The sequence below is a fragment of the Streptomyces sp. NPDC045695 genome, from assembly GCF_056432025.1.
In genome coordinates this window covers 1-230686 of record NZ_JBWKJU010000010.1, presented here as the reverse complement: position 1 = coordinate 230686, position 230686 = coordinate 1, and the positions used below count along the sequence as shown (strand labels likewise).

Below are 230686 nucleotides of genomic sequence, written 5' to 3'. Positions count from 1 at the left end.
TGCGCACCCGCACGGAGGTCGTGGAGCTCGATCCGGCCGGATCCCGGGTGCGCGCCCGGGATCTGGACAGCGGATCCGAATCCTGGACGCATTACGACAAGCTGGTCCTGGCGACGGGCGCCCGCCCGGTCCGCCCCCGCCTTCCCGGCATCGGCGCGCACGGGGTCCACGGCGTCCAGACCCTGGACGACGGCCAGCGCCTCATGACCACGCTGGACCGGGAGGAGGGGCGGGAGCGCACCGGGCGCCGCCGGGCGGTCGTGGTCGGCGCCGGCTACATCGGCGTGGAGATGGCCGAGGCCCTGATCGGGCGGGACTACGAGGTCACCGTCCTGTACCGGGGCGAGCAACCGATGGCCACGCTGGACCCGGACATGGGCGGCCTGGTGCACAGCGCCATGAACGGCATGGGGATCCGTACGGTCGGCCGGGCAGAGGTCACGAAGATCCTCACCGACGACCACGGCCGGGCCCGCGCGGTGGCCACGGCGACGGGCGAGGAGTACGAGGCGGACGTGGTCGTGCTCGGCATCGGGGTCGAGCCCCGTACCGCCCTGGCCCGCGCGGCGGGCCTGCCGCTCGGGCCGTCGGGCGGCATCCTCACGGACCTGTCGATGCGGGTGCGGGGCCACGAGGACATCTGGGCGGGCGGTGACTGCGTGGAGGTCATGGACCTGATCGCGGGCCGCACCCGGCACATCCCGCTGGGCACGCACGCCAACAAGCACGGGCAGGTCATCGGGTCGGGCGTGGCCGGCGGCTACGCGACGTTCCCGGGCGTCGTCGGTACGGCGGTGAGCAAGGTCTGCGAATTGGAGATCGCCCGGACGGGTCTGCGCGAGCGGGACGCCCGGGAGGCGGGCCTGCGCTTCGTGACGGCCACGATCAGCTCCACCAACACGGCGGGCTACTACCCGGGCGCGGCGCAGATGACGGTGAAGATGCTCGCGGAACAGCGCACGGGCCGGCTGCTGGGCCTTCAGATCGTCGGCGGCCCGGGCTCCGCGAAGCGTGTCGACGTCGCGGCCGTCGCCCTGACGGCGGGTATGACGGTGGAGCAGGTCGTGTCCCTCGACCTGGGCTACGCCCCGCCGTTCTCTCCGGTGTGGGACCCGGTCCTGGTGGCGGCCCGCAAAGCCGTGTCCGCCGTGCGGGCGGCGGGGGTGTAGGCGGCCCTGCGGGGCTGTTCCCCGCCCGGCCCTTCCACTATTCCTTGGGGCTCCGCCCCAAACCCCGCGGCCGTGCCCCGGGAAACGGTGAAAGGGCGGGGCGGGGAACAGCCCCGCAGACACCCCCTAGCTCTGCGTACGGATGTGGACGTACTCCACCAGGCGGGTCAGGGCGTCGGGGTCCGTCGTCGGGAGGACGCCGTGGCCCAGGTTGAACACGTGACCCTCCAGCCCTGCAGCGGCGGTCAGGACCTCGTCGGTCTTGGCCCGCACGGCCTCCTCGGTGGAGAAGAGCACGGCCGGGTCCAGGTTGCCCTGGAGCGCCTTGCCCGGGCCGACCCGGCGGGCCGCCTCGTCGAGCGAGACCCGGTAGTCGACGCCCACGACGTCCGCGCCGGCCTCGCCCATGAGGCCGAGGAGTTCGCCCGTGCCCACGCCGAAGTGGATCCGGGGGACCCCGTAGGAGGCGACGGACTGCAGGACCTTCGCCGAGGCGGGCATGACGGAGCGGCGGTAGTCCGCCGGGGCGAGCGCGCCGACCCAGGAGTCGAAGAGCTGGACGGCGGAGGCGCCGGCCTCGATCTGGACCTTCAGGAAGGCGGAGGTGATCTCCGCGAGGCGGTCCAGCAGGTCGGCCCACAGCTGCGGGTCCCCGTACATGAGGGCCTTGGTGTGCTCGTGGTTCTTCGAGGGGCCGCCCTCGACCAGGTAGCTCGCGAGGGTGAACGGCGCACCCGCGAAGCCGATCAACGGAGTGGAGCCCAGTTCACCCGTGAGCATGCCGATCGCCTCGGTGACGTACGAGACGTCCTCAGGGGTGAGGTCGCGCAGCTGTGCGAGGTCCTCGCGGCGGCGGATCGGCTGGGCCACGACCGGGCCGATGCCCGGCTTGATGTCCAGGTCGACACCGATGGCCTTGAGCGGGACCACGATGTCGGAGAAGAAGATCGCCGCGTCGACGTTGTGGCGCCGCACCGGCTGCATGGTGATCTCGGTGACCAGGTCGGGGCGCATGCAGGACTCCAGCATCTGGGTGCCCTCGCGCAGTTTCCGGTACTCCGGGAGCGAGCGCCCCGCCTGCCGCATGAACCACACCGGGGTGTGCGGCACCGGCTCGCGCCGGCACGCCTTCAGGAAGGCGGAATCGTACGTCTGACTCGGCTGGCCCTGGGGGGTCTCGTTGGCGCTCACGGTCCAAATCTTCGCACGTATGAAGAAGCGCCCGGCAAGGCGCGGGTGTCCCTGCGCCGTACGGGCGCTCGTTCCGCCTAGTCTTCCCGGCATGGCTGCGGCTCAGGGACGATTTTCAGATGGCGCTGACGGTATGGACAGCGCGGAGGAGAGCTCCGTCCCCCTCCCGTTCCGGCGGGCGGTCGACGGCTTGAAGAAGGCTCGGCTGCGTGCGGGGATCGAGATCGACCCCACGAAGCCGCCCCAGAGACTGGCCCCGCACGCCTACGCGCTGGAGGCCGCAGTCGTGGACGGCGAGGACGACCTGGCCGACGGCCGGCTCATCCTGCTCCACGACCCGGCCGGGCACGACGCCTGGCAGGGGACCTTCCGGCTGGTGACGCTCGTGCGGGCCGAGCTGGAGCCGGAGATGGCCGCGGACCCGCTCCTGCCGGAGGTCTGCTGGTCCTGGCTGACGGGGGCGCTGGACGCGCGCGGACTGACGTACGGGGAGGCGAGCGGCACCGTGACCATGGCGAGCTCGCACTACTTCGGCGGGCTCGCGGAGCGGCGTCCCGCGACGCAGATCGAGATCAGAGCCTCGTGGACGCCGCGCGAGGGGGTGGGCGGGGTGCCGGACACCTCGGCGCACCTGTCGGCGTGGTGCGAACTGCTGTGCCAGATCGCCGGGCTGCCGCCGGTGGGCCCGACGGACTCCGTCACGGGCGTGGTCTGCCTGCCGCAGCGACGCGGTCCGCACCACAAGTAGGCCCCCACCCTTCCACCCCGGGCCGGGCGCACGGCCGCCCCGCGCGGCCGCTCCCGTACGGCCGTTCCCGTACGGGCCGCTCCCGCACGCCCGTCGGAACGCGCGAACGGCCGATCGAAGCCCCGGGGAGGGCTGTCGCAAGGCGGCGTCCGGTGCGGGCTTCTGATCACCCTATGATCGATCGTGCGTCCGAATTGCCCGAATTGTTACTCACCAAATCGTGATCATTCCCTAAAGCCGAGCGGGTGACGTGCCGAAGGAGTCAGTGACCATCCGCACGGTTCGCACCGGCTTCCTTCCCCGAGCCGGCCGTCCCGCCACTCCCCCAGGAGGCCTAGGTGTCCGTTCTTCTCGAGCAGCCCGCAAGCCTGGTCGCCTACCGCCCGAACAAGCCGACGGCCATGGTCGTCGTGGCCGACCCGCGCGTCCGCTCCACCGTGACCCGCCATCTGTGGGCCCTCGGAGTACGTGACGTGATCGAGGCGTCGTCCATCGCGGAGGCCCGCCCCCGCGTCGGCAGCCCGCGCGACATCTGCGTGGCCGACGTACACCTGCCCGACGGCTCCGGCCTGACCCTGCTCTCCGAGACCCGCGCCGCCGGCTGGCCCAACGGCCTGGCCCTGTCCGCCGCCGACGACATCGGCGCCGTACGCAACGCCCTCGCGGGCGGAGTCAAGGGCTACGTCGTCACCGGTACGCGCACCAACATCGGGCTCCCCACCCGGCCCGGCGCCGCCCCCATCGGCGCTGCCGCCGCCCGCATGCACCGCCGCCCCCCGGGTGCCCCGAGCCACCCGGGCGGCTACCGAGAGCTCTCCGGCCGCGAGGTCGAGGTCCTGCGCCTCGTCGCGGAGGGCCAGTCCAACAAGGCCATCGGCGTCTCGATGGGCCTGTCCGCCCTGACCGTCAAGTCCCACCTCGCCCGCATCGCCCGCAAGCTGGGCACCGGTGACCGCGCCGGAATGGTCGCCGTGGCGCTGCGCACCGGGATCATCCACTGACCGCGGGCCGGCCGCCCCGGATAACCCTCCGGGTCCCCCGCGCGGCTCCCGGCATACCGATCGCGCCCGTCGACGGAACGTTCCGGCGACGGGTGCGTCGTATCCACGGATACCCTTGACCGGTGACCGACGCCCAAGAGACCGCAGCAGACCTGCGCACCACCACCGGGGGCGGCCCCCCGGACGAAGTCGTCAGATCGTCCGATGGGCCGATTCCCCTGCTGGAACCCCGCGAGGGGATCCCTCCCGTGGTCGCCGACGCCGACGCCCTCGCCCGAGTGGTCGCGGCGTTCGCCGCGGGCACCGGCCCCGTCGCCGTCGACGCCGAGCGGGCCTCCGGATACCGCTACGGCCAGCGCGCCTACCTGGTGCAGCTGCGCCGCGAGGGTGCGGGGTCCGCGCTGATCGACCCCGTGGGCTGCCCCGATCTGTCCACCCTGGGCGAGGCCCTGTCCGGTACGGAGTGGATCCTGCACGCCGCCACCCAGGACCTGCCGTGCCTGCGGGAAATAGGCATGGTGCCCACCTCCCTGTTCGACACCGAGCTGGCCGGCCGCCTCGCCGGTTTCCCGCGCGTCGGGCTCGGCGCGATGGTCGAGAGCGTGCTGGGCTACGCGCTGGAGAAGGGGCACTCCGCCGTCGACTGGTCCACCCGCCCGCTGCCGGAGCCGTGGCTGCGCTACGCCGCCCTGGACGTGGAGCTCCTGGTGGACCTGCGGGACGCGCTGGAGAAGGAGCTGGACCGGCAGGGCAAGCTGGACTGGGCCCACCAGGAGTTCGACGCCATCGCCTCCGCTCCGCCCGCCCCGCCGCGCAAGGACCCGTGGCGCCGTACGTCCGGCATGCACAAGGTGCGCCGGCGCCGGCAGATGGCGGTCGTACGGGAGCTGTGGGAGTCCCGGGACCGGATCGCGCAGCGGCGGGACGTGTCGCCCGGCAAGGTGCTGGGCGACGCCGCGATCGTCGAGGCGGCTCTGGCCCTGCCGGCGAACGTGCAGTCCCTCTCCGCCCTACCCGGCTACGGGCAGCGGATGGGCCGGCGTCAGCTGGACCAGTGGATGGCCGCCGTGGACCGGGCCAGGGCCCTGCCCGAGAACGAGCTGCCGCAGCCGGGGGCGACCCCGGCCGGTCCGCCGCCGCCGCGCTCCTGGGTCGACAAGGACCCGGCGGCCGCGGCCCGGCTGTCGGCGGCCCGCGCCGCCGTCTCCACGCTGGCGGAGGGGCTGAACCTGCCCCAGGAGAACCTGATCGCCCCCGACACGGTCCGCCGCCTGTGCTGGGAGCCGCCGCAGCGGCTCGAAGCGGACGCGGTGGCCGAGGCCCTGGCGGCCCACGGCGCCCGCCCGTGGCAGGTCGAGCAGGTGACGGCCGCGCTGGTGACCGCCCTGGCGGCGACCGCCTGACCCGCGCGCCCGACACCGTACGCCTCCGACGGGGCCCTCACTCCAGGGGAGTGAGGGCCCCGTCCTCGTCCCTGTAGTAGCTGCCGGTCTTGACGCCGTCGACCTTGCCGAACCGCAGCCAGTGCTCGGACATGGTGTGCACGTCGTTCGCGACGCGCTCCCAGGGCGCCTGGTGCCCCGCGCAGGCGATCCGGAACATCAGCTTGGTCCGCTCAGGGATGGTCTTGTAGAGCTCGGGGACCGAGAAGTACAGCAGGCCCAGGTCGGGCGCGGTGTTCACGATCGTGTCGTGCTCCCCGTACACGATGCACACGGGCACCGCCGCGCCGAGGACCCCGTGAAGCGGCACGGTGGTCTTGTTCCACCCCCACCAGTAGGAGTTGCGGACGCGATTGAGCCCCTGCGGGGCCGGGTCGGTGGGTGACACCACGGGTCCCCAGCCGGCACCGACCGAATCGACGGCCTTGACCGCATCCCACACCTTGTCGACCATGTCGGCCTCGCGCTGTTCGGGGCACTTCAGTTCCCTGTCCCACGTGGCTTCGAAGCCGCCCTTCGCGCCGACGGTCATCGGGAAGTCGAAGACGCCCGGGGTGGACACCGGCAGGTTCACCGGCGCGCCGAAGTCGGTCCCGGGCGCGCTCGCCCTGCCCTGCGGCGGGAAGATCGGGGCCAGCAGGAAGAGGCTGCGGACCTTGTCGGGGTGCTGGATGGCATAGGGCCCGAGCTGCTGGGAGGCCGCGGACCAGCCGATGAGGTCGACCTTGGTGGCGCCGGTCTTGTCGAGTACGAAGTCGACCACCTTGTCGACCTCGTCCCAGTCGCTCTGGGAGTTGTTCAGCTGGTGGGCGTAGTTCGGCGGGGTCAGGTCCGTGGTCGCGTTGGGGTGGGGGACGAGGAGCCGTCGCTGGGCGACGGTGGGCTGGACGTTCTGCCAGTCGGCCATCTTGGGACGGGTCGACAGTCCTGAGCCCTGGAGTTCCATCACGAAGACGTCGAACTTGGCCTTCGCCAGCTCCTCGGCCCAGCTGTACCTCTTGTACTGCAGGTCGAAGCCCACCACGGCCGGCACGCTCCTGCCGTGGAGCATCAGGACGGGCCTGCTCTGTTCGCCGCCGGGCGTGCCGTTGCGCCGGCGCACGAAGAGCTTGACCGGCTCGCCCGCGTTCGCCGGGATGGTCGAGGTGTGTTCCACGTAGTAGTCCGTGAGGACGGGTGCCGCCATGGCGGTGCTCCGTTCGGTCGGCCGCGTCCCGGGGTGGTCCGGGGCCCGGCCAGAATCGGCAAGCGGGTGGGCACTGCGGCGCCGACAGGCCGCCGGGGCGGGGTTGCGACCCGTTCGGGTCGCCCCGGGCGCTCCGATCGGCCGGGCGCGCGGCGGGGGCGCGTGGGGGCTCGCGCGGGACGGGCGAGTGTGACCTTCGCCGCTGTTCGGGGAGGGGGTGTCCACATGGGTTACCCGCAAGTAGCATGGGCCAGGTGAGCGGGCGCTCAGCAATGCGTGCCGAGCCGCCCCCGCGCAGCAGTGCACACCCGCACCTGGAGGAGAGCCAACGTGCCTCGTACCGTCAGGGACGTCGTCTTCGTCGACGGCGTCCGCACCCCGTTCGGCAAGGCGGGCCCGAAGGGCATCTACCACGAGACCCGCGCCGACGACCTCGTCGTGAAGGCGATCCGGGAGCTGCTGCGCCGCAACCCGGACCTGGACCCCGCGAAGATCGACGAGGTCGCCATCGCCGCGACCACGCAGATCGGTGACCAGGGCCTGACGCTGGGCCGTACCGCCGGCATCCTCGCGGGCCTCCCGCAGTCCGTCCCGGGCTACTCCATCGACCGCATGTGCGCCGGCGCGCTGACCGCCGTGACCGCCGTCGCGGGCGGCGTGGCCTTCGGTGCGTACGACGTCGCCCTCGCCGGCGGTGTCGAGCACATGGGCCGCCACCCCATGGGCGAGGGTGTGGACCCGAACCCGCGCTTCGTCTCCGAGAAGCTGGTCGACGAGTCCGCCCTGTTCATGGGCATGACCGCCGAGAACCTGCACGACCGGTACCCGACGATCACCAAGCTCCGCGCCGACGAGTACGCCGTGCGCTCGCAGGAGAAGGCCGCCAAGGCGTACGCCGACGGCAAGATCCAGCAGGACCTGGTCCCGATCTCGGTGCGCAACACCAACGAGGCGGCCGGTGAGACGGGCTGGGGCCTGGTCACCACCGACGAGCCGATGCGCCCGGGCACCACGCTGGAGAACCTGGCCGGCCTGAAGACCCCGTTCCGTACGCACGGCCGGGTCACCGCGGGCAACGCCGCCGGTCTCAACGACGGTGCCACCGCCGCGATCATCGCGTCCGAGGACTTCGCCCGCGAGAACAACCTCCCGGTCAAGATGCGCCTCGTCTCGTACTCCTTCGCGGGTGTCGAGCCCGAGGTCATGGGCTACGGCCCGATCCCGGCCACCGAGAAGGCCCTGGCCCAGGCCGGCCTGACGATCGACGACATCGGTCTCTTCGAGATCAACGAGGCCTTCGCGGTCCAGGTCCTCGCGTTCCTGGAGCACTACGGCATCGCCGACGACGACGCCCGCGTGAACCAGTACGGCGGCGCCATCGCCTTCGGTCACCCGCTGGCCTCCTCGGGCGTGCGCCTGATGACGCAGCTGGCCCGTCAGTTCGAGGAGCAGCCGCACGTCCGCTACGGCCTGACCACCATGTGCGTCGGCTTCGGCATGGGCGCCACGGTCATCTGGGAGAACCCGAACTTCAACGCCGAGGGAGACTCCAAGTGAGCACCACCGCTGAGCTCCTGAAGGGCGCGGCCGAGCTGTTCCCGGACGAGGTCGTCACGTCCGCGCACGTCCGCCACCTGGACCTGCCGTTCGGCGCGGGGCGCTTCGCGCTCATCACGCTGGACAACGGCTTCGACCACACCAAGCCGACCACCTTCGGCCCGCAGTCCCTCGCCAACCTGAACGCGGCGATCGACCAGGTCGAGCAGGAGGCCCTCGCGGGCTCCATCGTCGGCGCGGGCATCACCGGCAAGCCGTTCATCTTCGCGGTCGGCGCCGACCTCAAGGGCGTCGAGCTGCTGAAGAAGCACGACGAGGCGCTCGCCATCGGCAAGGGCGGCCACGACGTCTTCAAGCGTCTGGCGGCCCTCGCGGTCCCGACCTTCGCCTACTACAACGGCGCGGCGATGGGCGGCGGCGTCGAGGTCGGTCTGCACTGCACCTACCGCACCGTCTCGAAGGCCATCCCGGCCTTCTCGCTGCCCGAGGTCTTCCTCGGCCTGGTTCCCGGCTGGGGCGGCTGCACCATCCTGCCGAACCTGATCGGCGCGGACCGCGCGGTCTCGGTGATCATCGAGAACTCGCTCAACCAGAACAAGCAGCTGCGCGGCAAGCAGGTCTTCGACCTGGGCATCGCGGACGCGCTGTTCGAGGGCGCGGACTTCCTGGAGCAGTCCCTCATCTGGACCTCGAAGGTCCTCAAGGGCGAGACCGAGGTCGTACGCGACGAGATCGACCGCGGCGAGGGCTGGGACGCGGCCGTGGCCCGCGGCCGTGCCATCGCGGACTCCAAGGTGCACGGCGCCGCCCCGGCCGCCTACCGCGCGCTGGAGATCATCGAGGCGTCCAAGGACGGCGACCTGCAGAAGGGCTTCGACGCCGAGGACACGGCCCTGGCCGACCTCATCATGGGCGGCGAGCTGCGCTCCGGCATCTACGCCTTCAACCTGGTCCAGAAGCGCGGCAAGCGCCCGGCCGGTGCCCCCGACAAGTCGCTGGCGCGCCCGGTCACCAAGGTCGGCGTCGTCGGCGCGGGCCTGATGGCCTCGCAGCTGGCGCTGCTGTTCCTGCGCCGCCTGGAGGTGCCGGTGGTCCTCACCGACATCGACCAGGAGCGCGTGGACAAGGGTGTGGGCTACGTCCACGCCGAGATCCAGAAGCTGCTCGGCAAGGGCCGCATCAACCAGGACAAGGCCAACCGCCTGACCGCCCTGGTGACCGGCGTCCTGGACAAGGCCGAGGGCTTCGCGGACGCGGACTTCATCATCGAGGCCGTGTTCGAGGAGATGTCGGTCAAGCAGAAGGTGTTCGCGGAGGTCGAGGCGGTCGCCCCGGCGCACGCGATCCTCGCCACCAACACCTCCTCGCTGTCGGTGTCGGAGATGGCCTCCAAGCTCCAGCACCCGGAGCGCGTGGTCGGCTTCCACTTCTTCAACCCGGTCGCGATCCTCCCGCTGCTGGAGATCGTCCGCGGTGAGCAGACCGACGACGCCTCGCTGGCCACGGCCTTCGGTGTCGCCAAGAAGCTGAAGAAGACCGCGGTGCTGACCAAGGACGCCCCGGCGTTCGTCGTGAACCGCATCCTGACCCGCTTCATGGGCGAGATCCAGAACGTCATCGACGAGGGCACCCCGGTGGCCACGGCGGAGAAGGCCATCGAGCCGCTCGGCCTGCCGATGTCCCCGCTGGTCCTCCTGGAGCTCGTGGGCCCGGCGATCGGTCTGCACGTCTCCGAGACCCTGAACCGCGCCTTCCCGGAGCGTTTCACCGTCTCCCCCAACCTGAAGCGGGTCGTCGAGGCCGGCAAGCGCGGCTTCTACGTCTACTCGGCGGAGAACGGCTTCAAGCCGGAGCTCGACCCCGAGGTCGCCGCCCTCCTGGTGCAGGGCGACTCCGTCCTGACGGAGGAGCAGGTCCGCGACCGCGTCCTGGACGCGGTGGCGCAGGAGATCGGCCTGATGCTGGAGGAGGGTGTCGTGGCCGAGGCCCAGGACATCGACCTCTGCCTCATCACCGGTGCGGGCTGGCCCTTCCACCTGGGCGGCATCACGCCGTACCTGGACCGCGAGGGCGTCTCGGAGCGCGTGAACGGCAAGAAGTTCCTCGCCCCCGGCCTGGCGAGCGTCCCGGCCTAGTCCGGGTCCCTGACGGGCGTCTGACGGCCTGGCCCGCCCCCTTCGAGGGGCGGGCCTCGGCCATTCGAATACCTGTCTAAGATTCACCCCCATGACGGAAACGCAACGGCGGCCAGTTCGCCGCCGACGCCGCATTCTGCGGGTCACCCTGCTGCTGGTCGCCGTGCTGATCCTGGGCGCGGCCGGGGCGGGCTGGTGGGCGTACAGCCACCTCAACGGCAACATCGACAGCGTCGACCTGGACAAGGCGATCGGGGACAACCGGCCGCCGAAGGTGGTCGCGAACGCGCAGAACATCCTGGTGCTCGGCTCCGATTCACGGGCCGGGGCCAACGCCGATCTCGACCACGGCGACGTCAGCGGAGCCCGCTCGGACACCGCGATGCTGGTGCACATACCCGAGGGCCGGGCCAAGGCGACCGCGGTGAGCATCCCGCGCGACACCCTGATCACCCGGCCCGAGTGCAAGGACCGGGACGGCAAGACCGTGCCGTCCGCGAAGCGGGTCATGTTCAACTCCGTCTACTCGCTGGCCGGTCCGGCCTGTGTGGTCAACACGGTCGAGCAGTTGTCCGGAGTGCGCGTGGACCACTTCGTCGAGGTGGACTTCGCCGGCTTCAAGGGCCTGGTGGACGCGCTGGGCGGGGTCACCGTCACCCTGGACAAGCCGATGAGCGGCGCCAAGGGCGGTCTGAAGCTGGAAGCGGGCGAGCACCGGCTGAACGGGGCCGACTCGCTGAAGTTCGTCCGTACCCGCTACGGGTACGGCGACGGCAGCGACCTCGGACGCATAGGCCTCCAGCAGCAGTTCATGCTGGCGATGCTGTCCGAGATCAAGAAGCAGGACGCCCTCGGCAATCCGGCGCGGCTCTACAAGCTCGCGGACGCCGGGACCAAGTCGCTGACCACCGACTCCGACCTGGACTCGCTCACCGCGCTGGCCGACTTCGCGCAGAGCATGAAGGGCGTGGACCCGGACACGATGGAGACGATCATGCTGCCGGTCGCCTACGACAAGGTCGACCCCAACCGCGTGGTCGTGGCCGAGCCGCAGGCGACCGAGCTGTGGGCGGCCCTGCGCAACGACCAGAAGATCCCCGCCTCGGCGAAGAACTCCCCCGCCAAGGGCTGACGGGCCGGCACGTGACGCAGTGGGCCGTACGGGGATTCCCGTACGGCCCACTGCGTCACGTCACTTTGCGTCACGTCCGGCTGCGTCACGGCCCGCTGCGTCACGTCCGGCTCAGAACTCCGCGTCCCTGCCCACCTGGCCCAGCCGGCTGTGGCTGCGGCCGTACAGGAAGTAGACGAAGAAGCCGATCACCATCCAGATCCCGAAGCGCAGCCAGGTCTCGGCCGGCAGGTTGAGCATCAGCCACACCGAGGCGGCGATCGACAGGATCGGCACCAGGGGCACCAGTGGGGTCCGGAAGGACCGGTGCAGGTCGGGGCGGGTGCGACGCAGGACGATCACGCCGAGCGCGACGACCACGAAGGCGAAGAGCGTGCCGATGTTCACCAGGGTGGCGAGCTCGTTGATGCTGGTGAAGCCCGCGACGATCGCGATGATCACGCCCAGCAGGATCGTCGGGCGGTACGGGGTACGGAACTTCGGGTGGGTCCGCGAGAAGAAGCGCGGCAGCAGTCCGTCACGGCTCATCGCGAAGAACACGCGGGTCTGACCCAGGAGCAGGATCATGCAGACCGTGGTGAGGCCCACGGCGGCGCCGAAGCTGATGATGCCTCCGTACACCGGATGTCCGGCGGATTTGAAGGCGTCGGCCAGCGGGGCGCTCACCGACAGCTCGGTGTAGTGCTGCATACCGGTGACCACGAGCGAGACCGCCACGTACAGCACGGTGCAGATGAGCAGCGAGCCGAGGATGCCGCGCGGCATGTCCCGCTGCGGGAGCTTGGTCTCCTCGGCCGCCGTGGCGACGACGTCGAAGCCGATGAAGGCGAAGAAGACGACGGAGGCCGCGGTGAAGATGCCCATGACGCCGAAGTTCGTCGGCTGGTAGCCGAAGATCAGCTGGACGAGCGGCGCGTCGAGCCCCGAACCGCCCTTCTGGGGCACCGCCTCGGGGATGAACGGCTGGTAGTTGCTGCCCTTGATGAAGAACAGGCCCGCGATGATCACGATGAGCACCACCGTGACCTTGATCGCGACGACGAGCGCCGTGATCCTCGCGGACAGCTTCACGCCGACGACCAGGATCGCGGTGAGGAGCAGCACCAGGACGAAGGCCAGCAGGTCGAAGGTGCCGCCGACGACGTCCGGCCCCTGGAGTGCGGCCGGCAGCTGGATGCCCGCGTTGTCCATGAGGGAACGGACGTACCCGGACCAGCCCACGGCCACGACCGCGGTGCCGAGGGCGAATTCCAGTACGAGGTCCCAGCCGATGATCCAGGCCGGCAGCTCGCCGATCGAGGCGTAGGAGAAGGTGTACGCCGAACCGGCGACGGGGACGGTCGAGGCGAACTCGGCGTAACACAGGGCGGCGAGCGCGCACACCACGCCGGCGGCCACGAAGGCCAGGGCGGTGGCGGGGCCGGCGGTCTCCTTGGCGACCTTGCCGGTGAGGACGAAGATGCCGGTGCCGATGATGACGCCGACGCCGAAGACGGTCAGGTCCCAGGCGGACAGGGATTTGCGGAGCGCGTGTTCCGGCTCCTCCGTGTCCCGGATGGACTGTTCCACCGACTTGCTGCGGAAGGGACTGTTCAGATCCGTACTCACCAACGCACCTCCGAACAAGGTGACGCACGCGAACGGGCCGGGAGGCCCACCCCTCAAGGGTGATCTCCCGGCCCGTGACGTGCAACCGCGCGTGGATCAGGTGGGCTAGTCGCAGGCGGCGGCCGGCTCGCTGTCGTAGCGCCCGTCCAGCTTGGCCACCAGGCCGGTGACCTGCCGTGCGATGTCCGGTGCGGTCAGCCCGATCTCGGCCATGACCTCCTTGCGGGAGGCGTGGTCGAGGAAGCGCTGCGGGATGCCGAAGTCGCGCAGCGGTACGTCGACGCCCGCGTCCCGCAGGGCCTGCGAGACGGCCGAACCCACGCCGCCGGTGCGGCCGTTGTCCTCGACGGTGACGACCACGCGGTGGCGGTCGGCGAGCGGGGCCAGCGCCTCGTCCACGGGCTTGACCCAGCGCGGGTCGACCACGGTCGTGGTGATGCCCTGCTTGTCGAGCAGGTCGGCGATCTCCAGGCACATCGGGGCGAGCGCGCCGACCGAGACCAGCAGTACGTCCGGCCGGGTGACGTCGGCGCCCGGGGCGCGCAGCACGTCCATGCCGCCGGCCTTGCCGACGGCCGGGACGGCCGGGCCGACGACGCCCTTGGAGTACCGCACGACGGTAGGGGCGTCCTTGACCTCGACGGCCTCGCGCAGCTGGGCGCGCAGCTGCTCCGCGTCACGCGGGGCGGCCAGCCGCAGGCCGGGTACGACCTGCATGATCGACATGTCCCACATACCGTTGTGGGAGGCGCCGTCCGTGCCGGTGACTCCGGCCCGGTCCAGGACGAAGGTGACCCCGCACTTGTGCAGGGCCACGTCCATCAGGACCTGGTCGAAGGCACGGTTGAGGAAGGTGGCGTACACGGCGAAGACCGGGTGGGCGCCGCCGGTGGCCAGGCCCGCCGCCGAGGTGGCGCCGTGCTGCTCGGCGATGCCGACGTCGAAGATCCGGTCCGGGTAGGCGTCCGCGAACTTCTTCAGGCCGACCGGCTGGAGCATGGCCGCGGTGATCGCGACGATGTCCTTGCGCTCCTTGCCGAGCTTGACCATCTCGTCGGCGAAGACGGAGGTCCAGCTGGCGGCGTCGGTGGAGACCGGCAGACCGGTGTCGGGGTGGATCACGCCGACCGCGTGGAAGCGGTCCGCCTCGTCCTGGACGGCCGGCTCGTAGCCCCGGCCCTTCTGGGTGAGGCAGTGCACGATGACCGGGCCGCTGAAGCGCTTGGCGCGCGTCAGGGCGGACTCCAGGGCCTCGATGTCGTGGCCGTCGATGGGCCCGATGTACTTGAGCCCCAGGTCCTCGAACATGCCCTGCGGGGCGATGAAGTCCTTCAGGCCCTTCTTGGCGCCGTGCAGGGTCTCGAAGAGCGGCTTGCCCACGACGGGGGTGCGCTCCAGGATCTCCTTGCCGCGGGCCAGGAAGCGCTCGTAGCCGTCCGTGGTGCGCAGGGTGGCCAGGTGGTTGGCGAGGCCGCCGATGGTGGGGCCGTAGGAGCGCTCGTTGTCGTTGACGACGATGACCAGCGGGCGGTCCTTGGCGGCGGCGATGTTGTTCAGCGCCTCCCAGGCCATGCCGCCGGTCAGCGCGCCGTCGCCGATGACGGCGGCGACGTGGTGGTCCTGCCGTCCCAGCACCTCGTTGGCCTTGGCGAGGCCGTCGGCCCAGCCCAGCACGGTGGAGGCGTGCGAGTTCTCGATCACGTCGTGGTCGGACTCGGCGCGCGAGGGGTAGCCGGACAGGCCGCCCTTGGCGCGCAGGTTGCCGAAGTCCTGACGACCGGTGAGCAGCTTGTGGACGTAGGCCTGGTGGCCGGTGTCGAAGAGGACCTTGTCCTTCGGCGAGTCGAAGACCCGGTGCAGGGCGATCGTCAGTTCGACCACCCCGAGGTTGGGGCCGAGGTGCCCGCCGGTCTTGGAGACGGCGTCGACGAGGAAGGACCTGATCTCGGCGGCGAGCTGATCGAGCTCCTCCTGGCTGAGCCGGTCCAGATCGCGCGGTCCCTTGATGCGGGTCAGCAGCACCCGTGCCTCCTTGCAGTTGCTTGCTGGTCTGTCGAGTCTAATGTTCCGCCCGTCGGCCCGGTCATCGGGCCGCCCCGGCAGCGTCACACCTTTGTCATACATGTACGCACCGCCGCGCGGTCACACCTCACATACGGGCGTATACCCGTACAGAAGTACGTGCGCGCACATGTACGCACGGATGCCCGGCGCCACTCGAAGTGGCACCGGGCACTGTGACCGGTGTTACCGCCGGCTGCCGCTCCGGCGCTCCGCGGGGTGTGAGGACGGGCGCGCGGTCAGGCGCGTCCGGCCGTCTTCTGGGTCTTGCGGGTGATCGAGTCGATCACCACGGTGGCCAGCAGCACCGCACCGGTGATCATGTACTGGATCGGGGTCGCGATTCCCTCCAGGGCCAGACCGTACTGGATCGAGACGATGACCATCACGCCGAGGAGGGCGTTCCAGGTTCGGCCGCGGCCACCGAAGAGGCTGGTGCCGCCGATGACGGCCGCCGCGATCACGTTCATCAGCAGGTCGCCGGCACCGGCGCTCTGGTTGGCGGCCGCGATCTTCGAGGCCCAGAACAGACCGCCGATGGCGGCGAAGGTGCTGGAGATCGCGAAGACCGTGATCCGGATCCGGGTGACGTTGATGCCCGCACGGCGGGAGGCCTCGACGCTGCCACCCAGTGCGAAGACGTTTCGTCCGAACGTCGTGCGCCGGAGCACGAAGTCCGTGACGACCAGGGCCAGCAGGAAGAGCACCACCGCGAGCGGCAGGCCCTTGTACTGGTTGAACAGCACGGCGGGGCCGAAGGCGACCAGCGCGAGCAGACCGGTGCGCAGCAGGACCTCGGCGAGCGGCCGGGAGGGCATCCCGGCGGCCTCGCGGCGCTTGGCGTCGAAGAAGGCCGCGAGGAAGTAGCCGGCCACCGCGAGCGCGGCCAGCCCGTAGGCGACGGCCACGTCCGAGAAGAAGTACGTGGTCAGCTGGCCGACCACGCCGTCGGAGTCGATGTTGATCGTGCCGTTGCTGCCGAGGATCTGCAGCATCGCACCGAGCCAGAAGAGCAGGCCCGACAGGGTGACGGCGAAGGCCGGGGCGCCGATCCTGGCGAAGAAGAAGCCGTGGATGCAGCCGATCAGGGCGCCGCCGGCGATGGCCGCCAGGATGGCCAGCCACTCGTTCACGCCATGGGTGACGGCGAAGACGGCGACGATCGCGCCCGAGACGCCGCTGACCGAGCCGACCGAGAGGTCGATCTCACCGAGCAGCAGCACGAAGATGATGCCGATGGCGATCATGCCGGTGCCGGTCATCGTGATCGCGATGTTGGTGAGGTTCTCCGGGGAGAGGAAGTTCGAGTTCAGCCCCTGGAAGATCGACCAGATGACGATCAGGCCGATGACGACGGGCAGGGAGCCCAGGTCGCCGGCCTTCATCCGGCGCTTGAACTCGCCCAGGTACCCGGCGAGGCCCTCCTCCCTGACGAGCAGCCGGGGGTCCACGGCCGGGATCGCGTCGTGCGCGGCCGCCGGGTTGACCGGGTCAATGTGCTCCTGCTGGTCGACGGGGCCCTTGCCCAGTGGATCGGTGGCGGGGTTCTGGGTGCTCACTTGCCGGCCTCCGAGGTGCGGGCCGCCCGGCGGGTCACGGCGTTGTCCGTGGCACCGGTGATGGCGGAGATGATCTCTTCCTGCGAGGTATCGGCGACGTTGAAGACGCCGTTGTTGCGGCCCAGCCGCAGGACCGCCACCTTGTCGGCGACGGCCTTCACATCGGCCATGTTGTGGCTGATGAGGATGACGGCGTGACCGCGCTCGCGCAGCCGCTCCACGAGGTCGAGGACCTGCGCGGTCTGCTCGACGCCGAGGGCGGCGGTGGGCTCGTCGAGGATGACGAGCTGCGGCTCGCCCAGCATGGAGCGGGCGATCGCCACGGTCTGACGCTGACCGCCGGAGAGCGAGGCGATGGGGATCCGGACACTGGGGATCCGGATGGACAGGGTGGTCAGGAGCTCGCGGGCGCGGCGCTCCATCTCCACCTCGTCCAGGATGCCGCGGCGCTTGAGCTCGCGGCCGAGGAAGAGGTTGCCGACGACGTCGATGTTGTCGCACAGCGCCAGGTCCTGGTAGACCGTCGCGATGCCCAGGTTCTGGGCGTCGTGCGGCTTGCCTATGGAGACCGGGCGGCCCTCCCACTCGATGACTCCGTCATCGATGGGGTGCACGCCGGCGATCGTCTTGACCAGCGTGGACTTGCCGGCGCCGTTGTCGCCGACCAGGGCGACCACCTCACCGGAGTGGATCTCGAGTTCTACGTCGGTCAGGGCCTGAACGGCGCCGAACCGCTTCGAGACCCCTCGCAACGCCAGCACGGGCGCAGCGGACACATGAACCATCTCCTTCGCCGCCTGACCGGCGGGGATGTCGTGCAAAAGAGCAGGAGCGGGGCGAATGGGGGAACGTTTCTGCCCGGCGCCCCGCGGTGGCGGGGATGAGAGGGCGGGGCGCCGGTCAGGCACGGGGGGCCGCCTCGGGGGAGGCGGCGGGGGCCGCTACTTCAGGCCAACGGTGGCGCAGGCCGCCGCGTACTTGTCGGTGCAGATCTCGTCGACCTTGTAGACGCCGTCCTTGACGACGGTGTCCTTGATGTTGTTCTTGGTCAGCGAGACGACCGGGATCAGCACGGACGGGACGCCCTTGGTGGTCGGGCTGTCGACCGTGGAGGTGGTGACACCTTCGAGCTTCTCACCCTTGGCGAGGGCGACCGCCATCTTCGCCGCGGCCTCGGCCTCCGGGGCGTACGGCTTGTAGACGCTCATGAACTGCTCGCCGGCGACGATGCGCTGCACCCCGGCGAGTTCCGCGTCCTGGCCGGTGACCGGGGGCAGGGTGGACAGGCCGGCCGCCTTGAGGGCGGTGATGATGCCGCCGGCCATGCCGTCATTGGCGGAGTAGACGCCGATGATCTTGTCCTTGCCGAGCGCCGAGAGGGCGGCCGCCATGTTCGTGTTGGCGTTCTCCGGCTTCCACTCGACGGTGTCGTACTCCTTGCCGATGTTCACCTTGCCGTCGAGGACGGAGTGCGCGCCGGACTTGAAGAGCTTGGCGTTCGGGTCGGTGACCGAACCGTTCATCATGACGATCTGGCCGTCCTTGGCCTTGTCGCCCAGCGCCTCCAGCAGCGCCTTGCCCTGGACCTTGCCGACCTCTTCGTTGTCGAAGGAGGTGTAGGCGTCGATCGGGCCCTCGGCCAGACGGTCGTAGGAAACGACCGGAATGCCGGCGTCCTTGGCCTTCTTCACCGAACCCGCGATGGCCTTGGAGTCCACCGCGTCGACGATCAGGACGTCCACCTTGTTGGTGATCATCGTGTCGACCTGGGAGTTCTGGGTGGTCGCGTCCTGCTTGGCGTTGGCGTAGACGACCTGACCCTTGCCGCCGGTCAGCTCCGCGACCTTCTTCTCGATCAGCGGCTTGTCGAACTTCTCGTAACGCGCGGTCTGGTTCTCCGGCAGGAGCAGACCGACCTTGATCGCATCACCCTTGCCCGCGCCGGATTCCTTCGTCTTGTCCCCGGCCTCCTTCGCACTGCCACAAGCGGCGAGGGAGACGGCCATGGCACCGGCGGCCACGGCTACGGCGGTTCTGCGCATACGCGTGTTCATTACTTGAACCTCCCTGACGAGGCCGCAACGCTGCGGCCGAGGTGGATGTGAGTCAACCCCGGCCGCGTTTTGCCGTCAAGGAGTGAATCCTTAACGAGATGACAACGGTGCCATCCGTTATCTACCTGAAGGCAAGACGGCTGGAGCTCGCACTCCACTCCCATGATCTGACAAAAGCGTCGAATCGCCCATCTCGCTGAGCACAAGGGCTAGCGCGCCCAGCACCTCGGCGCGCCCGCCCAGGGACCCCGTGAGCACCGACAGTTGGCGGGCCGCGCTGGGAATCGCGTACCTCCCCACGGATTCACGGATGGGAGCCAGGACCAGTTCACCCGCCTCCGCGAGCGAGCCGCCGAGCACCACCCGGCTGGGGTTGAGGAGGTTGCACAGACTGGCCACGCCGCTGCCGATGTGGCGGCCCACGTCCGTGATCACCCGGCGGCAGCCCGGGTCCCCGCCGCGGGCCAGTTCGACCACCCGCTCCATCGTCAACTCCGGCCCGTGCGTGCCCTGGAGCAGCGGCAATACGTACCGGGCGGCGGCGAAGGTCTCCAGGCAGCCGCGGTTGCCGCAGCGGCAGACGGGGCCCGATTCGTCGAGCGTGATGTGCCCGATCTCGCCCGCGGTACCGCCGGGACCGCGGTAGATCTGGCCGTTGATCACCAGGCCCGCACCGACGCCGCTGGCGACCTTGATGTAGGCCAGGTCCTTTACTCCCCGCCCGCTCCCCCAAACGAGTTCACCGAGGGCTCCGAGGTTCGCGTCGTTGTCCACGTACACCGGTACGCCGAGGCGCTGGGAGAGCTCCTGGCGGGGGTTGATGCCCGCCCAGCCCGGCAGGATCGCGGTGGAACCCAGGGTGCCGGATTCCACGTCGATCGGGCCGGGGACGCCGAGCCCCACGCCGATGACCTTCTCCAGCCCTACCCCTATGGCCGCGATCAGCCGCCCCACCAGGGCCTCGGCCCGGTCGAAGCCCTCAGCCCAGGAGGCGTCGACGTCCAGCGGCTCCGATTCCTCGGCCAGCACCTGATGGGCGAGGTTGCCCACGGCCACCCGCAGGTGGGTGTGGCCGAAGTCCACGCCGATCACGATGCCCGCGTCGCCGCTGAGCGAGACGCTGCGCGCCCGCCGGCCGCCCGCCGAGGTGTCGGTGACCTCGACGGTCCCGCCTTCCTTCAGCTCCCGGACGATGTTGGAGACCGTGGCCGCCGACAGTCCGGTGGTACGGGCGATCTCCGCCTGGGTCAGCGATCCCGCGAGCCGCACCGCCCGCACGACCCGTTCGAGATTCGCGCGATGCAGCGAGGACTGCGATCCGGGAGTCTGCACGACTCATCCACTCCTGCCCATAAGCGACGGCCAGCCGTCGCCCCCCGGCCGGGGCACGTCGCGACTGCACGCTCCGAGACCCCGGCGTCTCTCCAACTTGTGAACCTTAAGTCGAGCCTTTGCACCACGACACGTCAAGAGGCTGACGCGGCACGAATCGGTCACTTCGTATCAAAAGCGGGGAGATGGTGATCGCGGATCGTGCGCCACGCGGCTACTTCAGTGTCGCCGAGGTCAGGCCGGCCTGGATCTGGCGCTGGAAGGAGAGGTAGACCACCAGCATCGGGATCATCGCGATGGTCACGCCGGCGAACAGCACCGGCAGGTCGGTCTCGTATCCCTGCTGCTGCTGGAGCTGGATCAGGCCCTGGGTGAGGAGGTAGCGCTCGGGGTCCGAGCCCGTCTGGGGCTGCATCAGCACGGAGGGCAGGATGTACTGGTTCCACTGGCCCAGGACGTTGAAGATCCCGACGCTGATCAGGCCCGGCTTGGCCATGGGCACCATCACCTGGAAGAAGATCCGGGTGTCGGAGGCCCCGTCGATCACCGCCGCCTCGTGCACCGCCGTCGGCAGCGTGCGGAAGAACGAGTGCATGAAGAAGACGGTGAACGGCATCGAGTAGGCGACGTAAACGAGGATCAGGCCCTGGTACGTGTTCAGCATGTCGAACCGCTTGACCATGAAGAACAGCGGGACGAGCGCCAGGAAGACGGGGAACATGGCCCCGCTGACGAAGAAGTAGTAGAGGAACCGGTTGCCCGGGAAGGGGTAGCGGGCCAGGACGTACGCCGCCATCGAGCCGAGCAGCATCGTCAGCGGGACCGAGAACACCATGACGATCAGGGTGTGGGCGAAGTAGTCGCCGATGCCCTTGTCCCAGGCCCGGCCGAAGGCGTCGAAGTTCCAGTTGGAGGGCCAGCTGAGGGCCGAGCCGCCGATCTGCGCGTCGGTCTTGAAGGAGCCGAGGGCCAGCCAGATCAGGGGCAGGACGATCAGTATGGCCCAGACGGCGAGGAAGCCGTGGGAGAAGACGTTGAGGACCGTGCCCTCCGACGGGCCGGCCGCCCGCTCGCCGGTCGGGCCGGCTCCTTTGGAGCGCTCCGCGGCGGGCTCGCCCGGAGCCTTGATCACTGTGGTCATATGGGTCTCCCGCTCAGAACTCGATGCGCTCGCGGCGGGTGGCGCGCAGCGTGATGACGGAAAGGATCATGGTGAGGACGAGCATGACCACGCCCATGGCGCAGGCGTAGCCGCTCTTGCCGAAGTAGAGGAAGTTCCTCATCAGCACCGTCGCCATGACCTCGCTGTGGTGGTCGGGGCCGCCGCCGAACTGGCCCGAGGTCATGGTCGACACCAGGACGAACATGTCCATCGCGGCGATGCCCAGGTAGACCGCGGAGGTCTGTACGGAGTCCCACAGCAGCGGCAGCGTGACCTTGAAGAAGGTCTGGGCGCGTCCCGCCCCGTCGAGCAGGGCGGCCTCGTAGACGTCCCTGGGGACGGACTGCATGGCCGCCGAGAACAGGACGAGGTAGAAGCCGACGCCGTGCCAGACGACCACGAGGAGCAGGCACCAGAGGACGAGCCGCGGCTCGTTCAGCCATTCGACCGGGTGGAGCCGGTCGACGAGGCCGAGCTTGATCAGGACGCCGTTGAGCAGGCCGCCCTCGTCGGTGCGGTACACGGCCCCGAAGAGGACCGCGAGGATGGCGAGGGAGAGGACCTGCGGGAAGAAGTAGACGATCTTGTAGAAGCCCGACCCCCGCACGCCCTGCACCCCGCCGGCTCCGCCCCGCCCGCCCGCGTTCACCATGAAGGCGAAGAAGAGGGCGAGCAGGATGGTCACCGTCGGGACGAACACCAGGAGCAGCAGGTTGTGCCACAGTGCGCTGCGGAAGACCTCGTCCTTCATCAGGGCCGTGTAGTTGTCCACGCCGACGAAATCGAACGTCGGCGACTGGCCGGACCAGTTGGTGAAGGAGTAGCCGAACGTCTGTACGTACGGCCAGATGACGAAGGTCAGATACAGCGCGAGGGGACCGAGGAGGAAGCCGGCGATGAAGCCGCCCCGTCCCCTGCCCTGGGCTACTTGGCTCATGGTGTCCGTCCCTGGAATCCTGTCCGGTGACCGGTGGAGCGCGTCGTCAGCTGCGTCGGTTGTTCTTGGCGTTGGGGTCCTGCGCGGCCTTGTCCACCGCGGCCTGGGCCCGCTTGATCCACTCCTTCGGGGGGATCCGCTTGGCCATCAGCTCATTGGACGCGTCCTGGATCGCCGTGTCCATCTCGCTGTACCAGTCGGGGTAAAGGTAGTTGAAGGTGTTCTCCCCGGCCGCCTTCAGCGCCGTGACCGCCGACTGGGTTCCCGGCCGCAGCTTCACCCCCGGGTCGACGCCGTCCTTGACCACGGTGAGCGAGTTGGCCTGCTGGGCGAAGAGCGTGGACCATTCGCGTGACAGCATCGAACGGATGAACTCCAGGCCACCGGCCTTGTTGGCGGCCTTCTCCGGGACGATGAAGGGCTCGCCGGCGCCGGCCCGGATGGCCTCGAAGGGCAGCTTGCTGTCGGCCAGCGGCGGGACCGGGAGGAACTGCATGTCGAAGTCGTCGGGCGTCTGCTTGAGCTGCTCGTTCTCCAGCCAGGAGCCGGACGGGATGAAGGCCGCCTTGTACTGGTTCCAGGCGGTCTGGGACTCCGTGTGGGTCAGGCCGTTGGTGCCCGGCAGCAGCAGGTCCTTCTCGACCACCTCGTAGACCGCCTCGACGGCCGCGAGGGCCGCCGCGCTGCCCTCGAAGGCGTTCGGCTCCAGGTTGTCGATCGCCTTCATGGCGTCCAGACCGCCCTTCTTGGCGATCAGGTCCATGATGACGACATTGATGTAGTACGGGTACTTGCCCTGGTGGGCCAGGCCGCCGATGCCGGCTTCCTTGGCCTTCGCGCAGATCCCGAGGAACTCGTCCCAGGTCTTGGGCGCGGTCCAGCCCTTCTCCTTGAAGAGCTTGCCGGAGTACCAGAAGCCGTAGACGGTGTAGACGTAGTTCAGCGAGACGAACTTGCCGCCCTGGGTCCCCTGCTCGACGGTGCCCGCGATCAGCGTGTCGCGGACCTTCTTGCTCGGGTCGTCGAGCGACGGAGCGTCGAGCACCGGGGTGAGGTCGGCGAGCTGGTCGCTCTTGAAGAGCACGTCCAGCTTGATCTTCTGGGCGCCGGAGTCGTCCACGACGTCCGGCGGATTTCCGCCGTTGAAGCGCGTCTGGAGCTTTCCGGTGATCTCCTGGGTGCCCAGGTGGGAGCTGGTGGTGCCCCACTTCTTGTCGAAGGCGGCCTCCCAGGCCTTCGCGTAGTCGTCGCCGAACCCGCCCTTGAAGACGACCACGTCCAGCTTGCCGCCCTTCGCGACGCCGAAGGGGTTCTGTGCGCTCGTCGCGGCCTTGGACGGGCCGTTCGTGGGCTCGTCCCCGCCGGAGGCGCAGGCGGACAGGAAGCCCATCGTGGGCACGGTGATCAGGCCGAGTGCCGCAGAGCGCTTGATCAGATCACGGCGGCCGAGGCCCTCACCGGTGGATGCCATGCTCATGTCCTCGCCTTCGTCAGAAGTGTGAAGGAGGCGGGAAATCACGGCAGTTGCCGTGTCTGCGGACGACGCCGCAGATCCCCGCTGTCCCCCGGGTCCGGGGTCCCTCCTGCGGAGTGACCTGGACGCGCACAGGTATAGTCCACTTCCGCTCGACTCAGCAAGATCGTGCACAAGGATGACCGCCAGCTTTTCCGAGTTGAGACCTGTCCGTCATCTGGCACCGCCGGGACGAAATGCGGAAGGGCCGTACCCCCATAACGGGGATACGGCCCTATGGTGCCGATAAGCGAAGAATGCCTTCGCTTGGCGCGCCCTTAGCCTCGGATGAGGTTGCGCAGGACGTACTGCATGATGCCGCCGTTGCGGTAGTAGTCCGCCTCACCCGGCGTGTCGATGCGCACGACCGCGTCGAACTCCACACCGGTGTCGGTGGTCACCTTGACGGTGCGCGGGGTGGTGCCGTTGTTCAGCTCCTCCACACCGGTGAAGGCGAAGGTCTCCTCGCCGGTGAGGCCCAGGGACGCCGCGGTGGCACCCTCGGGGAACTGCAGGGGCAGGACGCCCATGCCGATCAGGTTCGAGCGGTGGATGCGCTCGTAGGACTCGGCGATGACGGCCTTGACGCCGAGGAGCGCGGTGCCCTTGGCCGCCCAGTCGCGGGACGAGCCGGAGCCGTACTCCTTGCCGGCCAGGATGACCAGCGGGATGCCGGCGGCCTGGTAGTTCTGCGAGGCGTCGTAGATGAAGGAGACCGGCGCGCCCTCGACGGTGAAGTCGCGGGTGAAGCCGCCCTCGGTGCCCGGCGCGATCTGGTTGCGCAGGCGGATGTTGGCGAAGGTACCGCGGATCATGACCTCGTGGTTGCCGCGGCGGGAACCGTACGAGTTGAAGTCGCGGCGCTCGACGCCGTGCTCCGTGAGGTACTTGCCGGCCGGGGTGTCGGCCTTGATCGCACCGGCCGGGGAGATGTGGTCGGTGGTGACCGAGTCGCCCAGCTTCGCCAGCACGCGGGCGCCGGCGATGTCGGAGACCGGGGTGGTCTCCATCGTCATGCCCTCGAAATAAGGGGGCTTGCGGACGTAGGTGGACTGCGGGTCCCACTCGAACGTGTTGCCGGTCGGGATCGACAGCGCCTGCCACTGGGCGTCGCCCGCGAAGACGTCCTGGTAGGACTTGTTGAACATGTCCTCGCCGATGGCGTTCGCCACGACGTCGTTGACCTCGGCCTCGGAGGGCCAGATGTCCTGGAGGAAGACCGGCTTCCCCTCGGTGTCGACGCCGATGGCGTCCTTGGTGATGTCCACCTTCATGGAGCCCGCGATGGCGTACGCGACGACCAGCGGCGGGGAGGCCAGGTAGTTCATCTTGACGTCGGGGTTGATCCGGCCCTCGAAGTTGCGGTTGCCGGAGAGCACCGAGGTGACCGCGAGGTCGTGCTCGTTGATCGCCTTCGAGATCTCCTCGTCCAGCGGACCGGAGTTGCCGATGCAGGTGGTGCAGCCGTACCCGACGAGGTTGAAGCCCATCTTGTCGAGGTACGGGGTCAGGCCGGCCTTGTCGAAGTAGTCGGTGACGACCTTCGAGCCCGGGGCCAGGGTGGTCTTGACCCACGGCTTGCGGGTCAGGCCCTTCTCGACCGCCTTCTTGGCCACGAGCGCCGCGGCGACCATGACGTAGGGGTTCGAGGTGTTGGTGCAGGAGGTGATCGCGGCGACGGTGACGGCGCCGTGGTCGATCTCGAAGGAGGTGCCGTCGGCCAGAGTGACCGGGGTCGGCTTCGACGGGGCGCCGTTCGGGTGGTTCGCCGGGGCGTCGGAGGCCGGGAAGGACTCCTTGCCCGCCTCGTCCACGTCGTCCACGTAGTTGCGGACGTCCTGGGCGAACTGCTCGGCGGCGTTGGCCAGGACGATGCGGTCCTGCGGGCGCTTCGGGCCGGCGATGGAGGGGACGACCGTGGAGAGGTCGAGCTCCAGCTTCTCGGAGAAGTCCGGCTCGGCGGCCGGGTCCAGCCACAGGCCCTGCTCCTTGGCGTACGCCTCGACGAGCGCGACCTGCTGGGCGTCGCGGCCGGTCAGGCGCAGGTACTTCAGGGTCTCGTCGTCGATCGGGAAGATCGCGGCGGTGGAGCCGAACTCCGGCGACATGTTGCCGATGGTGGCGCGGTTCGCGAGGGAGGTGGCGGAGACGCCCTCACCGTAGAACTCGACGAACTTGCCGACGACACCGTGCTTGCGCAGCATCTCGGTGATGGTCAGCACGAGGTCGGTGGCGGTGGTGCCGGTGGGCAGCTCGCCGGTCAGCTTGAAGCCCACGACGCGCGGGATCAGCATGGAGACCGGCTGGCCGAGCATCGCGGCCTCGGCCTCGATGCCGCCGACGCCCCAGCCCAGCACGCCCAGGCCGTTGACCATGGTGGTGTGCGAGTCGGTGCCGACGAGGGTGTCGGGGTAGGCCTGGCCGTTACGGACCATGACGGTGCGGGCCAGGTGCTCGATGTTGACCTGGTGGACGATGCCGGTGCCCGGGGGGACGACCTTGAACTCGTCGAAGGCGGTCTGGCCCCAGCGCAGGAACTGGTAGCGCTCCTTGTTGCGGCCGTACTCCAGCTCCACGTTCTGGGCGAACGCCTCGTTGGTGCCGAACTTGTCGGCGATGACCGAGTGGTCGATGACCAGCTCGGCCGGGGCCAGCGGGTTGATCTTCGACGGGTCGCCGCCGAGGGCCTTCACGGCCTCACGCATGGTGGCGAGGTCCACGACGCAGGGGACGCCGGTGAAGTCCTGCATGATCACGCGGGCCGGCGTGAACTGGATCTCCTCGCTGGGCTGGGCCTGCGAGTCCCAGTTGCCGAGCGACCGGATGTGGTCGGCGGTGATGTTCGCGCCGTCCTCGGTACGGAGCAGGTTCTCCAGCAGCACCTTCAGGCTGTAGGGGAGGCGGGCGGAGCCCTCCACCTTGTCCAGCCGGAAGATCTCGTACGACTCGTCGCCCACCTGCAGCGTGCTGCGGGCGTCGAAGCTGTTCGCCGACACGACAGTCTCCTTCATGCATGAATTCGCGCGTATTTACCGCATCCTGCCGCCACGCCCCTTGGCCAATCCGCTAAGGTAAGGCTAAGTTAGGTAACCCTTACCAGCGGGGGCGGCTGCGGTACGCCTTCGGCAGATATCTCGATGTCGAGATAACTCTAGTACATGTCCGGGGGCGGGGACGAGGCGCGCACCTGTAGTACTGCGGGCGCGGTGCGCCGTCCCGAGGATTCCGCATACCCGGATTCGATCAGCGTGACCAGCTCTGACACTGCCAGCTCGGCAATCCGTTCGGGGGTGGGGGTGACGGTGGTCACGGAAGGACGGACGGCCCGCGCGTGCGGATGCGGCGCCGGCGGGGCCGGGCGGAGCTGTTGCCCCCCGCTGCCCACACAGGAGCGGCAGCAGCTGCCCCGAAAGCCTGCTGGAAAACGCCCACATGGGACCTGACGGCACATAACACCCGCCAACTCTCCACACCACCTCCACCCGTATGCCACACCCGGCACATGTGTCATCTCATATCTGAGATACCGTGCCCCCATGGCAGACGACTACCTCGTACGCATCGGCAAGCTCATCCGTGATGCCCGGCAGCACCGGGGCTGGACACAGAGTCAGCTCGCGGACGCACTCGGCACCAGCCAGAGCGCCGTGAACCGGATCGAGCGCGGCAACCAGAACATCAGCCTTGAGATGATCGCCCGAATCGGTGAAGCTCTCGACAGCGAAATCGTCTCCCTGGGCTACGCCGGCCCGATGCACCTGCGCGTGGTCGGCGGCCGCCGCCTGTCCGGCGCCATCGACGTCAAGACGAGCAAGAACGCGTGCGTCGCCCTGCTCTGCGGCTCGTTGCTCAACAAGGGCCGTACGGTCCTGCGGCGGGTGGCCCGCATCGAGGAGGTCTACCGCCTCCTGGAAGTGCTGAACTCGATCGGCGTCCGCAGCCGCTGGATCAACGACGGCGTGGACCTGGAACTCGTCCCGCCCGCCCGCCTCGACATGGAGGCCATGGACGCGGACGCGGCGCGCCGCACCCGCAGCATCATCATGTTCCTGGGCCCCCTGCTGCACCGGATGGACACCTTCCGCCTCCCGTACGCGGGCGGCTGCGACCTCGGCACCCGCACCATCGAGCCGCACATGATCGCCCTGCGCCGCTTCGGCCTGGACATCACCGCGACCGAGGGCATCTACCACGCGAAGGTCGCGACGGGCGTCTCCCCCGACCGCCCCATCGTGCTGACCGAGCGCGGGGACACCGTCACCGAGAACGCGCTGCTGGCCGCCGCCCGGCACGACGGCGTCACCGTCATCCGCAACGCCTCCTCCAACTACATGGTCCAGGACCTGTGCTTCTTCCTGGAGGCGCTGGGGGTGAAGGTCGAGGGCGTGGGCACCACCACGCTCACCGTCCACGGCATCCCGAACATCGACGTGGACGTCGACTACTCCCCCTCCGAGGACCCGGTCGAGGCGATGAGCCTGCTCGCCGCCGCGGTCGTCACGGAGTCGGAGCTGACGATCCGCCGGGTCCCGATCGAGTTCATGGAGATCGAGCTCGCGGTACTGGAGGAGATGGGGCTGGACCACGACCGCTCGGCCGAGTACGTGGCCGACAACGGCCGCACCCGCCTGGTCGACCTCACGGTCCGCCCCTCGAAGCTCCAAGCCCCGATCGACAAGATCCATCCGATGCCGTTCCCCGGGCTGAACATCGACAACGTCCCCTTCTTCGCGGCCATCGCCGCCGTCGCCCAGGGCCAGACCCTGATCCACGACTGGGTGTACGACAACCGGGCCATCTACCTGACCGACCTGAACCGCCTCGGCGGCCGCCTCCAACTCCTGGACCCCCACCGCGTCCTGGTCGAGGGCCCCACCCGCTGGCGGGCCGCGGAGATGATGTGCCCGCCGGCCCTGCGCCCGGCGGTGGTCGTCCTCCTCGCGATGATGGCGGCCGAGGGCACGTCCGTACTGCGCAACGTCTACGTGATCAACCGCGGCTACGAGGAACTGGCCGAGCGCCTCAACTCGGTGGGCGCCCAGATCGAGATCTTCAGGGACATCTGAGAAACCGTCAGGTAGCCGCCGGCACCTGCCTGACCTGCGCGCATGTGGGTCAGTCAGGAGCGCGGCGGCTCCCTCGTCCCCGGGGGCTTTTCCCGGCCCGCGTCTTCGGCTGCACTAGGGTGACTGCCCGAGCTGGTCCGTAGGGCCGCCGACGAGGGGACGGGACATGCCTGCTGCCGAGACCTCCGCCCGGGTGCTCAGTGGTCTGCTGATCGGTGCCGGCGCGGCGCACTTCGCCGTTCCGCGGCAGTTCGACGTCATCGTGCCCCGCAGCCTGCCCGGATCGCCCCGGACCTGGACCCACCTGAGCGGGCTCGCGGAGATCGCCGTCGGCGCGGCGATCGCGGCCCCGCGTACGCGGCGCGCGGGCGCGCTGGCCGCGGCCGGGCTGTTCGTCGCCGTCTTCCCGGCGAACGCGAAGATGGCGTACGACTGGCGGCACCGGCCCGCGCCGCTGCGGGCGGCGGCGCTGGCGCGGCTGCCTCTGCAGGTCCCGCTCGTACTGTGGGCGCTGCGTGTCCACCGGTCCGGGCGGCCCTGCCGTTGACGGTTCGGTCTACGGCAGGGGCACGCTCCGGCAAGATGGGGCGGACGTCCCCTTCCCGGGGCGGCACGAGGAGAAGATCGCCCGACCATGACCGCCAAGCCCACGCCGTTCGACGAGCTCGACCGGAAGATCATCACTGCCTTGATCGCGAACGCCCGCGCGAGTTTCGCGGAGATCGGCACCGCCATCGGCCTGTCGGCCACCGCCGTCAAGCGCCGCGTCGACCGGCTGCGCACGGCCGGTGTCATCACGGGGTTCCGGGCCACGGTCCGTCCTGCCGCACTCGGCTGGCGCACGGAGGCGTACATCGAGGTGTACTGCGACAGCGCGGCGCCGCCCAGGCGTCTTTCGGAGGTGGCACGCAAGTACCCGGAGATCGTGGCGGCCATGACGGTGACCGGCGACGCCGACGCGCTGCTGCACGTCAGGGCCACCGACGTCGGGCATTTCGAAGAGGTGCTGGAGCGGATCCGCAGCGAACCCTTCATCCGCAAGACGATCAGCTACATGGTGCTCTCCCACTTGCTGCCCGAGAGCCCCGAGGCAGGGGCTAGCGAGGCCGCGCCGGACGCCGGAGCCGTCGTGACGCAGTGAACCTGCTTCGAAGGCCCGTCTGCGCAGCATTCCTGCGCGTGCGCGCAGCTCTTCATTCTTGTCCCGGGTACCGGCCGCTTCCTACGGTGATGACATCCCCATCGTCACCGTAGAGGCGGAGGAATCCTCTGTGCCCGTAGCACGTGCCCCGCTCGGCAACGGCCCGAGCCCCAGGCGCTATCTGATGTGCGAGCCCCGCTACTTCGAGGTGCGCTACGCCATCAACCCGTGGATGGACACCGAGACGCCGGTCGACCGCGAGCACGCCGGCGACCAGTGGCGGACCCTGGTCGAGGCCTACCGGGACCATGGACACACCGTCGAGACGGTCGCCCCGGAGCCCGGCCTGCCCGACATGGTGTTCGCGGCGAACGCGGCTCTCGTCGTCGACGGCCGGGTCTTCGGCTCGTCCTTCCACGCACCCGAGCGGCAGCCGGAGTCCGCGGCCTACGCGCACTGGTTCAAGGAAGCCGGGTACGAGGTCCACCGCTCCGAGTCGGTCTGCGAGGGCGAGGGCGACCTGGTCCCGGCCGGCGCGTACGTGCTGGCGGGCACCGGCTTCCGTACGCGCCGGGCCGCTCACCGCGAAGTGCAGGAGTTCTTCGGCAGGCCCGTGATCAGCCTCGACCTGGTGGATCCCCGCTTCTACCACCTGGACACCGCGCTGTTCCACCTCGGCGGTGAAGCGGACGGAGGCGGCGGGACGGCCGGGGGGAACATCGCGTACTACCCGGCGGCCTTCTCCCCCGGCAGCCGTGAGGTCCTGCGCCGGCTCTACCCGGACGCGGTGATCGCCACCGAGGAGGACGCCCTGGCCTTCGGCCTCAACTCCGTCTCCGACGGCCGCCACGTCTTCGTCGCCCCCCAGGCCCCCGCCCTGATCGACCAGCTCGCCGACCGGGGCTACGTCCCCGTCCCCGTCGACCTGTCCGAATTCCGCAAGGCCGGCGGCGGCATCAAGTGCTGCACCCAGGAGATCCGCTCATGACCACCACCGCCCCCCGCTCCGCGTCCGAGACGCGTTCGTCGGCGCAGCTGATCCACGCCGAGGGCCCGGTCCTCGCGCACAACTACCACCCCCTGCCCGTGGTCGTCGCCCGTGCGGAGGGCTCATGGGTCCAGGACGTCGAGGGCCGCCGCTACCTCGACATGCTGGCCGGCTACTCGGCCCTCAACTTCGGGCACCGCCACCCCGTCCTCGTCGAGGCCGCGCACCGCCAGCTCGACGAGGTCACGCTCACCTCGCGGGCCTTCCACAGCGACCGGCTGGCCGGTTTCGCCGAGCGGCTGGCCGAGCTGACCGGTCTGGACATGGTCCTGCCGATGAACACCGGGGCCGAGGCCGTGGAGAGCGCCGTCAAGGTGGCCCGCAAGTGGGCGTACGAGGTCAAGGGCGTCGCGCCGGACCGGGCGACGATCGTCGTCGCCGACGGCAACTTCCACGGCCGCACCACGACGATCGTGAGCTTCTCCACGGACGAGACGGCCCGCGGCGGCTTCGGACCGTTCACCCCCGGCTTCCGCGTCGTCCCGTACAACGACCTGGCCGCGCTCGAAGCCGCCGTGGACGAGACGACGGCGGCCGTGCTGATCGAGCCCATCCAGGGCGAGGCCGGCGTCGTCATCCCCGACGAGGGCTACCTCACCGGTGTGCGGGAGCTGACCCGGCGCGCGGGGTGTCTCTTCATCGCCGACGAGATCCAGTCGGGCCTGGGACGCACGGGCCGCACCCTGGCCGTCGACCACGAAGCGGTGGTGCCGGACGTGCTGCTCCTGGGCAAGGCCCTGGGCGGCGGCATCGTGCCCGTCTCGGCCGTGGTCGCACGCCGTGAGGTGCTCTCCGTGCTCCGGCCCGGCGAGCACGGTTCGACGTTCGGCGGCAACCCGCTGTCGGCGGCGGTCGGTTCGGCGGTCCTCGACCTGCTGGCCACCGGCGAGTTCCAGCGGCGTGCCGCCGAGCTGGGCGACGTACTGGACGGCGCTCTGGCCGGGCTCGTCGGCTCGGGGGTCACGGCCTACCGGTCCCGGGGGCTGTGGGCGGGAGTGGACATCGATCCCGCGCTCGGCACGGGGCGGCAGATCAGCGAGCGGCTCCTGGCCGAAGGCGTGCTGGTCAAGGACACCCACGGGTCCACGATCCGGCTGGCGCCGCCGCTGACCATCACGGAGGACGAACTCCGGTTCGCGCTGGAGGCCCTGAAGGGGGTGCTGTCGTAGCCGCACGGCCCCTGGCCGACAGCGGCGCGGCCCCGCGACGCTCGCGGGGCCGCGCTGCTGCGGTCGGCAGGTCCGTGCATGACGGCAGTCGGGCGGGCAGGCCGGTGGGCGGGTTGCTTCAGTGCGCGACGACGGCCGGGCGCTCCGGCTCCAGCGAGTTGCCGGCGGGGATCAGGCCGCAGCTGGTGGGGGCGGTCCTGCCCGCGAAGCGTGCGTCGAGCCAGGCCATCGCGCGCGGCGCCCAGTAGGGCATGGCGCCGTTGTGGCTGAGCAGGTCGTACTGCTCGTACGTGATCGCCCTGTTCCCGGTGGCGCAGTACTGCCGGGCCAGTGCCCGTACGTCACCGGCGACCATGACGGCGTCGCCCGCGCCGATGCCCTGCGGAGAGGCGAACGTCCCCTCCAGCCAGCCCGCGTTCCCCTGTCCGATGAAGCCGGGGACGGCCGGTGTGGCGGCCTGGCCCAGGTTGACCTTGTTGACCGCCGCGACGAAGGCGGAGATGGAGTTGGGGTCCTTGTACTCCGGCCTCACCAGGTCCTTCCAGGTCATCCCCGGGTAGTGGCCCAGCGCGTCGGTGATCGAGCCGTGTTCCAGCTCGCCGAAGACCTTGCGGCCCTGGTCGCTGAGGTACGGCTCGATGTCGATGCCGTACGAGCGGGCGAGGCCGATGAGCGCCATCGGGATAACCCCGTTCCACACCAGGGAACCGTCGACGTACCGGAGGTTGTGCGCCGGGGCGACGAGCAGCCCGCCCTCCGCGAAGCCGACGAGCTGCCGGTTCACCTCGGGCGCGTACTGGGGGGCCAGGGCCGCCGCCCAGTTGGTGGCGATGGCCCCGCCGGAGTAGCCGAACAGGCCGAACCTGGTGCCGGCGTGCAGGCCGGTCCCGTCGGCCCGGGTGCTCGCCCGGATCGAGTCGAGCGTGTTGGTCCCGTAGGCGGGGCCGGCGGCGAATTCGGCGGTCTGGCCCTCGGTGTCCGGGATGACCAGGTCATAGCCCTTGAGCAGCAGCGGGCCCATGACGAGGGCCTCGGCGTGGGGGATGACGCCGCCGAGGGAGAGTCCGCCGGCGATGGCCCGCGAGGGGCCGTCCTCCGGGTCGAGGGAGTCGTAGAACGACTGGTACGACACGGCCTTGCTGCCATCGCCCAGGTGACTGCGGACGACCGTGGTCACGTTGGCCGAGGGCCGGCCCTGGGCGTCGGTCGAGCGGTAGAGCAGCTGGACGGCCTTCACGGGCGTCGGGATGCCGAGGACGTGGTAGTCCAGGGTGCGCTTCTTCAGCACGTCACCCGGCCGGTACTCGGACAGCGGCCTACTGCCGTCGTAGCGGTAGAACGGGTCGGACGGTGAGGTGAGCGCCTCCGCGCCCGCGACGGGTGCCGCCGCGGCCGCCGGCGCCGCGGCGACGGTGAGGGCGGCGACGACGACGGCGGCCAGCAGGCCGACGGCCCTTCGGTTCATGGTTCCCCCGGTGCGTGAGCGACTGGATCACGTGTCTACCGGGCGGTAAGTTACCGGAGGTAATGCTCTGGGGATAGGTTATGGGCCGTGGAAGTGCGGCCTAGGCTCCCGGCGGCCGGTACTTGACTCCTTCGACCTGGCGCAGGGCCTCAAGGGTCTCGTCGACGGTCAGCAGGACCGTCGTCTCGAACGAGCTGAGCGCGCCGCCGCTGCTGATCGCCAGCGCGACCGCGGCCATGGACACGTTGTCGGGGGCCTCCCAGAGGTTGTAGCCGTCGTGCGTGCCGAAGGCGTACCAGAAGCCGTGGAGCTTCCCGCCGACGGACTCGATGTACGCCTGAGCTGCCTTCGTACGGTCCTCGGGGCGGACGATCAGCCTCGCCCAGGTCTCGGGTGTGTAGCTGAACCTCGATAGGTAGAGCGGCATCGTGTCTCCCTTTCGTCCCGCCAAGGGATGCCCCGGCGCGGCGGCAAACGCGCCGGACGCGGCCCGGAGTCCCCCGGACGGCCGGGGAGGATCACCGGCACGGTCCGGTCGCGGCGCGAAGCGCGTACGGCGACGTGCCGTGGGCGGCCGACCACGGCGCATGGAGGCGAAGGTCGCCGGGGCGGCGCCCATCCGGCCCGGCCAGCCCGGCCATCGCGACGCGCTCGACAGCGACAAGGACGGCGTCTCCTGAGACAAGTAGCGCAGCCGCGAAGCCAGTTGGGCGCGCATTTTTCGGTCTGATCGACTGTGGCCCCTCGCCAGCGGTGGGGCGGCCCGGCAGAATCAGGCCTACGGGATGGGACGAGGGGGCAGTCATGGTGTCAGGGACGACGACGGATGCCGGTGCGGGTACCGGTACGGATGCGACTACGGGTGCGGGTGCGGGCGCGGAGGTGCCCGTGCTCGCGGGGAAGCCCCTGCTCGGCTCGCTCTTCGACATGAAGACGGACTCGCTCGGCACCTATCTGCGCGCCCAGCACCAGCACGGCGACCTGGTGCGGATAACGGCCGGCCCGCCCGGGTTGCGCGCCGAGTTGTACTGCGTGTTCTCCCCGCAGGGCGCGCAGCAGGTGCTCGCCACCGAGGCGGCCAACTTCCGCAAGGACAACCCCTTCTACCAGGAGCTCCGGGATGCCTTCGGCAACGGGCTGCTGACCAGCCAGGACGAGGACTACCTGCGCCAGCGCCGGTTGATCCAGCCGCTGTTCACCCGGCGCCGGGTGGACGGTTACGCCGGCGCCGTCGCCGCCGAGACCCAGTCGGTCATCGACCGGTGGGCGCAGGCGCCGGACGGCATCGTCGACGTGTCCGGCGAGATGATGCACTTCGCCCTGCGCACGGTCGCCCGGATCCTCTTCGGCACCGACGTCGAGACCACCGTCGACGTCGTGGGCCGGTGCTTCCCGGTCCTGACCGAGTACGTGCTGCGCCGCGGCTACTCCCCGGCCAACATCCCGCGCAGCTGGCCGACCCCGGGCAACAAGCGGGCGGCCGCGGCGCTGGACGAGCTCTACGGGGCGTGCGACGAGATCATCGCCGGGCGGCGCGACGCCGATGCGAAGGCCGGTGGGGGCGGGGACGCGGGCGCGGAGGCGGGCCAGCCGGGTGAGGACCTGCTCACGCTGCTCGCCGCGGCCAAGAGCTCGGACGACGGGGAGTTCGACGCCTCCGAGCTCCGCGACCAGGTACTGATCTTCCTGCTCGCCGGTCACGAGACGACCGCCACCTCCCTCTGCTTCGCCCTGCACCTGCTGGCCCTCCACCCCGAGCTCCAGGACCGGGCCCGCGAGGAGATCTCGCGCGTGCTGGGCGACCGTACGCCCGAGGCCGCCGACCTGGACCGGCTCCCGTACCTCACCCAGGTGCTCAAGGAGGCCATGCGGCTGTACCCGGCCGCGCCGGTCATGGGCCGCAAGGCCGTCGCGGAGACGCGGATCGGCGAGCACGTCGTCCCCGCCGGCGCGCACGTGATCGTGGCACCGTGGGTGACGCACCGCCTGCCGCGCCACTGGCCGGACCCGGACCGTTTCGACCCCGAGCGCTTCACCCCGGAGGCGGAGGCGGGCCGGCCGCGCTACGCGTGGTTCCCCTTCGGCGGCGGCCCGCGGGCCTGCATCGGGCAGCACTTCTCGATGCTGGAGTCGGTGATCGCGCTGGCGATGGTCCTGCGGGCCTACGAGTTCGAGGCCGTGGACACCGAGGTCCCGGTCAGCGCCGGAATCACCCTGCGAACGGACGGCCCAGCGCGTTGCCGGGTCCGTCGCGTGGACGGGTAGCGGCCGCCCGGCCATCATGGCCGGATGGACGGGTCGGATGGGGCGGATGGCGCAGACGGGCCGGGCGAGGAGATTCCGGGCAGGCTGTCGCCGTACGCGCACCGGCCCGCGCGCGTCTTGCTGCCCGGCTCGCCGGCCCCCGAGCGGCTGCAGCACCGCATCGGCCGCTTCTTCCTCGTCCGGTTCCTGACCGCGCTGCCCGACGACCTCGCCGACGCGGTGGCCGCGCTGCTCGACCCGCTCGAACGGGTCGCCCGGCTCGTCGGGCGGCTCCTCCACGGCCCGGCTCTGCGCGGCGGCTGGCGCAGCGAGGCGGGCCGCCTCGCCCTGGCCCTGTACGGCTTCCACTGGACGCACTGGCACGCCGAGACCCACGGGCCGCGCGGCACCTTCGCGGTGGAACCGGGCGGCCCCGGAAGGATCGCCGTCCGCCCGCCGTGGCGGCGGGGCGACCCGGCGCGCGAGCTCCACACCGCCGTCTGCTCGCTGCGCCGCGTCCCCCGGCTGCGCCGTCGCCCGTACCGCGTCGACCTCGCCTTCCGCGACGGCTCCTGGCTGGCCCTGCGGATGGACACCCGCGCCGACGCGGCCCGGCTGCGCGCTCAGCTCGTACATCGCGTGCAGACGCCACGGATATTCGGATGCGGGCCGGTCGGGGCGGCCCATAAGGTCGATGAACGTGGAGCCACTCAATGAGAAACAGATCCGTGCGTCCTTCGTGAACTGCACCAAAGGCGAGGCGGCGCGGCTGCGCCTGCCGCTCGACTTCGCCGAACTGCCCTGGGACGACCTGGACTTCCTCGGATGGGTGGATCCCGCGGCGCCGCTGCGCGCCCACCTCGTGCTGCCCCGCGCCCAGGGCCCGCTGGGGATCTCCCTGCGCGTACCGTCCGTGAGCCGCAGCAGTGCGCTGAAGTCCAGCCTGTGCCAGATCTGTCTGACCGGTCACGCCTCCTCCGGGGTCACGCTGCTCGCCGCCCCCTTGGCGGGCGCCCGGGGCCGCGACGGCAACACGGTGGGCACCTACATCTGCGCCGACCTGGCCTGCCCCCTGTACGTACGGGGCAAGCGGCAGCCGAAGTTGCGTACGACGCGGTACGAGGAGTCCCTGACCCTCGACGAGCGCCTCGCGCGGATGTCGGAGAACCTGGACGCCTTCGCGGCCAGGGTGACCGCGAGCTGAGCCAGCCCGGGGGAACCGCAGGCCGATTCGCAATTTCGTTCGCACGGTCATCCGTGTGGGTGCGGGCGTCCGCGTCCTCGCGGGCGCCGCAGGCACCCCGGCCCCTCCCGCTCCCTTCCTCCGCGCAAACACGCACTGGATCGCTGACCACTCTCCGTGATGGAATGGAAGCTCACCGTAACCGCCCCCTGAAGGGAACCGTTCATGAGTGAGCCCCAGGTCACCGAGCAGCAGCTCCGCGAGGCCCTCGCCGACAAGCCCGTCATCCTGGCCCCCGGGCCCCACGAGCCGCCCACCCGGATCCCGCCGGTCCCGAACGACGTCTGGGACCTCCCGGGTGGCACCGCCTGGGTGTACTACGCGGAGGGCAGCGCCCGGCTGACCAAGCCCGTGATCGCCGCCGACGGGTTCAACATGGGGCCGAGCGACATCGGCATGCTGTGGCAGGGCCTGGACTGGGGGGAGTACGCCTTCTTCAGCGAGCTGCGTCGCCGCGGGCACGGCGTCGTCGTCCTCGGCTTCCACGAGCGCAGCGTCGCCATCCAGCAGAACGCGGACGCCGCCATCGCAGCGATCATGCGCGCCGGAGACGAGCGTCAGGGGGACCACCGGCTCGCCGTCGGCGGCTTCAGCATGGGCGGCCTGGTCACCCGCTACGCCCTCGCCAAGATGGAGGAGCGGCGGATCGACCACCAGACCGCCCTCTACTGGTCGTACGACTCCCCGCACCGCGGCGCCTGGATCCCCCTCGGCCTCCAGGCGTTCGCGCACTACTCGCGCAAGCTCAACGACGGCTTCTCCCGGCAGATCAACAGCCCGGCCGCGCGGCAGCTGCTGGCCTGGCACATCGAGGAGTGGGACGACAAGCCCCGCGTGGACGAGCTGCGCCAGCAGCTCCTCGCCGAGCTGCACCAGATGGGCAACTGGCCCGCGATCCCGCTCAAGATCGGTGTCGCCAACGGCGTCGCGACCGGCCTGGGCAACGGCATCAAGCCCGGCGACCACGTCGTCGAGGGCAAGGGCCTGACCATTCTGGGCACCAACCTCTACGCCCAGCGCGGCGGCGACAACCAGATCGTCGCGAACCTGCGCCTGGTCACCCCGCCGCCGGCCAAGGACGTACCGACCGACGACCTGCCCGAGATCGACGGAGCCCCCGGCGGCACCCTGGAGGGCTTCGGCATCCTGGCCGACAAGCTCAACGAGCAGCCGCCCCTCCTCGGGCTCAGGACCGACGCCCACGTTCGCCACCACTCGTTCGTCCCCTCCGTCAGCGCCGTCGCCGTCCGCGACGTGACCACCGACGCCGACCTGTACGTGGACATCGACGGCCTCGCCCCGGAGGAGAGCGAGCTCGACGAATTCAGGCTGGCCTCGCAGAACCAGCCGCACACCCTGATGACCACGGAGCTCGGCGGCTGGATCGTGGAACGGATCGGGAATCTGGGCTAGGGCCTCGCGGAAAGCGCTGGTCGCAGACGCTCGTTGAGGACTGCGGCCAGCACGGTTCGGCGATCAGCCGAGCCAGCCGCACCTAGACGCGGTCGGCCGCGGCCGAGTGGTTGCCCTGGAGCCGTTCGAGGTCGGAGGGCCTGACCTGGATGGCGACCAGGGCGATCACCGCGCCGACCAGGGTGAACAGGGCCGCCACCACGAAGGCCGCGCTGATGCCCGAGGTGAGCACCTGGTCACTCCACGGCTTCGGGTACTGCCCGGTGCGCTGGAAGTAGGCCATCTGCTCGGGGTTGGCGGTGCGCAGGAAGCCCGCCGCCTGGTCCTTGGCCTCGTTGCGGCTGGCCGTGCCGAAGACGGTCACCAGGATCGACAGGCCGAGGGAACCGCCCACCTGCTGCGTCGTGTTGAGCAGCCCTGACGCCGCGCCCGACTCCCGGTCGGGGACGTTGGACAGGGCCATCAGGGTCAGCGAGACGAACTGCAGGCCCATGCCGAGGCCGAAGATCAGCAGCGGGCCCAGGATGCTGCCCACGTACGTCGAGTGGATGTCGGTCTGCGTCAGCCAGGCGAGTCCGGCGGCGGAACAGAGCGCGCCGGCGACCATGAAGGGTTTGGGGCCGAACTTCGGCAGGAGCTGGGAGGTGATGCCCGCGCCCACCGCGACCACCGCGCTGACCGGCAGGAAGGCGAGGCCGGCCCGCAGGGGGCTGAAGCCCAGCACGTTCTGCACGAAGAGCGTCAGGAAGAAGAACATGCCGAAGATGGCACAGGCGAGCATGAGCATGAGCCCGTAGGTCCCCGCCCGGTTGCGGTCGGCGAACATGTGCAGCGGGGTGATCGGCTGCGGCGAGCGCCTCTCGTTGAGAATGAACAGGGTCAGCAGGACCACGGCCGCGGCGAAGGAGCCCAGCGTCCAGCCGTCGCGCCAGCCGTCCTGGGAGGCGCGGATGAAGCCGTAGACGAGGGCGACCATGCCGGTGGTGCACAGGAGCGCGCCGGCGAAGTCGAAGTGTCCGGGGTGGCGTTCGGACTCGCGGAGCACCCTCCTGGCGAGCACGGCGATCAGCACCGCGATGGGGACGTTGACGAAGAGCACCCACCGCCAGTCGAGCCATTCGACGAGCATGCCGCCCGCGAGCAGACCGATCGCGCCGCCGCCGGCCGAGACTCCGGCGAACACGCCGAAGGCGCGGTTGCGCGCGGGCCCCTCGCGGAAGGTGGTGGTGATCAGCGCGAGCGAGGTCGGGGAGGCGATGGCTCCGCCGACGCCCTGGAGGGCCCGGGCCGCCATCAACTGGCCTGCGTTCTGGGCGAGTCCTCCGAGGAGGGAGGCCAGCCCGAAGAGCAGGACGCCGAAGATGAAGACGCGTTTGCGGCCGAGGATGTCACCGGCGCGGCCGCCGAGGAGCAGCAGGCCGCCGAAGGCGAGGGTGTACGCGTTGACGACCCAGGAGAGGCTCTCGGTGGAGAAGTCGAGGGCGGTCTGGATGTGCGGCAGCGCGATGTTCACGATGGTGATGTCGAGAACCACCATCAGCTGGCAGGAGGCGATGACGAACAGTGCGAGACCGTTCCCGCTTCCTCGGACCTTGCCGTCGGTCCCGTTGGTGCTCGGCGATACGTTCGGGTCCACCTTTTCGACGCTAAGCCCGCACCCGGGGTGTCACCACTCGAACGGCCTAGTGGCAGTGACATTTCACATGTCACACTACGTTCATGGATGACTTCCTCAGGCTCTCCGCGCAAACGGCCCGATTCTCCTACGGCGCCCCGCGCGCGTTCTCCTTCGGTGACGGCGGACGGCTGCTCTGGTTCCTCCGTTCCACCGGTCCCACCGACGCCTTCGACGGCCTCTGGGTGCTCGACACCGCCACCGGCGCCGAGACCCGGCTTGCCGACCCCCGCGAGCTGTGCCCCGAGCCCGGACCCCTCCCCGACGCCGAGCGCCGGCTGCGCGAACGGATCCGGCTCGTCGCCGCCGGGATCGGCTCGTACGCCCTCTCCGGCGACGGCCGTCGCGCCGTCTTCGCGCTGTACGGACGGCTCTACGAGGTCAGCGCGGACCCGGACGGGAAGCCCAGGGAGATCCCGGCCGCCGGGCCCGCCGTGGACCCGAGGCCGAACGCCGACGGTTCACGCACCGCGTACGTCGCCGACGACGTCCTGTACGTCGCGCCGGGCGGCCGGGTCAGCCCGGACGACGGGGCCCGCTGGGGCCTCGCCGAGTTCGCCGCCGCCGAGGAACTGAACCGCTCCCGGGGCCACTGGTGGTCGCCGGACGGGGCCACCCTGCTGGCCGCCCGCGTCGACGAATCCGCCCTCCAGCGGCGGTACTTCACCGACCCGGCGCACCCCGAGCTGCCCGGCGAGGACATCGCCTACCCCGAGGCGGGCGGCCCCAACGCCGACGTCCAGCTGTGGGTGCTCGGCGGGGACGGCGCCGGTCAGACCCGGATACGGATCGACTGGGACGCCGAGACCTACCCCTACGTCTCCGACGCGGGCTGGGAGTCGGCCGAGGAGATCCTGCTGACCGTCCAGGACCGCCTCCAGCAACGCGTCCTGCTGCTCAGCGCCGACCCGGCCACCGGCCGGACCCGCGAGCTCTCCCGCACCACGCACCCCCAGTGGGTGGACCCCCTGGTCCCCGGCACTCCGGCCCGGCTCCCCGACGGCCGGATGCTGACCGCCGCCGACACCCTGGGCGGGGCCGCACGCGCCCTCGCGGTGGACGGCGAACTGCTCACCGGGGACGGGGTCCAGGTCCGTCGCGTGGCCGGCGTGCACGAGGACCGGCTGCTGATCGAGGCCGCCCTGCGCGACCCCTCCGAGCAGCAGGTGCTGCTGCTGGACCCGGCCACCGGGGAGCTGACCCCGCTCGCCGACGGGCCCGGGACGCACTCCGTGGCCGCCGCGGCCGGGATGCTGCTGCTGACCTCGGCCGACGCCGACGGGATCCGGCGCGTCCTGCGCACCCCCGACGGGCGGGAGCTGATCCCGGCCGACCTCTCGGAGCCGATGCCGTACCGGGTGGTCCCCGTCCTGGAGCGGGTCACCGAACACGCCGTCCCCACCGCCCTGGTCCTCCCCCGCGACCACGTACCGGGCCGGCGCCTGCCCGTGCTCATGGACAGCTACGGCGGCCCCGGCGCGCAGGACGTCAACGCCGATCCCCGCCGCTGGCAGGCCCGCCAGTGGTGGGCCGACCAGGGCTTCGCGGTGGTGACCGTCGACAACCGCGGGACCGCGTACGTCTCCCCCGCCCACACCCACGCCATGTACCGCGGCTTCTCCGAGGTCACCCTGGAGGACCAGGTCGCCGCGCTGCAGGCACTCGGCGCACGCCACGCCGACCTCGACCTCGGCCGGGTCGGCATCCGCGGCTGGTCCTACGGCGGCTACCTGTCGGCCATGGCGGTGCTGCGCCGCCCGGACGTCTTCCACGCCGCGGCGGCCGGCGCCGCCCCGACCGACTTCCGGCACTACGACACGGCCTACACCGAGCGGTACCTGGGCCTGCCGCAGGACGACCCGGAGGTCTACGAGCGGGACTCCCTGATCGCGGACGCCCCGCGCCTGACCCGCCCGCTCATGCTGATCACGGGCCTGGCCGACGACAACGTCCACCCCTCCCACACCCTGCGCCTGTCCCAGGCCCTGACGGACGCGGGCCGTCCACACCAGCTGCTGGCCCTCCCCGGCGTCACCCACATGTCCCCGGGCGGCACCCGGGAGAAGCTGATGGCCCTGGAACTGGACTTCTTCCGCCGCGCACTCGCCTAGGCCGTCGCTCACGGATCACGCCCGGGCCGCAGTGCCCCGCCGACCCCGTCGCGGGGCACTGCGCCACCCGAGGCCGGGCCGGGACGGCGACCCGGCCGTCAGGGCTGGGGGGCGAACGCCATGCGGGTCAGGGCAGTGAAGATCAGGGCTGCCGCCGGCGCGTACCACCAGCGTCGCAGCCGGCCCGTCGTCACGCAGGCCGCCGTCCCCGCGACGGCCAGGATCTCCACCACCAGTCCGAGCCCCGCCATCAGGCGCACGGTGTCCGTCACCGTGCGGTCCCAGGACCCTTCGGACTCGGTGAGCAGCGCGTTGAGGACGAAGAAGCCCGCCACCGCGTGCAGTCCCAGCAGGGCGGCCGCCGACGCTGCCGTCGCCACCGGATGACGGCGGGCGCGCCCCGGTATCTGCTGCTCAGTCATTCAGCGCCCGCCTCGCATCCTCGATGTTCATGCCGAAACCCCGACCGTAGGCCTGGGCGTCGTCCGTACGCCAGCCCGGGCCGCCGTTGTACCGGGCTGCCAGTTCCTGGTACTGGGCAGGGGTCATCTCATCGGCAGGCACGTTCGCGAACGAGCTCTCCGCCTTGAGCTGGGCGAGGTACTCGGAGGCGATGTAGATGTTCGTCGACGGGTTCTGTGTGGCCTTCTGGATCTCGTCGCGCTGGTCCCGCGTGAGGTTCTCCGGATCGTAGCCGAGCACCTCCGCGGAGCGGCGGAGCTGGATGGCGATCGGCCCCATGGACGTCTGGTCCGCCTCACCCGGCAGGCCGACCTTTTCCGCCACCCACTGGAACTCCGGCCAGACCTCGTACTGGCTCCGCCGGTAGTTCACCGCCATGTTGTCGGCCCATTTGGGGTCGCCCTGCACTTCCTGCCAGGCGATTCCCGCGAGCATGTCGGCCGGCAGGCCCGTGTACGCGGCCGCGTCCCGGATGTGTGCGCGGTTGGCTCGGATCCACTCGCGCCGGTCCTCGTCCGAATCCGACGGCAACCACTTGTTCTGGTCCATGGCGGGCGGCAAGCCGTCCAGCCGGGACCGAATATCCCGGAGCTTGGGGGACACGGTCTCGTTGCCGACGTTCGCGGCGATGCCGTCGACGCGGGGGCCGGCGCCGGTGAGCACGGCGTTGGGGTCGTGTGCGGCCTCTCCTACCTCCTGCCTCAGGGCGGGCATCCCGGCGAGGAGCACCGACGGGTGGGGCAGGTCACCGCGGAAGTCGGGCAAGTTCCGTCGAGCCTTGCCGAGTTCGGCCACGCACGTGGTGCGCGCCCCGTGTTCAATGCGTTCGGCGTCGCCGAAGGCGTGCTTCGCGTCGTTGTAGTGCTGCTCCGCCTCATCACGAATCTCATCGACGTCGATCGTGATCTCCGCTAGCCAGTCGAGGACGCCGGTGCGCTTGCGGAGGTCCTCCCACTGCCTCATCGGCTCGGCCCGCTGCGCGGTTTCGGTCACGGGGGTCGCCACCCGCGCCATGACCCGGGAGAGGGCTCGCTCGCTCGACAGGCCGCTCTCGAAGCGCCCCTTCGCCCGGCCTACCGCCTCGGCGTAGTCGACGAGCGCGGCGTGGACACTGCGGAAGGCGCCCGACAGGGCGGTGGCCAGCTTCTCGGCGTCGCCCAGCCGCTTGACATAGAGCTCCTCCGCCTGGCTCACCCAGTGGGTGCGCGTCGCTTTCAGAAAGGCAGAGTCGGCGGAGTCCAACAGCACATGGAGCCTGCGGTACTCGTGGGCGGTGCGTTCGATCAGGGGAGGACTGCACAGTTCGAGGAACTCAACCTCGGTGCGGTAGGTCATGCCGGTCACCTGTCCTCGGCCGGTATGAACCGACCGTTGTCGAGCACCGCGCGGAACGCGCCTTCTGTGGCGAGGTCGGTCTGCGCGTAGTCGCCGCCCGCCACCTTGAGCTTGGTGGCCAGCGCGGCCAGGAGCGACACCGTGTCCAGGTATTGGTCGTTGCTGAACCGCGCGAAGGAGTCCAGAGCGGTGGACACCTCCTGGTGCGAGCGGGGCACCCGGGCCATGACCGTCATCTCGCCGTCCGGCCGCCCTGCGTACAACAGGCCCGCGAGTTCAACGAGAAGATGAGAATTTCCGTTGATAGACGCGGCGTTCGCCACGTATCCACCACTACCCGATGTCACGTCCACTCCTAGATCATTTGCGGTGAATGACGTTACGGAACGCTACGCGAACACTCGGGCAGCGGAAGGAGCCGGGCCGATAGTGTCGGCCCGGTTCCTCAGGCCCCTCGCGGGAGGCGGTGAGCTACAGCAGCGGCCGTAAGGAGCCGAACGCCCCAGGGGCGCGCCTCCTCGCGGTGCCCGAGCCCAGCGCCGAGCTCCTCGACCGCGCACTCGTCGGCTGGGAGCGGTTCCTCGCCGACAGCCAGGAGCCGTCGGATGACTGAGCGGTACGAGGCCATGCCACACCGGCTGGTAGAGATCGTCTATGTCCGTGGCCCGTCCGGCCGGGAGATCTCGACCGCCGTCGACAACATCGAGCCGGCGTGAGGAAGGGCGTGCGAAGGGCCCCGGAGACGCCATTGGCTCCGGGGCCCTTCGGCTTCCCTTGGATCCCGTCAGTCACCAGGGAAGTGACAGGCCACCTCACGGGAGGCGGCGATCCGCAGCAGCGGGCGCTCGGTGCGGCAGATCTCCTGCGCCTTGGGGCAGCGCGGGTGGAAGGTGCAGCCGGGGGGTGGAGCGGCCGGGCTCGGGGGGTCGCCGAGCAGCACGATCCGCTCCCGCCGCCGTTCCGCCGCCGGGTCGGGCAGCGGTACGGCGGACAACAGCGCCCGGGTGTACGGGTGCTGCGGGTTCTCGTAGAGGGACTTCTTGTCCCCGATCTCGACGATCCGGCCGAGGTACATGACGGCGACCCGGTCGCTGACCCGTTTGACGACGGAGAGGTCGTGCGCGATGAACACGTAGGCCAGGCCCAGTTCGGCGCGAAGCCGCTCCATCAGGTTGACGATCTGGGCCTGGACGGAGACGTCCAGGGCGGAGACCGGCTCGTCGGCGACGATGAGGCGGGGGCTGGTGGACAGCGAGCGGGCGATGCCGATGCGCTGGGCCTGGCCGCCGGAGAACTCGTGCGGGTAGCGGTCGATGTGCTCGGGGATCAGCCCGACGAGCTCCATCAGCTCGGCGGCGCGGCGGCGGGCGTCCGCCGCGCTCCAGCCCTGCACCAGCAGCGGGTCCGAGATGATCCGGGCCACAGTCTGGCGGGGGTTGAGGGAGGAGTGCGGGTCCTGGAAGACCATCTGGATGTGCTTGCGCAGCGGGCGCAGGGCGCCCTGGGAGAGCCGGCTGATGTCCTTGCCCTCGAAGGCGACCTGCCCCGAGGTGGGCTCCAGCAGCCGGACCAGCATGCGGCCGGTGGTGGACTTCCCGCAGCCCGACTCCCCCACCACGCCCAGGGTCTGGCCCTGCGCCAGGTCGAAGGAGACCCCGTCGACGGCGCGTACGGGCGCCCCCCGGCGTCCGGTCACCGATCGCTTCCCGGGGAAGGTCATGGTGAGGTCCCGTACGGACAGCAGCGGTGTCGGGGTCTTCCCAGGGGTCGTCGTCTCGGAATCGGTCGCGGTCTCGGTCCCGGTCATCGGGCCGCCTCCTCGGCGGTACGGGCCCCGGCGAAGTGGCAGGCCACCATGCGGCCCGGCTCCTCACCGTACGCCTGCGGCTCGGGGCGGACGTCGGTGCAGCGCGCGGCCGCCCGCGTACAGCGCGGGGCGAAGGCGCAGCCCCGGGCCGGCGCGAGCAGGGACGGCGGGGAGCCGGGGATGAAGGCCAGCGGCTGGTCGTCGGCGGTGTCGAGGCGGGGCAGCGAGTCGAGCAGGCCCCGGGTGTAGGGGTGGGCGGGGTCGGCGAACAGGTCGTCGGCGGTGGCCTGTTCGGCGGCCCGGCCGCCGTACATGACCAGCACCTCGTGGGCGACGCGGGCGACGACGCCCAGATCATGGGTGATCATCACGACGCCGAGCCCGCGATCCTGCTGGAGCCGGGCGATCAGTTCCAGGATCTGCGCCTGCACGGTGACGTCCAGGGCGGTGGTCGGCTCGTCGGCGATCAGGAGGTCGGGCTCGCAGGCCAGGGCCATGGCGATCATCGCGCGCTGGCGCATGCCGCCGGAGAACTGGTGCGGGTACTCCCCGGCGCGGCGGGCCGGTTCGGGGATGCCGACCTCGCCGAGCATGTCGACGGCCCGTTTGCGCGCGGCCGCCCGTCCGGCCTTGAAGTGCACGCGGAAGTGCTCGGCGATCTGCTCGCCGACCGTGTAATAGGGGTGCAGGCTGGAGAGCGGGTCCTGGAAGATCATGGCCATGGTGCGGCCCCGTACGCGGGACAGCTCGCGCTCGGACAGGCCGGTCAGCTCCCGTCCCGCGAGCCGGACCGAGCCGCTGACCTCGACCGCCCCCCGGTGCAGGCCCATGACGGCCAGCGAGGTCACGGACTTGCCCGAGCCGGACTCGCCCACGATGCCGAGGGTGCGTCCGGCCTCGACGGTGAAGCCGATCGAGTCGACGGCCCGTACGGTCCCGCGCCCGGTGGTGAAGGTGACGCCCAGATCGCGTACTTCGAGAAGGGGAGCGGCCACGGAGGCGGTCATCAGTACCTCACTCTCGGGTCGATGACGGCGTACAGGAGGTCGACGAGGAGGTTGGCCACGACGATGAAGAAGGCGGCGAGCAGGGTGACCCCGAGGACCACGGGCTGGTCGGAGCTGACCAGCGCGCCGTAGAACAGCCGCCCGATCCCCGGGAGTCCGAAGATGGACTCGGTGATGACCGCCCCGGCGAGCAGTCCGCCGAGGTCCATGCCGAAGATGGTCAGGATGGGGGTCATCCCGGAGCGCAGCCCGTGTTTGACGACGACCGTGCGCTCGGGCATGCCCTTGGCGCGGGCGGTGCGGATGTACGGCTCGGCCATCGCCTCGATCATCGAACCCCGGCTCTGGCGCGCGTACATGGCGGCGTACAGCAGCGCGAGCGCGGTCCACGGCAGGAGCAGGTTCGAGGCCCAGCCGAGCGGGTTCTCGGTGAAGGCCTGGTAGGTGGGGTAGGGCAGGAGGCCGGCGATGCGGATGACCCCGTAGATGAGCATCACGGAGGTGAAGTACACCGGGAGCGAGGCGGCGGCGACGGCGCCGACCATCAGGGCCTTGTCGGTGACGGTGTCCTTGCGCAGGGCGGCGGTGACCCCGGCGCCGAGGCCGAGGACCAGCCACAGCACGGCGGCGCCGACGGCCAGGGAGGCGGAGACCGGGAGCCGGTCCATGAGCAGGTCCCACACGGGCAGGGAGTTCTCGTAGGAGTAGCCCAGGCAGGGGAAGTCGCACTGCACGGCGTACTGCCCGGTGCCGAGGGTGCGGCCGGTGAAGATGCCGGTCAGGAAGTCGGCGAACTGCCGCCACAGGGGCTGGTCGAGGCCCAGGTACGCCCGTACGTCGGCCAGTCGCTCGGCGCTGCAGGTCTTCCCGCAGGCGGCCGCGGCCGGGTCGGAGGGCAGGACGTAGAAGATGAGGAAGGTGACGGCGGCGATGGCGAGGAGGACGCCGGCGAGGGCGAGCAGGCGGCGGGCCAGGTAGAGGATCAACTGCGGCCGCCCCTCGGGTCGAGGATGTCGCGCAGCGCGTCGCCGAGCAGGGTGAAGGCGAGCACGGCGAGGAAGAGGAAGACGCTGGGGATGACGAAGTACATGGGGTCGGTCTCGTAGTAGGCCACGGACTCGGCGATCATCTGGCCCCAGGAGGGAGTGGGCGGGCGGACTCCGACGCCGAGGTAGCTCAGGGCGGCCTCGGTGCTGATCATGCCGGGGATGAGCAGGGTGGTGTAGGCGATGACCGGGCCCGAAACGCCGGGGAGGATGTCGCGGGTCAGGATCCGCCAGGGGCTGGAGCCGCCCACGCGGGCGGCGTCGACGTACTCGCGGTGCTTGAGGGAGAGGGTCTGGCCGCGCACCACGCGGGCGACGCCGGGCCAGCCGAAGACTCCGATGACGGCGGTCATCAGCACGATCCGGTTGACGTCCTTGGCCACGGACAGCATCGCGATCATGAAGATGAGGGACGGGAAGGACATGGTCAGGTCCATCAGCCGGGACAGGATCGCGTCGGTGCGCCCGGCGAAGTAGCCGGCGGCGATTCCGGCGGCGGTGCCGGCGAGGACCACGATGGCGGTGGCGGCGAAGGCGATCAGGAGCGAGACCTGTGCTCCGTGGACGACGCGGGCGAACAGGTCGCGGCCGGTGACCGGTTCGACGCCGAGCCAGTGCTCGGGGCTGATCCCGCCGAAGGAGCCGAGCGGCTGCCCCCCGAGGTAGGGGTCGATGGCGGTCTTGTCGAACTCGTTGGGGCCCCAGCCGCCGAGCGCGCCCAGCCAGGGGGCGGTCGCGGCCATGAGGACGAACAGGAGGACGACGCAGAGGCTGACGCGGACGGCGGGGCGGCGGCGCAGTTCCCGCCGGGCGAGCTGCCAGGGGCTGCTGCCGGGCGCTGCCGCGGGCCGGGCCGGGGCCGTATCGGGGGCCGGGGCGGGGGCTGCCCGGTCGCCCGGGACCGGTGGGGTGATGGTCATGGTGTCGGGGTCCCGGTTCCTCAGCCCTGGCTCTTCGACGGGTCCTTCAGGCCGACCGTGCCGTAGTCGATGGTGCCGGTCCACACCGGGTGGCCGAAGGCGCCCGCGATGTTGGAGCCGACGAGCAGCGGCTTGCGCTCCAGCAGCAGCGGGACGGCCGGGGACTTCTTCATGATCTCGGCGTCGAGATCGATCCAGGCCTGGTTGGCCTGCCGGGCGTCGGCCATGGCGTTGATCTCGTCGATCCGCTTCATCGTGGCCTCGTCGCGGAACTGGGCGTTGTTGCCCTGGTTGCCCTTCTCCTTGATGGTGCGTCCGTCGAAGACGAAGGGGATCCAGGTGGACCCGGACGGGTAGTCGGGGCACCAGCCGGAGAGGGTCATGTCCGGGGTGGTGGACAGGTCCCCGATGACGTCGTAGTAGGCACCCGGGTCGATGGTGTCGATGACGACCTCGACGCCCACGCGGGACAGGCCCTGCTGGATGGCTTCGGCCTTGCCCTTGTCGCCGGTGGAGACGGCGAGGGAGACCTTGAGCTTGTCCTTGCCGGCGGCCTTGAGGAGTTCCTTGGCCTTGTCCGGGTCACCCGCGGGGGCGATCTTCAGGGTGTCCGCCTGCTTGCCGCCGGACAGGGCCGGGGGCAGGTAGGCGGTGGCCACCTCGTTGAGGGCGGGGCCGCCGCCCGCGGTGACGACGGCCTCCTTGTCGACGGCGTACTGCATGGCCTCGCGGACCTTGGGGTCGTGGAAGGGGGCGCGGGAGTTGTTCAGGTGGAGCATCTCGGTACAGCCCTGGGACTCGGCGAGCAGCCGCGCCTTCACGTCGGGCTTGGGCAGCACCTTGGGTGCGCTCTCCGGCCGCATGTCCATGTACTGGACGGTGGAGGCGTCGGCGCCCTCGCTCGCGATGATCCGGTCGTCGATCTGACCGCCCTTGAGGCCCATGACGACCACGAACTTGTCCGGGTAGGCCTTGCGCACGGTGTCGGTCTTGGCGTCCCAGTGCTCGTTACGGACGAGGACCAGCTTCTTGTCGCGGTCGTACGACTCGATCTTGTACGGGCCCGAGGAGAACGGGCGGGCGTCGTACTGCGTGCCCTTCTCCTGGGACTGCGGCACGGGCGCGAAGGTCGGCAGGGTGGCGGTCGCGGAGAACTCGGCGACGGGCCGCTTGAGTTCGAAGACGATCGTGCGGTCGTCGGGGGTCTTCACCGAGTCGAGGTGCTGGCCCTGGAGCGGACCCTTGTAGCCCTCGGTGCCGGCCAGGTACTGGGCCGCGTAGTCGGGGCCGCCGGTGAGGTCGGGGGCGAAGGAGCGCTCGACGTTGTACTTGACGTCCTGGGCCTTGATCGGCGAGCCGTCCTCGTACTTCACGCCCTCCTTGAGGGTGAAGGTCCAGGTCTTGCCGCCGTTGGAGGGGGTGCCGAGGTCGGTCGCCAGGTCGGGGACCAGCTCGCTGCCGGCCTTGCCGGGCTCGGCCTTGAAGGTGACGAGCGTGCGGTAGAGCAGGCGGGTGCCGAAGTCCATGGCCGGCATGACCCAGTTGCGGGCGGGGTCGAGGTGGGCGAAGTCCTGGTTCGACAGGACGGTGAGGGTGCCGCCCTTGACCGGTGTGCCGCCGAGGGTCTTGCCGTCGTTGGCCGCCGCGGGGTTGGAGGCGCCCGCGCCCGCCGAGCCCTTCTTCGTGTCGGAGCAGCCCGAGGCGCCGAGTGCGAGAGCTGCCACCAGGGCGGTGGCGAGGGCGAGTTGGGTGCGCTTGGTCATGGGTCACTCCAGTGAAGGGCCGCGCTCTATGATGTGACCGGTAACATAGTAATGTGAAATTGCACTGACAAGGGGTTGGCGCCGTCGTTATCCAGCCGTGTCCAAGTGCCCGCCTCAGAAAGCGAGTTGGGCCCGGACCAAAAGGTCCGGGCCCTGAGGGGAATGCGGGGGCTCACCCCCTTGAGGGGGCTCACCGCTCACCCCTTGAGGGGGGTCAGCCTTGAGGGGCTCAGCCCTTGGCGGCGCCACCGAGGCGGCCCGGGGTGCGGCCCACCGGTTCGTCGCGGCCCTGGGCCCAGAGGGAACGGACGTGGCCGAGGTGGCGGGTCATGCACGCCTCGGCCGCCGCCGCGTCGCCGCTGAGCATCAGGTCGAGCAGCTCGATGTGTTCCTGCGCCGAGGACACCAGCTTGCCGGCCTCGTCCAGGCCGGTCAGTCCGTACAGCCGGGAGCGCTTGCGCAGGTCGCCGACCGTCTCGACGAGCCGGTCGTTGCCCGCGAGGCCGAGCAGCGTCAGGTGGAAGCGGCGGTCCGCCTCCAGATAGCCGATGAGGTTGTGCTCGCGCGCGCTGGTGACGATCTCCTCGGCGATGGGGCGCAGTGCCTCCAGCTGCTCGACCGTGGCGATCTTCGTGATCCGGCCGATGGTCGGCACCTCGATCATCGTGCGCAGCTCGGTGTACTGGTCCAGGTCGCGCTCGCTGACCTCCGTGATCCGAAATCCCTTGTTGCGGACCGGCTCGACCAGGCCCTCCCGGGCCAGGTCGAGCATGGCCTCGCGCACCGGAGTGGCTGAGACGCCGAGTTCGGCCGCGAGGCCGGGGGCGGAGTAGACGCTCCCGGGCCGCAGTTCGCCCGCTATCAGGGCTGCTCGAAGGGCGTGGCCGACCTGGTCGCGGAGCCGTTCCTGGGCCTTGATGAGACTGTGCTGCTTCAGGTCACCCATTGCATTTCCTCCGAGACGCCCGACACCGGCGATGGGCAGAGGAACAGCGTACAATGTCACGTTGTGCCACGTGCCCCTGTGGCCTCGAACAACGCGACCGCCACGGCAAGATCTTCCCAGGCCATGCCCACGCTCTTGAAGAGCTGTGGACAACTCTGCGCCCCGCCCGCCGGCATCCGCCCGGCGACCAGATCGGCGAGGGTGCCGGTGATGTGGCCGGGCCCGATGGCCCCCTCCGCCTCCGGGACCAGGAGGTCACCCGCCTCGCGCAGGGCCGCCGCACGCGACTCCACGTACACCGCCGAACGTCGCACGAGGGCGGTGTCCGTCTCCCGGGCCGTCGGCTCGTGCGAGCCGACGGCGACGACGGTGCAGCCCGGCCCGGCCAGGCGCCCGTCGAAGAGCGGTTCGCGGGCCGTGGTGCAGCAGATGACCAGATCCGCGTCGGCCACCGCCGCCGCGGTGCCGGTACGGGCGGCCGGCCCCAGGGAGCGGGCGTGCGCGGCGAGCCGGTCCGCGCCCTCGGGGTTGCGGGCGACCACCACCACCTCGGCCAACTCCCGTACGGCGAGGGTGGCTTCCAGATGCCCGTACGCCTGCGGTCCCGAGCCGAAGAGCACCAGCCGCAGCGGCCGCCCGGCCGGGGCCAGGTGCCGCAGCGCGAGGGCGGACACCGCGGGGGTGCGCAGGGTGGTCAGGGCCGCGCCGTCGAACAGGGCCAGCGGGCGCAGGGTGGACCCGTCCAGCAGCAGGTAGGAGCCGGTGATCCGGGGCAGCCCGCGGGCCGGGTTGCCGGGCGCCACCCCGGCGATCTTGACCCCGGCGTAGGCGCCGGACGCAGCCGGCATCAGCAGCAGTTCGCCCTCGGGGACGGGGACGATGGTGCGCGGCGGGCTGCTCTCCGGGTCGAGGCCGCCGAGCAGGGCGGCGGCCAGCGCGTCGGCGGCCCCGGCCGGCGTCAGGAGCCCGGCCATGGCGGCGGCGTCGAACTGCGGGAGCCGGTCCGCCAGACCGTCCGCGAACCCGTCCGCGATGGGCCCCTTCACAGCAGGAAGCCGGTGCCGAGCGGGTCGTGCGGGTCGGCCGCGAAGGCGTGCTCACCGGTGCGGTAGGCGGTGCCGGTGACCTCGGTGACCCCGCCCTCCAGGATCCGGCCGGTGAACACCGTGCCCGTGACCGACTCGTGCAGCAGGTCCTCACCCGGTCCGAGCCGCCCGTCCTGCGCCAGCAGCGCGAGGCGCGCCGAGGTGCCGGAGCCGCAGGGCGAGCGGTCGATCTGCCCGTCGGCGAAGACGGTGACGTTGCGCTGGTGCGGCCCGAAGGGGGTGGCGGGCAGCTCCTCGTGGAGGATCACCCCGTAGACCCCGGACAGCAGCGGTCCGCCCGGGTGCCAGGTGGCGGGGTGGGTGGCCAGCGCGGCGCGGATCTCCTGCCCGGCCCGCACCAGGTCGGGCAATGCGGCCCGGGAGACGTCCAGGCCGAGGTCCCGGGCGCGCACGGAGGCGTAACAGGCCCCCGCGTGCGCGATGTCCACCTCGGCGAGCCCCAGGGTGGTGGCGACGGGGACCTTGCGGGCGCTCACCCGGGCCGGGACGTTGCGGAAGGTGACCCCGGTGGTGCGGCCCCCGGCCCGGTGGACGGTGGCGGTGACCCGGCCCGACGGTACGTCGATGCGCACCTGGGCGTCCCCGTCGTCCGGGGCGGCGACCCGGCCGCTCTCCACGGCCCACACCCCGAGGGCCATGGTGCCGTGCCCGCAGGCGGTGGAGTAGCCGTCCTTGTGCCAGAACAGCACGCCGAAGTGCGCTCCGTCGTCGTCGGCCGGGACCACGAACCCGCCGTACATCCCGGCGTGGCCCCGCGGCTCCTGCACGAGCAGGCGCCTTACGTCGTCCAGTACGCCCCGGCGCGGAGCGGTCGCGGATCCACCGGGGCCGATGGCGGTGGCACAGCGCTCGGCGATGGTGTCCCCGGGGACGGGGGGCATCCCCTCCGCGGCGACGTCCACGATGCGGAAGGGCTCGCCGGCGGCGTGGTAGTCCACCGTGCGGACGGTGCTCACAACAGGAATCCTCCGGGGAAGGGGTCACTGGGGTCGAGGAAGTACTGGGCCGTGCCGGTGATCCAGGCCCGCCCCGTGACCGTGGGGATCACGGCCGGGAGCCCGCCGACGGTGCTCTCGCCGATCAGCCGGCCGGTGAACTCCGTGCCGATGAAGGACTCGTTGACGAAGTCCGTGCCGAGCTCCAGGAGGCCTCGGGCGTGCAGCTGGGCCATCCGCGCGCTGGTGCCCGTCCCGCAGGGCGAACGGTCGAACCAGCCGGGGTGGATGGCCATGGCGTGCCGGGAGCGGCGGGCGTCCGAGCCGGGGGCGGCGAGGTAGACGTGCTTGACCCCGCCGATGGAGGGGTTCTCCGGGTGGACGGGCCGGTCGGCGGAGGAGTTGATCGCCTCCATGATCGCGAGTCCGGCCGCGATCAGGTCGTCCTTGCGGGCCCGGTCGAAGGGCAGGCCGAGGGCGTCGAGTTCGACGAAGGCGTAGAAGTTGCCCCCGTAGGCCAGGTCGTAGGTGACCGTGCCCAGGCCGGGGACCTCGGCCTTGAGGTCCAGGCCGACGCTGAAGGAGGGGACGTTGGTGAGGGTGACGGCCGTGGCCGCCCCGTCCTCGACCCGGACGTCGACGCTCACCAGTCCGGCCGGGGTGTCGAGCCGGACGGTGGTGACGGGCTCGACGACGGGCACCATGCCGGTCTCGACGAGGACGGTGGCGACCCCGATGGTGCCGTGCCCGCACATGGGGAGCAGGCCCGACACCTCGATGTAGAGGACGCCGAAGTCGGCGTCGGGCCGGGTGGGGGGCTGCAGGATGGCGCCGCTCATCGCGGAGTGCCCGCGCGGCTCGTACATGAGCAGGGTCCGGACGTGGTCCGTGTGCTCGATGAAGTGGAGCCGCTTCTCGGCCATCGTGGCGCCGGGGATCACCCCGACGCCCCCGGTGATGACCCGGGTCGGCATGCCCTCGGTGTGCGAGTCCACCGCGTGGTAGACGTGGCGCGTACGCATGGGGTCCCCTCCGGACAGTGGCTAGTTGAGGCCCTCGGCGAGGGCCTTCTCGGTGGCGGCGCGGACGGCGGCCTCGACGTCCCCGGTGAGCGGGAAGCGCGGCGGCCGGGTGGCGCCGCCGGGGCGGCCGGCCAGGTCCATGGAGAGCTTGATGGCCTGCACGAACTCGGTCTTGGAGTCCCAGCGCAGCAGGGAGTGCAGGGACTTGTAGAGCGGCAGGGCGGTGGCGAGGTCCCCGGCGACGGCGGCGCGGTAGAGGGTCGCGCAGGACTGCGGCAGGGCGTTGGGGTAGCCGGCGATCCAGCCGACGGCGCCCGCGAGGGCGAGTTCGAGGAGGACGTCGTCGGCTCCGATGAGCAGGTCGAGGCCGGGGGCGAGCTCGGCGATCTCGTAGGCGCGACGCACGTCCCCGCTGAACTCCTTGACGGCGACGATGGAGCCGTCGGCGTGCAGCCGCGCGAGGAGGGCCGGGGTCAGGTCCACCTTGGTGTCGATCGGGTTGTTGTACGCGACGACGGGCAGCCCGGCGCGGGCGACCTCGGCGTAGTGGGCGCGTACGGTCTCCTCGTCGGCCCGGAAGGCGTTGGGGGGCAGCAGGAGGACGGAGCCGGCGCCGGCTTCGGCGGCCTGCTCGGCCCAGCGGCGGGCCTCGGCGCTGCCGTAGGCCGCGACGCCGGGCATGACGCGGGCGCCGTCGCCGGCGGCTTCGACGGCGGTGCGCACGACGCGCGCCCGCTCCTCGTCGGTGAGGGTCTGGTACTCCCCGAGGGAGCCGTTGGGGACCACGCCGTCGCAGCCGTTGGCGATCAGCCAGGCCACGTGCTCGGCGTAGGCGTCGTAGTCGACGGTGAGGTCCTCGCGCAGGGGGAGCGCGGTGGCGACCATGATTCCGTGCCAGGGGCGGGTGCGGGGCGCGGGGGTGTGCGCGTGGGTCATGTGAGGCTCCCTAGAGTGATGTGTGACATTTTACTAGTGGGTGTGGGGCGGCCACAAGGGCCGGGACACCCCGATCAGAGGTCGACCGGGGGAAGTTCGGCGAGGTGGCGCAGCGGGACCGGGCACGACAGCGGCCGCCGGTCGGCGGAGGGCTCGCCCCCGCAGCCGCCTGCCCCGGGTGTCGCCTCGCCGGCGAGGGCGGCGACGGCCGGGCCGCACATCCGGCCCTGGCACCAGCCCATGCCGGCCCGGGTGAGGAGTTTGACGCTGCGGGCGTCCCGCGCGCCGAGCTCCCCGGCGGCCTCGCGGATCCGGCCGGCCGGCACCTCCTCGCAGCGGCACACGACGGCGTCGTCCCGGAGCCAGCCCGTCCAGCCCGCGCCGGGGCGGTGGGCGGCGGCCATGGCGTCGGCGAAGGCGCGCAGCCGGGCACGGCGGCGCAGGAGGGCGGGCGGCGCGGTGCGCGCGGCGATGGCGTGGGCGGCGATCGCGTGGGCGGCGATCTCGCCCTCGGTCAGCGCGAGTTGGGCACCGCCGATGCCACCGGTCTCCCCCGCGGACCAGATGCCGGGGACGGTGGTGCGCTGCCCGGCGTCCAGTTCCAGGGCCACGGTGCCGTCGGGGCTGCGGCGCGTGGCGCAACCGAGTCCGGTGGCGAGTTCGAGCTGGGGCACGAGGCCGTGGCCGACGGCGAGGGCGTCGCAGGGGATGCGCCGGGAGGTGCCGGGCACCGGGCGCCAGGTGCGGTCGAGCCGGGCCACGGTGACGGCCTCGACCCGGTCGGTGCCGTGCGCCTCGGTGACTGCGTGCCGGGTCAGGAGCCGGACGTGATGCCTGGCCAGGGCCCCGCCGTAGACGGCCCCCTCGACGAGCTTGCCCGGGTTGCGCAGCAGGGCGGGGACCTGGCCGGCGTACGCGGTGTAGGCGGCGGCCTCCACCACGGCGGGCACGGTGGCTCCGGCGCCGGCGAGGGACCCGGCCACGGCGAGCAGGAGCGGGCCGCTCCCGGCGACGACCACCCGTCGGCCCGGCAGGACGAGCCCGCCCTTGAGCATGGCCTGGGCTCCGCCCGCCCCGATCACCCCGGGCAGCGTCCAGCCGGGGAAGGGCAACTGGCGCTCGTAGGCTCCGGTGGCGATGAGCACGGCCGCGGCCCGTACGGCTGCGGCGCGCTCCTCGGGGCCGGCGACGGCGTGCAGGGTCCACTCCGCGGGGGCCGCGCCCGCGCCCGGGACGATCGTCCACACGTGGTGGAGGGGCAGGTAGGTGATCCGCCCGGCCGCGATGTGGGAACGCAGGGCGGCTTCCCGACGCGCGAATTCGCCCCAGCCGTGGTGCAGGGCCTCGGGACGGGCCGCGCCCAGCCCCGGGGCGGGGTGCCGGTAGAACTGCCCGCCGGGCCGCTCGCCCGCGTCGAGCAACGTGACCCGCAGCCCCAGCCCGGCAGCGGCGACAGCGGCGGCAAGCCCAGCCGGCCCGGCCCCGACGATCGCGAGATCCACACGGCCCGTCCCGGCAGCGGCCTCCGGCGCGGCAACGGACTCCTGCGCGGGGGCGGCAGGCTCCGGCGCTGCGCCGGGCTCCTGCGCAGCAGCGGACTCCTGCGCGGCAGCGGCAGGCATCGGCTCAGCGGCGGGCACCGGCCCGGCGGCGGGCTGCGCTGACACTGCGGGATCCACGCGGCCCGCGTGCCCCGGCTCAGACGGTGAGGTCGGCATGGCCGGTTCCCTCCTGGGTGGTGACGGTGTCGCCGGCGCGGGCCGGGATCAGGCAGGCGCGCTGGTTCGGGCGGCCGTTGACGGTGACGAGGCAGTCGTAGCAGCTGCCGATCCCGCAGAACGCGCCGCGCGGGGCGCCGCCCTCGCGGGTGGTCCGCCAGGCGAGGATCCCGGCGGCCCACAGGACGGCGGCGACGCTCTGGCCCTCCTGCGCGGGCAGGTCCCGGCCGTCGAAGGTGATCTCGTACGTGGCCACCGGGGCGCCGCCGACCAGCGCGCGGGGAGTGCGGCCGTGGTGGTGTGCCGTCATCGGGCTGCCTCCTCGAATCGGTCGGGGCGCAACGGGTGCGCATCCAGGGCGGGTTCGGCTCCCGCCAGGGCGGCTGCGATCAGCAGGCCGGTGGCGGGGGCCAGTCCGATGCCCGCGCCCTCGTGGCCGCAGGCGTGCAGCAGTCCGGGGCGGCGGGCGTCCGGGCCGATCGCCGGGAGGTGGTCGGGGAGGTAGGGGCGGAAGCCGTGGTAGGTGCGCAGGACCTTGACGTCGGTCAGGACGGGGAAGAGCGCCGCCGCCTGGGCGGCCAGACGGCGCAGGGCCTCGGTCGAGAGGGTGCGGTCGAAGCCCACCCGCTCCCGGGTGGCGCCGATCAGCACCGGGCCCGAGGGGGTGCCCTCGACCACGGCCGAGGACTGGAGCGAGGCCGAGCCGCTCGCCACGTCCGCGATGTAGTCGGCGGCGTACACCTTGTGCCGGACCACCCTCGGCAGCGGCTCGGTCACCAGGACGAAGCCGCGGCGCGGGAGGACGGGCAGGGTGACCCCGGCCAGCGAGGCGATGTGGCCGCCCCAGGTGCCGGCCGCGTTCACCACGGCCGGGGCCAGGAGTTCGCGGCGCGCGGTGCTGACCCCTCGTACGGCACCGCGGTCCAGGAGAACTCCGGTGACCTCCTCTCCGAGGTACACCTCGGCGCCGGACGCGGCCAGCAGCCGGGCCGCCGCCTGGGCGGGCTGGACCTGGGCGTCCTGGGGGTAGTGGAATCCGCCCGCCAGGCCCGGGGCCAGGTGCGGCTCCAGGTCGTGCAGGCCGTCGGCCGCCACCTCGACCGCGTCGACGCCGACCGCGCGCTGGCCGTCCGCGAAGCTCCGCAGGGCCTTCAGCGTGGTCTCGTCGGGGGCGACGACCAGTCCGCCCTTGGGCTCGTACTCGATCTCGCGCGGGAGGACCGCCGCGAGTTCGGTCCACAGCCGGGTGGACAGCAGGGCGAGGTCGAGTTCCGGTCCGGCCGCCTTGTCGGAGACGAGCAGGTTGCCTTCGCCGGCGCCGGTGGTCCCGCCCGCGACGGGACCGCGGTCGACCACGGCCACGCGCAGGCCGGCGCGGGCCGCGTAGTACGCGCACGCCGCACCGACGACGCCGGCGCCGATGATCACGGCGTCCAGGGAGTGTCTGTTGAGCACGACAGTAATATGTCACATTCTTTAGTGCCTGCCCAGACCGGTCCCGCACCCTCCTCAGGTGCGGGACCGGCCCGGAGCCCATCAGCTGCGGAGGGGGCCCTCACAGCTGTAACTCGTGGTGCCGGCGACCTTGTTGGACCAGATCTCCAGCTGACCGAAGGAACAGTTCATGTCGGCGAGGTTGTTGGAGGCCGCGCCCGCCCGGTCGAGGATGAAGTAGTCGACCGTCTCCGACACGTCCTTGAAGTTCTGGTCGTCGCTGCGCCAGTTCTTCAGGTTCGCGGTGATGCGTCCGGTACAGGTGAAGCGGCGCTTGCCGGGGTCACCGTTCTCCACGCAGTCCGGGGTGTTGTACGTGGCCGTGGCGAAGGCCGACTTCACCGACGAGAGCGCCGAATCGCGCAGCTGGCCGTTGGGGGTGAAGGTGGTGTTCGGCACGTAGAGCTGGTCGACCTTGGCGATCTGCGCGTCCAGGAAGCGGTCGTAGTCGCGCTGGAGGTAGGTGTCGGAGCCCATGCGGTGGCGCCAGGCGTCGTACGCCTGCACGTCGTTGTTCCGCAGGTGGGTGTACATCTCGCGCAGGAGGGTGGGCTTCTCCGTCCACAGGAATTCGAAGAAGGTGCCCGCGTAGCCGTAGAAGCGGAAGCCGTCGCCGTCGTAGGTGGCGTTCAGCAGCTGCTCCACGCTCATGCGCGGGCCGCCGCCGGCCGTGTCGCTGATGATGCTCTTGACCAGGGACTTGCGGACGGCGATGCCGTTGTCGCGGGTGGCGCCGTCGAAGAACTCGGCCGTGCCCTCGTCCATGGCCGTCGTACGGTCGCCCTCGTACCAGGGGCCCTCGCCGAAGAAGCCGGGGACCGCGAAGCGGCCGTTGAGGTAGTGCGTGTACTCGTGACGGAAGAGCTCCTCGAGGGTGAGGGAGGAGTCCTGCGGGACGCGCCGCTGGTAGGTGTAGAAGGTGGCGCCGTTCTCGATGTACATGCCGCCGTTGTTGGTGCCGTAGCCCGTCAGCATGGTCTGGTAGGTCACGTAGTCGGCGCGGGAGGCGTACAGCACGATGTTCAGCGTGGTGTTGGGGTCTCCGGCGAGCGGCTGCTCGGTACCGAGCACGCGGTGGTACTGCGCCTTGACCTGCTTGCTCGCGTAGTACAGCTGGTCGACGGTGGCCCGGTCCAGCGCCGTTCGCACCTTGATGGCGCCGTTGTCGTAGGCGTAGGTGTTCGGGAAGAGCATCTTCTCGATGTCCTCCTTGCACACCCCGTACGGCTTGCAGGCGTCGTAGACGTTGAGCCAGGAGACGACCGAGGCCCACGGCTCGCTGCCGTTGCCGAAGTTGGTCTTGGCGGTCTCCAGCAGGCCGCCGAGGTCGGTGACCGTCTGGTCCTTGAGGCCGTCGATCTGGCCGAAGCGGCCGTACTCCGACATCGCGTCGCGCACCAGCCAGGCGTTGGACGTGCCCTTGAGGTGGGTGTAGGTCGCGAAGGCCTTGAAGGTGGCGCGGTACGAGGGGTCGGCGCCGGCCGCGGCGTGGAAGGCAGCGTCCTGGTTGCCCGGGTAGACACCGAGGTAGTTGACCGAGAGCGCGGCCAGCGCGGCGCCCGCCCAGGCGGTGTCGTGGTGGGTGGCGGGGTGGGCCGCGTCCATGGTCGCGAGGACCTTCTTGATGAGGCCGAGCTGGTGGTGGCGCAGGCCCGGGGCGCTGCCGGCGTACAGGGCCTCGCGCAGCGTACGGGCGTTGGACGGCGTGACGTCGAAGGTGCGGGCCGCGTTGCCGAAGTCGGCGATCGCCCGGCGCATGGCGTCCACGGTCGGGGCGTCGGTGACGTCGATCTCGGAGCGCGAGTGGTCGTGGTAGGCGACCGCGTGCAGGTAGGTGAACATCTCCTCCAGGTGGGAGGAGTTGCGGCCGTCGTGCGCGGCGGCCAGGCCGGATATCCGGCGGGAGACGGCCTGGACGTGCGCGTCGGACATCACGGGCGCCAGCCGGGCGTCCCAGGTCCAGATGAGTCCGCGCAGGCAGCCGTCGGCGGTGACGGCCTGGTCGGCGAGGAAGTCCGCGAACTGCTCCGGGGTGAGGTTCTTGATCCCGTCGAGGGTGCAGGGGACGCCCGCCGCGACGCTCCGCGCGACCGGGGCCGCCTGGACGGCCTTGCTGGTCTTCTCGACGCCCTGCTGGGACACGGTGTCGGCGGCGGCCGTCGACGCGCCGGGGACCTGTCCGTTGATGGCCTGGCCGCCGGGTGCGGGGGCGGGCGCCGGGGCGTTGTCCTTCGGGTTGGCGAGGTGGTCGACCTCGTCGAAGGGGTTCCCGGTGGGTCCGGGGGCCGGGGCGGCCTGGGCGGCCTGCACTCCGGTGAAGGCGGGCGGGGCGGCGGTCTCGGCGGCCTGCGTCGTGGCCTGTCCGGCGGTGGCGAGGAGGGTCACGGCAACGGCGGAGGCGAGAAGGGAAGAGCGCACAGCTCTGTGCTTGAGCACCGGAACTCCTGAAGGGAGAGGCTGAGGTGGGGGGTGGTGCGTGAACTGCGCAGGGTCGACGGGTCTGCGTCAACTGGCCTGCTTCACACGGCGTTTGACGGGAGTTAACGTGCCGCGATGTGAGCTGTAACATAGTAATGTGAAATTGCACTGACAAGACCTGTGCGCCCACCAGTTCGCATCTTTCTTGAAGGAGCCTCGTGACCGACACCAGCGCCCGCCTCAACACGGGTAGTCACGATCGACCGGTATCCCCGGAGTTGTCCCGATTCATGGCGGGCAACTGGGCCGCCTCGCCCCTGCCCGACTCGGCCCGCGTCCCGGGGCACGCCGTCACCCCGGCCCGCCGCGCGCGGCTCTCCGCCCGCTTCCCCGGCGAGCGGCTGATCATCCCGGCCGGGGAGCTGAAGGTCCGCTCCAACGACTGCGACTACCGTTTCCGCCCCCACAGCGCGTACGCCTGGCTGACGGGCCTCACGGGCGAGGACCAGGCGGGCCACGTCCTGGTCATGGAGCCCTCGGGCCCGCACGCCCACGAGGCGGTGCTGTACCTGCGGCCGCGCTCACCTCGGGCCGAGGGCACCGGGGAGTTCTTCCGGGACCGGCGCTACGGGGAGTTCTGGGTGGGCCGGCGCCCCGACCTGGCGGAGGCCGAGCGCCTCACCGGCATCCGCTGCGCACACCTGGACGCCCTCGGCACCCCGGCGGGCCGCGACGCGGCCCACGACGCCGAGCTCGCCTCCGCGCTGTCGGAGCTGCGCCTGGTGAAGGACGCGTGGGAGGTCGAGCAGCTCCAGCTGGCCGTCGACCACACGACGGCTGGGTTCGAGGACGTCGTACGGGCCCTGCCGCGCGCCCTGGCCCATCCGCGCGGGGAACGCTGGCTCGAAGGGGTCTTCGGCCTGCGCGCACGGGCCGAGGGCAACGGCGTCGGCTACGAGACGATCGCGGCGTCGGGCGCCCACGCCTGCGTCCTGCACTGGATCCGCAACGACGGCCGGCTGAACGGTGACGAGCTCCTCCTGCTCGACGCCGGCGTGGAGACCGACACCCTCTACACCGCCGACATCACCCGCACCCTCCCGCTGTCGGGCCGCTTCTCCCCCGTCCAGCGGCAGGTCTACGAGCTGGTCCTGGCCGCCCAGGAGGCGGGCATCGCGGCGCTGCGTCCCGGGGCGAGCTTCGGGGACTTCCACCGGGCCGGCATGCGGGTGATCGCGGAGGGGCTCGCGGACTGGGGCGTCCTCAAGGACGCGGAGGGCGACCTGCACCGGCGCTACACCCTGTGCAGCAGCGGGCACATGCTGGGCCTGGACGTGCACGACTGCGCCAAGGCGCGGGCGGAGACCTACCTGGACGGCGTCCTGGAGGAGGGCCAGGTCCTGACGGTGGAACCGGGCCTCTACCTCCAGCCGGACGACGAGACCCTCCCGGCGGAACTCCGGGGCATCGGGGTCCGCATCGAGGACGACCTGGTGATCACCGCGGACGGGGCGCGCCTGATGTCGGGGGCGCTGCCGCGCACGGTCGCCGGGATCGAGGAATGGATGGGCGCCCTGCTGGACACCGCCTGAGGGCGGTTGCCGCAGAGGTTCACCGCCCCCTCCCCTGGCGGGCTCCCCCTCCCCTGGCGGGCCGCCTACTGCCTGGTCCAGCGCTGCGAGGCATCGCCCGCGCAGGTCGACGTCACCAGGCCCTGGTTCATGCCCAGGTCGAGGCAGCCTCCGTTGGAGTCGTTGCGCAGGCTGCCGTCCGAACCGGTGCGCCACACCCGGTTGGCGTCCTGGGCGCAGTCGCCCACGAAGACGGCCTGGCCGAGCATGTTGGCGTACAGACAGCCGCCGCTCTGCTGGTTGACGAGCTTGAAGCTGCCGTCGGACCTGCTCTGCACCTTCCACTTGGCGGACGCGTCCGCGCAGTCGCCGTGGTCCGAGGACCCGTAGACCTGGGTGATGCAGTGGCCGTTGTCGCCGTTGCGGTAGCGGTAGGTGCCGGACGCGGGGGGCGGGGCGGCGATGGTCGCGCCGCCGCCGGAGGGCGCCGGGGTGCCGGCGCCGGTCGAGGTGCCGGAGGTCGCGGAACCGCCCGAGCCCTTCGACGTACCGCTGCCGCTGCCCGCGCCGGAGCCGGTGCCGGTGCCCGCACCGCCCGCGCCCGCCACGTTGGTCCCGGCGCTCCCTGCCTGGCCCTGGTTCGCGGCGCCCCCCTCGACCGTGCCCTCGGCGGGGGTCGGCGCCGGTGAGGCCGCACCCGGCTGACTGCTGCCCGCAGAGGCCGTCGGGTCGGCTGGCGCCACGACCGAGGTGGACGGGGCGGCGCCCGCCCCGTTCTGCAGCGCGGACGTGTGCGGCAGGTACTGGAGGGCGAGCGTCGTACCGCCGGCGACCAGGACGACGGGGACGACCGCGAAGAACACGCGGGTACGGCGCCGGCGTTCGGGCGCGGGCTCCTTGGCCGGCTCCTTCGTGGGTTCCTTCGCGGGTTCCTTCACCGACGGTGTCGCGGGCTCGTCCCCGGCCTGACTCCCGGGCTGGTCCCCGGCCGGACTCCCGGGCTGGTCCCCTGGCTCGCCCCCGGGCCCCTTCGCCGGGTCCGGCAGGGCTCCGGCGAGCGGGAGCGTGGGTACGTCGATCTCCTGTACGTCGGCGGCGAAGGCGGCCCGCTCCGCGAGGCGCGCGGTGACCGCCGCCGGCCACAGCGGGGCCTCGAACGGCCCGCGGCTCGACGCGCGTTCGAGGAGTTCGGCCGCCGTGGGCCGCTCGTCGGGGTCCTTGTGCAGGCACGCCGCGACGACGTCCGCGAGGTCCGGCTCCAGTTCCCGCAGCGGCTCCAGGTCCGGTTCCTCGTGGACGATGCGGTACAGCACGCCGTGCCCCGACTCGTCGCCGAAGGGCGGCCGGCCGCTCGCGGCGTACGCGAGCACCGAACCCAGCGCAAACACGTCGGTGGCGCCGCTCAACCGGCGGGTTCCCGAAGCCTGTTCGGGTGCCATGTAGGCGGGCGTGCCCACGACCATGCCGGTCCGGGTCAGCTGGCTCTGCTCGGCGGCCCGGGCGACGCCGAAGTCGATGAGGGTGAGACCGTCGAGGGTCAGCATGACGTTGGACGGCTTGAGGTCCCGGTGCACCATGTCCAGCGCGTGCACCGCCGCGAGGCCGGCCGCCGCCTCGCGCAGCAGCAGCCACAGCGCCCGCGCGGGCAGGGGGCTGCCGTTCAGGTCGAGGGCTTCCCTCAGGGTGAGCCCGGGGACGTACGCGGTGGCGAACCACGGGGGACGCGCGGTGCGGTCGCTGTCGAGCAGCGGCGCGGTGGCCCCTTCGGGCAGCCGGGCGAGGTTGTCGAGCTCGTGTCCGAAACGGCGCAGGAAGTCCTTGTCCTCGCCGACGACGGAGGGCAGCAGCTGCTTGACGGCAACGTACCGGCCCTCTCGGACACCGAGGTACACCCGCCCCATCCCGCCGGCCCCGAGCCGGCCCGCCAGCGGTATCGACCCGATCTGCCGCGGGTCCTCCGTCTCCAGCGGCCCGGCCCCGCTCCCCCTCAGCTCCAACACGTCAGCCCCGTCTGGATTGGAATCAGTCTCCAGGAATCTACCTGACGACCCGAAAGGCAACCGCCGCTGCTCGCCTAGGAATTGGCTGATATAGCGCTGGTGTGGGGGCTCCCCAGCCGTCCCATGAGCTCCTCGACGAAGGCCTCGACGTGCGGCGGCCGCGGGCCCGTGCGGGTGGCGCAGAACCAGGTGCGGGTCATCGGCTGCGCACCCATGCGGACCAGGGCGAGGCCGTGCGAGGCGACGTACGGGGCCGCCACCCAGTTGGGCAGCACCGTCGCGCCCTGGCCCCCCGCCACCATCTCGACCACCAGGTCGGTCACGACCGGCATCAGGGTGATGCGGGCGGGGCGGGCCCCGGCCGGGATCGGCAGCGGCATCGAGGGGATGCGCTTCTGGTCGTAGAACTCGTAGAGGACCAGGTCGGCGCCGTCGAAGTCGCGGGCGGTCAGGTGCGCGCGCGAGGCCCACGGGTGCCCGGCCAGCACCACGGCCATCATCTCGTCGTCGAACAGTCTGGTCAGGGACACCCGGTCCATCTGGAGGTCGGGTTTGGTGACGAGGGCGACGTCGATCCGGTCGGCCAGCAGCGCCGGGATCGGCGCGTCGTCCGGGACGGCCTCGATGCGCACGTCGATGTCGGGCTCGCGCGCGCGGAAGGCACGGAGCACGGGCGGCAGCCACGGGAGCGTGGTGCTGCACTGGGCGGTGAAGCGGACCCGCCGGTCGCGCCCGTCGCGGATCTCCCGCAGGTCACGGGTGGCCGACTCCAGCTCGCCGAGGACATGACGGGCCGCCACCAGCATGCGGCGCCCGGCGGCGTTGGGGACGAGCCGACGGCCCTTGCGGTCGAACAGGGCCATGCCCAGGCGGGCTTCGAGGCGGGTCAGGCGCTGGCTGAGGGCCGGCTGGCTCACGTAGAGCCGCTCGGCGGCCGCGGTCAGCGAGCCGGCCTCGGCGGTGGCGTCGAGGAGTTCCAGGTCACGCAGGTCCATGTCCATAACCCAGGATTATGACATGCTCCACATTACGTCGTGGTGTTATGAGTTGAAGGTTCGTAGGTTTCTGGTGTCAGCCGAACGAACCACGCCGCGAAAGGCCCCAACCTCATGACCGACACCACCACGACCACCACGACCACCACCACCGCTCTCGTCACGGGATCCTCCAGCGGCATCGGCCTGGACATCGCCCGCGCCTTCCTGGAGAGCGGCGCCAACGTCGTCCTCAACGGCCGGGACGCCGATCGCCTCGCGAAGGCCTCGGCCGCTCTCGGCCACCCGGAGCGGACCGCGTGGGTCGCGGGCGCCATCGCCGACCCGGCGACCGGCGAGGCACTCGTGCGCACCGCACTGGACCGCTTCGGTGGCATCGACGTCCTCGTCAACAACGCCGGCACCTTCGCCCCCAAGCCCTTCACCGAGGTCACCGAGGAGGAGCTCGACGGCTTCCTGACCGGCAACCTCAAGGGCACCTACCTCACCACCCAGGCCGTGGTACGGGCCCTGCGCACGCAGGGCCGTGGCGGCAGCATCGTCAACATCGGCACGGTCCTGGTGGACCACGGGCTGGCGGGCTTCCCCTGCACCGCGCCGGTGGTCAGCAAGGCCGGTGTGCACGGGCTGACGACGAGCCTGGCGGCCGAGCTCGCCGCCGACGGCATCCGCGTCAACCTCGTGGCGCCCGGCATCATCCGCACCCCGCTGCACGCCGGCTCCGACGTGGACTCCTTCGGCGGGCTGGCCCTGCTGGACCGGGTCGGCGAGGTCGACGAGATCTCCGAGGCGGTGCTGTACCTCGCGGGCGCCACCTTCGTCACGGGCCACGCCCTCCGGGTGGACGGCGGCCACGTCACGGGCCGCGCCTGACCAGCACCGCCGCCGGCCCCGAGGCCGGGGCCCCTTCCCAGCCCTCCGCCCCGCCGACCACACGATGGACGGGGCGGGGCGGGCTGGCTCCCATCGGCCCTACCCGCGGTTCTCCTCGACACGGGTGAAGCGCTCCTTGAAGGAGCACGCCTGCCCCGGTCGGCCTCGGACAGGTACCGCGACGGCACGGAAGGCGGCTCCACCGCGGTGATCGGTGGAGCCGCCTTGTTGCTGCCGGACGCGCCGCGTCCGTAGCGCCAGCGTTTCCCGGTCCGCCGGTTGAGCCCGACGATCCGGCGCGCTTCCGTGTTGCTTACGCCCTGCTGCATGAGCCGGAAGTATGCCGCCCGCTCAGCGGTGAGCTTCTTCCGTCCCTGCGGCTGCCGGTCCTCACGGTCTCCGGGGCCTTCCGCTGTCGCCCCTGGGCCGGAGGGGCCGCACGGCGGTCGTGCGTGGGCGCTCAGTGCGGCCCGAGCACACCTACTTCAGAGATGTGAATTCGTGCTTCTCCGGGCTCGTCTCCCGCCACAGTACGGTCACACCGTCGATCGTTCCGACCCAGAGTGAGCCGAAGCATCCGGTTCCGAATTTCAGCTGGATCCTCGTCACCCCCTGACCCGTATCGAATGACGACCAGCTGCCGGCCCCCGGATCCGGAACCCCTTCACGGCAGTCGTCCTTACCGAAGTCGACACCCTTGGATTCGAATGAACCGTCCGCCTTCAGAGCAACTTCGGTTCCGCCCTCTCCCCAGGAGCGGACCAGCGAGTCCCGATCGGCCAAGACGCCCTTCGGATACCCCGCCCCACCGTCCTCAAGGGCCGCACAGGAAGACACGACAGGAACGGAGAGAGCCAGGAACAGCGCGACCACTCGAATCGACTTGATGGTTCTCATTTCTTCAGTGCCCCGTAGTTGTAATTTCGCGGAATTACCACCCGGAAGACAACCGTCATGGCCTGCCCCTTTCCGTGCCCCAGGACGCCAACAGGGTCGACATTCCTCTGCAGCCACTTATCCGCCGGAGTTTCATAACCCGTCCCTGCGTGAGCGAAGGACGAGACCGTCATTCCATTGGTGATGGTGATACGTGCCTGAACACCATTTACCCCTTCACGGAGTATCTCATAGTTCGCTTTATATGAACCCAGAACAGCCGTGGCCAGTTTGGCGTCATCATGCGTGGCGATGGCGGTCAGATCCTCGAAGAGCTGGCTCTTCTGGCCGGCATCATCCTTTCCGCCGATGGAGTTGGAGGTCAACTCACCAGACCTCTGCCCACTTCCGTAGAAGAGCTGTCCGATTTCGTTTCGGTGGCCTGCGGTGAGATCGCTCTTCATCACGTCTCGCGCGACCTGACTGTTCTCCCCATAGGTCATTTCGGGCGACAATGCCCCCATGGCCCAAAGGAATCCCACCATGGTCACCGACCCGTTGTTCTGCCCCCCGTATACGGCGTCTTGGGGGTTGCAGGACAGGACCGGATCGAACTGGCACGCCCGCTCCTTCGCGTACTCGGGGGCCGCGATGGTGGGAGGGATGTAGGGGAGCGGCGTGATGACGCTGACGAAGGAGCCGGGTGATCATCATTGACCGCCGTGTCGCCATCATCCCCGTTGATCCTGAGAACCCCCGCGCAGAGGCACTCGAAATCCTCAGCCCCGGCATGGTCACCGCCCTCTGCGCCCTGTTCCAGCAGTGCTGGTCCGCCGGTACACCCTTCGGCGCGCTTCCTCGCCCCGACCCCAACGGCTGCACACCCACAGAACGCGCGCTCCTGACCCTCGCCGCCGCCGGTGACACGGATGAAGCCGCAGCGCGCACGCTTTCCGTCTCCCCGCGCACCGTCAGCCGCATGATGTCCAACCTGATGGAGAGACTCGATGCGGTCAGCAGATTCCAGGCTGGGGTAAACGCCACACGGCGCGGATGGCTGTAGCTTCCTTCGGAGGTCCGGCGCCGGACACCGCGGGCCAGGCGGGACTTGACGACAGGGCCTAGGGAAGGACCGCCAGGCCGTCCAGCTCCACCAGGGCTTGCTCGTCCCACAGGCGGACCACGCCGATGACGGCCATGGCCGGATAGTCGCGCCCGGCCAAGCGCCGCCAGACGCGGCCCAGTTCGGGGGCGTGCGTGCGGTACGACGCCACGTCCACCGCGTACACCGTCACCCTGGCCAGGTCCGCCGGGCCGCCCCCCGCCGCGGCGAGGGCCGCCAGGAGGTTGGTCAGGGCCACCTCGAACTGCTCCGGCAGGCTCTGCCCCACCACCTTGCCCGAGGCGTCCAGTGCGGTCTGGCCCGCCAGGAACACCAGGCGCGAGCCGGTCGCGGCCACGGCGTGCGAGAAGCCCGTGGCGGGCGACAGCGACGCCGGGTTGATCCGGTCGAGGCTCATCCCGCCGCCACCTCCCCCGCCCCGACCCCGGAACCGGCAGCGGCAGCGGCCCCGGAACCCGAACCGGAACCGGCCCCCGCCCCGGAACCGACCCCGGCCGCGGAACCTGAACCGGCACCCGCGGCCGCCCCCCGCGCCGCCCGGTAGAGCTCGCGTGCGATCAGCGTCCGCTGGACCTCGCTCGCCCCCTCGTAGATCCTCGGCGCACGCACCTCCCGGTAGAGGTGCTCCAGCAGGTGGCCCCGCTGGAGGGCGACCGCGCCGTGCAGCTGGACCGCGTGGTCCACCACGTACTGGGCCGTCTCCGTGGCCAGCAGTTTCGCCATCGCCGCCCGGCCCGGAACGTCCGCCGCTCCCCGGTCGTAGGCCCCCGCCGCCGCGTACACCAGCAGCCGGGCCGCCTCCGTGCGCGTGGCCATCTCGGCCACGCGGTGCGCCACCGCCTGGAGATCGCTCAGCTTCCCCCCGAACGCGGCCCGGCCCGCCGTGTACGCGAGGGTCGCGTCCAGCGCCGCCCGGGCCATGCCCACCGCGAAGGCGCCGACGCTCGGCCTGAAGAGGTTCAGGGTGTCCATCGCCACGCGGAAGCCCCGCCCGGGCTCGCCCAGCAGGTCCCGCCGGCCGACCGGCACCCCGTCGAAGGACAGGGCGCCGATCGGGTGCGGGGAGAGCATGTCCAGCGCTTCGCCGCGGAGCCCGGGGCGGTCCCCCGGGACCAGGAAGGCCGACACCCCCTTCGCACCCGGCCCCTCACCCGTCCGGGCGAAGACGGTGTAGAAATCCGCCTCCGGGGCGTTGGAGATCCAGCGCTTCTCGCCCGTCAGCACCCAGCCCCCGCCGGACGCCGGCGCGGCCGTCAGTTCGAGCGCCGCCGCGTCCGAGCCCGCCCCCGGCTCGCTCAGCGCGAAGGCCGCCACCGCCCGCCCCGCGCGCACCTGGGGCAGCCAGCGCTCCCGCTGCGCCTCGCTCCCCGCCCGCAGGACCGGGTACGCGCCCAGGCCCTGGAGGGCGAGCGCCGTCTCGGCCTCCGTGCAGCCGTAGGCGAGGGATTCGCGCAGCAGGCACAGGTCCAGCGCGCCGGAGGCGAACACCCGCTCCAGCAGGCCGAGCTCCCCCAGCGCGGCCAGCAACGGCCGGTTGACCCGGCCCGGCTCCCCCTTCTCCGCCAGCGGCCTCAGCCGCTCGGCCGACAGTGCGCGCAACTGCACGCACCATTCCTCCTGGTCCACCCCGAGCGCGAATCCGGTCATCCGAATGTCCCCGCATCTATCGCGTCCTGTTGACTACCGTCACCATCACGATACGCTCGTGAGGAAGTCGCACGGCCGGATCCACCTCACCCGGGACCGTCGCAAGGGGGCGAACCCGCCTTGGAGCTCAAGCCTTCCGCTCACATCGACACCTTCGCCCGTGACCATCTGCCCCCCGTGGACACCTGGCCGGAGCTGCTCTTCGAACTGCCCGAACTGGCCTACCCGGACCGCCTGAACTGCGGCGCCGAGCTGCTCGACGCCACCATCGCCCGGTCCGGTCCCGCCGGCGCCGACCGCCCGGCCTTCCGCAGCGCCGCGGGTGAGGTGTGGACGTACGGGGGCCTGCGCGAGCGCGTGGACCGTCTCGCCCACGTGCTCACCCTCGACCTGGGGGTCGTCCCCGGTAACCGGGTCCTGCTGCGGGGTCCCACCGGCCCCTGGCTCGCCGCCTGCTGGCTCGCGGTGATGAAGGCGGGTGCGGTGGCCGTGACCGTGCTGCCCCAGCAGCGCGCGCGGGAGCTGGCCACGGTGTGCGCGATGGCCCGGGTGGGGCACGCGCTGTGCCATGCGGACGTCCTGGACGACCTGGTCAAGGCCGAGGTGCCGGGGCTGCGGATCACCGCCTACGGGGGCGGGGCCGAGGACGATCTGCTGCGGCTGGCCGAACGGCACGAGGGGCCCTTCCCGGCCGTCCCGACCTCCGCGGACGACGTCGCCCTGATCGCCTTCACCTCGGGGACCACCGGGCGGCCCAAGGGCTGCATGCACTTCCACCGCGACCTGCTGGCCGTCGCCGACACCTTCTCCCGCCGCGTGCTGCGGCCCCGCCCGGACGACGTCTTCGCGGGCAGTCCGCCGCTCGGGTTCACCTTCGGCCTCGGCGGGCTGGTCGTCTTCCCGCTGCGTGCGGGGGCCTGCGCGCTGCTGCTGGAGGACGCCGCGCCGCGGCGGCTGCTGCCCGCCCTCGCGCAGCACCGGGTGTCGGTGCTGTTCACCGCGCCCACCGCGTACCGGACGATGCTGGACGCCCTGGGGCCGTACGACGTGGGTGCGTACGACCTCTCCGCGCTGCGCCGCTGCGTCTCCGCCGGGGAGAACCTGCCGGCCGCGACCTGGCAGGCCTGGTACGAGCGCACCGGCCTGCGGATCATCAACGGCATCGGGGCGACCGAGCTGCTGCACATCTTCATCTCCGCCGCCGACGAGGACATCCGCCCCGGTACGACCGGCCGGGTGGTCCCGGGCTGGGAGGCCCGGGTGGTGGACCCGTCGGGCCGGCCGGTCGCGGACGACGAGCCGGGGCTGCTGGCCGTACGGGGGCCGGTGGGCTGCCGCTATCTGGCCGATGCCCGGCAGGGGGAGTACGTACGGGACGGCTGGAACCTGACCGGCGACACCTACGTCCGCGACCCGGAGGGCTACTTCCGCTACGTCGCCCGGGCCGACGACATGATCGTCTCGGCGGGCTACAACATCGCGGGCCCGGAGGTGGAGGAAGCCCTGCTGCGCCACCCGGACGTGGTCGAGGCGGCGGTGGTGGGCCGCCCGGACGAGCGACGCGGGCAGATCGTGGTGGCGTACACCGTCACGCTTGAGGGTGTGGTGCTGACGGAGGAGGCCCTGCGCGCCTTCATGCGGGCGGAACTGGCCCCGCACAAGTGCCCGCGCTCCTTCGTCTTCCTGCCCGCGCTCCCCCGGACGGCCACCGGCAAGCTCCAGCGCTTCCGGCTGCGCGATCATGTCGCGGACGGACAGGTTCTAGAGTGAACCCGTGGTCGAGCAGCACACCCCGCGATCCCTGATCGTCACGTTCTACGGAGCCTACGGGCGGGCCTTCGAGGGCGCCGTCCCGGTGTCCGCGCTGATCCGCCTGCTGGGCGCGGTCGGCGTGGACGCCCCGGCGGTCCGCTCGTCGGTGTCCCGGCTGAAGCGGCGCGGCTTCCTGCTGCCCGAGCGCGCCGCGGACGGCTCCGCGGCGTACGGGCTCTCCGAGGAGGCGCGGCAGCTGCTGGACGACGGCGACCGGCGCATCTACGGCAGCCGGGAGGCCCACGACGAGTGGCTGCTCGCGGTGTTCTCCGTCCCGGAGCAGGAACGGCACAAGCGGCACCTGCTGCGCTCGCGCCTGGCCCGGCTCGGTTTCGGCGCGGTGGCGCCGGGCGTGTGGATCGCCCCGGCCCGGCTGGCCGAGGAGACCGGGCACACCCTGGAGCGCCTGCAGCTGACGCCGTACGTGGAACTGTTCCGCGGCGCCCACCTCGGCTTCGCGCCGACCGCGCAGGCCGTGGCCCGCTGGTGGGACCTGACCTCCCTGGCCAAGCAGCACGAGGAGTTCCTGGATCTGCACGAGCCGGTCCTGCGCGCCCTGCGGTCGGGCCCGGACCCGACCCCTCAGGAGGCCTACCGCGCCTACCTCCTCGCCCTGGACGGCTGGCGCCGCCTCCCGTACGCGGACCCGGGCCTGCCGCGCGAGCTGCTCCCGGCGGACTGGCCGGGCGACCGGGCGGCGGCCGTCTTCGCCGAGCTCCACGACCGCCTGCACGATCTGGGCGCGGCCTTCGTGGAGGCGTGAGCGGAGCGGCGTCTGAAGACGGCTTCGGCGTCGGCGCCGCCGGAAAACCGGATGCACGCGGGCGTCGCGCCGCGCCAGGATGGATCATGACCTGGACTTTCACCTCCGACCTGGAGGCCTATCTGGCCGCGGCGGGGCCCGCCGCGGCCGAGCGGCCCGTCTCCAACACGCTCCTGCTGACCGTGGCCGACGCGCTGGTGCGGCGCGGGAGCGGCGCCTACGGAGCCGCCGCTCCTTTCTTCGGCTGGTGGACCGGGGCCGACGGGGCCGTCGCCGGCGGCCTGCTGTGCACCCCGCCGTTCCCGATGGTGCTCGGCGTGGTGCCCCGGGAGGCGGTCCGGGCCCTGGGGGCCGCGCTCGCCACCGAACCGCTGCTCGCCGGGGTGCACGGGGTCAACGCCCGCCGCCCCGACGCGGAAGCACTGGCCGAGGCCTGGGGGCGTCCCTCCCGGGTCGCCGAGGAGATCCGCCTGTACCGGCTGGACGGCCTGGTCGCCCCCGACCCCGCCCCGGCCGGGCGGGCCCGGACCGCGACCGAGGCGGACCTCCCGCTGCTGCTGGAGTGGATCACGGCCTTCAACGCGGAGGCAGACGTACCGGGCGCCGCCTCCGAGGTCACGCTGCGCGACCGGATCTCGTACGGCGGCGTCCTGCTCTGGGAGGACGGGCAGAGGCCCGTCTCGCTGGCGGCCTTCTCCCGCCCGGTCGGCTCGGCCTGCCGCGTCGGCCCGGTCTACACCCCGCCCGAGCTCCGCGGCCGCGGCTACGCCGCCGGGGTCACGCACGCGGCGAGCGAGGCGGCGTACGCGGCGGGCGCCTCGGAGGTCCTCCTCTTCACGGACCTGGCCAACCCGACCAGCAACGGCGTCTACCTGCGCCTGGGCTACACCCCGGTCGAGGACCGCGCCGAGATCGTCCCCGCGTGATCACGCAGGGGGCAGTACGCCAGGGGGCAGTACTGGAGCGCGCGCCTCAGCCGCGGCCCGTGGGCGGGGGGCGGCTGCCCGCGCGGTAGGGGGCGGGCCAGGGGGCGGCCGGGCCTTCGTAGGACTGCTCGGCGGCCGCGTGCAGGGTCCAGTGCGGGTCGTAGAGGTGGGGGCGGCCCAGGGCGCAGAGGTCGGCCCGGCCGGCCAGCAGCAGGGAGTTGACGTCATCCCAGGAGGAGATGGCGCCGACCGCGATGACGGGGACGCCGAGGGCGCCGCGGATCCGGTCGGCGTACGGGGTCTGGTACGAGCGCCCGTACTCGGGGGCCTCGTCCGCGACGACCTGGCCGGTGGAGACGTCGATGGCGTCCGCGCCGTGGGCGGCGAAGGCTGCCGCGATCTCCACCGACTCCTCGGGCGAGGTGCCGCCGGGCGCCCAGTCGGTGGCCGAGAGGCGGACCGTCATCGGGCGGTCCGCGGGCCACACTGCGCGGACCGCGTCGAAGACCTCCAGCGGGAAGCGAAGGCGGTTCTCCAGGCTGCCGCCGTAGGCGTCGGTGCGGTGGTTGGTCAGCGGGGAGAGGAAGCCGGAGAGCAGGTAGCCGTGGGCGCAGTGCAGTTCCAGCAGGTCGAAGCCGCAGTCGGCGGCGCGGACGGCGGCGTCCGCGAACTGCGAGCGCAGCGCCGCCAGGTCCGCGTGGGCCAGGGCCCGGGGGCGCGCCGAGACGCCCGGCCGGTAGGGCAGGTCCGAGGCGGCCACCAGTGGCCAGTTGCCCTCCGGGAGCGGTTCGTCCATGCCCTCCCACATCACCCGCGTCGAGCCCTTGCGTCCCGCGTGCCCGAGCTGGACGCCGAGCGCGGTGCCGGGGGCGCTGGTGTGGACGAAGTCGGTGATCCGCTGCCAGGCCGCCGCCTGCTCGCGGGTGTAGAGGCCGGTGCAGCCGGGGGTGATCCGGCCTTCGGCGCTGACGCAGACCATCTCGGTCATCACCAGGCCCGCCCCGCCGAGGGCCCGTGCGCCCAGGTGGACGAGGTGGAAGTCGCCCGGCACGCCCTCCTGGGCCGAGTACATGTCCATCGGGGAGACGACGATGCGGTTGCGCAGGGTCAGGCCGCGCAGCCGCAGGGGGGTGAACATCGGCGGGGTCGTGCGCTGCTCCGGGCCCTCCTGCGGGCAGCCGAACTCGCGTTCCACCGCACGGGTGAACCGCTCGTCGCGCAGCCGCAGGTTGGCGTGCGTGACGCGGCGACTGCGGGTGAGGAGGTTGAAGGCGAACTGCCGGGCGGGCTGGTCGACGTATCCGGCGATCTCCTCGAACCAGTGCCGGCTCGCGGCGGCGGCCCGCTGGGTGCTGGCGACCGCCGGGCGGCGGGCCGTCTCGTACGCGGCGAGGGCGGCCGGTACGTTCCCCTCCGCGCCGGCCACCGCTTCGGCGAGGGCGAGCGCGTCCTCCACCGCCAGTTTGGTGCCGGACCCGATGGAGAAGTGGGCGGTGTGCGCGGCGTCTCCCAGGAGGGCCACATTGCCGTGCGACCAGCGCTCGTTGACGACGGTGCGAAACCGCGTCCACGCCGAGCGGTTCCCGCGCAGGGGGCGCCCGCGCAGCGCCTCGCTGAAGATCTTGGCGCAGCGCGCCGCCGACTCGTCCTCGTCGCACAGGTCGAGGCCGGCCGCCCGCCAGACCTCCTCCCGCATCTCCACGATCACCGTGGAGGCGCCGAGTCGACTCTGCGGCCCGGAGGGCCGCGATGAGGGGCGGTGGTCGGGCGACGGGCGGGCAAAGGGGTAGGCGTGCAGTTGCACGACCCCGTGCTCCGTCTCCGCGATCTCGAAGCGGAAGGCCTCGAAGGCGAAGTCGGCGGCGAGCCAGATGTAGCGGCAGCGTCCGCTGGTCACCGTCGGCCGGTAGTGGGCGGCCCCGGCCTCGCGGATCGCGCTGTGCACGCCGTCCGCCGCGACCACCAGGTCGTACGAGGCTGCGAGCGCGCGCACGTCGGGGGCCTCGGCGCGCACCCGCAGCCGCACGCCGAGCCCGGCGCAGCGCTCGTGCAGGATCTCCAGGAGCCGGCGCCGCCCGATGGCCGCGAAGCCGTGTCCGCCGGAGGTCAGCAGCCGTCCCCGGTGCACGACGTCCACGTCGTCCCAGCGCACGAACTCCGCGCTCAGGGCGGCGTGGACGAGGGTGTCGGCCCGCTCGATGCCGCCGAGGGTCTCGTCGGAGAGCACCACGCCGAAGCCGAAGGTGTCGTCCGGTGCGCCGCGCTCCCAGAGCTCCACCGCGTGGCCCTGCCGGGCCAGCAGCGCGGCCGTGTACAGGCCGCCCGGTCCTCCGCCGACGACGGCCACGCGCAGGGAGCCCGGGGACATCGCGCTACCTGCCCTTCCACTGCGGCGGCCGCTTCCCGGTGAAGGCCGCGTGGAACTCCGCGTAGTCCTCGCCGTGCATGAGCAGGGCCTGGGTGGCGGCGTCCAGTTCCACCGACGCGGCCAGCGGCATGTCGAGCTCGGCGGTGAGCAGCGCCTTGGTCTGGGCGTAGGCGAGGGCGGGGCCCGCCGCCAGTTGGGCGGCGAGTTCGGCGGCCCGTACGTGGGCCTTGCCCTCGTCGGTGAGTTCGCTGATCAGGCCGATCCGCTCGGCCTCGGACGCGCGTACGGGCTCTCCGAGCATGAGCAGCCGGGTGGCGTGGCCGAGGCCGACGACCCGGGGCAGCAGGTAGGCGGCGCCCATGTCCCCGCCGGAGAGGCCGACGCGGGTGAAGAGGAAGGCGAAGCGGGCGCTGGGGTCGGCGATGCGGAAGTCGGCGGCGAGCGCGAGGACGGCGCCCGCCCCGGCGGCCACCCCGTGCACGGCGGCGATCACGGGGAAGGGGCATTCGCGCAGGGCGCGCACCACCTGGCCGGTCATCCGGTTGAAGTCGAGCAGCTGGGCGGTGTCCATGGCGAGGGTGGCGCCGATGATCTCGTCCACGTCCCCGCCGGAGCAGAAGCCGCGCCCCTCACCGCCCAGCACGAGGGCGCGTACGGAACGCTCACGGGACAGTTCGGCCAGCAGATCACGCAGGTCGGCGTAGGCGCCGAAGGTGAGCGCGTTCAGCTTCTCGGGGCGGTCGAAGGTGACGGTGGCGACGCCGTCCTGGCGGGTGATCCGCAGGTGCTGCCACTGTTCGGTCGAGGCTGTGGAACCGGTGAAGGGGCTCACACGATCGACGGTATCACCAGATCCTGACTACCGTCACAGAAGCGCGACACATGGGCTCGGCGACCGCGCGGCGGACCCGCGCGGCCGACGCATGACTATGCGTCACTCCGGCGGCCGGGCCGGGCGAGCGTGGCGACGAGCACGGCCTTGATGGTGTGCAGCCGGTTCTCGGCCTCGTCGAAGACGATGGAGTGCTCGGACTCGAACACTTCGTCCGTCACCTCCAGGGAGTCGAGCCCGTGCCGCTCGTGGATCTCCCGGGCCACCTGGGTGCCCAGGTCGTGGAAGGCGGGCAGGCAGTGCATGAACTTCACGTCCGGGTTCCCGGTGGCGCGCAGCACGTCCATGGTCACGGCGTACGGGGACAGGGCCGCGATCCGCTCGTCCCAGACCTCCTTCGGCTCCCCCATGGACACCCAGATGTCGGTCACGACGAAGTCCGCCTGGGCGACGCCCTCGGCGACCTCCTCGGTCAGGGTGATCCGCGCGCCGCTCTCCGCCGCGAGCGAGCGGGCCGCGGCCACCACGGCCTCGGCCGGCCAGTAGGCCCTGGGGGCGACGATCCGTACGTCCATGCCCAGCAGCGCCCCGGTCACGAGGTAGGAGTTGCCCATGTTGAAGCGGGCGTCGCCGAGGTAGGCGAAGGCGATCCGGTCCAACGGCTTGGCGCTGTGCTCGGTCATGGTGAGCAGGTCGGCCAGCATCTGGGTGGGGTGCCAGTCGTCGGTGAGGCCGTTGAAGACGGGGACGCCGGAGTGGCGGGCGAGCTCCTCGACGGCCTGCTGGCTGTCCCCCCGGTACTCGATCGCGTCGAACATCCGGCCGAGTACCCGCGCGGTGTCGCGGACCGACTCCTTGTGGCCCATCTGGGAGCCGGCGGGGTCGAGGTAGGTGGTGTGGGCGCCCTGGTCCGCGGCGGCGACCTCGAAGGCGCAGCGGGTCCGGGTCGAGGTCTTCTCGAAGATCAGCGCGATGTTGCGGCCCTGGAGCAGGCGCTGCTCGGCCCCCGCCTTCTTGGCCGCCTTCAGGTCGGCGGCGAGCTCGATCAGGCCGCGGAACTCGGCGGCCGTGAAGTCCAGCTCCTTGAGAAAACTACGGCCTGCGAGGTCGGTGGCCATGGGGTCGCTCCAGCGTCACGGTGACAGGGGGTGGTGGAAGTCTATACGACGCTCCGTATTGATATACGGAGCCCCTCCCCTGCCCGCGCTCTGCGTCCCGCGGCGCCCGCCGCGCCCCGCCCGGCCCGCCCCGCCCCGCCCGTCTACGTCACCGCGTCCCGCTCCACCGGGCAGCTCATACAGCGCGGCCCGCCCCGGCCCCGGCCCAGCTCGCTGCCCGGGATCTCGATCACCTCGATGCCCTGCTTGCGCAGGTGCGTGTTGGTCGTCACGTTCCGCTCGTAGGCGACCACCACGCCCGGCTCCACGGCCAGCACGTTGCACCCGTCGTCCCACTGCTCGCGCTCCGCCGAGTGCACGTCCTGCGTCGCGGTCAGCACCCGGATCGAGTCCAGGCCGAGCGCCGCCGCGATGGCCCGGTGCATGTGCTCCGCCGGATGGTCGGTCACCTTCAGCTCCTGCGGCCCGTCTCCCGGCCCGATCGTGTAGGAGGGGAGCATCCCCAGCCCCGCGTACTGAGTGAACGTATCTCCGTCCACCATCGTCATCACCGTGTCCAGGTGCATGAAGGCGCGCCGCTTGGGCATGTGCAGCGCCACGATGGAGGTCGCCGACCCGGCGGCGAACAGGCCCCGCGCCAGCATCTCCACCGCCTGCGGCGTGGTCCGCTCGCTCATCCCGATGAGCACCGCGCCGTTGCCGAGGACCAGCACGTCCCCGCCCTCGATGGTCGACGGGTAGTCCGCCTGCCCCTGCGACCAGTAGTGGAAGGCCCCGCTGGTGGTGAAGAGCGGATGGTGCTTGTAGATCGCCTCGAAGTGGACGGTCTCGCGCTGCCGGGCCGGCCAGCGCATCGCGTTGATGGACACCCCGTCGTAGATCCAGGCGGAGGTGTCCCGGGTGAACAGGTGGTTGGGCAGGGGCCGCAGCAGGAAGCCGTCCAGCTCCAGGGCGTGGAAGCGCACCGACACCGGCTCGGCGTGCCGCTCCAGGAACTCCCGCTTGGTCATTCCGCCGACCAGCGCCTGCGCCAGCTCGGCCGAGGACAGCCCGTCGAAGACCGACCGCAGGTGGTCGGTGGCGAGCGGCCCGTACTCCTTCTCGTCGAAGACCCGGTCCAGTACGAGGTGTCTCGCCTCGGGGATCTCCAGGGCCTCGCACAACAGGTCCCCGAAGAGGTGGACCTCCACGCCCCGGTCCCGCAGCACGTCCGCGAAGCCGTCGTGCTCCTGGCGGGCCCGGCGCACCCACAGCACGTCGTCGAAGAGGAGCGCGTCCTTGTTGCTCGGTGTGAGCCGCTTCAGCTCCAGGTCGGGCCGGTGGAGGATGACGCGGCGAAGCCGCCCGGTCTCGGAGTCGACATGGAATCCCATGCCGTACACATTCCCAGACCGGACGGCTCTGTGAGGTGGGGTCTGCTCAGCGGGGCATGGCGAGGCCCAGGAGCGCCTCCGGGGCACCGGTGATTTCCGGGGCGATCAGACCCAGTTCGGGCGACTTCAGGTTGGGCACTCCGGAGTTGGAGGCGTCCGGCATGGTCAGCAGGCCGCCGGCGACCAGGCCGGGGGTCCGGGTGAGCAGGTCGGTGGCCGGAGCCTCCAGCGAGCCCTCGCCGTCCGTCTTCGGCTCGCCCAGCAGGTTCGGCACCGGGGTGGTGACGAGCGTGTTGCCGAGCTCCGTACCGATCGGGAGCACCGGGAGCAGAGGGGTCGGGAGCATGTCCCCCTTGTGGAAGCGGGGCGCCTCCGGCGCTCCGACGACCGGAATCGGCACCCCGGTGGCCAGGCGCGGGGTGTCCACGCCCAGCGTGGTCTTCACGGCGTCCAGCGGGACACCGACCGGCACCGAGTCGGCCACGGCCGGGGTGGCCGCGCCGGCCGCGGCCATACAGGTCATGAGTGCCGCAATGCTTCCGCGCGCGGTCATCTTCATAGGTGACGTTCCGTCCTTCCAGGGTCGCGGACATTCCGCTGCCTTGGTTGAACGATCCCGCTGGTGGGTTTCCCGGAGTTCTCCGCGAAAGTTCCCCCATACGACCTAATTACGGGCCGTACGGGGGTGTCCGCTTTACTTCACAGCCGCGGGTCGACCGGCTCCGACTCCAGCGCCAGCACCGCGAAGACGGCCTCGTGCACCCGCCACAGCGGCTCGCCGGCCGCCAGCCGGTCCAGCGCCTCCAGCCCGAGCGCGTACTCGCGCAGGGCGAGCGAGCGCTTGTGCCCGAGGAAGCGGTCCCGCAGCCGCTCCAGGTGGTCCGGACGGGTGTACTCCGGACCGTAGACGATCCTCAGGTACTCGCGTCCGCGCACCTTCACCCCGGGCTGCACGAGACGGCCCTTGCCGTCCCGGGCGTACGCCTGGAGCGGCTTGACGACCATGCCCTCGCCGCCGGCGGCCGTCAGCTCCAGCCACCAGTCGGTGCCCGCCCGTACGGAGTCCTCGTCGGCGGTGTCCACCAGGACGCGGCCGGTGCGGCGCAGCAGTCCGGTTCCGGCCGCCTCGTCCGCGGCGCACAGCCGGTCCAGCCAGAACAGCTGCTCGTCGTGCGGTACCGCGGCCAGCGACCGGCCGGCCGCCGCCAGCAGCTGGAACGGCGCGAACCGTACGCCGTCCAGGCCGTCGGTGCTCCAGCAGTAGCGGCGGTAGGCCTCGGTGAAGGCGGCCGCGTCGGCGGCCCGGCCGCGCTGGCGCTCCAGCAGCTCGCCGGTGTCGACGCCCCGGGCCGCGGCCGCCTCCAGAGCGGCGAGGGCGCCGGGGAAGACGGCGCCGGAGGCCGCGCCCACGGCGGCGTACTGGTTGCGCAGCAGGCCGGCGGACTTCAGGGACCAGGGCAGCAGTTCCCCGTCGAGCAGCAGCCAGTCCGTGCCGAGCTCCTCCCACAGACCGGCGTCGGTGACCGCAGCGCGCAGCCTGGTGAGGATCTCCTCGGTGACGTCGGCGTCCTTGAAGAAGGGCCGCCCGGTGCGGGTGTAGACGCAGCCGGTCGGACCCTCCACTCCGAAGCGCTCGCGCGCCGCGTCGGCGTCCTTGCAGACCAGGACGGTGGCGCGGGAGCCCATGTGCTTCTCCTCGCACACCACCTGGGCGACGCCGTCCTTGCGGTACTGGGCGAAGGCCTCGGCGGGGTGCTCCAAGTAGCCCTCCTCGCGGGAGGTCGCGGTCGGCGCCATGGTCGGCGGCAGGTACGGGACCAGCCGCGGGTCCACCGCGAAGCGGCTCATGACCTCCAGGGCCGCGGCGGCGTTCTCCTCGCGCACGGTGACGTGGCCCAGGTGCCGTGTCTCCACGACCCGGCGCCCGTGCACGTCGGCCAGGTCCAGCGGGCGGCCGTCCTGGCCGCCGGGCGCCTCGGCGGCGAGCGGCTTGACCGGCTCGTACCAGACCTTCTCGGCCGGTACGTCGACCAGTTCGCGCTCCGGCCAGCGCAGGGCGGTCATCCTGCCGCCGAAGACGGCGCCGGTGTCGAGGCAGATGGTGTTGTTGATCCAGGTGGTGTCCGGGACGGGGGTGTGGCCGTAGACCACGACGGCCTTGCCGCGGTAGTCCTCGGCCCACGGGTAGCGCACGGGCAGGCCGAACTCGTCCGTCTCGCCGGTGGTCTCCCCGTACAGGGCGTGCGAGCGGACCCGGCCGGAGGTGCGGCCGTGGTACTTCTCGGGCAGGCCGGCGTGGCAGACCACCAGCTTGCCGCCGTCCAGGACGTAGTGGCTGACGAGGCCGCGGATGAACTCCCGTACCTCCTGGACGAACTCCTCCGGTTCCCCCGCCAGCTGCTCGATGGTCTCGGCGAGGCCGTGGGTCTGCTGGACCTTGGAACCCTTGAGGTGGCGGCCGAGCTTGTTCTCGTGGTTCCCCGGCACGCACAGGGCGTTGCCGGACTTGACCATGCCCATGACGCGGCGCAGGACGCCCGGGCTGTCGGGGCCGCGGTCGACGAGGTCGCCCACGAAGACGGCGGTGCGGCCGTCGGGGTGGACGCCGTCCTCGTAGCCGAGCTTGGCGAGGAGCGTCTCCAGCTCGGAGGAACAGCCGTGGATGTCACCGACGATGTCGAAGGGACCGGTGAGGTGCCTGAGGTCGTTGAACCGCTTCTCCAGGACGACTTCGGCGTTCTCGGCCTCCTCCACGGAGCGCAGCACGTGGACCTTGCGGAAGCCCTCGCGCTCCAGGCCGCGCAGCGAGCGCCGCAGGTCGCGGCGGTGCCGCTGGATGACGGCGCGGGGCAGACCGGCCCGCTCGGGGCGGCCCGCGTTGCGCTCGGCGCAGACCTCCTCGGGCATGTCCAGGACGATCGCGATGGGCAGCACGTCGTGCTCGCGGGCGAGCTGGACCAGTGCGCGGCGGGCGTCGGCCTGGACGCTGGTGGCGTCGACGACGGTGAGACGGCCGGCGGCGAGGCGCTTGCCCGCGATGTAGTGCAGGACGTCGAAGGCGTCCCGGCTGGCGCTCTGGTCGTTCTCGTCGTCCGAGACCAGGCCCCGGCAGTAGTCGGAGGAGATGACCTCGGTGGGCTTGAAGTGCTTGCGGGCGAAGGTGGACTTGCCCGATCCGGTGGCGCCGATCAGGACGACGAGGGACAGGTCGGTGACGGGAAGGGCGCGCGTACGGTGGGTCTCGGTGCCGGTCATGCTGCCTCGCCCTCCTTCGGGGTGTGGGTGTCCGCGCGGGTGTCGGTGTCCGCGCGGGTGTCGTCGTCGGAGCGGGTGTCGGTGCTGTCGGTCTGGGTGAAGACGGCCATCTGCGTCGGCGGTCCGACCTCGGGGTCGTCGTCCCCGACGGGGACGTACTCGACCTGGTAGCCGTGCCGTCGCGCGACCGCCCCGGCCCAGGCGCGGAACTCCTCGCGGGTCCATTCGAAGCGGTGGTCGCCGTGGCGGGCGTGCCCGGCGGGCAGGGTCTCCCAGCGGACGTTGTACTCGACGTTGGGGGTGGTGACCAGGACCGTACGGGGGCGGGCCGAGCCGAACACCGCGTACTCCAGGGCGGGCAGCCGCTCCGGGTCCAGGTGCTCGACGACCTCGCTGAGCACGGCCGCGTCGTAGCCGGCCAGCCGCTTGTCGGTGTAGGCGAGCGAGCCCTGCTGGAGCGTGACGCGCGCGGCCTGACGCTCGCCCAGCCGCTCCAGCCGCAGCCGCCTGGCGGCGAGGTGCAGGGCCCGCACGGACACGTCCATGCCGACGATCTCGGTGAAGGCCGCGTCCTTGAGCAGGGCCTGTACCAGGTGCCCCTGGCCGCAGCCGAGGTCCAGGACCCGGGCGGCGCCGACGGCGCGCAGGGCGGTGAGGATGGCGTCGCGGCGCTGCACGGCGAGCGGCAGGGACCGCTCTGCGGGCTCCTCGACGTCGTCCGGCCCCGCGACGGCGTTGTCGAGCTCCTCGATCTCGCTGCCGTCGGCCTCGGCGAGGCGGACCAGTTCCAGGCGCTCGACGGCGTCCTGGGTCAGCCGCTTGTGGCGGGCCAGGTAGCGGGAGCTGATCAGCCCGTTCTCGGGGTGGGTGGCGAGCCAGCCGTCTCCGGCGCGCAACAGCTTGTCGACCTCGTCGGGGGCGATCCAGTAGTGCTTGGAGTCGTCGAGCACGGGCAGCAGCACGTACAGCTGCCGCAGGGCGTCCGCGAGGCGCAGGGTGCCCTCCAGTACGAGCCGTACGTAGCGGGAGTCCCCCCACTCGGGGAACTGCTCGTCGAGCGGTACAGGCTCGGCCTGTACGAGGTCCCAGCCGAGCGGGTCGAACAGCCGGTGCACGAGGCCCGCGCCGCCCCGTGCGGGCAGCACGGGAATCTCGACGCGCAGCGCCAGCGGCTGCTCCGCCAGGTCCGGGCGCAGGGCGCACCGGCCCTTGAGCGCGGTGCGGAACACCCCGCTGAGGGCCACGGCGAGCAGCGAGGACGCGGCGTACGGGCGGTCGTTGACGTACTGCGCGAGCGCGGTGTCGGGCGCCGCCCCCCGGCCCTTGCCCCGGCCGCGCCGCACGAGCGCGACGGGGTCCACCTCCAGCAGCAGGGCCGCGGTGCACCGCTCGGCCGTGGCCTCGGGGTAGAACACGTGGGCGGTGCCGTAGGAGGTGGAGAACGCCTGCGTCTTCCCGGGATGCTTGTGCAGCAGGTGGCCCAGGTCGGTGGCGGGTCGTTCGGGGGAGCCGGTGGTGGAGATCGTCAGGAACACACGCCCGATTGTTGCTGGTCACCCGGCCCGTATGCGCCCTATTTTCCGGCGGCCCGATCGCCGGGCGGCCGGGCCGCGAGCTGCGCGATGTGGTCCGGGCCGATGCGGCAGCAGCCGCCGATGAGGCGGGCGCCGGCGCGGTGCCAGGCGGCGGTGGGCCAGGGGGCGGGAGCCGCGGGGGTGTGCCAGGTGCCGGTGGCGGCGTCCCAGACGGAGCCGTCGTTGGGGTAGGCGACGAGCGGTTTGCGGGTGACGGCGGCGGCCGCTTCGAGGGCGGGCAGGACCTCCGCGGGATCGCAGCAGTTGACGCCGACCGCGATGATCTCCGGGGCCCGGGCGACGAGGGCGAAGGCCTCGGGCAGGGGCGCGCCGGAGCGGGTGCGGCCGTCGGCGACGGTGTAGCTCAGCCAGGCCCGGGCGCCGGTGTCCGCGAGGACGGTGAGCAGGGCCTCGGCCTCGTCCGGATCGGGGACGGTCTCCACGGCCAGGACGTCGGGGCCCGCGGCGAGCAGGGCCTCGACGCGGGGGCGGTGGAAGGCGGCGAGCTCGCGGACGCTCAGGCCGTACCGGCCGCGGTACTCCGAGCCGTCCGCGAGCACCGCCCCGTACGGGCCCACGGAGGCGGCCACCCACACCTCGTGGTCGGCGGTCTCGGCGGCGCGGGCGGCCAGGGCGACGCTGCGGTGCAGCAGGGCGGTGGCCCGGGGGTGGCCGCGGCCCACCTGGTAGCTCGCGGTGATCAGTACCTCGGCGCCGGCCCGGGCGTACGCCGTGTGGGCGGCCTGCACCTGGTCCGGGCGCTCGTCGAGCACCCGGCCCGTCCACAGGGCGCCGGACAGGTCGCAGCCCTGGGCGGCGAGCTGGTTGCTCAGCCCGCCGTCCAGGAGTACGGCCCGGCGGGCCAGGGCTTCGGCCAGCGGGCCGGACGCACGCGGCATCGGGGGTCCCTCCTTCGTCAGCCGAGCTGGGAGAGCACCTGGGCGGAGATCAGCTCCAGGTGGTCCAGGTCGTCGAGGTCGAGGAGCTGGAGGTAGACGCGGGAGGAGCCGGTGGCGGCGTAGGCGCCGATCTTCTCGACGACCTCGGCCGGGGAACCGGCCAGGCCGTTGGCCTTGAGCTCGTCCACGTCCCGGCCGATGGCGGCGGCCCGCCGGGCCACCTCGGCGTCGTCCTTGCCCACGCACACCACGAGGGCGTTGGAGTAGACGAGGTCGTCGGGCTTGCGGCCGGCTTCCTCGGCCGCCTGCCGGACCCGGCCGAACTGGCGCTCGCTGTCGGCGATCGAGGCGAACGGCATGTTGAACTCGTCGGCGTACCGGGCGGCGAGCCGCGGGGTGCGCCGGGCGCCGTGGCCTCCGATGAGGACGGGGACCTTGGCCTGGGCGGGCTTGGGGAGCGCGGGCGAGTTCTCCACCCGGTAGTGGCTGCCCTCGTAGTCGAAGGTGGCGCCGGGCGCGGTGGCCCACAGGCCGGTGACGATGGCGAGCTGTTCCTCCAGCCGCGCCATCCGGTCCGCCGGGAAGGGGATCCCGTACGCCGTGTGCTCCTCCTCGAACCAGCCCGCTCCCAGGCCGAGTTCGATGCGGCCCCCGGACATCTGGTCGACCTGGGCCACCTGGATGGCGAGGACGCCGGGCAGCCGGAAGGTGCCGGCCGTCATCAGGGTGCCGAGGCGGATCCGCCGGGTCTCGCGGGCCAGGCCGGCGAGGGTGATCCAGGCGTCGGTGGGTCCGGGCAGGCCGTCGGAGGACCCCATCCGCAGGTAGTGGTCGGAGCGGAAGAACGCGTCGAAGCCGAGGTCCTCGGTGGCCTTGGCGACGGTCAGGAGGGTGTCGTAGCTCGCGCCCTGCTGGGGCTCGGTGAAAATGCGAAGATCCATGCCCCCATCCTGCCCTTCCCGCGCCGGCAGGGTGAATCCTCGTCAACCGGACGTGTCCGGCGCCGGGCCCGCCAGTGACCAGCCCGGACGGGGATCGTTGGCCCGGGCGGAGCCGGACCGCCCGGCCCGCGTGCCGGCGGCCTCTCGCCGATGCGTCCACCGCCCCCTTCCGCCTCGGAAGGGCCAGGGCCGAGGAGGCCGCCATGTCCCACGAGGCCGTGCCGCAGACCCCGCGACAGAACGCGACGACCGGACAGGCAGCACACGCCCACGCGGGCCAGGAGCCCGCGGTACCCGCGCAGGCCGGCGGCGCGCCGAAGGGCCTTCTGCAGCAGATGGAAGAGCTGATGGCGGCGCTGAACGCCGACCTCTCGCAGCTCGACGCCGATCTGCAGTCCTCCGCCGAGCGCGCCCCGGTCAGCCCGGAGAGCGAGCGCCCGTCCTACCGGCCGTCCTGACCCAGCGGGTCCCATCGCGCACGACGGGACCCGGACCACAGCACCGCGCCGTCGCACCCGCCCCGTCCCACGCCCGTCCGCCCCGCGCCGTCGCAACCCGGCACCGTCGCAACCCCGCGCCGTCCGGGGGCGCCCCGCCTCAGGCCACGCCCGAGGCGGATCCCCGCTCGCTGACCGTCATCCGGCGCAGGATCGCCCGGACCCGGTCGCTCGACTCGTCGGCGGCGTCGATCGACTCTATGCACTGCCAGTAGAGGGACTCGTCGTCCGTCCCGCAGGCCACCCCGACCAGGGCTATTCCCACTTCGCCCAGCAGTGCCTGGAGTCCGAGCAGCGCCTGCCGGACGTCCGACACCTCGCTCAACTGCGCGGCCCGCGGCGGGTATTCGGGCGTACTGCCCTCGCCGCGCAGGGCCGCCCGGTCGAGCACCCCGCAGCCTCTGCCTCCCGCTTCCCCCAGTCCCCGTGCCTCCGATCTGAGCTCCGGCGGCCCGGTGACCGCCAGATAGCCCCCTATGCCCTGCGCGAGCGCCTGGGCCTGCCAGGCCTCGCCCACGATGTCCCACGCAGCCCCACTCTGTGCCAGCGCGTGCCGGCCGGCCGCGATGAGCCGTACCGCATCCATCTGCCGTCCCCCGTCCGCACGACATCCCGCTCTCCTCACCACTACCCAGAGTGAGGGCAATGACTCAGTAAAGCCAGGGGTATTCGGAAAATGTGGACAGAATCGTGATGACGGACGAGCCCCTCACTCCGAAGAGTGACGATCCGAGGCCGACCCGCCCGGCACGGGGAAGCGGAGTTCGTTCCTCTCGATCTTCGCGGCGAGCGCGTCCAGCACATCCACCCCGAGGACCTCACAGAACTGCAGCAGGTACGCGAGCACGTCCGCGACCTCATCGGCCACGCGATGGGCGGATTCCGGCTTCTCCATGACCTTCGCCGACTGTTCCGGCGTCAGCCATTGGAAGATCTCGACCAGTTCGGACGCCTCCACGCTCAGCGCCACCGCCAGGTTCTTGGGCGTGTGGTACGGCTCCCAGCCGCGCGCCGCCGCGAAGTCCGCGAGCCGGCGCTGCAGTCGGTCCAGCCGTTCCTCGGGCCGCCGTTCGGGCGGCTGCTCCTGCGTCTCGTTCATGCGGTCAGGTCTACCACCGCCGCGCCGGGCAGGCGCCGGGCGGCCGCCGCGGTCCGCTCCCCCACCGCCGCCACCAGCCGGATGTGGCCGCGGCCGCAGGACAGCAGGGCCAGGCGCAGCAGCTCGTCGCTCTGGCGCCGGTCCAGGCCGCGGTCGAAGCCGTCGGCCAGGACCGTCAGCGCCTGCTGCGCGGAGGGCAGTTCGGCGGCCGGGTCCATGGCCAGCACGCCCGGCCCGGTCAGCAGGACCAGCGCCAGCGCGAGGAAGCGCAGCTCGCCCCCGCCGAGGCGGGCCAGTTCGGTGGCGGGCCGGGCGGGCCCCCGGTCCAGTACCGCCGTGACCGGGCCGCCCGCGGGCTGCCGTACGTCCAGCCCCTCGACGGGCCCCGCGCAGCCGGTACGGGCCGCCTCGGCCAGCAGCATGTGGCGGGTGCCGCATTCGTGGCGGGTCCGGCGCAGTACGTCGGCCAGGTTGGCGCAGTCGCCCAGCAGCCGCCCCGTCCCCGGCGCGGCCGGCCCGCGCATCCGGTCCGGGCGGGGGTCGCAGGGGAACACCGAGCGCAGGGCCACCACCACCTGCTCGGCGGCGGCCAGCACCTGGCGCTGCCCGGCCGTGGCCCCGGCGACGCGGAGCGGGAGCAGCGCCGTACCGAGCCGGTCGTCGGGCAGCGGGGCCCTGGTGACGCCGACGGCGCCGCCGGTCAGCCAGGCGGCCTGCACCGAGCGCCGGGCGGGGTCGCGCAGGGCGGTGGCGAGGAGGATCTGCCCGTCCTGCGAGAGCCGTTCGCCGACGATCCGCAGCGTGGGCTCGGCCTGGACGGCGAGGTCGAGCCGGACCGGACCGGCGGGCCCGTCGACCGTGCAGCCGAGGCGGAATCCGCGCCGCCGCTGCGCGTCGGGGACCGCCCGGTCCGGGATGCGGGAGCGCGGGTCGGGGAAAGCCTCCTCCAGCGCGGCGCCGGAACCCAGCCCGGCCAGCGCCTCGTAGGCGGCCAGGGCCTGTGACTTGCCGCTGCCGCTCGGCCCGGCGAAGAGGGTGAGGGGACCGAGCGGGAAGACCGCCGACCGGTGCGGCCCGAAGGCGGACAGCCGCAGCTCGGTGAGCACGGGCCGGTGCTGCGGGGCGCTCGGCGCCGGGGCGGGGGCCGGGGCGGGTGCGGGCCGGGCGTGCGCCGCGGCGGGCGCGGACCGGGCGACCGGGGCGTCGGCGGGCCCGGCCTGCGCCGGGACGGTGGGGGTGTCGGCTAACGCGGCGGCGACGGTGGCGGCGGAGCGCACAGCCGCCTCGTCCAGGGTGGCGTCCATGCGCGGGACGGTACGGGCCGCCGGGCCCCCCGTGGGCCGGGCGAACCGTTCCCGCGCCGGGACCTTCCTACGATCGGGGGACGGCCGCGGCCGCGATTCCCTCGACCTCGGTCCCCACCGGGGCGAGCAGGAAGACGTTGCGGTCCACCCGGTGCATCCCGCTGCCCAGCCCGAAGACCACGCCGCTGCTGAAGTCCAGGATCCGCTTCGCCACTTCGCTGTCCGCGCCGGTGAGGTCGAGCAGCACCGGGATCTGGGCGATCAGGTACTCCGCCACCTCCCGCGCGTCCGCGAAGATCTGAACCCTGATCACCACGAAGCGCCGCTGCTCCGCCGTCGACGCTCCGGGCGCCGTGGGAATCGTGCGGTGGTCCACCCGGGAGGGCCACTCGTTGCGACTGCGCAGGGGGACCACCTGCGCGAGCCCCTCCCACTGTTCGTCCGTGACGTCGTACCTGCTCACCGGGCCGCCTCGGCCGTGCGCTTCATGTGCATCCCCCCATCCTCTCGCGTTTCACCCGTTCAGCCCAACAACGACACGAACACGCCGGGTACTCGCGGAGAGCGAGATGAGTTAGGTTAGGCATGCCTAAGTTATTCGGACGAGGGAGAGATCCTCATGCGCATGTCCGGTGCTCCTGCCACCGCGGCCGCACGGCCCACCGACGCCGAGCGGATCCGATCGGTCCTGACCGCCGCCCACTCCATGACCGTGGTCGTCGACGGACTCCGCACGGAGGTCCGCCACCTCGACGGCACGGACCCGATGGGCCGCCTGCACCTGCACCCCGCCGAGCCCGGCGGCGCGGACGACCGCCTGCCCGCGATCCGGCTGGAGTTCACCGACGTGGCGCCCACCCCGGTACGGGACCGGGTGCGCGCCCGCGTCACCCTGCTGGGCCGCCTGCTCACCCCGTACGCCGAGGCGGCCGACTCCGCCGGATCCACATGCGTGGAATTCGACCGGGCCGTCCTAAAGACCCCGGACGGCCTCGCGCACGTCGGCCTCGAAGAGCTGGACGCGGCCCTCCCGGACCCGCTCGCCCCGTACGAGGCGGGCATGCTCACGCACCTCCTCGACGACCACCCCGACCTTGTCACACTGCTGTTGCGCCTGATCCAGCCGCTGCCCACCGCCTCCGTCGTGCGCGCGCTGCCGGTGGCCATGGACCGGTACGGGATCACCCTGCGCCTGGAGGAACGGCGCGGCCACCGCGACGTACGACTGCCCTTCCCCTCGACCCTCGACGACGTCGACCAGTCGGGCGCGCAGATCCAGGCGCTCTTCAGCGCGGCCCGGCGGCGCTCGCACCGCAACACGCTGCCGGCCTGAGCGTGGCCGCAGAGGGTGGAGCCGGTGCGCGGGCCGGGTGCGGGCGGAATAGGGTCCGTCCGGCCCGTGTTGGGGCGATCATGAAGGCCATTACATACAGCGCATACGGAACTCCCCAGACGCTCACGCTCGTTGACGTACCGCAGCCCAAGGTGGGACCGGGTGAGGTCCTCGTCCGGGTCAGGGCAGCCGGCGTCAACCCGGTGGACTGGAAGCTCGCCGCCGGGTGGCTCGACCCGATCCTCGAAGTCCGCTACCCCGTCATACCGGGCTGGGACGTCGCCGGCGTCGTCGAGGCGGTCGGCCCGGACACCTTCGACTTCGCCGTCGGCGACGAGGTGTACGGCTACGTCCGCAAGGAGTGGGTGGAGCTCGGCACCTACGCCGAACTGGTCAGCGCCCCGGTCCGCACCCTCGCGCACAAGCCCCGCGAGCTGAGCTTCGAGCAGGCCGCCGGTATCCCGCTCGCGGGCCTGACCGCGTACCAGTCGCTCACCCGCGTGAACCTCAAGGCGGGCGAGACGGTCGTCATCCACTCCGCGGCGGGCGGCACCGGCTCCTTCGGCGTGCAGATCGCGGTCGCGCTCGGCCTGCGCGTCATCGGCACGGCGGGCGCGCACAACCACGACTACCTGCGCTCGCTCGGCGCCGAACCCGTCCTGTACGGGGAGGGGCTGGCGGACCGCATCCGCGAACTGGCGCCCGAGGGCGTCGACGCGGGGCTCGACTTCTACGGGGACGGCGCCGTCGAGATCCTCCAGTCACTGGTCAAGGAGCGCGACCGGGTCGTCTCCATCGCCGACTACGAGGCGGCCTCCAAGGGCGCCCACCAGCTGTGGGTACGTCCGGACACCGCCGACCTGACCTTCCTGGCGGAGCTGGCCGACGCCGGCCGGCTCACGGTCAACGTGGAACACGCGCTGCCCCTCGCCGAGGCGGCCAGGGCCTGGGAGCTGAGCGCCGCGGGCCGCACCCGCGGCAAGATCGTCCTGACGGTCTGAGGACCCGGACGTCATACGGCTCCCCGCGTGTAGCGGCCGGCCGGGCGCGGCAGGCCGTAGTGCTCCCGCAGGGTGCGGCCGGTGTACTCGGTGCGGAAGAGGCCGCGGCGCTGGAGGATCGGCACGACGTGGTCGACGAAGTCGGTCAGGCCGGTGGGCAGGACCGGCGCCATGATGTTGAAACCGTCGGCGGCGCCGTTCTCGAACCACTCCTGGAGCTGGTCGGCGATCTGCTCGGGGGTGCCCGCGAAGGTGCGGTGGCCGCGGCCGGCGCCGAGGCGGGCGATCAGCTCGCGCAGGGTGAGGCCGTCGCGGCGGGCGAGTTCGGCGACCAGGGTGAAGCGGCTCTTGTTGCCGTTGATGTCCCGCTCTTCGGGCAGTTCGGGGAGCGGGCCGTCCAGGGGCAGGCCGCTGAGGTCCACGTTGAGCATGCCGGAGAGCTGGGCGAGACCGTACTCCGGCACCTGGAGGTCGGTGAGCTCCTGCTCCAGGGCCCGCGCCTCGGCCTCGGTGGAACCGATGACGGGTGCGATGCCGGGCAGGACGAGGAGGTCGCCCTCGGCGCGGCCGTAGCGGGCGAGGCGGGACTTGAGGTCCTTGTAGAAGGTCTGGCCGTCGGACAGGGTCTGCTGGGCGGTGAAGACGGCCTCGGCGTACTGGGCGGCGAACTCCTTGCCGTCCTCGGAGGAACCGGCCTGCACGAGCAGCGGGTGGCCCTGGGGGGCGCGCGGGACGTTGAGCGGGCCGGCCACGCCGAAGTGCTCGCCGCGGTGGGCGGCGGGGTGCAGTTTGTCGGTGTCGGCGTAGATGCCGCGCTCCTTGTCGAGGACGATCGCGTCGTCCTCCCAGCTGTCCCAGAGCTTGGTGGCGACGTCGAGGAACTCGCGGGCGCGGTCGTAGCGGAGGCCGTGGGCCAGGTGCTCCTCGCGGTTGAAGTTGCGGGCCTCGTCGAGGCTGCCGGAGGTGACGATGTTCCAGCCGGCGCGGCCACTGCTGATGTGGTCGAGGGAGGCGAACTTCCGGGCCAGGTTGTACGGCTCGTTGAAGGTGGTGGAGACGGTGGCGATGAGGCCGATGCGCGAGGTGACGGCGGCGATGGCCGAGAGCAGGGTGAGGGGCTCGAAGCCGCCGAGGGCGTTGTAGCGGGCCTTGCCCCAGAGGGCGACTCCGTCGGCGAAGAAGATGGAGTCGAGTTTGCCGCGTTCGGCGGTCAGGGCGAGTTCCTGGAAGTACCGGACGTCGGTGATCCGCTCGGGCTGGCTGGCGGGGTGGCGCCAGGCGGCGTCGTGGTGGCCGGCGTTCATGAGGAAGGCGTTGAGGTGGAGGGTGCGGGGGGTCTGGGGGGTGGTCATGTCTGCTCCTTGGGGCCGGTGGGTGGGCGGGGGCGGGTGGTTGTGGGCGGAGGGCTCCGCCGGTTGCTTCGGGGGGCGGGGTCGGCTGCGCCGGAGCCGGGCTGCGGGGCCCGTCGCGCCGGAGCCGGGCTGCGGGGCCGGTTGCGCCGGGGCCGGGCGCGCGCCGGGGTGTCTCCTCGGGCGCCGAACGGTTCGGGGGGCCGGGGGGTGCGGCGGCGGTGCGTTCGACGCCCTGCGGGGACACCCCGCCACACACCCGACCCCGTCACAACCGGCACGTGCGGCCTGTGTTCGGGGTCCTGAGGGGGCGCAACCGCCACACGCCCGACCTCGTCGCAACCGGCGGCTGTCGAGGCGTCTCGGCACACAACCGGACGTGTTTCAGGTGGGGATGCGCCAGGTGCTCAGGCGGGCTTCCAGGGTGACGAGGAGTTGGTTGAAGGCGACGCCGATCGCGGAGATCGTGATGATGCCCGCGTACATCTGCGGGATCGCGAAGTTGAACTGCGAGGCGTTGATCAGGTAGCCCAGACCCGCCTTGGCGCCGATCATCTCGGCAGCCACCAGGACGAGGATGGAGACGGCGCCCGCGAGCCGGATGCCGGTGAAGATCGCCGGTACGGAGGCCGGGAGGATCACCTTCTGGAACAGGCGGGGCGTGGAGAGGTCCATCGACCGGGCGAGCCGGATCAGGGTGGGGTCGGCGTTGCGGACGGCGCTGATGGTGTTGAGCAGGACGGGCCAGAGGCAGGCGTAGACGACGATCGACACCTTCGAGGTCTCGCCGATGCCGAGGAGGAGGACGAAGACGGGCAGCAGCGCGAGGGCGGCGGTGTTGCGGAAGACCTCCAGGAGCGGGCCGAGGAAGTCGGCGAGGGGCCGGTACCAGCCGATGAGCAGGCCGAGTGGGACGGCTACGGCCACGGCGATGCCGAAGCCGCCGAAGGAGCGGATCAGGCTGGCTCGGGTGTGGTCGGCGAGCTGGCCCCCGCTGGCCAGGTCCCACCAGGCGACGGCCACCTCGCTGATGGGGGGCAGGAAGGTGGCGTCGACCAGGCCGGCGCGGGGGGCGAACTCCCAGAGGGCGACGAGCGCGAGGATCGCGGCGCTCCGGACGGCGACGGCCTTGAGGGCGCGTACGGCGGCCCGGGCGGCGGTCGGGGTCGCGGTGCGGTGGGAGCGGGGCGGGGCCGTGAGGGCCGCGGCTGCCAGGGCGGTGGTGTCGGTGGTCATACGGAAGCCGCCTCCTTCTCCAGTTGCTGGGCACGGGCCACCTCGTCGTGGAGGAGGTTCCAGATGTCGTGCCGGTACCGGGCGAACTCCGGGCTGGACCGCAGGGCCTCCCCCAGCAGTCCGTCGCGGTCGCCGAAGGAGACCGGGACGACGTCCTTGATCCGCCCGGGCCGGGACGTCATGACGGCCACCCGCTGCCCCAGGTAGACCGCCTCCTCGATGCCGTGCGTGATGAAGACGACGGTCTTGCCCGTGCGCTGCCAGATGCGGCGCAGTTCGTCCTGGAGGGACTCGCGGGTCTGCGCGTCGAGCGCGGCGAACGGCTCGTCCATGAGCAGCACGTCCGGGTCGTACGCCAGGGAGCGGGCGATGGCGACGCGCTGGCGCATGCCGCCGGACAGCTGGTGGGGATGGCGGTCCTCGAAGCCGGTCAGTCCGACCAGGTCCAGGAACTCCTTCGCCCGGGCCGCGCGCTGCCGGCGCGGCACGCCCGTGGCCTCCAGGCCGAACTCGACGTTCCCCTGGGCGGTGCGCCACGGCAGCAGTGCGTACTGCTGGAAGACGATGCCCCGGTCCAGGCCCGGCCCGGTGACCTGCTCGCCGTCGAGCAGGATCCGCCCGGCGGTCGGGGCCGAGAGTCCGCCGAGGAGGTCGAGGAGCGTGGACTTGCCGCAGCCGCTGGGGCCGACGACCACGAGGAACTCCCCGCTGCGGATCTCCAGGTCGATGCCGTCGAGGGCGGTGAACTCCCCGAAGGTCTTGGTCACTCCGTCGAACACGATCTTCGTCATGGCGGCCGTCACCCCTTTCCGTAGGCGTTGAACTCGTTGGTGTAGAGGTCGGAAGGCTTGAACTGCCCCCACCTGATCTCGCCGCGCTCGCCGAGCCAGTCGAGCCAGAGCTGGAACTCCTGGTCGGGTATCCGGCCGCCCGTCTCGGCGATCCCGAAGGAGCGCCAGTACTGCAGGGCGGTGGTGTCCTCGCCCCGGCCGCGCTTCTTGACGATCTCGGTCATCCGGGCGACGGCCTCCTCGCGCGGGGTGGTGCGGGACCATTCGATGGCCTTGGCCACGCCGGTCACGAAGGTCCGTACGGTGTCCGGGTTCTGCTTGATGAAGCGCTCGGTCATGATGTAGGTGCCGGCGCTGAACGGGCCGAGCAGCTCCACGTCGGTGAACAGCGGGCGGATGCCGCCGGAGGCGAGGGCCTTGTCGCGCAGGATGCCGGTGAGCACCCCGACCTCGACCTGCTTCGCGCGCAGCGCCTGTTCGGTGTTGACGGGCGGTATGACCAGTGCTTCGACCTTGGCCGCGTCCGTCTTGGAGAGGCCGCTCCGGGCGAGGTAGGTGTCGAGCAGCGCCTGGTAGTGGGCGCCCAGGGTGTTCATGCCGACTTTTTTGCCGATCAGGTCCCGGGCGGAGCGGATCGGGCTGTCCTCCAGGACGAAGTAGCCCGCATAGGAGTACTGGTCCGAGCCGTAGGAGGAGATGACCGCCTTGATGGGCGCCTTGCCGGCGGCGAGCTTGATGACCGCCCCGTTGAAGGCGCTGCCGAAGTGGGTCTGGCCGGTGGCGGCGGACTGGATGTCCTGGGGGCCGCTGATGGTGTTGCCGACCCATTCGAGTGCCACGTCCTCGAAGTAGCCCAGGTCGACGGCGAGTTCGGGAAGGGTGACGGCGCCGGCCGAGCCCTGGTACTTCAGGGTCTTGACCTGGCGGCCGGAGCCGCCCCCGGTGGCGGTGGCCGTGCCGCAGCTCACCGCCGCCGCCGAGATGCCGAGCAGGGCGAGGAACTGGCGTCGGGAGGTGGGGGTGGAGGTGAGGGCTGCGGGCATGACGGTTCCTTGTCGGGGTGCGAGGCGTTGCCGGTGCTGTTACGGGGTGACGGTGAGCGCGGCGGGGTCCGCGACGCGCAGGGCGTCGGCGAACTCGTCGACGGCCTGGAAGAGGTCGAACTCGGCCTCGAAGCGCAGCCGGTCGGCGCCGGAGCCGCGCTCGACGGAGGAGTCCAGGACGAACCGGCCGGCGGTGACGTGCCGGGCGCCGAGGGCGGCGAGCACCGGACGCAGCGCGTAGTCGATGGTGAGGACGTGGGCGAGGCTGCCGCCGGTGGCCAGGGGCAGGATCGTCTTGCCGGCGAGGCCGTCCTGCGGGAGCAGGTCCAGGAAGGCCTTGAGCAGGCCGGTGTACGAGGCCTTGTAAACCGGGGTGGCGATGACCAGGCCGTCAGCGGCGGCGACGGCTTCGAGCGCCCGGCGGATCTCGGGCTCGCCGCGGCGGGCGGCGAGCAGGTCGGCGGCGGGCAGCTCGCGGACGGCGAGGTGCGCGGTCTCGAAGCCGGCGTGGGAGTGGGTCAGGTGGCGCAGCACGTGGTCGGCGACGACGGCGGTACGGGAGTGGGCGGAGGGGCTGCCGGTGATGGCGAGCAGCTTGGGCACGGGGACTCCTGGGTGGGGTGGGCTGCGGGCGGGGCGGTCAGGCGGAGGTCGTGGCGGAGGCGCCGGAGGGGATGCCGAAGGCGGGGGCCGGGACGGCTTCCGGGCTGATCAGGCGGGAGGGCTCGCCGTCGGGGCCGACCGGGACGTCCCCGTCGACGGTGACGCGGCGCAGGGTGCGCTCGTGGTCGTCGGAGTCGTCCACGCCGTAGTGCTGGGTGGCGCGGTTGTCCCAGATCGCGACGTCGCCGGCCCGCCATTGCCAGCGGACGGTGTTCTCGGGGCTCTCGATGTGCGCCTGGAGGAGGTCCTGGAGGGTGCGGGAGTCGCGGCCGGTGAGGCCCTTGATGCGCTGGACGAAGTTGCCGAGCAGCAGGGTGCGCTCGCCGGTCTCGGGGTGGACGCGGACCACGGGGTGCTCGGTGAGGAAGGTGGTGGAGGTGAACACCTCCCGGTACTGGGCCAGGGCCTCGGGAAGGGCGTCGGGCTTGAGGGCGGCGTAGTCGTACGCGTTGGAGTGGACGGCGCGCAGGCTGTCGGCGAGGGCGCGCAGCGGCTCGGGGAGGTGGCTGTAGGCGGTGGCCGTGTTGGCCCAGAGGGTGTTACCGCCGTACGGGGGGACGGTCACGGCCCGGAGGACGGAGAAGGCGGGGTAGGCGGGGACGAAGGTGACGTCGGTGTGCCACTGGTTGGCACGTGCGCCGTGGTCGGAGTCGATGCCGAGGGCGTACCGGCCGTCCGCGGAGGGGACCGTGGGATGCGCGACCGGCGTGCCGAGCCGCTGCGCGAAGGCTTCGTGGCCGGCCTCGTCGAGGTGGTCCTGGCCGCGGAAGAAGACGACCTTGTGGGCGAGGAGCGCGGCGCGGATCTCGGCGACGGTGGCGTCGGGCAGGTCGCCGCCGAGGCGTACGCCGCCGATCTCGGCGCCGAGGCGGCCGCCGATCCTGGTCACGGTGGTGGCGGTGCGGGTGGCAGTGGTCATGGTGGCTCCTTGGCCGGGTGGACTGCGGGCGGGGCGGGGGCGGGCAGGGCGGGGCGAGGGCGCGGCGCAGGGCAGGGGGCCGCGCCTGCTGCGGCGCGGGCGTGGTGGCGTACGGCGGCACGTCCGTAGGGCGTACGGCGCGCGGGAGCGCGCCGGGGCGTGGGGCGTGGGGGTGCCCTACGCGCGAGGCGACGCGGGGAGGGAAGGGTGCGGGGAGAGCAGCCAGCCGAGGGGGCCGAAGGGCCGAAGGGCGGCGGGGCTCAGGCCCGGCGGTGGGCCGGACAGCGGCCCGGACACTCGCCCGGCGCGGTACACGGGCCGGGGGTGTGGAGCCGCGGGACGAGGAGTTCGTTCGCGGACATGTCCCGGAGCGTCGCAGCGCCCGGGGCCCCGGTCAACCCCCGTCCACGGCGGTCGAGCGCCTCTGCCGCCGGTGTTTCCGGGCCCCCGGGGCAGGTCGCTGACCTGCGTTTTCCCGCGTGCGCCGACCGGCGCCGCACCCCGCTGCGGCGGCCGAAAACCGTGGCTGGATTTCATGGCCCCGCAACGCGGCCGCCACACGTTCGCCGCGGCGGGACCTGGGCGTCCCGGCCGCCGGGGCGGTGGCGGGCCTTCTGTCGGATGTCTGCAATCGGATGGTCGTGGCCGCGCCCGTCCCGGCGGGCGTCGGCGGGAGGAGTCCTCCGCAGGAGACGCGGGACGCCGCGATGCGGCCCGCTCGCACCTGCGTCGCCCCGGTAGCGGATCGTGATCCCCCGCCCGGGCGGCCGCATGCCCGGGGGCGGCGGCAACGGTGCTGCTCAGCCGGGTGGGCGGGAGCCGCCCGGCCGCTGTGAGAGTGCGAGATCACACCCGACGGTATGGTGCCACCTGAGCGCCCTCCCCTACATTCGAGCCATGACGGTCCTGCCTGACGACGGGCTCTCCCTGGCCGCCGAGTTCCCTGACGCGACGCATGAGCAGTGGCAGCGCCTTGTAGAAGGCGTACTGCGCAAGTCGGGCAAGGAAGCCTCCGGCGAGGCCGCAGAAGACGCGTTGTCCACCCCACTCGAAGACGGGCTCACCACGCGCCCGCTCTACACCGCGCCGCCCGACGGGTCGGCTCCCGACACCGGTTTCCCCGGTTTCGCCCCGTTCGTACGCGGAGGCAGGCCGGAGGGCACCACCGCGAACGGCTGGGACGTGCGCCAGCGCCTCGCGGGCACCGATCCCCAGCGCCTGAACGAGGCGGCCCTCGCCGACCTGGAGAACGGGGTCACCTCCCTCTGGCTGACCGTGGGCCACGGCGGCCTCCCGGTCGAGGCTCTGGCCCGGACCCTGGACGGGGTGTACCTGGACCTCGCCCCGATCGTCCTGGACGCCGGAGCCCAATACGCCGACGCCGCCCGTGCGTTGCTGCGCCTCTTCACCGAGAGCGCGGTGGCCCCCGAGGCCGCACGGGCCTCGCTGGGCGCCGACCCGCTGGGCCACGAGGCCCGTACGGGTGAGGCCCTCGGCCTCGCCGACGCGGTGGAACTGGCCAGGGGCGCGGTCGCCCACTGGCCCGGCGTGCGCGCCCTGACCGTGGACGCCCTGCCCTACCACGAGGCCGGCGGCAGCGCCGCCGAGGAGCTGGGCCTGTCCCTGGCCACCGGTGTCGCCTACCTGCGCGCCCTCACCGAGGGCGGTCTGAGCGTCGAAGCGGCGCTCGGCCAGCTGGAGTTCCGCTACGCCGCCACCGCGGACCAGTTCCTCACCATCGCCAAGCTGCGCGCCGCGCGCCGGCTGTGGTCCCGTATCGCCGAGGCCTCGGGGGCCCCGGAGGCGGGCGCCCAGCTCCAGCACGCGGTGACCTCGCCGGTGATGATGACCCGCCGTGACCCCTGGGTGAACATGCTGCGCACCACCGTGGCCTGCATGGCCGCGGGCGTGGGCGGCGCGGACTCGGTCACCGTGCTCCCCTTCGACCACGAGCTGGGCCTGCCGGACGCCTTCGCCCGGCGGATCGCCCGCAACACCTCCACCATCCTGCTGGAGGAGTCGCACCTGGCCCGGGTGATCGACCCGGCCGGCGGCTCGTACTACGTCGAGCGCCTCACGGACGAACTGGCTCACGCCGCCTGGGAGTTCTTCCAGACCCTGGAGAAGGCCGGCGGCCAGGCGGCCGCCCTGCGCTCCGGGCTGGTCGCCGACCGTCTCGCCGCGACCTGGGCCGAGCGCTCCAAGAAGCTGGCCAAGCGCCGCGAGCCGATCACCGGCGTCAGCGAGTTCCCGCTGCTGTCGCAGAAGCCGCTCGTACGGGAGCCCGCCCCGGCCGGACCCACCGGTGGTCTGCCCCGCGTCCGGCGCGACGAGGCGTACGAGGCGCTGCGCGCCCGGAGCGACGCGCATCTGGCGGCGACCGGCGCGCGGCCGCGGATCTTCCTGGCCGCGCTGGGCCCGGCGGCCGCGCACACCGCGCGCGCCACCTTCGCCTCGAACCTGTTCCAGGCGGGCGGGATCGAGCCCGTGCACGACCCGGTCCGCGTGGACCCGGCGACGGCGGCCGAGGCGTACGCCGCGAGCGGCGCGGACGGCATGGCCGTCCTGTGCTCCAGCGACGCGCTGTACGAGGAGCAGGCCGCGGAGGTGGCCGGGGCCCTGCGCGCCGCGGGCGCCACGACCGTGTTCCTCGCCGGCAAGCCGGGCACCGCTGAGGCTTCCGTGGACGAGTACGTCTTCGCCGGCTGTGACGCCGTCGCCGTGCTGTCCTCCGTACTCGACCGGATGGGAGTGCCGTCTTGAGCATCCCCGATTTCTCCGAGCTGGCGCTCGGTCCCACCGCCGCCGGAGTCTCCGAGGACCAGTGGCGCTCCGCGGTGAAGGAGTCCACCGGCACCGCGGCCGCGGACCTGCTGTGGGAGACGCCCGAGGGCATCGGCGTCAAGCCGCTGTACACGGGCCGGGACCTGGAGGGCCTGGACTTCCTGCGGACGTACCCGGGCGTGGCCCCGTACCTGCGCGGCCCGTACCCGACGATGTACGTGAACCAGCCCTGGACGATCCGGCAGTACGCCGGCTTCTCCACGGCCGAGGAGTCGAACGCCTTCTACCGGCGCAATCTGGCCTCCGGCCAGAAGGGCCTGTCGGTGGCCTTCGACCTGCCCACGCACCGCGGCTACGACAGCGACCACCCGCGCGTGACCGGTGACGTCGGCATGGCGGGCGTGGCGATCGACTCGATCTACGACATGCGGCAGCTGTTCGACGGGATCCCGCTGGACAAGATGTCGGTGTCGATGACGATGAACGGCGCGGTGCTGCCCGTCCTCGCGCTCTACATCGTGGCGGCGGAGGAGCAGGGCGTCTCCCCCGACAAGCTCGCCGGGACCATCCAGAACGACATCCTCAAGGAGTTCATGGTCCGCAACACCTACATCTATCCGCCGGCGCCGTCGATGCGGATCATCTCCGACATCTTCGCCTTCACCTCGCAGAAGATGCCGCGGTACAACTCGATCTCCATCTCCGGCTACCACATCCAGGAGGCCGGGGCCACGGCCGACCTGGAGCTGGCGTACACCCTCGCCGACGGCGTGGAGTACCTGCGCGCCGGGCAGGCCGTCGGCCTGGACGTCGACGCGTTCGCGCCGCGCCTGTCGTTCTTCTGGGCGATCGGCATGAACTTCTTCATGGAGGTCGCGAAGCTGCGCGCCGCCCGCCTGCTGTGGGCGCGCCTGGTCAAGCAGTTCGATCCGAAGAACGCCAAGTCGCTTTCGCTGCGCACGCATTCGCAGACCTCGGGCTGGTCGCTGACCGCGCAGGACGTCTTCAACAACGTGACGCGTACCTGCATCGAGGCGATGGCGGCGACCCAGGGCCACACCCAGTCGCTGCACACCAACGCCCTCGACGAGGCGCTCGCGCTGCCGACGGACTTCTCGGCGCGCATCGCCCGCAACACCCAGCTGCTCCTCCAGCAGGAGTCGGGGACCTGCCGGTCGATCGACCCGTGGGGCGGCAGCGCGTACGTCGAGAAGCTGACGTACGACCTGGCGCGCCGCGCCTGGCAGCACATCGAGGAGGTCGAGGCGGCCGGCGGCATGGCACAGGCCATCGACGCGGGCATCCCGAAGCTGCGCGTGGAGGAGGCCGCGGCGCGCACGCAGGCGCGGATCGACTCGGGCCGGCAGCCGGTGATCGGCGTGAACAAGTACCGCGTGGAGAACGACGAGGCGATCGAGGTCCTCAAGGTCGACAACTCCTCGGTGCGCAGCCAGCAGATCGCCAAGCTGCGGCGGCTGCGGGAGGAGCGCGACGAGGCGCTCACGCAGGACACCCTGCGGGCGCTGACGAACGCCGCCGAGCGCGGCGACGGCAACCTCCTCGCGCTGGCGGTGGACGCGGCGCGCGCGAAGGCGACCGTGGGTGAGATCTCGGACGCCCTGGAGAAGGTGTACGGGCGGCACGCGAGCCAGATCCGTACGATTTCGGGTGTGTACCGCACCGAAGCAGGCGAGTCCCCGTCCCTGGAGCGCACGCGCGCCCTCATCGACCGGTTCGAGGAGGCGGAGGGCCGCCGTCCGCGCATCCTGGTCTGCAAGATGGGCCAGGACGGGCACGACCGCGGCCAGAAGGTGATCGCGTCGGCCTTCGCCGACCTGGGCTTCGACGTGGACGTCGGCCCGCTGTTCCAGACCCCCGCGGAGGTGGCCCGCCAGGCCGTCGAGGCGGACGTCCACGTGGTGGGCGTCTCGTCGCTGGCGGCCGGCCACCTGACCCTCGTACCGGCGCTGCGCGAGCAGTTGGCGGAGGAGGGCCGCGAGGACATCATGATCGTCGTGGGCGGGGTGATCCCGCCGGCCGACGTCCCGACGCTGCTGGAGATGGGTGCGACGGCGGTGTTCCCGCCCGGAACGGTCATCCCGGACGCGGCCCACGACCTGGTGACGCGGCTGGCCGCGGACCTGGGCCACGAGCTGTAGGCGGCCGTCGGTGCCGAAGATCGACATCGAGGCCTACGCGAAGGGGGTGCTCGACGGGAAGCGCGCGTTCATCGCGCGCGCGATCACGCTCGTCGAGTCCACCCTGCCCGCGCACCGGGCGCTGGCGCAGCAGCTGCTGACGGAGCTGCTCCCGCACGCCGGACGGGCGCGCCGGATCGGGATCAGCGGTGTGCCGGGCGTGGGCAAGTCCACCTTCATCGACGCGTTCGGCACGATGCTGACGGGGCTCGGCCACCGGGTGGCGGTGCTCGCGGTGGACCCTTCGTCCACGCGCACGGGCGGCTCCATCCTGGGTGACAAGACCCGGATGGAGCGGCTGTCGGTGGACCCGGCGGCGTTCGTGCGCCCGTCCCCCTCGGCGGGGACGCTGGGCGGCGTCGCCAAGGCCACCCGCGAGTCGATGATCGTGATGGAGGCGGCGGGCTACGACGTGGTCCTCGTCGAGACGGTCGGCGTGGGCCAGTCGGAGACCACGGTGGCGGGGATGGTGGACTCCTTCCTGCTGCTCTCCCTGGCCCGTACGGGTGACCAGTTGCAGGGCATCAAGAAGGGCGTCCTGGAGCTGGCCGACGTCCTGGCGGTGAACAAGGCCGACGGCCCGCACGAGCGCGACGCGAAGGCGGCGGCGCGGGAGCTGTCGGGCGCGCTGCGGCTGATGCACCCGGTGGACGCGGCCTGGACGCCGCCGGTCCTGACGTGCAGCGCACGGGAGTCGGCCGGGCTGGACGAGGTGTGGAACCGGCTGGAGCAGCACCGGACCCTGCTGGACGCGGGGGGCCGGCTGGCGGCGAAGCGGGCGGCGCAGCAGGTGGAGTGGACCTGGTCGATGGTCCGCGACGAGCTGCTGGAACGCCTGCGCTCGGATCCGGCGGTACGGGAGCTCGCGCCGGACCTGGAATCGGCCGTGCGCGCGGGCGCGCTCACGCCCACGTCGGCGGCGGACCGGATCCTGGCGGCCTTCGGGCGCTGACGGGCGGCGGACGGCACCCCCTGGGTGCCGTCCGGTCTGCCCACGAGTCCGGACTGGACTCGTCGTTGAGCAACAGCCTCGCGAGCCCGGACCGCGCGCCCAGCCCGTGGAGCCCGTGTGCGGGCCTCATGGCGCCGGACACCACCAGCGTGGGCAGCGAGGCTCCGGTGGGCAGGTCCCGCGCGGACCATGCCGGGGTCACGGCCCGTTTCGACCGTCGAGAGCACGACGGCATGGCACGTGATCAACGAGTGCCTCCTTGTGGCAACCTGCGGTCCAGGACGATGACGTGAGGCCGGAGGTAGCCCGCCGTGGTGGCCACCAACAATCCCACCGTGGGGAGACGCCGCTTGGGGGCGGAGCTGCGTCGGCTCCGTCAGGCCAGTGGGCTGAAGAGCACCGAGGTGGCCAGCCGGCTCATGGTCTCCCAGCCCAAGATCAGTCACCTGGAGAACGGCCGCCGCACGATCAGTCCCCGCGATGTCCGCGATCTGTGCGCGATGTACGGAGTGACGGACCGGCAAGTCATCGACTCGCTGATGGAGATGGCCAGGGAATCCGGCCGGCCAGGCTGGTGGAACCGTTACGGCGACCTCCCGAACAGCGTCTACATCGGCCTGGAGACGGACGCCGCCTCGCTCCACGCCTACGCCCCCCTGGTGATCCCCGACCTGTTGCAGACCGCCGCCTACGCGGCAGCGGTCATCGAGGAAACGATCCCCCTGCACACGGCCGAGCAGGCGGCCGCACGCCTGAAGGTGCGGCTGCGCCGCCAGCACCGGATCTACGCCCCGGCGTGTCCGCTGCGCCTGCGGGTCGTTCTGGACGAGACGGCCCTGCGCCGTGTCGTCGGCTCTCCCGACATCATGCGCGAGCAGCTGGAGCACCTGAACGCGCTCAGCCACGAGCCGCACATCACCGTGCAGGTCCTCCCCTACGCGGTCGGGGCGCATCCGGGTCTGTCGGGACAGTTCTCCATTCTGAGGTTCGCCGGCGACACCAAGGCGGGGGTGGTGTATCTGGAGCGGTTCACCAGCGATCTCTACCTGGAGAAGGCATCCGACGTGCAGGGCTACGGCGTGATGTACGACCGCCTCCAGGCTCAGGCCCTTGATCCCGACCGCACCCGCCGGTTCATCACCGACGTCATCAAGTCGTACATCGACGCGAGCTGCTGAGTGCGGCCCCGGGTGTGCCGTTCTCGGGCCGACCCCCTACGCCTCGACCAGGACCGCGCCCGGCTCGCCCAGGGCGACCCTGAGGAGGCGGGCCTGCTCGGCGGTGTTGTCGGTGGCCAGGAGGGCGGACAGGACGGCGATGCGGGCCTGGCCGGCGCGCAGGGTGCCCGTCGGGACGGCGCCCGCCGCGACCAGGTCCACGGCGCCGCCGTGGGTGTAGATCTCGGTGACCGGGCCGGCCATGACCCGCGTGGTCAGCGCGACCAGTACCCCGCGCTCGACGGCGGCCCTGACCGCGTCGACGATCTCCGGGGTGGCGTTGCCCGCGCCGGTTCCCACGAGGACGACGCCCCGGGCGCCCGCCGCGAGGGCGGCGTTCAGCAGGACCGGGTCGCCGTCGGTGTGGTGGAGCACCACGTCCACGCGCGGCGGGAGTTGGGGCATGGCGGGCAGTGGGAGGGGCACGGGCCGCTGGGGCGCGCGCAGGATGGTGACCTTGCCGAAGCCGATCTTCCCGAGCAGTTCCTTCGAGGGGTCCGCGAAGGCGTCCAGGGCCACGGCCTCGGTCTTCACGGTGCCCCGCGCGGCGTGCACCCGTCCCGCGAAGGCGATCAGCACGCCGAGCCCGCGCGTGTTCGCGGCCGTGAGCAGGGCGTCGTACAGGTTGCCCGGTCCGTCCCCGTCGGCGGTGCCCATGGGCCGCTGCGATCCGGTGAAGACCACGGAGCGCGGGTCGTGGTGGTGGAGGTCGACGAGGAACGCCGACTCCTCCAGGGTGTCCGTGCCGTGGGTGACGACGATGCCGTCGACGCCGGGGTCGGCCAGCACCTCGTGCACGGTGCGCAGCAGGGTGAGCTGGTGGGCGGTGGTGAGGCGGGGGCTGTTCACGCTGAACAGGTCGACGAGCTCGACGCTGATGTCCTCGGGCAGCGGCGCCGTGGCGATGACCTCGTTCCCGTCGGCGTCCGCGGCGAAGCCGGAGCCCTGCCAGCGGCTGGCTATGGTTCCGCCGGTGCTGATGACGACGATGCGTGCCATGGAGTGGGCCCCGCCCTTCACTCGACTCGTACATATGTACTCAAAGCAGCAATGATAGAGCGATCTCCCCGCAATACGATTGCGTCTTCCGCCCACCCCACCGGGCCCGGGTAGGGGATAATTGCGCCATGGACGCCATCGACCGGGATATCTTGCGCGAGCTCCAGGCCGACGGCCGACTCAGCAACCAGGAGCTCGCCCAGCGCGTGGGCCTGACCCCCTCCCCCTGCATGCGCCGGGTGCGGCAGCTGGAACAGGACGGGGTGATCCAGGGCTACCGGGCCGTGATCTCCCCCGAGGCGGTCGGCCGCGGCTTCGAGGTGCTCGTCTCGGTCGAGGTCCGCCGCGACCGCGAGTCGGTCGAGGCCTTCGAGGCGGCCCTCCAGGACATCCCCGACGTCATCGAGGCCTACCGCCTCTTCGGCAGCCCCGGCTGCCTGCTGCGGATCGCCGTCGCGGACCTGCGCGCGTACGAGCGCCTCTGGATCGAGCGGCTGACGGCCCTGACCGGCATCACCGAGGTCAACTCGCAGATCATCATGAAGCGGGTCAAGGAACCGACCGGCCTGCCGGTCGAACGCTGAGACGCCGCCGCACGAGCCGCAGGAACCGCCCCGACAGGAAGCAGCCCGCCCCATGAGACCCCTAGGCGCCGGTGACCCGATCCGGCTCGGCCCGTACCGCGTCCTCGGTGTCCTCGGGGAGGGCGGCATGGGCAAGGTCTACTTCGGCCGGGACGACGGCGGTCGCACCGCGGCCGTGAAGGTGCTGCTGCCCGAGCTGGCGCACGACCCGCACCTCGCGCAGCGGTTCCTGCGCGAGGCGCACACCGCCCAAGCGGTGACGAGCGGCGGCGTCGCCCGCGTCCTGAACGCGCGGATCGACGACCACGACGGCCGGCCCTGGATCGCGACCGAGTTCCTGTCCGGTCCCACGCTGGACGACGCCGTCCGCCGGCACGGGCCCCTGGGCTCCGACGGGGTCCGCGCGCTCGCCGCCTCCCTCGCCGCCACCCTGCGGGACATCCACGCGGCGGGGCTGGTGCACCGCGACCTGAAGCCGGCCAACATCGTGCTCACCTCCGAGGGGCCGCGCGTCATCGACTTCGGCATCGCCCGCCCCGAGCACGGGCTGACCCTCACCACCACGGGCCAGGTGCCGGTCACCCCCGGCTACGGCGCTCCCGAGCAGGTGCTGGGCCAGCGCGTCGGACCCGCCGCGGACGTCTTCTCGCTGGGCGCGGTGCTGGCGTACGCGGCGACCGGGCGGCGCGCGTACGACGGTACGCACGTGGCCGCCGTGCAGTACGAGGTGGTGCACGGGGAGCCGCAACTGGACACGGTGCCGGCCGAGTTGCGCCCGCTGATCGAACCCTGCCTCGCCAAGGAGCCCGCGCGGCGCCCGACCCCCGACCAGATCGCGGGCGCCTTCGCGCCGCCACCCGGAGCCGACCGGGTCTGGCGGACGGGACCGCTGGCCGAGGACATCGCGCAGCGCGGAGCGGAAGCCGCACGTCAGGCCACGGTCATCGGGCGGGCGCCCGGGAGCGGCCCGTCCCGCAGGCGGCTGCTGCGCACCGCGCTGGCGGGAGGCGGGCTGCTGGCCGCGGGTGGGGCCGCGGGCGCCTGGTGGCTGCTGCGCGAGGAGCCGCCGCGGGAGATCCCTGCGGCCGGACTGGCCCACGACGCGGAGCCGTTGGACCTTCTCGCCGGGCAGTACAGGACCCCTCCGCGCGAGCTGTGGGGTCCGCTGCCGGTGGCCGCGCAGGCGGTGGACGGGGTGGTCACCGCCCCGCTGTCCGTACTCGACGTGGTGATCTTCGCGGCCGCGGGCGGCGGCCTGGCGGCCCGTCTGACGACCGACGGCAAGGAGAAGTGGCGGCTGCCCGACGTACGGGCGGCGGCCGGGCTCGTCGAACTGCCCGGCCGGCGCTTCGTGACCGCGGGCCCGAACGGCGGGCTGCTCTGCCACGACGCCTCGACCAGCAAGCGCGAATGGTCGGCGGCGGGCGCCGACACCGGCCGCATCCTGGCCGCGGACGAGTCGGCCGTCTACCTGGTGACGCGCGGCGGCCGGCTGCGCGCCGTGGACACCGCCGCCCGCACGGTCCGCTGGACGGTGCCGCTCGCGCAGGCGGCGGTACGGGCCCCCGGGCCGCGTGCCACGGCCGCGGCGGGCCGGCTCGTCGTCTTCGGCGCCGACGGCGACGTCCTCGCCGTCGACACCGCCACGGGCGCCACGAGCTGGCGGATCGAAGGCCAGGCGGGGTCGGCCCTCCAGCCCCTCGTCGTGAAGGACGTCGTGTACCTCGGCGGGCGGACCCTGGCGGCCCGGGGCCTCGGGACGGGCGAGGAGATCTGGAAGGTGCAGGGGGCGCCGACCGTCGAGCCACCGCAGCCGGGAGCGGGCGGCTGGGGGACGCCGGCCCTGCGCGGCGGCTCCCTGTACGTCATGGCCGGCACCGCGCTGTGCGAGGTGGCCGTGGCCACGGGGCTGGTCGTCCCGCGCGGCACCACCCCCCGCGGTCCGCTCCCCCACACGGCCCCGGTCCTGCAGGCACGTACGTTCTGGTTCGCCGAGCCGGACGGACAGGGCGTCTCGGCCCACTCCGCCGTCGACGGCAAGCGGTACTGGACCTGGTCGCCCGGATCCCGCGGCCCCTGGGGCATGTCGGGCGCCGGGAACCGCGTCTTCCTCGTCAACGACGGCAAGCTCACCGCGATGCCCACGATCGACTGAGCCCGGTTCCCGCGGCCCGGCGGGCACCGCTTAGGCTTCGGGGCCGAGCAACCGAGCCGGGAGAGCGCGCCCATGGAACGCCTACGTCAGGACGACCCCTCGCACGTCGGGCCGTACGTGATGCTGGCCCGGCTCGACGCCGACTGGGCCGAGCGCACCGTTCCCGAGCGCCGCTACGTCGGGCGCACCGCCGACGGGCAGCGGACCGTCCTCGTCTGCGTGCCCCGGGTCGGCGCCGATCCGTCGCGGTGGGCGATCGAGGCCGAGGGCGCACGGCGGCTGTCCGTGCCGCGCTTCCTGGGCGTCGCGGAGGTGGGCGGCACGGCCGGGTTCCCCTGGTACGCGGTCCCGTACACGCCCGCGCTGCCGCTGCCGGCCGTACTCGCCGCGTACGGGGGCCCGCTGCCCGAGGACACGGTGCGCCGGCTCGGCGCCGCGCTCGCCGAGGGACTGGCCGCCGCGCACGCCCAGGGGGTGACGCACGCGGGGCTGTCGCCGGCCGCCGTGCTGCTCACTCCCGGCGGGCCGCTGCTCACGTGCTTCGGCGCGGTGCGGGCCGCGGCGCCCGACGGGGCACGGCGGGCGGGGATCCCGGGGCTGGACCCGGGCTGCCTGGCCCGGCAGGAGGCGACGGGTGGCCGGCCCGGACCACTCGGGGACGTCTTCGCGCTCGGCGCCGTACTGGCCTACGCCTCGACCGGCCACACCGTGCCCGAGCGCAGCGAACTTCCCGCTGGACTCAGGGATGTGGTCGGGGCCTGCCTGTCGTCCGACCCGGCGGCCAGGCCGCAGTCCGCGCCGGAGGTCCTGCGCGGGCTCGTGTCCCCCGAGGCGGGCACGGCGCCGGTCCGGGACGCGCAGGCCGGCGGAACGGTCCTCGACCATGCCTGCGTACCGCTGCCGGGCCGTGTCGTCGCGGCGCTCGCCTCCCAGTCCGCCGCCCTGCTCGCCGCGGAACTGCCCGCCCCGCACCAGCCGTTCGCTTCGACCCAGAGGGTGTGCTGACAGATGTCCGCCCCGGCGGCCCGCGCACCGCGCAGCGCGCTCGCTCCGCTCGCGCACGACGATCCGGAGAGCCTCGGTGACTTCCGGCTGCTCGCCCGGCTGGGCAGCGGCGGCATGGGCACGGTCTATCTGGCCCGTTCGGCGGGCGGGCGGACGGCCGCACTCAAGACCGTGCACGCCCGGATCGCCGCCGACACCTCCTTCCGTACCCGGTTCAGGCTGGAGTCGGACGCGGCCCGGGTCATCGGCGACCGGTACGGAGCGCGCGTCTTCGCCGCCGACGCCCTGGCCGCGACGCCCTGGCTGGCCACCGAGTACGTCATCGGGCCACAGCTCGACGAGGCGGTCCGGCTGGGCGGTCCCCTGCCCGAGCGGTGCGTGCGCGCCCTGGGCGCGGACCTGGCCCGGGCGCTCGGGCAGCTGCACGGCTCGGACGTGGTGCACCGCGACCTCAAGCCCTCCAACATCATGGTCACGGCCGCCGGGCCCAAGGTCATCGACTTCGGGATCGCACGCGCCCTCGGCGACGAGCGGCTGACCGGCACCGGCACCGCAGCCGGCACGCCCGCCTACATGTCGCCCGAGCAGGCCGGCGGTCTCGAACACTCGCCGGCCGGCGACGTGTTCGCCCTGGCGGGCGTCCTGGTCTTCGCGGCGGCCGGGCACGGCCCCTTCGGCGGCGGGCAGGCCGCCGACCTCCTGTACCGGGTGCGGTACGCGCAGCCGGATCTGAGCGGCGTACCGGCGGGCCTGGCTCCGCTGCTCGCCCGCTGCCTGGTGAAGGATCCGGCGCAGCGGCCCACGACCGCCGAGCTGGCCGAACTCCTCGCGCCCGAAGGGGGCTCGTTCGCGGACGGACTGCCGCAGCCGGTGCTCGCGGACATCGCCCGGCGCAGTGCTGCGGTGTGGCAGGAGCCACCGCCGAGGCTGGCTGCCCCCGCCGAGGAGGCCACCAGCGTGGCCGACGGCGGCGGGATGTCGCGCCGCAGGCTGCTCGCGGTCGGCGGCGCGACGGCCGGCGGGGTGGCGCTGGCCGCGGGCGGCGGGCTGTGGGCCCTGCTCGGCGGCCGTGACCGCGGAAAGGACAAGGGCAAGGACAAGGCGGCGGACGGCAAGCAGCCCACCTTGCAGCCGCCGCCGGATCCGCTGTGGAAGGCCGACATGGCCCACCCGCTGGTGGGCGGCCACCCCCTGCGGGTGGGCGGCATGCTCGTCACGGTCGTCGGGGTCGCCACCCACGGCATTTCCCCGCAGGACGGCACGTACATGACGGATTTCTTCAAGCTGGAGGACACCTGGCGCTTCGCCACCGACGGCAAGGCGCTGTACGCGGTGCGCGACGCGGCCGCCGCGGACAAGGCCCTGGCCGTCGTGGCCCGGTCCGCGGAGAACGGCCGGGAGCAGGACCCGCTCGTGCGCCTGCCCGCGTACGACGGCACGGACGTGCTCAACCAGATCCTCGGTGTGGACGGCGACACGGTGTTCCTGTGCGCCAGATCGGCGGGGAGCGGGCAGTGGTCCGTACTGGCCGCGAGCCTGAAGACCGGCAAGGAGCTGTGGCGGCAGCCGACGGCGGCACCCTCCAAGGACGCCGTCGAGCTGAAGCACCCGACCGCCGTCCGTGCCCAGGCCGTACGCGGCGGAGTGCTGCTGTGGCAACGGGCGGAGCAGGGCGACGCGTTGCGCGTGTCCCTGCACGACGCCGGCAGCGGGGCGGAGCGGTGGACGGCGTCGCTGTCCGCGCCGGGCGCGACGCCGTTCCTGCCGGCCACGGACGAGAGCCACGTGTACCTCGGCGCGGAGACCGTGCAGGCGCTGCGGCTCACCGACGGCAGGCCGGCGTGGTCCTTCGGCGAGGGCCGTGACGTGGGCAGGGTGGTCGGGCAGCGCCGTTACGGCATCCCGACCGTGCGGGACGGGGTCGTGTACGTCGTGGAGGGCACCCGCGGCATCGTCGCGCTGGACGCCCGCACCGGCGGACTGCGCTGGGCGGAGAGCGCGCCGGAAGGCACGGACCCGCACCGCGACATCGCTCCGGTGGTGACCGCGAAACACGTCTACAGCATGGACGCGGCGGGCCTGCGGGCCGTCGACTCCCGCTCGCACCGCGCCGTGTGGCGCTACGAGACGAAGGCGGACATCCTGACCCCCGATCCGCAGGCCAAGCAGCTGTACCTCCGCGAGCAGCGGGCCCTGATCGCACTGCCCGTCCTGTAGCGGGCTCAGCTGGAGCGCCCGTACGCCGGCGGCTCGCGGCCGTCGGCGTACGGGAGGCGGGGCGGGGCGGGGCGGTTACTTCGTGAAGACGAGGCTGACGTTGTGCCCGCCGAACCCGAAGGAGTTGGCCAGGGCGGCCGACCACTGGCCGGTGCGGCTCGCGCCCCGCACCACGTCCAGATCCACCCTCGGGTCCTGCTGCTCCAGGTTGAGCGTGGCCGGGACGACGCCCTCCGTCAGGGCGAGCAGGGAGACCATCGCGCCCACCGCGCCGGAGGCTCCGAACATGTGCCCGGTCATCGACTTGGTCGCCGTCACCGCCGCGTGCCCGCCGATCGCCCGGCGGATCGCGTCGGCCTCGGCCACGTCACCGGACTCGGTGGACGTGGCGTGCGCGTGGACGACGCCGATGTCCTGCGGGCTCACGCCGCCGTCGCGCAGGGCCATCTCCATGGCGCAGGCCTGTCCTTCGGCGTCGGAGGCGGTGATGTGGTGGGCACTGGAGCTGACCGCGCTGCCGGCCAGCGAACCGTACGTCCGCGCGCCGCGCGCGCAGGCCCACTCGGCCCGTTCGAGCACCATGACGCCCGCGCCCTCGCCCATGACGAAGCCGGACCGTGCCACATCGAACGGGCGGGAGACCGCCTCCGGGTTCTCCGATGCGGTGGACAGCGCCTTCATCTGGGCGAAGGCGGCGATGGTGAAGGGGTGCAGGGCTGCCTCGACGCCGCCGGCTATCACCACGTCGGCCCTCCCGGCGCGGATCAGGTCCTGGCCCATGGCGAGGGCTTCGGCGCCCGACGCGCAGGCGCTCACCGGCGTGCGCGCGCCGCCCTTGGCCCCGAGGTCCATGCTGACGCACGCGGCCGGACCGTTGGGCATGAGCATCGGGACCGCGAACGGGGACAGCCGGCGGGCTCCCGACCGTTCGAACACGGCGTTCTGGCCGAGGGTGGTCAGGATGCCGCCCGTGCCCGTGCCGATGACCACGGCCAGCCGCTCGGGCTCGACGTCGGGCGCGCCGGCGTCCTGCCACGCCTGCCGAGCGGTGAGCACGGCGAGCTGCTGGCCGCGGTCCAGCTTCCTCGCCTCCGTGCGGGGAAGCAGCGCGGCGGGGTCTTCCGCGAGGACGGCCGCGACGTGCACGGGCAGGTCCGCGGCCCACTCCTCGTCCAGGAGACGCACGCCGGACTTTCCGGCCAGCAGAGCCGACCAGGAGGAGGGCGCATCGGCGCCCACCGGTGTCATCGCGCCCATGCCCGTGACCACGACCTGACCGTTTCCAGACATGCGCTGACTCCTTAACCCTAGTGGGGACTTCACAACATGCTTGCTGATCCACTGAAGAGCATGTCAGCTGAAGTCCCCTGCGTAGGGGGCTGAGTCGACCGATTCGAGCGCATGTCCCTTAGAGGGTTCCCACAAGGTCCGGCTCGCGCGTCAGACGACCTCGAAGTTGGCCATCATCGCCATGTCCTCGTGTTCGAGGTTGTGGCAGTGGAGCATGTAGCGGCCCTTGAAGCCGTCGAAGCGGACCAGGACCTCGACCACCTCGTACGGACGCACGTCCACGGTGTCCTTCCACCCCGCGTCGGTGGCGGCCGGGGGTTTGCCGCCGCGGGAGATCACCTGGAAGTGGGCCAGGTGGACGTGGACGGGATGGTGGAAGTCACTGCTGAAGCGCCAGCGTTCAACCGTGCCCAGGCGCGGGGTCGCAAGGGCTTCGGAGGTGTTGAAGGGGCGGCCGTTGATCGTCCACATGGCTCCGTCGCCGCTGTTCGTGCGCCGGAAGTCGAACTGCCGGACGGCGACCGACGCACCGCGGTCCAGGGGCTCCGCCGCCTTGGACAGCTGGTCCGGGACCCGGCTGGGGTCCTTCTCCTGGCGGGTGACGCGAAACCGCATCACCTGGCGCATGCGGCCGTCGCCCAGGGTGTTGACCAGCGTGACCTCGGTGCCCACCGGGCAGTCGGCGAAGTCCACCACGACGTCGAACCGTTCGGCGGGGGCGATCGGCAGGGCGTCGAGGCGCTGCGGCGCCGACAGCAGGCCGGCGTCGCTGCCGATCTGCACGAACGGCAGCCGGCCCCCTTCGGCCTTGTCCAGCCGCAGCCGGTAGCGACGGGCGTTGGAGGCGTTGAGCAGCCGGAGCCGGTAGCGGGTGTTCGAGACGTCGAGGACGGGCCACGGGGCTCCGTTGACCAGCTGGACGTCGCCCAGCACGCCGTCCATGTACGCCTCCTCCACGCCGGGTTCACCGATGCACGAGGGGGTCACGCCCGGGTAGCGGAAGGAGCCGTCCTCTTCGAAGGCGCGGTCGCAGAGCATGAGGGGGACGTCGTGGTCGCCGCCCGGCAGCGGGAGCGCCTCCTCCTCCTCGTCGCGGACGAGGAACATGCCGGCCAGTCCCCGCCAGACCTGCGGGGCGCTGAAGTCCATGCGGTGATCGTGGTACCAGAGCGTCGCGGCGCGCTGCTCCAGGGGGTATTCGTAGGACTTGAGGCCCTCCATGACCTTCCAGTCGGAGGGCTCCACGTGCATGCCGTGCTCGCCCTGGTGCGACTTGTAGCTGCCGTTGCGCATGGCGGCGCCGCACTGGGTGGGCAGCAGGAGGTCGGTGGGGTAGCCGTCGGAGTGCGCGGGGGTCACTCCGCCGTGCAGGTGCAGGGAGGTGGGCACCGTGAGCTTGTTCTCGACCTCGACGACCATCTTGCGGCCGGAGCGCCCGACGAAGGTGGGGCCGGGGAAGATCCCGTCGTAGCCCCAGACCGTGGTCTTGGTCCCGGGCACGATCTCGACGGCGGCTTCCCGCTGCGTCAGCTGGTAGAAGTCGGTCCCGTCGGCGCTGCGGACCGCGCGCGCCTGGGGCGGGACCGGCAGCGGCGCGGCGAAGGGCTCGGGCAGCGGCAGGGCGCTGGTCAGGAGCGCACCGGTGCTCTCCCCCGCCAGGTGGGCGTAGGTCGCCGAGCCGATCGGAATCGCGAGGCCCACGCCGGCTCCCGCCGCGAGCCCGAGGAAGCGTCGACGCGAGGTCACTGCTTTCCTCCGTCCGCCTGCGCCGGCAGGACCGGAAGGGCCGCCAGGGCCGGCCGGTAGGCGAAGGCCCAGTAGGTCAGGGCGGCGGCGCTGCCGAAGATCGCCATCCCGAGGGGGATGTGGCCGCCGAGCATCCGGGACTCGCCCAGGCCCTGTTGGACGATGAGCAGGACGATCAGGCCCAGGGTGAGGACGAAGGGCCAGACGGGTGCGCGCAGCTTGCGCCACAACACGCCCGCGGCGACGGCCTGGACGGCGACCAGCGCGCTGAGGAGGTCGGCGTTGTGCTTGTGCCAGGTGAGGAGGTCGACGTCCCCGGTCACGAACAGGCCGGCCAGGGCCGCCTGGAAGAGCGTGTCGAGGAGGAACAGGACCGCGCCGGTCCTGAGCAGTACGAGCGCCCAGCGGCGGGGCCGGGGGGCCGGCCCGGCCGGCTCCCTGGTGTCCTCCACGGCCGGAACTGACGTCACGGTGACGTCCGCTTCGCGGTCCATCTGCAATCTCCCAATCATCGTGTGAACGGTGCCGGTCCCGGAGCGGGGAGAGCGGGAGAAACCAGCGGGGGCGGGGGGAACACGGCCTCGGGGCCCGCCGGGGGTGCGGGCCCCGGGACCGGGGACGTCACAGGTGCGTGATCAGTCCAGCTGGAGCTCGGGCGAATGCAGCTCCATCCAGGTGTGCAGGTCGAGGACGCGCTCCAGACCGGCCCGTACGCCCGTCGTCATGGCCGCCGGGTCCTGCGCTCCGACCTGCTGCGCCCAGGCCCGGTCGACCAGTGCGAACACCGGCGCGTCCTGGGCGGCGAGGAGCTCCTTGACCTGCTGCTGGAGGTTCGCCGCGTACTGGGGGTCCTGCGGCGAGGGGTACGGGCTCTTGACCCGCTCCACGACCGACTGCGGCAGCACGTGGGCCGTGGCGTGGCGCAGCAGGCTCTTCTCCCGGCCGTCGAAGGACTTCAGGGCCCACGGCGTGTTGTAGACGTACTCGACGAGCCGGTGGTCGCAGAAGGGCACGCGCACCTCCAGTCCGACCGCCATCGACAGCCGGTCCTTGCGGTCCAGCATGTTGCGCACGAAGCGCGTCAGGTGCAGGTGGGAGATGGTGCGCATGCGCCGGTCCACCTCGGACTCCCCGTCGAGGTGGTCGACGTCGCCGAGCGCCGTCGCGTACTGGTCGGCGGTGTAGGTCTTCACGTCGAGCCGCTCGCGGAGCCCGGGCTCGATGTGGTCGGTCCGCGCCTCCAGGCTCAGCGGGGGGATGACCGCCATCCACGGGAAGGTCTGGACGCGGGTCAGCGGCTCGTGGTGGAACCAGGGGTACCCGCCGAACACCTCGTCGGCCGACTCCCCCGACAGCGCGACCGTGGAGCGTTCGCGGATCGCCTTGAACAGCAGGTACAGCGAGCTGTCGAGGTCACCGAACCCGTTGGGGATGTCCCGGGCGGCGACGGTCGCGCGCCGCACCGCGGGATCCGAGAGGTCGGCCGGGTTGAGCATCACGTCGTGGTGCGCGGACCGCACGTGCGCCGCCACGTCGCGCACGAACGGCGAGTCGGGGGTGTCGCGCATCTCGTCGGGGACGAAGTTCTCCTCCTGGCCGGCGAAGTCCACCGAGAAGGTGCGGACCTGCTCGCCCCGGCGGGACAGGTGCTCCGCCGCCAGACCGGTGATCGCGCTGGAGTCCAGGCCGCCGGAGAGCAGGACGCACTGCGGCACGTCCGAGATCAGCTGCCGGCCGACGGTCCCGGTGAGCATCTCCCGCACCCGGGCCACGGTCTCGTCCCGGCTGTCGGTGTGCTCGGTGGCTTCCAGGCGCCAGTACGTCCGCTGCCGCAGGCCGCTGCGGTCCACGCTGATCAGTGTGCCGGGCAGCACCTCGTGCATGCCCTTCCACAGCGCCCAGCCCGGGGTCTTGGTCTGGGCGAACAGCTCGCGCAGCCCATCGGTGTCGACCGCCTTGCGCGCGATCGGGTTCGCGAGGATCGCCTTCGGCTCGGAGCCGAACAGCACGCCGTCGGGCGTCGGGTAGTAGAAGAGCGGCTTGATGCCCATCCGGTCGCGCACCAGGAGCAGCTTCTGGTCGCGCTCGTCCCAGATCGCGAACGCGTACATGCCTTCGAGGTGGTCGACGAGGCTCTCGCCCCACTCCAGGTAGCTGCGGAGCACGACCTCCGTGTCGCTGTCCGTCCGGAAGGTGTGCCCCTTCGACACGAGGCGTTCGCGCAGCTCCTGGAAGTTGTAGGCCTCGCCGGAGTACACCATGGCGATCTCGCCGGCGGGCGTGCTCACGCTCATCGGCTGCACCCCGCCGGGCAGGTCGATGATGGCGAGACGCCGGTGTCCCAGCCCGACGTGGGTGCGCGTGTACGTGCCGCAGCCGTCCGGCCCGCGGCACGCCATCGTCTCGGTCATCTCGTCGAGTACGTCAGCCCGGCGCGTCAGATCGGCGTCGAATGAAACCCAGCCTGCAATCCCGCACATCTAAAGAATCCCCCGGCTAATTCGCAATGAAAAGCGCCAATATAGTCAATTGAGATTTTCAACCTAAATCAATATCGGCAGGGTACCGATCGAAGGCTTCACGTCACAATGTTCATTTCACCTCTACCCATGTGAATTTTTCACGGGTCGCAGGCGTAGCTCCAGGTCAGCGGCCAGGTCGAGCAGGTCGGCGTCGTGGCTGATGAGCACGACCACCGCGCCCGCCTCGGCGACGTCGCGCATGGTGCGGGTCATCGATTGCAGGTGGCGGCGGTCGACCCCGGAGCTGGGCTCGTCGAAGATGACGACGCGGCGGCCGCTCAGCCGGGCCGTGGCGACGACCAGGCGCTGTTGCTGGCCGCCGGACAGGGACAGGGGGTGCCGGTCGCCGAAGGCGTCCAGGTCGAGGTCGGCGAGCACCCGGGCGGCCTGGTCCGCGTGTTCCGGGGTCGCGCCGAGGCGCAGTTCGGCGTCGACGCTGTCGGTGAAGAGCTGGCGCTGGACGTCCTGCATGACGATCGCGGACTCGCGCTGGCGCCGCGAGCGGGACAGCGGAGTCCCGTCGAGGAGCACCTGGCCGCCGTGGCGCTGGAGGCCCGCGAGGATGCGGGCGAGGGTGGTCTTGCCCGCCCCGTTGGGGCCGGTGACGGCGGTGATGGCGCCGGCCGGCAGATGTGCCTCCGCGATGTCGATGACGGGGCGTCCGCGAAATGCGCAGCGAATTCCCTGGAGGAGGACACCGGCCCGGTCTGCGTCCGGCGGCCGGGTTCCTTTCGGCCCGATGCTGGGTCCGTGGCCGAAAGCCGGTGCCACACCGGTCCTTTCCGGCGCGTCGAGGCTGCGCAATCCCTCCGCGCGCAGCATCGCGTCGGTGAGTCCCGCGAATTCGGCTCTGGCCCATTCCCTTCCGACGCGCCCGTCGTGGAGCACCACGATGCGGTCGGCGAGTTCGCGCAGGTAGTGCAGACGGTGTTCGGCGATGACGAGGGTCGCACCCCGCTCCCGGAGGTGGCGCAGCGTCGCGGTGAGGTCCGCGATGCCTTCCGCGGACAGGTTGGAGGTGGGCTCGTCCAGCAACAGCACCGGCGGCCCGTGCGTGATGGCGGCCGCGCACGCCACCCGCTGCTGCTGGCCGCCCGACAGCCTCTGCAGCCGGCCCGTGAGACCGGCCAGTCCCAGGTCGGCGGTGACCTCGCCGACCCGGTCGCGGATGCGCTGCGGCTCGGTACCGGCGTTCTCCAGGGCGAAGGCCAGTTCCGTGTCGACGGCGTCCGTGAAGAACTGGCGGCGCGGATGCTGGAGCACCGTCCCCGTCACCCGCCCGATCTGTGCGAGATCCGTGATCGCCTCCCCGTCGACGCGGACCTCCCCGTCGAGGGTGCCTTCGTGGAAGTGCGGGATGAGGCCGTTCATGACCCGCAGCGCCGAGCTCTTCCCCGAGCCGCTCGGCCCGCACACCACCACGGTCTCGCCGCGCCGCACGTGCAGGTCCAGCCCGTCGAGCACGGGCGTTTCGGTGCCCTGGTACACCCACCGGACGTCCTTCAACCGGATCATCGCCCGGACCTCCACAGCAGCGTCGCCGCCGCCAGCATCGCGACCACGACCACGGCCACCGCGTCGGCGGGGCCGAAGCGCGGCGGGTGCATCGACGTCGGCTTCGGTTGTGACCCCAGCCCGCGCAGCAGCGCCGACGCCGAGAGGTCCTCGGCCGCACGCAGGCTCGACGCCATGAGGGGGACGGTGAAGTACTCGATGGCCCGCAGGGGATGGCGCAGCATCGCCGTCCAGCCGCCGAGCCCGCGCAACCGCATGGCGTCGCGCACCGCCTGTGCCTCGGTGATGATGGTGGGCGCGAACCGCAGCATCACCGCGCCGGACACGGTGAACGCGGACGGTACCCGCGCCGAGCGCAGCGCGGCGGCGAACCGGGTCGGGGAGATGGTCTGGATGAGGTGTGCGGCGATGCTTCCCACGGCCACCAGCCGCAGCGTGAACTCGCCCATCACCCCGATGAGGCCGAGCACCGGCCACGGGGCGGCCAGCGGCAGTACGAACGCCACCGCGGCGGCCGCCAGCGCGGCCAGCGGCAGTGCGACCGCGCGCCGCCAGGCCCGCTCGGAGAGCGCCAGCAGCACACCCGCGGTCAGCGCCGCCGGTACGAACCACAGTCCGCCGGGAGCCATGATGGTGATGCTCGCGCCCAGCAGGACCGCCACCGCGGTGCGCGGGTCGAGTACCGATCGTGTGACGGTGCCCTCCGGCGCGGCGGGGCCGAGCTCCTGCGGTACGGCCGACCCGAGCTGCTGACTCGCGCCGGTCACACCAGTCCGGCCTTCCGGAAGTGCTTGTCCAGCAACCGCAGTCCCAGCGCACCGCCGATCAGGCCGAACACCAGGGTGGACACGTCGAACGCGATCAGCACGGCCGGGGACAGCAGCTTGTCGAGCTTGTCGACGTACTCGGCGCCCATCCCCTCCATGTACGGGCTGGACAGGAACTCCTCGCGGGCGTAGAGCATCGGCATGAACAGCCCCGCGAACCAGGTGCTGAAGACCGCGTAGGCGAACACGCTCAGCTGCCGTGAGCGGTAGCGGCCCATCCACAGCAGCACCTCGGCGATCAGCGCCGCCGTCACCCCGATGAGGAAACCGATGGGCGGGCTGCCGATGAGCAGCATGAAACCGCTCACGATCACGGCGAACACCGTGACCATGCCGGCATGCCGCACTCGGGTGAGGAACAGCATGAACGGCACGCCCGCCGCGACGATGCTGAGCCCGCTCGTCACGAGCGTCATCACCGGGGAGATGAATTCGAGGAGGTTGAACACCCCGACCGTCACGATGTAGAGCGCACCGAAGATCCCGATGTTGATGAGATCTCTCGGACTCATCCGGATGTCGATCCGGTGGTCGACGGCTTCGACGGTCACGGCGCCACTGTCCTTCTCTCGGCTGCAAGGAATCGGTTCGCGCCGCCCTCCGGTGGCGCCTGTTGTCCGGTCGTCAGGGGGGTCACGGGGCGGACGGCCACGGGATCGCCGACGCGTCGGACGCCGTGCGTGCCTGGGCCGTCAGGAGTTCCACGACCGCGTCGCGGTGCTCCTCCAGGTAGAAGTGCCCGCCCTCGAAGGTGCGTATCTCGCACGGCCCCCCGGTGACCTCACGCCACCCGTCGGCCTCCCACGCCTGGATCTCGGGGTCCCGGTCGCCGTACAGCACGGTGACCGGGAGCTTGAGCCGGTCGCCGGACAGCGGCCGGTAGGTCTCGCTCAGCCGGTAGTCGCCCCGGATGATGGGCAGGAACGCCTGGACGAGCGAGGCGTTGTCGAGGATGTCGCGGTGCGTGGCCTCGGTGCGCCGCAACTCCTCGATGAGCTCCTCGTCGCTCGCGAGGTGCACCTGGCCCGGCCGGGTCAGCATCGGGGCGGGATGCCCCGACACGACCAGGCCCATGGGCGGCTCACCCGCCGCCGCGAGCTGGCGGGTGAACTCGTAGGCGACGATCGCCCCCATGCTGTGCCCGAACACGATGGTCGGCAGCGGCGGTCCGTCGGCCGGCATCTCGGCCGCCAGTGCGGCGGCGACGCCCTGGATGTCCGCCGGCACCGGTTCGGAGTACCGATCCTCCCGGCCCGGGTACTGGACCGCGAGGAACTCGATGTCCCAGGGTGCCGCCGCGGCCCACGACCGGTAGTAGCTCGCGCTGCCGCCGCCGTGCGGGAAGAGCAGCACGCGGGCTCGGGCGTACGGTCGCGGCGCGTGGCCGCGGAACGCACCGCCACGCTGGTCCCGCGACAAAGGATCGACAAACATTTCGGCTCTTATTCCCTCGTTGCCGGTGCCATGGAGATGTTCCAGAACTCGGCGTACCGCCCGCCGTGCTGGAGGAGTTCGTCGTGGGTGCCCTCTTCGACGATGTGGCCGTTGTCGAGGAAGACGACGCGGTCGGCGCGCTGGACGGTGCGCATGCGGTGGGCGACCATGACGACGGTGCGGCCGGCCATGAGGCGTTCGATGCCTTCGTGGACGGCGGCCTCGTTGACGGGGTCGAGTGCGGAGGTGACCTCGTCGAGGAGGACGATGGGGGCGTCCTTGAGGAGGGCGCGGGCGATGGAGACGCGCTGGCGTTCGCCGCCGGAGAGCAGTGCCCCGCCTTCGCCGACGTTGGCGTTCCATCCGTCGGGGAGCCGTTCGATGACCTCGTCGAGGCGGGCCGCGGTGGCTGCGGCGCGGACCTCGGTGTCGGTGGCGTCGGGGCGCCCGAGGCGGATGTTCTCCTCGATGGTGCCGTCGAAGAGGTAGACGTCCTGGAAGACGATGGCGATCTGGGCCATCAGGGTTTCGGTGTCGATGGCGCGGACGTCGACGCCGCCCACGCGGACCGCTCCGGCGTCCACGTCGTAGAAGCGGCCCAGGAGTTGGAGCAGCGTGCTCTTGCCTGCGCCGGAGGGTCCGACGACGGCCAGGCGCTGTCCCTGGGGGACGGTGAGGGAGGCGTTGTCGAAGACGGTGCGGTCGCCGTGGCGGAAGGTGACCGTTTCGAGTTCGAGGCTGCTGTCGGCGGGCTGGAGGGGGTTGGCCGGCTCGGGCAGGGGCGCGGTCTCCAGGACGATGCGGAGCTTGTCCAGGACGGAGCGGGCGCTGCGGAGCTTGCCGCCCATGTCGGCCAGCGACAGCAGGGGGTCGGCGCAGCGGGCGGCGAGGACCAGGATCGTGAGGATCTCCGCGACGCCGATGTCGCCGTCGAGGGCGAGGTAGGCACCCAGGGCGAGGAGGCCGGTGAACATGGCCTGGACGGTGAGGGTCAGGCCCACGGCTCCGGGCAGGGCGGAGAAGGTCAGGCGGCGCGAGGCCCGTTCGACGCCCTTGAGGGAGTCGTCCAGGAGGTTGAAGCGCTCGGTGGTGCGGCCGCCGGCCCGCAGGACGGGCTGGACCTGGAGGTACTCGATGACGCGTCCGGTCGCCTCCTCGTCGCGCTCGGAGCGTTCGGCGTCGGCGGCGATGGTGGTGCGTCCGGTGAAGGCCTGGATGGCGGCCACGACGGGTACGGCGATCAGGGCGGCCAGGCCCATCTGCCAGTTGAAGACGAGGATGACCGCGACGATGGTCAGCGGGGTGACGGTGGCGGAGATGAACGGGCCCAGGATGTGGGCGATCACGCTCATCGCCTGCAGGACGCCACGGCTGGCCAGGACGGACAGCTCGCCCAGGCGGCTGGCGCTGTACCAGCCGATGGGGAGCTTGGCGAGGTGGTCGCCCAGACGGTGGTACATGCCCCGCAGGAGCTCGGTGCCGACGTGGAAGCCGGACATGTCACTGATGTAGCGCAGGACGCCGTAGAGGACGAACGCGGCGCCGAAGGCCCCGATCCACGGCCAGGCGTCATCGGGGGTGTCACCGAACAGTTCCCGCAGGACGGGGACCAGCAGCGCGTAGGACAGGCCCTCCGCGATCGCGGTCATCGTCATCAGCGTCAGCGTACGGCGCAACGGCCTGGCGTACTTGGCTCCCAGAACGTGGAGCAGCATGCGGATCATCGGGTTTCGTCTCCTTGCCGTACGCCACCGGGTACTTCGATCTCGTCGGCGACCGCCGCGCGCTGCGAGCGCCAGAAGGCGGCGAACTTGCCGTCCTGCGCCAGGAGTTGTGCCGGGCGTCCCTGTTCGGCGATCTGGCCGTCTTCCAGCATCACCACGTTGTCGGCGTCGGCGACCGTCTCGAGCCGGTGGGCGATGACCAGGACGGTGCGGTTGCCTTCGAGCGTGGCCAGTGCACGGCGTACGGCCTGCTCGGTCTGGGGGTCGGCGAACGCGGTGGCCTCGTCGAGGACCAGGATGGGGGTGTCGGCCAGCAGGGCGCGGGCGATCGCGATGCGCTGCGCCTCACCACCCGACAGGCCCGCGTCCTCGCCGATCACCGACTCGTAACCGCGGGGCAGTTCGAGGATCCGGTCGTGGATGTTGGCGAGCTTCGCTGCGCGCACCACGTCGTCGAGGCTGGCCCGGGGCACCGCCAGGGCGATGTTGTCGGCGACCGAGGCGCGCAGGAGGCGGACGTCCTGGAAGACGAAGGAGACCATGCGGTAGAGCTGGCTGCTGCCGATCTCCCTCAGGTCGGCCCCGCCGAGCAGGATCTGGCCGTCGGTGGGATCGAAGAAGCGCGGCAGCAGCTGCACCAGGGTCGACTTGCCGCTGCCCGACGGGCCGACGATCGCGGTGACGGTGCCCGGCTCCAGCACCAGGTCGATGCCGCGCAGGACCTCGCGGTCCTCCTCGTAGCCGAAGCGGACGTCCCGCAGCTCCACGCGGTGCCCCTGCGGTGCGACCGGGGTCGCCGGCTCCGGCAGGGACTGCACGTCGAGGACTTCGCGGATGCGGCCGACCGCGCGCTGGGCGGCCTGGATGTCGTCGAAGCCGTGCCCGAGGGCCGCGACCGGGGCGGTCAGACCGAGGCCCAGCAGCAGGAACGGCAGCAGGTCGGCCGGCGTCAGGTCGCCGTCCGTGACCCGCCAGGCCCCGCCGATCAGTACGACCAGCAGCACGAACGGCGGCGAGAGGGCCAGCTGCATGCGGGCCGCGATCGGGGAGATGCCGTGCACCCACGTCTGGAAGGTGACGACGAAGTCGTCCGTCGACTTGAGGAACTTGCGGTGCGCCCGCCCGGACTGGCCGAACGCCTTGACCACCGCGATGCCCTGCACGAACTCGATCACGGAGGAGGAGATCCGGCCCATGGCCGTGTCGAACTCCTCCTGCTCCCGCGTCCGGGTCGGCGTCATCATGAAGGGGACCTGGCCCATCGCCACGACGACCGGGATCAGCGCGATCAGCGTCAACCGCCAGTCGACGGTGAAGAGATACACCAGCGAGGCCAGCGGGACCACGAACGCGGAGACGATCTCACCGGGGGTGTGGGCGATGAACGGGTGGACGGCACTGACGTCCTCCCCCACCACCTTCGCCAGCTCACCCGTCCGGCGCTTGGAGAACCATCCGATCGGGACCCGTCCCAGCCGGGCCGCCAGCTGCCGGCGGAACGCCAACTGGACCTTGCCGTCCATGACGTGACCGATCCCCGACGACGCCGCCGTGAACACCAGCCGCACGAACATGCCGACCGCACCCACGGTCACGACGGCCCAGACGTGATCACGATCAACCGGACCCGGCTTCAGCAGGGTCCGACCCAGCTCCACGACCGCCAGCAACGGCGCCAGACCTGCCAAGGCGCCGATGACCTGGAGGATCACAACTGCCGCGAAGCTCCAGACAAAGGGACGGAGTAACCGCCCCATGCCCTGTTCCGCGGCGGAACCGGCGTCCGCCAAGGGCGTGGACCGCTCCCTCGCCTCAGCGGGATCGATCGCGCTCATAGCTCTCCCATCGATTTCCAAACGTGTTCCGATATCACCGTACCGCGCACCGGGCCGCTGTGCCACCACCGGGACGGCGGTTGTCGGCCATCGCCCTACACACGTCCGGATTCCGGTTGGCCGACGAGATCGGCGACGGTCAACGGGTCCCCGGAATCCGGTTCGGCGACCTCGGGATAGCCCAGGGCCTCGGTCAACTCCTTCCAGGCGCGGGCGACGGTCAGATGGCGCTGGCTGCCCTGCAGCGGGTCCACGCCCGAGTCGACCCGCTCGCGCAGTTCGTCCAGGGCGGCCAGCACCCCCTCCCCCCACACCTCGTCCATGGCGCCCGCCCAGGTCGGCGTGTCCGACGTACCCACGTAGTCCGCGGTGACACCTCGGCCGTCGATCCGAAGGACCGGGCTCCAGATCACCGGGCCGTGGGTGTTGGCCAGCATCAGGTTCCCCGCATCGGTACCGAGGGTGATCCGGTGCAGGAACAGGCTCGAACTGTCGTCCCCCGCCTGCATCCGGTTCTCCACCCGCAGCGTCAGCGGCACCCCCGCGATCTGCCCTTCCACACTGACCAGCGGGCGACCGGCGGGGCCGGCGACCGGGGAGACCGACCAGGGCCGCAGCCCGTCGAAGATCCCGGCCAGGATGTCGAGCAGATCGAACGACACCTGTACCGCGCACATGGCGTCGATGAACACCGGCTTGCGCTGCTGGATCAGCCGGCGGGCGGCCGAGGTGAACCGCCGGACCGGTTCGAGGTGCGGATAGAAGGTGTTCACCTGGTACTGGGTCCCGGTCCGGCGCGCCACCCGCAGGCAGTCCGCCAGCTCGGTCGGGTGCACGGGGTGCTCCTGGAGCACGTGGATCCCGCGTTCGAGCAGGGCCTGGGCCAGGTCCACGCCCCGCCCGCCGCCGACCGCGGTCGACACCACGACGCAGGCCGCGTCGATGTCGTCGGGCAGCTGCTCGACCTTGTCGTACAGCGGAACGCCGTACTGCTCGGCGAGGGCGACGGACCGGGCGCTGCCCCGTGCCACGATGCCGGCGAGCTGGAAGCGGTCGGGCGCGGCCTGGGCCAGGGCGGAGAGGTAAACCTGGCCGAAACGCGTCCCGCAGACGACGACGCGCATCGGGCCCGTTGTCGCGCGCGTCATCGGCGGCCCGCCCGCTGCGCCACGATCGCCTCCGCCGTCCGCGTCACGTGCGGCGGCTCAAGGCAGCTGAGGTGGTCTCCGGGCACGTCGACCACCGTCAGGTCGCCCAGGCACGCCTCGCCCCAGAAGCCGGCGGCGTCCTCGGCGCCGGGCGCGGCCGGCGAGGGCTCGGCCGGGCGCAGGAGGGTGATGTCGCCCGCGTACGGCTGCGGATCGTAGCCCGCGGCCGCCGGCGTGGTCCGCTCGAAGCCGGACACGAGGGTCAGCTGCCGCACGCTCACGCCGGCCTCACTCAGGGCGCGGGCCAGTTCCAGGGCGATCGGGCCGCCGAGGCGGTGGCCGATGACGTCGACGTCGTCGTGTCCGGCTGCCTGCACCTCGCGGGCGTAGCCGGCGGCCAGTTCCTCGACCAGGTCCGGTGCGGCGAGGTCGAGGGCGCTTGCGCCCTCGGGTACGACGAGCCCCAACAGCGGGGCTTCCGAGCCGAGTTCGGCGATCAGCGCCTGGCAGGACGCCAGGGTTCCCGTCTCGTCGTGTACGAGCAGGCGCACCGGGCCCTGCCCCGATCCGGCCAGCGGGACCAGCGGCGAGCGCCGGGCCGTCGCCGCGGTGGCCGCCGGGGCCCGCTCCGGCGCGGGGGCGGACTGCAGCCGCTGGGCCAGTCCGGCCACCGTGGGCTGGTCCAGCAGGGCGCGCAGCAGCACGTCGAAGGTGATCTCGGCGGCCTCGGGGAGGCGCTCGCGCAGCTGTCCCACGAACTGGGCCGCCAGCAGCGAGTTGCCGCCCGCGTCGAAGAATCCCAGCTCGCGGCTGGGCAGTTCGCCGCCGAGCACCTCGGCCCACAGCTGTGCGATGCGCAGTTCGAGGCCCGGCCGCGGCGGCTCGGACGGCGCGCCCCGCGGTGCGGCGGGCGCCGGCGCGGAGTCCAGCAGCCGCTTGCGGTCGACCTTGCCGTTGGGTGTCAACGGCAGCGTCTCGACGATCCGCACCCGCGCCGGGACCATGTGCGAGGGCAGCCGTTCGGCCACCCACCGCACGAGCTCGGCCCCCTCGACGGCGGCCGGCTGCTGCGCCGGTATCACGAAGGCGATCAGCGCCCGCTCGAAGGCGTCACTGCCCGCGGCCAGCACCACGCAGGTACCCACCATCGGGTGCTCGCCCAGCACTGCCTCGATCTCGCCGAGCTCGATCCGGTGTCCGCGGATCTTGATCTGCTGGTCCGCGCGGCCGGAGAACTCGATCTCGCCGTTCGGCAGGTAGCGGCCGAGGTCGCCGGTGCGGTAGAGCGGCTCCGCCGTCTCCGGGTGGCGGATGAAGCGCTCCGCCGTCCGCTCCGGGTCGCCCAGGTAGCCCGTGGCCAGGCCGGTGCCCGCGATGTATAGCTCACCGACGACCAGTTCGGGCCGGTCGCGCAGGGCGGCGTCGAGCACGTGGAAGCGCTGGTTCGCGAGCGGAGCGCCGTACGGGATGCTGCGCCAGTGCGGTTCCACCGTCTCGATGCGGTGGTAGATCGACCAGATCGCCGCCTCCGTCGCCCCGCCCAGGCTGATCAGCTCGGTCTGGGGCACGTGGCGTTCGGCGTGGGCCGGCAGCGACAGCGGGATCCAGTCGCCCGACAGCAGCGCCAGCCTCAGGCAGGCGAGGTCGGCGGGTTCGACGTCCAGGTAGTGCATCAGCATCTGGAGCTGCGCGGGGACCGAGTTCCACAGCGTCACGCCGTGCTCGGCCACCATGGCGGCCCAGTGCGAGGGGTCGCCGCGGCGGGCGGGGTCCGGCAGCACCAGGGTGGCGCCCACGGCCGTCGGGCCGAACAGGTCGTAGACCGACAGGTCGAAGCTGAGCGCGGCCAGGCCCAGGATCCGGTCGCCGTCGCCGACGCCGAAGCGGGTGTTGATGTCGTGCACCGTATTGGCGGCGGCCTGGTGGGTGATCATCACCCCCTTGGGGACGCCGGTCGAACCCGAGGTGTGCATGACGTAGGCGAGGTCCCCGGGCGCCACCGCGGGCCCCTCGGGGATCTCGGCCACGGGGACCGGCTCCACGCCGGCCACCTCGACCGCCCGGACACCGGGCGGCGGCGTGGCGGCGGCCGCGTCGGCGACGACGGCGAACCGGGCGCCGCTGTCGGTGAGGATCCGGTCGCGGCGGATGCGGGGCTGGCCGAGGTCGACCGGTACGTACACGCCGCCCGCGAGGAGCACACCGAGCACGCCGACGGCCTGGTCGCGGCTCTTGTCGATCAGGACGCCGACGAAGTCGCCGGGACGGCACCCGGCGGCCCGCAGCTCCTCGGCCACCCGGGCGGCGCGGCCCAGCCACTGCCCGTAGGTCAGCGATCCGGACGGGTCGACCACCGCGACCCGGTCGGGGAAGGCGCGCGCGTAGGCCACGAGCGGGTCGTGGAGCAGGCCGTCGGGGACCGGGGCCTGGGTCGCGTTCACCGCGGCGCGCAGGCTCTGCTGCCGGTGCGGCAGCGGCTGGGGATCCACGGCGGCCCACGGCGCGTCGTCCTGGGCCAGCCGGTGCAGGAGCCCCTCGAAGGCGGCGAACATCTCGTCGACCAGGCCGTCGGGGAAGACCCCTTCGCGCACGTCCCAGTTGATGTCCAGGCCGCCGTACTGGTCGCCCACCTGGCAGTCGATCCACACCTGCGGCGTCTGGCTGATGCCGTACACGGGCCGCGCCTTGCGGCCCGCCGCCGACACCGCGCCGCCGCCGACCCCGATGCTGCCGGTGAAGACCACTGGCAGCGCCGCCGCCTCCCGCCCACGGCGCCGGGTGAGCTCGCGCAGCACCTCCACGCCGCTGTACAGCCGGTGATCGAGGTCGTCGAAGATCCGCTCGCCCAGGACGCGGGCCCGCTCGGCGAAGGTCGTCCGGCCCTCGGATTCGACGGTGAGCAGGCTCAGCGAGGTGAAGTCGCCGAGCAGCCGGTCCACGTGCGGGTGCAGCGGGATCCGGTTGAGCACGGGCAGCCCGATGCAGAACCGCTCGGCGCTGCTCCAGCGGCCGATCGTCTCCGCGTACGCCCCCAGCACCGCGTTGGCCGGCGTGATGCCGTGCTCGGCGGCGCGCGCCTTCAGCGACTGCCACACGCGGTCTTCCAGCGTCGTCGTCAGACGGCGGAAGAGCGGTGGCGTCGTCGCGGGGTCGTGGTCGTCGCGCAGCGGCAGCGCCGGCGCGCCGGGCAGCTCGTCGATGCGGTTCCACCAGTACGCGCGGTCGCGTTCGTACTGCGGCGTGTCGCGCAGCCGTCGTTCGGCGAGCACGTAGTCCCGGAAGGTGGCGTCCACCGGGGGCAGTTGGCAGTCCGGCTGCTGGTAGCGGCGGTCCAGCTCGGTCAGCACCTGTTGCAGGCTGAGCCAGTCCAGGGCCATGAAGTCCACCGACACGTGCAGCACGCTGCGGTCGGTGGCCAGGGTCAGGCGCAGCTCGTGCATGGGGCGCTCGCCCGCGGGGTGCACCTTGTGGGACAGCTCGTCGCGTACCTGGCCGATGGCCTTCTCGACCGTGTCGGCGGGCGCTCCGCGCAGATCGGCGGTCTCGATGCGGGTGTCGTCCAGCACGGGCAGGACGCGCTGGGTGCCGTCCTCGCAGATGACCGTCCGCAAGGTGTCGTGGCGCTGGACCAGGCCGTCCCAGGCCCGTTGCAGCCGGTCGGGGTCCAGGTCCGCCGGGTACTCGAACTCCAGGTAGATGTGGCAGGAGACGCCGCCGTAGTCGAAGGCCGAGTTTCGGCCGAACAGGTACGCCGACTGGATGTCGGTGAGCGGGAAGGGCTGCTCACGCTCCTGCGGGTGGGCCTGCCACACCGGTTCGCCGGGGCTCGCGGTGGTGTCGGCCATGACGGCCAGCAGCTCCGCCTTGCAGCGGCGCAGGTCGGCCAGACGCTGGTCGGTCATCACGCCGCGCGGAGCGCGGAACCGCAGCTGCTGGCCCTCACGCCACAGTCGGATGCCGGCGCTTCGAAACTCTTCGAGCAGGTCGTTGGCGTTCACACCGCACCCTCTTCGCATTCGTCGCCGTTGTCCCAGCCGCCGTCCGGGCCCGCACCGGCGGCGCCCACGAGCTCGTCGATCAGCACGCTCAGCCCCGCGACGGTCGGGGTCCGCATGACCTCGCGCATGGGCAGGTCGATGGCCCAGGCCCCCCGGACCTCGGCGACGAAGCGCGTCGCGAGCAGGCTGTCGCCGCCGAGCCGGAAGAAGTTCTCGTCGCGGCCCACCGAGTCCAGGCCGAGCAGCTTCGTCCACCGTTCGGCGACGAAGACCTCCGTGGCGCCCCGCGGCGGCTCGCCGACGTCTCGGGGCCGGTCGACGGACTGTTCGAGGACGGTCTGGATCTGGCGCCGGTCGACCTTGCCGTTGCTGCTCAGCGGCAGTGCGGGCAGCACGGCGAAGTGGGCGGGAACCATGTGTTCCGGCAGTTTCTGCGCCGCCCACTGGCGCAACCGCTCGCCGTCGACGCCTTGGGCCGTCGCCGGCCGGTCCGCGGTCAGCAGGACTTCGCCGGTGGTCTCGCCGCGCAGCACCCGTACCTCGCCCAGTCCGGCGTCGGCGCAGGCCCGCGCCCACCGCTCGCGGTCGTACAGCCAGGCGGAGGCCGGCCGGTCCTCTTCGAACCGGCCCGCGCGCGCCTCCAGCGGCAGGGCGGTGACCAGCGCGAGGGGCGTCGGGTGTTCGCGTTCGAGCAGGTAGAGGCGTCCGCCCGGCACGAGCAGCAGCGCCATGGCGGCCAGGGCCGCCTCGGGGTCCGGCATCCGGTGCAGGACGTTGTTCGCCACGACGGCGTCGAAGGCGTGGACGTGCTGTGCGGCGATCGCGGCGGCGCCCTGCAGTGCGGTGTGCGTCTCGTGCCCCTGCTCTCCGAGCAGCGTCTGGGCCTTGGCCAGCGCCGGCACCGAGGAGCCGAGCAGGGTGTACGCGACCGTGTCCGGGGCGAGTGCGGCGAGCAGCCTCGCCGTTCCTCGGCCGCTGACCACGTCCCACTCCGCGACGGCGGGTGGCGTGCCGTCGTCGGCGGTACGCGCCGCCCGCAGCTCGTGCGCGACGGCTGCGAGGCATTCGGCGGCGCCCGGCATCAGGTCGGCCAGGGCCTCGGGGGCCAGTACCGGATCGTCCAGCAGTGCGGTGGCGTCGGCCTCGCCGGAGACGATGGCCGTGAAGAGCGGTCCGGCCCATTCCAGCGCGGTGGCGACGGGTTCGAGGCACGTGCCGTGGGTGGCGGTGCGCGCCTGCTTGATCCAGGCCGGATCCGTGACCTCGCCCCAGCGGGGGCCGTGCGCGTACGCCGCGTCGGCGCCGCGCGTCAGTACGGAGCGCTGGGCGAGGTACTCCAGCCAGACGTCCACCACCGGACGCTGCTCGGCGCAGACGGACGCGGGGCGCGCCGCCCCGGCGCCGGACGCGATCAGCGGCGCGACGACGCCGGCCAGCAGCGCCTCCACCAGCTGGTGTTCGTGCAGGTGCGGATCGGTCCGGGTCGCGCCGTCGGACGCGGGGGGCAGGAACGCGTGCTGGTGTCCGGCCCCGTCGGTGCGCCCGGCGGGCTCCCGTACCGGGTCGGGCGCCGAGGAGCGCTCGATCACGGCGGCGACCAGTTCCCGGCGCCCTTCGGTGAACGGGACGACCACGGCCTGCGCCACCTCGGGATGCGCTTGCAGGCAGGCTTCGATCTCGCCCAGCTCGACCCGGAAGCCGTTGATCTTCACCTGGTGGTCGAGGCGGCCGAGGAATTCCAGATTGCCGTCGGGCCGGTAGCGGCCGAGGTCGCCGGTGCGGTACCAGCGCTCGCCGCCCAGGTGGGGGAAGCGGGTCGCGGTCAGCTCCGGGTCGCCCCGGTAGCCGAGGGCCACGCCGCTGCCGCCGATCCAGAGCTCGCCGGGCACCCAGTCGGGGCAGTCCCGGCCGCGGCCGTCCACCACGCGGAACTTCTGGTTCCGCAGGGGCTTGCCGTACGGGACCGAGCGCCAGCCGTCCGGCACCGCGTCGACCTCGTACGCGTTCGACCAGATGGCGGCCTCGGTGGCGCCGCCGAGTGCGATCAGACGACATCGGCCGCCGGACGCGCGGGCGAGCCGCTCGGGGAGGTCGAGCCCGATCCAGTCGCCGGACAGCAGGGCCAGACGCATCGTGGCGGGGAGCGGGGCCCCGTCGGCCGCGGTCAGCACCATGTCGAGCAGGGCCGGGACGGTGTTCCAGACGCTCACCCCGTGACGCCGGCACAGGGCCAGCCACTCGGAGGCGTCGCGCCGGCCGGACTCCGGCACCAGGACGGCGCCGCCGCCCACCGCGAGGAATCCGAAGACGTCCCACACCGAGAGGTCGAAGTCCAGCGCCGAGACCGCCAGCACCCGGTCCTCGGACCCGATGGCGAACCGCTCGTTGACGTCCTCGACGGTGTTGACCGCGGCGCGATGGCTGACCTCGACCCCCTTGGGGAGGCCCGTCGACCCGGACGTGAAGATCACGTAGGCGGTGTCGTCGGGGTCGGCGGCGACCGGTGCGCCCAGCGGCGCCGCGAGCATCGCCTCGTCGATCGTCAGGACCTCGATGCCGGCCGGGGCCGGCTGCGGGGTCCCGCGGCCGTCCAGGACCACCTGGGCGCCGCTCAGTTCGAGGATGCGGGCGCGTCGCTCGTCCGGCTGGTCCACGCCGATCGGCACGTACGCGGCGCCGGCGGCCAGGACCCCGAGCACGGCCGCGATCTGCTCGGCGCCCTTCGGGGCGGTCACGGCCACATACGAGCCGCGGCCGACCCCGCGCCGCGCCAGTGCGCCGGCGACGGCCAGCGCGCGCCGCGCCAGCTCGTCGTGGGCCATCGCCTCCTGCTCGCCCCACAGCAGGGCGGGCTGCCCGGCGCGCTCGGCGGCGCGCTCGAAGAACGCCGTGTGCAGGAGGTTCTCGGTCATCGTGCGCGTGGCGGAGTTGACCGCGTCGCGCTGGCGCCGCTGGGCGGCGGGCAGCGGCATCTGCGGCAGCGGGGTGTCCCACTCGCCGGCCAGCAGGCCGCGGACCAGGGCCTCGTAGGCCGCCATCATGTCGTCCAGCACCCCGGCCGGGAAGAGCTCCTCGACGGCGTCCCACACCAGCAGCACACCGGCGTCGCGGGTGCGGTAGACCTGGTGGTCGAGCCAGATCTGCGGGGTCTGGGAGATCATCCACGTGGCCTCGCCGAAGCGGTCCGCGAACGCGTCCGGCACCAGGGGCGCCGACAGGTCGCACGCGAAGACGACGGGCGCCGTGCGGGGCGCGTCCAGATCGGCGCGGTTGAAGTCGCGCAGCACGTCGACGCCGGAGTAGGCGGAGTTGCCGATGCCCTCGTGCATCTGCTTCTGCATCGCGCGGGCCAAGGCGGCGAAGCTGCCGCCGCCGGCCAGGTCGACCTCGACCAGGACCAGGCCCGTGAAGTCGGCGACGATGCGGTTGATCTGGGGGTGCGCGTCGAGGTCGCGGTCGAACAGCGGCAGGTTGAGCAGGAAGTGCTCGTCGCCGCTCCACCGGGCCAGCACCATGGAGAAGGCCGTGGCCAGCACCACCGAGGGCGTCAGGCCCGCCTCGCCCGCCCGGCGCTCCATGGTGCGCCACTCGTCGGCCGTGAGCCCGCAGGAGCGGCGGACGAACTTCGGTACCACGACCGCTTCGGGGTCGACGGCCAGCGGCAGCTTCGGCCCTCCCGGCAGCGACGGCAGCCTCTCCTGCCAGTACGCGCGCGCCCGTTCGCGCTCCGGGCCGCGCACCGCGTCCTGGTCCTCGATGTAGCGGCCGAAGGTGTAGGTGAGGGTGTCGAGGGCGCCGGGGTCGTCGTACAGGGCGGCCAGATCGGTGAGCAGCACGCGGATGCTGGCGAGGTCCGAAGCCAGGAGGTCGACGTTGAAGTGGAGCCGGTCCACCGCGTCGGGGAGCCGGCTCACCTGGACGTCGATGACCTCTCCCCGGTCGACGTTCAGGCGCCGGTGCGAGAGCCGCTCGCGCAGGGCCAGTGCCGCTGCCGCCGCGTCGTCACCCGCGAGCCCGCGGTGGTCGTGGACGGTCACGCCGGGCCACGACGACTGCGGCATGACCTGCTGGGTGGCGTCGTCGGCGAACGACACCCGCAGCATCGGATGCCGTGCGATCAGGGCCCGCACGGCCGTCTCCAGACGCTGCGGGTCCACCTGCCGCGCGTCGAATTCCAGGTAGGCGTGGCAGCTGACGCCGCCGAGCGGCTCGTCGTCCGCCCGGCCGATCAGATAGGCCTGCTGAACGGGGGTGAGCGGGAAGGGCCGGTCCGCCCGGTCGTCCTGGTCCGCCTGCGCCGCCTGCTCCGGCGCGGGGGTCCGCGGCTGCGGCAGCGCGACGGCCTCGGCGCCGGCGCCCGCGTCGTCGCCTGGGGTGAGCAGGCCGAACCATGCCTCCAGCCGCGGGTCGTCGGACAACTGCGCGAACGTGACCTCGGAACCGGCGCGGCTGAGTCGATTCGCCAGTCGCATCATCTCCAGCGACTGCAAGCCGAGTTCGAAGAGGTTGCTGTCGTCGTCCGCCGTGGTCAACTCGATGCCGAGCAGGTCGGACACCACACGGCGCAGCGCGTCCGCGTCCATCCCGGCGTGCGTGGCGACGGGACTTCCCGCGCCGCGGTCAACATTCTCCGATGACATTTCCAAGCTCCCTTGCACGCTATCGACTCCGTAGCGTCGTCTTCCAAGCCATGGGTCGGGCAGTGACGCGACAGGTCATGAGGCCGACGACGACGTCAGTCCTGCTCGGCCTGCTCCGCGACCTGCTCCATGACCTGCGCCAGATCGGCCAGGCTCTGTGCCTCGAACATCGATCGCATCGGCACGGCCAGCCCCAGTTCCTTGCGGATCCGGCTGACCAACTGCGCGGCGAGCACCGAGTGGCCGCCCAGATCGAAGAAGTTGTCCTGCGGAGCCGCTGCGCCGATCTTCAGCGTCTCCTTCACCATGCGGCACAGGATCTGCTCGTAGGAGGTCGCGTCGCCCGCGCCACCGGCGTCGTCCGCGGCCGCCGCGTCGGCCGCCGCCGCGTCGGGGGCCTCGGCGGTGGCGCGCCGGGCCCGCTCGGCGAGCGCCTTGCGGTCGACCTTGCCGTTCAGCAGCGTCGGGAAGCGCTCCAGCAGGACGATGCTCGACGGAACCATGTGCTCGGGCAGGGCGCGGCGGGCGTACTCGCGCAGTTCCGCCTCGGAGACGGCGTGCCGCGCCGAGGTCTTGACGTAGGCGACGATGTGCTCGGTGGAGACGTCCTCACCGCCCACGGCCGCGACGACGATCTCCACGGCGGGGTGGGTCTCCAGCCGCGTCTCGATCTCCCCGAGCTCGATGCGGAAGCCCCGGACCTTCACCTGGTTGTCGATCCGGCCGGTGAAGTAGAGCGCGCCGTCGGGCTCGTGCCGGCCCCGGTCGCCCGAGCGGTACATCCTGCTCCCGGGCGGTCCGTACGGATCGGCGACGAACCGGCTCGCGGTGAGGCCCGGACGGTTGAGGTATCCGCGGGCCACTCCGGTTCCGGCCAGGAACAGCTCGCCCTCCCGGCCGTCGCGGAGGTCACGCAGGTTCTCGTCGAGGACGTACACCGCGCCGCCGTCCCACGGCGTCCCGATGGTCACCTCTTCCTGGACGCCCTCGATCGGTCCGCCGATCGACGCGCCGACGGTCACCTCGGTGGGGCCGTAGGCGTTGAACAGGCTCCGGCCCTTGGACCACTCCTCGGCCAGGGAACCGGTGCAGACGTCGCCGGTGGAGGTGATCGTGCCGCCGAGCAGCAGGCCCTCGCTCTCGGTGATGCCGAGGGCCACGGGGGGCAGGACCGCGTGGTTCACGTCGTACTTCAGGAGGGTCTCGCGCAGCGACTCGCCCGGCAGCAGGGCGTGCTGCTCGGCCATCACGAGCGTCGCACCGTGCAGGAGCGCCAGGGTGAAGTCCCAGAACCAGGCGTCGAAGCTGAAGGAGGCCCATTGCAGGACGCGGTCGCCGGGACCGACCCCGTACAGCTTCGCCTGGGTCGAGACCAGATCCGCCACGCCGGCGTGGCTGACCGCGACCCCCTTGGGGACTCCGGTCGAACCGGAGGTGTAGATCACGTACATCAGATGGGCCGGGGTGAGCGGCGCCAGACGCTCGTCGGCGGCGATGTCGTCGCCGCGCTCCTGCGCGTACGAGGCGACGAAGGAGGAGTCGTCGAGCACGAACTCGGGGACGTCCAGGCCGGGTGAGGCGACGTCTGCCGTGCGCAGCAGCAGCAACGGCCGGGCGTCCACGATCATGTGCGCGAGGCGCTCGGCCGGATAGCTCGGGTCCAGCGGCAGGTACGCGCCGCCCGCCTTCAGCACGGCGAGCACCGCGACGATCAGCTGTGACGACCGGGGCACCGCGACCGCGACCAGCGAGTCCGGCCCGACGCCGGCGGCGATCAGCCGTCGGGCGAGGCGGTTCGCGCTCGCGTTCAACTCGGAATAGTCAACGACGGTCTCCTGGAAGACGACCGCGGGGGCATCTCCCGACGTGGCAACCACGGACTCGAATACGTCCGAAACAGTGTTCAACTCCGCTCCGCCTCCGACACAGAGTTCCAGCATGAATAGGGCGCGATATTGTTCGCGAGTACGGCAACCCGCCGCGTTCTTCCCGAGTCTCATATATCGGCGTCACCGGTCGTGCGCCTGGCCGGCCCACCGGGAGAGCAGACGCAACGGGCAACAGTCGTCGACGATGACACGCGGCTCCGGCGGCCCACCGGGCCGTGAAAGAACTCTTTCTCCGAAAGCTCATGGGCCCGCCGATCACTCCATGATGTGCCAGGGCCTGGCAACGCTGCTCCACTGACCGACCGGTTCGGCGCAGCCGTCGTACGGATGCCCCCGGTCACGGGCCGTCGGGGGCGACTCCGCGAGTCCGGCCGTCGCCTTCTTGCGCAGCACCTTCCGCGCCGACCGTAGGGGCGCGCCATACGCTCGAGTTCGTCACGGAGAGAGGGAATCAAAGTGACCGACGAACTGAAGTATCAGAACTACCTCGAACTTGATACTTTGCTGTCCCTCCAGAATCCTCGCTCTGCCGGATCCGCGGCCATGAAGTCCACTGTGCTGTCAGAGCAGTTCTTCATCATTGCGCACCAGGCGAGCGAACTGTGGCTCACGCAGATCATCGCCGATTTGGAAGCGGCCATCGATACCTTCACGACCACGGACGACACGTCCAACGCGGAATGGATCGTCGATCTCCTGCAGCGCGCCGGGGAACTCATGCGCCTGCTGAGCACTCAGCTGACCGCCCTCGACCGGCTGCCCCTGCGCGACTTCGCCATGTTCCGGCAGTACCTCGGAACGGCGAGCGGTGCGCAGTCGAAGCAGTTCCACCGGCTGGCGCACCTCATCGGCAACGCCGAGCAGGACGGTCCCCTGTACGAGTCGTTCGTCGCATGGGTGGCCAGGTCGGGGCACATCATTTCCGACCTGGCCCGGCGGGGCATCGAGGCTGACGTCTATTACCGGATCATCGAAGCCCTGCTCGACGTCGGCAACGGCTACTGGCGCTGGCAGGTCAGTCACATCAGCCTGATCACGCGGGTGATGGGCAACCATGCCGGAACGGGCGGCACGACGGGAGCCAACTACCTGATCAGCCACTGCACCCTGCCGTTCGCGGAGCTGCGTGATCTGCGCAGTCAGGCGCACATCGGTCTCAGCGTCGCGACGTCGTGACCGTCGCCGGCCGATCGCCCCTGTGCTGAGTCGTTGATTCGCCGGCGGTCCGGCACGGGTCGGTGGCGCGATCGTCTGCCCGACCGCCCGACCGCCCGGCCCGACTGCCGACGAATCAACCCGGGTCGACCCGGGCTCTCGATGGGCTCTAGATGGGCTCCAGGACGAAACCGCGTCCCCAGACGTTGCGTACCGCGAGGCCGACGAGCTGCAGACGCCGGCGCAGCCGCATCACATGAAGGTCCAGGGCATTACTGGACGAGCTGGAACCGGAATGTTCGAGGATCTCGCGTAATTCAGTCCGGTAGATTATCTCGCCGTATTGCGCCACCAGCGGAGCGAGCATTTCGCATTGTGTCAACGACAGCGTGACGGACGAGTCCTTGAAGTAGAGGATCCCTGCCGGGTCCAGCACAGGCTTCGACTTGAGAACGGCCCGATCGGCCAGCTGGCGCAGTCGGGCCTGGAGGTCTTCCTGGACAATGGGCGGGCGCACCCAGTCCTCGTGGAGGCTCAGATGCTCCGGCGGTGAAGCGCCGTGCTCGACCACCAGAAGACAAAGATGCCCCCGCACCTTACATTGCTCGCGGATATTGCTTTCCGCAGGCCAGCGAACAAATTTGACCCGGTCCTTCACATCTACCTTCACAGGTATCCCCCGCTTCGTTGACATCGAGAATGACGACTCTCAATCGCAGCGCTTTCCAGCCGGTCGGCCATCGAAGTGCCATTCGATCAGCACGTCGTCAGGTCATGCCGACGTGCCGCCGTGGGCGGCCATCGCCTCCCGCAGGCTCTTCGGCCGCATGTCCGACCAGGTGTTTTCGATGTAGTCGATGGTCTTCGCCCGGTCCGCGGGTCCGTATACGACGTGCCAGCCGTCGGGAACGGCGATATCGTGCGGCCAGAGCGAATACTGCTCTTCATCATTGCGCAGTGCCAGATAGTCTCGGCTGTCGTCCTCGAATGCATTAGGCATGCGTCGATCCCCTCATCGAGCAGAATTTTCTGATACCTTCTGATAATGAAAAGCAGTCATGGTGGAAACTTTCCGGCCACCACGGTCCGCTTCATTCCGCATAACCGCGAATAATCCTCCAGTTGCCTCTGCCTCGGCCCCTGGAAGCGATATCGACATTAGCAGTCAGACGTCACACCAAACAGATTCACTCCACATCCGTGCCCGTGCGTTTTGCATATTGACAGGGCTCCTGTGACCTCTTCCAGGAGCCGGGCGGCGCCCCCGCCGCGCGTCACCGTCCCGTCCGCACGCGGCGCCGAGGGCGGCTACGGCGCTCCCCGTGGTGCGGGGCCGGCCGACGCGCCGGCCCCGGCGGGGCGCGCGCCACCCGGGCCGGACGCGCGCCCCGCCCGGGCCCGAGCGGAGCCGGAAAGGAACGGGCAAGAGTCCCGGCAGCCGGCGGGGTGGACCTGTCACCATCGCACAATGAGTCAGTCCGATCTCGATCTTCGTTCCCTGGATCTCACGGATCCGGCCACTTTCATTGAGAACGACGTCCACGAGTTCTGGCGTGGAGTCCGTGCCGAACGACCCGTCTACTGGCACGAACCCACTGACCGAAACCCCGGATTCTGGGTGGTGTCCCGATATGCCGACATCCAGTCGTTGTTCCACAACGCAGCCCTGACGTCCGTCAGGGGCAACGTCCTCGATGTCGTGCTGCGCGGCGACGACTCCGCCGGCGGGAGCATGCTGGCGGTCACCGACGGCCCGCGCCACCGGCGCCTGCGCAATGTCCTGTTCAGCGCGTTCACGCCCCGGGTCCTCGGCGAGGTCGTCGAGAAGGTCCAGCAGCGCACGACCGAGCTGGTGTCGACGGTGGTCGGGCTGGACTCCTTCGACTTCGCCGCCGAGGTCGCCGAGCAGATTCCCATGAACACGATCTGCGATCTCCTGTCCATTCCGCTCGCGGACCGCAAGAACCTGCTCCAGTGGAACAAGATGGCGCTGTCGTCAGGCCATGCGGACGGCAGCGAGCTCGACGCGCTCAGCGCCCGCAACGAAATCGTGCTCTATTTCATGGAGTTGGCGCAGGAGCGGCGGGACAATCCCGGCAGCGACGTCATCAGCATGCTGGCGACCGCGGAGGTCGAGGACCGTCCGCTCACCCTCGAAGAACTCGCCGTCAACTGCTACAGCCTCATTCTCGGCGGCGACGAGACGTCCCGCATATCGGCGATCTGCGCGGTGCTCGCCCTGATCGAGAACCCCGATCAGTGGCGCGCGCTGCAAACGGGCGAGGCCTCGTTCGAGTCGGCGGCCGAGGAGATCATCCGCTGGTCGACACCGGGGATCCACCTGGCCCGTACCGCCGTGGAGGACCTCGAACTCCACGGAGAGACGATACGCAAGGGCGACATCGTCACGCTGTGGAACATCTCGGCGAACAACGACGAGTCGGTCTTCGACGCACCACGCCGGTTCAACGTGTCCCGTTCGCCCAACAAGCACCTCTCGTTCGGCCACGGCCCCCACTACTGCCTCGGCGCGTTCCTCGGCCGGGCGGAGCTACGGGCGCTGCTGAGCGCCCTGGTGGACCACGTCGGACGGATGGAGCTGCGCGGGACGCCCCGCCCCATCTACTCGAACTTCCTCACCGGTTACGAAAGCCTGCCGGTCCACTTCGAACGCCGCTGACACGACTGCCCGGGGAAACACCGAGGGGGCAGTGACCGGACCGGTCACTGCCCCCTCGGTGTTTCCCCCTGAAGCTCTACGCCTTCGACGGCACCTGGGGCTGCCCGTGCGAGGCCTTCAGCGCCTTCTTGTCGATCTTGCCCACCGGTGTGCGGGGCAGGTCGGACACGACGATCAGCTCGTCCGGCAGCTTGTAGGACGCCAGCCCCCGGCCTCGGATGTGGTCCCTGAGCGTGCGCAGCGACAGCGGCGCCACCGCGTTCCGGCCCGCGCCCGCACCCGCGTCCGCGTCACTGGCGAGGACGACGAACACGATGAGGCGCTCGTCGAGTTCGTCGTCCGGGATGCCGACCACCGCGGTGTCCAGGACCAGGGGGTGGGTCAGCACGTGGCCCTCCACCTCCTCCGCCGAGACCTTCTCCCCCAGGTGGTGGATGATGTCCTTCAGCCGGCCCTCGATGATGACGTTGCCGTCGTCGGTCATCCGGGCCAGGTCGCCGCTGCGGTAGAAGCCGTCGTCGGTGAAGGACCGGCGGTTGTGCTCCGGGGCGGCGAAGTACCCGCGGATCGTGTACGGACCACGGGTGAGCAGCTCACCGGTTTCCCCGGTGGCGACCTCCTTGCCGTCCTCGTCGACGATCTTGACCTCGTCGTCCGGGGAGACCGGCCTGCCTTCCGTACCGAAGACGACCTCCGGCGGATCGTCGAGGCGCGTGTGGGTGATCAGCCCTTCCCCGATGCCGTACACGTTCAGGATGCGGCAGCCCAGGCTCGCGCTCACCCGCTCCGCGGCGGCGGGCCCGAACTTCGAGCTCCCCACCTGGATGGTCATGCGGCTCATGTCGACCGGGGTGGTGCGCGCCGCGTCCGCCCACAGCAGGGCCAGTGCGGGGACCAGGGTCGTGAGGGTGACGCCCTCCCGCTCGATCAGCGGGAACACGTGGTCGGGGCTGGGATTGGCGGCCAGCACGGCCTTGCCGCCGAGGAGCAGCGCACCCAGCGCCCCCGGGCAGCCGAGTGCGGCGTTGTGCGGCACGGGGTTGGCCGCGAGATAGACGCCGCTGTCGTCGAATTCCACGACCTCGGCGCACGCGAAGATGTTGTACGCGTAGTCGTCGTGGGTCCGCGGGATCAGCTTGGGCACCCCGGTGGTTCCGCCCGACAGCAGCAGCAGCGCCACCTCGGAGGAGTCGACCGGCGGCAGTTCCCGTACGGCGGAGCCGGCGAGCTCGGACAGCGGCGTGAACTCCTGCGCGTCCCCCGCGATCACGACGTGCCGCAGGTTCGGGGCGTCGCGGCGGACCTCGCGGGCGAGGTTGCGGTAGTCGAAGCCCTGGAAGCGGTCCTGACCGACGTAGGCCACCGCGTCCGAGGAGCGCGCCAGGTGGAGGATCTCGTCGCGGCGGTGACCGGGCAGCGCCATGACGGGGATCACACCGATGCTCAGCATGGCGACGACGGTCGTCAGGAACTCGATCCTGTTCGGCAGGTGCACCACCACCCGGTCACGAGGGGCGATGCCGATCTCCAGCAGGCCCGACGCGATGCGGTCGGCTTGGTCGACCAACTCCTCGTAGGTGATTCGGCTTGTCGCGTCCACGGCGGCTATCTTGTCCGGGTGGCGTCCGGCGCTGTCGGCGATCAGCTGCCGCAGCGAGACGCCGCGCCAGTAGCCGGCACGGCGGTAGCGATCGGCGAAGCCGGTTGGCCAGGGCACGAACCCGTCCAGCATGTGTCCTCCTAGGTTGCGACGCCTTCAGGTTCGGGCACGGGGCCCGGGGGCCGCTGGCGGCCCGACAGAGCTTTGACAGATTGCCCCGGGCGGGCCGACGGTTTCGGTGAAGCTCGGTGGCGTGAATCGCTTACGAACGCGTGACCGAGGCTGGTTGCGGGCCCTGACCAGTGTGGAGGGCCCGGCTGACCGATGGGTCTGCTTTCCGCATTCCGGGGGTTCGGCGGGCACCTATCGCGCCTGGTCGTCAGCGATGCCCGCGAACGCGCAGCTGCTCGCTGTGCAGTACCCGGGGCACGCCGACCGGATGTCCGAAGCGCCCGCGGGCAGCGTGGCCGAGATCGCATCGCGCGTCGCCGAGGAACTGATGCGGCTGGAGCCGGCCCCCTGCGCCCTGTTCGGGCACAGCCTGGGCGCCCTGGTCGCGTACGAGACCGCGCGCGTGCTCCAGGAGAACGGCAGGCCGCCGCGCTGCCTGTTCGTGTCGGGCGCCCCGGCGCCGTGGCACGCCGGAGGCGGGACCACCCACCGGGCCGGCGATGACGAGCTGTGGAACGCCCTGCGGGATCTCGGCGGGATCGATCCCGGCATCGCGGACGACCCCGAACTGCGGGATCTGCTGCTGCCGGTCCTCCGGTCGGACATCACGCTCAACGAGACCTACCGGCCCGCGCCGGACCCCGAGCCGCTGCACTGCGAGGTCCGCTGCTACTACAACACCGAGGATCCGCTGGTGGACGGAGCGCAGCTCGACGCCTGGGCCGGGGTGGGAGACGGCCGCTTCAGCATGCGGTCCTGGCCGGGCGGGCACTTCCGGCTCCTGTCGGACCCGGCCGAGCTGATCGGTGACATCGCCGAGGTCCTGGCCCAGAGCGGGGCCGTGCGATGACGCTTGACGGAAAGTCGGTCGTGGTCACCGGAGCGGCCACCGGCATCGGCCGCGGGATCACCGAGTCCCTGCTGAAGTCGGGCGCCCTCGTGACGGCCGTCGGACGCCGCGAGGAGCCGCTGCGGGAACTGGCCGACCTCTACGGGGACGCCGTGGCAGTGGTGGCCCAGGACGTCGGCGCGCCCGGCGCGGCCGAGCGGATCGTCGCGGCGGCCACCGACGGCTTCGGCCGGCTCGACGCCGTCGTCAACAACGCGGGGCTGGCCCGGTTCGGCCGGCTCGACGAGATCGACCCCGCGCTGTTCGACGCGATGTTCGCCGTCAACGTCCGTGCGCCGGCCGAGCTGATCCGGTGCGCGCTGCCGCAGCTGCGCGCCCACCGCGGCAGCGCGGTCAACATCTCGTCGGTCGGCGGTGTGCTGTCCATGCCGGGGCGCGCCTTCTACGGTGCGACCAAGGCGGCCGTCAACAGCCTGACCCGCTCGCTGGCGAGGGAGCTGGCACCGGACGTACGGGTGAACGCGATCATGCCCGGCCCGGTGGACACCCCGATGTGGAACGAGACCGGCCTGGACGGGGCGGGCACCGATCAGCTCCGCGTCGATCTGCTGTCGTCGACCCCGATGGGCCGCTTCGGCGACGAGAGCGAAATCGGCCGCTGGGTGTGCATGCTGCTGGACCCCGAATCGTCGGGCTGGGTCACCGGAGCGCTGATCCCCGTCGACGGCGGACGCACCGCGTAGAACTCTTTCGATTGTTGACAACACTTGACGACACCCTAAAGAACAAAGGTGGTACCAGCGTGAGTCCAGACATCTTGTCCGTCGCCGGATCCATTCCCTCCTCGTGTCTGCACCGCATTTTCCGGGCAGCGGAGAAGCGGGAGGAGGAGACCGGCGTCGAGGTGGTCAAGCTGCACGTCGGTGACCCTTATTTCAACCCGGCCGACAACGTCGCCGATGCGTTCGTCGACGCCGTGCGGCGGGGTGACATCAAATACACCGGTGTGGAAGGCCTGCCCGAGCTGCGTGCGGCCGTGGTGGACAAGCTCCGTACGGACAACGACGTGGACAGCGCCGTGTCCCGGCTGCTGATCTCCCCCGGTTCGTGCCAGGGTCTGGCCGCCCTGCTGCAGTCGCTGGCCGAGCCCGGCGCCGAGATCCTCCTGCCCGAACTGCACTGGCCGGTCCACCTCCAGCAGAGTCTGATCGCGGGTTTCCGGCCGGTGCTGTACCCGCTCGGCAAGGACTTCCGGCCCGACCCCGAGGCGATCGCGGCCGCCGCGACGCCCCGTACGCGGGTGCTGCTGATCAACTCGCCCGCCAACCCGACCGGTGTCGTCCTGGACCGCGAGGAGCTCGGCGCCCTGGTGGATCTGGCCCGCTCCCGTGGCTGGCAGGTCATCAGCGACGAGGCGTACGAGCACTTCCTCTACGAGCGCGAGCACATCTCGACCGCTTCGCTCGAACGTGACCTCCCGGTGGCCGAGCGCATCGTCCACAGCGTCTTCAGCTTCTCCAAGAGCTTCGCGATGACCGGCTACCGGCTGGGCTACGTGGCCCTGGCCAACGAGCGGGCCGCCGACGTCATGAAGGTCGCCCAGGAAGCCAACATCATCGGCACCTCGACCCCGGTGCAGTACGCGGGCATCGCCGCGCTGGACAGCCGGGCCGAAGCGGCGGAGATCAACCGCAAGCTGGTCCAGCACAACCGCGACGTCGTGCTGTCTCCGCTGGTCCAGGCCGGGCTGCTGCGCGAACTGCCCGCCGGCGGCTGGTACGCGATGCTCGACGTGAGCCGGACCGGACTGGACGCCGAGACCTTCGCGACCCGGCTGCTGGAGAGCAAGGGCGTCGCGGTCGTCCCGGGCAACGGCTTCGCCATGCGTCCCGACGTCGACGACCAGGGCCGGATCCGCTCGCACGACTACGCGCCCTGGGCGCAGCACCTCGTCCGGATCGCCTTCTGCGTGGACCCGGGGTCCCTGGAGACCGGGGTGCGCCTGCTCCTGGAGTTCGTCGAGGAGTGCGGCGACGGCGGCCTCGAATCGGCCGGATAGGCCGGGGACCACGCGTGCGCAGTGCGGTAACCAGGACGGTTGAAGTCGGGTCGGCTCGAAAGAAGTGAGGAAATAATGGCCAAGAGTGTTGTCATCGTCGGCGGCGGGACCTCCGGCTGGATGACCGCGTCGTATTTGAAGGCGACGTTCGGTGATCGACTCGCGGTAACGCTGGTCGAATCGAAGAACGTGCCCACGATCGGTGTCGGAGAAGCGTCCTTCAGCACGATCCGGCACTTCTTCTCCTATCTCGGACTCGCGGAGACCGACTGGATGCCGGAGTGTCACGGCACCTACAAACTGGCGATCCGCTACGACAACTGGCGGGCCAAGGGCCATCACTTCTATCATCCCTTCGAGCGGCCGCGCGTCGTGGAGGGCGTGTCCCTCGCCGACTGGTGGCTGCACAAGCGGCCGAGCGCGGACTACGACAAGGACTGCTCGGTCATCGCCGCGCTCTGCGACGCCAAGCGCGCGCCCCGCCAGCTCGGGGGCAGCCTGCTGGCGCTCGACGCCGGCGAGCACGAGGCGGCGCACGCCGCCCGGTCCACGATGGCCGAGCAGACCACCCAGTTCCCCTACGCGTACCAGTTCGACGCGACGCTGCTGGCCAAGCTCCTCACCCGCTACAGCACCGACCGCGGCGCCACGCACGTACTGGACGACGTGGTCGAGACGGCGGTGGACGAGCGCGGCTACATCACGCACGTGCGCACCAAGGAACACGGCGACCTCACGGGCGACCTCTTCATCGACTGCACCGGGTTCCGCGGCATGCTGCTCAACAAGACCCTCGACGTGCCCTTCCTCTCCTATCAGGACACCCTGCCGAACGACAGCGCGGTCGCCCTGCGCGTTCCCATGGAGATGGCCGAGCAGGGGATGGGGCCGTACACGCGGGCCTCCGCGCAGGAGGCCGGCTGGATCTGGACGATCCCGCTGGTCGGCCGGGTCGGCACGGGCTACGTCTACGCCAGCGACTACTGCAGCCCGGACGAGGCCGAGCGCACGCTGCGCGAGTTCGTGGGCCCCGCCGCCGACGACCTGACCGCCAACCACATCCGCATGCGCATCGGCCGCAGCGAGAACTCCTGGGTGAACAACTGCGTGGCCATCGGCCTCTCCAGCGGGTTCGTCGAGCCGCTGGAGTCGACCGGGCTCTTCTTCATCCAGAACGCCGTCGAACAGCTGGTGAAGCACTTCCCCGGCGGCCGGGACGACGACCAGCTGCGCAAGTCGTACAACCGCCAGGTGGCCAACGTCATGGACGGCGTGCGGGAGTTCCTCGTCCTGCACTACGTCGCCGCCAAGCGCAACGACAACCAGTACTGGCAGGACGCCAAGACCCGCAAGATCCCGGACGGGCTGGCCGAGCGCCTGGAGCAGTGGAAGGTGAAGCTGCCCGACGCGGACACGATCTTCCCGTACTACCACGGGTTCGAGCCCTATTCGTACACCGCGATGATCCTGGGCCTCGGTGGCCTCGACGTACGGTCGCTGCCCGGCCTGGCGCTGATGGACGACGTCGCCGCCACCAAGGAACTGCGCACGGTCCGCGACCAGGCCGCATCACTGGTCGAAGGGCTTCCCAGCCACTGGGACTACCTGTCCCACGTCCACAAGCTGAAGGGGATGCGTTCCTGATCAGCTGTGCCGCCAAGCGAGGAGGTAGCGAACCATGCCGGATCCGGTAACGGGCACGGTGGCGCGAGCACTGGTCGACCCGGTGAAGTTCCGCTCCCTCATGACGACGCATCCGGCCGGGGTCGCCATCGTGACGACGACCGCGCGGGACGGCGAGCCGTGGGGGATGACCTGCTCGTCGATGTGCAGCGTCGCACTACAGCCGCCGACCCTGCTGGTGTGCCTGCGCGCCGAGAGCCCGACCCTGGCGGCGCTGCTCCAGGTGTCGGCGTTCTCGGTCAACTTGCTGCACGACCGGGCCGTGCCGGCGGCGAACCTCTTCGCCTCCGGTGCGGCGGACCGGTTCGAGAAGGTCAAATGGGTCCCGGAACCGGAATTCGGGCTGCCCCATCTGCTCGAAGACGCCCACACGATCGCCGACTGCCGCGTCAGCCGGACGCTGCCCGTCGGAGATCACCTCGTGGTCTTCGGGGAGGTGCTCCAGGTGGAGACGCAGTCGAACCAGCCGCCCAGTCCGCTGCTGTACGGCATGCGGCAGTACGGGTCGCTGAAGGTGTCCCGTCCTGACGCCTGACGGCACCGACCCGAGGCCCCTGTGCGTCGACTTCCGGTCCCTCACCGGTCGTCGGCGGACGGGGGCCTCTTCTTCCCGGACCAACCGCACCGCGCATTGGAGCTGACGATGAGTGGCCATCCCTTGAGCACCGAGGCCGGCGGAGGCGTGCGGCCGGCCGGCCCGACGGGCCCGAAGACCCGCCCGGCCGGCCCGACCGTCTCGGCCGGCCCGAAGGCGAGGATCGCCGACTGCCCGCTGGCCCGCACGGTCACGGCCATCGGCCCCTGGTGGACCCTGGAGATCCTGCACGAGGTCTTCGACGGCCACACCACCTTCGAGGCGATCCGCCGGAACCTGGAGACACCCGCCGACGTACTGGCGGACCGCCTGGCCGACCTGACGGCGAGGGACCTCCTCGAAGCCGGGGACGGCGAGGCCGCGGACGCCGGCGGGCCGGACTACCGGCTCACCGAGCGCGGCCGGGCCCTGCGCCCGCTCATCCTGGTCATGGCGGCATGGGGAAATCACCGGCTGGCCCCGGAGGAGCGCAGTCTCGTCCTGGTCAACGCCGAGACCGGCGTGGCGGTGGACCCCGTCGTGGTCGACCGGCTGACCGGCCGGCGGATCGACACCCCCGAGTACGTCTTCGCCCAGGGCCCCCGCGCGAGCGAGAAGATCGCCGCCCGCTACCCGAAGATCCCGCAGGGCCGCTGACCGCACGGGCGACGGCCGAGCCGCTGCGCGTGCGTGCGCCGTCGCGGGCCGGGCCGTCGCTCTTTTCGCTCCCGTCCGTGCATGCGTGCGTGCGTGCGGCTCAGCGCAGGGACACGAACTTGGCCGTGCTCGGCACTCCCTTCTCGTCCAGCAGGAAGAGCATGTAGTGGCCGGGCGGGGCGTCGTTGGCCGAGGGCGGGGCCTGGAGCGCGATCGTGTTGCCGTGGCGGTGGACGATGCGCAGTTCCAGGTGGCGCTGACTGGTGTTGACCGCGTGGGTCGCGGTGGTCGGCGCCAGCAGGACCGCCTTCTTGACCTGCCCCGGGGTCGAAGTCGACACCTGGAAACGGGAGTCGAAGCCGATGGGCTCGCTCGGCACCTGGTCGAGCTTGGGCCGGGAGCCCTGGTGGAGGTAGGCGGGCTCGAAGATCTCGATGCTGCCGTTCATGTCGTCGTCGATCTTCGGGTCGTTGGCGAGCTGCTGGAGTTCGTCGCCGGTGACCATGATCCGCCCGTCGGGCAGGACGACCGCGTTGGCGTGGTAGCCGCGCGGCAGCCGCTGTACGGGGCCGAGCCGCCACTCCCCGAGCGCGTTGCGGGTCTCGATCTGCCGGTACTTGAGATCGGCCTTGGGGTTGTAGTCGCCGTTCCCGTAGTCCCGGACGCCATGGGCGCCGTTGACCGTCAGCAGGCTCGCGTCCGGCAGGAGCAGGGTGTTGTCCTGGGTCCGGCCGAAGGCGCGCGGCTGCTTCTTCTCCCACACCCCGTCCGCCAGCTGGTAGGTGTTGGGGTCGTCGCGGTCACCGCCCAGGATCAGGACGGAGTCGGGGCCGCGGAAGCCGGCGGGTAGCGCGACCGCCGAGCCGTAGCCTCGGTGGACGCCGTCCGGGCGGGCGGGAAGGTCCGTACGCGTCTCCGCGACCGGGTCGAAGGCCCACTGCCGGGCGGCGTGGCGGCCCAGGCCGTACACCTTGCCGTCGCGCAGGGTGAACAGGTGCGGGTAGTCGCTGTCCTCGCCGAACGGGGCGTCCACGCGCAGGGTGTCGGTGGGAACGTCCCGCGGGATCAGCGTCTTCTCGAAGGGCACCGGGTGGCTCTTGGCGGGGAAGCGCTCGACGACCGAGGTGGAGGTGCCCCAGCCCTTGTCGGTGTGCCCGGACATGATGAGCAGGCGCCCGTCGGGGGCGGTGGCGACGGTCGGGTACCAGCGGCCCACCGCCATGTCCTGGTTGACGGCCCAGGACTCGGTCCACGGGTCGAAGACGAGGGACAGCTTCGCCCCGGCGCCGCCGCCGTAGCCGAGGTTGCCGCCGAAGACGCCGAGCATGCCGTTGGGCAGGAAGGCGTGGCCGGCGCAGAAGAAGGGGGCCGGGCGCTTCACCTCCGTACCGTCCGGCACGACCAGCTCGGGCGGGGTCACCTTCTTGAACGCCTCGGGGCCGGTCCCCCTCGCCGGGTCCCAGAGGAAGGCGCGGCCGGCGTTCTCGTGCCCGAGCGTGTTGGTCGGCGCGGGCTCCTCCGTGGGGTCGGTCTCGACCCGTTCGAAGGAGAACATCAGCACCTTGCCCGTGGGCAGCATGGCGATGTGGGCGGCGAAGTCGGGCGAGGGGAAGTACTCCGCGAACTGCCCGTACGCCTTGGGGTGGAACTTCGAGTTCGCCAGCTCCTGGGACCGGGTCAGCTCGTTCAGGCTCTCGATCCGCGCCAGCTGGGAGTACCCGCCCAGGGCCTGGGCCGCGGCGCGGATCTCGGCATGCTCCTGCGCATGCCCAGCCCCCAGCGCCGCGGCTTCGTCGGGGTGGCTCTCGCCGTCGTGGGCCGCGACCGGAACCGCGGAGACGAAGAGGGCGGCGGCCGTGAGCACGGAGAGCGACGCCGCGACGCTCTTCGAGCGGTGCCTGCGTGACATGTGACTCCTCACCCGTGGGCACTGCGGACAGGCGAAGGGCCTGCCGTGGGTGATCGGTCACCCACAGCGACAGATGTATGACGTTATGCATCCACCCCGCGCGCCGAAGCGGGCCCCGCGAGGCAGGGCCGTCGGTGTCACGGCCCGGCCCCCACCCGCCGGTCAGGGCTTGGCGGGTCCGCGGTAGGGCAGTGTCTGGCTGTAGACGACGCTGGTGGTCGTACTGCCGAAGGCGGCCAGTTCGTCCACCAGTGTCTCCAGGTGCTCCATGGAGGTCGCGGCCACCTTCAGGGTGTAGCAGTCGTCACCCGTCGTGCGCAGGCACTCCAGGATCTCCCTCCGCTCGGCGAGCAACCGGCGCAAGGGCTGGTGGCGGCTGCCGGGGTATTTCAGGCGGATGACGGCGAGCAGGTGGTAGCCGACCCTGGTGAGGTCGACGGCGGCGTGGTAGCCGGTGATGACGCCCAGGGACTCCAGGTTCCGTACCCGTTCCGTGGTGGCCGACGAGCTGAGGTTCACGCGTCGCCCCAACTCGCTGAGCGATATGCGCGCCTCCTGCTGCAACTGCCCGATGATCGCCCAGTCGGTGTCGTCGAGATTCACGGTCATGTCGCGAATCTACCGGCAGAACAACGGCGGATCGCCGTGATCACCGGGAAGGAAGGGTTCTGGTGGGTGTGATCGCCGGGCTAGCCTCGGAGCATGCAACTTGGCGTCAACGTACCGAACTTCGGGCCGGGCACTGATCCCGGCGTGCTGCGTGAATGGGCGCGGATCACCGAAGGGCTCGGCTTCGGCCTGCTCATGGTCTCCGACCACGTGGCGGTCACCCCCGATGTGGCCGAGCGGTACCCGGAGCCGTTCTACGAACCGTTCACGACGCTGTCGTGGCTGGCCGGGCTCACCACTCGCATACGGCTGGGCACCACCGTGCTCGTCGCGCCCTACCGTCATCCGCTTCTGGTGGCCCGGATGGCCACCAATCTCAGCCGGCTCAGCGGTGACCGGTTCGTCCTCGGCGTGGGCGTCGGCTGGGCCCGTCAGGAGTTCGAGGCACTCGGCGTGCCGTTCACCGCGCGCGGCCGGCTGACGGACGAGTGCCTGCGCGTCCTACGGGAGTCACGGCACGCGGAGACCGGCACCGGCACCGCCACCTCGCGCATACCGCGCATCCCCGTGTGGGTCGGCGGCCACAGTGAGGCGGCGATCCGACGAGCGGTCAGGTTCGGCGACGCCTGGCATCCGCTACGGCTGCCCATGCCGCTGATGCGCTCCGTCCTGAGCGAGCACGCGTTGCCGGGCTTCGCGCCCCGTATCGCCCTGCGGATGACCCCCGCCCCAGTCGACTCCCCCGAGCGGCCCGTCGGAGTCGGCGCCCTTGAGCAGATCCTCGACGATCTCGACCAACTCCGTCTGCTCGGCGCCGACACCGTCGTACTCGACCCCTACCACGCAGACCCCCAGGAGACCCTCAGGCCCGAGGTCGCCTGGGAGGCCCTGACCGCCGTAGCCACACACTGGAGGAGCCGACCGTGATCACCCCCGCCGACGAAACCCTCCTGCGGCGTGCCATCGGCATCGCGGCCCGCGCGGTCGCCCTGGGCGACGCGCCGTACGGTTCCCTGCTGGCCGGACCCGACGGCGCGGTCCTCGCCGAAGCCCACAACACGGTACGGCGCGACGACGACATCACCGCCCACCCCGAGCTGAAGCTCGCCCGCTGGGCGGCCCGCGAACTCGACCCGGGCGCTCCCGCCCGCACCACCCTGTACACCAGCTGCCAGCCGTGCGCCATGTGCGCCGGCGGCATCGTCCGCTCCGGCATCGGACGCGTCGTGTACGCCCTGTCCACCGACCAACTCGTCGAACTCAACCCCCCGTCGGGCCACTGGCCGACGGTGACGCAGAGCGGCCCGCACCTCTTCGAGGAGGCACGCACCCCGATCGACGCCTACTACGGGCCGAGCTGAGGCACCGACTCCGCCGTAGCTGCGATATGGGCGCCATATAGGTCCGGGCGACAGCGTTGCGGGGCTGCTGACGAAGCGCGGGGGTCCCCCCGCGCCACCGGTCCCGAAGGACGACGCTCATGACCAACTCCGCCGGGCGGTGGTTCCACTCGTACCGGACCACTCCCAACCCGGAGCTGCGCCTGGTGTGCTTCCCGCACGCCGGCGGTGCACCCACCGCCTACTGGTCGTGGGCCAACGCGGTGCCCGGGGAGATCGAGGTCCTCGCGACCTGCTACCCCGGCCGACGCCCACTGCACGGCCCTCCGCCGAGTCCGCCGTGGTGGTCACGAGCCGCCGTCACCCGGCGGCACGCAGCGGACTCGGGCGACCGCTTTCATCGCGGCCTACTCGGTGTCGTACTCCGGCCGCACCTCGGCGACCATCCGCACCGCACGAGGGCGCAGCACAACGACGTCCTGGCAAGGACGCGCCATGACACGATCCTCTCAAATGATCGAGACCCTACCGAAGCCGGAACGGTTCACCGTGCAGGTTTCCTGGTGGGCTCACAACGGGACGTTCCGACCACGGCTGTGGCGTCTCTAACCTCGTGGTGGTTTGCGCAGGACGAACCAGAGCAGGAGCCCGACCAGGGCGATGAGCTCGATCCAGGCGAAGAAGACGGGAAGGCCCGCGGTCATGGTTCCCTCCACTCTTGCCGGGAATCGCGGACGGTGATCCGGCCCTCGTCGTAGGAGATGACACGTGACCACTCGATGACCTGTCGTCGACGTCGACGGGCCACCCAGTGCGCCACCTCAACCAGCCGCCTCGACCGACATGATGGGGCCCCGGGAACCAGGTGGACGGCGGCCCGCCCGGGGGCCCCGGGAACCAGGTGGACGGCGGCCCGCCCGGGGGCCCCGGGAACCAGGTGGACGGCGGCCCGCCCGGACCGGAGTCACTCCTTGCTCAGCAGCACCGTGTCTCCCGTCCGTCCACCCGCGAGGACGTCGATGCGCACGCCGGTCGCGGGGTCGGTGAAACTCTGTCCGGGTGCGTACGCGGCCAGGTCCAGCGGTGTGCACCCGGTGGGCGGGGTCGTGGCCGGGGTCGCGTTCATGATCCGGACCGGGCCCTCGCCGGTGCGGGCGGCGGAGTCGACCTTGTAGATGAGGACGCCGGTGGAGCAGGCGGCCGCGTCATTGCCCTCGGCACGGCGGGATTCCGCCACGTACGCCGTCGTCTCACCGGTGCGCAGCACGGCGATCTTGGTTCCGCCGGGCCGTTCCACCGGGGTCAGCCGCACCGTTCGGCGACCGGACGCGGGCAGGCACGCGACCTGGTCGTCGCGGGTCCAGCCGAGCTTCCAGGAGTGCCAGCCGAGGTACTGCGGGGCGTGGCCGGCGATGTCGCCCATGAGGTCCCAGCCGCCCACGTACTGGTGGGTGGCGCCGGTGAAGGAGTACAGGTCGGGCAGACCGAAGGTGTGGGCAGTCTCGTGGGCTGCGACCTTGTGGCCCCAGCGCCACAAGTCCTGGCCGAAGGTGACGGCCCACTTCAGGCGGGTGCCGTCAGCGGTGATGCCGGGCGCGGCCGGGTCGTAGAGGTAGGTCGGGGAGAAGGGGATGGCGGTCGCCGCCTTGGCGGGGACGACGTAGACCATGTCGTAGCGGGAGAAGTCCGTGTACGGGTCGGCGGCCGTGATCGCGTCGCGGACGTATTTCTCGTGGGCCTCGAAGGTGAGGCCGCGCGCGAAGCCGTAGGAGGTGGAGTCGGCGGGCATCCGGATCCAGCGGTGCAGCGTGGTGTTCTCCAGTCGCAGGCGGCCGTAGCCGGCGCGGCCCATCCAGGCAGCGGCCGGGGCGAGGTGAGCGGCGTACGGCTCGGTGGAGTCGGTGGCCGGGGCGTCGGGGAAGTCCACGAACAGCGTGAGGACGCGGCGGGTCCCGGTGGCGGGCTGGAACTGGGTCCGGTCGGTGTCGTGGCCCTCGTCCGTCCAGCCGGTCCGGCCGGGCAGGGCGCAGCCGGCGGCGGAGGGCGGCGAGCCGGCGGTGGCTGCCGCAGCGGGGGCGGACAGGCAGGAGGTGAGGGCGACTACCGCAGCGAGGGGCCGCAGGCGGCGGGGCGGGGTGATCATGTCTCTCCCGTCGGAGGCAGGTTGAGGGGGCGAGGGGGTACGAGGAGTGCTGCTCGGAGGTACCCGGGGCTACGCGCGACCCGCGGCCAGGTCCATCAGACGGGACAGCACGCGGCCGCCGGAGGCAGTGACGCCGTCGTGCTCCCATTCGTTGGTGACCCATACCCGGGTGGCACCGACCTCGCGCGCGGTACGCAGGGAGAGCCCGGCGTCCACGTACATGTCGTCGTGGTAGACGAGGGCGGCGAGCGGGACCCGGTTGGCGGCGAGGCGGTGCGGGTCGTACAGCGGTGGCCAGTCCGAGCGTTCGGCGAGCACATCGGCCGCGTCGGCGAAGGGGCGCAGGCCCTTGATCTCGCGGAACATCCAGGGGTAGATCATTTCTCCGGTGAGCAGGAGGGGGTCGGCGTCGCCGGCGAACTCGGGGAACGCCGCCATGGCCCGGGACGCCGCCCAGCCGGTCGGCCCCGCACCCTGGCCGTACAGGGTCTCCTGCATGACGGCGAAGAGCGGGTTGTCGGTGAAGCCGGTCAGCGTCATCACCTGGTGCAGGAACGTGTCGGTCGGCTTCGCTTCCGCGTCGAGGGATTCGTCGAGCAGCCAGTGGATGCTCTCGAAGCCGTCGCCCATGCCGAGGGCGAGGCCGAGCGTACGCATGCGGTGGGGGGTGAGCCGGTCTCCGTCGGGCAGGCGCACGTCGGTGGCGGCCAGGAGGCGGGCCATCTCGCGCAGCCGGTCGGCGTCGTCAGGGTAGCGGGCGTAGAAGTCCAGGACGCGGTCCCGCACCCGGGGGTAGGTGCGGGCGTAGACCTCTTCGGCGGTGGCCGAGAGGCCCGGCAGGCCGCCCGTCACGTAGCAGGCCCGCAGCCCTTCGGGCGCCTGGGAGAGATAGGTGAGGGTGACGAAGCCGCCGTAGCTCTGGCCGAGGGTCTCCCAGGGCTCGTCGCCGCACAGCTGGCGGCGGATCAGTTCGGCGTCCGCGACGATCGAGTCGGCGCGGAAGTGCCCGAGATGGTCGGCCAGCCGGGCCGGTGAGGCGAAGTGTGAGGCCGCGCGGGCGGTGACGGGGGTGGAACGGCCCGTGCCGCGCTGATCGAGGAGAAGGACCCGGTGGGTTTTGAGGGCCTCGGGGAGCCAGCCGGGCGAACCGGCCGACGGGCGGGGTGACTTGCCGCCGGGTCCGCCCTGCAGATAGAGCAGCCAGGGCAGTTGCCGACCTGGTTGGCGCGCGTCGGTGACTTCCCGGGCGAAGATCTGGATGGTCGGACCGTGCGGGACCGCGTGGTCCAGGGGGACGGTGAAGACATGGTCGACGGTCGCGTACGCAGGGTTCATGGGGCCCTTTCGCGGCCCGCATGGCCGCATGGAGACATGTGACATTGCACGACAGCCTGGCGCGGCCAGCGGTGGCCGTGCAGCCCCCACCTGGCCATAACTCCGCGCTATGGAGACGCGGCAATTGTGGGTGCCATTTCACATAACTATGTTATCGGTCACATTCCAGCCTCCTGGGCTGCCCGACTGTTCACGGAGTGACCACTGATGAACAAGCGCACTCTCCACGCCGTCGCCACGACCTTGGCGGCGACCGTCGCACTCGGCATGGCCGGCTGTACCGACGGCACCCACTCCAGTGACAGCCGGCAGGACAAGGACTCGAAGAACCCCGCACTCGCCAACGCGGGGGCCACAGTCGGCGGCACTCCGCAGAAGGGCGGCACGCTGACCGTCCTGTCCAACCAGGACTTCACCCACCTCGACCCGGCGCGCAACTGGGTGATCGGCGACATGGACTTCGGCACTCGGCTGCTCTACCGCACCCTGGTGACGTACAAGGCGGAACCGGGCGCCAGGGGCGGAGAGCTAGCCCCCGACCTCGCCGAGGACCTCGGAGTCTCCTCCAACGGCGCCAGGACCTGGACGTTCAAGCTCAAGAAGGGCCTCACGTACGAGGACGGCACCCCGATCACCGCGCAGGACGTCAAGTACAACGTGGAGCGGTCCTTCTCCCCCGACCTGCCCGGCGGCCCGGACTACGCCGCCCGCTACCTGGCTGGCGCCGAGGGCTACCGGGGCCCCGCCCAGGGGCAGCACCTCGACTCCGTCAAGACCCCCGACGACCACACGATCGTCTTTGAACTCCGCAAGCCCTTCGCGGAGTTCCCCAACGCCACCGTCCTGCCCACTTTCGCCCCGGTCCCCCGGGTCCAGGACAAGGGCCCCCAGTACGACAGCCGCCCGTTCTCATCGGGCCCGTACAAGATCGAGTCGTACGACCGGGACAAGCGGCTGGTGCTGGTACGCAACCCCCACTGGGACCCGGCGACGGACACGGTACGCAAGGCGTACCCGGACAAGCTGATCGTGGTGATGGGGCTGAGGGCCAACCAGGTCGACGACCGGCTCATCGGCTCGGACGGCGTGGACGCCTCCGCGGTCTCCTGGGGCAAGCTCCGACCGGAGAGCGCCCCCAAGGTGCTCACCAAGGCCGACGTCAGGGCACGGCTGTTGGCCGAGTCCACCAACTGCACCGAGATGGTGCAGATGCACACCGGCCGGGCCCCGTTCGACGACGTCAAGGCCCGGCAGGCCGTGCAGTACGCCCTGGACCGCGAGGCGGTGCTGACCGCCTCGGGGGGCCCTGCCCTCAACGACCCCGCCACCGCGCTCATGCCCGGCTCGCTCTTCGGCGGCAAGCAGCCCGACACGCTGGGGATCCCGGTCACGGGTGACGTGGAGAAGGCGAAACAGCTCCTGCGGGAGGCGGGCAAGCCGGACGGGTTCACGACGACCATCACCGTCTCCAACGGGGACAAGGGGGTCGCCGAGGCGATCCAGCAGTCCCTGGGCCGGGCGGGGATCAAGGTCACGATCGACGCCGTCGACCCGTCGGCCTTCTACGACACCATCGGTGACACCAAGAACCGCAGCGACCTCGTCTACACCGGCTGGTGCCCCGACTACCCCTCCGGCTCCACCTTCCTCCCCTTCCTCTTCGACGGCCGCTACATCAAGGAGAAGGGGAACTCCGGCAATCACTCGCTCTTCCGTGACGAGCCGACGATGAAGCGGATGGACGAGATCGCCGGCATGACCGACGCCGCGCGGGCCAACACGGCGTGGCGGCAGCTGGACGGGGAGATCCTCGCCAAGGCCCCGACGGCGCCAGCCGTCATCGAGCGCATGCCGCTGCTGATCGGCACCAACATCGCCGGCGCCTTCGGGCACACGTCCTTCGGCGGCCAGCTCGACTACGCCACGATCGGTCTCAAGAACCCCGGTACGAGCGGAAGCTGAGGGGAGATCCCATGCCAGCGCCCCGGGGATCGCTCGCGGAGTCGGGGCACTGACACGGGTACGCTCCTACGACTTCGTGATGCGTACGGTCTCGCCGTAGCCGTCGGCGGCGAGCACGTCGATCCGTACCCCCGCCGCCGCGTCGGTGAACGACTCGCCGGCCCAGAACGGGGCGTCGTCCAGCGGGCGGCAGCCGCCGACGGGTGCGGTGGCCGGCTTGGCGTCCATCACCCTGACCGGCCCCTCGCCGGTCCGCACGGAGGCGTCCACCCTGTAGATCAGGGCGCCGGTCGAGCAGGAGCCCGCGTCCGCCTGGATCCCGCGCCTGGACTCGACGACGTACGCGGTCGTGGGGCCGGTGCGGATCACCGCCATTTTGGTACCGCTGCCGTACTCGACCGCAGTGAGGTACACGGTGTCGCTGCCCTTCGTCGCCCGGCACACGACCTGGCCGTCCCCGGTCCAGCCGAGCTTCCAGGAATGCCAGGCGAAGAACTGCGACCCACGGCCGCCGATCAGGCCCATCACGTCCCAGCCGCCGATGAAGCGGTGGGCGTCGCTGCCCGCCTCAAAGGCGTACAAGTCGGGCAGCCCGAAGGCGTGGGCTGTCTCGTGGGCGACCAGCTTGGCACCCCAGTGCCACATGTCCTGGCCGAAGGTCACCGCCCACTTGACCTGGCGGCCGTCGGCCACCACACCCGCCGTGCCCGGCTCGTACACGTACGTGGGTGTGAAGGAGATCGCCGCCGCGTTGCGGGTCGGCACGACGTACACCATGTCGTACCCGGAGAAGTCCACGTACCGATCGGCGGCCGCCACCGCATCCTTGACGTACGCCTCGTGCGTCTCGTGGGTCAGACCGCGCGCGAAGCCGTAGTCGGTGGAGGGGCGCGGCATGCGGACCCACCGCTGATGCTGGTCGACCGAAAGCCAAGTTTTGCCGTACGAGGCGTACCACAACCAGTCCGCCCCGGGCGTGATCTGCGCCGAGTCTTCGCTCGGGGCCTCGGTGGCCGGCGCGTCCGGGAAGTCCACGAAGACCATGGTGACCTTGACGGTCCCGACGGGGCGCCGGAACACCGAGTAGTCCGTGTCGTGCCCCTCGTCCGTCCAGCCGGTACTACCGCGCAGGGCGCAGGCCGACGGGTTCTCTGCGGCGCCGGCGGGTGGCGATCCCAGCAGGAGGAGCAGCAGTGCGGCGGCCAGAGCGGGCAACAGCGCCCCGCGCGATGTCGTCAGCCGATGGATGGGTCCCATGGACGCGCAACCTTCCCCTAGATGGTGTGTGACACTTCACATAAGCCTGACGGTGTCCCACTCCTGTCCGAAAGCTGTCGCCGTTCCATAACATGCGCGGCATGGAACTGGAGGTACGGCACCTGCGGGTGGTGTGCGCGATCGCCGAGGCCGGCAGCCTCACCCGGGCCGCCGCCTCGCTGTCCATGACCCAGCCGGGCCTCAGCACACAGTTGCGTCGCATCGAGGCGATGCTCGGCGGTGTGCTCTTCGACCGACGGCGGGCCGGAGCCACGCCCACGGCCTTCGGTGAGCTGGTGCTGGCCCGGGCCCACGCCGTCCTGCCGGGCATCGACGCGCTCCTCGCCGACACCGCCCGCGCGGCCCGCCACTTGGCGTCCCCGGACCGGGTTCGCGTCGGATCGGTCGGTGCTCCCCTCATCGGCCACCTCGTGCTGGCCATAGGGACGTTGCTGCCCGACGCCGAGGTGACGTCCCGGTGCCACTACTCCCCCGTCACGCTCCTGGACGACCTCGCCGCCGGTCGCCTGGAGGCGGCGGTCCTCGGCGACCATCCGGAGCAGGTCCTGCCGCCGCGTGACGGGGTGGTCCTCACCCCCCTCGTCACCGAACCCGTCTTCGCCCTGCTGCCCGCGACCCACCCACTGGCCGGCCAGGAGGCCGTGTCCCTGACCGAACTCGCCGATCACGACTGGGCGATGCCCCGGCCCGACGGCGACCGCACCCGCGAGTACTGGTCCTCGGTGTGCGCGCTGGCCGGCCGCCGGCCCTCCGCCCCGCACGAGGCCGAGGGACGCCAGCTGATCGAACTGGTCCGCGCGGGCCTGGCCGTCAGCCTCTGCCAGGCCACCTTCGTGGAAACCCCCGGCGTCACCGTCCGCCCCCTCGCGGGAAACCCGCTCTGGTACCGCCACGTCTTGGCCTGGCAGCGTGACGGCCCGCTGGCCTCACACGCCGACGACCTCTTGCGCAGGGTGGCGGCCGGCTACCTGGAGGCCTGCACCGCCAGCCCGGTCTACGCGGACTGGCGCCGCCGCCATCCGGCCCTGGCCCAGCCCTCCGCATGAACAGCAGGTCAGGCACCCTTCGCCACCTGCCGGGCAGCTGCGTCGGCGGCGGCTACGAGTGCGTCTGTGCCCGCGGTCCGGTGCCGGTGCGGATAGCGGTGAGGACGGTCTGTGCCCATTCGGCAGGGTCCGGGGTGGCCAACAGGGTGGCCAGGCGGCTGATGTGCGCGGCGCGTTCGTGCTTGGGCATGGTGAGCGCCGTGCGCAAGGTCTCCACCAGGTCGTGCGGGAGCAGGGGATCGGTCAGTAGGGCCGCGCCCAGGTGCTGGGCGACTCCCGCGTGGCGGGAGAGGATGAGGACGCCTGGGCGTCGGGTCGCGTGGTGGGTGGTGACGTATTCCTGGGCGGTGAGGTTCATGCCGTCAGCGAGGGAGGTCACCCAGAAGACATCGGCCTCCAGGTAGTGGTCGACGATGTCGGTGAAGTCGAGGTTGTGCGGGATGTAGTCGACGGGTTGCCAGCCTTGTGTGGCCCAGCGCCGGTTGATGTGGGTGATGGCGTTTTCGAGTGCGGTGCGGGTGGTGTCGTAGGCGTGGATGCCGGGTTCGGGGGGTGGGCAGATCAGCCGGTAGCGGACCTGTTGCCGCAGTGCGGGCTCTTCAGTGAGGAGAGTGTCGAATGCGCGGATCTTGTGGACGGGGGCCTTGGCGTAGTCGAGTCATTCCACGGACAGCACCAGTCGGGGTGTGTCGTCGTCGCGGTGCGGGCGGGTTGCGGCCCAGGCGCGGGCGAGGCGGGTGACGGCGTGACGGTCGATGCCGAGGGGATGCACGCCGATGTGCGGGACGGGTGCCGTGGTGTCGGTGAGTAGCCGGCGGAAGTTGTCGGCGCAGTCGGCGGTGTGGAAGCCGGCCCAGTTCAGGCGGGCGAGTGAGTCGCGTAGCTGGTCTGCTTGGGGAATGCGGCGAAACACGTCGGGGTGGGGGAAGGGGGTGTGGTGGAACAGGCCGATGGTCAGGTCGGGGCGCTGGGCTTTGAGGGCTGTGGGCACGAGCCAGAGGTTGTAGTCGTGGAGCCAGACCATGCCACCGTGTTGAGCGAGTGAGGCGATGTGCCGGGCGAAAGCGGTGTTGACGGCCTCGTAGTCGGCCCAGTGCGCGGGCCGGTGTCGGATGAGGTCGGGTAAGGACATCAGGGCCGGCCAGAGGGTCTCCTTGCAGGTGCGGTGGAAGTAGCCGGCCCACCGGTCGGGGTGCAGGGGCAGGAGTGAGAGCCTCGGGCTGCCGGTGTCCGCGCGGGGTGGCGGTGGGGCGGGTGCCTCGCCGATGTGGGCTGCGGCCCACACGACGTCCAAGTCCTCGTCGGTCAGTGCTGCCTGCAGGGTGGGCAGGATGCCGTTGGGACTGGAAGGCGGCTGCCAGGCACCGTCGCACCAGCGCACGGGCGGGCGGTGGTAGCCGACCACCACCGAGTGCCTGGTCGGTCGGCGGAAGCGTCGGATGCCCTCCAGCACGGCGGCGGCTCCGTTGAGGGTCGAGTGGTGAGCGGAGGGACCGGCCGGGACCTGCGCGGTCAAGGCCGGTTCGGCGTTGGCCACCACGACGGCGTGAGCGCCCAGACGGAACAGGGAGAGGTCGTTGAGGGAGTCCCCTGCCACCAGCACCGTCCGGAGGGGCCAGCCGCGCGTACGGGCGAGCAGGTCCAGCGCCCGCCCCTTGTCCGCCCCGTGCGGCAGGACGTCGAAATACCGGTCGGATGAATACGACCAGGAGCAGCCGAGGTCCCCGGTCGCCCGGATCAACTCCTCGCAGAGGCCGTCGGGGTTCAGGTAGAAGGAGCAGCGGCCTTCCTGGGTCACGCCGTGTTGGTATACCAGCTGCGGGAATCCCGCCAATGCCGCCCTTACCCGTCGGGCTCCCGGCCATCCCGCGCGTAGCCGTGCCTCCAGGGCCGGGGAGTGTGTCATGTCGGTGGCGTCGATGACGCTGGAGCCGACGTCGGCGATGATCCAGTGCGGGTACGGCAGCAGAGGGTCGTCACGGAGCAGTGCCTGGACGGACGGCAGGGCGCGTCCGGTCGCGAAGACAAGGGTGATGTCCGGGTCCGCGTTCAGGGCGTCGAAGAGCTGCCGCCGTTCGTGCGGGCTACCGCCCAGCAGGGTGCCGTCCAGGTCCGCGACCAGCACTCTGACGGTGCCTGCCGTCGGCCCGCCCGCGCTCACCATGCGGGGTCGTGGGTCACCGGGTCGATCCCATGCGGCCTGTCACAGGCAGACTCCGGTGTCTGCGGCGGCTCGTCAGGAGTGTCCTGCAGATCCCGGATCGCCTGACCCAGCCGCGCCGTGCCCACATCGTCGCTGCCCACCAGCATGCTCACCAGTTCCCTTGGCGCCGCACGCGCGCAAGCCACCAACTGGTCGACGGCGACACGAGCCGAAGACACCGTGTGACGATCGGACATGGCCAGCTCCCTTGTCCAGCGGAAGAATCACCGGCGAAGCGGCCGGCATCCAAGCCACCCTCGTTCACCAGCCGACCGTCCGCCACCCCGCTTCGCGCCAACGGAGCAACCATCCGGCGTGAAGAGGACGCCGGCACACGCCCGCGTCGCCGAGCCCAGTCGCTCCGCGCGGCGCCCTGGATTCCGGGCTGTTCGGCACGGTCCAGCAGGCCCAAAGACTCCTACGACTTCCGCTCGATGCCTTCATGCTCAATGAGACCTCACACTGCAGGCACTGCGGGCCGCGATCGATGCCCTCCTCCGGCGGGGCAGACGACCCAGAACCCAGCGCATGAACGGCGGCTGTGAACGGCCCGGGACAGATCACCGGTACACCGCCCGTAATGGTGAGGCGGCCTGGTGGCGGTCAGGCGTGAGAGTTGACGGCACGGTCAGGGGGTGGCGGTGGCACTCGCCACCCCGGGTATCCCCGCGCCTTGGCCGGTCAGACCCTGGTCACGGATGACGCGCACCAGCCGCCCGGTGACCTCGGGCAGCGCCGGCCGGGCGTCTGGATCCAGCGCCAGCATGTCCGTGATCAGCGGCGCGAGCTCGGGTGGGGCGTCCGTCAGATCGGGAGGGGACGCCGGGTCCTCGATCTTCAGGGCGACGGCCTGCCACGTCGGCCCCTCGTACGGGTAGTGCCCGGTCGCGGCGAAGAGCAGCACCACACCCAGCGCGTCGAGGCGCCCACCGGCGTGACGGGCATCGTCACGAGCCGGACAAACCGTGGCCGTCCATCAATCGCATCAAGTTCCGCTTGCGCTTCTGGGCGGCGCGCAGGTCGCTGATGTACGCGGTGAAGTCGTCCAGTGTGCCGAGGCGGTGGTGGCAGTCGCGGATGCTCAGGAGCAGGCTGACGAGCTGTTCGTAGGCGTGATTGCCGGTCTCACGGGTGAGGCGGGCGGCCAGGCGCAGGTAGACGGCCAGGGCATCGGCGGGGCGGGTCGGGCGGGACCGGTCGGCGAGGGTGAGCCACTGGCCGTCGTGGGCGCCGAACTCGACGGCTGCCTGCCAGGCGGCATCGACGTCCTTGTCGTCGAGGAGGATGTCGACGAGCACGCGGGCACCGTGTGCACCCGTCCGTTCGGCATCGGCGCGGAGAAGTGTCCGTGCTCTCTCGCGCTCGGTCGGCCAGCATGCAGCGGCCCCGGCGGCGGCGCGTAGCTGCTGGTAGGTGAGTAGGGTGCGGCGGGCCGTGAAGTGGTCCCGGCGCAGGGTGACGGCGTCGGCGAGCCGGTCGGTCCGGGCGTAGCGCTCCGCGAGGTGATCGACGAGGGCGGTGTCGACCGTAGCGAGGTCCTCGGTCTCGCGGATGCCTCGCTCAGCCCATTCCAGGGCTTCGGCGGTACGGCCGGCGGTGTCGAGTTCGCGGGCGACGAGCAGGTGGGTGTGGCCGTTCGGCGCGAGGTCGGCGGCGTGCACGGCGATCACCGTGTCGATGTCCCGCCCCGACTTCGCTAGGCGCTGCATGAGGTGCTTCTCGGCCCACCCGGTGCGGTTCGCCTTCCATGCTTCCGTCGCGTACCGGCGCAGGGCGGCCATTCCCTGCTCGCCGAGCATGTCCTCGTAGTCGAGCGGGTCGATGTCCGTCAGGTCGGCCGTGTCGTCGAGCGCGTGCGTCACCAGCCAGTGCGCGAGTTCCTCCTGGTCTGGACGGGCCGCGAGGCAAGCGTCGTGGTGGGCGTCGGCGAGGTCGCCACCGATGTGCCCGAGCCACCCGTCGGAGTCGTCGACGTTCTCGACCACGGCGGCCAGGAACCCGATCGCCTCCCGGGTCAGAGCCATCGCGTCGGCCGCCCGGCCGGAGGTCGTCAATGACCGGATCACGGTGACCGCCTGCCCGGCCTGGTCGGCGTAGGCACGGGCGTCGGCGTACTCGACGTATCCGTACTGGGCGAACGGCCCGATGTCGAGCAGCTCACGGACGCGGGAGCGGACCTCGGCCAGATCTCCGCGCGCGCTCGCCGCTCTCAGTTCCAGGCGGCGCCGCAGCTGCCGGTCCTCGGCCATCTCCTCCCGCACGAGCGCGATCAGATCCTCCCGGGACAGGCCCGTCAGCCAGGCGTCGAGGCCACGCGCCCTGCCCCGTGCCGACATACGCTGCCGGGAGAGGTCCGTCTCCTGGCCGATCACGGTCAGGCCGAGCGCGACCAGATGCTTGCAGAAGTTGCCCTCCTGGCCGTACGGGCAGTCGCACGTGCCCGTCGGCTTCCTCCTCCCGCCCAGGCGCAGCTCCACCTCGTACCGCTCCATACCGTGCACCGAGGCCCTGACCCAGCCGTCACCGACCTCGACCCCGGACACCGCGTCGACGTAAGCGAGCCCGCGCTCGAACGAACACTCCCCGGCCAGCGCCCTCAGCTTCGCTTCCGTGAGACCGCCCACAACACCCCGCACTCTGATCCGGCTCGGGCTCCGTTTCAACGGCCCTCACCCTAACGGCCGCCCGGTCGAACTACCCCAGAGATCCGCACAGCGCTACTCCTCAGCGCCACCCCCGTTGTGTTCGTCGCGGTCCTGCAGAGGGCCGCCGGCCTCCGGGCCCGGCATGACCGTGTCCCCCTGCCGAACGGATGACCTGGGGGTGGTGTCACCCGCGCCCGAGGGTGCCGTCGGAGACGCTGATGAGAGGTCGGCGAATGCTTCCAGAACGCCATCGAACCCGGCCCCGCCTCGGCGAGGGGATGGTCCAGCTCGACAAGGTGGTGACCGTCCCCTACGGCATCACCCCCGCCGCCTGGAACGCACCGCCGCCGACCATGGCTACTCCCGCCTCCCCGTCACCGCACCGGACGGCCAGGAGATTCTGGGCTACCGGCATCGACGCCGAGCTCCAGCGTGCTGGTCGAGATGATGACGCAGTCGCGCTCTTCCGCGAAGGCTGTCTCCGCCCGTCTGCGTTCGTCGAGCGAAAGGGAGGCATGAGAGAGGAAGGTTGTGATCCCCTTCGCACGTAGTTTCTCGCCCAGTTACTCCACGAGCCTTCGTGACTCGCAGAAGACGAGACGCTTCTCTCCTCTATGGAGTCGAGCTCAATGTCACCCGGTGGCAGAACGACGTTGGATCCTGCCTCCGACAACGCCGGTCCGGCGAGGTGCGGGGCTACGACCCGGGCCGGCCGTTTCCCCGCGCCCGAGCCCTGGAGCCACGTGAGAAGTTCCTCCGGGTTGTCGACCGTCGCCGAGAGCCCGATCCGCTGGAGGGGCCGTCCCACCACCCGCTGCATCCGTTCCAACACTGCGAGGAGGTGCCACCCTCGGTCGTCACCGGCGAAGGCATGCACCTCGTCTACCACCACTGCCCTGAGCCCCGAGAAGAAGGACGAGTGGTCGACGTTGGCACTGACCAGCATCGCCTCCAGCGACTCCGGAGTGGTCAGCAGGATGTCCGGGCGCTCGGCCAGGATCCGCTTCCTGGCCCCCGCGGTGGTGTCACCGTGCCAGAGAGCAGCCGTGCGTCCCAACCAGGAGGCGTAGTTCTCCAGGCGCGGAAGCAGGTTGTTGAGCAAGGCCTTCAGCGGGCAGACGTACGGCACCGAGGTGCCGGTCCACCGGTTCTTCGCCATACGCGAGAGGAGGGGGAAACACGCCGCCTCCGTCTTTCCTCCGGCTGTCGGAGCCAGCAGCACGGCATCGTCACCTGCAAGAAGCGGGGCTACCGATTCCTCCTGAAGCGGGCGCAAGCTGCGCCAGCCCAGTGTGTTGACGATGTGGTGGACGAGTGCCGGATCCAGCTCGCCGGAGACACTCACGGCAGCTCCAGCTCGATGTCGTCCGCGCTTCCGCCGGCAGCCGCATTGCGTCCTGTCTCCGTGAGCTCGGACGCGGTGACGGTGAATGCGTAGTGCAGCCGGGGGTCGAAGTCCTGGAACTCGTCCACCCGGTCCAGGACGTCGGCGACCAGCTTTCGCAGGAATACCCGCGGTGCGACTCCGACCTTCCCGCCGAGTCCGCCGGTGACAGCCACAGCCAGCTCTCCGATGTACGCATCATCGACCCGCTCGAGAGATCGAGACCCGCTTGGGGTACGGTTCCGCGCCGGAGTGCGTCGATGACCTCGCGCCGCCGGACCGCGCTGGCCTGGGACACCGGGCCCGTCATCGCGATCCCTGCGTCGGCAGGAACTGCCCGCGCAGCAGCGTCTCGTCGAGCTTCACCGTGTGACCGCCGTCGATGAATCCGAGAACGGGGTACCCCTCGACGTCAGCAACCGCTGAAGGGTGGCAACGAAGCCTTCGATGTTTCGTCGCACGCGTCCGGTCGCCGAAATCGCTGCCGCCAGGGCGGCCGGGGACATGGTGCCGCCCGCCGCCACCAGCTCATCGATCACGGCTGCCACGATCTTCGCTTCCGGCGCCTTGCGCACGTACGCCTTCTGCGCCTCGTAGACCTCACTCGCCACAACTCGGGTCGTGGTGCTCAGCTCCTGGCTGTTGTCGGCCCGGCAGCGTGCGGGAGCAGCTTGCTGGAGCCGCGGATCACCAGGCGGGTGGGGACCATGATGGTCCGGACGCGGCTGTGGTCGCCGTCCAGGCGGGCGAGCGCGGTCTTGGCCGCTGTTTCACCGATGGTCGCGGGGTCTTGGGCGACAACGGTCAGTGCCGGTTCGAGGGCTTCGGCGAGTGGGAGGTCGTCGAAGGTGATCAGGGCGATGTCTTTACGGCGTACGCGGGCGAGTTGTGCGATGACGCCGAGGGCCATCATGTTGTTTCCGGCGAAGATGGCGGTGGGCGGATTCGGCAGGTTCAGCAGTGCTGTGGTCTCGGAGGCGGCCCCGTCCAGGCTGTGGGCGCCGGTCACCAGGGCCCGGTCGTAGGGCAGTCCGGCCTCGGCGAGCGCCGAGCGGTAGCCGGCGAGCCGTTCACGCCGGGTGTAGAGCTTGGCGGGAAGGTCTCCGATGAAGCCGATTCGGCTGTGGCCGCGGGCGATGAGGTGGGAGACGCCCTCGTGGACGCCGGTCCGGTTGGAGCTGACCACGCAGTCGGCGGACAGACCGACGCCCGGTCGGTCGAGGAAGACCACCGGCAGCCCTGCCGCGCGCGGCGCCTTGAGGTGACTGTGGTCGGCTCCGAACGCGGGGACGACCATCAGCATGCTGACGCGCCGGGCGAGGAAGGTCTGGATCAATGCCTTCTCGCGGTCCGGGTCTTCAGCTGACGAGCCCATGAGCAGAGTGAGCCCGCGGCTGCGCACGATGTCTTCGATGCCGCTGGCGACGGTTCCGAAGAAGGGGTTGCCCAGGTCCGGCACGACCAGGCCGACGGTGGTGTCGGGGCCTCCCACCCGAATGTTGCGGGCCATCAGGTTCGGCTGGAAGCCGAGCTTCGCGACCGCCGCAAGCACACGCTCACGGGTCTGCTGAGAACTCGGCCCGTCCTCGTTCAGGACCCGGGACACCGTCTTGGCGCTGACGCCCACTTCCCTGGCGACATCGGCCAGTGTGGGGCGACGGTTCGCGGCCATGTACCACCGTTCCTGTGCGTTCGTCGGGCCCGGCCCCTGCCGGGGGCCGGGCCCGCTGTCCTGACTGTGCGGCCACCCTGCGAACTGCGCGGCGTTGCCCCCGCAGTGACTCAGTGGGTGGACACGCCTGCCGCCTCGGCGGCATCCGCGTCGGCAACGACCGTACCTCCATCGTCGCTCACCCTGAGCGCCCCCGTCATGATGGCGACGACCTCCGCCATCGAAAAGTCGGAAGGCTTGATCAGGGCTTCGCGCCGGCCGAGCCGGTGGATGTGGATGCGGTCGGCGATCTCGAAGACATGCGGCATGTTGTGGCTGATCAGGACCACGGGCATGCCCTTGTCACGGACGCGGCGGATCAGGTCGAGGACCTGTCCCGACTCCTTGACACCCAGCGCGGCGGTGGGCTCGTCCATCACGACGACGCTCTTGGCCCAGGCGACGGACCGCGCGACCGCCACAGCCTGGCGCTGGCCTCCGGACAGGGTTTCCACCGGCTGGGTCAGCGACCGCAGCCCGATCTTGAGGTCGGCCATGTGGGCGGCCGCCTCCTGGCGCATGCGCTTCTTGTCGAGCATGCGCAGCGCGCTGCCGAAGAGGCCCGGCCGGCGCAGCTCGCGTCCGAGGAACATGTTGGAGGCGATGTCCATGGAGGCGGCGACGGCAAGGTCCTGGTAGACGGTCTCGATGCCGTGCTGCCGGGCGCTCTGCGGTCCGGTGAACCTGATGGGTTCGCCGTTCAGCCGGATCTCGCCCTCGTCGGGGGTGATCGCGCCGGTGAGGGCCTTGATCAGGCTCGTCTTGCCGGCGCCGTTGTCGCCGATGACGGCGAGGACCTCGCCGGGCAGCAGGTCGAAGTCGGCGCCGTCGATGGCGGTGACATGACCGTACCGCTTGACCAGGCCGCGGGCCTGGAGCACGGGCGTGGCATCGGAAGTGCTCATCGTGCCCTCTTCCGGGAGATCTGGTCGACGGTCACGGCGAGGATCACCAGGACGCCGGTGATCAGGGTCTGGTAGATGGAGGCGACGCCCATCAGCTGGAGACCGTTGCGGAACACACCGACGATGAGGACGCCGATGAAGGTGCCGAGGACGGCTCCCCGACCGCCGAAGAGGCTGGTTCCGCCGAGGACGACGGCGGTGATGCTGTCGAGGTTGTCGGTCTGTCCGGCCTGCGGGTCACCGACGCCGGTACGGGAGAGCAGGAGCAGCGCGGCGATCCCGTAGACGGCTCCGGCCAGGGTGTAGAGGCCGATCGTCAGCCGGGAGGTGCGGATGCCGTTGAGGCGGGCCGCCTCGGGGCTGTTGCCCAGCGCGTACACGTGACGGCCCCAGGACGTGCTGCTCAGCGCGTAGGCGAAGACCAGGAACAGGGCGATGGTGACGAGCGAGCCGTAGGTGATGTCGGTGTTGCCGAGCGGGAAGGTCTCACCGAGGGCGGTCAGCGGTCCGGGGAGGTTGGTGATCGTCTGTTCGGCGGAGTAGATGTGGGTCAGGGCGAAGGCCACGTTCAGCATGCCGAGGGTGACGATGAACGGGGGAAGCGGGATCAGCTGCACCAGCAGACCGTTGACCAGGCCGAAGCCCGCGCACACGGCCAGACCGAGGGCGACCGCGACAAGCGGGGGCAGGCCGCCTTCGGCTGCCGTCTTGGCGATGACGATGCTGCCGAACGCCATGACGGCACCGCAGGACAGATCGATGCCGGCGGTGAGGATGATCAGGGTCTGGCCGATGGCCAGTGTGCCCACGACCATGACCTGCTGGACGATCAGCGAGAAGTTGCCGCCGGAGAGGAACTGCTCTGTCGTCAGGGAGAAGAAGACACAGGCCAGCAGCAGGGCGACGAGCGGGCCCGTGGTCGGCGTGGTGAGCAGCCGGCGGACCGTGGTCGGTCCTTTCAGCTGTTCGTAGGGCAGGGGTGTGGCAGTCATGAGGGTCCTTGCCGGTGGTCGATGATCGGCGGAGCTGGGTTCGTCAGAGGGTTGGCGGAGGGCTGTTCGCCGGGGCACGCCGCGAAGGGTGCGGGTAGCCCGGCCTTACGACGGGGAGACCGGGTTCGGGCTGTTCGGCCGCAGGAGCGGCCTGTACGACCGCAGGCACACCCTGATGCCGGGCTCAGCCCCAGCACTTCTCCAGGCCGTAGGCGGTGTCCTTGGAGTCGACCCCCGTCTTGGCGGCCTCGGTGATGAGCGTGACGCCGGTGTCGGTGTAGCCGGATGCCTTCTTGCCGTTCTTGGCGAAGTCGGCGACCGCCTTGACGCCCTGGGATGCCATCTGGAGCGGGTACTGCTGCGAGGTCGCCGCAATCTTGCCTTCCTTGACGGCCTTCGTGCCGGTGCAGCCGCCGTCGACGGAGACGACGAGCACCTTCTTCTCCAAGCCCTTGGCCTTGAGCGCGGTGTAGGCGCCCAGTGCGGCCGGCTCGTTGATCGTGTAGACGACGTTGATGTCCGCGGACTTCTGGAGGCAGTTCTCCATTGCCGTCTGGCCCTTGGCCTGGTCGCCGCCGGTGTCCTGCATGCACACGATCGACGGGTCGCCCTCCGCGACGCCGAAGCCCTTGAGGAAGCCCTGGTGGCGCTGCACGCCCACCGCGACGCCGGGCGCGAGGTCCAGCGTGGCGATCTTCGCCTCCTTGCCGGCCATGGCCGCCTTGGCGTACTGGCCGATGAGCTCGCCCGCCTTGACGTTGTCGGTGGCGAACAGGGCGTCGGTGGCGTGCTGCGGGTCGGTCGGGCTGTCGAGCGCGACGACCAGGACGCCCTTGGCGCGTGCCTTCTCGAGGGCGGGGACGATCGCCTTGGAGTCGTTGGGCGTGATGAGGATGCCCTTGACCCCGGAGTTGACCATGTTCTCGATGGCGGTGACCTGGCCCGCGTTGTCGCCGTCGAACTTTCCGGCCGCGCTGACGAGTTCGACGCCGTTGTCCTTCGCGGCCTGCTCGGCGCCCTCCTTCATCTTCACGAAGAACGGGTTCGTGTCCGTCTTGGTGATCAGCCCGACCTTGACCCCGTTGCCGCCGGACCCGCCCTGCGCGCCGGAGCCGCAGGCCGTCAGGGTCAGCGCCGAGACGGCGGCGAGAGCGGTGAATCCGATGGAAGCGAAGGCGGTGCGGCTTCTGCGAAGCATGACTGATCTCCTGCTGGACGAGGGCGGAACGGCCGTGGATCGAGGTGCTGCAGAGCAAAGGAACTGCTGCTGGCGAGTCGCACCGGAGCGGTGTCAACGTTGACCTATGTCATCGTTGACACCGCCTGCGGAGGATGATGAACTCCATCACCCGGAAACGTCAATGCCTTCCCGCCGTCACAACTCGGCAACGCTGCCCGTCCGCACCGCCTCACGCCGAGAGCGCCGCTCTCCGTGAGCTTCCTCAAGGCCCCTCGAAAACGCAGCCTTCCCGCACTGCCCACCTGGAGAGAACGAGCCATGCGCCTGCCTCTGGTCACCGTCCTTGGAGAATGCGTCGCGGACGCCTTCACCGCCCCCGCACCCGTTCCGGGCGAGCTTTCCCTGCGGGTCCTGCCGGGCGGCGGTCCGGCGAACACCGCTGTGGCGCTCGCCCGTCTGGGCACGCCCGCCCGCTTCCTGGCGCGGCTGTCCGACGATGTCTTCGGGCGCCTGTTCCGCGGGCACCTGGAAGCCTCGGGTGTCGACCTCACGGCCGCGATACACGCGCCCGAGCCCAGCACGCTGGCCGTCGCCGAGCTGGACGCTCAGGGCCGGGCCGCGTACTCCTTCCACTCCCAGGGCACCGCGGACTGGCAGTGGACGGCCGACGAACTCGTGGCCGTGGACCTGACCTCCACGGCCTGCGTGCACTCGGGCTCCCTGGCTCTAGTGCACGCGCCCGGCGGCACGATCGTGGAGGACTTCCTCGCCCGCGCCTCCGCCACGGCCACGATCTCCATCGACCCGAACGTCCGGCCGCTGCTCGTGCCGCCCGAGGTCTACCGGGAACGCCTGCCGCGCTGGTGTGCGCTCGCGGACATCCTCCGCCTGAGCGAGGACGACCTGGAACTTCTGCTGCCCGAATACACAATCGAACGCGCCTGCGACACCTGGCACGCGGCGGGTGTCCCGCTCGTCGTGATCACCCGAGGGGAGCGCGGCGCGGTCGCCTCGCTGAACGGCGTGCGCACCGCCGTACCCACACCTTCGACCGCTGTGGTCGACACCGTCGGCGCGGGCGACTCCTTCACCGCGGGCTTCCTGCACCATCTCGGCGCCAAGGGGCTCCTCGGCGGGCGACTGACGGATCTGCGGGTCGACGACGTCTTCGACGCCTGCGCTTTCGCCGCCCGGGTGGCGGCGCTGACCTGCGGGGTCGTCGGGCCGAACCCGCCGTGGGCCAGCCAGTTGCCCCAGCCGTCACCCCTGGCCGGGCACCTCGCCGGCTGAAACGGCGGCCTGAACGAACTCGAACCGAGCCATTGACGCGCGGCCCGGAGCGCGCACATCATCACTCCGCACTGGGTGTCATCGCTGACACATGTCATCGATGACACCCTTTCCGGGCTGTCCCCCACCGCCCGGCACTGCGAATCCCCCGGCGTCGTCCCATCGCAGCGGACGCGGGCACGACGACGCCCACAGTGCAGGAGAAACCATGAGCCGAGCCCCCGCACTCCGCCGTGTCCCGCGGCACCTCGTCGCCGCCGCGGTAGCGGCATGCGCCCTCACCGTCACCGCCGTCGCCCCCCAGCCGGTGGCGGAAGACAGCCGGCCGTACACGGAGGCGTACCGCCCGCAGTTCCACTTCAGCCCCGCGAAGGACTGGCTGAACGACCCCAACGGACTGGTCTGGTACCAGGGCGAGTACCACCTCTTCTACCAGTACAACCCGAGCGGCAGCACCTGGGGCAACATGTCCTGGGGCCACGCCGTCAGCAAGGACCTGGTGCGCTGGCAGGAGCTGCCCCTCGCCATCCCCCACGACGACCAGGAGATGGTCTTCTCCGGCAGCGCCGTCGTCGACCACAACAACACCACGGGATTCGGAACCAGTACGAACCCGGCGATGGTGGCCATCTACACCAGCCACTACAAGGACGGCGGCAAGCAGGCCCAGTCCCTGGCATACAGCACCGACCGCGGCCGCACCTGGACCAAATACGCTGGGAACCCCGTGCTCGACATCGGATCGAAGGAGTTCCGCGACCCCAAGGTCCAGTGGTACGCACCCACCAAGAGCTGGCTGATGACGGTGTCACTGTCCACCGAGCGTAAGGTCCAGTTCTACTCCTCCAAGGACCTCAAGACCTGGACGCACCTGAGCGACTTCGGCCCCCACGGCGCGGTGGGCGGCGTCTGGGAATGCCCGGACCTGTTCCCGCTCCCCGTCGACGGCGACCCCACACGCACCAAGTGGGTGCTCGTCGTCAACATCAACCCCGGTGGAATCGCAGGCGGTTCGGCTGCCCAGTACTTCGTGGGCGACTTCGACGGCACGAAGTTCACGCCCGATGGCGACGGTTCCTACACGCCTCCGCCCGGAGTGGTGATGCAGGACTTCGAGGGAACCGACTACGGCAGCTGGCAGACGACCGGCACCGCCTTCGGCAGCGGGCCGATCCCCGCGCCGGCGCCCAACCCCTCGGGCACGAACGGCTTCGAGGGCAAGGGACTCGTCGACAGCCTCCGCGGCGGCGACTTTGAGACCGGCACCCTCACCTCCGCCCCTTTCACCGTCAACACCCCGTACCTCAACTTCAAGATCGGCGGCGGCCGTCACCCCTACGTCCCCGGCTCCGTGATGGGCGACTCGCCCGCACCCGCGGGCGAGGTCCTCGCCGACTTCGAGCAGGACTCCTACGGATCCTGGACCACCACCGGCACCGCCTTCGGCACCAGCCCCGCACACGGCACCCTCCCCGGACAGAACCCCGTGTCCGGACACACGGGCACCAGCCTGGTGAACACGTTCCTGAACGGCGACGCAACCACGGGCACCCTCACCTCGCCCGCGTTCACCATCACCGCCAAGCACCTCAACCTCCTCGTCGGCGGCGGCAACCACCCCTCCGGATCTGACGCGCCCACCGCCGTCCGACTCGTCGTCGACGGCAAGACGGTACGCAGTGCCACCGGCGCCGACTCCGAATCCCTCAACTGGGTCTCCTGGGACCTGGGCGACCTCGCCGGCCGGACGGCGCGCATCGAGGTCGTCGACCAGAACACCGGCGGCTGGGGACACATCCTGCTCGACCAGGTCATGCAGTCCGATACCCCCGCACGGCCCCGCTCGACAGAGACCACGGTCAACCTCCTCATCGACGGCAAGGTCGTCCACAGCACGACCGGCGCGGACACAGGGACCCTGGACTGGGCCTCCTTCGACCTCCGCGCCCATCAGGGCAAGCAGGCCACCATCCAGATCGTCGACATGAACACGGCCGGCTGGGGCCACGTCATGGCCGACCACTTCGTCGCCGCCGACCAGCCGGCCCGCTCCAACCTGCTGCGAGCCGACTGGGTCGACTACGGCAAGGACTACTACGCCGCCGTCTCCTGGGAGGACAGCCCGGACGGCAAGCGCCACATGATCGGCTGGATGAACAACTGGCAATACGGCAACAACACCCCGACCTCGCCCTGGCGCGGCGCACAGAGCATCCCGCGAGAGATGGCTCTGCGCACAGTGAACGGCCGGATTCGGCTGACGCAACAGCCCGTGTCCACCGTGGCATCGCTCCACGGACCCCTGACCAGCGTGCGCGGCGCCAGGATCGCGGCCGGCTCCATGCCGCTGGCCGCGGGACGGGCCGACGGCAAAGCACTCGACATCCGGGCCACGTTCACCCTCGCTGACGCCAAGCGTTTCGGGTTCAAGGTGCGCACGGGGCAGGGCCAGGAAACCGTCATCGGCTACGACAGGGAGACCCAGGAGCTCTACGTCGACCGGACGCGCTCGGGCGCAGTGGACTTCCACCGCGATTTTCCCGGCATCCAGCGCGCACCGCTGACAGCCAGGAGCGGCAAGGTCGAGCTCCGGATCCTGGTCGACTGGTCCTCGGTCGAGGTGTTCGGCGGCCAAGGCGAGGCCGTGATCACGGACCAGATCTTTCCCAGCCCGGACAGCGACGGCATCCAGCTCTTCGCCGAAGGCGGCTCCGCCCGCCTGGACAGCGCCAACGTTTGGCAGATGCAGTCATACCGCAGCTGACCATCTGCCCAGCCCCCTGACGGTGTGGAGGCGGACACCGCTCCTCAACCGACCGCCTCCACACCGTTCCGCCCTGCCGGCACCACCGGCGACAGAACAGGAGTCAAAATCATGAACAAGAAGTCGCTGTTGGCCGAGTTCACCGTGCGCCCCGGAAACGAGGAACGTGTCGCCGAGCTGGTCCAGGACTACGCAGCCCGCGTCCGCGAAGAGCCCGGCAACCTCGCCTTCGAGGTGTACACGAAGAAATCCAACCCCTTGGCGTACTGGATCTTCGAGGTATACGCGAGCGAGGCCACCTTCCAGGACCACTTGGCGGCCCCCTACGGCCCGGCGTTCAACGCGGCGCTTCAGCCCCTGATACGGGAGAAGGAGTCCCTCCTCACCTTCCTGAGCCCGCTCGGCTGAAGAATCGGCGCCGGCCTCGCAGGTCGCGCACCACAGCAGGCGGGTCGCCGGCCTTGCCGGGCGGGCCAGGTCCGTCATCCTCTGTGATTGAGGGCGCGTGTCAGCTGCCGGTTCGCCGCGCGCCGCTTCGAGCTCGGCTTCCCTTTCCGCCACCCGCCGGGACGGGTCGGCGTTGCGCTGTTCGAGGTGCGTGGTCGTCGCCTTCACTTCGGCGACGTCGGCGGAGGTGCCCAGCCCTGACTCGGCCCACGCCCTATTCCCGAGGCGCAGGCGGTCCTCCAGCTGCTGGACACGGGCCGCCAGACCGGGGGCGCGTGCATTGGCGTCGGCGAGATCGGCTCTCGGTGATGCCACGGTGACATCCGCGGCGGCGCCAGGCGGCACCGAGCGTTTTCAGCGTTGCCTCTCCAAGGTGAGGACGGTCTTGGCGATGACGGGCATGCGGTGGGGGCTGATGCGGGATCTGCGGAAGATCTGCCAGGACTTCAGCCGTGTCATGCCACGCTCGACGGGAGCTCGGGCTTGGGCGTGGGCCCGGTTGGCGGTGCGCCGGGTGAGGGTGAGCCCGCCGTCTGGTGGGCGTTTGAGTCTACTCAGGCGCGCCCGTTCCCGTTGAATAGGAGCCATGAGCAACGCACTGGGTTTCGGACGGGACGATCTGCGCCGACTGGCTGAGGCACAGTCGTTCGAGTGCGGCCTCGCATACCTGTCCTGCGTGTCCGCTCTGGAGATCGGAGAGAGGACGATCACCGCGACCGTCGACGGCACCGACGTCTACGAGGTCGAGCTGACGGAGCACGAGGACGCCTCACTGGGTGGTGCGACTGCCCGTACAGGCAGGAAGGCAACTTCTGCAAGCACTGCGTGGCGGTGGGCCTGGCCGTCCTGCAGCAAACGGAGTCGGTACCGAGGCATCGTGCTGCCGCCACATCCCGCGGCCGACAGCTCGCCACCTGGCTGGAGACCCGCAGCCGGGACGAACTCCTGTCCCTGGTGAAGGAGCACATCGCGGCCGACCACGACCTGCGCCGTCGGCTGGAACTGCGTGCGTCCGCCGCCGGCGGCGATCCCGGCGCCGTACGAGAGCGCATCCTTGCTCTGCTCGACACGCGGCCCTTCGCCCGCTACGGCTACGTCGAGTATGCGGACGCCCGCGCCTACGGGCTCCAGGCCTCAGAGGCGGTCTCCGCGCTGCGCACGCTGACGGAGACCGGGAGGGCGACGGAAGCCGTGGGGCTGGCACGGACCGCGATGGAAGCCCTCGCCCTCACATACGGCGAGATCGACGACTCGGACGGGATCATCGGCGATGTGGCGGCCGGGCTGGCCTGCAGCCCACCTCGAGGCCTGTCTGGCGACCCACCCTGACCCGTCGCAGACCGCCGACTGGCTAGTGGATCACCTCCTGAGCGACCTGAGCCACGCCACGGACATACCCCTGTCCGAATACGCGGACGTCCTGAAGGCCATAAGCCTGACGCGGGCGCACGAGCGGGCCGCGGCAGCCCTGCGCGAGAACCCCAAGGACTGGGCCGCGAAAGACGTCATGGAACAAGTGCTCCGCATGGAGGACAGCGTGGACGCCCTGATCGCTCTCCACTCCGCGGATCTGGCCCCATCGGGCGCCACCCACCTGCTGATCGCCCAGGAGCCGGAGCGGGCCGGCCGCCCGGCCGATGTCGTGCGGATCCGCCGTGAGGTGCTGCTCCGCCACCGCTCCCTGGCCGCGTACCGGCAGCTGCGCACGGCAGCCCGCACAGCCGGCTGCTGGGACCACCCCGAGCGCACACAAGCGCTGGACGCGCTACGGCAGACGCCCGGCCCCCCAAGCGCCTCGGGCACCGGGGCTCTGCCCTGGTCGACGCCTTGCTGGACGACGGCGACCACGACGCGGCCTGGGCGGCGGCCACCGAAGGCTACGCCGACGGCAGCCAGTGGCTCACCCTGGCCGACCGCACCCGCGAACGCCGCCCCGCCCGATGCCTGGCCGTCTACATGCGCCTGATCGGCCCACTCCTCACACGCACCGGCGACGCCACGTACGAGCACCTGACGGAGCTACTCCTCAGCGCCCGCACCTGCCACCGAGCCCTGGACACAGAGGACGAGTTCACCATTCACCTGGCCGCCCTGCGCACCGCCCAGAAACGCAAGCGCAAACTGACAGCAATGCTCGACCAGCACGGCCTGTAGCGCCCCGGCGAGTACGGCCTCGCCCCGGCGGGTCAGCGAGTACTGGAGGAGCCGGGCATCCCACGCACCCGGATGTATCGCCCCATGGGCTATATCCGGCCAAGGCGCAGGGACTGTCCCCAGACCGGGCCGGGCGTCGAGCGCCGCCGATACCCTTGACGCGTACGCGCGCGACCATTCGGCAGAGCTTCAAGGCGAGGACCACAGTGCACACAACACCGCTGAGCCCGGATGATCCGGCCGAGCTGGGCGGGTTCACGCTGTTGCGGAGGATCGGCCACGGCGGCATGGGCCAGGTCTACCTCGGCGAGTCCGCCGCAGGCGAGGCCGTCGCGGTCAAGGTCATCAAGCCGACGGTCGTCGACTCGGAGACCCGGCAGCGCTTCGCGCAGGAGATCGAGGTACTCAAGACGGTCTGGGGGCCGCGCGTCGCCGCGTTCGTGAAGGCCGATACGGAGTCGGAGCAGCCGTGGCTCGCGACCGAGTACGTGGAGGGCCCCGACCTGCGTCGCCTCATGGACACGCGGGGTGTCCTTCCGCCTCTGGCCGCCGCTTCGCTCGGAGCGACCCTGGCCGAGGCACTGGCCGGAGTCCACAGCCAGGGCCTGCTGCACAGGGATCTCAAGCCGGCGAACATCCTGCTCGGCCCCAACGGCCCCAAGATCATCGACTTCGGGCTCGCCGTCTTCGCCGAGTCCAGCGCCTCTCTCACCGCCCCCACCATGGTGATGGGCACACCGGCATGCATGTCGCCGGAGCAGGCGAACGGGGACAAGCCGCTGAAGGCCCCGGTGGATGTGTACGCGCTCGGGGCGGTGCTGCTCTTCATGACCACCGGCCATTATCCGTACCAGGCCGATCACGTACAGGTCCTGTTCAGTCACATCGTCAACCCTGAAAAGGCCCCCGACCTGTCAGGAGTCCCGGAGGAACTCGCCGGACTCCTGTCATCGATGCTCCAGTACGCGCAGCAGGACCGTCCGACGATGGACGAGGTGGTCGCCCAGTGCGTGGCGGTCATCAAGTCCCACGGGGTGACCGTGGCCCAGGCCCGACGACGGTTGACCTCCCTTACCGCGGTCGCGTACGAACCGCCGGCACCCAACCCTCTACCGGCCCCCGCCGAGGCGACGACCGTCCTGGCCCCCGCCAAGGACCCGATGGCCGTGGCACCAACCGTCCCGCTGCCGCAGCAGTCCGCCCCGACTCACCCGCCGGCCTACACCCCCACGGTCGCGGTGATCACCACCGACTCCGAGCCGGGCCCCGGCCCCCTGGACGTCGCCGTACCACCGCCGAACCCCATGCCCGCGCCTGCGACGACCACCACACCACCTGCAGGCCCGCGCCGCTCCGCCGCCGCGCGCCGCATCGCGTCCCAGCTGCGCGAGACGTACGCGTCGACGGCGCCGTTCTGAGCCGGACGCGACCCGACGACTCAGGGCGAGTCGGACAGCGGTGACAATCGTCTTTGTCCCTGGCCGCAGGCCGCCCGAAGATCTACACAGTTCAGCATCCATCAGGAGGTACCGCGGGTGACCGCCCAGCAGTCCAGTCGGCAGCCCGCCCCGGGCACCGGCACGAGTCTCCCGCCCGGCGCACAGATCGTCGTACGCGACGAGGAATGGCTGGTCAAGAACGTCACCCGGACCGACCACGACGGCGACCGGATCGAGGCCGTGGGGATCTCCGAGTTCGTCCGCGATCAGGAGGCCGTGTTCTTCACCGGCCTGGAGCGCACCCGCGACGGCGCACCGGGCATCGAGTTGATGGACCCCGCCAAGACCACCCTCATCAGCGACGACTCCCCGAATTTCCGTCGCAGCCGGCTCTTCCTCGAAGCGATCCTCCGCAAGACCCCCCTGGCCCAGTCGGAGCGCGGCCTGGCCCTCGCGGACAGCTTCCTCCTGGACCCGCTCCCTTACCAGCAGCGGCCGGCGCAGCTCGCTCTCTCCGGCCGGAACCTGCGCCCCCGCATGCTGATCGCGGATGTCGTCGGCCTCGGAAAGACCTTGGAGATCGGTCTCACCCTCGCGGAGCTGATCCGCCGCGGCCGTGGCGAACGCATCCTCGTGGTGACCCCGCAGCACGTCCTGGAGCAGTTCCAGCACGAGCTGTGGACGCGGTTCGCGATCCCGCTGATCCGCCTGGACTCCGCGGGCATCGAGCGGATCCAGCGGGAGATCCCGGCGGGCCGCAATCCCTTCACGTTCTTCAAGCGCGTGATCGTCTCGATCGACACCCTCAAGAACACCGATCAGTACAAGCACCACCTGGAGCACATCCGGTGGGACGCCGTCGTCATCGACGAGTCGCACAACCTGATCAACCGCGGTTCGCTGCGCAACCAGCTCGCCCAGCTCCTCGCCCCGCAGACCGACGCCCTCATCCTCGCCAGCGCCACCCCGCACAACGGCAACGCCCGCTCGTTCGCCGAGCTGATCGCACTGCTCGACCCGGCGGCAATCCGCGACCCGGAGCGGTACTCGGCCGAGGACATCAAGCACCTGTTCATCCGGCGCACCAAGGTCAGCGCCGAGGTGCGGGAGAAGATGTCCGGCCAGTGGGCCGACCGGGGCCCCTCCGAGTCGGTGCACAGCCCGGCGACCCCGGCCGAGGAGAAGATCTTCGAGGAGCTGACCCAGGTCTGGCTGCCTGCCGAGGGCAGATCGGTGAGCGACGTACCGCTCTTCCCGTACACCCTGCTCAAGTCCTTCCTCTCCTCGCATGCCGCCCTGAGCTCGACGGTCGAAGCCCGCATCAAGACGCTGGTAAAGAAGGACGTCCCGGAGGCGACGGGCGCCGAACTGGCCGCGCTCCAGCGACTGCGGGATCTGACGGCCGGGATGACGGAGCAGGACTCGGCCAAGTTCACGGCCCTCGTCGAACAGCTGAAGGCGATCGGGGTCGGGCCGCGCAGCGAGACGCGGGTCGTGGTCTTCTCCGAGCGGGTCCAGACGTTGGAGTGGCTGCGGTCCACCGTGCCGGCCGCGCTCGGTTTCAAGGGCAAGGCCCTGGAGGAGGCGGCGCGCGTGATGCACGGCGGCCTCTCCGACGAGCAGCAGATGCAGTGCGTCGAGGACTTCGGTCTCGCCGACGCACCCGTACGCATCCTCTTCACCGGCGATGTGGCCTCCGAGGGCGTCAACCTGCACCGACAGTGCCACCAGCTCATCCACTACGACGTCCCCTGGTCGCTGATCCGCATCGAGCAGCGCAACGGCCGTATCGACCGGTACGGGCAGGCCCACAAACCGCAGTTCCGCGCCCTGATCCTGACCAGCGAGGTGGATGGCGCGAAGGACGACCGCACGGTCGCCGAGCGGCTGCTGGAGCGGGAGGACGAGGCGCACCGCTCGCTCGGTACGGCGGAGGCGGTCTCCGGTCTGTACCGCGCGGAGGCCGAGGAGAAGTCGCTGATCCAGGACCTCCTCAAGGGCCGCACGGTCGACGAGTCCCTCCAGCACACCGCCGAGGAAGCGGGCGGGGCGGACGACTTCCTGGCCGACTTCTTCGCCCAGGTCGACGACACGACCGAGCCCGCCGCGGACGCTGCCGCATCAGACGATTCCTCGGCTGCCCCTCCGCAGGCGCATGTGCCCCGCCTCTTCACGACGACGCGCGAGTTCGTCGACGAGGCGGTCCGGGAGGTCTTCCCGGACGCCCAGCAGTCCCTGGGGATGGACCGTGACCCCGAGAACGGCCTGATCTCGTTCAAGCCTCCGGCGGACCTGGTGCACCGGCTGAAGGCGCTGCCGCCCGACTACCGCCGCGAGCAGCGCCTGAGCGAGCGCCTGCTGGTCACCCTCAACCGCAAGCTCGCCGACCGCTCCCTCGTACGGGCCCGGGAGTCCGGCACCTCCAGCTGGCCGGAGATCTCCCTGCTCACCGACCTCCATCCGGTGGTGGAGTGGCTGACCGACAAGGTCCTCGTGAAGCTGGGCCGCCAGGAGGCCCCGGTCATCACGGCCGATGTCGAGGCGCCCGTGTACCTCGTACAGGGCATCTACTCCAACGCGCTCGGCCGCCCGACGGTCGTGAAGTGGATGGCCGTGACGGGCGACAAGGTCACGGACGACATGGTGGGGACGCTGCGCGAGGCCGGCATCGGCCCGACGATGGCCAACCCGCTGCGCCGCCACGATGTGGACGGCCTGCGAGCCGGCATCCCGGGCGCGCTGGAGGCCGCGGAGGCCTTCCTGTCGCGCCACCGCTCCGATTGGGACGAGGCCCTCCTCGCCCCGATCGAGGAATACCGGCAGCGGCTGGGCAAGTGGGAGCAGCCCACCCTCGCGGGCGAGGAGACCAAGGACGAACTCTCCCGCCTCGCCGACTCCCTGCTGACGACGGGGCGCCCGATGCTGCGCGTCCTGGCCGTCCTCGATTCCGCCCACGACGGCTCCCCCGCACAGGCCTAGGAGAACCAGAACCACATGACGTACGACTCCCTGGTCAACCGCGGCGAGTACTTCTCCGCGCACTACCTGGCCGAGGTCTTCCCGAAGGACCTCAAGTCCGGGCTGCTGGCAGCCTGGAAGACCCGCGAGGAGGAAGCCAAGTCCTCGTCGGACTCCGACCAGGAACAGGAAGCGGACCCGGAAGCCCTCCCGGTCACTCCCCGCCTGGGTCTGCGCGCCCTGCGCCGTCCGTACTTCCGTACGCGCGCCTTCTTCGCGGAGGCGGCGGCGGGCGCGGCTGACGACGCGACGACGTACGACGCCCCCGAGTGGCGTGAGCGCGCCGCTTCCCTCAACGCCTCGGTGCTCCGCTCCCTGGGCTACGACGCCAAGCCGCAGACCCTGACGGTCTCGCGGGCGGACCACACGTACGAGATCCCGGTCGCGCACGCCGAACCGGGCCTGGTGGCCGTGGACTGCGGCTGGGCGGCCGAACCCGACGCGGCCCTGGACCCGGACGGCCCCGGCCGACTGCTGCTCCCCATCTCCCTGGACGCGTCCACCTCCCTCCGCACGGGCTCGAAGCTGGCCTCGTTCCTGTTCGCGAGCGAGGACGCGCCGCGGTACGTGCTGCTCCTGGCCGGCGGTGTGATCGTCCTGGCGGACCGGGCGGCGTGGGGCGAGGGCCGTTACCTGGCCGCCTCGCTGGACACGGCCCTGGACCGCAACAACACCAAGGACGGCCAGGAACTCGACACCCTGGCGGCTCTCTTCGGCGCGGACTCCCTCCGCACCCCGGAGGAGGGCGGCGAGAACCCCCTCGCCGGCCTCGTCGACAAGTCGACGAAGCACGCTGTGGGCGTCTCCTCCGAGCTCCGAGACGGCCTGCGCGAATCGGTGGAGCTCATCGCGAACGAGGTCCTGGAACGCATCACCAGCCACGAGGGCATCCGCCTGGAGGATGTGAAGGAGCTCCCGGAGCTCTCCCGACAGCTGACCCGCGAGTCGCTCCGCTACCTCTACCGCATCCTGTTCCTCCTGTACGCGGAGGCCCGCCCCGAGCTGGGCATCCTGCCGTCGGACTACCCGGAGTACCACCAGGGGTACGGGCTGGGCCGGCTCGGCGAACTGGTCGCGGAACGGGACCTGGTGGGCGAGAAGGCCCGCGAGGGCGTGTACCTGTACGAGTCACTGGACCTCCTCTTCAGCAAGGTCCAGGAGGGCTACCGCCCGCGCCGCACGCACGGGGTGGCGGAGAAGGAGTCCGAGACTGCGAAATCCGAAGACATCGGCCTCCGCTTCGAGCCGCTCCACTCGAAGCTCTTCGAGCCGGAGTCGATCCGCCTGATCGGCGCGGAGTCTGTACGCGACCCCCGTCACGACGACGACACGGACGGCGAGCCCCGCTACCTGGACACGCGCCTGCGCAACGCGACCTTGTACAAGGTCCTGCGGAAGCTGATGCTCACCCGCGGCAAGAAGGGCGAGCGCGGCGGTTTCATCTCGTACGCGCAGCTCGGCATCAACCAGCTGGGTGCGGTGTACGAGGGCCTGATGTCGTACGCGGGCTTCATCGCGGGCGAGGAGCTGTACGAGGTCGCGAAGAACGGCGACCCGAAGGACGGCTCCTGGCTGGTCCCCGCCTCGAAGGCGGACGAGTACGCCGATTCGGTCTTCGTCCGCCGCCGCGACGAGGAGACGGGCGCCGATGTCCGGGTCCGCTACCGCCCGGGCTCGTTCGTCTACCGCCTCTCGGGCCGCGACCGCCAGACCTCGGCCTCGTACTACACCCCGGAATCCCTGACCAAGGTCACGGTCCAGCTGGCGCTCCAGCACCGCCTGGACCAGGACGACACGATCACCGAGGCCCGCGAACTCCTGGACTGGAAGATCTGCGAGCCGGCCCTGGGCTCGGGCGCGTTCCTGAACGAGGCCATCAACCAGGTCGCGGCGGAGTACCTGCGCCGCCGCCAGGAGGAGACCGGCCAGGCGATCGACACCGAGCAGTACCCGGTGGAGTTCCAGAAGGCCAAGGCGTACATCGCACTGCACAACGCGTACGGCGTGGACCTCAACTCGACCGCCGTCGAACTGGCCGAGGTCTCCCTCTGGCTCAACACGATGCACCCGGGCATGGAGGCCCCGTGGTTCGGCCTCCACTTGCGGCGCGGCAACTCCCTGATCGGCGGCCGGCGTGAGATCTACTCCGCGGAGCGCCTGAAGAAGGGCGGCTGGCTGGGCACCACCCCGGAACGCTTCCCCCTCACAGAGGCCGCCAACGGTCTCCCCTCTGGCTCGGTCCACCACTTCCTCCTCCCGGCGAAGGAGTGGGGCGCGGTCGCCGTCGAGAAGGAGGCGAAGGCCCTCGCCCCGGAGGAAGCGAAGGCGTTGGCCGCCTGGCGCAAGGCGATCACGAAGTCTCCGTCCGCGAAGCAGACGACCCGCCTCCAGGGCCTGGCCCGCCGCGCGGAGTACCTGTGGCAGCTGGTGGTCCGCCGCCTGGAGATCTCCGAACGCGATATCAGCCGCAAGATCGACGTCTGGGGAGCCGAACCGGACTGGCTCCGCCAGCCGGTCGAAGCGATGCAGCGCGAGGACATCCTGGCCGACCTTGAGGCGGTGGACACCCCGTACTGGCGCCTGAAAACCCTGATGGACACCTGGTGCGCCCTGTGGTTCTGGCCGGTCCAGGAAGCGTCCCTCCTGGATGGCACGAACCCCCGCTACCGCCACGCGGCAGAGCTGGCGGAACAGTCGGCGGCGTACGAGGTAGCCGTGTCGGACCCCGAGGACGATGACGCCGGCGTCCTGATGTCCTGGGAGGAAGAAGCCCTCCCCGGCTTCGACACCGAGGCCAGGCAGCTCTCCCTCACCCAGGAGGACGTGGCCAAGCGCCGAACGGGCCGCCGCAAAGAAGCCATCACCGAGCAGCGCCGCGCGGTCATCCCCCTGGCGAACCTGGACGACTGGCTCGACTTCGCGGAGTCATTGCTGGGCACACAGGATGTTCCGTCGGAGTCCTTGGTCGCCGTGTTCGAGTCCCTGACGGAACTGACCCCGTACGAGGACGCCCTCCCGGACCTCATGGGCATGGATCGGTCCTACTGGCTGGAGTCCCGCTTCCCTTGGGCGGCCCATTCCAAGAACATCGCTTCCCAACAGGCCTTCTTCCACTGGGAGCTGGAGTACGCCCAGGTCTTCGAACGAGGCGGCTACGACCTCCAAGTCGGCAACCCGCCTTGGGTGCGACCGAGATGGCAAGAAGATCGCGTTCTTGCCGAACTGGAACCGTGGTTCATGCTGACAGACAAACCCAGTCAGTCCGAATGGCGACTCCGCAGAGATGAGCTACTTTCCAACAGAGGTGGCAGCGGCAACTTCATCCTTGGCGAACTGGCAACAAATGCGGGAATCGTATCCATGCTGGGGTCCGCATCGACCTACCCGCTCATCTCCGGCACGCAACCTAATCTATACAGGGCATTCATGTGCCAGGTGTGGTGGCATCTTGGCCACCTAGGCATGGCCGGAATTCTTCACCCAGACACCCATCTGGCAGGCGTCAAGGAGGGGCGGCTTCGCGCTGCAACTTATCACCATTTGAGACTGCACGCGAGCTTCGTAAATTCAGCGAACTGGGCATTCGAGATCGACCGAACCGTCGGCTTCGGGATGCATATTTACGGACAATCTCAACGCGACATCAGTTTCTCTACTCTTAGCCAGCTCAGATCAGCAGAAGTCCTCACGGACTCTCTAATTCATGACGGGTCCGGCGAAATTCCGGCTCAGAAATTTGCCGGAAAGTGGGACGTTAGGCCACACCGAGCACGTGTAGTTCAGGTTACCGAAAGCCTTCTCGCGGAATGGAAAAAGCTGAACGGCGAGCCCAACGACCCTATCAGCCACACCCAGATCCTCTACCCTGCCACCGTCTCAGAGCAGGGAGCCATCATGGCGCTGGCCGAGTTTAAGAGCCGACTCGGCAGCAGCAATCCGTTCATAAGCTCTGGATTCCATGAGGCAACAAGCAAGAAGGATGGATATATTCACCACACAGTCGATAGTCCAGACAATTGGAATGAGGCAATCCTCCAAGGGACCCATTTCTCCCCGGCCACCCCGTTCACCAAGCAGCCAAACTCGCCCATGCGTAACGGAAAGGATTGGGTGAACTGGGACCTGACCTCCCTCTCGCCCCAAGCCCTACCGCGAACAACTTATGCACGCGCCTGCACCAACGAAGAGTACAGAGACGCCCAGGACCGCTGGGGCGAGAAACGCTACACCGAGTATTTCAGGCTGGCATGGCGACGAATGATCGACCCCAAGAATACGGAACGCAGCCTGTTCTCAGCTCTCATCCCTCCAGGCCCCACTCACGTCGATGCCGTGCATTCTATGGCCTGCATCGACAACCGCACCACAACCCTTAACTCAGGATTCTGGGCATCGCTACCACTGGACTACCTGCTCCGAATCACCGGTCGTGCCGATCTACGGGGGATCGAGGCACAGAAAATGCCCGCACCGACGACAGATCACCCCCTCTGCGATCCCCTACTGATCCGGGCATTGCGACTCAACTGCCTCACCTCGGCATATTCACCACTTTGGAATGAACTATTCCACCCCAGCTGGCCCCATTACGAGGAATGGGCAATAGACTGGCCGAGCATCTCACCACTGACGCAAAACCTCAGCAAAGAATGGAAGTGCACCACACCGCTTCGTTCCGAGGAAGAGCGACGCGCAGCTTTGGTGGAACTCGATGCACTTGTATCAGTCTGGCTCGGGATCTCTGCAGATCAGCTCTCCGCCATCTATAAATCTCGTTACACAATTCTCGCCGACCGAGAGGCTGAGATGTGGTTCGATGCCCAGGGACGCCGAATCGCACGTGATCCGTACTCGTACGGAAATCGCCAGACCAGAGAAACCTACCCGGCGCTCCTCGACCATCTGGACAACCCGGCCATTGTCCCGCCGCCCGAGGGGTACACCCCGCCCTTCTACAAGGCCGACCGTGAGACGGAGATGCGGGCCGCGCACGCGCACTTCTCAGCTCGGCTCGACGCGGAGATCGCTGCCGGCCGGTGGACACCGCCCGTGAAGGCTGACGCGTAGGAACACGAACGGGCCGTGCCAACCGAGGTTGGCGCGGCCCGTTGTCGCGTGGGTCAGTGCGAGGCGAAGGCGAGGAACGTCGTCCACTGCTGCCCGTCGAAGCTCAGCATGGCCCCGGCCTTGTTCTTCGAGTCGCGGACGTGGACCGAACCGGCGGCGTTCGCGACCTCCACGCATTCCCCGCCCTCACCGCTGCTGTAGCTGCTCTTGAACCAGGCGGATTCCGGCACGGCACGCTCAGACTCTGCGATGTTCATGTCTCTCCCAGCAACTTCTCGACAACGGCCAGCGATTCGCGCGGAGTGAGGGCCTGAGCCCTGAGGAGTCCATACTGCTCTTCGATCTCCCGTACCGACTTCCGCTCCGTGTGGAGACGGCTGTCCTTGAGCACCTCCACATAGGCGATCCTCCGCCCTTCCCTCGTCTCGATCAAGGTGAACGGACCAGCCAACCCTGCGTGCTCCTCGCGCTCGGTCGGCATCACCTGGATCTCGACGTTGCGGCGACGTCCCACCAGCAGCACGTGTTCCAGCTGGCCCCGCATCACGTCCTTCCCACCCAGGGGGCGACGCAGCACGGACTCCTCGATGACAAAGCTGATAGTGGGCATAGGCGTCCGGGAGAAGATCTCCTGCCGGGCCAAGCGGGCCGCGACCCGTTCCTCGACGGTCGCCTCATCCAACAGGGGCCGCCGCATGACGAACACCGCCCGTGCGTACTCCGCCGTCTGCAACAGCCCTGGCACCGCCTGCACCGCGTACACGTGCAGTTCCACGGCTTCCTTCTCCAGCCTCGCCGCACCCCGGAAGAACGCCGGGTACCGCACCCGCTCGATCTCTTCCTTCATATCCATCAACATGCCGCGCGCGCCCAACAGCTCATCTGCCTGATCGATGAACTTCGGTGGCGGGATCCGCCTCCCCTGCTCGAACGCCGCGATGGTCGAAGCCGAGTACCCCGTCCTCGACCCGAACTCCGGTCGCTCCAACTCCGCCCACTCCCGGAACCGCTTCAGCTGACGCCCGAAGACGAGCAAGATGCCCGTCCCCGCCTCAGCATCGTGCCCGGCCTCCGCCTGCTGTTCGTCCACGATCCGCGCCTCCCGCGCCCAACGCCCCGGCCGTCCCGCCGGTCACGCCCCACACCGCCGACACCCTCCGCGCCGACGCGTACAGCCGCCACCCGTCAGTGCGTCACTCCTGGTCAACGTTACTCACGCAACGCCACCGTTAGCCGCATGAAGCCCACATCTCCCCCGATCCAGCTCTCCCCCGCACTGCCCACCTCCACCCACGAGTTCGACATGTGTTTCACCTCCACCCCACGCGGCGCACGGCTCGCCCGACGCCTCGTCTCGCACCGACTCCACGACTGGGGCTACCCCTACAACTCCGCCACCAACGACACCGCCACCCTCATCGCCGCCGAGCTCACCGCGAACGCCGTGCGCCACGGCCACGTCCCCGGCCGGGACTTCCGCCTCCGCCTGACCGTCAACCCCGACGCCGCAACCATCCGTATCGAGGTCACCGACACCCGCACCGAGCGCATCCCCGCCCTCGTCGCCCCCACCCCTGACTCCGAATCGGGCCGCGGCCTGCTCCTCGTAGCGGCGCTCGCCACCCGCTGGGGCGTCACACCCCGCCAAGCCGCCCCCGGCAAGACCGTCTGGGCGGAGATCAACACCGCCCGACCGGACGAGTGATCCAATAGGCTTCCGCCCATGGTCTACGCGATCTCCCTCTCGTCGGAGGAACTCGACGACATCGACTGGCAGTTACAGCTGGACCAGTTCAAGAGCAAGACCATGGGGTTCTCCCTGCGGCCGCGAGACCTGTCACCTCAGGTGGCCCTCGTGTTCGCACGCGTCCGTTCCTCCGCAGGCACCGCCCATCCGGCCTACCAGCTGCGCTGGCTCGGTGTGGTGAAGCACCCCAAGGGCCGGAAGGTCGGCACCCGCGACGCCCTGATCAAGGTGGAGCCGTTGTGGCGCAGCCCCGCCCCGGTGGAGCTGGCCGCGGTGACGGCCTCGCTGTCCCGGATGGATGCCGAGGAACTCACCGGGATGCTCTTCAACGAGGTCGTCGTACTGCACGACGAACTCGGTGAGCGCCTCGTCGCCGCGCTGCGCGAGCTCGGGCCGCGGTTCGCCGAGCTCCTCGACCGTCTGAGCAGCGTCGCGGATCAAGCCCCCTTCGACAGTTCCCGCGTCGAGGACCGCTCCTGGCAGGAGCAGTACGACTCCGCACGGCTGGCGCTCAGCATCGCCGAGTTCCCCCTGGCCCCCCTCAGTGCCTGGCGCAGGCCCCGGAGCCCGCACGACACCTACCTCGCAGGGTTGATCCCCGAGCCCACCGAGCAGAGCCTCATCGAACACGATGCCGCCCACTCCGTAGCCGAACCAAGGTTCCTCCAGCCTTGGGACCGCTCGGACTTCCGCTGCGACATCCACGTGTTCGAGCACCAGGGTCGACGCATCGAGGTCGCCAACGTCAACGCCACACCGGTCGAGGCACGGCTCGGCAGTGACCTGATCTACTACCACGAGGCCACCCACAGTTTCGTGCTGGTCCAATACAAACGGCTGCCGTCCGTGCAGCGTTGGATCTACGTGGACGACCGTCTGCGCGGCCAGCTGGACCGGCTGGAGGTCGTCGCGCGCTTGAGCCGCCCGGCGTACGCCCCGCACGACTGGCGCCTGAGCAGCGACCCCTGCTTCGTGAAGCTCGCCTACTGGCCCGAGGACGGCCGAGGCGACCCCGGCGGACCGGCAGCCGGCATGTACCTCCCGCTCTCCTACGTCCATCTACTCCTCCAGGACGACTGCACCCTGGGGCCCGGCGGCGGCAGGCGTCTCGGCTACGACTACGCCGACCGGCACTTGATCAACAGCCAGTTCATCGAGCTCGTGAAACACGGGCTGGCCGGGACCGTGGGTACCACCCGTGAAGACCTGCTCGCACTCGGTGAGGAGCGTGCCGCGGAGGGCTATTCCGTGACCATCGCCGCGGAGCTCGGGGACGGGCGACACCCCGGAGAGGCCGTTCGGGAACGGCAACGGCGCGCCAACTCCCGTGGAGCCAACAAGCGTCAGGCCAGGAAGCCGCCCCCGGTGACTTCCCCGACCGCCACCGAGCCCCGGCAACCCGTCATCGGAGAGCAACTGTCGCTGGGACTCGACGATCTCTTCGCAGACTGACGCGGGTCAGTCTCCCTTCGGCAGACTCTCGTACGAGAACGTGCACTGGACCCTGCCGTCCGCCGCCGGGACGAGGCGCACCTGCTCGGCCGGCATCTGCAACGCCTTGCCTGCCGGCTCGTCCCACAAGGACACCGTTCCTCCGGCCTCGCCGAAGGAGACGTACGGCCGCTCGGGTCGCAGGATGCCGCCCCGGCTGCTGAGTTTCGCCGCCAAGACAGTCGGCTCCACGCACATCCACTCCGGCTCCACCCCGAAATAGGAAGGCAGTTCCGCCTTCTGGGCCGCAGCCGTACGGAGCTCCTTCACCGCGTCCCCCGCCGAGTCCAGCGCTCCCAACGTGCAGAACAGCACCACCGCCACCTGGGCAACCACGTACGACAGGACACCGAACCGCTCGACGGGGCTGACGAATGACGCGTGCACGTGCTTCGCGATGCCCCACAAGGCCGGCACGAGCAAGGCGAAGCTCAGAAAGCTCAAGAGCTTGAGCGCCGACGCGGCCTGCCACAACGCTGGGACATCGAGGTCATCGGGTGTGATGTCGAGGCTGTCGGCGTACAGCGCGTGCATCACCGACCCGGAAGCCACAACACAGGACGCGACAAGCGCGAAGAGCAACGGTGCAGCCCAGGCGAGCCATTCGCCCCACGTCCACTGGCGGACCAGCAGCCAGATTCCTGTAGACGTAGCCGTGACGGCGAAGACCGACAGTACTTGCACTGGGGTCCAGCCCCTCGTTTCCCCCATGTCCGCGCCCAAGGCGACGGCAAGGAGGAACGCGGTTACCACGCCCCACGTGAGGAGGCTCCCCACGCGGCCCCCCTCCGCGAACACGCCGCGCGTCAACCAAGCGGACCACAGAAGGCACAACACCGCGGCGGTGCCCCAGACCCACGTTCGCGCACCGCTCGCCTGCCGGGCGACGACCACGCAGAAGAGCATGGCGAACGTCCAGGCCATGACGCGGGACGTGACACGCTGATGGTCCTCCTCGCGGCGCTGCACGATGTGCCTTCGCTCCCGGCCATGGCGTGTTCGCACATCGATGGCGGCCTCGGGGACGGAACCTCCGGGCAGGTCCATCCGCGACAGCCGCAGGGCCTCCGAGGCCGTCCCCCTCACCAAGGTGCCTGTGTCGTGCCGACCGGAACCCTCGGAGAGGCGCGCGCGTGCCATCGCAGTGGATCGGCGCAGCCGTGACATCGGCGTCAAGGGCCTCGGATCGGGCACACGGGGTGGCCTGTGAGCCACCGTATGTGCCCGCCAGCCGGTCAGCTGCTCCCGATCGCGGTCCACCGGCTCACAGCGTCGGGCGTACATCTCCAGCCTGGTTCTCCGTGCCAGCCGTTGCACCCACCATTCGGCCGCCTGCTCGGTGCGCCGGTTGCGGGCTCCGAAGAACCGCACCTCGACGGAGTACAGTCGCGCCGAGGCATCCGCGCTCAGCACGCCCTGCGAGGCACCTTCACCCCGGGCGAAGGCAGCGACGACCGGCCAGCCCTGCTGGTCGAACGCCCGCTCCGCCTCGTCCCAGTCGCGCTGCTCCCCCCGCACCTCGACCAGCACGAGCACGCGTTGGTCGTACCGCTTCCCCTGCATCAGTTCCCCCTACGGCAGCCAGCGCGCCGCCTGCTCCCGCGTGATCTTGGCCGCGTCGACCCACCAGTGCCCCGCCTGCTTGTCCCACTTCGCGCTCAGCAGGCGCTTCGCCTCGTCCTTCTGCTCGTACGGCACCTTGAGGTACAGCCGGCCATCCCGGACCAGTCCCGGGTACACCTTGTCCGGCGTCTGCGCCCGCTGGGCCGGCACCTCGGGCAGCGCCGGAGCGGCTTGTTCCGCCGGGCGCCACGGCGCTCGCGCCGGGCGTTCCATACGAGTCTGCTCCATGAGCTTCCGTACGCGGGCGCACGAGGCAGGGTCGGTGTAGCGCATCATCAGGTCCGTCGGCCCGATGTTCGCGAGCAGGTTCTTCGAACCGTGCCAGAGGACCGAACCGTCCAGGATGAGGACCTTCTCGTGCATGCGGTCCCGGAACTCGACCCGGCAGCCGGCGAATTCCAGTTGCTGAACGAGCTCCCGATGCCGCGCCACGCGGGAGGGTTCCTGCTGCTCCTCCGGTGGGCGGGTGAAGACCGTGACCTGGACGCCGGCCGCCGTCCTCGGTCCGATCAGTCGGGCCCATCGGCCCACCGGCGCCCTGTCCATGAACGCCGAGTACAGCTCGATGCTGTGCTGCGCCCGTTCCACGTCCCACTCGACGGCGGCCTCGACCTCGCTGTGCTCGAAGAAGGCGGGCCGGACCAGCTCCTCTTCCGACAGGTTGGCCAGCTGGTCGGCGTCCAGGATGGGGATCAGCTGGTCGGCGGAGATGGTCTGCGCGTGTGCCTCCAGGTGGTCGACCATCGCCAGGGCCTCGCTGTGCGGGGCCAGGTGCTTGCGCAGGAACGCGACGTCCGCCACGACGACCAAGTGGTCCTGGGCCCGGCTGAGAGCGACGTTGAGAAGGCGGCAGGTCTGCGAGGACAGCCCGGTTCCGCTGTAGAAGAAGCCGGGATCCTTTCCGGCGCCCGCGACCGTGTCCAGGAGCACGACGGGGCGCTGGCTGCCCTGGAACCGGTGGACGGTGTCGACCAGGCCGTCGTAGTCCTCCCCGAACCGGTGGGTGAGGCTGCTCTTGAGCGCCTTGACCTGCTCGCGGTACGGGGAGATGACGGCGAGCCGGTCGGTTGCCCGCTCCCCCTCGGGGACGTCCTGCCACTTGCGGCCGGGCAGGATGCCCTCGTACTGGAGTCCGCGGACGAGCTCGTGGATGACGGCGGCGTGGACGGCGTTCGTCATGTGGGGCTTGCGGCCGCCGCCGGGAATCCGGCGGCCGGAGGTGTCGATCAGGATCACCGGGGCGTCGATGAGCGGGGCGAACGGCAGTCGGCTGGTGTTGCCGCGCCCGGTCTTGAGGGGCGCGTCCGGGTACGCCACCTCGTTCACGACCGCGCAGATCGGCTCCCGCATCCGGTACTGGGTGTCGAGCGCCACCAGGCGCGGGTCCTGAAGTACCCGCCCGGACGGGTCGACCAGTCCGGCGGCGTGGAAGGCGTCCCGCGCCGTCCACTCTCGCGAGTGGGCCTGTTCTTCCTCGCTCGCCTGCCGGTCCCCGTCGCCCTTGGTCACGGCGGGGAGCTGGCGGAAGTCCCCGGCCACGATCACCCGCTTGCGGGCGAGGCCGGCGGCGAACCAGGCCGAGGGCAGGTTGACCATCCCGGCTTCGTCGATCACCACGACGTCGATCTCGTCGAGCAGTTTCCTCGACTGGACGGCCTTGGCCACGGTGGCTCCGAGCACCCGGCAGCGGGACCGGACCTCGTCGTGGATGCGCTTGCGCTTCCGGTCGAGCTCGTCGAGTCGCACCTGGAGGGAGGCAGCGTTCTCGGCGACGGTCTCCCTGGGCGGTATCCCCACGACGGCGGCGTAGGCAGCGGGCAGGGCGCGGCGGGCTTCGGCTGCCTGTTGTCCACCTGCGGTATGGCGACGGGCCGCGCTCGCGACGACCTCCCTGGCCTGTGCCGCGCGGAACGCTTCGTCCGCCAGGGCGGAGTGGAGATCTCGCAGTTTCGCGGCCTTTCGTTCCGCGAGAAAGCCTGCCGGCGCACCCACCTTGTCGATCGCCAACCGCAGCTGTGCGGCCTCCGCATCCGCTGCAAGCACCGTCCGGGCCGCTGCGGCCTGGTCGCGGCCGGCCGCGGCCGTCTCCCCCACGGCGGTGGCCAGGTCCGACTCCAGATCCCGTATCCGGTCGTGGAGGGCCAGCGCCGCTCTCGCGCCCTTGAGCTGGTCGGCCGCCGTGCTGATCTGCCGGTCGATGCTCTCCACGAGCAGGGCCGCGATCCTGCCCGGGTCGACCTGGTCTCCGTAGCGGCTGCGCAGCGACGGCAGGACGATGTTCCCGGCCCGCTGGACGATCCCCTCGGCAAAACCCTCCTCGTGCTCCAGGAGGGAGCACATCCGCTCCAGGGCCTGATCCACCGCAACGTTCGTCGGAGCCAGGAAGAGGATCTTGAGCCCTTGGCGGAAGCTGCCCTCGACGATATGGCCGACGACGTCCGTCTTGCCGGTGCCGGGCGGTCCCCACAGGAACAGCACCTCACTGGCGAGCGCCTGCGCGACGGCGTCACGTTGACGCGGGTTGAGCTGTAGCCCTGCCCAGTCCGCCACCCATTGCCCCGGGTTCTCGGCACGGCCGGTGCGAGGGGTACCGCGGCCGACCAGCCAGCCGGCGTGCCCTGCGTCGATGGGACTGTCCTGCTGGCCGACCGCCTCCAGACCCTCGGAGAGGGCGGCCCAGTTGGACGAGTCGTCCTTGCGGATCTGAATGTTGGTGGGCGCCGCCCCGAAGTCGGCTTTCGTCACGAGCCGTACGGTGCCGTCCGGGGCGCGCGAGGCCTCGGCCGGGGCCCAAGCCTTCCGGGAGCTGGACGGCCGGGCGAGAACGGGAACACCGTCCAGACTGTCGTGCCAGTTCCGGCACTCGAAGAGATACTCGCGGGCCCCTTCGGAGTACGAAAGGAGCCGCCCTTTGGAGAGCTCGACCTTCACGGCACCCTCGGCGTCGTTCCGGTGCTCCGCGAGGATCTCGGCGCGCACCGCCGTCAGAAACTCCGCAACGGGATATGGACGCTCCGTATCGGTCATGTGTACCGCTCCCCCAAGATCACCACACAGGTGCAAAGACTGTACGAGGATCCGTTGCCGACCGGCGGGCATCGGACGGGCACCGGCCACGCACTGGCCGGAATCAGTGGCTGGCCTGCATACCCAGGAACGATGTCGTCAGGTCCGTATACCGTTGAGCCAGCTCAACGACCTGGTACGAAGCAGAGGAGAACGTCGTGAGGCCCACGCTGGCCGCCGCGCAGTTGCGGGGCAGTCTCACCCAGTACCTCACGACGACCTACGCGCTCACCGACGAGGACACCCGCCGGGCATTGGAGCGGTTTTTGGAGCATCCGGAGAGCGGGATGTTCCGCGGTCCCTACCTGCGGATCAGGACTCCCTTCCACAAGGCCGCGGCCGGGTGGGAGAAGCACCTGGAGTGGGACCCGGGATTCACCCCGTACCGGCATCAGGCGAAGGCGTACGAGCGACTGAGTACGCTCCACGGGCCGGCCTTGCCCACGCTGGTCACAACCGGGACGGGGTCCGGGAAGACCGAGTCCTTCCTCGTTCCCGTTCTCGACCATTGCCGCCGCGAGAAGGCCCTCGGCCGCGGCGGGGTCAAGGCCGTGCTGCTTTATCCGATGAATGCGCTCGCCTCCGACCAGGCCGGCCGCATCGGCGACTACCTCGCGCAGCCGGAACTGGCCCAAGTGACGGCCGGGCTCTACATCGGCGACCGCCCGGACACGGACTTCCGCCGGGTGATGACCCGGCGCGAGGACATGCGGCAGTCGCCTCCCGACCTGCTGATCACGAACTACAAGATGCTCGACCTCCTGCTCCAGCGGAGCGAGGACCGTGCGCTGTGGCAGGACTCCCGGATCCAGTACGTGGTGCTGGACGAGTTCCACACCTACGACGGGGCGCAGGGTACGGACGTCGCCATGCTGCTGCGCCGCCTGGCGATGACCACGGGCCAGAGCGAGCCCGGGCGTCCTCTCGGTTCGATCTGCCCGGTGGCGACGTCGGCGACCCTCGGCGAAGCCGGGCCGGGATCCGGGCCCGGCGGCATCCTGGAGGTGGCCGCGCAGGTCTTCGGGATACCGTTCCCCTCGGACGCAGTGGTGGGCGAGGAACGGATGACGCCCGAGCAGTTCACCGGAGCGGTGAACTATGCGCTGCCGGAGCCGCCTTCTCCCGAGGAGGTCATCTCCTGCTCGGGCGGCCCCGATGTGGTGTCGCGTCCGGACAAGCTCGATCTCAACGCCCTTGCGGCGCGGATGCTGGGCCAGCAGGGTCTGTCCGCCTTCGAGATCGGGCGACTGCTCAAGCAGCACGACTTCACCCAAGGGGTGTTGTCCCTCCTCGACGGGGATCCCCTGAGTGAATGGGAACTCCGCGACCGGCTGGGCCGGTTCGGTTACGCCTGGGGCCGGACCGCCCGGGAGAATCCCCGCCTTGCCCTCGCAGCCCTCGCGCGGTTCGTGGCCCTGCTGTCCGCCGCCCGCGATCCGGAGTCGGACGAGCGCCGCCCGCGCCCGCTGCTCCATGTGGAGACTCACCTGTGGGTCCGGCCCGTTGGTCGGATCCTGCGCGGAGTCGGTCCCGGAAAGCCGGAGTTCCACTGGTACGAGGACGATCGCGCGCGCCGTTCGGCCCTGCCCGTGATGCCCGCCGACGGCGGCGAGGAGCCCGAGGCCGCTCAGATCGGGCAGGTGACCCGCTCGCACCGGGCGCAGTCCGCGATCGGTGCGGACACCACCGTCCGGCAGGCGAGCGTACGGCTGCCCGCCGTGTACTGCCGCAACTGCGGTCGTTCCGGCTGGGCCGCCATCTCCCCGGAGGCCGATCCCCAGCAGCTCGTCATGGCCCACGACAAGATCTGGCGCGCCAGTGTCGGCCGGGACAAACGGCGGGTCCGGTACTTCATCGCCGCCACGGCCGCGGAGCAGCAGGACACGCTCGCGGCGATGAGCCAGTCCCGCCCCGCGACGGCCGGGGGGCAGCTGCCGGCACTGATCCTGGATGGCGCGCAGGGCACGTACCGACTGCCGGTGATCCAGGACGAGGGGCATCTCCAGGACGCCTGCTTCGTCCTGGCGATCACGGAGAAGAAGGCCGCCGACAAAGCCGCCGTCGATCAGCGCTGCCCTGCCTGCGACACCGACAACGCCATGCGCTTCCTCGGCACGCGGCTGGCGGCCCTGGCCGCGGCGACGGTGACCCAGCTCTTCACCGGGCAGGAGGTCGCGCTCGAAGCGGAGGAGCGTAAGACCCTCCTGTTCAACGACTCGACCCAGGATGCCGCCCACCGTGCGGGCTACGTGGCGAACCGCTCGTTCACGTTCTCGCTGCGCTCGCTGCTCGCGCGCAACCTGGACGAGTCCGGCCGGCCCGTGGCCCTCAACGACCTGATCGGCAACGTCCTCGACTCCGTCGAGGACCCGCAGGCCCTTGCCGCCGTCGTGCCGCCCGACCTCTACGACGAGCCCGGTGTGGACCGTCTGCTCTCCGGGCGGGGCACGGGCGACCTGCGGACCTGGAAGTTCATCGGCGAACGGCTCGCCTTCGCCACTGTCATGGAGTTCGGGCTCCGCTCCCGGCAGGGCCGCACCCTGGAGCTGACCCGGACGGCGGCCGCCGAGGTCGTCATCGAGGACCAGCACCGGATCACGATGCTCGCCCGTGACGTCCACATGACCTTGCCCGGGCAAATGCTCGGCACCGGCCTGCCGACCTCCGAACGCTATCTGGCTTTCGTACGCGGACTGCTGGAGCGGATTCGGCTGCGCGGCGGGCTCCGGCACCGCTGGCTGGAGCCCTGGATGAAGGACGCCGGGGTGACCCGGTTCAAGATCTGGGGCGGCCGGCCCGACGGGATGCCGGCGTTCCCCAACAGCGTGGCCGCGCCTCGGTTCCTGCTCGACGGCGAGAAGGGCAAGTCCGACTTCGACTCGACGACGGCCAAGGCCGGCTGGTACCAGGACTGGGCACGTCGCTGCCTGGGGCTCGACACCCCGGGGGCAGCCGAGTACCTACGCCGGCTGCTGCCCGTACTCGTCGACGAGGGCCTCCTAGCAGTGCGCACGTCGCAGGACCGGGCGACCAAGGTCTACGGCCTGCAGCCCGGCCATGTCGAGGTGCGGCTGCTCGAGGACGACATCGTCAACAAGGCCTTCGTCTCGTGCGAGGCCTGCGGCTGGGAGCAGGTGGTGCACCCGTCCCGGCGGACGCGCTGGTACGGGCACCCCTGCCCCCGGTACCGGTGCCGTGGCCAGATCACCGCGCCGCAGCCGGGTCTGGCCACGGTGTCGTCCTCCGGTGCCACCAGCTTCGGCGGCCCCCGGCCGCGCGACTACCGCGACGACTACTACCGCCACCTCTACCGGACGGGTGGCACCTTCCGCGTGGTCACGGCCGAGCACACCGGCATGCTCACCCGGCCCCAGCGCGAGCGGGTGGAGCGGACCTTCCGCGACGGCACCCACTACACCGACCCGAACGTGCTCTCTTGCACTCCCACTCTGGAACTCGGCATCGACATCGGGGACCTGTCCGCCGTGCTGCTGGGATCGCTCCCGAAGGGCCCTGCCAATTACGTGCAGCGAGCGGGACGCGCGGGGCGCAAGACCGGCAACGCCCTGGTGGTGGCCTTCGGTGGCCGTCGCGCCCGCGACCTGTACTACCTCGACGAGCCACGGGAGATGATCGCCGGGGACATCGTGCCGCCCGGCTGCTACCTCTCCGCAGTGGAGATCCTGCGCCGCCAGTACACGGCCCACCTCCTGGACCTCGCGGCCCGGGGCCGGCTCACCACGAGCGATGGGGAACAGCTGCAGCCCGCACCGCGTCTGGTATCGGCGCTGTTCGGCAGCACTGCCTGGTGCCAGGAGCTCGCGGATGCGGCCCTCGCCCATGGCGCCGCGCTCGTTGAAGCTTTCCTGGAGCTCTTCCCCACGCTCCCGGGCCGACCGGACACCGGCGTGTCCGACCAGGCCGCCGAGGAACTGCGGAAGTACGCAAGCGGGGGGATCGTACGGGCGCTCCAGGAGGCCGAAGAGGAATGGACCGGCCGCGGTGAGGAACTCCGCCGCCGGATCCGCGCCATCGACACGGCCATGGACCAGCTCGTACGCAGTGACCCCGAGCAGGAACGCGAGTGGCGCGAGTTGCGTGCCGAGCGCTACGCGACGGGCAACCTGCTACGCGACCTCAACCAGACCAGCGCCCACGGAGCCCTCGTCGAGCTGGGACTCCTGCCCAACTACACACTCTCGGACACCACCACCCAGCTGGAGGCCACGCTCTACTGGACCGAGCAACCCGAGACCGAAGGGGCCAAGAAGACCTACCACAGCGAGGTCCGGGACTACGAGCGCTCACGCCGGTCGGCCCTCTCGGAGCTGGCACCCGGCAACAGCTTCTACGTCAACGGCTACAAGCACGTGGTCCGGGCCCTGGACATCGGTAGCCCGGAACGCCGCGCCTGGTCGGTGTGGCGGCTGTGCCCTGCGTGCGGCTACACCCGGACGGAGAACGCACAAGCCGACGCCTCGCCCTGCCCCCGGTGCGGTGGCCGCGAGATCGCCGACGCGGGCTGTGTCCAGCGCGTGCTCGAACCGAAGCGGGTCATGTCGCGCGACAAGCGGGACGACGCCCGGGTCCGTGACGACAAGGACGAGCGGGACAGCAAGAGGTACGCGGTCCTCACGACCGTGGACATCGACCCCGTACACCTGGCTGCGGGCTCCTGGCGCCACGACACCGCCGTGTTCGGCGTCGACTTCACCCGCCATGCGGTGGTACGCACGCTCAACCTGGGCCTCGACCGCCAGGACGGGAGCAGCACCGTGCCTCTGGCTGGGGCGGATGTGCGCATCAACCCGTTCTACGTCTGCACAAGTTGCGGTGGCGCCACCTCCGAAGGACGCCCTGTCGTGGACCACCACCAGGACGCACTCACCGAATCCGTCGCCGCGGCGACCAAGGCCAGTGCTCACCACCAACTGTGGTGCCCGCGTCGCAAGGTCCGTACAAGCAGCCCGGAAGGCCAGGGGAAGGGCGAGGACGTGCCCCTGCTCCTGGCCCACGAGCTGACCACCGAGGCCGTCCGGATCCTGCTCCCCGCATCGGTCGCCCGCGTCAAGGAACGCTTGGCGTCCTTCACCGCCGCCCTCTTCGTGGGCATAGCCGCACGCTACGGCGGCGACCCGGACCACATCGACATCACCGCCGCGTCCATGCCGGACGGCCACGACGCGGAATGGCCTCGCCGATTCCTCGTCGTCTACGACCGGCTGCCGGGGGGCACCGGCTACCTGCACCGACTCGCCACCTCCGAGGGCTTCCGCGAGGTTCTACTCAAGGCTCGCGAGGTCATCGACAGCTGCCCGTGCATCGAGAAGGGCCTCGACGGCTGCCACCGCTGTCTGCTGCGCCGCGTGCCGGCCGGCGACTACGACAAGGTCAGCCGCAATGAGGTGCGGCAGATGCTCGACGAGCTACTGGGAGCCGACGGCAGCGACTGGGTCACCTCACCAGTGGCGGCCACGCACCAGATCCCGCTGGAACAGCAGGCCGAGAGCGATCTGGAGGTCATGTTCCTGGAGACCTTGAGCGAATGGGCCCAGCAGCCCTCGGCCAAGGCCAGCGCGGACGCCTACACGACCACGGCCGGAACGTACTCGTTGGACCTGCGCCTGACCGGCGCTGACGGGGCCACCGTCAGCTGGCGTGTCTCCCAGCAGAGGATTCTCGACGGCACCCGCCCCGACGTCCTCTTCGAACGCACGGATGCACCCGGTCCGCGGATCGCGCTCTACCTCGACGGGTACGAGTTTCACGCCGGGCCGAAGCACAAGGACAGGCTGGCCGACGACGCCGTCAAGCGCACCCGGCTGCGCGCCGACGGGGTTCGGGTCTTCCAGCTCACTTACTACGACGTAAAGGACTGGCGGACTCGCGTCCGCGACACGGGGTACGCGAGCGCGGGGCCGGAGCACCCGGTCTGGGTGCCCTACGGCGAGCAAGGGCAGAAGCGTGCCCGCGACTTCTACGCAGGCGTGCACGGCGGTCTGGCCGGCGAACTGGCCGCCACTGTGTGGGTGAATCCGGCGGAGCTTCTGATCGCTCATCTGCGTGCTCCGGACGCTGCGCTGTGGCAGCAGCGTGCCGAGGCCACCGTCGCCGGATTGCTAGGCGCCGGAGCCCGGATCGCTCCACTGCATCCGCAAGCGGTCGGTGAGCAGCTCCTCGCCGCCCTGCGGGGCGACGCTCCGCAGGGTCCCCAGGGTCCGGTGCAGGTGCTGGCGGCAGTCGACGCCGCGGGGTGCGCCTTGGCCGCTGCGGCGGACGGCCGCCACCGGCCGCCGATGTGGACCGCGTTGGCCCTGCTTGATGACCGCGACCAGGCCCTGTCGGACGAGGACGGGCACAAGCGGCGCTGGCAGGGCTGGCTCTACTGGAGCAACGTGCTGCAGTTCCTGGAGCACGGCGGCGGTGACAGCGTCCAGTTGACGACCAGTCTGCTGGACGGCTTCAGCACCGATGGCCTCGCCGTCACGGGTGGTGCGGGATGGCTCGAATCCCAGCGGGTCGAGCGCCCGACCGCCGACACGGCACACCCCGCCGGGATCCTTGATGGAACGCCAGGCCCGACCATCCCCATGTCTCAGCCGGCCCAGCCCTCCGATACCGTTCAGGACGCCGTTTGGGAGCAGGTGCTGGAGTTCCTCGACCCGGAGGAGCCCGGGCTGCTTCCCCTCACCCAAGGGCTTCTCGCACTCGGAGTGGCGACGCCGGAAGTCGGCTACGAGCTGGACGAGCACGGCTGGATGGCCGAACTCGCCTGGCCCGCCGCTCGCATCGCCGTGGTGACGGCCCACCGGCCGTCCGACGGTGAACGGGACCACGATGCGGAGGACCGGGACAAGGCCTTCACCTCGGCGGGCTGGTGGATCCGCACGGCCGCCTCCTGCTCCCCCCAGGACATTGCAGACCTCCTCGACGCAGCGGAGGACAAAGCCACGGACACGAACGACGGAGACCAGCAGCGATGACGACCACAGGCGTGACCCTGCGTCTGCTCGACAAGGCGGACAAGGAGATCCTGAGGCTGCCGCGTGCGGTCAAGGGCGCGATCTACGACTTCCAGCACAAGTTCAAGGAGAATCCTCAGCTCCGGGGCCTGCGGCTGAAGCAGCTCGAAGGCCACGACCGACTCTGGTCGGCACGTATCAACGACGAGTACAGGGTCCTGCTGCTGCGCCTGGCCGAAACGGACTGGCTCATCGTCTCCGTCAAGCACCGCAAGGAGGCGTACGAGAAGCTCGATCGGCTCTCGTACGGCATCAACCGGATCACCGGCGGCATCGAGTACGTCGACCTCGAAATCATCGAGGAAAGCGTCCTTCGCCGCGCGGCGGCCCCCGGGTCTACCACCGCCCCCACCGAGCCCACCCCTGCTCCCGCAGCCGAGCCGGTCCCCGTCCCGCTGTTCGCCGCGTTCTCCGACGAGCAGCTCACCGAACTCGGCGTAGCCGGACCGCTCGTACCGGTCGTCCGGACCCTGACCACCGAGGATCAGCTCCTCGGGCTCGCCGAGTACGCCCCTCAGCTCACCTCCGAAGTCCTCCTCGCGCTCCACGACGGTGCGTCGTACGAGGCGGTGCTGGAGCAGATCACCCATCCCGTCTCCGCCCCGGACCCGGTCGACACCGACGACTTCCGGGCCGCTGCCGAGCGGCCGGCCACCATGGTCACGACGACGGACGAGGCCCTGCGCGAAGCGCTGGAGGGCGGCGACTTCGGCCGTTGGAAGGTCTTCCTCCACCCGACCCAGTCCATGCTCGTCGAACGCGAGTACTCGGGTCCCGCCCGGGTCGGGGGTGGGCCGGGCACCGGCAAGACCATCGTGGCCCTGCACAGGGTCAAGCACCTGGTGGACCGACTGCCCCCGGGCCGCAACAAGCCCGTACTCCTCACCACGTACAACAAGAACCTTGCCGCCGACCTGAAGTCACGGCTGCTCCAACTGGGCGGCGAGGAACTGCTGGCACGCGTGGAGATCAGCCACGTCGACCAGCTCGCGCTGCGGGTCGTACGGGAGGCCGAACCGGGAAGCTCCAAGCAGACCCTCGACGAGAGCCAGGCACTGCGTGAATGGCGTGCCATGCTCGACGAACTCGGCGAAACCGGGTGGGACGCCCAGTTCCTGCACGACGAGTGGACCCAGGTCATCCTCGGACAGGCCGTCGCGTCCCGGACCGAGTACTTCCGCGCACGCCGCGCCGGCCGGGGCAAGAACATCGCGCGGGCCGAGCGCGCCGAGATCTGGCAGCTCGCGGAGCGGTTCACCCAGCGACTCGACCGCCTCGGACGGCAGACCTGGGAGCAGGTCGCCGAGCGCGCGGCCCGGCTCGAGATGGACCGCGAGCGTCGCATCCAGATCATCGAGCGTCAGCGCGAAGAGGCGGGCGGGCTGGATAACATCCACCTCCAGGCCGGCTCCGCGGGCTGGCTGCGCCACCGCTTCCAGCACATCATCGTCGACGAGGCCCAGGATCTGCGGGCCGCGCACTGGAAGCTGCTGCGAGCGATGGCACCGCGTGCCGCCAACGACATCTTCCTCGTGGGCGACACGCACCAGCGCATCTACGGCAACCAAGTCACGCTCGGGAGCCTCGGGGTTCACATCCGCGGGCGTTCGGCCAAGCTGACCTTGAGCTACCGAACGACCCGGCAGATCCTCGGCTCCGCACTCGGTGTGCTCAGCGGCGAGAGCTTCGATGACCTGGACGGCAGCACCGAGGACCTGGCCGGGTACAGGTCCGTCCTCACCGGAGGTATTCCGCAGCTGTACGGCTGCGACGACTGGGAGTCCGAGCAGGAGTCGATCGCCGCGCTTCTCGCCGACTGGATCGCCCTGCCGACACCGCCCGCCCAGATCGCCATCTGCGTTCCGACCAATGCCATGGCGAGCCAGCTTGCCTACACCCTTCTTGCCCACAAGGGGATCAAGGCCGTCGAGATCGGTCCTGAGGGCCCCCGTGGAGACGAGGGCGTCCACATCGGCACGATGTTCCGCTTCAAGGGGCTTGAGTACCAGCGGATGGTCATCGCGGGGGTCCGGGACGGTCTCGTACCTCGGGAAGCGGTGCACCAGCTGCGCGGCTCGGATGCTGTCCGTTACCGGCGCGAGCTCCAGCGGGCTCGTTCTCTCCTCTTCGTCGCAGCCACTCGGTCCCGGGACAGTCTCGCCATCTTTTGGCACGGCCGCCCGAGCCCGTTCCTCGAACCGCTCATGAACCTGCCTGCCTCAGAAGCACGGTGACTGGATGCCAATCCGGGCGATCAAGCGGCGCCCTAGCTCATCAGCTGCTCGACGGCCGCAGGTAGCATGTGCAGCGCCCCCGGCTGGGTGGCCAGTGCCGGCAGCGAACCCGACGGCCAGTCGGCCAAGCCCTTGACCCGTTGCGCCGCGATCTCGGGACTTTCAAGATCCAGTCGTTTCGGCACCGGGCGATGCCAGGCCCCGCTAGGCTTCCCTCGCTAGGTCGGCGCACCGTAGCGATGTATGCACGCAACGGCGATGCGGGGGCGGGTACCTGAGGGTGAGTGGAGACGCCTTTCGCCGTGCGGGCATGACTGCTGATGCTCACAAGGAGCGCGCCAGCTATCACGCTCTTGCGCTGCTTGCCAATGGCGCCGGCTGCTACCTGAGCGACCCGCAGGTCGACTATGACTGCCTCGATGTCACTGTCGTCGCCTCAGGCCCCCGACGGGTGCGGCGCTGTCGGTTCGACGTGCAGCTCAAGGCGAGCAGCAGTCGCCACACCGCGCGCGAGCTCCGTAATGGCGAATCGGGCGGTCTCGTGGCACGGAGCGCTCAGACTCGACGGCGAACACGGTCCGCTGCTCGTCTCCGTGCAGAAGCAGGGGCCAGTCCATGAGTCGGGCGGTACCGCTGGGCACCCGCCCTCGGTGCGGCAGACGCGTTACCGTCATCAAGAGCTCTACGGATCTTGTCGCTTTCTGCGGGACGACCGCGTGTCGCCGGAATTCCTGCTCCTCCGTGGCCGCGTGGGAGCGCCGGTCGGAGAGCTCCTCTCTCCGGTGAGTGATCTTACTCCAGGCGGCTCGCGCGCCTCGATTCCCTCGGTCCCGGGGATGAGGTCGGTCTGCAGCGGTGCGGGAGCAGAACGACGGGCGGTTTCCGGGACGGGCAGGACGTTCCGACGCGGGGAACCAGGCCGACAGGCGCTTGGTCCAGGCGATCCGTGAGCGGGTCGGCAAGCGAGGCGTGTCCGCGTACCTGGAGAAGGCCGCGCAGCGGCAGATCGAGCGTGACAACCTGGACGAGCTGATCGCCGACTTCGACAAGACTCACGGCCCCGCCGACCCGGAGGCTGTGGCCGCCAAGCGGGCCAAGCTCACCGGCGGCGCCTCCTCCGGGGCCGAGGCGGCCGCGTGAGCGGCGCGCTCGTCCTGGACAGCGAGGGCCTGGCCAAGGCCGTCCAGCGCGACCGGGAAGTCCACGAGTGGCTCACCGCCGCCCGCGATGCCGATCTTCCGGTGATCACCTCGGCCTCGGTGCTCGTCGAGGTGATCCACCCCAGGATCAACGACGCCGCGCTCAAGTGGACGCTGTCCCGGCTGCGGGTCGAACCGGTGCCCCAGGCCCTCGCCCAGTCCGCCGCCGGTCTGCTGCGCGCGGCCGGGCTGCACGGCCACACGTACGCCATCGACGCCATGCTCTGCGCCACCGCCCTCGCCCAGCCAGGCCGAGTCACCATCCTGACGTCCGACGTCGAGGACATCGCCATGCTCACCACCGGCCACTCACGCGTCGCCGTGGAGAAGGTCTGACGGGCACTGGTTGAGACACGCCGTCGCACGTCGTTCCGTTCCAGCATGGAACCGGTGTGACGATCCGCCTTCCCGGCTCCTCCGCCGTTCGGCTCGCCCTGGCTGATCGACGAGCCGACGGCACGGACGCGGACCCGACGATCTACTCCCTGCGCCCGGCGACGAACTGCGTGGCAGCGGTGAACACGGCAAGGATCACCGCGGAGATCGCGAGCATGGCACCCGTGGGGGCGAGCAGTTTCGCCGCGTCGGGGGTCGTGGCCATCAAGGTGAACAGACGGTTGACCGGAGGCATGCCCTTGACGAAGAGGGCTCCCATCACCAACGCGAGGGCGGCGACCAGCGCATATCCCTGCCGTTTGAAGACCAGTTTCGAGCACAGTACGCCGATGGCGATGCCGACGAGGGCACAGGTGAGCTGTGCCTCGAGGCCCAGCAGGAGGTCGGTCGTGGTGACCACGTAGTCGCCCATCCACAGCGGGAAGAACAGTCCGAAGACCATCAGGACGAGACAGCTCAGCAGGGCCGTGCCGATCGCCGCGAGCAGGACCGTGAGCGACCGGCCGCCCGCGGTGATGACGACGATCGCCCGCTGCGGCGGGTCGTCCAGGCTCATCAGAGCGATGGTCAGCCAGGTCGAGCAAACGAACAGCGCGCCGGCGGAAGAGGCGTAGGCGGGGGGCAGCGGGCCGCTGCCGTTGACGGTCAGCACGCCCATGAGACCCATGAACAGGAGCAGCGGGGCGAGGTAGCGCTGCGTGTGCAGCACGGTGGCGAAGGTGTAGCGGATGAGCGCGCTCACCGCATGTCTCCGTTCGTCGCGGCGTTAGGCGCCCGGTGGTGGTTCGTGGTCGTCCCGTTGACGCGCTCGACGGACCAGCCGTGCTGGAGCGCTGTGAGCAGCAGAGCGTCGACGGACTCGCGTCCCACACGCATCCTGACGCCCGTGACGTCCTGGCTCACCGTCAGTACGCCGTCCAGTTGTCCCCAGGCGAGGTCCAGCGGTACGCGGCCGTCCCGAGCCGCGGTCAGGACGACATCGGACGCGGGCCGCCGCTCGGTGGCGCACGGCTCCGGTCCACGCAACGAAACGCGGCCCTTGGCGACGGTGTAGGTCCGGGTGGCGCGGGCCCGGGTCACCGACTCGCGGTGGTCGGTGAACACCACCGTGCCGCCGGAGGCCGCGATCTCGGTCATGATCTCGGCGAGCACGCCGTGGGCATCGGCATCCAGCCCGGACCACGGCTCGTCCAGGACAAGCAGCCCGGGTTCCACCAGGAGGGCCTGGGCCAGCGCGACCTTCTGCGCGTTGCCCTTCGACAGGCTCCGCAGGGGGGCGTGCTTGCCGCCCACCAGCGCGAGCCGGTCCAGTAGCCGGCCGGCCCGAGCCGAGGCGACCGAGGTGGTCAGCCCGCGGACGCGGCCCATGTGCGTCAGGTACGCCGCGGCCGACATGCGTTCGTTGGGGGAGAACCGGTCCGGGACGTACCCGACAACGGGCGGCCGGGCGCCCACCGTTCCGCGGGTTGGCCGGGACAGCCCCACCGCGATCCGCAGCAGGGTCGACTTCCCCGATCCGTTCCCGCCCGCGAAGGCCACGACCTCGCCGGCCGGGGCCTCCACGTCCACGTCTCTCAGGATCCAATCGCCACGGCCGTAGCGCTTGCTCACTGATTCAAGACGTAACAACTGATCTCCTTCGTCCGGTGCAAAATCCCCACGTGCTCGCAGATTACGGGGCTCGGCCTTCGCGCTGCATAAGCTGAGTATTCGTGGCGAGGGCGCAGCCCCGTTCAGCGAAGAGGGCTGCGAGCCGGTCGAGCCCCTCCTCGATGTCGGCACCCGTGAGGGAACTCACGGAGAGACGGAGCTCGTGGGAACCGCCCGGTCCACTGTAGAAGTGGCCCATCGGTGTCCAGAGCACGCCGAAGCGCCGCGCGGACAGTTCCAGCAGGTCGTCGTCGACCGTGAACGGCACAGTCACACAGACGAAGAACCCGCCGGCGGGGGTGTTCCAGGAGACGCCCTCGCAGTTCCCGAACCTGGCCTCCAGCCCGTCCACGACCTGGCGGAGGTTGCGCCGGTAGACCTCCTGTTCGCGGCTGTTCGCCGCGTCCAGGCTGAACCCGTTCTCCAACAGCGCCCCGCCGACGACCGCCTGGGCGATGGGCGAGGTGTTCACCGTCACCATGCTCTTGATCTTGGAGAGCTGGTCGGCGAACAGGCCGGTGACGCCCTGCGCGTCACGGACGCGCTGATCGGCCACCGCGTAGCCGACCCTGGCTCCGGGCAGCACCGTCTTGGCGAAGGAGCCCAGATAGACCACGCGACGGCCGGTGTCCAGCGCCTTGAGGGTGGGCGGTGTTCCCCCACCGCCGTGGAACAGGCCGTACGGGTTGTCCTCCAGCAGGAGGATGTCCTCCTGCTCGGCCACCTCCAGCAGTGCGCGCCGGGTGGCCAGGTCCATGCTGAGACCGGACGGGTTGGCGAAATCGGGCATCACGTAGCACGCCCGCGGGCGCTGCCCCCGCTGCCTCGCGCCGCGGATCTGCGCGACCAGGTCGTCCAGGTCGATGCCCGCCACGCCGCCGGCGACGGGCAGGACGGGCATCTCGACCAGCCGTGCCGCGCCGGTGAGACCGACGTACATGGGCGAGACCGAGAGCAGGACGTCGCGGGGGTCGGCGCGCAGCGCCCGCAGGACCAAGAACATCGCCTCCTGGCAGCCGACGGTGACCACGACCGCCTCCGGGTCGGCGTCGATGCCCTCGTCGCACGCGAGGCTGCGGGCGATGAGGCCGTGCACGATGCCCTTGGTGCGGCCGTACTGGCACAGCGTCCGGCTCACCTTCTCCGGGGAGTAGCCCAGTTCGCCGGAGAGGTGGTCGCTGAACGTCCGCAGCCGGCGGTTGACGGACTCCACGTCGAAGAACCGCTCCACGGGGCGGCCCGGCGCGAAGGACAGCGCCTCGGGGTAGCGCCCGGTGATCTCGTTGAGGAAGTTCATCGACGTGAGCGCCGGGTCCTCCAGCGATCCGTGCAGCTCGGCCGTGACCAGGTCCACGGGGTCCGTGTCACGCATGGGCGGCGGTCCTCTCCGTACGCAGCGCTGCCGCGGCCGTTGCGTCGGCGCAGCCGGCCAGGGTCATGCCCTGGCCCAACTCGGTGCGCACCAGGTCCAGTACCTGCTCCACGCCCCGCTCACCGCCCGCCGCCAGGCCCCACAGCACCGGCCGGCCGAGCAGGACGCCCCGGGCGCCGAGGGCCAGCGCCTTGAGCACGTCCGTGCCGCCTCGCACGCCGCTGTCCAGCAGGACCTCGCACGCGCCGCCGACGGCCTCGGCCACTGCGGGCAGCGCCCGGACACTGGACACGGCGCCGTCCAGCTGACGACCTCCGTGGTTGGACACCACGACGGCGTCGGCGCCCGCGTCCACCGCCGAGCGGGCGTCGCGCGGGTCGAGGATCCCCTTGACCACCAGGGGCAGCGACGTCCGGTCGCGCAGCTCGGCCAGGTCGCGCCAGGTCAGCCCGGGCGCGAACGCGGCGCTGGTGTGCACGGCGAGCGCGGAGTCGCCGCCGAACCGGCGGTGCGCATCGGTGGCCGGGCCGCTGTCCAGATTGGCCGCCCGCACGTGGCGGGGAAGCACGAAGCCGTTGCGGACGTCCCGGAGCCTGCGGCCCATCAGCGGGACGTCGACGGTGACCATGAGCGCCTCGCAGCCGGCGGCCTCGGCGCGGGCGACCAGTTCGTGGTTCTTGGCCCGGTCGCGCAGGCAGTAGAGCTGGAACCAGGTGGTCGCCCCGGTCGCGGCGACGTCCTCGACCCGGTGGCTGCTCAGGGTGCTCACGACGAAGGGGACGCCGGCCGCGCGGGCCGCCCGCGCGGCGGCGAGTTCGCCGTCGTCGTGGAGCAGCCGCTGGTAGGCCATGGGGGCGACCGCGACGGGCATGGCGGCGTGGCTGCCGAGCAGCCGGGTGCGCGTGTCGGCCTCGGCGACGCCGGTGAGGACGCGCGGCACGAGGGCCACCTCGGCGAAGGCGGCGCGGTTCGCGGCCATGACCGTCTCCGTGCCGCTGCCGCCCTCGACGAAGTCCCAGGTGCCGGGCTCCAGCACCGCGCGGGCGTCGGCGCGGACGTCCTCCAGGCACACCGGATCGGGCGCCTTCAGCACCTCGGCGACGGTCATCCCAGCTGCTCCGCTTCGACGGCCTCGTACAGCGCCTTGATGTTGCCGCTGCCGAAGGTGGTGGCCCCGGCCCGCTCGATGACCTCGAAGAACAGCGTCCTGCGGGGGTGGACGGACCTGGTGAAGATCTGGAAGAGCTGACCGGCGTGGTCCTCGTCGGCCAGGACGTCGAGGGCGGCGAGCCGGTCCGTGGAGTGCCGTACCAGCCGCAGCCGGTCTCCCAGCATGTGGTAGTAGGTGGCGGGGGTGCTCAGGAAGTCGACGCCCCGGGTGCGCATGGTGCCCACCGAGGCCACGATGTCCTCGGTGCGGAAGGCGATGTGCTGGACACCGGCACCGCCGTGGTTCTTGATGAAGAAGTCGATCTGCCCGGGCTCCCGGCGGGTGTCGGGCTCGATGAGGGTGAGCGTCACCGTGCCGGACGGGTTCTGGACGACTTCGGAGTCCATCGCCTGCGCACCGACGACGATCTTCTCGGTGAAGGTGTTGCGGAAGTCGAGGACCCGCTCGTAGAACTCGACGACGGACCGGAGTTCGCCTGGTTCCAGGCACACCGCGAAGTGGTCGATCTCCAACAGCCCGGTCGGTGCGCCGGGTTCACGGCCGCTCGCGGGGACGAAGCCGGGGAGCCGGTCCGCGGGCACGCCTTCGCGGCGCTGGACGAACGTGTGCCGGACGTCGCCGAAGGCCATCACCGAGGCGGTGGTGACGCCGTCCCGTTCGGCCGGTTGCGCGGCGGGCCGGGCGCCGCGGCGGACGGCCTCGGCGAAGGCGGCCGCGGCGTCGGGCACCTTCAGGGCGATGTCGGCGACCCCCTCGCCGTGCAGGCGGGTGTACACGGCGGCCGGGTGGTCGTCGTCCACCGCCTCGGTCAGTACCAGCCGTATCCGCTCGCGGCCGACCGCAGCGGAACGCGCTCCGTCCTCCGCGTCACCCCTGGCGTACACCTCGAGGCCGTAGGTGCGGGCGAGTTCGGCCGCATTGGCGTCGAGGTCTTCGACGTAGAGCGTCACATGGTCGATGGACATTTCCTGGAAGCCGGTGTTGCGTGGTGCGTTCACAGCCGCGTTCTCCTGAGTAGTGCCGTTCGTTCCCCCGTCGGTGCGCGTCAGCCGGCGCTGTCTCCCATCGCCGCGACCAGGCTGGCGGGGCGCATGTCGGTCCAGCTGTCCTCGATGTGGTCCAAGCAGGCCTGCCGGCCCGCCTCGCCGAACACCGCGGTCCAGCCGGCGGGGACGTCGGCGAACGCCGGCCAGAGGGAGTGCTGTCCTTCGTCGTTGCGCAGCACGAAGTAGGTGCCGTTCTCGTCCTCGAAGGGGTCGGTCGCCATGTGTCTCTCTCCGTGTCGTCGGTGATCAAGCGCCGTGGGTACGGTGCTCGTCGGGGTGTTGGTCGTGGTCTGCGGCGGTGCCCGTGTCGTGGTGTCCGTCGTGCGGTGCGGGCAGGCCGCGGGCCAGCTTCCCGGCCAGTACGGGGCCGATGACGGACAGCGGTCCGGGACGGGTCATCTCCTCGTGGCCGCACGCCACGTGGTGCTGCTCCACCTGTCCGCCGATGTGCGGCTGCCACAGCCGGGGCGTCAGCGTCCCGGTGGCGTCCTGGTCGGCCGCGAAGTGCACGAGGTCGCCCTCGAAGACGCCCGGGGTGAAGGCGCGTGCCGCGCGGGTGTTGCCGAGATAGACGGCGACGAGCCCTTCGATCGCGGCGTCGTCGAGGCGGTGGCCGCCGGCCTGGCCGCGCACCGTCTCCCGCACCTCCGCGGGGTCGGGCGGGGTCACGGGCGTGCCCGCCAGCGGGTAGGTGTCCAGAGCGGCCAGCAGGGCGACTTCGGCGCCCCCGGCCCGCAGCCGTACGGCCATCTCGTGGGCGATCAGCCCGCCGACCGACCAGCCGACGAGGTGGTACGGACCGTGCGGGTCCACCTCGCGGATCCGCTCCACGTACCGCGCGGCCGTCTCCTCGACGGTGGCGGTCCGCTCCCGCGGGTCCGACAGGCCGGGCGACTGCAGGGCGTACAGCGGGTGCCGGCCGGGGATGTGCCGGGCAAGCCCGGCGAACGACCAGCCCAGTCCGCCGGCGGCGGGGACGCAGAACAGCGCGGGTCCCTCGCCCCCGACGCGCAGCGGCAGCAGGACGTCGAACTCGCCCCCGCCCGGACCGGCGCCAGCGCCGGCCTCCAGCCGTTCGGCGAGTTCGGCGACGGTGGGCGCCTCGAACAGGCTCCGCAGACCGATCTCGACACCGAGCGCCTCGTGCAGGCGGCCGATGAGCCCGGCGGCCAGCAGTGAGTGGCCGCCCAGGGCGAAGAAGCTGTCGTCGATGCCCACCCGGGGCACACCGAGCGCCTCCGCGAACAGTGCGCAGAGCAGTTCCTCGCGCGGGGTGCGCGGGGTGCGGCCGGACGCTTCGGTGGTGAACCCGGGAGCGGGCAGCGCCTTCCGGTCGAGCTTGCCGTTGGGAGTGAGCGGGAACCGCTCCAGCGGCACGACCGCCGCCGGCACCATGTGGCCGGGCAGCGCGCCGGCCACATGCCGCCGCAGCGCCGCGGCGTCGGCGGTGTGCCCTTCGGCCGGCACCACGTAGCCCGTCAGCGTCCGTCCGCCGCGCCCGTCGTCGTAGAGGACCACGGTGGCCTGCGCGACGGCCGGGTGGGCCAGGAGCACCGCCTCGACCTCGCCCGGCTCGACGCGGAACCCGCGCACCGAGAGCTGGTGGTCGGCGCGGCCGCCGAAGTGCAGCCGGCCGACCCGGTCCCGGCGCACCAGGTCGCCCGTGCGGTACATGCGTGCCCCCGGCGGGCCGTACGGGTCGGCCACGAACCGCGCTGCGGTCAGTCCCGGGCGGCCGGCGTAGCCGCGGGCCAGGCCCGGCCCGCCGATGTACAGCTCGCCGGTGACGCCGGGGGGCACGGGGCGCAGCCGGTCGTCGAGGACGTGGACGCGGGCCCCGCCCAGGGGGCTGCCGATCGTCGGCTCGTCGTCGCCGGTCAGCGGCTCGCTCATGGTGGCGCACACGGTGGCCTCGGTCGGCCCGTACGCGTTGACGAGCCGGCGGCCCGGTCCCCAGCGGCGGACCGCGTCGCGCGGCAGGGCGTCGCCCGCGGTGACCAGGGTGGTGACGGAGGCGAGCGCCTCCGGCGGGAGTAGCGGCAGGGCGACGGGCGGCAGGGTCACGTGGGTGATCCGGTGCCGGGTGAGCAGCTCGGCCAGCGGGCGGCCGGGAGTCAGTTCGTCCTTGGAGGCGAGGACCAGTTCCGCGCCCGAGAGCAGTGCCGTGCAGACTTCGGAGAAGGCCGCGTCGAAGCTCGGGGACGCGAACTGGAGCATCCGGTCCCCTTCCCCCACCCGGAACCGTTCGATCTGGCGGGCGGCCAGGTTGGCGGTGCCAGTGTGGGTCACGACCACGCCGTTGGGCCGGCCGGTGGATCCGGAGGTGAAGATGAGGTAGGCCGGGTGTTCGTGCCGCAGGAGCGCCGTCCGGTCGGTGTCGGTGGGGTCGGTGCTCGCCGCGGCCGTGATCGCCGCGGCCGTCTCCGGCTCGTCGAGGGTGAGGACGCGGGTGCCGCCGGGGAGCGGTGCCGGGAGCGCGCCGAGGGTGTCCAGTCGGGTGACCACCAGTGCGGGCCGGGCGTCGTCGAGCATGGCGCGCACGCGCGCGGCCGGGTAGTCCGGGTCGACCGGGATGTAGGCGGCGCCCGCTTTGAGCACCCCGAGGAGGGCGGTGATCTGGTCGGCCGAGCGGGGCAGGACGAGCGCGACGAAGCTCTCCGGCCCGATGCCGAGTCCGGTGAGGGTGTGTGCGACGCGGTTGGCGCGCCGATTGAGTTCCGCGTACGTCAGGGTGGTCGCGCCGGACCGCAGGGCGATGGCGTCGGGGGTCCGCGCCGCCCGGGCCTCGAACAGCGCGGTGACGGTGTCCTCGGGTACGGGTGCTCCGGTGCCGGCCCGGCCTTCGATCGCGCGGGCCTCGTGCGGCAGCAGCACCGGGGCGGCGCCGACGGGCTTCTGCGGGTCGGCGGTGAGGTCTTCCAGCAGGCGCGACAGGCGGGTGACGAGCCCCTGGGCGGTGATGTCGTCGAAGAGGTCCTTGCTGTAGCGCAGTTCGACGGCGATGCCGGCGGGCGCGGTCGCCTCGAAGGTCTCGCCGAAGGTGAATTCCAGGTCGAATTTGGCCACGCCCGGGTCCACGATCACCTCGGTGGCGGACGTTCCGGCCAGGTCGGCCGTCGGCGGGCGGTAGTCCCGTACCGTCGCGAGCACCTGGAACAGCGGGTGCCGGGACATGCTGCGTTCCGGGTTGAGCGCCTCGACGAGCCGCTCGAACGGCACATCCTGGTGGGCCAGTGCCGCGAGCGTGTTCTGCCGGACCCGCCGGACCAGTTCCGCGAAGGCGGGGTCGCCCGAGGTGTCGGTGCGCAGGACGAGGGTGTTGACGAAGAAGCCGACGAGCCCGTCGAGCGCCGCGTCCCCGCGTCCGGCGACCGGGGTCCCGACGGGGATGTCGGTGCCCGCGCCGAGCCGGGTGAGCAGGGCGGCGAGGCCCGCTTGCAGCACCATGAAGGGCGTGGCGCCGCTCAGCCGGGCCAGCTCCCGCACCCGGTGGTGCAGGGTCGCGTCGAGCTCCGCCGTCACGGTGCCGCCGCGGTGGCCGAGCACGGCGGGGCGCGGCCGGTCCGCGGGCAGTGGCAGTTCCTCCGGCATGCCGGCCAGCACCGTGCGCCAGTGAGCCAGTTGGCGGGCGACGAGGCTGTCCGGGTCGTCCTCGGAGCCCAGTGCCGCGCGCTGCCACAGGGTGTAGTCGGCGTACTGGACCGGCAGCGGCCGCCAGTCGGGGGCGACGCCGGACAGCCGTGCCCGGTAGGCGGCGCCGAGTTCGGTGGCCAGCGGGGCGAGCGAGGCGCCGTCGCAGGCGATGTGGTGCAGCACCAGCAGCAGGACGTGCTCCTCCCGGCCGAGCCGGAACACGGTGGCGCGCAGCGGGAGGTCGGCGGTCAGGTCGAAGCCGCGTCCGGCGGCCTCCGCGAGCGCGGCGGGCAGCCGCTCCTCGGTCGTGTCCGTCAGGGTCGGCCGGGGCGCGGCCGCGGCGGTGTCCCGTATGACCTGGGAGGGGACTCCGTGGACGTCCGGGTACACGGTGCGCAGCGTCTCGTGGCGGTCCACGAGGTCGGTCAGCGCTGCCTGGAGGGCGTCGAGGTCGAGAGGCCCGGTCAGCCGCAGTGCCATGGGCACGTTGTAGGTGTCGCCCGTGCCGTCGAGCCGGTTCAGCAGCCACAGTCGCTGCTGGGCGTAGGAGAGCGGGATCCGCTCGGGGCGCTCGGCCGGGGTCAGGGGCGGGCGGGCCACCCCCGCCGAGGGGAGCCGCTCGACGAGGCCGGCGGGGGTCGGGGTCTCGAAGACCGCCCGCAGGGTGAGTTCGGCGCCGAAGGCGGTACGGACGGCGTTGACCAGCCTGGTGGCCAGCAGGCTGTGGCCGCCGTGGTCGAAGAAGCTGTCGTCCGCGCCGACGTGGGGAACGCCGAGGACGTCCGCGAAGAGGGCGCACATCAGCTCCTCGGCAGGGGTGCGCGGGGCACGGCCCTGCGCGGCGGTGCCGAAGTCGGGGGCGGGCAGTGCCTTCCTGTCGAGCTTGCCATTGGCGGTGACCGGCAGGACGTCCAGGACGACGGTGGCGACCGGCGCCATGTGCTCGGGGAGCGTGGCGGTGACGTGCCGGACCAGTTCGTCGTGGGTTGGGTGCGTGCCCGGTGCCGTGGTCACGTAGGCGACGAGCCGGTGTTCGCCGGTGGGCGCGGGGGCGGTGGTGACGGTGGCGTGGGTGACGGCGGGGTGGCGGGCGAGGACGCTCTCGATCTCCCCGGGTTCGATGCGGAACCCACGGATCTTGACCTGCTGGTCGGCACGTCCCAGGTAGTGCAGGACGCCGTCGGCGTCCCAGCGGGCCAGGTCGCCTGTGCGGTACATGCGGGAGCCGGCGGGACCGTGGGGGTCGGGCACGAAGTGGCGGGCCGTCAGGCCGGGTCGGCCGAGGTAGCCGTCGGCGACCTTGGGGCCGGTCAGGTACAGCTCGCCGGAGACTCCGGCGGGCACGGGGCGCAGCCGGGCGTCGAGGACGTAGGCGCGGGAGCCGGGCAGCGGCTGCCCGATGGGCGGCGCGCACACCTGGCCCGGCGCGCTCTCGTACCAGCCGGTGGCGTAGACGGTGGATTCGGTGGGCCCGTACAGGTTGGCGATCCGGACGCCGGGCGCGTGCTGCCGCAGCCTGCGGACGAGGTGCTCGGGCAGTGCCTCGCCGGCCAGGACGATCCGGTCGCAGTCCAGCGGTGTGCCGGCGTCGAGGAGGGCCGAGACGACCGACGGCACACCGCTGATCAGCGTTCCGGACCAGGGTCGTTCGGCGAGCGCCAGGAGGTCGGTCACCACCTCGATGGATCCGCCGGCGAGCAGCGGCGCGAAGATCTCGAAGACCGAAACGTCGAAGGAGAGCGACGTCGAGGCCAGCACCTTCGCCAGGCCCTCGGCGCCGAAGTGCCGCACCGCCCAGGACAGGAACACCGACATGGACCGGCGGGAGACGACCACGCCCTTGGGCCGGCCGGTCGACCCCGAGGTGTAGATGACGTACGCGGGTGTCGCGCCCGGGACCGGTGCGCGGCCGGTGAGCGACGTGCCGGGCAGCCCGGCGAGGTCGTGGACGGTGTCGTCGCCGTCCAGGACGACGACCTCGGCGGTGGTGCCGACGGGCAGATGGTCCGCGACCGTCGAGTGCGTCACCACCAGGCCGGGTGTGGCGTCGGCCAGCATGAACGCGATGCGTTCCGCCGGGTACGCCGGTTCGACCGGCACGTAGCCGGCGCCGGTCTTGAGGACCGCCCAGACCGCCACGACCATGTCGGCGCCGCGGGGCAGGGCGACGGCGACGAGGTCGCCCGGGCGGACGCCGCGCGCCCGCAGGAGGCGTGCCAGCCGGTTCGCCCGGCCGTCCAGGTCCGCGTAGGACAGGGTGGTGCCGCCACTGACCACCGCGGTGGACTGGGGCGAGGCGGCGGCGGTGCGCTCGAAGGCCTCCACCGCGTCCGTCACGGGGCCGGGGCCGGCCGTGCCGCCCCACTCCTCCACGATCCGGGTGTGCTCGTCCGGCGTGAGGATGTCGACGGCTGCGAGGGGCAGCGCCGGATCGACGGCGACGGCCGTCAGCAGGCGGACCAGCCGCCGGCCCAGGCGGGCGACCGTGTCCTCGTCGAACAGGTCGGCGCTGTAGGCGATCCGGCCGGTGATGCCGGCCGGTGCGCCGCTCTCGTCGAAGCTCTCGCTCAGCTGGACGTCGAGGTCGAACTTGACCGAGGTGAGGTCGATGTCGGGGACGCCGACCCCCAGCCCGGGCAGGCGCAGGTCCGGCTCCGCGTTGTTCTGCAGCGCGAGCATGACCTGGAAGAGGGGGTGCCGGCCCAGCGAGCGGGGCGGGTTGAGCACCTCGACCAGTCGTTCGAAGGGCACGTCGGGGTTGCCGTACGCGGCCAGGTCCGCTTCGGCCACCCGGCCGAGCAGCTCGGCGAAGCCGGGGTCGCCGGAGGTGTCCGTGCGCAGCACCAGGGTGTTGACGAAGAAGCCGACGAGGTCGTCGAGCGCTGTGTCGTCCCGTCCGGCGACGGGGGTGCCGATGGGGATGTCGGTACCGGCGCCGAGCCTGGTCAGCAGGGCGGCGAGGCCGGCCTGGAGCACCATGAACAGACTGGCGTGGTGCTCGCGCGCCAGCCGGGCGAGCCGGTCGTGCAGGGCGGGGTCGATCGTCAGGGGCACGGACCCGCCCCGGTAGCTGAACTCGGCGGGCCGGGGACGGTCCGTGGGCAGGTCGAGCTCCGCGGGCAGGCCGGCGAGGGCGTCCTGCCAGTGGGCGAGTTCTTCGGACATCCGGCTGACGGGGTCCTGTTCGCTGCCGAGCACTTCGCGCTGCCACAGCGTGTAGTCGGCGTACTGGACGGCCAGCGGCGGGAAGCCGGGCGCGCTGTTCCCGGAGCGGGCGGCGTAGGCGGTGGCGATGTCGCGGGCGAGCGGACCCATGGACCAGCCGTCTCCCGCGATGTGGTGCAGCACCACCAGCAGGACGTGCTCGGTCCGGGACAGGGGGAACAGGGTGGCCCGAAGCGGCAGTTCGCGGGTGAGGTCGAAGCCGTACGCGCCGGCCTGCGCCACAGCCTGCCGCCAGGTCTCCTCATCGGCCGGCACCACGTCGAGTCCGACGGTGACGTCCGCCGGGTCGTGGACCAGCTGGCAGGGCTCGCCGTCGTGCTCGGGGAAGCTGGTGCGCAGGCTCTCGTGGCGGACCACCACGTCCCGCAGTGCCTGGGCCAAGGCCTGCCGGTCGAGGTCGCCGGAGAGCCGAAGGGCGACGGGGATGTTGTACGCGCCGCCCGCCTCGCCCAGGCGGTTGAGGAACCACAGTCGCCGCTGGGCGTACGACAGGGGCACGACATCCGGCCGGTCCACCGGCACGAGGGCCGGCCGCGCGTGGTCGGCGGGGCCCAGACGCCGGGCCAGCTCCGCCACGGTGGGCGCCTCGAAGACGGCCCGCACGGTCAGCTCGACGCCCATGGCGGCTCGCACGGCGTTGACCAGGCGGATCGCCAGGAGGGAGTGGCCGCCGAGCGCGAAGAAGCCGTCGTCGACGCCGACCCCCGGCACGCCCAGCACCTCGGCGAACAGCCGGCAGAGGGTTTCCTCCTCCGGGGTCCGGGGTGCCCCGCCGCGTACGTCGGCGACCAGGTCGGGGACGGGCAGGAGGGCGCGGTCGAGCTTGCCGTTCTCGGTGACCGGGAGTGAGTCGAGCACGACGAACGCCGTGGGGATCATGTAGTCGGGCAGCCAGTCGCGCAGGTACTCCCGCAGGGAGGCGGTCAGCTGACCGGACTCGCGGAAGGCGACCGGGTCGTTGGTGAGCGCGCCGCGGTACGCCCGCAGGCCGTCGTGCGCGCCGTGCGTGACGAGGGGCGGTGTGGGCGATCCGGCCGGGGCGGCGGCGAACAGGGCGTCCAGGCGGCCCTCGGTGTCGCCGTCGGTCCAGGTGAGCGCGGTCCGGTAGCCCAGTTCGGCACCGAGCGCGGTGAGGGCGTCGGGGTCGATCCCCTCGGCGCGGGCGTACGCCTCGCGGATCCCCGCGAGGTCCTCGCCCGCCACCAGGGCCCGTGCGGCCGCGGCCTCTGCCGCCGTGCGCGCGTTCGGGACGCCGGTCACGCGGAGCGCCTCCGGCCGGCCGCAGGCCAGGGCCTCGCGCAGCGCGGCCAGGCTCGTGATGTCGTCGGCCCAGGTCAGCACGGGAGCGCTGGGGACGGTGAGCAGGTCCTGCGGCTCCTTGCGGTGGAGGACGACGTCGTAGCGGTAGCGGCTCAGCTCGTTGTGGAAGCCGCCGCTCTTAACCCTGATGTCCACGCCGCCCACGAGCGCGTTGCCGGCGCCGAAGCGCTGGAAGAAGGCGGGTGCGACGAGCAGTTCCTTCTCCCGCAGCACGCGCCGGTCGACGTCGCGCCGCACCTCGGACGCGTCCGCCGGGTCCGGCGTGCGCGCCAGCGCGACCGCCGTGTGGAAACTGCGCAGGAGCGTGAGGTTGCGTACGTCGCCGACGAACACCGAGCCGCCGGGGGCGAGCAGGCCGACCACCTTGTCCAGCACGGATTCCAGGTACTCGGCGTGCGGGAAGTACTGGGTGACCGAGTTGATGACGACGGTGTCGAAGTAGCCCTCGGGGAGGCCTTCGACGTCGTCGGCCGGCTGGACGCGCAGCTCCACGCGGGCGTCGAGTTCGGGCCGGTCGCGGAGGGCGGCGATCGCCTCGGGAGAGAAGTCGGTGGCCCAGTAGGCCTCGCACTCCCCCACGAGCCGGCTGAGGATCAGGCCGCTGCCCACGCCGATCTCCAGCACGCGCCGGGGGCGCAGCGCGCGCACGCGGTCGACGATGGACTCACGCCACTCACGCATCTGCTCCAGCGGGAGCGGTTCTCCGTCGTAGCTGCTGTCCCAGCCGGCGAAGTCCTCGCCGAACCCGGCCCCGGTGGCGCGGCCGTATATGCCGTCGTAGATCTGCTGCCATTCGGTGACCTGCTCGCGGGTGGCGCTCTCGACGCGGTCGTCCAGGCGCTGCCAGTCCGCCACGACGTAGCCGACGAGCTGCTGTTCGCCCAGGTGGTCGGGGCGGGCCAGGACCTCGGCCTCCCGTACGTCCGGATGCCTGGCGACGGCCGCGGCGACCTCGCCGGGCTCGATGCGGAAGCCACGGACCTTGACCTGGTGGTCGGCGCGACCGGCGAACTCCAGCAGCCAGTCGGTGTTCCAGCGGGCCAGGTCGCCGGTGCGGTACATCCGGGTCCCCGGGGGCCCGAAGGGGTCGGCGACGAACTGCTCGGCGGTGCGGCCGGGGAGGTTGAGGTACCCGCGGGCGAGTCCGGCGCCGGCCAGGTACACCTCTCCGGTCACTCCCTGGGGCACGGGGCGGAGCAGGTCGTCCAGGAGGTAGACCCGGGTGTCCGCCAGGGGGCGGCCGATCGGCACGGTGGCGCCCGCCTCGAAGGGGGCGCGCACCTCGTGCTGGGTCGCGCACAGGGTGGCCTCGGTCGGCCCGTACAGCTGGCGCACGACCGTGTTCGGGGCGTGCTCCAGGACGCGCTGCACGGCGATCGGCGAGACGACGTCGCCGCCGGTGAGGACTTCCCGCACACCGGCGAGGCAGCCGGGCTCGTCCTCGGCGAGCACCCGGAAGAGCCCGGCGGTGAAGTGCACTGCCGTGATCTTCTCCTGCTCGATGAGCCGGGCGAGCATGCCGGTGTCCAGGCGTCCGGGCGGAGCGAGTACGACGAGCCCGCCGGCCAGCAGGGTGACCCACAGTTCGTAGTCGGAGATGTCGAAGGCGTACGGCGCGTGCAGCAGGACGCGCTCGTGGTGTCCGGTGTCCCAGCACGGGTCGGCCGCCAGCGCGAGGACGTCCCGGTGGGCGATGGCGACGCCCTTGGGCAGGCCGGTGGAGCCGGAGGTGTACATGATGTAGGCGAGCTGGTCCGGGTGGACCCGCACGGCCGGCGCGCCGGAGGGTACGGGCTCGTCGTCGAGCGGCTCGTCGTCGAGGACCACGACGGTGGCGTCGTGCTCGAAGCGGCGGGCGAGCATCGCCCGGTCGGTGAGCAGCACGCTGGAGCGGGTGTCGGCCATGACCCATTCGAGCCGTTCGGCGGGGAAGGCCTCGTGGAGGGGCACGTAGGTGCCGCCGGCCTTGAGCACGGCGAGGATGGCCACCGCCAGCTCCGGGGAGCGCTCCAGGAAGACGGCCACCCGGCTCTCGGGGCGGACTCCGAGCCTGATCAGCCGGTGGGCCAGCCGGTTGGCGCGGTCGTCCAGGTCGCCGCGGGTCAGTTCACGGTCGCCAGCGCGGACCGCGGGCGCGTCGGGTGCGTCGGCGGTGATCTCGGAGAGGCGCTCGTGGAGGGTCGTCGCGGTGCGGGGGCGCCGGGCCACGGCGGGGTGCCCGGGACCGCTCGTGCCGGCGGGCGGGCCGGATGCGGTGCTGACGCCGAGGAGGCGGTCGCGCTCCTCGGCGGTGAGGATCTCGATGGCGCCGATGTGGCGGCGGGGGTCCTGTGCCACGGACGTGAGGATGCGGGCGAGGCGCTGGACCAGCCCGGCGGCGGTGTCCCGGTCGAAGAGGTCGGTGCTGAACTCCAGGACGCCGGTGATCCCGGCGGGCGTGTGCCCCTCGCCGAAGGCCTCCGCGATGTTGAACGCCAGGTCGAACTTGGCGGGCCGCAGCGCGTCGGGCTCGACGACCACGCTCAGGCCCGGGAGGGTCAGATCGGCGTCGGCGTTGTTCTGGAGCGCGAGGAAGACCTGGAACAGGGGGTGCTGGGACAGCGATCGTGCCGGGTTGAGCAGCTCGACCAGCCGCTCGAAGGGCACGTCCTGGTGGCTGTAGGCGGCCAGCGCGGTGTCGCGGACGCGCCGCAGCAGGTCGCTGAAGCGGGGATCGCCCGAGGTGTCGGTGCGCAGCACCAGGGTGTTGACGAAGAACCCGACCAGTTCGTCGAGGGCGGCGTCCGTGCGGCCCGAGATGGGGCTGCCGACGGGGATGTCGGTGCCCGCGCCCAGCCGGGTGCACAGGGTGGCGACGGCGGCCTGGAGCACCATGAACAGGGTGACGTTGTGGCGCCGGGCGACGTCGAGGAGACGGGCGTGCAGCTCGGCGTCGAGCTCGATGTCCACGGTGTCGCCGCGGAAGCTGAGCTTGCGGGGACGCGGCCGGTCGGTGGGCAGGGTCAGCTGTTCGGGCAGGTCGCCGAGGGTGCGCCGCCAGAAGTCGGTCTGCGCGGCGAGGGCGCTGTCGGGGTCGTCCTCGGCGCCCAGCACCCGGCGCTGCCACAGGGTGTAGTCGGCGTACTGGACGGGGAGCGGCGCCCAGTCGGGGGCCACGCCTGCGAGCCGGGCGCTGTAGGCGGTGCCCAGGTCGCGGGCGAGGGGCGCCATGGACCAGCCGTCGCCCGCGATGTGGTGCAGGACCAGCAGCAGGACGTGCTCGTCCGGTGCGAGCGGGAAGAGGTGGGCCCGCAAGGGCAGCTCGGTACCGAGGTCGAAGCCGACGGCCGAGGCCCGCGCGAGTTCCGCGGGCAGCCGCTCCTCGTTCACCGGGGTGACGGTCAGGGCGGGGCAGGCGGTCGTGGCGTCGAGGATGACCTGGCGGGGTTCGCCGCCGGCCTCCGGGTAGACGGTGCGCAGCGACTCGTGCCGGGCCGCGAGGTCGGCCAGGGCGTCGGCGAGCGCCGCGCGGTCCAGGTCGCCGGTGATCCGCAGCGTGGCCTGGATGTTGTAGGCGGCGCCGCCGTCTTCCAGCCGGTTGAGGAACCAGAGCCGACGCTGGCCGTGCGAGAGGGGCAGCTCCGCGGGCCGGTCGGCGGCGGCGAGTGCCGGGCGGGCCCGGTCGCCGCCGGCGAGGCGGGTGGCGAGCGCCTGCACGGTGGGTGCCTCGAACACGGCGCGGACGGGGACTTCGACGCCGAGCCTGGCCCGGACGCCGTTGGTCAGCCGCGTGGCGAGCAGCGAATGGCCGCCCAGGTCGAAGAAGTCGTCCTCGACCCCGACGGACGGCAGGCCGAGGACCTCGGCGAACAGGCCGCACAGGATCTCCTCCTGCGGGGTGCGCGGCCCGCTGCCGGTGCCCGCGGCGGCGGCGAAGTCGGGTGCGGGCAGGGCCCTGCGGTCGAGCTTGCCGTTGGGGGTCAGGGGCAGCGCGTCCAGTCCGACGATCGCGGACGGCACCATGTACTGGGGTAGCCGTTCGGCGAGGTGGGCGCGGAGCGGGGCGGTGTCCGCGGCGTCATGGCCGGGCGCGGCCACCGTGTAGGCGACGAGGCGCTTCTCGCCCGCCTGGTCCTCATGCACGACGACCGCCGCCCGGGCGACCGCCGGGTGCTGGTTCAGCGCTCCTTCGATCTCGCCGAGTTCGATGCGGAAGCCGCGGATCTTGACCTGGTGGTCGACGCGGTCGAGGAATTCCAGGTTGCCGTCGGCGTGCCGGCGGACGAGGTCGCCGGTGCGGTACATGCGCCCGCCGGCGGGGCCGAAGGGGTCGGCGACGAAGCGCTGGGCGGTGAGTGCGGGCCTGTTGAGGTAGCCCCGGGCCACGCCCGCGCCGGCGAGGTAAAGCTCTCCCGCCACTCCGGCGGGCACCGGCCGCAGGGCGCTGTCGAGCACGTACGCCCGGGTGTTGGCGAGCGGCAGGCCGATGGGCGGGCGGCCGGCGTTCTCCTCGTCCAGCAACGCCGCGGTGGACCAGATGGTCGTCTCGGTGGGCCCGTACACATTGGTGACCTCGCGCGCGGAGTCACGCAGGGCGCCCGCCAGCGGCTGGGGCAGCGCCTCACCGCCCACGAGGACCTTCAGCTGCCGGAGGTCCTCGGGGTGTCCCGAGGCCAGCAGGCTCTGCCACAGCGCGGGCGTCGCCTGCATCACGGTGGCGCCCGAGGCGGAGATAAGCCCGCCCAGGGCGTTCGGGTCCTGGCTCGTCTCCTTGGAGGCGAGCACGACCCGGCCGCCGCTGATGAGGGGAAGCAGCAGTTCGAGGTTGGAGATGTCGAAGCCGAACGTCGTCACCGCGAGCAGACGGTCCTCGGGGCCGAAGGAAAGCCGGCTCCGGAAGTCGGACAGCAGATTGACCAGGTTCTCGCCGGTGACGACGGTGCCCTTGGGAGCTCCGGTGGATCCGGATGTATAGATGATGTAAGCGGGATTGCTGGAATGGGCACGATTGCTTTGCTCGAGCGGCATACTTCAAATCCTCGTCGCGATGCGATGCGCTGTTTTGCCCGGCCGACGGCTCGCTGGTTCAGCGGCGGGTGAAAAGGGTGGCCGGAAGTCGCACGGGACCCAGCACGCCAATCGATTCGTGGAACTCCACAGATTCGTCCCGGGAAATCTCGATGCGCTCGAAACGCCGCAGCAGGGTCTCCACGGCGGTACGGGCCTCCAGCCGGGCAAGTGGAGCGCCCAGGCAGTAGTGGATTCCCTTTCCGAACGCCAGGTGACGTCCGGCATTGCGGTGGATGTCGAACAGGTCGGGATTTTCGAAACGGAGCGGGTCGCGGTGGGCCGAGGCCAGCCACACGCAGACCATGGAACCGGCGGGAACGGTACGCCCGCCCAGGTCCGCGTCACGGGTGGTGAGGCGCTGGTCGCGGACCAGCGGGGGCCGCCAGCGCAGCACTTCCTCGATGGCCCCGGGCAGCAGCTCCGGGTCGCTCCGCACCTCCGCCAGCGCGGCGGGGTGCTCATCGAGGGCCATCACGGTGTTCGCGGTCAGCACGGACGCGGGCAGGTATCCGGCGATGAGGAACATGCCGATGACGCCGACGATCTCCTCGTCGTCCAGCGTCTTGCCGTCGACCTCCGTGGTGGCGAGCCGGCTGGTGAGGTCGTCCTGGGGCCGGGCGCGACGCTCGGCGATGTGGTGGACGAGGTACTCGCCGGCCCTGCGCACGAGGTCCGCCACATTCTGCATGGCGGCCTCGTCGGCGACGCTCAACTCACCCGCGGGACGTGAGCCGAGCAGGGCTTTCGCCCATTCCGCGATCATCGTGTGGTCGCTCTCGGGGATGCCGAACAGCTCGGCGATGACGATCGCGCTGAGCGGGCCGGCGAACTCGCCGACCAGGTCGCAGGAGGCCTTGTCGCCGCGCTCGGCAACGATGTCGTCCAGGAGCTGCTCGGCCAGGCGGCCGATGCGCGGCTCCAGGGCCGCGGTGACCCGCGGGGAGAACGCCTGGCTGACGAGGCCGCGCAGTTGCGTGTGGTCCGGTGGGTCGATCCCCACGAAGTTGCCCCGGGCCGCCCGCGCGAGCTGGCGCTGGTCCTCGGGGATGAAGTGGTTCATGTCGCTGGAGAAGGTCCGGTGGTCACCCAGGACCTGCACGGCCTCGTCGTAGCGGAAGACTTCCCAGACCCCCGGCTCGCGGCTCTCGCCGACCGCCTCGGTCCCGCGCCTGCCGCCCAGGTACGTGAAGAATTCTTCGATACGCCGGTCGAAAGGCATGCGCGTGAGCACACTTAAGTCAGTCAACGAAATCCCCCATGAAAGCGCGCACCTGACAGGCGCCATTAAACGACGGCACGCAAAAGGGGTTGTTCCAGCCGATGTATCCCCCGATACGCCCGTCCGACTCTTCCAGTCTCAGCAATGACGGAACTTCACCGACGCTACCTTGATCAATTAGCGGCTGTCAAGGACGGCCCTTCCCCGCCCGGTGGCGAGTTGGCGACACGATCCGGTTCGCCGCAGGTCGCGATGCAAACAGTGACGCGGGTGACCGTGCTCACAGGCGCAGGGGCGACAAGAAAGCACCTGGCGTGCGCAGTTGGGTCGTGTATGGTCGCCAGAGCGCTTGAACACGCTCGGCGTCCACGGGGGACAGCGGGGGTCGTAATCGCTTTGCAGCGTTCGGGATTCTGCCCGCGCGCTTCTCTTGCCTTCCCCTGCGCGCTTCTCTTGCCTTCCGCAGTCACTGGCGTGGCGCCACTTCCTCCGCCTATTCACTCTGAATGGTCGGCGGGGTTTCCGGCTTCCCTGCGTCACGGAATCGGCCCGTCGGCAGCGACCGCTAAGGAACGATCATGTCCGCTTCTCCGGACCGGCAGCTCGCCCTGACGTCCGCCCAGACCGGGATGTGGCTCGCGCAGCGTTTCGCCGCCGGCCGCCTCGACTACAGCATCGCCCAGTACGTCGAGATCCGGGGCGCCCTGGACACCGGACTGTTCGTCCGGGCCGCGCGCCGCGCCTTCGACGAGGCCGACGCCGTGCGTGTGCGGTTCGTGGAGACGCAGGGCGATCCCGTGCAGCTCCTCGACCCTGACCGGGCGTGCGCCGTGCCGGTCCTGGACTTCACGGACCGGTCCCGGCCGGAGGAGGCGGCGCAGCGGTGGATGGCCGACGAGCTGGACCGGCCGCTGTCCCTGGAGGAGGGCCGGGTCCTGTCACTCGCCCTGCTCAAGGTCTCCGAGGAGACCCACTACTGGTACCTGCGGGGCCACCACGCGGTGCTCGACGGCTACAGCGGCTCCGTCCTCGTGCGGCGTGCCGCCGATGTCTACCGCGCCCTGGTCGAGGGCGACCCCGTGCCGGAGTGCCCCTACGGCACCGTCCAGGACCTGCTCTCCCACGACCGCGACTACCGCGAGTCCCCCGCCTTCGCCGCCGACCGGGCCTACTGGGCCGAGACCCTGACGGGTCATCGGGCGCCCGCCTCCTTCGGCCGCTCCGGGCAGGGCCGGACGCCCGGCCGGATCCGGGTGTCGGCCCCGCTGGAGCAGGAGCGGATCGATGCCCTCCGCAGCGTGGCGTCGAGCTGCCGGGTGGCTCTGCCCGCCCTGTTCGTCGCGGTCGAGCTGCTGCACGTCGCCCGCCTGACCGGGGAGCGGGACATCACCCTCGGCCTGCCGGTGGCGGCTCGCACCAAGGCCGTGCGCGCCACTCCCGGCATGGTGTCCAACGTGGTGCCGCTGCGGCTGACGGTCGACCCGGACGAGAGCCTCTCGGGGCTGCTCGGGCGCATCGGGAAGGCGATGCGGCTGTGCCTGGCCCACCAGCGCTACCGTTTCGAGGACATCCGCCGCGACCTGCGGCTGAGCGACGCCGGCGAGCCGCTGACCGGACCGCACGTGAACCTCCAGATCTTCGACTACGAGCTGGACTTCGCCGGTTCCCGGGCGAGCGTGCACAACCTCACCAACGGTCCCGTCGAGGACCTGGCGTTCGTCGTCTACAGCGGGACCGCGGACACCCCCTGGCGCGTCGACCTCGACGCCAACGCCGAGCTGTACGCCGCCGAGGACCTGGCCGTCCACCAGGAAGCCGTCCTGCGGCTGATAGACGGCCTCGCCGGCGCGGGGACCGACACGCCGGTCGGCACCCTCGACGTCCTCGCCCCGCAAGAGGAGCGGCGCCTCCTCACCGAGTGGAACGACACGGCACACCGCTTTCCCGACACGACCCTGCCGGAGCTGTTCGAGGCGCAGGCCGCCCGCACGCCCGGCGGCGACGCGGTCGTCTACCGGGGCGAGGCCATCTCGTACGAGGACCTCGACGCCCGTGCCGACGCGCTGGCGCACGTCCTGCGCGGGCTGGGGGCCGGCCCCGAGGGGCTCGTGGCACTCGCCGTCCCCCGCTCGGACGAGCTGATCGTCTCCCTGCTCGCGGTGCTCAAGACCGGTGCGGCGTACCTGCCCCTCGACCCCGACCACCCGGCCGAGCGCATCGCGGCGATGCTCGCCGACGCTCGCCCGGCGGTGCTGGTCACCACCACGGCCACCCTCGGCCGCCTGCCGGCCACGCAGGCGCCGCCGCGGCTGCTGCTCGACGATCCCGCGACGTTGGCCGCACTGCGCGGGGCACTCTCCCCGCGTCCGGCCGGTGACGCCGCCGTACGCGCAGTCCCGCGCAACCCGGCCAACGTGATCTACACCTCGGGCTCGACGGGCACCCCCAAGGGTGTCGTCAACACCCACGAGGGCCTGGTGAACCGGCTGCTGTGGATGCAGGACCGCTACGGTCTCGACGCCACGGACCGGGTTCTCCAGAAGACCTCCTGCGGCTTCGACGTCGCCGGCTGGGAGTTCTTCTGGCCGCTCATCACCGGCGCCACCCTGGTCGTCGCCGAGCCGGAACGGCACAAGGACCCCGCGTACCTCGCGGCGCTCATCGCCGAACAGGACGTCACCACCGTGCACTTCGTGCCGTCCATGCTGAAGGGCTTCCTCGCGGAGCCCACCACCGCCGGGTGCGTCTCCCTGCGCCGGGTGATGTGCAGCGGCGAAGCCCTTTCGGCCGATCTGGTGACCCGCTTCCACGCGCTCCTCGGCTGCGAACTGCACAATCTCTACGGCCCCACGGAAGCGGCCATCGACGTCACCGCCTTCGCGTGCGACCCGGCCGACGCGTCCGGCTCCGCCCCGCCGATCGGCACTCCGATCGCCAACACCCGGGTGTACGTGCTCAACCGCGCCCTCCGGCCGGTTCCCGCGGGCGTCATGGGCGAGCTGTACCTGGCCGGCACCGGTCTGGCGCGGGGCTACCTCGACCGCGCCCCGCTCACCGCTGAACGGTTCGTGGCGTGCCCGTACGGCCCGCCGGGATCCCGCATGTACCGTACCGGCGACCTCGCCCGCTGGGACGCCGACGGGCGGCTCGTCTACATGGGCCGCGTCGACGAGCAGGTGAAGATCCGCGGTGTCCGCATCGAACCCGCCGAGGTCGCCGCCGCCCTCGTCGGCCACCCGGACGTGGGCGAGGCGGAGGTCGTCGCCCGTGACGACGGCCCCGGCGGCACGCACCTCGTCGGGTACGTGGTGCCCGACTGGCGGTCCCTGGAGGACCGCATGGAGCGGGGCCGACAGGAGAAGGTCGAGCAGTGGGAACAGCTCTACCAGACCATGTACGGCACCACGCGGGTGACGGACTTCGGCGAGGACTTCACCGGCTGGGACAGCAGCTACGACGGGACGCCCATCCCCCGCGACGCCATGGAGCGGTGGCGGACGGACACGGTGGAGCGCGTCCGCTCACTTCGTCCGCGCCGTGTCCTGGAGATCGGCGTGGGCAGCGGCCTGCTGCTGTCCCGGCTCGCCGACGCGACCGAGGCGTACTGGGCCACCGACTTCTCCGCCGCCGTCATCGAGCGGTTGCGCCGGCAGACGGCTGCCCGTCCCGAGCTGTCCGGCCGAGTCGAGCTGCTGGCCCGGCCGGCCCACGAGCTCGCCGGGCTGCCCCGGGAGTTCTTCGACACCGTCGTCATCAACTCGGTGGCGCAGTACTTCCCGAACGCCGACTACCTCGCCTCCGTGCTACGGGGCGCAGTCGACCTGCTCGCCCCCGGCGGTTCCCTCTTCGTCGGTGACGTGCGCAACCTGCGCCTGAAGCGCGCTCTCGACACCGCGGTGCAGCTCGCCCGCAGCGGCCGGGACGCCGATGCCGACACCGTCCGCAGGGCGGTGGACCAGCGGGCGGCCCAGGAGAACGAGCTGCTGGTCGACCCGGAGTTCTTCCACGCCCTGGCCGCGGAGGACGCCGAGCGTTTCGGCGGCGTCGACATCCGGGTGAAGACCGGCGCCTACGACAACGAGCTGGTCCGCTATCGCTACGACGTCGTCCTGCGCACGAGGTCCGGCCCACCCTCCGTCTCCGCGGCCGGGGCACCGCGCTGGCAGTGGGGCGAGGACGTCAGCACCGTCCAGGAGCTCGTGGACCGGCTCGCCGCCGAGCGGCCGGCCCGGCTGCGCGTCACGGGGGTGCCCAACGGCCGGACGGCGCACGAGGCCGCCGCTGCCCGGGCCCTGTACGCGGGCGCGCCCCTGGCCGAGGTTCGCGCCGCGCTGCTGCGCACCGGCGTCCCGGGCGCCACTTCGGACGCGCTGGTGGAGCTCGGTGAGCCGCTGGGGTACCAGGTTGCCGTCACCTGGTCGGCCGAGGGCACGGACGGCGAACTGGACGCCCTCTTTCTGCCGCCCGGCACCGGTCCCCTGACCGACGTGTACGTTCCCGCGGAGGGCCGGCGCGCCGGCCGTCCGCGCACCAACAACCCCGCGCTCGGTCATGTGGCGGGCGAGCTGAGCGCGTCCCTGCGCGGGCACCTGCGGGACGTGCTGCCCGACTACATGGTGCCGTCGGCGGTCGTCGTCCTGGACTCGCTGCCCGTGAACGCCAACGGCAAGCTGGACCGACGGGCCCTGCCCGCACCCGACTTCCAGGCCCAGGTGACCGGGCGGACCCCGCGCACCGCGCACGAGGAGCTCCTCTGCGGCCTGTTCGCCGAGGTCCTCGGCCTCCCCGCGGTCGGTATCGACGACAGCTTCTTCGACCTCGGCGGCGACAGCATCAGCTCCATCCAGTTCGTCAGCCGGGCCCGGCGCGCGGGCCTGACCATCTCGCCGCGCGACGTCTTCCGCCACAAGACCGTCCTCGCCCTCGCCGACATCGCGACCCCCTTGGCCGCGGCCGTCGCCGAGCGTCCCGAGGACGGCGTGGGCGAGGTGGTCCTCACGCCGATCGTGCACCACCTGCACGGCCTGGACGGTCCGGTCCGGCGCTTCCACCAGTCCACGGTGCTCCGTGTCCCGGCCGGTGTGCGCGAGGACCTACTGACCGACGCACTGCAGAGCGTCCTGGACCACCATGGCGCGCTGCGTCTGCGGATGGCGGGCGAGGACCGTGCGTGGACGTTCGAGGTCACCGAACCGGGCACCGTCACCGCAGGGCCCCTGGTGCGCCGTGTGGACGTGGCCGGACTGACCGGCGACGAGCGCCGGGCGGTGCTCGCCGAGCGGACCGCCGAAGCGGTGGACCGGCTCGACCCCTGGGCCGGCGTGATGCTCCAGGCGGTGTGGTGCGACGCCGGAGCGGACGAGCCGGGCCATCTGGTGCTGGTGGTCCACCACCTCGCCGTCGACGGCGTCTCCTGGCGCATCCTCCTGCCCGACCTCGCCCAGGCCTACACCGCACACGCGGACGGACAACCGCCGGTCCTCCAGCCGGTGGGCACCTCGGTCCTCCAGTGGGCCGAGGCCCTGCACGGGCTGGCGCACGCCCCCGAGCGCGAGGCCGAACTGCCGTTGTGGTCGGGGATCCTCGCCGGTGCGGACCCGCTGCTGGGGCGGCGTGCCCTGGACCCTGCGCGGGACGTTTTCGCGCGGCGCCGCACCGTGTCGTACACGCTGCCCGGCTCCTGGACCACCGAGGTGCTGACCGGTGTCACCAAGGTCTTCCACGCCCAGGCGAACGATGTCCTGCTGACGGCGATGGCGCTGGCCGTGCAGGACTGGCGGCGGCGCCGCGGGCTGCCGGGCTCCGCCGTCCTGCTCGACGTGGAGGGCCACGGCCG

The 230686-nt window shown here is 71.2% G+C and carries 164 protein-coding genes and 8 pseudogenes (1 of these 172 cut by a window edge); 64 read left to right on the top strand and 108 right to left on the bottom strand.

What is annotated here, in order from left to right:
* Positions 1–1169 carry the 3' portion of an FAD-dependent oxidoreductase gene (locus tag AC07DU_RS19735; protein WP_479112621.1) on the top strand. The gene continues 253 nt to the left of window position 1, outside the view, so 1169 of the gene's 1422 nt are visible here — the last part of the coding sequence; its start codon lies off the left edge, out of view; its stop codon occupies positions 1167–1169.
* Between the two features lie 126 nt (positions 1170–1295).
* On the opposite strand, the gene hemE is transcribed toward AC07DU_RS19735, so the two are convergent.
* Positions 1296–2360: a uroporphyrinogen decarboxylase gene (hemE, locus tag AC07DU_RS19730; protein ID WP_479112619.1), complete on the bottom strand. Its 1065-nt coding sequence runs from the start codon at positions 2358–2360 to the stop codon at positions 1296–1298.
* Positions 2361–2451: 91 nt separating this feature from the next.
* Here hemE and AC07DU_RS19725 point away from each other — a divergent pair, with 91 nt between their 5' ends.
* From AC07DU_RS19725 to AC07DU_RS19715, 3 genes are all read left to right on the top strand, one after another.
* Positions 2452–3108 carry a DUF3000 domain-containing protein gene (locus AC07DU_RS19725; RefSeq protein WP_360896288.1) on the top strand — a complete coding sequence of 219 codons (657 nt, stop codon included), beginning with the start codon at positions 2452–2454 and terminating at the stop codon, positions 3106–3108.
* 338 nt (positions 3109–3446) lie between these two features.
* Positions 3447–4109 (top strand): helix-turn-helix transcriptional regulator, encoded by a 663-nt coding sequence (locus AC07DU_RS19720; RefSeq protein ID WP_007267191.1) that lies wholly within the window; start codon positions 3447–3449, stop codon positions 4107–4109.
* A 122-nt stretch (positions 4110–4231) separates the two neighbouring features.
* Entirely contained in the window at positions 4232–5512 is a 1281-nt protein-coding gene (locus tag AC07DU_RS19715) for a ribonuclease D (RefSeq protein ID WP_366864285.1), read from the top strand.
* A 37-nt stretch (positions 5513–5549) separates the two neighbouring features.
* On the opposite strand, the gene AC07DU_RS19710 is transcribed toward AC07DU_RS19715, so the two are convergent.
* Positions 5550–6737, bottom strand: coding sequence for an alpha/beta fold hydrolase (locus tag AC07DU_RS19710; RefSeq protein ID WP_479032045.1), 1188 nt, complete (start codon positions 6735–6737; stop codon positions 5550–5552).
* A 330-nt stretch (positions 6738–7067) separates the two neighbouring features.
* On the opposite strand from AC07DU_RS19710, the gene AC07DU_RS19705 reads away from it, so the two are divergent.
* From AC07DU_RS19705 to AC07DU_RS19695, 3 genes are all read left to right on the top strand, one after another.
* Positions 7068–8294, top strand: a complete 1227-nt coding sequence (locus AC07DU_RS19705; protein WP_360896297.1) for a thiolase family protein — start codon at positions 7068–7070, stop codon at positions 8292–8294.
* Positions 8291–10429 carry a 3-hydroxyacyl-CoA dehydrogenase NAD-binding domain-containing protein gene (locus AC07DU_RS19700; RefSeq protein WP_360896300.1) on the top strand — a complete coding sequence of 713 codons (2139 nt, stop codon included), beginning with the start codon at positions 8291–8293 and terminating at the stop codon, positions 10427–10429. The genes AC07DU_RS19705 and AC07DU_RS19700 overlap by 4 nt, the downstream gene beginning before the upstream one ends.
* A 91-nt stretch (positions 10430–10520) precedes the next feature.
* Complete coding sequence (locus AC07DU_RS19695) at positions 10521–11561, top strand: LCP family protein (RefSeq protein ID WP_479032052.1); 1041 nt, start codon at positions 10521–10523, stop codon at positions 11559–11561.
* 111 nt (positions 11562–11672) lie between these two features.
* On the opposite strand, the gene AC07DU_RS19690 is transcribed toward AC07DU_RS19695, so the two are convergent.
* The 10 genes from AC07DU_RS19690 to acnA form a co-directional block, all read right to left on the bottom strand.
* A complete protein-coding gene (locus AC07DU_RS19690; protein ID WP_479032055.1) occupies positions 11673–13169 on the bottom strand; it encodes an amino acid permease in 1497 nt (498 codons plus the stop codon).
* 105 nt (positions 13170–13274) lie between these two features.
* Entirely contained in the window at positions 13275–15191 is a 1917-nt protein-coding gene (gene dxs / locus AC07DU_RS19685) for a 1-deoxy-D-xylulose-5-phosphate synthase (RefSeq protein ID WP_479112616.1), read from the bottom strand.
* A gap of 278 nt (positions 15192–15469) precedes the next feature.
* Positions 15470–16759 (bottom strand): sugar ABC transporter permease, encoded by a 1290-nt coding sequence (locus AC07DU_RS19680; protein WP_479032525.1) that lies wholly within the window; start codon positions 16757–16759, stop codon positions 15470–15472.
* 26 nt (positions 16760–16785) lie between these two features.
* On the bottom strand, positions 16786–17574 hold the full coding sequence (locus tag AC07DU_RS19675; RefSeq protein WP_360896312.1) for an ATP-binding cassette domain-containing protein: 789 nt from the start codon (positions 17572–17574) through the stop codon (positions 16786–16788).
* 156 nt (positions 17575–17730) lie between these two features.
* Entirely contained in the window at positions 17731–18843 is a 1113-nt protein-coding gene (locus AC07DU_RS19670; RefSeq protein WP_360896315.1) for a sugar ABC transporter substrate-binding protein, read from the bottom strand.
* Between the two features lie 117 nt (positions 18844–18960).
* Complete coding sequence (locus AC07DU_RS19665; protein WP_479112614.1) at positions 18961–20175, bottom strand: ROK family transcriptional regulator; 1215 nt, start codon at positions 20173–20175, stop codon at positions 18961–18963.
* A gap of 214 nt (positions 20176–20389) precedes the next feature.
* Positions 20390–21316 carry a carbohydrate ABC transporter permease gene (locus tag AC07DU_RS19660; RefSeq protein ID WP_479112612.1) on the bottom strand — a complete coding sequence of 309 codons (927 nt, stop codon included), beginning with the start codon at positions 21314–21316 and terminating at the stop codon, positions 20390–20392.
* A gap of 13 nt (positions 21317–21329) precedes the next feature.
* On the bottom strand, positions 21330–22274 hold the full coding sequence (locus AC07DU_RS19655) for a carbohydrate ABC transporter permease (RefSeq protein WP_360896324.1): 945 nt from the start codon (positions 22272–22274) through the stop codon (positions 21330–21332).
* Between the two features lie 46 nt (positions 22275–22320).
* On the bottom strand, positions 22321–23751 hold the full coding sequence (ngcE, locus tag AC07DU_RS19650; RefSeq protein ID WP_360896327.1) for an N-acetylglucosamine/diacetylchitobiose ABC transporter substrate-binding protein: 1431 nt from the start codon (positions 23749–23751) through the stop codon (positions 22321–22323).
* Between the two features lie 314 nt (positions 23752–24065).
* Complete coding sequence (gene acnA / locus AC07DU_RS19645; RefSeq protein WP_479112610.1) at positions 24066–26783, bottom strand: aconitate hydratase AcnA; 2718 nt, start codon at positions 26781–26783, stop codon at positions 24066–24068.
* Positions 26784–27323: 540 nt separating this feature from the next.
* Between acnA and AC07DU_RS19640 the strand changes: the two genes are divergently transcribed.
* The 5 genes from AC07DU_RS19640 to rocD all read left to right on the top strand — a co-directional run bounded on the left by AC07DU_RS19640 (position 27324) and on the right by rocD (position 32211).
* A complete protein-coding gene (locus tag AC07DU_RS19640; protein ID WP_360896332.1) occupies positions 27324–28853 on the top strand; it encodes a helix-turn-helix domain-containing protein in 1530 nt (509 codons plus the stop codon).
* A gap of 166 nt (positions 28854–29019) precedes the next feature.
* The gene (locus tag AC07DU_RS19635) at positions 29020–29400 is read left to right on the top strand and encodes a DoxX family protein (RefSeq protein WP_479112608.1); all 381 of its coding nucleotides are present in this window, start codon (positions 29020–29022) and stop codon (positions 29398–29400) included.
* 87 nt (positions 29401–29487) lie between these two features.
* Positions 29488–29994: an Lrp/AsnC family transcriptional regulator gene (locus tag AC07DU_RS19630; RefSeq protein WP_360896337.1), complete on the top strand. Its 507-nt coding sequence runs from the start codon at positions 29488–29490 to the stop codon at positions 29992–29994.
* Between the two features lie 184 nt (positions 29995–30178).
* Entirely contained in the window at positions 30179–30982 is an 804-nt protein-coding gene (gene ddaH, locus AC07DU_RS19625) for a dimethylargininase (RefSeq protein WP_479032527.1), read from the top strand.
* Entirely contained in the window at positions 30979–32211 is a 1233-nt protein-coding gene (rocD, locus tag AC07DU_RS19620; protein ID WP_360896343.1) for an ornithine--oxo-acid transaminase, read from the top strand. Before ddaH ends, rocD begins: the two co-directional genes overlap by 4 nt.
* A 118-nt stretch (positions 32212–32329) precedes the next feature.
* Here rocD and AC07DU_RS19615 read toward each other — a convergent pair whose 3' ends face one another.
* Positions 32330–33676, bottom strand: a complete 1347-nt coding sequence (locus tag AC07DU_RS19615; RefSeq protein WP_479112606.1) for a lipase family protein — start codon at positions 33674–33676, stop codon at positions 32330–32332.
* 100 nt (positions 33677–33776) lie between these two features.
* Positions 33777–34103, bottom strand: a complete 327-nt coding sequence (locus AC07DU_RS19610) for a GYD domain-containing protein (protein WP_360897629.1) — start codon at positions 34101–34103, stop codon at positions 33777–33779.
* A 139-nt stretch (positions 34104–34242) separates the two neighbouring features.
* On the opposite strand from AC07DU_RS19610, the gene AC07DU_RS19605 reads away from it, so the two are divergent.
* From AC07DU_RS19605 to AC07DU_RS19585, 5 genes are all read left to right on the top strand, one after another.
* Complete coding sequence (locus tag AC07DU_RS19605) at positions 34243–34356, top strand: excalibur calcium-binding domain-containing protein (RefSeq protein WP_479112604.1); 114 nt, start codon at positions 34243–34245, stop codon at positions 34354–34356.
* Positions 34357–34564: 208 nt separating this feature from the next.
* Positions 34565–35941 (top strand): cytochrome P450, encoded by a 1377-nt coding sequence (locus AC07DU_RS19600; RefSeq protein WP_479112602.1) that lies wholly within the window; start codon positions 34565–34567, stop codon positions 35939–35941.
* 24 nt (positions 35942–35965) lie between these two features.
* Positions 35966–36637 (top strand): hypothetical protein, encoded by a 672-nt coding sequence (locus AC07DU_RS19595; RefSeq protein ID WP_479112600.1) that lies wholly within the window; start codon positions 35966–35968, stop codon positions 36635–36637.
* Entirely contained in the window at positions 36621–37124 is a 504-nt protein-coding gene (locus AC07DU_RS19590) for an FBP domain-containing protein (protein ID WP_468807146.1), read from the top strand. Before AC07DU_RS19595 ends, AC07DU_RS19590 begins: the two co-directional genes overlap by 17 nt.
* Positions 37125–37328: 204 nt before the next feature.
* A complete protein-coding gene (locus AC07DU_RS19585) occupies positions 37329–38576 on the top strand; it encodes a lipase family protein (protein WP_360897639.1) in 1248 nt (415 codons plus the stop codon).
* Positions 38577–38658: 82 nt separating this feature from the next.
* On the opposite strand, the gene AC07DU_RS19580 is transcribed toward AC07DU_RS19585, so the two are convergent.
* The gene (locus AC07DU_RS19580; protein WP_479032093.1) at positions 38659–40212 is read right to left on the bottom strand and encodes an MFS transporter; all 1554 of its coding nucleotides are present in this window, start codon (positions 40210–40212) and stop codon (positions 38659–38661) included.
* 83 nt (positions 40213–40295) lie between these two features.
* On the opposite strand from AC07DU_RS19580, the gene AC07DU_RS19575 reads away from it, so the two are divergent.
* On the top strand, positions 40296–42362 hold the full coding sequence (locus AC07DU_RS19575; protein ID WP_479112598.1) for a S9 family peptidase: 2067 nt from the start codon (positions 40296–40298) through the stop codon (positions 42360–42362).
* 98 nt (positions 42363–42460) lie between these two features.
* Here AC07DU_RS19575 and AC07DU_RS19570 read toward each other — a convergent pair whose 3' ends face one another.
* From AC07DU_RS19570 to AC07DU_RS19560, 3 genes are read right to left on the bottom strand one after another with little or no spacing between them, the layout of a single operon-like run.
* Positions 42461–42784 carry a hypothetical protein gene (locus AC07DU_RS19570; RefSeq protein WP_479032099.1) on the bottom strand — a complete coding sequence of 108 codons (324 nt, stop codon included), beginning with the start codon at positions 42782–42784 and terminating at the stop codon, positions 42461–42463.
* On the bottom strand, positions 42777–44168 hold the full coding sequence (locus AC07DU_RS19565; protein ID WP_479112596.1) for a hypothetical protein: 1392 nt from the start codon (positions 44166–44168) through the stop codon (positions 42777–42779). The genes AC07DU_RS19570 and AC07DU_RS19565 overlap by 8 nt, the downstream gene beginning before the upstream one ends.
* Positions 44165–44386 carry a hypothetical protein gene (locus AC07DU_RS19560; RefSeq protein ID WP_479112594.1) on the bottom strand — a complete coding sequence of 74 codons (222 nt, stop codon included), beginning with the start codon at positions 44384–44386 and terminating at the stop codon, positions 44165–44167. The genes AC07DU_RS19565 and AC07DU_RS19560 overlap by 4 nt, the downstream gene beginning before the upstream one ends.
* Positions 44387–44625: 239 nt before the next feature.
* On the opposite strand from AC07DU_RS19560, the gene AC07DU_RS19555 reads away from it, so the two are divergent.
* The gene (locus AC07DU_RS19555; protein ID WP_479112592.1) at positions 44626–44772 is read left to right on the top strand and encodes a hypothetical protein; all 147 of its coding nucleotides are present in this window, start codon (positions 44626–44628) and stop codon (positions 44770–44772) included.
* A 171-nt stretch (positions 44773–44943) separates the two neighbouring features.
* Here AC07DU_RS19555 and AC07DU_RS19550 read toward each other — a convergent pair whose 3' ends face one another.
* The 14 genes from AC07DU_RS19550 to AC07DU_RS19485 all read right to left on the bottom strand — a co-directional run bounded on the left by AC07DU_RS19550 (position 44944) and on the right by AC07DU_RS19485 (position 61295).
* The gene (locus AC07DU_RS19550) at positions 44944–45966 is read right to left on the bottom strand and encodes an ABC transporter ATP-binding protein (RefSeq protein WP_479032107.1); all 1023 of its coding nucleotides are present in this window, start codon (positions 45964–45966) and stop codon (positions 44944–44946) included.
* Positions 45963–46973, bottom strand: a complete 1011-nt coding sequence (locus AC07DU_RS19545; protein ID WP_479112590.1) for an ABC transporter ATP-binding protein — start codon at positions 46971–46973, stop codon at positions 45963–45965. The genes AC07DU_RS19550 and AC07DU_RS19545 overlap by 4 nt, the downstream gene beginning before the upstream one ends.
* Complete coding sequence (locus AC07DU_RS19540) at positions 46973–47959, bottom strand: ABC transporter permease (protein WP_360897653.1); 987 nt, start codon at positions 47957–47959, stop codon at positions 46973–46975. The genes AC07DU_RS19545 and AC07DU_RS19540 overlap by 1 nt, the downstream gene beginning before the upstream one ends.
* Entirely contained in the window at positions 47956–48939 is a 984-nt protein-coding gene (locus AC07DU_RS19535) for an ABC transporter permease (protein WP_479112588.1), read from the bottom strand. Before AC07DU_RS19535 ends, AC07DU_RS19540 begins: the two co-directional genes overlap by 4 nt.
* A gap of 20 nt (positions 48940–48959) precedes the next feature.
* Complete coding sequence (locus tag AC07DU_RS19530) at positions 48960–50702, bottom strand: ABC transporter substrate-binding protein (protein WP_479112585.1); 1743 nt, start codon at positions 50700–50702, stop codon at positions 48960–48962.
* Positions 50703–50931: 229 nt separating this feature from the next.
* Complete coding sequence (locus AC07DU_RS19525) at positions 50932–51648, bottom strand: GntR family transcriptional regulator (RefSeq protein WP_453370407.1); 717 nt, start codon at positions 51646–51648, stop codon at positions 50932–50934.
* A 56-nt stretch (positions 51649–51704) separates the two neighbouring features.
* On the bottom strand, positions 51705–52622 hold the full coding sequence (locus AC07DU_RS19520) for an ornithine cyclodeaminase family protein (protein ID WP_479112677.1): 918 nt from the start codon (positions 52620–52622) through the stop codon (positions 51705–51707).
* A 68-nt stretch (positions 52623–52690) separates the two neighbouring features.
* Positions 52691–53710, bottom strand: coding sequence for a proline racemase family protein (locus tag AC07DU_RS19515; protein ID WP_479112583.1), 1020 nt, complete (start codon positions 53708–53710; stop codon positions 52691–52693).
* A complete protein-coding gene (locus AC07DU_RS19510; protein ID WP_360897663.1) occupies positions 53707–54711 on the bottom strand; it encodes a proline racemase family protein in 1005 nt (334 codons plus the stop codon). Before AC07DU_RS19510 ends, AC07DU_RS19515 begins: the two co-directional genes overlap by 4 nt.
* A gap of 21 nt (positions 54712–54732) precedes the next feature.
* On the bottom strand, positions 54733–55647 hold the full coding sequence (locus AC07DU_RS19505) for a dihydrodipicolinate synthase family protein (RefSeq protein ID WP_360897665.1): 915 nt from the start codon (positions 55645–55647) through the stop codon (positions 54733–54735).
* Positions 55648–55721: 74 nt separating this feature from the next.
* Complete coding sequence (locus tag AC07DU_RS19500; RefSeq protein WP_479112675.1) at positions 55722–57269, bottom strand: FAD/NAD(P)-dependent oxidoreductase; 1548 nt, start codon at positions 57267–57269, stop codon at positions 55722–55724.
* A gap of 76 nt (positions 57270–57345) precedes the next feature.
* Positions 57346–57675, bottom strand: a complete 330-nt coding sequence (locus AC07DU_RS19495; protein WP_360897669.1) for a (2Fe-2S)-binding protein — start codon at positions 57673–57675, stop codon at positions 57346–57348.
* Positions 57672–58820 (bottom strand): NAD(P)/FAD-dependent oxidoreductase, encoded by a 1149-nt coding sequence (locus AC07DU_RS19490; RefSeq protein ID WP_479112581.1) that lies wholly within the window; start codon positions 58818–58820, stop codon positions 57672–57674. Before AC07DU_RS19490 ends, AC07DU_RS19495 begins: the two co-directional genes overlap by 4 nt.
* An 81-nt stretch (positions 58821–58901) precedes the next feature.
* Positions 58902–61295 (bottom strand): collagenase, encoded by a 2394-nt coding sequence (locus tag AC07DU_RS19485; RefSeq protein WP_479032128.1) that lies wholly within the window; start codon positions 61293–61295, stop codon positions 58902–58904.
* Positions 61296–61495: 200 nt separating this feature from the next.
* Here AC07DU_RS19485 and AC07DU_RS19480 point away from each other — a divergent pair, with 200 nt between their 5' ends.
* Positions 61496–62869, top strand: coding sequence for an aminopeptidase P family protein (locus AC07DU_RS19480; protein WP_479112579.1), 1374 nt, complete (start codon positions 61496–61498; stop codon positions 62867–62869).
* Between the two features lie 65 nt (positions 62870–62934).
* On the opposite strand, the gene AC07DU_RS19475 is transcribed toward AC07DU_RS19480, so the two are convergent.
* Together AC07DU_RS19475 and AC07DU_RS19470 are read right to left on the bottom strand one after the other, a co-directional pair.
* A complete protein-coding gene (locus tag AC07DU_RS19475) occupies positions 62935–64848 on the bottom strand; it encodes a serine/threonine-protein kinase (RefSeq protein WP_479112577.1) in 1914 nt (637 codons plus the stop codon).
* 74 nt (positions 64849–64922) lie between these two features.
* Complete coding sequence (locus AC07DU_RS19470; protein WP_479112575.1) at positions 64923–65849, bottom strand: LysR family transcriptional regulator; 927 nt, start codon at positions 65847–65849, stop codon at positions 64923–64925.
* Positions 65850–65957: 108 nt separating this feature from the next.
* Here AC07DU_RS19470 and AC07DU_RS19465 point away from each other — a divergent pair, with 108 nt between their 5' ends.
* Positions 65958–66716, top strand: a complete 759-nt coding sequence (locus AC07DU_RS19465) for an SDR family NAD(P)-dependent oxidoreductase (RefSeq protein ID WP_479112573.1) — start codon at positions 65958–65960, stop codon at positions 66714–66716.
* A gap of 155 nt (positions 66717–66871) precedes the next feature.
* On the opposite strand, the pseudogene AC07DU_RS19460 reads toward AC07DU_RS19465, so the two are convergent.
* From AC07DU_RS19460 to AC07DU_RS19450, 3 genes and pseudogenes are all read right to left on the bottom strand, one after another.
* A pseudogene (locus tag AC07DU_RS19460) lies at positions 66872–67111 on the bottom strand (IS30 family transposase); the annotation flags it as partial.
* An 85-nt stretch (positions 67112–67196) separates the two neighbouring features.
* The gene (locus AC07DU_RS19455; protein WP_479112571.1) at positions 67197–67613 is read right to left on the bottom strand and encodes a hypothetical protein; all 417 of its coding nucleotides are present in this window, start codon (positions 67611–67613) and stop codon (positions 67197–67199) included.
* On the bottom strand, positions 67610–68143 hold the full coding sequence (locus AC07DU_RS19450; RefSeq protein ID WP_479112569.1) for a hypothetical protein: 534 nt from the start codon (positions 68141–68143) through the stop codon (positions 67610–67612). The genes AC07DU_RS19455 and AC07DU_RS19450 overlap by 4 nt, the downstream gene beginning before the upstream one ends.
* A 152-nt stretch (positions 68144–68295) precedes the next feature.
* Between AC07DU_RS19450 and AC07DU_RS19445 the strand changes: the two genes are divergently transcribed.
* Positions 68296–68655, top strand: a complete 360-nt coding sequence (locus tag AC07DU_RS19445; protein WP_479112567.1) for a helix-turn-helix transcriptional regulator — start codon at positions 68296–68298, stop codon at positions 68653–68655.
* A gap of 58 nt (positions 68656–68713) precedes the next feature.
* On the opposite strand, the gene AC07DU_RS19440 is transcribed toward AC07DU_RS19445, so the two are convergent.
* Together AC07DU_RS19440 and AC07DU_RS19435 are read right to left on the bottom strand one after the other, a co-directional pair.
* Positions 68714–69112, bottom strand: a complete 399-nt coding sequence (locus AC07DU_RS19440) for a RidA family protein (protein WP_360897693.1) — start codon at positions 69110–69112, stop codon at positions 68714–68716.
* Positions 69109–70362, bottom strand: a complete 1254-nt coding sequence (locus tag AC07DU_RS19435) for an acyl-CoA dehydrogenase family protein (RefSeq protein ID WP_479112565.1) — start codon at positions 70360–70362, stop codon at positions 69109–69111. The genes AC07DU_RS19440 and AC07DU_RS19435 overlap by 4 nt, the downstream gene beginning before the upstream one ends.
* A 120-nt stretch (positions 70363–70482) precedes the next feature.
* Here AC07DU_RS19435 and AC07DU_RS19430 point away from each other — a divergent pair, with 120 nt between their 5' ends.
* The 3 genes from AC07DU_RS19430 to AC07DU_RS19420 all read left to right on the top strand — a co-directional run bounded on the left by AC07DU_RS19430 (position 70483) and on the right by AC07DU_RS19420 (position 73863).
* Positions 70483–72132, top strand: a complete 1650-nt coding sequence (locus tag AC07DU_RS19430; protein WP_479112563.1) for an AMP-binding protein — start codon at positions 70483–70485, stop codon at positions 72130–72132.
* A 4-nt stretch (positions 72133–72136) separates the two neighbouring features.
* A complete protein-coding gene (locus AC07DU_RS19425) occupies positions 72137–72937 on the top strand; it encodes a PaaX family transcriptional regulator (protein ID WP_453370388.1) in 801 nt (266 codons plus the stop codon).
* 86 nt (positions 72938–73023) lie between these two features.
* Entirely contained in the window at positions 73024–73863 is an 840-nt protein-coding gene (locus tag AC07DU_RS19420) for a GNAT family N-acetyltransferase (RefSeq protein ID WP_479112561.1), read from the top strand.
* A 46-nt stretch (positions 73864–73909) separates the two neighbouring features.
* Here AC07DU_RS19420 and AC07DU_RS19415 read toward each other — a convergent pair whose 3' ends face one another.
* The 9 genes from AC07DU_RS19415 to AC07DU_RS19375 all read right to left on the bottom strand — a co-directional run bounded on the left by AC07DU_RS19415 (position 73910) and on the right by AC07DU_RS19375 (position 86223).
* Positions 73910–76231, bottom strand: a complete 2322-nt coding sequence (locus AC07DU_RS19415; protein ID WP_479032171.1) for a bifunctional salicylyl-CoA 5-hydroxylase/oxidoreductase — start codon at positions 76229–76231, stop codon at positions 73910–73912.
* Between the two features lie 4 nt (positions 76232–76235).
* Complete coding sequence (locus tag AC07DU_RS19410; RefSeq protein WP_479112559.1) at positions 76236–77063, bottom strand: enoyl-CoA hydratase family protein; 828 nt, start codon at positions 77061–77063, stop codon at positions 76236–76238.
* A 95-nt stretch (positions 77064–77158) separates the two neighbouring features.
* The gene (argF, locus tag AC07DU_RS19405; RefSeq protein ID WP_360897707.1) at positions 77159–78181 is read right to left on the bottom strand and encodes an ornithine carbamoyltransferase; all 1023 of its coding nucleotides are present in this window, start codon (positions 78179–78181) and stop codon (positions 77159–77161) included.
* Between the two features lie 143 nt (positions 78182–78324).
* The gene (locus AC07DU_RS19400; RefSeq protein ID WP_453370383.1) at positions 78325–79554 is read right to left on the bottom strand and encodes an arginine deiminase; all 1230 of its coding nucleotides are present in this window, start codon (positions 79552–79554) and stop codon (positions 78325–78327) included.
* 46 nt (positions 79555–79600) lie between these two features.
* Positions 79601–80113, bottom strand: coding sequence for a hypothetical protein (locus AC07DU_RS19395; RefSeq protein ID WP_360897711.1), 513 nt, complete (start codon positions 80111–80113; stop codon positions 79601–79603).
* A gap of 140 nt (positions 80114–80253) precedes the next feature.
* Entirely contained in the window at positions 80254–82809 is a 2556-nt protein-coding gene (locus AC07DU_RS19390) for a polynucleotide kinase-phosphatase (protein ID WP_479112557.1), read from the bottom strand.
* Positions 82806–84344 carry a 3' terminal RNA ribose 2'-O-methyltransferase Hen1 gene (locus AC07DU_RS19385; RefSeq protein ID WP_479112555.1) on the bottom strand — a complete coding sequence of 513 codons (1539 nt, stop codon included), beginning with the start codon at positions 84342–84344 and terminating at the stop codon, positions 82806–82808. Before AC07DU_RS19385 ends, AC07DU_RS19390 begins: the two co-directional genes overlap by 4 nt.
* Before the next feature lie 38 nt (positions 84345–84382).
* Positions 84383–85282 (bottom strand): homocysteine S-methyltransferase, encoded by a 900-nt coding sequence (gene mmuM / locus AC07DU_RS19380; protein ID WP_479112553.1) that lies wholly within the window; start codon positions 85280–85282, stop codon positions 84383–84385.
* Positions 85283–85299: 17 nt separating this feature from the next.
* Positions 85300–86223, bottom strand: a complete 924-nt coding sequence (locus tag AC07DU_RS19375) for an LLM class F420-dependent oxidoreductase (RefSeq protein WP_361940139.1) — start codon at positions 86221–86223, stop codon at positions 85300–85302.
* Positions 86224–86426: 203 nt separating this feature from the next.
* On the opposite strand from AC07DU_RS19375, the gene AC07DU_RS19370 reads away from it, so the two are divergent.
* Positions 86427–86681: a hypothetical protein gene (locus tag AC07DU_RS19370; protein ID WP_360897786.1), complete on the top strand. Its 255-nt coding sequence runs from the start codon at positions 86427–86429 to the stop codon at positions 86679–86681.
* A gap of 139 nt (positions 86682–86820) precedes the next feature.
* Here AC07DU_RS19370 and AC07DU_RS19365 read toward each other — a convergent pair whose 3' ends face one another.
* The 4 genes from AC07DU_RS19365 to AC07DU_RS19350 all read right to left on the bottom strand — a co-directional run bounded on the left by AC07DU_RS19365 (position 86821) and on the right by AC07DU_RS19350 (position 89586).
* Positions 86821–87306 (bottom strand): DUF6099 family protein, encoded by a 486-nt coding sequence (locus AC07DU_RS19365; RefSeq protein ID WP_360897722.1) that lies wholly within the window; start codon positions 87304–87306, stop codon positions 86821–86823.
* A 123-nt stretch (positions 87307–87429) separates the two neighbouring features.
* Positions 87430–87819 carry a nucleotide pyrophosphohydrolase gene (locus AC07DU_RS19360; RefSeq protein WP_453370376.1) on the bottom strand — a complete coding sequence of 130 codons (390 nt, stop codon included), beginning with the start codon at positions 87817–87819 and terminating at the stop codon, positions 87430–87432.
* Positions 87816–89123, bottom strand: coding sequence for an AAA family ATPase (locus AC07DU_RS19355; protein WP_479112550.1), 1308 nt, complete (start codon positions 89121–89123; stop codon positions 87816–87818). The genes AC07DU_RS19360 and AC07DU_RS19355 overlap by 4 nt, the downstream gene beginning before the upstream one ends.
* Before the next feature lie 67 nt (positions 89124–89190).
* A complete protein-coding gene (locus AC07DU_RS19350; RefSeq protein ID WP_150259984.1) occupies positions 89191–89586 on the bottom strand; it encodes a cell division protein SepF in 396 nt (131 codons plus the stop codon).
* A gap of 162 nt (positions 89587–89748) precedes the next feature.
* On the opposite strand from AC07DU_RS19350, the gene AC07DU_RS19345 reads away from it, so the two are divergent.
* Both AC07DU_RS19345 and AC07DU_RS19340 read left to right on the top strand, forming a co-directional pair.
* Complete coding sequence (locus AC07DU_RS19345) at positions 89749–90456, top strand: DUF2470 domain-containing protein (protein ID WP_479112548.1); 708 nt, start codon at positions 89749–89751, stop codon at positions 90454–90456.
* Between the two features lie 80 nt (positions 90457–90536).
* Positions 90537–91457, top strand: a complete 921-nt coding sequence (locus AC07DU_RS19340; RefSeq protein ID WP_453370373.1) for an NADP-dependent oxidoreductase — start codon at positions 90537–90539, stop codon at positions 91455–91457.
* A gap of 11 nt (positions 91458–91468) precedes the next feature.
* On the opposite strand, the gene AC07DU_RS19335 is transcribed toward AC07DU_RS19340, so the two are convergent.
* From AC07DU_RS19335 to AC07DU_RS19310, 6 genes are all read right to left on the bottom strand, one after another.
* The gene (locus tag AC07DU_RS19335; protein WP_479032203.1) at positions 91469–92809 is read right to left on the bottom strand and encodes an LLM class flavin-dependent oxidoreductase; all 1341 of its coding nucleotides are present in this window, start codon (positions 92807–92809) and stop codon (positions 91469–91471) included.
* Between the two features lie 381 nt (positions 92810–93190).
* Entirely contained in the window at positions 93191–94042 is an 852-nt protein-coding gene (locus tag AC07DU_RS19330) for an ABC transporter permease (RefSeq protein WP_360897734.1), read from the bottom strand.
* Positions 94039–94833, bottom strand: coding sequence for an ABC transporter ATP-binding protein (locus tag AC07DU_RS19325; protein ID WP_479112545.1), 795 nt, complete (start codon positions 94831–94833; stop codon positions 94039–94041). Before AC07DU_RS19325 ends, AC07DU_RS19330 begins: the two co-directional genes overlap by 4 nt.
* An 8-nt stretch (positions 94834–94841) precedes the next feature.
* Positions 94842–95876: an ABC transporter substrate-binding protein gene (locus AC07DU_RS19320; protein ID WP_479112543.1), complete on the bottom strand. Its 1035-nt coding sequence runs from the start codon at positions 95874–95876 to the stop codon at positions 94842–94844.
* Positions 95877–95915: 39 nt separating this feature from the next.
* Entirely contained in the window at positions 95916–96479 is a 564-nt protein-coding gene (gene ssuE, locus AC07DU_RS19315; RefSeq protein ID WP_479112541.1) for an NADPH-dependent FMN reductase, read from the bottom strand.
* 37 nt (positions 96480–96516) lie between these two features.
* Positions 96517–97458 (bottom strand): TauD/TfdA dioxygenase family protein, encoded by a 942-nt coding sequence (locus AC07DU_RS19310; protein WP_360897742.1) that lies wholly within the window; start codon positions 97456–97458, stop codon positions 96517–96519.
* A gap of 897 nt (positions 97459–98355) precedes the next feature.
* Here AC07DU_RS19310 and AC07DU_RS19305 point away from each other — a divergent pair.
* From AC07DU_RS19305 to AC07DU_RS19290, 4 genes are all read left to right on the top strand, one after another.
* Positions 98356–100221: a methylmalonyl-CoA mutase family protein gene (locus tag AC07DU_RS19305; RefSeq protein WP_479112539.1), complete on the top strand. Its 1866-nt coding sequence runs from the start codon at positions 98356–98358 to the stop codon at positions 100219–100221.
* On the top strand, positions 100218–102401 hold the full coding sequence (gene scpA, locus AC07DU_RS19300) for a methylmalonyl-CoA mutase (protein WP_468807109.1): 2184 nt from the start codon (positions 100218–100220) through the stop codon (positions 102399–102401). Before AC07DU_RS19305 ends, scpA begins: the two co-directional genes overlap by 4 nt.
* 10 nt (positions 102402–102411) lie before the next feature.
* On the top strand, positions 102412–103392 hold the full coding sequence (gene meaB / locus AC07DU_RS19295; protein ID WP_360897748.1) for a methylmalonyl Co-A mutase-associated GTPase MeaB: 981 nt from the start codon (positions 102412–102414) through the stop codon (positions 103390–103392).
* A gap of 311 nt (positions 103393–103703) precedes the next feature.
* Entirely contained in the window at positions 103704–104570 is an 867-nt protein-coding gene (locus tag AC07DU_RS19290; RefSeq protein ID WP_479112537.1) for a helix-turn-helix domain-containing protein, read from the top strand.
* A gap of 36 nt (positions 104571–104606) precedes the next feature.
* On the opposite strand, the gene AC07DU_RS19285 is transcribed toward AC07DU_RS19290, so the two are convergent.
* On the bottom strand, positions 104607–105608 hold the full coding sequence (locus AC07DU_RS19285; RefSeq protein ID WP_360897752.1) for an asparaginase: 1002 nt from the start codon (positions 105606–105608) through the stop codon (positions 104607–104609).
* A gap of 128 nt (positions 105609–105736) precedes the next feature.
* On the opposite strand from AC07DU_RS19285, the gene AC07DU_RS19280 reads away from it, so the two are divergent.
* The 4 genes from AC07DU_RS19280 to AC07DU_RS19265 all read left to right on the top strand — a co-directional run bounded on the left by AC07DU_RS19280 (position 105737) and on the right by AC07DU_RS19265 (position 111569).
* Positions 105737–106192: an Lrp/AsnC family transcriptional regulator gene (locus tag AC07DU_RS19280; RefSeq protein ID WP_360897754.1), complete on the top strand. Its 456-nt coding sequence runs from the start codon at positions 105737–105739 to the stop codon at positions 106190–106192.
* A 52-nt stretch (positions 106193–106244) separates the two neighbouring features.
* A complete protein-coding gene (locus AC07DU_RS19275) occupies positions 106245–108347 on the top strand; it encodes a protein kinase domain-containing protein (RefSeq protein ID WP_479112534.1) in 2103 nt (700 codons plus the stop codon).
* A 72-nt stretch (positions 108348–108419) separates the two neighbouring features.
* A complete protein-coding gene (locus AC07DU_RS19270) occupies positions 108420–109352 on the top strand; it encodes a protein kinase family protein (protein ID WP_479112532.1) in 933 nt (310 codons plus the stop codon).
* Between the two features lie 3 nt (positions 109353–109355).
* Positions 109356–111569: a protein kinase domain-containing protein gene (locus AC07DU_RS19265; RefSeq protein ID WP_479112530.1), complete on the top strand. Its 2214-nt coding sequence runs from the start codon at positions 109356–109358 to the stop codon at positions 111567–111569.
* A gap of 75 nt (positions 111570–111644) precedes the next feature.
* Here AC07DU_RS19265 and AC07DU_RS19260 read toward each other — a convergent pair whose 3' ends face one another.
* The 15 genes from AC07DU_RS19260 to AC07DU_RS19190 all read right to left on the bottom strand — a co-directional run bounded on the left by AC07DU_RS19260 (position 111645) and on the right by AC07DU_RS19190 (position 136530).
* Positions 111645–112859: a beta-ketoacyl-[acyl-carrier-protein] synthase family protein gene (locus AC07DU_RS19260; RefSeq protein WP_479112528.1), complete on the bottom strand. Its 1215-nt coding sequence runs from the start codon at positions 112857–112859 to the stop codon at positions 111645–111647.
* Positions 112860–113009: 150 nt separating this feature from the next.
* Positions 113010–114605: a multicopper oxidase family protein gene (locus tag AC07DU_RS19255; protein WP_479112526.1), complete on the bottom strand. Its 1596-nt coding sequence runs from the start codon at positions 114603–114605 to the stop codon at positions 113010–113012.
* Positions 114602–115099, bottom strand: coding sequence for a hypothetical protein (locus tag AC07DU_RS19250; RefSeq protein WP_360897766.1), 498 nt, complete (start codon positions 115097–115099; stop codon positions 114602–114604). Before AC07DU_RS19250 ends, AC07DU_RS19255 begins: the two co-directional genes overlap by 4 nt.
* A 141-nt stretch (positions 115100–115240) precedes the next feature.
* Entirely contained in the window at positions 115241–117085 is a 1845-nt protein-coding gene (gene asnB / locus AC07DU_RS19245; RefSeq protein ID WP_479032242.1) for an asparagine synthase (glutamine-hydrolyzing), read from the bottom strand.
* Between the two features lie 123 nt (positions 117086–117208).
* Positions 117209–118642 (bottom strand): ABC transporter ATP-binding protein, encoded by a 1434-nt coding sequence (locus tag AC07DU_RS19240; RefSeq protein ID WP_479032245.1) that lies wholly within the window; start codon positions 118640–118642, stop codon positions 117209–117211.
* Positions 118639–119409, bottom strand: a complete 771-nt coding sequence (locus AC07DU_RS19235; RefSeq protein ID WP_479112524.1) for an energy-coupling factor transporter transmembrane component T — start codon at positions 119407–119409, stop codon at positions 118639–118641. Before AC07DU_RS19235 ends, AC07DU_RS19240 begins: the two co-directional genes overlap by 4 nt.
* Positions 119406–120020 carry an MptD family putative ECF transporter S component gene (locus tag AC07DU_RS19230; protein ID WP_360897774.1) on the bottom strand — a complete coding sequence of 205 codons (615 nt, stop codon included), beginning with the start codon at positions 120018–120020 and terminating at the stop codon, positions 119406–119408. The genes AC07DU_RS19235 and AC07DU_RS19230 overlap by 4 nt, the downstream gene beginning before the upstream one ends.
* A gap of 82 nt (positions 120021–120102) precedes the next feature.
* Positions 120103–120822: a thioesterase II family protein gene (locus AC07DU_RS19225; RefSeq protein WP_360897776.1), complete on the bottom strand. Its 720-nt coding sequence runs from the start codon at positions 120820–120822 to the stop codon at positions 120103–120105.
* An 89-nt stretch (positions 120823–120911) separates the two neighbouring features.
* Entirely contained in the window at positions 120912–122627 is a 1716-nt protein-coding gene (locus AC07DU_RS19220) for an ABC transporter ATP-binding protein (RefSeq protein WP_479032254.1), read from the bottom strand.
* On the bottom strand, positions 122624–124462 hold the full coding sequence (locus AC07DU_RS19215) for an ABC transporter ATP-binding protein (protein ID WP_479112521.1): 1839 nt from the start codon (positions 124460–124462) through the stop codon (positions 122624–122626). Before AC07DU_RS19215 ends, AC07DU_RS19220 begins: the two co-directional genes overlap by 4 nt.
* A gap of 95 nt (positions 124463–124557) precedes the next feature.
* Positions 124558–125610, bottom strand: a complete 1053-nt coding sequence (locus AC07DU_RS19210; RefSeq protein ID WP_479112519.1) for a Gfo/Idh/MocA family oxidoreductase — start codon at positions 125608–125610, stop codon at positions 124558–124560.
* Positions 125607–129608, bottom strand: coding sequence for a non-ribosomal peptide synthetase (locus tag AC07DU_RS19205; RefSeq protein WP_479112517.1), 4002 nt, complete (start codon positions 129606–129608; stop codon positions 125607–125609). Before AC07DU_RS19205 ends, AC07DU_RS19210 begins: the two co-directional genes overlap by 4 nt.
* Entirely contained in the window at positions 129605–134248 is a 4644-nt protein-coding gene (locus tag AC07DU_RS19200) for a non-ribosomal peptide synthetase (RefSeq protein ID WP_479112515.1), read from the bottom strand. The genes AC07DU_RS19205 and AC07DU_RS19200 overlap by 4 nt, the downstream gene beginning before the upstream one ends.
* A gap of 95 nt (positions 134249–134343) precedes the next feature.
* Positions 134344–136188 carry a non-ribosomal peptide synthetase gene (locus AC07DU_RS19195; protein ID WP_479032269.1) on the bottom strand — a complete coding sequence of 615 codons (1845 nt, stop codon included), beginning with the start codon at positions 136186–136188 and terminating at the stop codon, positions 134344–134346.
* Between the two features lie 204 nt (positions 136189–136392).
* Complete coding sequence (locus AC07DU_RS19190; protein WP_360892263.1) at positions 136393–136530, bottom strand: hypothetical protein; 138 nt, start codon at positions 136528–136530, stop codon at positions 136393–136395.
* A 63-nt stretch (positions 136531–136593) separates the two neighbouring features.
* Here AC07DU_RS19190 and AC07DU_RS19185 point away from each other — a divergent pair, with 63 nt between their 5' ends.
* Positions 136594–137313: a tryptophan 2,3-dioxygenase family protein gene (locus AC07DU_RS19185; RefSeq protein WP_479112513.1), complete on the top strand. Its 720-nt coding sequence runs from the start codon at positions 136594–136596 to the stop codon at positions 137311–137313.
* 148 nt (positions 137314–137461) lie between these two features.
* On the opposite strand, the gene AC07DU_RS19180 is transcribed toward AC07DU_RS19185, so the two are convergent.
* Together AC07DU_RS19180 and AC07DU_RS19175 are read right to left on the bottom strand one after the other, a co-directional pair.
* Positions 137462–137962 carry a winged helix-turn-helix domain-containing protein gene (locus AC07DU_RS19180; RefSeq protein WP_360892269.1) on the bottom strand — a complete coding sequence of 167 codons (501 nt, stop codon included), beginning with the start codon at positions 137960–137962 and terminating at the stop codon, positions 137462–137464.
* A 102-nt stretch (positions 137963–138064) separates the two neighbouring features.
* On the bottom strand, positions 138065–138292 hold the full coding sequence (locus AC07DU_RS19175) for an MbtH family protein (RefSeq protein WP_360892272.1): 228 nt from the start codon (positions 138290–138292) through the stop codon (positions 138065–138067).
* A 621-nt stretch (positions 138293–138913) separates the two neighbouring features.
* On the opposite strand from AC07DU_RS19175, the gene AC07DU_RS19170 reads away from it, so the two are divergent.
* Entirely contained in the window at positions 138914–139972 is a 1059-nt protein-coding gene (locus AC07DU_RS19170) for a cytochrome P450 (RefSeq protein WP_479112510.1), read from the top strand.
* A gap of 76 nt (positions 139973–140048) precedes the next feature.
* Here the strand turns inward: AC07DU_RS19170 and AC07DU_RS19165 are convergent, their stop codons facing one another.
* The gene (locus tag AC07DU_RS19165) at positions 140049–141704 is read right to left on the bottom strand and encodes a (2,3-dihydroxybenzoyl)adenylate synthase (RefSeq protein ID WP_479112508.1); all 1656 of its coding nucleotides are present in this window, start codon (positions 141702–141704) and stop codon (positions 140049–140051) included.
* A 106-nt stretch (positions 141705–141810) separates the two neighbouring features.
* Between AC07DU_RS19165 and AC07DU_RS19160 the strand changes: the two genes are divergently transcribed.
* The 6 genes from AC07DU_RS19160 (at position 141811) to AC07DU_RS19135 (ending at position 147566) form a co-directional block, all read left to right on the top strand.
* Positions 141811–142593, top strand: coding sequence for a thioesterase II family protein (locus AC07DU_RS19160; RefSeq protein ID WP_479112506.1), 783 nt, complete (start codon positions 141811–141813; stop codon positions 142591–142593).
* Positions 142590–143336: an SDR family NAD(P)-dependent oxidoreductase gene (locus tag AC07DU_RS19155; protein ID WP_479112504.1), complete on the top strand. Its 747-nt coding sequence runs from the start codon at positions 142590–142592 to the stop codon at positions 143334–143336. The genes AC07DU_RS19160 and AC07DU_RS19155 overlap by 4 nt, the downstream gene beginning before the upstream one ends.
* Positions 143337–143395: 59 nt before the next feature.
* Positions 143396–144652, top strand: a complete 1257-nt coding sequence (locus AC07DU_RS19150) for a pyridoxal phosphate-dependent aminotransferase (RefSeq protein WP_360892286.1) — start codon at positions 143396–143398, stop codon at positions 144650–144652.
* A gap of 75 nt (positions 144653–144727) precedes the next feature.
* Positions 144728–146296 (top strand): tryptophan halogenase family protein, encoded by a 1569-nt coding sequence (locus AC07DU_RS19145; protein ID WP_479112501.1) that lies wholly within the window; start codon positions 144728–144730, stop codon positions 146294–146296.
* Positions 146297–146330: 34 nt separating this feature from the next.
* Positions 146331–146870, top strand: a complete 540-nt coding sequence (locus tag AC07DU_RS19140; protein WP_453370341.1) for a flavin reductase family protein — start codon at positions 146331–146333, stop codon at positions 146868–146870.
* A gap of 108 nt (positions 146871–146978) precedes the next feature.
* Entirely contained in the window at positions 146979–147566 is a 588-nt protein-coding gene (locus tag AC07DU_RS19135; protein WP_479112499.1) for a winged helix-turn-helix transcriptional regulator, read from the top strand.
* A gap of 100 nt (positions 147567–147666) precedes the next feature.
* Here the strand turns inward: AC07DU_RS19135 and AC07DU_RS19130 are convergent, their stop codons facing one another.
* Together AC07DU_RS19130 and AC07DU_RS19125 are read right to left on the bottom strand one after the other, a co-directional pair.
* Positions 147667–149475 carry a galactose oxidase-like domain-containing protein gene (locus AC07DU_RS19130; RefSeq protein ID WP_479112497.1) on the bottom strand — a complete coding sequence of 603 codons (1809 nt, stop codon included), beginning with the start codon at positions 149473–149475 and terminating at the stop codon, positions 147667–147669.
* A 162-nt stretch (positions 149476–149637) separates the two neighbouring features.
* The gene (locus AC07DU_RS19125) at positions 149638–150084 is read right to left on the bottom strand and encodes an Lrp/AsnC family transcriptional regulator (protein WP_453370338.1); all 447 of its coding nucleotides are present in this window, start codon (positions 150082–150084) and stop codon (positions 149638–149640) included.
* A 93-nt stretch (positions 150085–150177) separates the two neighbouring features.
* Here AC07DU_RS19125 and AC07DU_RS19120 point away from each other — a divergent pair, with 93 nt between their 5' ends.
* The 3 genes and pseudogenes from AC07DU_RS19120 to AC07DU_RS19110 all read left to right on the top strand — a co-directional run.
* Complete coding sequence (locus AC07DU_RS19120) at positions 150178–151011, top strand: TIGR03619 family F420-dependent LLM class oxidoreductase (protein ID WP_479112494.1); 834 nt, start codon at positions 150178–150180, stop codon at positions 151009–151011.
* Entirely contained in the window at positions 151008–151445 is a 438-nt protein-coding gene (locus AC07DU_RS19115; RefSeq protein WP_479112492.1) for a nucleoside deaminase, read from the top strand. Before AC07DU_RS19120 ends, AC07DU_RS19115 begins: the two co-directional genes overlap by 4 nt.
* A 119-nt stretch (positions 151446–151564) precedes the next feature.
* Positions 151565–151729 (top strand): annotated as a pseudogene (locus AC07DU_RS19110) (hypothetical protein); the annotation flags it as partial.
* 659 nt (positions 151730–152388) lie between these two features.
* On the opposite strand, the gene AC07DU_RS19105 reads toward AC07DU_RS19110, so the two are convergent.
* The gene (locus tag AC07DU_RS19105; protein ID WP_479112490.1) at positions 152389–153567 is read right to left on the bottom strand and encodes a M6 family metalloprotease domain-containing protein; all 1179 of its coding nucleotides are present in this window, start codon (positions 153565–153567) and stop codon (positions 152389–152391) included.
* Positions 153568–153636: 69 nt separating this feature from the next.
* On the bottom strand, positions 153637–154902 hold the full coding sequence (locus AC07DU_RS19100; protein ID WP_479112488.1) for an alpha/beta fold hydrolase: 1266 nt from the start codon (positions 154900–154902) through the stop codon (positions 153637–153639).
* A gap of 207 nt (positions 154903–155109) precedes the next feature.
* On the opposite strand from AC07DU_RS19100, the gene AC07DU_RS19095 reads away from it, so the two are divergent.
* Positions 155110–156864 (top strand): ABC transporter substrate-binding protein, encoded by a 1755-nt coding sequence (locus tag AC07DU_RS19095; protein WP_479112486.1) that lies wholly within the window; start codon positions 155110–155112, stop codon positions 156862–156864.
* 66 nt (positions 156865–156930) lie between these two features.
* Here the strand turns inward: AC07DU_RS19095 and AC07DU_RS19090 are convergent, their stop codons facing one another.
* Entirely contained in the window at positions 156931–158121 is a 1191-nt protein-coding gene (locus AC07DU_RS19090; protein WP_479112484.1) for a M6 family metalloprotease domain-containing protein, read from the bottom strand.
* Positions 158122–158222: 101 nt separating this feature from the next.
* On the opposite strand from AC07DU_RS19090, the gene AC07DU_RS19085 reads away from it, so the two are divergent.
* Positions 158223–159188, top strand: a complete 966-nt coding sequence (locus tag AC07DU_RS19085) for a LysR family transcriptional regulator (protein WP_479112482.1) — start codon at positions 158223–158225, stop codon at positions 159186–159188.
* A 52-nt stretch (positions 159189–159240) separates the two neighbouring features.
* Here AC07DU_RS19085 and AC07DU_RS19080 read toward each other — a convergent pair.
* The 12 genes and pseudogenes from AC07DU_RS19080 to AC07DU_RS19025 all read right to left on the bottom strand — a co-directional run.
* Positions 159241–159834 (bottom strand): annotated as a pseudogene (locus AC07DU_RS19080) (trehalose-6-phosphate synthase); the annotation flags it as partial.
* Between the two features lie 12 nt (positions 159835–159846).
* Entirely contained in the window at positions 159847–161313 is a 1467-nt protein-coding gene (locus AC07DU_RS19075; RefSeq protein ID WP_479112480.1) for an HAD family hydrolase, read from the bottom strand.
* Positions 161314–161345: 32 nt separating this feature from the next.
* A complete protein-coding gene (locus tag AC07DU_RS19070) occupies positions 161346–161588 on the bottom strand; it encodes a hypothetical protein (protein ID WP_479112478.1) in 243 nt (80 codons plus the stop codon).
* 431 nt (positions 161589–162019) lie between these two features.
* A complete protein-coding gene (locus AC07DU_RS19065; protein WP_479112476.1) occupies positions 162020–162298 on the bottom strand; it encodes a hypothetical protein in 279 nt (92 codons plus the stop codon).
* A gap of 40 nt (positions 162299–162338) precedes the next feature.
* Positions 162339–164015, bottom strand: coding sequence for an SWIM zinc finger family protein (locus AC07DU_RS19060; protein ID WP_479112474.1), 1677 nt, complete (start codon positions 164013–164015; stop codon positions 162339–162341).
* A gap of 428 nt (positions 164016–164443) precedes the next feature.
* Positions 164444–165381 (bottom strand): annotated as a pseudogene (locus AC07DU_RS19055) (DEAD/DEAH box helicase); the annotation flags it as partial.
* Positions 165378–165626, bottom strand: a pseudogene (locus AC07DU_RS19050) (BREX system ATP-binding domain-containing protein); the annotation flags it as partial. The pseudogenes AC07DU_RS19055 and AC07DU_RS19050, both read right to left, overlap by 4 nt.
* Positions 165627–165726: 100 nt before the next feature.
* Positions 165727–165995: pseudogene (locus AC07DU_RS19045) on the bottom strand (hypothetical protein).
* A 53-nt stretch (positions 165996–166048) separates the two neighbouring features.
* The gene (locus AC07DU_RS19040) at positions 166049–167092 is read right to left on the bottom strand and encodes a LacI family DNA-binding transcriptional regulator (protein ID WP_479112472.1); all 1044 of its coding nucleotides are present in this window, start codon (positions 167090–167092) and stop codon (positions 166049–166051) included.
* A gap of 110 nt (positions 167093–167202) precedes the next feature.
* Positions 167203–168036 (bottom strand): ATP-binding cassette domain-containing protein, encoded by an 834-nt coding sequence (locus AC07DU_RS19035; protein WP_360892323.1) that lies wholly within the window; start codon positions 168034–168036, stop codon positions 167203–167205.
* Positions 168033–169028 (bottom strand): ABC transporter permease, encoded by a 996-nt coding sequence (locus AC07DU_RS19030; protein WP_479112470.1) that lies wholly within the window; start codon positions 169026–169028, stop codon positions 168033–168035. The genes AC07DU_RS19035 and AC07DU_RS19030 overlap by 4 nt, the downstream gene beginning before the upstream one ends.
* A gap of 184 nt (positions 169029–169212) precedes the next feature.
* Positions 169213–170226: a sugar ABC transporter substrate-binding protein gene (locus tag AC07DU_RS19025; RefSeq protein ID WP_360892329.1), complete on the bottom strand. Its 1014-nt coding sequence runs from the start codon at positions 170224–170226 to the stop codon at positions 169213–169215.
* 300 nt (positions 170227–170526) lie between these two features.
* Here AC07DU_RS19025 and AC07DU_RS19020 point away from each other — a divergent pair, with 300 nt between their 5' ends.
* From AC07DU_RS19020 to AC07DU_RS19010, 3 genes are all read left to right on the top strand, one after another.
* Positions 170527–171498 (top strand): carbohydrate kinase family protein, encoded by a 972-nt coding sequence (locus tag AC07DU_RS19020; protein WP_479032308.1) that lies wholly within the window; start codon positions 170527–170529, stop codon positions 171496–171498.
* Between the two features lie 208 nt (positions 171499–171706).
* A complete protein-coding gene (locus tag AC07DU_RS19015; RefSeq protein WP_479112468.1) occupies positions 171707–174262 on the top strand; it encodes a GH32 C-terminal domain-containing protein in 2556 nt (851 codons plus the stop codon).
* A 111-nt stretch (positions 174263–174373) separates the two neighbouring features.
* Positions 174374–174670, top strand: coding sequence for a putative quinol monooxygenase (locus tag AC07DU_RS19010; protein WP_479112466.1), 297 nt, complete (start codon positions 174374–174376; stop codon positions 174668–174670).
* A 393-nt stretch (positions 174671–175063) separates the two neighbouring features.
* Here the strand turns inward: AC07DU_RS19010 and AC07DU_RS19005 are convergent.
* A pseudogene (locus tag AC07DU_RS19005) lies at positions 175064–175258 on the bottom strand (transposase family protein); the annotation flags it as partial.
* Between the two features lie 276 nt (positions 175259–175534).
* Between AC07DU_RS19005 and AC07DU_RS19000 the strand changes: the two are divergent.
* The 5 genes from AC07DU_RS19000 (at position 175535) to AC07DU_RS18980 (ending at position 186387) form a co-directional block, all read left to right on the top strand.
* Complete coding sequence (locus AC07DU_RS19000) at positions 175535–176038, top strand: hypothetical protein (protein WP_479112464.1); 504 nt, start codon at positions 175535–175537, stop codon at positions 176036–176038.
* Positions 176039–176536: 498 nt separating this feature from the next.
* Entirely contained in the window at positions 176537–176863 is a 327-nt protein-coding gene (locus tag AC07DU_RS18995; RefSeq protein ID WP_479112462.1) for a hypothetical protein, read from the top strand.
* A 206-nt stretch (positions 176864–177069) separates the two neighbouring features.
* Entirely contained in the window at positions 177070–178281 is a 1212-nt protein-coding gene (locus AC07DU_RS18990; RefSeq protein WP_479112460.1) for a serine/threonine-protein kinase, read from the top strand.
* Between the two features lie 117 nt (positions 178282–178398).
* Entirely contained in the window at positions 178399–181281 is a 2883-nt protein-coding gene (locus AC07DU_RS18985; protein ID WP_479112458.1) for an SNF2-related protein, read from the top strand.
* A gap of 15 nt (positions 181282–181296) precedes the next feature.
* Positions 181297–186387 (top strand): class I SAM-dependent DNA methyltransferase, encoded by a 5091-nt coding sequence (locus AC07DU_RS18980; protein ID WP_479112456.1) that lies wholly within the window; start codon positions 181297–181299, stop codon positions 186385–186387.
* Positions 186388–186440: 53 nt separating this feature from the next.
* Here the strand turns inward: AC07DU_RS18980 and AC07DU_RS18975 are convergent, their stop codons facing one another.
* Both AC07DU_RS18975 and AC07DU_RS18970 read right to left on the bottom strand, forming a co-directional pair.
* Entirely contained in the window at positions 186441–186644 is a 204-nt protein-coding gene (locus AC07DU_RS18975; RefSeq protein WP_479112454.1) for a DUF397 domain-containing protein, read from the bottom strand.
* Positions 186641–187477, bottom strand: a complete 837-nt coding sequence (locus AC07DU_RS18970) for a helix-turn-helix domain-containing protein (protein ID WP_479112452.1) — start codon at positions 187475–187477, stop codon at positions 186641–186643. Before AC07DU_RS18970 ends, AC07DU_RS18975 begins: the two co-directional genes overlap by 4 nt.
* Before the next feature lie 147 nt (positions 187478–187624).
* Between AC07DU_RS18970 and AC07DU_RS18965 the strand changes: the two genes are divergently transcribed.
* Together AC07DU_RS18965 and AC07DU_RS18960 are read left to right on the top strand one after the other, a co-directional pair.
* The gene (locus AC07DU_RS18965; protein ID WP_479112450.1) at positions 187625–188092 is read left to right on the top strand and encodes an ATP-binding protein; all 468 of its coding nucleotides are present in this window, start codon (positions 187625–187627) and stop codon (positions 188090–188092) included.
* 18 nt (positions 188093–188110) lie between these two features.
* Complete coding sequence (locus AC07DU_RS18960; protein WP_479112447.1) at positions 188111–189586, top strand: hypothetical protein; 1476 nt, start codon at positions 188111–188113, stop codon at positions 189584–189586.
* Between the two features lie 6 nt (positions 189587–189592).
* On the opposite strand, the gene AC07DU_RS18955 is transcribed toward AC07DU_RS18960, so the two are convergent.
* Positions 189593–191161 (bottom strand): NnrS multi-domain protein, encoded by a 1569-nt coding sequence (locus tag AC07DU_RS18955; protein ID WP_479112445.1) that lies wholly within the window; start codon positions 191159–191161, stop codon positions 189593–189595.
* A gap of 36 nt (positions 191162–191197) precedes the next feature.
* The gene (locus AC07DU_RS18950) at positions 191198–194275 is read right to left on the bottom strand and encodes an AAA domain-containing protein (protein ID WP_479112443.1); all 3078 of its coding nucleotides are present in this window, start codon (positions 194273–194275) and stop codon (positions 191198–191200) included.
* Between the two features lie 197 nt (positions 194276–194472).
* Here AC07DU_RS18950 and AC07DU_RS18945 point away from each other — a divergent pair, with 197 nt between their 5' ends.
* On the top strand, positions 194473–201297 hold the full coding sequence (locus AC07DU_RS18945; RefSeq protein WP_479112441.1) for a DEAD/DEAH box helicase: 6825 nt from the start codon (positions 194473–194475) through the stop codon (positions 201295–201297).
* On the top strand, positions 201294–203570 hold the full coding sequence (locus AC07DU_RS18940) for a UvrD-helicase domain-containing protein (RefSeq protein WP_479112439.1): 2277 nt from the start codon (positions 201294–201296) through the stop codon (positions 203568–203570). Before AC07DU_RS18945 ends, AC07DU_RS18940 begins: the two co-directional genes overlap by 4 nt.
* Before the next feature lie 32 nt (positions 203571–203602).
* On the opposite strand, the gene AC07DU_RS18935 is transcribed toward AC07DU_RS18940, so the two are convergent.
* Positions 203603–203755 carry a hypothetical protein gene (locus AC07DU_RS18935; protein ID WP_479112437.1) on the bottom strand — a complete coding sequence of 51 codons (153 nt, stop codon included), beginning with the start codon at positions 203753–203755 and terminating at the stop codon, positions 203603–203605.
* 745 nt (positions 203756–204500) lie between these two features.
* Here AC07DU_RS18935 and AC07DU_RS18930 point away from each other — a divergent pair.
* Both AC07DU_RS18930 and AC07DU_RS18925 read left to right on the top strand, forming a co-directional pair.
* Positions 204501–204710 carry a hypothetical protein gene (locus AC07DU_RS18930; RefSeq protein ID WP_479112435.1) on the top strand — a complete coding sequence of 70 codons (210 nt, stop codon included), beginning with the start codon at positions 204501–204503 and terminating at the stop codon, positions 204708–204710.
* Positions 204707–205105: a DNA-binding protein gene (locus AC07DU_RS18925; protein WP_479112433.1), complete on the top strand. Its 399-nt coding sequence runs from the start codon at positions 204707–204709 to the stop codon at positions 205103–205105. Before AC07DU_RS18930 ends, AC07DU_RS18925 begins: the two co-directional genes overlap by 4 nt.
* Positions 205106–205247: 142 nt before the next feature.
* Here the strand turns inward: AC07DU_RS18925 and AC07DU_RS18920 are convergent, their stop codons facing one another.
* From AC07DU_RS18920 to AC07DU_RS18885, 8 genes and pseudogenes are all read right to left on the bottom strand, one after another.
* Positions 205248–205907, bottom strand: a complete 660-nt coding sequence (locus AC07DU_RS18920) for a hypothetical protein (protein WP_479112431.1) — start codon at positions 205905–205907, stop codon at positions 205248–205250.
* Positions 205904–206734: an ATP-binding cassette domain-containing protein gene (locus tag AC07DU_RS18915; protein ID WP_479112429.1), complete on the bottom strand. Its 831-nt coding sequence runs from the start codon at positions 206732–206734 to the stop codon at positions 205904–205906. The genes AC07DU_RS18920 and AC07DU_RS18915 overlap by 4 nt, the downstream gene beginning before the upstream one ends.
* 103 nt (positions 206735–206837) lie before the next feature.
* Positions 206838–208187: an aminotransferase-like domain-containing protein gene (locus AC07DU_RS18910; RefSeq protein ID WP_479112427.1), complete on the bottom strand. Its 1350-nt coding sequence runs from the start codon at positions 208185–208187 to the stop codon at positions 206838–206840.
* Positions 208180–209295 (bottom strand): alpha-hydroxy acid oxidase, encoded by a 1116-nt coding sequence (locus AC07DU_RS18905; RefSeq protein WP_479112425.1) that lies wholly within the window; start codon positions 209293–209295, stop codon positions 208180–208182. The genes AC07DU_RS18910 and AC07DU_RS18905 overlap by 8 nt, the downstream gene beginning before the upstream one ends.
* Entirely contained in the window at positions 209292–210356 is a 1065-nt protein-coding gene (hppD, locus tag AC07DU_RS18900) for a 4-hydroxyphenylpyruvate dioxygenase (RefSeq protein ID WP_479112423.1), read from the bottom strand. Before hppD ends, AC07DU_RS18905 begins: the two co-directional genes overlap by 4 nt.
* Before the next feature lie 47 nt (positions 210357–210403).
* Positions 210404–210625, bottom strand: coding sequence for an MbtH family protein (locus tag AC07DU_RS18895; protein ID WP_479112421.1), 222 nt, complete (start codon positions 210623–210625; stop codon positions 210404–210406).
* A 25-nt stretch (positions 210626–210650) separates the two neighbouring features.
* A pseudogene (locus tag AC07DU_RS18890) lies at positions 210651–223589 on the bottom strand (amino acid adenylation domain-containing protein); the annotation flags it as partial.
* A gap of 58 nt (positions 223590–223647) precedes the next feature.
* Complete coding sequence (locus tag AC07DU_RS18885; RefSeq protein WP_479112419.1) at positions 223648–224850, bottom strand: cytochrome P450; 1203 nt, start codon at positions 224848–224850, stop codon at positions 223648–223650.
* Positions 224851–225428: 578 nt separating this feature from the next.
* Between AC07DU_RS18885 and AC07DU_RS18880 the strand changes: the two genes are divergently transcribed.
* A partial coding sequence (locus tag AC07DU_RS18880; protein WP_479112417.1) for an amino acid adenylation domain-containing protein occupies positions 225429–230686 on the top strand: 5258 nt, incomplete at its 3' end.

What these genes read in the sequence shown, in the direction of transcription:
- AC07DU_RS19725 (WP_360896288.1), top strand. Translation starts at nt 2,452, where the DNA reads ATGGCTGCGGCTCAGGGACGATTTTCAGATGGCGCTGACGGTATGGAC.
- AC07DU_RS19710 (WP_479032045.1), bottom strand. Translation starts at nt 6,737, where the DNA reads ATGGCGGCACCCGTCCTCACGGACTACTACGTGGAACACACCTCGACC.
- AC07DU_RS19695 (WP_479032052.1), top strand. Translation starts at nt 10,521, where the DNA reads ATGACGGAAACGCAACGGCGGCCAGTTCGCCGCCGACGCCGCATTCTG.
- AC07DU_RS19675 (WP_360896312.1), bottom strand. Translation starts at nt 17,574, where the DNA reads ATGGTTCATGTGTCCGCTGCGCCCGTGCTGGCGTTGCGAGGGGTCTCG.
- AC07DU_RS19670 (WP_360896315.1), bottom strand. Translation starts at nt 18,843, where the DNA reads ATGAACACGCGTATGCGCAGAACCGCCGTAGCCGTGGCCGCCGGTGCC.
- AC07DU_RS19660 (WP_479112612.1), bottom strand. Translation starts at nt 21,316, where the DNA reads ATGACCACAGTGATCAAGGCTCCGGGCGAGCCCGCCGCGGAGCGCTCC.
- AC07DU_RS19655 (WP_360896324.1), bottom strand. Translation starts at nt 22,274, where the DNA reads ATGAGCCAAGTAGCCCAGGGCAGGGGACGGGGCGGCTTCATCGCCGGC.
- ngcE (WP_360896327.1), bottom strand. Translation starts at nt 23,751, where the DNA reads ATGAGCATGGCATCCACCGGTGAGGGCCTCGGCCGCCGTGATCTGATC.
- AC07DU_RS19640 (WP_360896332.1), top strand. Translation starts at nt 27,324, where the DNA reads ATGGCAGACGACTACCTCGTACGCATCGGCAAGCTCATCCGTGATGCC.
- AC07DU_RS19635 (WP_479112608.1), top strand. Translation starts at nt 29,020, where the DNA reads ATGCCTGCTGCCGAGACCTCCGCCCGGGTGCTCAGTGGTCTGCTGATC.
- AC07DU_RS19630 (WP_360896337.1), top strand. Translation starts at nt 29,488, where the DNA reads ATGACCGCCAAGCCCACGCCGTTCGACGAGCTCGACCGGAAGATCATC.
- ddaH (WP_479032527.1), top strand. Translation starts at nt 30,179, where the DNA reads ATGTGCGAGCCCCGCTACTTCGAGGTGCGCTACGCCATCAACCCGTGG.
- rocD (WP_360896343.1), top strand. Translation starts at nt 30,979, where the DNA reads ATGACCACCACCGCCCCCCGCTCCGCGTCCGAGACGCGTTCGTCGGCG.
- AC07DU_RS19615 (WP_479112606.1), bottom strand. Translation starts at nt 33,676, where the DNA reads ATGAACCGAAGGGCCGTCGGCCTGCTGGCCGCCGTCGTCGTCGCCGCC.
- AC07DU_RS19610 (WP_360897629.1), bottom strand. Translation starts at nt 34,103, where the DNA reads ATGCCGCTCTACCTATCGAGGTTCAGCTACACACCCGAGACCTGGGCG.
- AC07DU_RS19595 (WP_479112600.1), top strand. Translation starts at nt 35,966, where the DNA reads ATGGACGGGTCGGATGGGGCGGATGGCGCAGACGGGCCGGGCGAGGAG.
- AC07DU_RS19585 (WP_360897639.1), top strand. Translation starts at nt 37,329, where the DNA reads ATGAGTGAGCCCCAGGTCACCGAGCAGCAGCTCCGCGAGGCCCTCGCC.
- AC07DU_RS19575 (WP_479112598.1), top strand. Translation starts at nt 40,296, where the DNA reads ATGGATGACTTCCTCAGGCTCTCCGCGCAAACGGCCCGATTCTCCTAC.
- AC07DU_RS19570 (WP_479032099.1), bottom strand. Translation starts at nt 42,784, where the DNA reads ATGACTGAGCAGCAGATACCGGGGCGCGCCCGCCGTCATCCGGTGGCG.
- AC07DU_RS19560 (WP_479112594.1), bottom strand. Translation starts at nt 44,386, where the DNA reads ATGGCCCGGGTGCCCCGCTCGCACCAGGAGGTGTCCACCGCTCTGGAC.
- AC07DU_RS19550 (WP_479032107.1), bottom strand. Translation starts at nt 45,966, where the DNA reads ATGACCGGGACCGAGACCGCGACCGATTCCGAGACGACGACCCCTGGG.
- AC07DU_RS19545 (WP_479112590.1), bottom strand. Translation starts at nt 46,973, where the DNA reads ATGACCGCCTCCGTGGCCGCTCCCCTTCTCGAAGTACGCGATCTGGGC.
- AC07DU_RS19535 (WP_479112588.1), bottom strand. Translation starts at nt 48,939, where the DNA reads ATGACCATCACCCCACCGGTCCCGGGCGACCGGGCAGCCCCCGCCCCG.
- AC07DU_RS19530 (WP_479112585.1), bottom strand. Translation starts at nt 50,702, where the DNA reads ATGACCAAGCGCACCCAACTCGCCCTCGCCACCGCCCTGGTGGCAGCT.
- AC07DU_RS19525 (WP_453370407.1), bottom strand. Translation starts at nt 51,648, where the DNA reads ATGGGTGACCTGAAGCAGCACAGTCTCATCAAGGCCCAGGAACGGCTC.
- AC07DU_RS19520 (WP_479112677.1), bottom strand. Translation starts at nt 52,622, where the DNA reads ATGGCCGGGCTCCTGACGCCGGCCGGGGCCGCCGACGCGCTGGCCGCC.
- AC07DU_RS19510 (WP_360897663.1), bottom strand. Translation starts at nt 54,711, where the DNA reads ATGCGTACGCGCCACGTCTACCACGCGGTGGACTCGCACACCGAGGGC.
- AC07DU_RS19505 (WP_360897665.1), bottom strand. Translation starts at nt 55,647, where the DNA reads ATGACCCACGCGCACACCCCCGCGCCCCGCACCCGCCCCTGGCACGGA.
- AC07DU_RS19500 (WP_479112675.1), bottom strand. Translation starts at nt 57,269, where the DNA reads ATGCCTGCCGCTGCCGCGCAGGAGTCCGCTGCTGCGCAGGAGCCCGGC.
- AC07DU_RS19495 (WP_360897669.1), bottom strand. Translation starts at nt 57,675, where the DNA reads ATGACGGCACACCACCACGGCCGCACTCCCCGCGCGCTGGTCGGCGGC.
- AC07DU_RS19470 (WP_479112575.1), bottom strand. Translation starts at nt 65,849, where the DNA reads ATGGACATGGACCTGCGTGACCTGGAACTCCTCGACGCCACCGCCGAG.
- AC07DU_RS19465 (WP_479112573.1), top strand. Translation starts at nt 65,958, where the DNA reads ATGACCGACACCACCACGACCACCACGACCACCACCACCGCTCTCGTC.
- AC07DU_RS19455 (WP_479112571.1), bottom strand. Translation starts at nt 67,613, where the DNA reads ATGAGAACCATCAAGTCGATTCGAGTGGTCGCGCTGTTCCTGGCTCTC.
- AC07DU_RS19440 (WP_360897693.1), bottom strand. Translation starts at nt 69,112, where the DNA reads ATGAGCCTCGACCGGATCAACCCGGCGTCGCTGTCGCCCGCCACGGGC.
- AC07DU_RS19435 (WP_479112565.1), bottom strand. Translation starts at nt 70,362, where the DNA reads ATGACCGGATTCGCGCTCGGGGTGGACCAGGAGGAATGGTGCGTGCAG.
- AC07DU_RS19420 (WP_479112561.1), top strand. Translation starts at nt 73,024, where the DNA reads ATGACCTGGACTTTCACCTCCGACCTGGAGGCCTATCTGGCCGCGGCG.
- AC07DU_RS19415 (WP_479032171.1), bottom strand. Translation starts at nt 76,231, where the DNA reads ATGTCCCCGGGCTCCCTGCGCGTGGCCGTCGTCGGCGGAGGACCGGGC.
- argF (WP_360897707.1), bottom strand. Translation starts at nt 78,181, where the DNA reads ATGGCCACCGACCTCGCAGGCCGTAGTTTTCTCAAGGAGCTGGACTTC.
- AC07DU_RS19400 (WP_453370383.1), bottom strand. Translation starts at nt 79,554, where the DNA reads ATGGGATTCCATGTCGACTCCGAGACCGGGCGGCTTCGCCGCGTCATC.
- AC07DU_RS19395 (WP_360897711.1), bottom strand. Translation starts at nt 80,113, where the DNA reads ATGAAGATGACCGCGCGCGGAAGCATTGCGGCACTCATGACCTGTATG.
- AC07DU_RS19390 (WP_479112557.1), bottom strand. Translation starts at nt 82,809, where the DNA reads ATGACCGGCACCGAGACCCACCGTACGCGCGCCCTTCCCGTCACCGAC.
- mmuM (WP_479112553.1), bottom strand. Translation starts at nt 85,282, where the DNA reads ATGCCGCGTGCGTCCGGCCCGCTGGCCGAAGCCCTGGCCCGCCGGGCC.
- AC07DU_RS19375 (WP_361940139.1), bottom strand. Translation starts at nt 86,223, where the DNA reads ATGGATCTTCGCATTTTCACCGAGCCCCAGCAGGGCGCGAGCTACGAC.
- AC07DU_RS19370 (WP_360897786.1), top strand. Translation starts at nt 86,427, where the DNA reads ATGTCCCACGAGGCCGTGCCGCAGACCCCGCGACAGAACGCGACGACC.
- AC07DU_RS19365 (WP_360897722.1), bottom strand. Translation starts at nt 87,306, where the DNA reads ATGGATGCGGTACGGCTCATCGCGGCCGGCCGGCACGCGCTGGCACAG.
- AC07DU_RS19360 (WP_453370376.1), bottom strand. Translation starts at nt 87,819, where the DNA reads ATGAACGAGACGCAGGAGCAGCCGCCCGAACGGCGGCCCGAGGAACGG.
- AC07DU_RS19355 (WP_479112550.1), bottom strand. Translation starts at nt 89,123, where the DNA reads ATGGACGCCACCCTGGACGAGGCGGCTGTGCGCTCCGCCGCCACCGTC.
- AC07DU_RS19345 (WP_479112548.1), top strand. Translation starts at nt 89,749, where the DNA reads ATGTCCGGTGCTCCTGCCACCGCGGCCGCACGGCCCACCGACGCCGAG.
- AC07DU_RS19340 (WP_453370373.1), top strand. Translation starts at nt 90,537, where the DNA reads ATGAAGGCCATTACATACAGCGCATACGGAACTCCCCAGACGCTCACG.
- AC07DU_RS19335 (WP_479032203.1), bottom strand. Translation starts at nt 92,809, where the DNA reads ATGACCACCCCCCAGACCCCCCGCACCCTCCACCTCAACGCCTTCCTC.
- AC07DU_RS19330 (WP_360897734.1), bottom strand. Translation starts at nt 94,042, where the DNA reads ATGACCACCGACACCACCGCCCTGGCAGCCGCGGCCCTCACGGCCCCG.
- AC07DU_RS19325 (WP_479112545.1), bottom strand. Translation starts at nt 94,833, where the DNA reads ATGACGAAGATCGTGTTCGACGGAGTGACCAAGACCTTCGGGGAGTTC.
- AC07DU_RS19320 (WP_479112543.1), bottom strand. Translation starts at nt 95,876, where the DNA reads ATGCCCGCAGCCCTCACCTCCACCCCCACCTCCCGACGCCAGTTCCTC.
- AC07DU_RS19310 (WP_360897742.1), bottom strand. Translation starts at nt 97,458, where the DNA reads ATGACCACTGCCACCCGCACCGCCACCACCGTGACCAGGATCGGCGGC.
- AC07DU_RS19305 (WP_479112539.1), top strand. Translation starts at nt 98,356, where the DNA reads ATGACGGTCCTGCCTGACGACGGGCTCTCCCTGGCCGCCGAGTTCCCT.
- AC07DU_RS19285 (WP_360897752.1), bottom strand. Translation starts at nt 105,608, where the DNA reads ATGGCACGCATCGTCGTCATCAGCACCGGCGGAACCATAGCCAGCCGC.
- AC07DU_RS19280 (WP_360897754.1), top strand. Translation starts at nt 105,737, where the DNA reads ATGGACGCCATCGACCGGGATATCTTGCGCGAGCTCCAGGCCGACGGC.
- AC07DU_RS19275 (WP_479112534.1), top strand. Translation starts at nt 106,245, where the DNA reads ATGAGACCCCTAGGCGCCGGTGACCCGATCCGGCTCGGCCCGTACCGC.
- AC07DU_RS19270 (WP_479112532.1), top strand. Translation starts at nt 108,420, where the DNA reads ATGGAACGCCTACGTCAGGACGACCCCTCGCACGTCGGGCCGTACGTG.
- AC07DU_RS19265 (WP_479112530.1), top strand. Translation starts at nt 109,356, where the DNA reads ATGTCCGCCCCGGCGGCCCGCGCACCGCGCAGCGCGCTCGCTCCGCTC.
- AC07DU_RS19260 (WP_479112528.1), bottom strand. Translation starts at nt 112,859, where the DNA reads ATGTCTGGAAACGGTCAGGTCGTGGTCACGGGCATGGGCGCGATGACA.
- AC07DU_RS19250 (WP_360897766.1), bottom strand. Translation starts at nt 115,099, where the DNA reads ATGGACCGCGAAGCGGACGTCACCGTGACGTCAGTTCCGGCCGTGGAG.
- asnB (WP_479032242.1), bottom strand. Translation starts at nt 117,085, where the DNA reads ATGTGCGGGATTGCAGGCTGGGTTTCATTCGACGCCGATCTGACGCGC.
- AC07DU_RS19240 (WP_479032245.1), bottom strand. Translation starts at nt 118,642, where the DNA reads ATGATCCGGTTGAAGGACGTCCGGTGGGTGTACCAGGGCACCGAAACG.
- AC07DU_RS19220 (WP_479032254.1), bottom strand. Translation starts at nt 122,627, where the DNA reads ATGATCCGCATGCTGCTCCACGTTCTGGGAGCCAAGTACGCCAGGCCG.
- AC07DU_RS19215 (WP_479112521.1), bottom strand. Translation starts at nt 124,462, where the DNA reads ATGAGCGCGATCGATCCCGCTGAGGCGAGGGAGCGGTCCACGCCCTTG.
- AC07DU_RS19210 (WP_479112519.1), bottom strand. Translation starts at nt 125,610, where the DNA reads ATGACGCGCGCGACAACGGGCCCGATGCGCGTCGTCGTCTGCGGGACG.
- AC07DU_RS19200 (WP_479112515.1), bottom strand. Translation starts at nt 134,248, where the DNA reads ATGTCATCGGAGAATGTTGACCGCGGCGCGGGAAGTCCCGTCGCCACG.
- AC07DU_RS19195 (WP_479032269.1), bottom strand. Translation starts at nt 136,188, where the DNA reads ATGCTGGAACTCTGTGTCGGAGGCGGAGCGGAGTTGAACACTGTTTCG.
- AC07DU_RS19175 (WP_360892272.1), bottom strand. Translation starts at nt 138,292, where the DNA reads ATGCCTAATGCATTCGAGGACGACAGCCGAGACTATCTGGCACTGCGC.
- AC07DU_RS19165 (WP_479112508.1), bottom strand. Translation starts at nt 141,704, where the DNA reads ATGCTGGACGGGTTCGTGCCCTGGCCAACCGGCTTCGCCGATCGCTAC.
- AC07DU_RS19155 (WP_479112504.1), top strand. Translation starts at nt 142,590, where the DNA reads ATGACGCTTGACGGAAAGTCGGTCGTGGTCACCGGAGCGGCCACCGGC.
- AC07DU_RS19145 (WP_479112501.1), top strand. Translation starts at nt 144,728, where the DNA reads ATGGCCAAGAGTGTTGTCATCGTCGGCGGCGGGACCTCCGGCTGGATG.
- AC07DU_RS19140 (WP_453370341.1), top strand. Translation starts at nt 146,331, where the DNA reads ATGCCGGATCCGGTAACGGGCACGGTGGCGCGAGCACTGGTCGACCCG.
- AC07DU_RS19135 (WP_479112499.1), top strand. Translation starts at nt 146,979, where the DNA reads ATGAGTGGCCATCCCTTGAGCACCGAGGCCGGCGGAGGCGTGCGGCCG.
- AC07DU_RS19130 (WP_479112497.1), bottom strand. Translation starts at nt 149,475, where the DNA reads ATGTCACGCAGGCACCGCTCGAAGAGCGTCGCGGCGTCGCTCTCCGTG.
- AC07DU_RS19125 (WP_453370338.1), bottom strand. Translation starts at nt 150,084, where the DNA reads ATGACCGTGAATCTCGACGACACCGACTGGGCGATCATCGGGCAGTTG.
- AC07DU_RS19120 (WP_479112494.1), top strand. Translation starts at nt 150,178, where the DNA reads ATGCAACTTGGCGTCAACGTACCGAACTTCGGGCCGGGCACTGATCCC.
- AC07DU_RS19105 (WP_479112490.1), bottom strand. Translation starts at nt 153,567, where the DNA reads ATGATCACCCCGCCCCGCCGCCTGCGGCCCCTCGCTGCGGTAGTCGCC.
- AC07DU_RS19100 (WP_479112488.1), bottom strand. Translation starts at nt 154,902, where the DNA reads ATGAACCCTGCGTACGCGACCGTCGACCATGTCTTCACCGTCCCCCTG.
- AC07DU_RS19095 (WP_479112486.1), top strand. Translation starts at nt 155,110, where the DNA reads ATGAACAAGCGCACTCTCCACGCCGTCGCCACGACCTTGGCGGCGACC.
- AC07DU_RS19090 (WP_479112484.1), bottom strand. Translation starts at nt 158,121, where the DNA reads ATGGGACCCATCCATCGGCTGACGACATCGCGCGGGGCGCTGTTGCCC.
- AC07DU_RS19085 (WP_479112482.1), top strand. Translation starts at nt 158,223, where the DNA reads ATGGAACTGGAGGTACGGCACCTGCGGGTGGTGTGCGCGATCGCCGAG.
- AC07DU_RS19070 (WP_479112478.1), bottom strand. Translation starts at nt 161,588, where the DNA reads ATGTCCGATCGTCACACGGTGTCTTCGGCTCGTGTCGCCGTCGACCAG.
- AC07DU_RS19040 (WP_479112472.1), bottom strand. Translation starts at nt 167,092, where the DNA reads ATGGCCGCGAACCGTCGCCCCACACTGGCCGATGTCGCCAGGGAAGTG.
- AC07DU_RS19035 (WP_360892323.1), bottom strand. Translation starts at nt 168,036, where the DNA reads ATGAGCACTTCCGATGCCACGCCCGTGCTCCAGGCCCGCGGCCTGGTC.
- AC07DU_RS19030 (WP_479112470.1), bottom strand. Translation starts at nt 169,028, where the DNA reads ATGACTGCCACACCCCTGCCCTACGAACAGCTGAAAGGACCGACCACG.
- AC07DU_RS19025 (WP_360892329.1), bottom strand. Translation starts at nt 170,226, where the DNA reads ATGCTTCGCAGAAGCCGCACCGCCTTCGCTTCCATCGGATTCACCGCT.
- AC07DU_RS19020 (WP_479032308.1), top strand. Translation starts at nt 170,527, where the DNA reads ATGCGCCTGCCTCTGGTCACCGTCCTTGGAGAATGCGTCGCGGACGCC.
- AC07DU_RS19015 (WP_479112468.1), top strand. Translation starts at nt 171,707, where the DNA reads ATGAGCCGAGCCCCCGCACTCCGCCGTGTCCCGCGGCACCTCGTCGCC.
- AC07DU_RS19010 (WP_479112466.1), top strand. Translation starts at nt 174,374, where the DNA reads ATGAACAAGAAGTCGCTGTTGGCCGAGTTCACCGTGCGCCCCGGAAAC.
- AC07DU_RS18980 (WP_479112456.1), top strand. Translation starts at nt 181,297, where the DNA reads ATGACGTACGACTCCCTGGTCAACCGCGGCGAGTACTTCTCCGCGCAC.
- AC07DU_RS18975 (WP_479112454.1), bottom strand. Translation starts at nt 186,644, where the DNA reads ATGAACATCGCAGAGTCTGAGCGTGCCGTGCCGGAATCCGCCTGGTTC.
- AC07DU_RS18965 (WP_479112450.1), top strand. Translation starts at nt 187,625, where the DNA reads ATGAAGCCCACATCTCCCCCGATCCAGCTCTCCCCCGCACTGCCCACC.
- AC07DU_RS18960 (WP_479112447.1), top strand. Translation starts at nt 188,111, where the DNA reads ATGGTCTACGCGATCTCCCTCTCGTCGGAGGAACTCGACGACATCGAC.
- AC07DU_RS18950 (WP_479112443.1), bottom strand. Translation starts at nt 194,275, where the DNA reads ATGACCGATACGGAGCGTCCATATCCCGTTGCGGAGTTTCTGACGGCG.
- AC07DU_RS18940 (WP_479112439.1), top strand. Translation starts at nt 201,294, where the DNA reads ATGACGACCACAGGCGTGACCCTGCGTCTGCTCGACAAGGCGGACAAG.
- AC07DU_RS18910 (WP_479112427.1), bottom strand. Translation starts at nt 208,187, where the DNA reads ATGCGTGACACGGACCCCGTGGACCTGGTCACGGCCGAGCTGCACGGA.
- AC07DU_RS18905 (WP_479112425.1), bottom strand. Translation starts at nt 209,295, where the DNA reads ATGACCGTCGCCGAGGTGCTGAAGGCGCCCGATCCGGTGTGCCTGGAG.
- AC07DU_RS18895 (WP_479112421.1), bottom strand. Translation starts at nt 210,625, where the DNA reads ATGGCGACCGACCCCTTCGAGGACGAGAACGGCACCTACTTCGTGCTG.
- AC07DU_RS18885 (WP_479112419.1), bottom strand. Translation starts at nt 224,850, where the DNA reads ATGCCTTTCGACCGGCGTATCGAAGAATTCTTCACGTACCTGGGCGGC.